General features: G+C 43.6%; 169 protein-coding genes and 2 tRNA genes (2 of these 171 running past the window's edge). 58 read left to right on the top strand and 113 right to left on the bottom strand.

Translation table 11 applies throughout. The annotated features are described in order from the left end of the window. A protein-coding gene (locus ABR189_RS05060) for a histidine kinase (RefSeq protein ID WP_354659362.1) crosses the window boundary here: on the bottom strand, window positions 1-1,631 show its 5' portion. The gene continues 283 nt to the left of window position 1, outside the view; the window shows 1,631 of its 1,914 coding nt (coding positions 1-1,631); it begins with the start codon at window positions 1,629-1,631; its stop codon lies off the left edge, out of view. A gap of 305 nt (window positions 1,632-1,936) precedes the next feature. Here ABR189_RS05060 and ABR189_RS05055 point away from each other — a divergent pair, with 305 nt between their 5' ends. Beyond that, window positions 1,937-2,452: a hypothetical protein gene (locus ABR189_RS05055; RefSeq protein WP_354659361.1), complete on the top strand. Its 516-nt coding sequence runs from the start codon at window positions 1,937-1,939 to the stop codon at window positions 2,450-2,452. Window positions 2,453-2,494: 42 nt separating this feature from the next. Here the strand turns inward: ABR189_RS05055 and ABR189_RS05050 are convergent, their stop codons facing one another. Then, window positions 2,495-3,277 carry a phytanoyl-CoA dioxygenase family protein gene (locus ABR189_RS05050; protein ID WP_354659360.1) on the bottom strand — a complete coding sequence of 261 codons (783 nt, stop codon included), beginning with the start codon at window positions 3,275-3,277 and terminating at the stop codon, window positions 2,495-2,497. Window positions 3,278-3,798: 521 nt separating this feature from the next. Here ABR189_RS05050 and ABR189_RS05045 point away from each other — a divergent pair. The 3 genes from ABR189_RS05045 (at window position 3,799) to ABR189_RS05035 (ending at window position 5,279) form a co-directional block, all read left to right on the top strand. After that, the gene (locus ABR189_RS05045; protein ID WP_354659359.1) at window positions 3,799-4,383 is read left to right on the top strand and encodes an RNA polymerase sigma-70 factor; all 585 of its coding nucleotides are present in this window, start codon (window positions 3,799-3,801) and stop codon (window positions 4,381-4,383) included. 69 nt (window positions 4,384-4,452) lie between these two features. Next, window positions 4,453-4,596, top strand: coding sequence for a hypothetical protein (locus ABR189_RS05040; RefSeq protein WP_354659358.1), 144 nt, complete (start codon window positions 4,453-4,455; stop codon window positions 4,594-4,596). Next, a complete protein-coding gene (locus tag ABR189_RS05035) occupies window positions 4,593-5,279 on the top strand; it encodes a 3-keto-disaccharide hydrolase (protein WP_354659357.1) in 687 nt (228 codons plus the stop codon). The genes ABR189_RS05040 and ABR189_RS05035 overlap by 4 nt, the downstream gene beginning before the upstream one ends. A 208-nt stretch (window positions 5,280-5,487) precedes the next feature. On the opposite strand, the gene ABR189_RS05030 is transcribed toward ABR189_RS05035, so the two are convergent. The 6 genes from ABR189_RS05030 to ABR189_RS05005 all read right to left on the bottom strand — a co-directional run bounded on the left by ABR189_RS05030 (window position 5,488) and on the right by ABR189_RS05005 (window position 16,119). Continuing rightward, the gene (locus ABR189_RS05030; RefSeq protein WP_354659356.1) at window positions 5,488-7,890 is read right to left on the bottom strand and encodes an ABC transporter permease; all 2,403 of its coding nucleotides are present in this window, start codon (window positions 7,888-7,890) and stop codon (window positions 5,488-5,490) included. A 209-nt stretch (window positions 7,891-8,099) separates the two neighbouring features. Further along, window positions 8,100-9,227 (bottom strand): redoxin domain-containing protein, encoded by a 1,128-nt coding sequence (locus tag ABR189_RS05025; RefSeq protein WP_354659355.1) that lies wholly within the window; start codon window positions 9,225-9,227, stop codon window positions 8,100-8,102. Between the two features lie 22 nt (window positions 9,228-9,249). Next, window positions 9,250-10,647 carry a RagB/SusD family nutrient uptake outer membrane protein gene (locus tag ABR189_RS05020; RefSeq protein WP_354659354.1) on the bottom strand — a complete coding sequence of 466 codons (1,398 nt, stop codon included), beginning with the start codon at window positions 10,645-10,647 and terminating at the stop codon, window positions 9,250-9,252. A 17-nt stretch (window positions 10,648-10,664) separates the two neighbouring features. Next, window positions 10,665-14,024, bottom strand: a complete 3,360-nt coding sequence (locus ABR189_RS05015; protein WP_354659353.1) for a SusC/RagA family TonB-linked outer membrane protein — start codon at window positions 14,022-14,024, stop codon at window positions 10,665-10,667. Window positions 14,025-14,259: 235 nt separating this feature from the next. Further along, window positions 14,260-15,441 (bottom strand): FecR family protein, encoded by a 1,182-nt coding sequence (locus tag ABR189_RS05010; protein ID WP_354659352.1) that lies wholly within the window; start codon window positions 15,439-15,441, stop codon window positions 14,260-14,262. A gap of 66 nt (window positions 15,442-15,507) precedes the next feature. Further along, on the bottom strand, window positions 15,508-16,119 hold the full coding sequence (locus tag ABR189_RS05005; protein ID WP_354659351.1) for an RNA polymerase sigma factor: 612 nt from the start codon (window positions 16,117-16,119) through the stop codon (window positions 15,508-15,510). 291 nt (window positions 16,120-16,410) lie between these two features. Between ABR189_RS05005 and ABR189_RS05000 the strand changes: the two genes are divergently transcribed. Together ABR189_RS05000 and ABR189_RS04995 are read left to right on the top strand one after the other, a co-directional pair. Further along, window positions 16,411-17,715, top strand: coding sequence for a flavin monoamine oxidase family protein (locus ABR189_RS05000; protein WP_354659350.1), 1,305 nt, complete (start codon window positions 16,411-16,413; stop codon window positions 17,713-17,715). A gap of 94 nt (window positions 17,716-17,809) precedes the next feature. Then, window positions 17,810-18,205, top strand: a complete 396-nt coding sequence (locus tag ABR189_RS04995; protein WP_354659349.1) for a (R)-mandelonitrile lyase — start codon at window positions 17,810-17,812, stop codon at window positions 18,203-18,205. Between the two features lie 44 nt (window positions 18,206-18,249). Here ABR189_RS04995 and ABR189_RS04990 read toward each other — a convergent pair whose 3' ends face one another. Continuing rightward, entirely contained in the window at window positions 18,250-18,885 is a 636-nt protein-coding gene (locus tag ABR189_RS04990; protein WP_354659348.1) for a class I SAM-dependent methyltransferase, read from the bottom strand. A 123-nt stretch (window positions 18,886-19,008) separates the two neighbouring features. Between ABR189_RS04990 and ABR189_RS04985 the strand changes: the two genes are divergently transcribed. Both ABR189_RS04985 and ABR189_RS04980 read left to right on the top strand, forming a co-directional pair. After that, window positions 19,009-19,434: a VOC family protein gene (locus ABR189_RS04985; protein ID WP_354659347.1), complete on the top strand. Its 426-nt coding sequence runs from the start codon at window positions 19,009-19,011 to the stop codon at window positions 19,432-19,434. A 2-nt stretch (window positions 19,435-19,436) separates the two neighbouring features. Continuing rightward, on the top strand, window positions 19,437-19,823 hold the full coding sequence (locus ABR189_RS04980) for a YdeI/OmpD-associated family protein (protein WP_354659346.1): 387 nt from the start codon (window positions 19,437-19,439) through the stop codon (window positions 19,821-19,823). 78 nt (window positions 19,824-19,901) lie between these two features. Here ABR189_RS04980 and ABR189_RS04975 read toward each other — a convergent pair whose 3' ends face one another. Further along, the gene (locus tag ABR189_RS04975) at window positions 19,902-20,891 is read right to left on the bottom strand and encodes a collagen-like domain-containing protein (RefSeq protein ID WP_354659345.1); all 990 of its coding nucleotides are present in this window, start codon (window positions 20,889-20,891) and stop codon (window positions 19,902-19,904) included. Between the two features lie 591 nt (window positions 20,892-21,482). Between ABR189_RS04975 and ABR189_RS04970 the strand changes: the two genes are divergently transcribed. Next, the gene (locus ABR189_RS04970; protein ID WP_354659344.1) at window positions 21,483-22,418 is read left to right on the top strand and encodes an NAD-dependent epimerase/dehydratase family protein; all 936 of its coding nucleotides are present in this window, start codon (window positions 21,483-21,485) and stop codon (window positions 22,416-22,418) included. Between the two features lie 7 nt (window positions 22,419-22,425). On the opposite strand, the gene ABR189_RS04965 is transcribed toward ABR189_RS04970, so the two are convergent. The 8 genes from ABR189_RS04965 to ABR189_RS04930 all read right to left on the bottom strand — a co-directional run bounded on the left by ABR189_RS04965 (window position 22,426) and on the right by ABR189_RS04930 (window position 36,716). Continuing rightward, window positions 22,426-24,657, bottom strand: a complete 2,232-nt coding sequence (locus ABR189_RS04965) for a discoidin domain-containing protein (RefSeq protein WP_354659343.1) — start codon at window positions 24,655-24,657, stop codon at window positions 22,426-22,428. Window positions 24,658-24,804: 147 nt separating this feature from the next. After that, the gene (locus tag ABR189_RS04960; protein ID WP_354659342.1) at window positions 24,805-27,357 is read right to left on the bottom strand and encodes a glycoside hydrolase family 99-like domain-containing protein; all 2,553 of its coding nucleotides are present in this window, start codon (window positions 27,355-27,357) and stop codon (window positions 24,805-24,807) included. A gap of 14 nt (window positions 27,358-27,371) precedes the next feature. Beyond that, entirely contained in the window at window positions 27,372-29,384 is a 2,013-nt protein-coding gene (locus ABR189_RS04955) for a beta-L-arabinofuranosidase domain-containing protein (RefSeq protein ID WP_354659341.1), read from the bottom strand. Between the two features lie 19 nt (window positions 29,385-29,403). Beyond that, a complete protein-coding gene (locus ABR189_RS04950; protein ID WP_354659340.1) occupies window positions 29,404-30,897 on the bottom strand; it encodes a RagB/SusD family nutrient uptake outer membrane protein in 1,494 nt (497 codons plus the stop codon). A 21-nt stretch (window positions 30,898-30,918) separates the two neighbouring features. After that, complete coding sequence (locus tag ABR189_RS04945) at window positions 30,919-34,110, bottom strand: SusC/RagA family TonB-linked outer membrane protein (protein ID WP_354659339.1); 3,192 nt, start codon at window positions 34,108-34,110, stop codon at window positions 30,919-30,921. A gap of 84 nt (window positions 34,111-34,194) precedes the next feature. After that, the gene (locus ABR189_RS04940) at window positions 34,195-35,214 is read right to left on the bottom strand and encodes a FecR family protein (RefSeq protein WP_354659338.1); all 1,020 of its coding nucleotides are present in this window, start codon (window positions 35,212-35,214) and stop codon (window positions 34,195-34,197) included. An 86-nt stretch (window positions 35,215-35,300) separates the two neighbouring features. Beyond that, window positions 35,301-35,864 carry an RNA polymerase sigma-70 factor gene (locus ABR189_RS04935; RefSeq protein ID WP_354659337.1) on the bottom strand — a complete coding sequence of 188 codons (564 nt, stop codon included), beginning with the start codon at window positions 35,862-35,864 and terminating at the stop codon, window positions 35,301-35,303. Between the two features lie 177 nt (window positions 35,865-36,041). Further along, window positions 36,042-36,716, bottom strand: a complete 675-nt coding sequence (locus ABR189_RS04930) for a TetR/AcrR family transcriptional regulator (RefSeq protein ID WP_354659336.1) — start codon at window positions 36,714-36,716, stop codon at window positions 36,042-36,044. Window positions 36,717-36,847: 131 nt separating this feature from the next. On the opposite strand from ABR189_RS04930, the gene ABR189_RS04925 reads away from it, so the two are divergent. The 4 genes from ABR189_RS04925 to ABR189_RS04910 all read left to right on the top strand — a co-directional run bounded on the left by ABR189_RS04925 (window position 36,848) and on the right by ABR189_RS04910 (window position 40,312). After that, window positions 36,848-37,966 carry a 5-(carboxyamino)imidazole ribonucleotide synthase gene (locus tag ABR189_RS04925; RefSeq protein ID WP_354659335.1) on the top strand — a complete coding sequence of 373 codons (1,119 nt, stop codon included), beginning with the start codon at window positions 36,848-36,850 and terminating at the stop codon, window positions 37,964-37,966. A gap of 5 nt (window positions 37,967-37,971) precedes the next feature. Beyond that, window positions 37,972-38,469: a 5-(carboxyamino)imidazole ribonucleotide mutase gene (gene purE, locus ABR189_RS04920; RefSeq protein WP_354659334.1), complete on the top strand. Its 498-nt coding sequence runs from the start codon at window positions 37,972-37,974 to the stop codon at window positions 38,467-38,469. Window positions 38,470-38,561: 92 nt separating this feature from the next. Continuing rightward, window positions 38,562-39,191, top strand: coding sequence for a carbonic anhydrase family protein (locus tag ABR189_RS04915; RefSeq protein WP_354659333.1), 630 nt, complete (start codon window positions 38,562-38,564; stop codon window positions 39,189-39,191). Window positions 39,192-39,253: 62 nt separating this feature from the next. Then, window positions 39,254-40,312 carry a hypothetical protein gene (locus ABR189_RS04910; RefSeq protein ID WP_354659332.1) on the top strand — a complete coding sequence of 353 codons (1,059 nt, stop codon included), beginning with the start codon at window positions 39,254-39,256 and terminating at the stop codon, window positions 40,310-40,312. Window positions 40,313-40,338: 26 nt separating this feature from the next. Here the strand turns inward: ABR189_RS04910 and ABR189_RS04905 are convergent, their stop codons facing one another. Continuing rightward, window positions 40,339-40,632, bottom strand: a complete 294-nt coding sequence (locus ABR189_RS04905) for a hypothetical protein (protein ID WP_354659331.1) — start codon at window positions 40,630-40,632, stop codon at window positions 40,339-40,341. A 363-nt stretch (window positions 40,633-40,995) separates the two neighbouring features. Here ABR189_RS04905 and ABR189_RS04900 point away from each other — a divergent pair, with 363 nt between their 5' ends. Beyond that, a complete protein-coding gene (locus ABR189_RS04900; protein ID WP_354659330.1) occupies window positions 40,996-44,898 on the top strand; it encodes a hybrid sensor histidine kinase/response regulator in 3,903 nt (1,300 codons plus the stop codon). A gap of 95 nt (window positions 44,899-44,993) precedes the next feature. Here the strand turns inward: ABR189_RS04900 and ABR189_RS04895 are convergent, their stop codons facing one another. The 7 genes from ABR189_RS04895 to ABR189_RS04865 form a co-directional block, all read right to left on the bottom strand. Continuing rightward, window positions 44,994-46,919 carry a glycosyl hydrolase family 28 protein gene (locus ABR189_RS04895; protein ID WP_354659329.1) on the bottom strand — a complete coding sequence of 642 codons (1,926 nt, stop codon included), beginning with the start codon at window positions 46,917-46,919 and terminating at the stop codon, window positions 44,994-44,996. A 214-nt stretch (window positions 46,920-47,133) separates the two neighbouring features. Continuing rightward, a complete protein-coding gene (locus ABR189_RS04890; protein ID WP_354659328.1) occupies window positions 47,134-48,264 on the bottom strand; it encodes a glycoside hydrolase family 5 protein in 1,131 nt (376 codons plus the stop codon). Then, window positions 48,265-48,654 carry a hypothetical protein gene (locus tag ABR189_RS04885; protein ID WP_354659327.1) on the bottom strand — a complete coding sequence of 130 codons (390 nt, stop codon included), beginning with the start codon at window positions 48,652-48,654 and terminating at the stop codon, window positions 48,265-48,267. A 17-nt stretch (window positions 48,655-48,671) separates the two neighbouring features. Then, window positions 48,672-50,294 (bottom strand): SusD/RagB family nutrient-binding outer membrane lipoprotein, encoded by a 1,623-nt coding sequence (locus ABR189_RS04880; RefSeq protein ID WP_354659326.1) that lies wholly within the window; start codon window positions 50,292-50,294, stop codon window positions 48,672-48,674. Window positions 50,295-50,298: 4 nt separating this feature from the next. Then, window positions 50,299-53,505 (bottom strand): SusC/RagA family TonB-linked outer membrane protein, encoded by a 3,207-nt coding sequence (locus ABR189_RS04875; RefSeq protein WP_354659325.1) that lies wholly within the window; start codon window positions 53,503-53,505, stop codon window positions 50,299-50,301. Further along, on the bottom strand, window positions 53,502-55,322 hold the full coding sequence (locus ABR189_RS04870) for a glycoside hydrolase family 2 protein (protein ID WP_354659324.1): 1,821 nt from the start codon (window positions 55,320-55,322) through the stop codon (window positions 53,502-53,504). Before ABR189_RS04870 ends, ABR189_RS04875 begins: the two co-directional genes overlap by 4 nt. A 379-nt stretch (window positions 55,323-55,701) precedes the next feature. Further along, window positions 55,702-55,774 (bottom strand) — tRNA-Lys (locus tag ABR189_RS04865). Between the two features lie 215 nt (window positions 55,775-55,989). On the opposite strand from ABR189_RS04865, the gene ABR189_RS04860 reads away from it, so the two are divergent. From ABR189_RS04860 to ABR189_RS04845, 4 genes are all read left to right on the top strand, one after another. Further along, on the top strand, window positions 55,990-56,799 hold the full coding sequence (locus tag ABR189_RS04860; RefSeq protein ID WP_354659323.1) for an SDR family oxidoreductase: 810 nt from the start codon (window positions 55,990-55,992) through the stop codon (window positions 56,797-56,799). A gap of 297 nt (window positions 56,800-57,096) precedes the next feature. Beyond that, entirely contained in the window at window positions 57,097-57,924 is an 828-nt protein-coding gene (locus tag ABR189_RS04855; protein ID WP_354659322.1) for an SAM hydrolase/SAM-dependent halogenase family protein, read from the top strand. Continuing rightward, window positions 57,921-58,310, top strand: a complete 390-nt coding sequence (locus ABR189_RS04850) for a putative quinol monooxygenase (protein ID WP_354659321.1) — start codon at window positions 57,921-57,923, stop codon at window positions 58,308-58,310. Before ABR189_RS04855 ends, ABR189_RS04850 begins: the two co-directional genes overlap by 4 nt. Before the next feature lie 207 nt (window positions 58,311-58,517). Beyond that, window positions 58,518-61,757: a glycosyltransferase family 117 protein gene (locus tag ABR189_RS04845; protein ID WP_354659320.1), complete on the top strand. Its 3,240-nt coding sequence runs from the start codon at window positions 58,518-58,520 to the stop codon at window positions 61,755-61,757. A gap of 79 nt (window positions 61,758-61,836) precedes the next feature. Here the strand turns inward: ABR189_RS04845 and ABR189_RS04840 are convergent, their stop codons facing one another. Then, window positions 61,837-62,685 carry a sugar phosphate isomerase/epimerase family protein gene (locus ABR189_RS04840; protein WP_354659319.1) on the bottom strand — a complete coding sequence of 283 codons (849 nt, stop codon included), beginning with the start codon at window positions 62,683-62,685 and terminating at the stop codon, window positions 61,837-61,839. Window positions 62,686-62,908: 223 nt separating this feature from the next. Between ABR189_RS04840 and ABR189_RS04835 the strand changes: the two genes are divergently transcribed. From ABR189_RS04835 to ABR189_RS04820, 4 genes are all read left to right on the top strand, one after another. After that, the gene (locus ABR189_RS04835; protein ID WP_354659318.1) at window positions 62,909-64,003 is read left to right on the top strand and encodes a vWA domain-containing protein; all 1,095 of its coding nucleotides are present in this window, start codon (window positions 62,909-62,911) and stop codon (window positions 64,001-64,003) included. Window positions 64,004-64,092: 89 nt separating this feature from the next. Then, window positions 64,093-65,607 (top strand): magnesium chelatase, encoded by a 1,515-nt coding sequence (locus tag ABR189_RS04830; protein ID WP_354659317.1) that lies wholly within the window; start codon window positions 64,093-64,095, stop codon window positions 65,605-65,607. Window positions 65,608-65,855: 248 nt separating this feature from the next. Then, window positions 65,856-67,172: a Gfo/Idh/MocA family protein gene (locus ABR189_RS04825; RefSeq protein WP_354659316.1), complete on the top strand. Its 1,317-nt coding sequence runs from the start codon at window positions 65,856-65,858 to the stop codon at window positions 67,170-67,172. A gap of 21 nt (window positions 67,173-67,193) precedes the next feature. Continuing rightward, entirely contained in the window at window positions 67,194-67,934 is a 741-nt protein-coding gene (locus ABR189_RS04820; RefSeq protein ID WP_354659315.1) for a 3-keto-disaccharide hydrolase, read from the top strand. 108 nt (window positions 67,935-68,042) lie between these two features. On the opposite strand, the gene ABR189_RS04815 is transcribed toward ABR189_RS04820, so the two are convergent. The 4 genes from ABR189_RS04815 to ABR189_RS04800 form a co-directional block, all read right to left on the bottom strand. Then, window positions 68,043-68,702 carry an ATP-binding cassette domain-containing protein gene (locus ABR189_RS04815; RefSeq protein WP_354659314.1) on the bottom strand — a complete coding sequence of 220 codons (660 nt, stop codon included), beginning with the start codon at window positions 68,700-68,702 and terminating at the stop codon, window positions 68,043-68,045. Beyond that, on the bottom strand, window positions 68,702-69,004 hold the full coding sequence (locus tag ABR189_RS04810; RefSeq protein ID WP_354659313.1) for a hypothetical protein: 303 nt from the start codon (window positions 69,002-69,004) through the stop codon (window positions 68,702-68,704). Before ABR189_RS04810 ends, ABR189_RS04815 begins: the two co-directional genes overlap by 1 nt. Before the next feature lie 148 nt (window positions 69,005-69,152). Next, entirely contained in the window at window positions 69,153-69,644 is a 492-nt protein-coding gene (locus tag ABR189_RS04805; RefSeq protein ID WP_354659312.1) for a GNAT family N-acetyltransferase, read from the bottom strand. 65 nt (window positions 69,645-69,709) lie between these two features. Continuing rightward, window positions 69,710-69,780: transfer RNA gene (locus ABR189_RS04800), tRNA-Cys, on the bottom strand. A 196-nt stretch (window positions 69,781-69,976) separates the two neighbouring features. Here ABR189_RS04800 and ABR189_RS04795 point away from each other — a divergent pair. The 4 genes from ABR189_RS04795 (at window position 69,977) to ABR189_RS04780 (ending at window position 73,244) form a co-directional block, all read left to right on the top strand. Then, a complete protein-coding gene (locus ABR189_RS04795) occupies window positions 69,977-70,852 on the top strand; it encodes a nucleoside phosphorylase (RefSeq protein WP_354659311.1) in 876 nt (291 codons plus the stop codon). Window positions 70,853-70,909: 57 nt separating this feature from the next. Continuing rightward, window positions 70,910-71,692, top strand: a complete 783-nt coding sequence (gene dapF / locus ABR189_RS04790; protein ID WP_354659310.1) for a diaminopimelate epimerase — start codon at window positions 70,910-70,912, stop codon at window positions 71,690-71,692. A 48-nt stretch (window positions 71,693-71,740) separates the two neighbouring features. Continuing rightward, window positions 71,741-72,679, top strand: a complete 939-nt coding sequence (locus ABR189_RS04785; RefSeq protein WP_354659309.1) for a magnesium transporter CorA family protein — start codon at window positions 71,741-71,743, stop codon at window positions 72,677-72,679. Between the two features lie 97 nt (window positions 72,680-72,776). Next, window positions 72,777-73,244 carry an NUDIX hydrolase gene (locus tag ABR189_RS04780; protein ID WP_354659308.1) on the top strand — a complete coding sequence of 156 codons (468 nt, stop codon included), beginning with the start codon at window positions 72,777-72,779 and terminating at the stop codon, window positions 73,242-73,244. Between the two features lie 139 nt (window positions 73,245-73,383). Here ABR189_RS04780 and ABR189_RS04775 read toward each other — a convergent pair whose 3' ends face one another. From ABR189_RS04775 to ABR189_RS04765, 3 genes are all read right to left on the bottom strand, one after another. Then, on the bottom strand, window positions 73,384-74,265 hold the full coding sequence (locus tag ABR189_RS04775; protein ID WP_354659307.1) for an alpha-1,2-fucosyltransferase: 882 nt from the start codon (window positions 74,263-74,265) through the stop codon (window positions 73,384-73,386). Between the two features lie 6 nt (window positions 74,266-74,271). After that, window positions 74,272-75,330, bottom strand: coding sequence for an NAD-dependent epimerase/dehydratase family protein (locus ABR189_RS04770; protein ID WP_354659306.1), 1,059 nt, complete (start codon window positions 75,328-75,330; stop codon window positions 74,272-74,274). Between the two features lie 96 nt (window positions 75,331-75,426). Then, entirely contained in the window at window positions 75,427-75,708 is a 282-nt protein-coding gene (locus tag ABR189_RS04765; RefSeq protein WP_354659305.1) for a hypothetical protein, read from the bottom strand. A gap of 116 nt (window positions 75,709-75,824) precedes the next feature. Between ABR189_RS04765 and ABR189_RS04760 the strand changes: the two genes are divergently transcribed. Next, the gene (locus ABR189_RS04760) at window positions 75,825-78,332 is read left to right on the top strand and encodes a YfhO family protein (RefSeq protein ID WP_354659304.1); all 2,508 of its coding nucleotides are present in this window, start codon (window positions 75,825-75,827) and stop codon (window positions 78,330-78,332) included. A gap of 65 nt (window positions 78,333-78,397) precedes the next feature. Here ABR189_RS04760 and ABR189_RS04755 read toward each other — a convergent pair whose 3' ends face one another. The 5 genes from ABR189_RS04755 to ABR189_RS04735 are packed head-to-tail and all read right to left on the bottom strand — an operon-like array spanning window position 78,398 to window position 83,252. Beyond that, entirely contained in the window at window positions 78,398-79,711 is a 1,314-nt protein-coding gene (locus ABR189_RS04755; RefSeq protein ID WP_354659303.1) for a glycosyltransferase, read from the bottom strand. Continuing rightward, the gene (locus ABR189_RS04750; protein ID WP_354659302.1) at window positions 79,701-80,921 is read right to left on the bottom strand and encodes a glycosyltransferase family 4 protein; all 1,221 of its coding nucleotides are present in this window, start codon (window positions 80,919-80,921) and stop codon (window positions 79,701-79,703) included. The genes ABR189_RS04755 and ABR189_RS04750 overlap by 11 nt, the downstream gene beginning before the upstream one ends. Then, window positions 80,896-81,792, bottom strand: a complete 897-nt coding sequence (locus ABR189_RS04745; protein ID WP_354659301.1) for a glycosyltransferase family 2 protein — start codon at window positions 81,790-81,792, stop codon at window positions 80,896-80,898. Before ABR189_RS04745 ends, ABR189_RS04750 begins: the two co-directional genes overlap by 26 nt. Continuing rightward, on the bottom strand, window positions 81,789-82,484 hold the full coding sequence (locus ABR189_RS04740) for a class I SAM-dependent methyltransferase (RefSeq protein WP_354659300.1): 696 nt from the start codon (window positions 82,482-82,484) through the stop codon (window positions 81,789-81,791). Before ABR189_RS04740 ends, ABR189_RS04745 begins: the two co-directional genes overlap by 4 nt. Window positions 82,485-82,499: 15 nt before the next feature. Beyond that, entirely contained in the window at window positions 82,500-83,252 is a 753-nt protein-coding gene (locus ABR189_RS04735; RefSeq protein ID WP_354659299.1) for a DUF268 domain-containing protein, read from the bottom strand. A 106-nt stretch (window positions 83,253-83,358) separates the two neighbouring features. On the opposite strand from ABR189_RS04735, the gene ABR189_RS04730 reads away from it, so the two are divergent. After that, window positions 83,359-84,846 (top strand): oligosaccharide flippase family protein, encoded by a 1,488-nt coding sequence (locus tag ABR189_RS04730; protein ID WP_354659298.1) that lies wholly within the window; start codon window positions 83,359-83,361, stop codon window positions 84,844-84,846. Here ABR189_RS04730 and ABR189_RS04725 read toward each other — a convergent pair. Next, the gene (locus ABR189_RS04725) at window positions 84,833-85,579 is read right to left on the bottom strand and encodes a C40 family peptidase (protein ID WP_354659297.1); all 747 of its coding nucleotides are present in this window, start codon (window positions 85,577-85,579) and stop codon (window positions 84,833-84,835) included. The two genes, ABR189_RS04730 and ABR189_RS04725, sit on opposite strands and share 14 nt — an antisense overlap. Before the next feature lie 256 nt (window positions 85,580-85,835). On the opposite strand from ABR189_RS04725, the gene dnaE reads away from it, so the two are divergent. Together dnaE and trxA are read left to right on the top strand one after the other, a co-directional pair. Next, on the top strand, window positions 85,836-89,477 hold the full coding sequence (dnaE, locus tag ABR189_RS04720; RefSeq protein ID WP_354659296.1) for a DNA polymerase III subunit alpha: 3,642 nt from the start codon (window positions 85,836-85,838) through the stop codon (window positions 89,475-89,477). A 121-nt stretch (window positions 89,478-89,598) separates the two neighbouring features. After that, the gene (trxA, locus tag ABR189_RS04715; RefSeq protein WP_354659295.1) at window positions 89,599-89,916 is read left to right on the top strand and encodes a thioredoxin; all 318 of its coding nucleotides are present in this window, start codon (window positions 89,599-89,601) and stop codon (window positions 89,914-89,916) included. A gap of 398 nt (window positions 89,917-90,314) precedes the next feature. Here trxA and ABR189_RS04710 read toward each other — a convergent pair whose 3' ends face one another. Then, the gene (locus ABR189_RS04710; RefSeq protein ID WP_354659294.1) at window positions 90,315-90,935 is read right to left on the bottom strand and encodes an O-methyltransferase; all 621 of its coding nucleotides are present in this window, start codon (window positions 90,933-90,935) and stop codon (window positions 90,315-90,317) included. A gap of 185 nt (window positions 90,936-91,120) precedes the next feature. On the opposite strand from ABR189_RS04710, the gene ABR189_RS04705 reads away from it, so the two are divergent. Beyond that, window positions 91,121-93,280, top strand: a complete 2,160-nt coding sequence (locus ABR189_RS04705) for a M43 family zinc metalloprotease (protein WP_354659293.1) — start codon at window positions 91,121-91,123, stop codon at window positions 93,278-93,280. Next, window positions 93,277-94,458: an aminofutalosine synthase MqnE gene (gene mqnE / locus ABR189_RS04700; RefSeq protein ID WP_354659292.1), complete on the top strand. Its 1,182-nt coding sequence runs from the start codon at window positions 93,277-93,279 to the stop codon at window positions 94,456-94,458. Before ABR189_RS04705 ends, mqnE begins: the two co-directional genes overlap by 4 nt. A 128-nt stretch (window positions 94,459-94,586) precedes the next feature. On the opposite strand, the gene ABR189_RS04695 is transcribed toward mqnE, so the two are convergent. Further along, a complete protein-coding gene (locus ABR189_RS04695) occupies window positions 94,587-95,876 on the bottom strand; it encodes a Gfo/Idh/MocA family protein (RefSeq protein ID WP_354659291.1) in 1,290 nt (429 codons plus the stop codon). A gap of 49 nt (window positions 95,877-95,925) precedes the next feature. Continuing rightward, window positions 95,926-96,498, bottom strand: a complete 573-nt coding sequence (locus tag ABR189_RS04690; RefSeq protein ID WP_354659290.1) for a hypothetical protein — start codon at window positions 96,496-96,498, stop codon at window positions 95,926-95,928. Between the two features lie 153 nt (window positions 96,499-96,651). Here ABR189_RS04690 and ABR189_RS04685 point away from each other — a divergent pair, with 153 nt between their 5' ends. After that, the gene (locus ABR189_RS04685) at window positions 96,652-97,272 is read left to right on the top strand and encodes a hypothetical protein (protein ID WP_354659289.1); all 621 of its coding nucleotides are present in this window, start codon (window positions 96,652-96,654) and stop codon (window positions 97,270-97,272) included. Then, window positions 97,269-97,751: an LIC11966 family surface protein gene (locus ABR189_RS04680; RefSeq protein ID WP_354659288.1), complete on the top strand. Its 483-nt coding sequence runs from the start codon at window positions 97,269-97,271 to the stop codon at window positions 97,749-97,751. Before ABR189_RS04685 ends, ABR189_RS04680 begins: the two co-directional genes overlap by 4 nt. 69 nt (window positions 97,752-97,820) lie before the next feature. On the opposite strand, the gene ABR189_RS04675 is transcribed toward ABR189_RS04680, so the two are convergent. Beyond that, window positions 97,821-98,204, bottom strand: coding sequence for a GreA/GreB family elongation factor (locus ABR189_RS04675; RefSeq protein ID WP_354659287.1), 384 nt, complete (start codon window positions 98,202-98,204; stop codon window positions 97,821-97,823). A gap of 12 nt (window positions 98,205-98,216) precedes the next feature. Beyond that, on the bottom strand, window positions 98,217-99,770 hold the full coding sequence (locus tag ABR189_RS04670) for an FMN-binding glutamate synthase family protein (protein WP_354659286.1): 1,554 nt from the start codon (window positions 99,768-99,770) through the stop codon (window positions 98,217-98,219). Between the two features lie 486 nt (window positions 99,771-100,256). Between ABR189_RS04670 and ABR189_RS04665 the strand changes: the two genes are divergently transcribed. Next, window positions 100,257-100,607 carry a lipocalin-like domain-containing protein gene (locus tag ABR189_RS04665; RefSeq protein ID WP_354659285.1) on the top strand — a complete coding sequence of 117 codons (351 nt, stop codon included), beginning with the start codon at window positions 100,257-100,259 and terminating at the stop codon, window positions 100,605-100,607. A gap of 376 nt (window positions 100,608-100,983) precedes the next feature. Here the strand turns inward: ABR189_RS04665 and ABR189_RS04660 are convergent, their stop codons facing one another. Further along, window positions 100,984-101,478 carry a hypothetical protein gene (locus ABR189_RS04660; RefSeq protein WP_354659284.1) on the bottom strand — a complete coding sequence of 165 codons (495 nt, stop codon included), beginning with the start codon at window positions 101,476-101,478 and terminating at the stop codon, window positions 100,984-100,986. Between the two features lie 219 nt (window positions 101,479-101,697). Between ABR189_RS04660 and ABR189_RS04655 the strand changes: the two genes are divergently transcribed. The 4 genes from ABR189_RS04655 to ABR189_RS04640 all read left to right on the top strand — a co-directional run bounded on the left by ABR189_RS04655 (window position 101,698) and on the right by ABR189_RS04640 (window position 103,071). Beyond that, window positions 101,698-101,973, top strand: a complete 276-nt coding sequence (locus ABR189_RS04655) for a helix-turn-helix domain-containing protein (protein WP_354659283.1) — start codon at window positions 101,698-101,700, stop codon at window positions 101,971-101,973. A 69-nt stretch (window positions 101,974-102,042) separates the two neighbouring features. Beyond that, window positions 102,043-102,231: a helix-turn-helix domain-containing protein gene (locus tag ABR189_RS04650; RefSeq protein ID WP_494337651.1), complete on the top strand. Its 189-nt coding sequence runs from the start codon at window positions 102,043-102,045 to the stop codon at window positions 102,229-102,231. A 100-nt stretch (window positions 102,232-102,331) separates the two neighbouring features. Continuing rightward, window positions 102,332-102,721: a hypothetical protein gene (locus ABR189_RS04645; protein ID WP_354659281.1), complete on the top strand. Its 390-nt coding sequence runs from the start codon at window positions 102,332-102,334 to the stop codon at window positions 102,719-102,721. A 173-nt stretch (window positions 102,722-102,894) separates the two neighbouring features. Further along, on the top strand, window positions 102,895-103,071 hold the full coding sequence (locus tag ABR189_RS04640) for a DUF1016 N-terminal domain-containing protein (protein WP_354661078.1): 177 nt from the start codon (window positions 102,895-102,897) through the stop codon (window positions 103,069-103,071). Between the two features lie 114 nt (window positions 103,072-103,185). Here ABR189_RS04640 and ABR189_RS04635 read toward each other — a convergent pair whose 3' ends face one another. After that, entirely contained in the window at window positions 103,186-105,480 is a 2,295-nt protein-coding gene (locus tag ABR189_RS04635) for a DUF7133 domain-containing protein (RefSeq protein ID WP_354659280.1), read from the bottom strand. A gap of 160 nt (window positions 105,481-105,640) precedes the next feature. Here ABR189_RS04635 and ABR189_RS04630 point away from each other — a divergent pair, with 160 nt between their 5' ends. Continuing rightward, window positions 105,641-106,909, top strand: a complete 1,269-nt coding sequence (locus ABR189_RS04630; RefSeq protein ID WP_354659279.1) for a NupC/NupG family nucleoside CNT transporter — start codon at window positions 105,641-105,643, stop codon at window positions 106,907-106,909. 71 nt (window positions 106,910-106,980) lie between these two features. Here the strand turns inward: ABR189_RS04630 and ABR189_RS04625 are convergent, their stop codons facing one another. Both ABR189_RS04625 and smc read right to left on the bottom strand, forming a co-directional pair. Beyond that, window positions 106,981-107,379, bottom strand: coding sequence for a DUF4259 domain-containing protein (locus ABR189_RS04625; RefSeq protein ID WP_354659278.1), 399 nt, complete (start codon window positions 107,377-107,379; stop codon window positions 106,981-106,983). Between the two features lie 201 nt (window positions 107,380-107,580). Next, window positions 107,581-111,111 (bottom strand): chromosome segregation protein SMC, encoded by a 3,531-nt coding sequence (gene smc / locus ABR189_RS04620; protein WP_354659277.1) that lies wholly within the window; start codon window positions 111,109-111,111, stop codon window positions 107,581-107,583. Between the two features lie 375 nt (window positions 111,112-111,486). Between smc and ABR189_RS04615 the strand changes: the two genes are divergently transcribed. Continuing rightward, on the top strand, window positions 111,487-113,712 hold the full coding sequence (locus ABR189_RS04615; protein WP_354659276.1) for an FUSC family protein: 2,226 nt from the start codon (window positions 111,487-111,489) through the stop codon (window positions 113,710-113,712). Window positions 113,713-113,738: 26 nt separating this feature from the next. On the opposite strand, the gene ABR189_RS04610 is transcribed toward ABR189_RS04615, so the two are convergent. The 6 genes from ABR189_RS04610 to bshC form a co-directional block, all read right to left on the bottom strand. Further along, window positions 113,739-115,661 carry a glycosyl hydrolase gene (locus ABR189_RS04610; protein ID WP_354659275.1) on the bottom strand — a complete coding sequence of 641 codons (1,923 nt, stop codon included), beginning with the start codon at window positions 115,659-115,661 and terminating at the stop codon, window positions 113,739-113,741. Between the two features lie 94 nt (window positions 115,662-115,755). Beyond that, window positions 115,756-117,396, bottom strand: a complete 1,641-nt coding sequence (locus tag ABR189_RS04605; protein ID WP_354659274.1) for a RagB/SusD family nutrient uptake outer membrane protein — start codon at window positions 117,394-117,396, stop codon at window positions 115,756-115,758. A 9-nt stretch (window positions 117,397-117,405) separates the two neighbouring features. After that, on the bottom strand, window positions 117,406-120,657 hold the full coding sequence (locus ABR189_RS04600) for a SusC/RagA family TonB-linked outer membrane protein (RefSeq protein WP_354659273.1): 3,252 nt from the start codon (window positions 120,655-120,657) through the stop codon (window positions 117,406-117,408). Window positions 120,658-120,914: 257 nt separating this feature from the next. Next, window positions 120,915-122,120 carry a FecR domain-containing protein gene (locus ABR189_RS04595; RefSeq protein WP_354659272.1) on the bottom strand — a complete coding sequence of 402 codons (1,206 nt, stop codon included), beginning with the start codon at window positions 122,118-122,120 and terminating at the stop codon, window positions 120,915-120,917. A 77-nt stretch (window positions 122,121-122,197) separates the two neighbouring features. Continuing rightward, complete coding sequence (locus ABR189_RS04590; protein ID WP_354659271.1) at window positions 122,198-122,800, bottom strand: RNA polymerase sigma factor; 603 nt, start codon at window positions 122,798-122,800, stop codon at window positions 122,198-122,200. A gap of 125 nt (window positions 122,801-122,925) precedes the next feature. Then, a complete protein-coding gene (bshC, locus tag ABR189_RS04585) occupies window positions 122,926-124,521 on the bottom strand; it encodes a bacillithiol biosynthesis cysteine-adding enzyme BshC (RefSeq protein ID WP_354659270.1) in 1,596 nt (531 codons plus the stop codon). A 214-nt stretch (window positions 124,522-124,735) separates the two neighbouring features. Here bshC and ABR189_RS04580 point away from each other — a divergent pair, with 214 nt between their 5' ends. Then, a complete protein-coding gene (locus ABR189_RS04580) occupies window positions 124,736-125,740 on the top strand; it encodes a glycosyltransferase family 4 protein (RefSeq protein ID WP_354659269.1) in 1,005 nt (334 codons plus the stop codon). 17 nt (window positions 125,741-125,757) lie between these two features. Here ABR189_RS04580 and ABR189_RS04575 read toward each other — a convergent pair whose 3' ends face one another. The 4 genes from ABR189_RS04575 to ABR189_RS04560 all read right to left on the bottom strand — a co-directional run bounded on the left by ABR189_RS04575 (window position 125,758) and on the right by ABR189_RS04560 (window position 130,859). Continuing rightward, window positions 125,758-127,227 carry a glycoside hydrolase family 130 protein gene (locus tag ABR189_RS04575; RefSeq protein WP_354659268.1) on the bottom strand — a complete coding sequence of 490 codons (1,470 nt, stop codon included), beginning with the start codon at window positions 127,225-127,227 and terminating at the stop codon, window positions 125,758-125,760. 133 nt (window positions 127,228-127,360) lie between these two features. Then, window positions 127,361-128,635, bottom strand: coding sequence for a glucose-1-phosphate adenylyltransferase (locus ABR189_RS04570; RefSeq protein WP_354659267.1), 1,275 nt, complete (start codon window positions 128,633-128,635; stop codon window positions 127,361-127,363). A 111-nt stretch (window positions 128,636-128,746) separates the two neighbouring features. Then, window positions 128,747-130,165, bottom strand: a complete 1,419-nt coding sequence (locus tag ABR189_RS04565; protein ID WP_354659266.1) for a glycogen synthase — start codon at window positions 130,163-130,165, stop codon at window positions 128,747-128,749. Between the two features lie 76 nt (window positions 130,166-130,241). After that, complete coding sequence (locus tag ABR189_RS04560; RefSeq protein ID WP_354659265.1) at window positions 130,242-130,859, bottom strand: trimeric intracellular cation channel family protein; 618 nt, start codon at window positions 130,857-130,859, stop codon at window positions 130,242-130,244. Window positions 130,860-131,041: 182 nt separating this feature from the next. Here ABR189_RS04560 and ABR189_RS04555 point away from each other — a divergent pair, with 182 nt between their 5' ends. The 10 genes from ABR189_RS04555 (at window position 131,042) to ABR189_RS04510 (ending at window position 147,294) form a co-directional block, all read left to right on the top strand. Beyond that, entirely contained in the window at window positions 131,042-131,947 is a 906-nt protein-coding gene (locus tag ABR189_RS04555) for a DUF72 domain-containing protein (RefSeq protein WP_354659264.1), read from the top strand. Between the two features lie 25 nt (window positions 131,948-131,972). Continuing rightward, the gene (locus tag ABR189_RS04550) at window positions 131,973-132,413 is read left to right on the top strand and encodes an acyl-CoA thioesterase (protein WP_354659263.1); all 441 of its coding nucleotides are present in this window, start codon (window positions 131,973-131,975) and stop codon (window positions 132,411-132,413) included. A gap of 102 nt (window positions 132,414-132,515) precedes the next feature. Then, window positions 132,516-133,082: an RNA polymerase sigma factor gene (locus tag ABR189_RS04545; protein WP_354659262.1), complete on the top strand. Its 567-nt coding sequence runs from the start codon at window positions 132,516-132,518 to the stop codon at window positions 133,080-133,082. Between the two features lie 67 nt (window positions 133,083-133,149). After that, a complete protein-coding gene (locus ABR189_RS04540; protein ID WP_354659261.1) occupies window positions 133,150-134,352 on the top strand; it encodes a FecR family protein in 1,203 nt (400 codons plus the stop codon). A 144-nt stretch (window positions 134,353-134,496) separates the two neighbouring features. After that, the gene (locus tag ABR189_RS04535) at window positions 134,497-138,159 is read left to right on the top strand and encodes a SusC/RagA family TonB-linked outer membrane protein (RefSeq protein ID WP_354659260.1); all 3,663 of its coding nucleotides are present in this window, start codon (window positions 134,497-134,499) and stop codon (window positions 138,157-138,159) included. Between the two features lie 13 nt (window positions 138,160-138,172). Then, window positions 138,173-139,693: a RagB/SusD family nutrient uptake outer membrane protein gene (locus tag ABR189_RS04530; protein WP_354659259.1), complete on the top strand. Its 1,521-nt coding sequence runs from the start codon at window positions 138,173-138,175 to the stop codon at window positions 139,691-139,693. A gap of 4 nt (window positions 139,694-139,697) precedes the next feature. Continuing rightward, entirely contained in the window at window positions 139,698-141,104 is a 1,407-nt protein-coding gene (locus ABR189_RS04525) for a DUF4832 domain-containing protein (RefSeq protein WP_354659258.1), read from the top strand. Between the two features lie 2 nt (window positions 141,105-141,106). Continuing rightward, on the top strand, window positions 141,107-142,885 hold the full coding sequence (locus ABR189_RS04520; RefSeq protein ID WP_354659257.1) for a glycoside hydrolase family 32 protein: 1,779 nt from the start codon (window positions 141,107-141,109) through the stop codon (window positions 142,883-142,885). Window positions 142,886-142,937: 52 nt separating this feature from the next. Continuing rightward, window positions 142,938-144,059, top strand: a complete 1,122-nt coding sequence (locus ABR189_RS04515; RefSeq protein WP_354659256.1) for a PKD domain-containing protein — start codon at window positions 142,938-142,940, stop codon at window positions 144,057-144,059. 298 nt (window positions 144,060-144,357) lie between these two features. Continuing rightward, on the top strand, window positions 144,358-147,294 hold the full coding sequence (locus ABR189_RS04510; RefSeq protein WP_354659255.1) for an FAD-binding and (Fe-S)-binding domain-containing protein: 2,937 nt from the start codon (window positions 144,358-144,360) through the stop codon (window positions 147,292-147,294). A 106-nt stretch (window positions 147,295-147,400) separates the two neighbouring features. Here ABR189_RS04510 and ABR189_RS04505 read toward each other — a convergent pair whose 3' ends face one another. From ABR189_RS04505 to ABR189_RS04485, 5 genes are all read right to left on the bottom strand, one after another. Next, entirely contained in the window at window positions 147,401-148,282 is an 882-nt protein-coding gene (locus ABR189_RS04505; protein WP_354659254.1) for an inositol oxygenase family protein, read from the bottom strand. An 89-nt stretch (window positions 148,283-148,371) separates the two neighbouring features. Further along, complete coding sequence (locus ABR189_RS04500) at window positions 148,372-150,003, bottom strand: sodium/sugar symporter (RefSeq protein ID WP_354659253.1); 1,632 nt, start codon at window positions 150,001-150,003, stop codon at window positions 148,372-148,374. Between the two features lie 212 nt (window positions 150,004-150,215). After that, the gene (locus tag ABR189_RS04495; RefSeq protein ID WP_354659252.1) at window positions 150,216-153,389 is read right to left on the bottom strand and encodes an efflux RND transporter permease subunit; all 3,174 of its coding nucleotides are present in this window, start codon (window positions 153,387-153,389) and stop codon (window positions 150,216-150,218) included. A 61-nt stretch (window positions 153,390-153,450) separates the two neighbouring features. After that, a complete protein-coding gene (locus ABR189_RS04490; protein ID WP_354659251.1) occupies window positions 153,451-154,617 on the bottom strand; it encodes an efflux RND transporter periplasmic adaptor subunit in 1,167 nt (388 codons plus the stop codon). Window positions 154,618-154,693: 76 nt separating this feature from the next. Next, window positions 154,694-156,034, bottom strand: a complete 1,341-nt coding sequence (locus ABR189_RS04485) for a TolC family protein (RefSeq protein WP_354659250.1) — start codon at window positions 156,032-156,034, stop codon at window positions 154,694-154,696. A gap of 171 nt (window positions 156,035-156,205) precedes the next feature. Here ABR189_RS04485 and ABR189_RS04480 point away from each other — a divergent pair, with 171 nt between their 5' ends. Further along, window positions 156,206-157,249 (top strand): hypothetical protein, encoded by a 1,044-nt coding sequence (locus ABR189_RS04480; RefSeq protein WP_354659249.1) that lies wholly within the window; start codon window positions 156,206-156,208, stop codon window positions 157,247-157,249. Window positions 157,250-157,342: 93 nt separating this feature from the next. On the opposite strand, the gene ABR189_RS04475 is transcribed toward ABR189_RS04480, so the two are convergent. Together ABR189_RS04475 and idi are read right to left on the bottom strand one after the other, a co-directional pair. Then, window positions 157,343-158,356, bottom strand: a complete 1,014-nt coding sequence (locus tag ABR189_RS04475; protein ID WP_354659248.1) for a terpene synthase family protein — start codon at window positions 158,354-158,356, stop codon at window positions 157,343-157,345. Window positions 158,357-158,568: 212 nt separating this feature from the next. Next, on the bottom strand, window positions 158,569-159,084 hold the full coding sequence (gene idi / locus ABR189_RS04470) for an isopentenyl-diphosphate Delta-isomerase (protein ID WP_354659247.1): 516 nt from the start codon (window positions 159,082-159,084) through the stop codon (window positions 158,569-158,571). A gap of 436 nt (window positions 159,085-159,520) precedes the next feature. Here idi and ABR189_RS04465 point away from each other — a divergent pair, with 436 nt between their 5' ends. The 3 genes from ABR189_RS04465 to ABR189_RS04455 all read left to right on the top strand — a co-directional run bounded on the left by ABR189_RS04465 (window position 159,521) and on the right by ABR189_RS04455 (window position 161,660). Beyond that, window positions 159,521-159,994: a GAF domain-containing protein gene (locus tag ABR189_RS04465; RefSeq protein WP_354659246.1), complete on the top strand. Its 474-nt coding sequence runs from the start codon at window positions 159,521-159,523 to the stop codon at window positions 159,992-159,994. A gap of 134 nt (window positions 159,995-160,128) precedes the next feature. Next, window positions 160,129-160,881 carry a tyrosine-protein phosphatase gene (locus tag ABR189_RS04460; protein WP_354659245.1) on the top strand — a complete coding sequence of 251 codons (753 nt, stop codon included), beginning with the start codon at window positions 160,129-160,131 and terminating at the stop codon, window positions 160,879-160,881. Window positions 160,882-161,027: 146 nt separating this feature from the next. After that, window positions 161,028-161,660, top strand: coding sequence for a Crp/Fnr family transcriptional regulator (locus ABR189_RS04455; RefSeq protein WP_354659244.1), 633 nt, complete (start codon window positions 161,028-161,030; stop codon window positions 161,658-161,660). Between the two features lie 423 nt (window positions 161,661-162,083). Here the strand turns inward: ABR189_RS04455 and ABR189_RS04450 are convergent, their stop codons facing one another. From ABR189_RS04450 to ABR189_RS04335, 24 genes are all read right to left on the bottom strand, one after another. Further along, window positions 162,084-163,685, bottom strand: coding sequence for a T9SS type B sorting domain-containing protein (locus tag ABR189_RS04450; RefSeq protein WP_354659243.1), 1,602 nt, complete (start codon window positions 163,683-163,685; stop codon window positions 162,084-162,086). A 218-nt stretch (window positions 163,686-163,903) separates the two neighbouring features. Continuing rightward, on the bottom strand, window positions 163,904-165,052 hold the full coding sequence (locus ABR189_RS04445; protein WP_354659242.1) for a glycosyltransferase family 4 protein: 1,149 nt from the start codon (window positions 165,050-165,052) through the stop codon (window positions 163,904-163,906). 64 nt (window positions 165,053-165,116) lie between these two features. Next, a complete protein-coding gene (locus tag ABR189_RS04440; RefSeq protein WP_354659241.1) occupies window positions 165,117-166,088 on the bottom strand; it encodes an MraY family glycosyltransferase in 972 nt (323 codons plus the stop codon). Then, entirely contained in the window at window positions 166,085-167,005 is a 921-nt protein-coding gene (locus tag ABR189_RS04435) for an NAD-dependent epimerase/dehydratase family protein (protein WP_354659240.1), read from the bottom strand. The genes ABR189_RS04440 and ABR189_RS04435 overlap by 4 nt, the downstream gene beginning before the upstream one ends. Next, entirely contained in the window at window positions 166,995-168,224 is a 1,230-nt protein-coding gene (locus tag ABR189_RS04430) for a glycosyltransferase family 4 protein (protein ID WP_354659239.1), read from the bottom strand. Before ABR189_RS04430 ends, ABR189_RS04435 begins: the two co-directional genes overlap by 11 nt. Next, window positions 168,224-169,375 carry a non-hydrolyzing UDP-N-acetylglucosamine 2-epimerase gene (wecB, locus tag ABR189_RS04425; protein WP_354659238.1) on the bottom strand — a complete coding sequence of 384 codons (1,152 nt, stop codon included), beginning with the start codon at window positions 169,373-169,375 and terminating at the stop codon, window positions 168,224-168,226. Before wecB (ABR189_RS04425) ends, ABR189_RS04430 begins: the two co-directional genes overlap by 1 nt. Before the next feature lie 28 nt (window positions 169,376-169,403). Continuing rightward, window positions 169,404-170,522: a polysaccharide biosynthesis C-terminal domain-containing protein gene (locus ABR189_RS04420; protein WP_354659237.1), complete on the bottom strand. Its 1,119-nt coding sequence runs from the start codon at window positions 170,520-170,522 to the stop codon at window positions 169,404-169,406. A gap of 163 nt (window positions 170,523-170,685) precedes the next feature. After that, complete coding sequence (locus ABR189_RS04415; protein ID WP_354659236.1) at window positions 170,686-171,690, bottom strand: polysaccharide biosynthesis protein; 1,005 nt, start codon at window positions 171,688-171,690, stop codon at window positions 170,686-170,688. Between the two features lie 10 nt (window positions 171,691-171,700). Further along, window positions 171,701-172,903, bottom strand: coding sequence for a glycosyltransferase family 4 protein (locus ABR189_RS04410; RefSeq protein ID WP_354659235.1), 1,203 nt, complete (start codon window positions 172,901-172,903; stop codon window positions 171,701-171,703). A 56-nt stretch (window positions 172,904-172,959) separates the two neighbouring features. Beyond that, a complete protein-coding gene (wecB, locus tag ABR189_RS04405; protein ID WP_354659234.1) occupies window positions 172,960-174,054 on the bottom strand; it encodes a non-hydrolyzing UDP-N-acetylglucosamine 2-epimerase in 1,095 nt (364 codons plus the stop codon). 35 nt (window positions 174,055-174,089) lie between these two features. Further along, the gene (locus tag ABR189_RS04400) at window positions 174,090-176,093 is read right to left on the bottom strand and encodes a right-handed parallel beta-helix repeat-containing protein (protein ID WP_354659233.1); all 2,004 of its coding nucleotides are present in this window, start codon (window positions 176,091-176,093) and stop codon (window positions 174,090-174,092) included. A 12-nt stretch (window positions 176,094-176,105) separates the two neighbouring features. Beyond that, the gene (locus tag ABR189_RS04395; RefSeq protein ID WP_354659232.1) at window positions 176,106-177,425 is read right to left on the bottom strand and encodes a hypothetical protein; all 1,320 of its coding nucleotides are present in this window, start codon (window positions 177,423-177,425) and stop codon (window positions 176,106-176,108) included. A gap of 1 nt (window position 177,426) precedes the next feature. Then, window positions 177,427-178,527 carry a glycosyltransferase gene (locus tag ABR189_RS04390; RefSeq protein ID WP_354659231.1) on the bottom strand — a complete coding sequence of 367 codons (1,101 nt, stop codon included), beginning with the start codon at window positions 178,525-178,527 and terminating at the stop codon, window positions 177,427-177,429. After that, window positions 178,520-179,833: an MATE family efflux transporter gene (locus ABR189_RS04385; protein WP_354659230.1), complete on the bottom strand. Its 1,314-nt coding sequence runs from the start codon at window positions 179,831-179,833 to the stop codon at window positions 178,520-178,522. The genes ABR189_RS04390 and ABR189_RS04385 overlap by 8 nt, the downstream gene beginning before the upstream one ends. 31 nt (window positions 179,834-179,864) lie before the next feature. After that, complete coding sequence (locus tag ABR189_RS04380; RefSeq protein WP_354659229.1) at window positions 179,865-180,890, bottom strand: Gfo/Idh/MocA family protein; 1,026 nt, start codon at window positions 180,888-180,890, stop codon at window positions 179,865-179,867. Further along, window positions 180,887-181,459, bottom strand: a complete 573-nt coding sequence (locus tag ABR189_RS04375; protein WP_354659228.1) for an acyltransferase — start codon at window positions 181,457-181,459, stop codon at window positions 180,887-180,889. The genes ABR189_RS04380 and ABR189_RS04375 overlap by 4 nt, the downstream gene beginning before the upstream one ends. 3 nt (window positions 181,460-181,462) lie before the next feature. Further along, a complete protein-coding gene (locus ABR189_RS04370; RefSeq protein ID WP_354659227.1) occupies window positions 181,463-182,596 on the bottom strand; it encodes a DegT/DnrJ/EryC1/StrS family aminotransferase in 1,134 nt (377 codons plus the stop codon). A gap of 9 nt (window positions 182,597-182,605) precedes the next feature. Beyond that, window positions 182,606-183,808 carry an L-2-hydroxyglutarate oxidase gene (gene lhgO / locus ABR189_RS04365; protein WP_354659226.1) on the bottom strand — a complete coding sequence of 401 codons (1,203 nt, stop codon included), beginning with the start codon at window positions 183,806-183,808 and terminating at the stop codon, window positions 182,606-182,608. Window positions 183,809-183,826: 18 nt separating this feature from the next. Continuing rightward, complete coding sequence (locus ABR189_RS04360) at window positions 183,827-185,149, bottom strand: nucleotide sugar dehydrogenase (protein ID WP_354659225.1); 1,323 nt, start codon at window positions 185,147-185,149, stop codon at window positions 183,827-183,829. Window positions 185,150-185,260: 111 nt separating this feature from the next. Further along, window positions 185,261-187,651, bottom strand: a complete 2,391-nt coding sequence (locus ABR189_RS04355) for a GumC family protein (RefSeq protein ID WP_354659224.1) — start codon at window positions 187,649-187,651, stop codon at window positions 185,261-185,263. A gap of 17 nt (window positions 187,652-187,668) precedes the next feature. After that, complete coding sequence (locus tag ABR189_RS04350; protein WP_354659223.1) at window positions 187,669-188,532, bottom strand: polysaccharide biosynthesis/export family protein; 864 nt, start codon at window positions 188,530-188,532, stop codon at window positions 187,669-187,671. A gap of 74 nt (window positions 188,533-188,606) precedes the next feature. Then, a complete protein-coding gene (locus tag ABR189_RS04345) occupies window positions 188,607-190,538 on the bottom strand; it encodes a polysaccharide biosynthesis protein (protein ID WP_354659222.1) in 1,932 nt (643 codons plus the stop codon). A gap of 819 nt (window positions 190,539-191,357) precedes the next feature. Continuing rightward, window positions 191,358-191,564, bottom strand: a complete 207-nt coding sequence (locus tag ABR189_RS04340) for a heavy-metal-associated domain-containing protein (RefSeq protein WP_354659221.1) — start codon at window positions 191,562-191,564, stop codon at window positions 191,358-191,360. A gap of 32 nt (window positions 191,565-191,596) precedes the next feature. Beyond that, window positions 191,597-193,873 carry a heavy metal translocating P-type ATPase gene (locus tag ABR189_RS04335; protein ID WP_354659220.1) on the bottom strand — a complete coding sequence of 759 codons (2,277 nt, stop codon included), beginning with the start codon at window positions 193,871-193,873 and terminating at the stop codon, window positions 191,597-191,599. A gap of 275 nt (window positions 193,874-194,148) precedes the next feature. On the opposite strand from ABR189_RS04335, the gene ABR189_RS04330 reads away from it, so the two are divergent. Next, entirely contained in the window at window positions 194,149-195,165 is a 1,017-nt protein-coding gene (locus ABR189_RS04330; protein WP_354659219.1) for a GntR family transcriptional regulator, read from the top strand. Window positions 195,166-195,193: 28 nt separating this feature from the next. On the opposite strand, the gene ABR189_RS04325 is transcribed toward ABR189_RS04330, so the two are convergent. From ABR189_RS04325 to ABR189_RS04275, 11 genes are all read right to left on the bottom strand, one after another. Further along, the gene (locus ABR189_RS04325) at window positions 195,194-195,781 is read right to left on the bottom strand and encodes a LutC/YkgG family protein (RefSeq protein WP_354659218.1); all 588 of its coding nucleotides are present in this window, start codon (window positions 195,779-195,781) and stop codon (window positions 195,194-195,196) included. After that, window positions 195,778-197,157: a lactate utilization protein B gene (locus tag ABR189_RS04320; protein ID WP_354659217.1), complete on the bottom strand. Its 1,380-nt coding sequence runs from the start codon at window positions 197,155-197,157 to the stop codon at window positions 195,778-195,780. Before ABR189_RS04320 ends, ABR189_RS04325 begins: the two co-directional genes overlap by 4 nt. Window positions 197,158-197,248: 91 nt before the next feature. After that, window positions 197,249-197,986: a (Fe-S)-binding protein gene (locus ABR189_RS04315; protein ID WP_354659216.1), complete on the bottom strand. Its 738-nt coding sequence runs from the start codon at window positions 197,984-197,986 to the stop codon at window positions 197,249-197,251. A 65-nt stretch (window positions 197,987-198,051) separates the two neighbouring features. Beyond that, window positions 198,052-199,446 (bottom strand): FGGY-family carbohydrate kinase, encoded by a 1,395-nt coding sequence (locus ABR189_RS04310; RefSeq protein ID WP_354659215.1) that lies wholly within the window; start codon window positions 199,444-199,446, stop codon window positions 198,052-198,054. A gap of 210 nt (window positions 199,447-199,656) precedes the next feature. Continuing rightward, window positions 199,657-200,931, bottom strand: coding sequence for a sugar isomerase (locus tag ABR189_RS04305; RefSeq protein WP_354659214.1), 1,275 nt, complete (start codon window positions 200,929-200,931; stop codon window positions 199,657-199,659). Window positions 200,932-200,962: 31 nt separating this feature from the next. After that, a complete protein-coding gene (locus ABR189_RS04300; RefSeq protein ID WP_354659213.1) occupies window positions 200,963-203,086 on the bottom strand; it encodes a bifunctional aldolase/short-chain dehydrogenase in 2,124 nt (707 codons plus the stop codon). 151 nt (window positions 203,087-203,237) lie between these two features. Beyond that, complete coding sequence (rhaT, locus tag ABR189_RS04295; protein WP_354659212.1) at window positions 203,238-204,296, bottom strand: L-rhamnose/proton symporter RhaT; 1,059 nt, start codon at window positions 204,294-204,296, stop codon at window positions 203,238-203,240. A 244-nt stretch (window positions 204,297-204,540) separates the two neighbouring features. After that, the gene (locus tag ABR189_RS04290) at window positions 204,541-204,843 is read right to left on the bottom strand and encodes a hypothetical protein (RefSeq protein ID WP_354659211.1); all 303 of its coding nucleotides are present in this window, start codon (window positions 204,841-204,843) and stop codon (window positions 204,541-204,543) included. A gap of 89 nt (window positions 204,844-204,932) precedes the next feature. Further along, window positions 204,933-205,955 carry an LLM class flavin-dependent oxidoreductase gene (locus ABR189_RS04285; protein WP_354659210.1) on the bottom strand — a complete coding sequence of 341 codons (1,023 nt, stop codon included), beginning with the start codon at window positions 205,953-205,955 and terminating at the stop codon, window positions 204,933-204,935. A 5-nt stretch (window positions 205,956-205,960) separates the two neighbouring features. Continuing rightward, on the bottom strand, window positions 205,961-208,165 hold the full coding sequence (locus ABR189_RS04280; RefSeq protein ID WP_354659209.1) for a helix-turn-helix domain-containing protein: 2,205 nt from the start codon (window positions 208,163-208,165) through the stop codon (window positions 205,961-205,963). Between the two features lie 221 nt (window positions 208,166-208,386). Next, the gene (locus ABR189_RS04275; RefSeq protein ID WP_354659208.1) at window positions 208,387-208,578 is read right to left on the bottom strand and encodes a cold-shock protein; all 192 of its coding nucleotides are present in this window, start codon (window positions 208,576-208,578) and stop codon (window positions 208,387-208,389) included. A gap of 243 nt (window positions 208,579-208,821) precedes the next feature. Here ABR189_RS04275 and ABR189_RS04270 point away from each other — a divergent pair, with 243 nt between their 5' ends. Further along, window positions 208,822-210,120, top strand: coding sequence for an MFS transporter (locus tag ABR189_RS04270; RefSeq protein WP_354659207.1), 1,299 nt, complete (start codon window positions 208,822-208,824; stop codon window positions 210,118-210,120). A gap of 374 nt (window positions 210,121-210,494) precedes the next feature. Here ABR189_RS04270 and ABR189_RS04265 read toward each other — a convergent pair whose 3' ends face one another. From ABR189_RS04265 to ABR189_RS04210, 12 genes are all read right to left on the bottom strand, one after another. Then, the gene (locus ABR189_RS04265; RefSeq protein WP_354659206.1) at window positions 210,495-211,589 is read right to left on the bottom strand and encodes a redoxin family protein; all 1,095 of its coding nucleotides are present in this window, start codon (window positions 211,587-211,589) and stop codon (window positions 210,495-210,497) included. A 67-nt stretch (window positions 211,590-211,656) separates the two neighbouring features. Further along, on the bottom strand, window positions 211,657-212,487 hold the full coding sequence (locus ABR189_RS04260) for a DUF4465 domain-containing protein (protein WP_354659205.1): 831 nt from the start codon (window positions 212,485-212,487) through the stop codon (window positions 211,657-211,659). A gap of 25 nt (window positions 212,488-212,512) precedes the next feature. Next, entirely contained in the window at window positions 212,513-213,937 is a 1,425-nt protein-coding gene (locus tag ABR189_RS04255) for a RagB/SusD family nutrient uptake outer membrane protein (RefSeq protein ID WP_354659204.1), read from the bottom strand. Window positions 213,938-213,958: 21 nt separating this feature from the next. Then, window positions 213,959-217,411, bottom strand: a complete 3,453-nt coding sequence (locus tag ABR189_RS04250) for a SusC/RagA family TonB-linked outer membrane protein (protein ID WP_354659203.1) — start codon at window positions 217,409-217,411, stop codon at window positions 213,959-213,961. Window positions 217,412-217,558: 147 nt separating this feature from the next. Continuing rightward, window positions 217,559-218,728: a FecR family protein gene (locus ABR189_RS04245; RefSeq protein WP_354659202.1), complete on the bottom strand. Its 1,170-nt coding sequence runs from the start codon at window positions 218,726-218,728 to the stop codon at window positions 217,559-217,561. A 193-nt stretch (window positions 218,729-218,921) separates the two neighbouring features. Beyond that, the gene (locus tag ABR189_RS04240) at window positions 218,922-219,542 is read right to left on the bottom strand and encodes an RNA polymerase sigma factor (protein WP_354659201.1); all 621 of its coding nucleotides are present in this window, start codon (window positions 219,540-219,542) and stop codon (window positions 218,922-218,924) included. Window positions 219,543-219,687: 145 nt separating this feature from the next. Next, window positions 219,688-220,377 carry a ribose-5-phosphate isomerase RpiA gene (rpiA, locus tag ABR189_RS04235; RefSeq protein WP_354659200.1) on the bottom strand — a complete coding sequence of 230 codons (690 nt, stop codon included), beginning with the start codon at window positions 220,375-220,377 and terminating at the stop codon, window positions 219,688-219,690. Window positions 220,378-220,412: 35 nt separating this feature from the next. After that, entirely contained in the window at window positions 220,413-222,722 is a 2,310-nt protein-coding gene (locus tag ABR189_RS04230; protein WP_354659199.1) for an aminotransferase class III-fold pyridoxal phosphate-dependent enzyme, read from the bottom strand. Window positions 222,723-222,816: 94 nt separating this feature from the next. Further along, window positions 222,817-224,784 carry an MGH1-like glycoside hydrolase domain-containing protein gene (locus tag ABR189_RS04225; protein ID WP_354659198.1) on the bottom strand — a complete coding sequence of 656 codons (1,968 nt, stop codon included), beginning with the start codon at window positions 224,782-224,784 and terminating at the stop codon, window positions 222,817-222,819. Between the two features lie 33 nt (window positions 224,785-224,817). Continuing rightward, window positions 224,818-228,033 (bottom strand): beta-galactosidase, LacZ type, encoded by a 3,216-nt coding sequence (gene lacZ, locus ABR189_RS04220; RefSeq protein ID WP_354659197.1) that lies wholly within the window; start codon window positions 228,031-228,033, stop codon window positions 224,818-224,820. A 23-nt stretch (window positions 228,034-228,056) separates the two neighbouring features. Further along, on the bottom strand, window positions 228,057-229,580 hold the full coding sequence (locus ABR189_RS04215) for a RagB/SusD family nutrient uptake outer membrane protein (RefSeq protein WP_354659196.1): 1,524 nt from the start codon (window positions 229,578-229,580) through the stop codon (window positions 228,057-228,059). A gap of 46 nt (window positions 229,581-229,626) precedes the next feature. Next, window positions 229,627-230,686 carry the end of a SusC/RagA family TonB-linked outer membrane protein gene (locus ABR189_RS04210; RefSeq protein WP_354659195.1) on the bottom strand. The gene runs 2,351 nt beyond the window's last position, so 1,060 of the gene's 3,411 nt are visible here — the last part of the coding sequence; its start codon lies beyond the right edge, outside the window — the gene reads right to left on this strand; the stop codon is at window positions 229,627-229,629.

Here is a 230,686-nt window from a genome sequence, read left to right as displayed (position 1 = left end):
TCTATAGCGTTTTCTACAAAAGGCTGGACTAACATAGGGGGAATCAGGATATCATCTCCGCAGAGGCCATCCGCAACTATTACCTGGTAATCAAAAACTCCTTCAAATCGCATTTGCTGCAGCTGGAGGTAGTTCTTCAAGGAGGTCACTTCTTCTTCCAGACTGATAAAATCCTTCCTGCTTTGCTCCAGCACACTCCGTAATAATCTGGAAAACGTTGACAGATAGCGGACAGATTCTTTCGTATTACCGGAAGCTACAAGGCTCTGCAGATTTGCAATAGAGTTAAATATGAAGTGGGGATTTAGTTGTGCCTGCAATAGTTTTTGCTCAATATTCAAGCGGCTGTTCTCCGATTGCAGCAATTTGTTTTTCTCTTTCAGCCGGTATTGCCGGTGTATAATATAAAAGAATGAAAATATACCAATGAAAATTACGGAGGCCAGCCCCATTGTCCATCTTTGCTGACGTATAACCTTTTCGTTCAACACATTCTGGCTACTCAGTTCTGCTATATTCCGGTCTTTTTTCTCTGTTTCATATTTTGCCTGTATCTCTGCAACTTTAACCGCTTCTATCTCTTTAATATTTCTTATTTCCAGGGCAAAAGCATAATCAGCTGCTTCCATGGCTTCAGCATATGCCCCTTTCTTTTTATAGGCTTCTATAAGTCCGTTGTAATAACCAGGTACTTCTTTACCTTCTGCATTCCTTTTGGCTAAAGCGATAGCTTCCTTATAATAGTGAATAGCGGAATCCAGCTGATTATTACGGACAAAGCTGGTAGCTAAATTATTATATGCATATGCCTTCAGACTATTGGTTTTCTTCAAATACTCAATGAAAATCCTGCTATTTTCAACGGCTTTGTCAAATCGCTGTTGACGCGCATAAACCTGAGCCAGGTTATCATACGATCGGGCAATGGCCATACTATCGCCGATACTTTTGGCCAGATTACGTGCTTCTTCATTATATAATATCATCTTACTATCATCCCCCGCCCTGGAAGCCAGCATAAAAGAAATATCGTAGTACCGTTGTCTTACTACCGGATGAGATTTGTAGGGGTGATTTTTATAATAACGTTCCGCATACTCCAATGATTCTGCTCCATTATCATTCTGATAATATGCTTTGGCCATCAGATCATAAAAGCGATAAGTCAGCTTGCTATGGGCATTCTCGGCTTTTTGCATGGCGGCCAATATAGATTGCATTAATGTTCCTGCTACCAATGTGCCACTGCCGGTGGTATTATCCAGTATGCTGTAGGTCTTCAGCAAGTCTATTTCAATGCTATCTTTTGTTCCGGCCATCTTTTTATACGCTTCCATTGCCATGTCCGGCTGCTTCTCCAAATGGTACCGCCTGGCCCGGAAATAATAATAAAACGGGTTATGATTACTATCAGGGACATACCGGAGCAGGCTGTCTTCTCTGTAAACAACCTTTTTGTATCCCACAGATGATAAAGTATCCAGGGAAATTACCAGAGACAAATAATCTTTCCCGGATATCACCTCAGGGGTATTGCCCTGATCTTTCCGGGGCTTTTCATTATCCTGACAGGAGGTAATAAAAAGCAGTGTCAAAACCGAAAAAACCGCCAATGCGGTTCTTGCATTCATCAATAAAGTAAATTTAGCTAAGCAAAAAAGCATAAATATATAAACAGTTCTCCGTTTATCGCCTGATTTTATAATGATTATCCATTAAATATATAATTAAATTTCTTTTATAACAGCCCGGATATTAATCCGGGCTGTTCCCCCTCCTTCCTTTCAGATAAGGGATAAAACATCGCAGATATGGATTTAGGGGCCACGAATAACAATCTCCCTGTTGTATTTCCGGCATACAGCCTATACTTGTCTGATGGATGATGCGGCATCAACTGTCACCATTCTCCCAAACATAATTTCAAGCACCGGTTATGAAAACTTATCAGTATAGCGAAATCAACCCCGTAAAAGGTATACTCTTTGCCCTCGCATACCTCGCAGTTGCTGCTGTTATCACCTTGTATATTTCCGGCGGTGTGGACCATCTTGCCGATACCGTGAATAATTTTGGAAGTATCAAAGGGCTTGGCTTCCTCGCAGGTATTATCTATATAGTCCCCATTTTCTTTCTGATAAAGTTCATATATCCAAAAGTAACTATATCTACAGATAAAAATCAGCTCACGATCACCCGTAAACGCCAACCTGGAATATCCATCGCCTACAACGACATTACCTCAGCTGTATTAAATGCCGAGAAAATAAATACCCTCACCCTCTACGGAAAGGCAAATGAAATACTGTTTAAAGTCCATCCCTTTAATAATCCCCAAATCCTGAAAGAGATCGTAAGAGATATTATTACCCAGGGTGTATTTAAGCAAACCATGGAACAGAAAAAACTATTTAAGGGAACTTACGAAGTCATATCCTACAAAAGATCTTAGACCCAAATGGGCCTAAGATCATAGTAATTTGGCCTGACATGCTTAATAGTCCAACGCCAACCGGATAGCTTGCTCTACAGGTGTATAATCAACAGCCGCACCTTCAATAGTTAATTCCTTTCGTAATAATAAAGGGGGCTGTGCCATAAATTTAGGCGTATGGCCCCTGTGTGCCTGTGCAGCATGTACCAAAAACGGGTGACACAGGTAAATAGTTCCTGCCTGGCCAACTGCCAGTACTGCATCACGCTTGGGCAGCTCATCCAGCTTGCCTGCAAGCTCCATAAAGGAAAGCCCGCTATCCCCTGACCCATGCAAAAGTCTGGCTACATCTAAATGCGACTTCCTATAGATAATTGTCGGTGCATCAGTCTCCGTTACATCTGAATATAAAACCAACATTAACAAAGCACGCCCTTTAGACTTTATATTAACGCGCCATTCAAAGAAATTAGAAGGGTCCTCTCCGGGAAAGCTTGCATCTACATGTTTACCCGTGTCATTAGGCAGCTCCCTGGAAGGAAACCTTACCGGAAATGTTCCTACACTCCTACATGGAATCCATTTACCTGCACCAACCAATTGATTAAACGCTGCATATAACTCCGGCGTGTTAACCGAATCAATAAAAGGAGGATGCGTGTACATGCCAAGACGGACAACTGGCGCTGTCCAGCTATTAGGGGCTGACCGTTCAAAAGGAATATCTTTCCATAAAATGTCCAATACAGCACCTGCAATAGCTGGAGAAAACACATTGTCAATCCGGACAAACCCGTCTGTAATAAACTGTTCAACCGCTTCTTTATTTAATAATTCCTGCATAAAATCTTTTTTTGGATCAAATCCATAGCACAACAATCCTGTTGCGAAAGGATGCATAAAAAATAAGTGGGAAATTGTAAAATGATATTATTCACACCATTAATAAGATGGTGCATTGCTTAAGTATTAAGCCAGGGTAGGTTTTATAACATTACTGTCATTCTCATGCTTCAAAAGTAATAAAATCCCAACAAGTAATCAAGTCTGATAAGTACCGGTGACCTGTTTTCACTGTCAACAATATAAACAAAAGTGATAATATCTATGGTACATACCTGCGATACACGCAGACAATGTAACACCATCAGGCTTTTTACAGGTTTATACGACCGTAACATAATTTAAAAAATATGATACCTTTACTTTCATCCAAATATTTTATACTTTGCAACGCTTAATTGTAAACTGATCAAAAATCATGTGTAGCGTTTTATACGCTTGAGCCACGTTTTATGATCCCGCAATCGTACTCACGATGAAAGTACTAGTGCTACGTTAATAAGAACCTGGGGAAATGCGCTATGCTATCAACAATAGATCTGGAAAAAGTCAAAGAAGGGGATACTGAATCCTTCCGTGAATTCTACACCTTATTCTATCCTAAACTAAAAGCTTTTGCTTGCCGCTTTGTGGACGAGCCAACTTCTCATGACCTGGTACAAGAGGTCTTTGCTGCTTTTTTTGAAAAGAGGTCCACAATTCAGATCAACCACATACAGTCTTACCTGTACAAATGGACGCAAAACAGATGCTTAAATTATCTCAGGGACCGGATGACAGCGAAAGAGTATGAATCGCGCCTGGTGATAGCTGAGGCCCGCATGGCGTTCCTCGAAAAGAATATGGATACCAATGAGGTGCTAAAACGGGTTTTCAACAATGATCTGAGGGAGGTTATCAACGCTTCTATTGCCAAATTACCCCCTAAATGTGCCCAGGTATTTCGGTACTGCTACTGGGATGAGCTAAAACATAAAGAAATAGCCGAGATCATGGGGATCTCACACCGTACGGTCGAAGCCCATATCCGGCAGGCGATCACCTTCCTGAGAAAAGACCTGAAAGACATCCTGCTCCTTTTCTTAATGTTCATAGATGTAAAATAAAAAAAATTCAATTTTCACTAAGTAGTACTGCTTCCCACCCGTGTCTTCTATATTCAATTGCTTACAAGGATGAATGAACAACTACTGATACGATTCCTGACAGGGCATTGTACATCCGAAGAAATTGAGCTGGTTGCCCAATGGATAGCTACCGATGAGGCAAATGGAGAATGGTTATTCGAAATGGAGCGTACCCTGAACCAGTTGCCATGACGCCAGAGATGACGGAAAAATGGTTACCCCAGCCTCCTGTGGTAACTCCCTACAATGCAGGAGCTACGCTGATAAAAGCGCCTTCAGATGCCATTGTCCTGTTTGATGGCTCTAACCTGTCAAAATGGGAAAACGCAGCAGGAAAATCTGCTGAATGGACCGTACATGATGGTGTATTTACTGTAAAAAAGGGAACCGGTAATATCCGGACCAAACAGCGGTTCAAGGATTTCCAATTACATCTGGAATGGCGCGTTCCAAAGGGAATCGAAGGAAAAAGCCAGCTGAGAGGCAACAGCGGGCTGTTCTTACAGGATATGTATGAAGTTCAGATACTGGACTGTTATCAAAATGAAACGTACGCAAATGGACAAACCGGGAGTATCTACAAACAAACCCCGCCTTTGGTCAATGCAATGAATAAACCGGGTGAATGGAATACTTATGATGTTATCTATACGGCACCGACTTTCAGGAAGGATGGTACCTATCGTACGCCTCCCGGCGTAACTGTTATTCAGAACGGGATACTACTGCAATACAATACGGTTATCCAGGGCAATACACCATATATAGGCTTTCCACAGGTTGTTCCTCATGGAGACGGACCAATAGGATTGCAGGATCATAATGATGATAGCGCACCTATCAGTTTCAGAAATATCTGGATCAGGGAACTGTAATTGATCATAAAAGGATTACCCTATAGATATTTTGCGGTGCTGCTCTCTCAGGCGCCAATACTAAAACATGGTTATTGGCAAGTAAACCATCCGAAAGGTGACATACTGGTAGTGGTATGTCACCTTTTTGCCCTCATGAAGAACTGATCAATATCATTCCACTACATAGGGATAAAGTCATATCAGCTTAACAGGCCTGTAAATGATATCATTCCCGCTTCAAACTTTTCACCGGATTTACGAGTGCTGCTTTTAGTGCCTGATACCCGACAGTAAGCCAGGCTACTATTTCTGAGATAAGAATGGTGGATAAAAATATTCCAACGCCAATATTTATCCTGTAAGCAAAGTTTTGCAGCCAGCGATGCATCAGATAATAAGCTATTGGAGCCGCAATTAAAAATGCAACGCCAATAAGCAGCGTAAATTCTTTAGAGATCAAATAAATGATGTTACCTGCTGATGCACCTAATATCTTCCTGATACCTACTTCTTTAGTACGGTGTACTACCATGAAGGAAACGAAGCCATACAGCCCAAGACAGGAAATAAATATAGCGATGCCTGCAAATATTTTATACAATTGTGAGAGCTGGTTTTCCTGCTGATAAAAGCTGGCAATCTTATCATCCAGAAACTGGTACTCAAAGATAAAATCAGGATGTGCCCTGTTCCAAATCTTCTCTATTGCCTCCAAAGTTTCTTTCATGCGCTGCGGCTGTATTTTTATGTTGATCAACCGGTACACCAATTGGTAGGACCCCAGCACAATAGGAGTCCTCTCCTTTTTCAATGAGTTACCGTTAAAATCTTTCACTACTCCAACAACAGATGCCACCATCCTGCCATCCCAGAAATTTATTTTTTTCCCGATGATATCCTCAGGATTCCTGAAACCTAATTTTTTCACCATCATTTCATTCACCACAAATCCGTTTACAGTATCCGCTTCTCTATATGGCATACCAGCAATAAACTGAATACCATATGTTTTAAAATAATCAGCATCAGCCCATTTAAACTCAGTCCTGAAACCCGATTTCTTTACAGCATTCTCAAATTTAAACTCATCATCCCAACCCGCTTTATCTATCGGACTAAACGCACTAAAACTCACATTTTTTATTCCGGACTGTTGCAGCAACTCCATTTTCAATGCATCCATTTTAGACGCACGGGCCGTGTCATGAGGCATCGGAACCGTAATCACCGCCTCTTTATCAAAACCCATAAATGCATTTTGAAAGAAATCCATCTGACTCACAACAATTAATGTTCCTATAATCAGTAGCTGCGCTGTGGCAAATTGAAACACCACCAATACCTTCCTCACTGAAAGCCCGCTGGCAGTATGGCTGGTAAATTTATTTTTCAGTGCAGTGATAGGATTAAATCCCGACAAAACAATTGCAGGATAGCAGCCCGATAATAAGGTAACAACAATAAGCATAGTGAATAAAAACACCATCAAAGAGAACGTAGGCCTTATTTCCAATGGTGTTTGCAATAGTTGGTTAAGCAGCGGTAATGCCAGGAATGCAAACACTATTGCCATCAATATTGAAAGAAGGGTAATGATAAAAGTTTCACTTAAAAACTGAATAACCAATTGATTTTTACTACTGCCCAACACCTTTCTGATGCCCACTTCTTTTGAACGGCTTACTGATTGCGCTGTGGCAAGGTTTACAAAATTTATGCAGGCAATTATTAAAAGAAACAAACCTATCAGGCTTAATGCGGTAATCAATTCTTTACTGAAAGTGGTTCTCCCGTAAATACCGAACTCACTCTCATAGTGCATGCTACTCAAAGGCTGTAAAACATATCCCTGATTCGCATATTCAACAGGTGTATACTTCTTTACAAAATCTTTAAGATCGTTATCAAATTGCTGTACCGGTATATTTTCGGGAAGTACCAGAAAAGTATTTAAAGACCCGTCCAGGCCTGCCCAATCCGTTAAAACATCTTCCTGCCCACTAACAGATTTAAAAGAAAATACAGCCTGTAAGGGAAAATCCGTATTAGCAGGAATATTTTTCAGGATGCCAGTCACTTTGCACAGCTGCCCATTATCATACTTGATAAATTTACCCATAGCTATCTGCCAATCTCCAAAATACTTATTAGCGGTTTCTTGCGTAAGCACTACCGAATTAGGTGCTGATAAAGCAGTTTTTGAGTTGCCTTCCAGAAAGGGGAAATTGAATATGTCGAAAAATTCAGGTTCAGCAAAAAAAACATTCTCCTTAAATTTTTTTGGTGGTACCTCTGCTTTATCATTCGGTAAGGTTATTTGCTTACCTTCTCGTTCATATATACGGGCTACATGTTTCAGTTGTGGATACTCGCTTCTTAAAGCATCTGCTACAGGAAAGGCACTGGCTTTCGAATAGTTCATGCCTTCCGAAGTTTTCACTGCTGATACCACCCTATAAATGCGCTCCCCGTTTTTATGAAAATTATCAAAGCTGGTTTCGTATTGAATTAATAAAAAAATGAGCAGACAAGCTGCAATCCCCACTGCTAAACCAACAGTATTAATTGCGAAATAGACCTTATTACTGCGTAAATTTTTCCATGCAGTTTTCAGATAGTTGCTTAACATGGTGGACGTAATATTAAAGTTGAGTAAGAATGACAAGTGGGGGCGTCAAGAAAAATGCCATTTACTATTTACTTAAAAATCAAGTATATATGAATTTACATAAAAAACAAATGTACGATTTCGATACAGTAGGTGTCCATATGTAAACAAAAAAGGCTGACTAAAAATTTTACTTTTTAGCCAGCCTGTCTGATCAGGAATAATGAGTGCTAATTTTTAAAAACGGTTTTCAGTTTATCTTCCAACTGACCTGCCCGTAAATTCTTGGCAATGATTATACCATTGGGATCTACCAGGAAATTCTGGGGAACGGCTCTGACATCATATTGTTTGGCCACTTCATTTTTTGGGCCCTGCAGATCACTCACATGCAGCCACTTCAACCCATCGTCTGCAATAGCTTTCAGCCACGGTGATTTCTGAGAATCCAGTGAAATACCGATTATTTCAAAATCCTTTCCCCCATATTGCTGATAAACTTTTACCAGATAAGGGTTTTCTTCTCTACATGGGCCACACCAGCTTGCCCAGAAATCAACCAGAATATACTTTCCTTTGAATGCAGACAAGGTGACTGAAGCCCCGGAGGTATCAGGCAACGTAAAGTCAAGTGCTTTCATACCTACTGCTGTTCTTTTCGCAATATCCAGCCGGGCAGCCATTGACCGGGCAGTAGGTGTTTTTTTCATCCGTGCACTGAGTGCATTAATCAATGGCTCAAATGTTGCCACATCGATCACAAAGCTGTTGTCCCTTACCAGGGAAAGGCTCAGATAGGAATCTGGATGCGCCATTACAAACGCCCTTTTCGCTTCATCGATCTCATCATATACAGGCCTGCTAAGCTTTTTGAACTTTTCGACCCCGGCATCCTCTTTTTTTTCAAAGTAGTACATCATACTATCCATCAATGGCGCTAGTTTTGCCTGATAAGGCTTGAGCTGCTTTTCGAGCGCCAGCAGCTCCAACTGCCCGGCGCCGCCTTTGATAGTAGCCTTTCTAATAGTCCCATCTGATGATTTTATTTTTATCAGCATAGGTTCAAGAAAAATCTGGCTCTCATCTGCCCGTTGTTCCATATCATGCTCAGCGCCACTACTTCCTTTTAGCAGCCTGATATAGCCGGTTACCGGTTCACTGATGGTACTGGTAATACGGAATTTCCCATCCTTTACCAATGCTGAATCCTGATGATATTTATTATCCCTTGAGAAATTAAGGAGCACGATTGCCCCCTCAGCACTTTTACCCATATCTCCTACTATGGTAAACTGCTGTGCCTTTACGCCGCAAATTGTTCCAAGTAAGCATAGGTTTAATATTAATATGCGCTTCATACTATTTGATTTGTTCGTATTACTAATACCCCTTGTTCTGTATCAGCTTTGGATTTTTATTTAATTCGGCCGTAACAAATGGGAGGTAAAGCCGCGTTGCATCCCGTCCTTTGGAACTCAAAAAGCCCAATGCCTTGCCAAAGCGTTTCATATCCTGCCAGCGTAATCCTTCTCCTACAAATTCTTTTCTTCTCTCCATTTCAATCTCATTCAGGAAATCATTGGCACCGGCAAAATCAGCAGCAGCCTTCACTTTTACATTTCTTTTTTTCCTGACTTCATTGTAGCGGGCCACATTAACCACACCTCCGCGGGCATCTGCTTCTGCAGAAATAAGGTAAGCTTCACTTAACCGGATCTGCGGATAGGTCACAAATCCATTCGCTTCCTGTAAAGTATCCAGCGAGAATTTCATTAGGTAAGTCACCTCTTTACCCACGCTATTGGCAAATTGATTTTTGACTAACCCTGTACGTACATCACCGGTTTCATAGGCATCCACCAGATCAGCGTTTAACCAAGTCTGGCCATTACCGGTCACACCTGTTGGCCGCCGATAAGGAAATCCGGGGCTGTATAACGCAAACATACCACTACGGTCATAGGAGCTGGGTACGGGGCCTTCTACCAGACGGAAAAGCAACTCTTTATTGCCCGAATTATTGTAGCGGAAATTACTGGTAAAATCCTGGGTAAGTTCAGTAGCTGGTGAAGTGATCACCATTTCAGCATATTTTTTAGCTTCCACTTTATCTCCCTTATTCAGGTAGATTCTTGCCAGCAACAACTGAACGGCTTCTTTAGACAAAGCATCAGCTGTTGTAAATGATGGCAACAGCTTTTCTGCATCTTTCAGATCGGTGATAACGCGGTTATACACCTCTTCTTCTGTGTTTTGGGCACGTTTATATTCTGACGGGTCTTCATTTGACCCCAATGTAATGATCACCCCCTTATATGCTTCCATCAGGCGGAAATAACAATACCCACGGATTCCCAACGCTTCTCCCAGCTCTTTATTCAGATCAGTAAGCTCACGGGAGCGGATATAGTTAATTACAACATTGGCATGCCCAATGGCAGTATAGGCGCCATTATAATAAAAACCATTACTGAAACCATCACTTGGATTTGGATTACAGGCCTCATATGCCTGTGGGTTAAAGCGGGTCACAGAACCTCCCTGTACAGAGATTATATCATCTGCATATATATCAAACAGCGGATAGGTTTGTGAAGGCCAGCCTCCATGGATCTTTGAATAGGCCCCTTTTACCAGGAGTGCCAGATCCGCAGGTCTGAGCTGTTGTTCACCAATGGAGGTATCCGGAAAAGGATCATCCAGGTTTTTACTGCACGATGAAAAAGTGCAGGCAAGAAATGTAAGTAAATTTATTAAAAGGAAATATCTCCGAAGCATATCAATATTTTTTCTGATTATAAAGTGATATCAATACCAAAGGCAAATGTTCTCGGCATCGGTACAAATGTTGCCTGTATACCTGTTTCTATCCCTACTTCAGGATCAGCCAGTTTCAGGCCCTTACTCTTGATTACAAACAGGTTCTGGAAGGATGTATAAACGCGAAGTGCCGGAATGCCTGCTCTTTTCAATATTTTTTCGTCGAACTGGTATGCAATAGTCACATTCCGCATTCTCAGATAAGAAGCATCGAACAGGTAATGGGTAGACGGCAGGGTATTCCAGTCTTCCATTTGACCGGCACCATGTGGACCTACTACAGCACGTGGATAATAGCTGTTATCACCTGGATGTCTCCATCTGTCAGTAATCCATTCAGGCTTATTCGTCATTACCCCGGTATAATCTATATTAAAAAGACGGCTGTATTGATCGTCAAGATTATAAATCTTACTACCTGTGCTGAAGGTAAGACTGGCGTCAATACTGATACGATTCCAACTGGCGCCCAGGTTAAACCCTCCGGAAAGTTTAGGTTGCGCTACAGGAACATATTCCTGGTCAGCCTGGTTGATGATACCATCTTTATTCTTGTCTTCATATATCATGTCCCCGGTTTGAGGATCAACGCCCAATGATTTGTAGAGCAGCAGGGAACCCACAGATTGTCCCATCTTTACATATGGCCGTGGCCCGCCAGGCATATAATAGCCATAACCCATTACGGAATCTCTTAAATACAGGATCTTGTTCCTGTTAATGTTCAGTGCTACACCGGCATTCCAGGAAAACTTCTGATCGTTCGTCAACCGGCTGCGGTAAGACAGGTCCAGATCAATACCCTTATTGGCTACAGTACCAAGATTTCCTTTTTGAGAGGCATAACCACCTGTGGAATATGGCAGCGGTAAACTGGTAATCAACCCATCCGTTCTTTTCTCGTAGAATTCCAGTACCATTGAAAGCTTGTTTTTCAGGAACCTGGCTTCTATACCAGCATCATATTGACGTGTTCTTTCCCATCTCAGATCCCGGTTTCCACGAACATTACTTAATACCAGTGCAGGTTTTCCGCTATAGGTCCCGGTGTTTATCAGGTCAGCAAAATCAAAATAGCCTAGTGTGCGGATATTACCGGTAAGCCCTACACCTGATTTAATTTTAAGAAAAGAAACCAGGGAGTTTTTACCAAAAAAAGGTTCGTCAGAAATGATCCAGCCTGCAGATAGTGCCGGAAACCAGGAATACTTATTCTTCCCTGTAAGTTTGGAAGTACCATCTCTGCGTATACTTCCACTCAACAGATACCGGTTGTTCCAGCTAAGGTTAGAACGGAAGAAATAGGATTCTCCTGCCTCGGCATAAGTGCGGTTCTTGTAAATATCGCTGTTCGAATAAGTAGAACCGTTGCCCGGATTCCATAAGCCTTCACTCGTTGGGAATCCAAAAATCGAGAAGCCGGCAGTGGTATTTTTATTTTCATAATACTCCTGACCCAGCAACAGGTCACCCCTCAGGTCGCCCACAGCAAGTTGATAGGTAAGGGTATTATTGAAAGTATACTGAATACCGCTGCCTGAATTATTATTGTGCTCCCCATTAACAAAACTTCCGGAATAGGAGAACGGGCTATAAAAATTCAAGTCAGTATTCTGACTACTCACCCCTGCCAGTGTAGATTTGAAAACCAGATTAGGTCTGAATGTAATTTCGCCAAAAACATTGGCCAGGTAATTCCACTCCTTTCTATCACGCTTCACCTGGTAGCTGGTTGCGTAAGGGTGATTTTGTAAACCAAACCAGTAGCCGATACTGCCATCAGGATTAATCAATAACGAATCCGGTGTATCCGGGCGGGCTTCTATTGCTCCGTACAGGGGGGAATTAAGATTACTGCTTTGGGATAACGAAATATTCAGATCTCCCCCAATCCTTAACCATTTATTGATTTTTTGGGTCATTGCCATTTTACCGGAATATCTCCTGTATATACCATCACCAACCGTATTTTCTTCGGAATACTTACCAAAGGATAAATAATAAGTATTGTTTATGCCACCTCCGGATACACTAGCCTGGATATTATGGGTAGATGCATTTTTTGAAGTTATTTTATCCACCCAGTTGTTATCGAAAAGCCCGATAGGTGTTCCCAGTTTAAAAGAGCTGAGCTCATAGTCCAAAATACCTTTTTCATCATTCAGTACCTGCTCTCTTTCAGGTGTTACTCCACCTGCAATAAGTTTGTCGATATCGCCAATCCTGTTCTGACGTGCTTCCCTGAATACCGATTCATATTCAGCGTTGTTCAAAGCCCGAAATCCCAGGGTGGATCTGGTAATTCCATAATAGGAGTTTACACTAACAACAGGGCGGCTGGCAAGCTTTCCTCTTTTGGTAGTGATCATAATCACACCCTGTGCCCCCCTTGCTCCATAAATAGCCGATGAGGACGCATCTTTCAGTACTTCAATAGACGCTATATCCTGAGGGTTGATATTATTGAAATTAAAGTTGGGATTGTTGACAGTACCTAATCCTACGCCTGCATCCACGATCAGGCCATCGATTACCACAAGCGGGTTAATGTTGGCACTATTGAGTGTTTGGGCCCCGCGTATGCTGATAGAAGGCTGAGAGCCCGGGGAACCATCTGAGTTTTTCACCTGCAAGCCGGCTACCCTGCCCTGCATGGCACTAAACAGACTTCCGGTGATATTTTCTTCAGGCTTCAGCTCGGATATTTTGGCAATAGACCCTGTTACATTTCTTTTGCTTTGAGTACCGTAACCTACCACAATAGTCTGGTCCAGATTAGCTATCGCTACTTTAAGATATATAGCATAGTTATTAGCCTGGCCTACTTTTATTTCCTGAGGAACATAACCGATAGAACTGAAAACAAGCGTTTGCCCCGGTTCTGCGGGGATAACGAAATTACCCTTTGCATCAGTGCTGACACCTTGTGTAGTTCCTTTGATTACAATATTCACCCCTTCCATTGGCTTTTTATCTTCGGATAGTACACGTCCGCTGATCAGCACTTTATCATTCATTACTGCCGGTTCCTGATGAGGAGAGCGGGTAACCACAATCACATTATCAATAAATGAATAACGGAGTGGCTGCCCGTTAAAACAGCTATCCAATGCATCTTTTAAGGGAGTGTTTTTAAACGCCACTGTTACTGGTATGGCCTCCTCAATAATGTTTTTGTCCCATACGAATTCAACACCCGTCTGTATCCGGATTTTTTCAAAAACTGTTTTCATCGGGATGTTTTTGCCAGAAAGTGTAACGGCCTGGGCATTGGCACCGATACTTCCATAAGCCTGCATACAAGAGATGATAAGCAGCACACTCAACATTTTCATGACACGAATAATTTTGGTTGATTTTTCCTTCCACGGATGAATCCATGCAAGGTACTTCCCCCCTGCCGCGCTGGGACCAGGAGTGCTCATAAACATAAAATGCATAACTTTAGTTTGCGTTTTGGTTAATAAAAGCTATACGATCCGCCTCAACTCGTACCGTATAGTGACTCTATAAGGATATTAGCCTCGCATAACCGCCCGGCAGCAACCGGAGCGGTTTTTTTATGGCTCATTATTTTGATGCGCTTACAATAAGGGTTTCCCCCACTAAGTCGAATTTTACGCCGCCAACAGCCTGTAATATTTCCAGGACTTTCCGGAGTTCTTTTTCCCGGGTGAAGCCACCTTCCAGTTCCCTATCAGGGATATTACCTTCATATTTCACAGCTATATTGTACCATCTTCCTACTTCATTCATGATCTGCCGGATATTTCCATTAAAAGAAAATCTTTTGTTTTTCCATGCCATTACCTGGTTAATGTCTGCATCATGTATGATCCTGGGAGATGCTCCCGGCACGGTGTATACCCATTGTTCGCCGGGTTTAAGCTGCATAGTCGTGCTATTGGTAGTAGCTTTAATGGAGCCTGTAAGTAAGGTGGCCTGTACCAGGCCGTCCTCTGTATAAGCATTGATATTAAAATCGGTTCCTAAAACCTGTATTACAAAACCGCCGCCCGCTACAATAAATGGCTTGACGGCATCCTTCGCTACTTCAAAGTACACTTCCCCCGTTACTTCCACCTTCCTTTCATTACCGGTAAAGGCTACCGGAAACCGGATAGAGGACGCTGCATTGAGCCACACCTTACTGCCATCCGGCAGGGTCATCTGGAATTGCCGCCCGCGGGGGGTGGACATTTTGTTATAAACCATCGTTTTTTCCGCTTCGCCCGCCGGATGGTATTGCAACGCACCGTCTTCCAGCTTTACATCGCTCCCATTCTGCCGGGCAATAGTACCATTGCCCAGGCTGTCGAGCACGACTTCCTTTCCATCAGACAGCGTTAGAATGGCTCCTTCGCTGCCTGGTGGAATGTCTGTTTTTGCAATGGGGATATGGGTTGTTTGATTTGCATTATTATTCCATAAGCGTGCACCGCCTATCCCTGCCAGTAACAATACTGCTGCGGCTGCGGCCCAGGTCCAGCGCCTGAAGGGAAGCTTGTTGATCCGGGGCTGGCCGGCCTGTTGTTCCTCAATCCGTAACAGCAGCTCATTAACTACTTCATTGATCTCATAATCTCCCTGTTCAATATTCCGGGGGTCTGTGAAAGCTGTTTGCAATAGCTCATCGAATATGGCAGAGTGGGGCGACTGGCCAAAAGCCTGTCGCAACTCCTCCAATTCTGTAGCAGTAGCAGTACCCTTCAGGTACTTTTCCCATAACTCCCTAACCTGGTGATCAGTCATGATATCGCGTTTACGTTTATATATGACGGAAAAAGCGGAGGGGGTAAGACAGTGATCTGAAAAAAATTATTGAAAAAATTTGCTGAGCAGGAAAATGAGCAATACCGGGTTATCACCGGCATGTTCGGAAAGATAACGGCGAATGTCTTTTAGCGCCCTTACTATATAGGTTTTGGAGCTAACTTCAGAGATATTAAGTAAATCTGCTATTTCTTTATGGCTTTTCCCTTCAAAGCGGTGCAATACAAAAACACGCCTTGTCCTTTCGGGTAAAGCCTGCACAGCTGCAGACACTGTTTGTTCCAGCTCTTTCAGTTCCAGGCTGGTTTGCGGGTGGTTAACAGAGTTTTCGGAAAAATAGTCGGCCAGATGCGGCATATTATCCAGATGCAGCACTTTTTTCTGCATAAAATCCATCACAATATGGCGAGCGGCAACATATATATAGGCACCGAGATTATCCACTTCCGGGAGCTTGCTCCGGTTATTCCATAATTTCAGGAACATTTCCTGCGCCAGGTCTTTAGCCTGCTCCGGCGATTTAGTTAAACGAAGGGCAGTACCATATACCTGCGGCCAATGATGCTTTACTAATGTGCCAAAGCTCCTCTCATCCCCTTCCGCAATTTTTAGCAGCAGTTCCTTTTCGTCATATGTCCGGTTTCCGTCAATGCTCAATTACGCTCGATTATGGTAACAATCTACGGCAAAAATGCCATAGATATAGTTGTTAATTCATGGCTTGACTCCCTGATTACAATAAAACCCTGGAATCATGCAAAATTATAGTATTCAATAGTAGGATGCAATGCCCCTCAAAAGAAGGACTCTTGTCTGCTTTAAATCCCATCTTTAAACACCGGATTTTAATACCTCGTATCAAAAAGTTCCCGGAATACTTACATTCGGGGCAGGTTGTTTGCTGTTGTAATTGACAGTATTCCCACCTTCTATAAATCTTTTTAAAATATGAAACAACCAGATGTCATCATCGTTGGAGCAGGTGCTGCAGGTTTAATGGCGGCCTATGTACTGGTAAAAGCTGGTAAAACAGTTACAGTGTTAGAGGCCAGGCACCGCTTGGGCGGACGGATTTATACGGTGAATAGTAAATCGCTGTGCCAGCATATAGAACTCGGCGCGGAATTCATTCATGGCAATTTACCGGTTACACTTACCCTGTTAAAGGAAGCCGACATCAGTTATACTCAGACTTCCTTCGAAATGTTACGGCATTTTGACGGTAAGTTTGAACAAGGTGATGAACCTGTTGAAGGGATGGATGCTCTCTTGAAGAAGATGGATGAATTACATCAGGACCTCCCGCTGTATGACTTTCTGAAACAGCATTTCCCGGGAGAAAAATATGCCCCAATGCGTTCCCAGGTAGAAAAGTATGTAAACGGATATGATGCTGCCAGTATACATGACATCAGCACTTTGGCGATCCGCAATGAATGGGAAAATGAAGATGATGATGCACAGCACCGTATTGTTGGTGGTTATGGGGCCATGATCCAATACCTCGCCGGGGAATGCCTCAAAAGCAGTAGTAAAATTCTGCTGGATAAAGTTGTGAGCAACATAATCTGGGAAAAGGGTGCCGTAAAGGTCAGTACCAGCGACAACACCATTTACAAAGCGGCCAAGGTGATTATTGCACTGCCATTAGGAGTACTGCAGGCTGCCGGCAATACAACGGGGGTTGTAGGGTTCTATCCCTCCTTGCAGGAGCAAACAGCAGCTATACAAAACATTGGATTTGGGGCAATCATAAAAATACTGCTTGAGTTTAAGGAACCCTTCTGGACAGGCCATGATTTTTTCAGACCATCCAACAGCTCCCCCACTACTAAACTACTATTGACAAACGAGGCTATTCCCACATTCTGGACACAGTCTGATCCTAATGTTCCGCTACTTACCGGCTGGCTTGGCGGGCCTCCGGCATTGGAAATGCAGCTGCAACCACCTGCAACTATTATGCAAACCACCCTTGCTTCACTGGGAGATATATTTGGCATCTCCTCCCAGACACTACAGGATAAACTTATTACCTGGCATGTTGCCAACTGGACCTCCGAACCATATACCCGTGGCTCTTATGCTTATGATATGGTAGAAAGTAAACAGGCCCGGAAGATTTTGCGGAAGGCTGTTGATCAGACAATATACTTTGCGGGTGAATACCTGTATGATGGGCCTGCTATGGGTACTGTTGAAGCAGCACTCTCCAGTGGCCGTCATGCTGCCGGAATGGTACTGGCAGAATAAGGTTACACCAAACTTACTATACAGGTTAGAAGTTTTGAATTGCTTAACTTGTACTATAAAAAAATAAGCAGGTACATAATTAAATATTTGAACCATGGAAATTACAAGAATAGGATCAAGGCCATCCGCTAAAGGGCCGGATGACTGGTTTACAGGTACCGTAAGAATTGATCCACTCTTCGAGGCTAATGAAGCTCGTAGGGCTGCGGCAGCCAGCGTAACCTTTGAACCGGGAGCAAGAACAGCCTGGCACACCCATCCGCTTGGGCAAACATTAATTGTAACTGCCGGATGCGGTTGGATACAACAGGAAGGCGGCCCGGTAGAAACTATCCACCCTGGAGATGTGGTCTGGTTTGAACCTGGTGAAAGACACTGGCATGGTGCCACTGCTACTACCGGCATGACACATATTGCTATTCAGGAAAACCTCGATGGAAAAGTTGTGGATTGGTTGGAAAAGGTGACCGACCAGCAGTACCAGGGCTAGTAAGTTAAGGGAGATATTATAGGACAGGATGTTATCTTACTCCATTATTTTTCAGCCCATATATAGGCCCGTCTGGTGGGGTATTCCATATTTTCATTCGGACGCCGCTCTATTGCATCTATCACCTTAAAACCCGTTTCGTAAAGTAATTTTACTATATCATCCGTCTTAAAGAAATATAAATCGATGTCTACTACTTTGTCACGGGCTTTGTCAAAATGAACGATTTCATCTCCCACATGAAAGGAAAATAAAAAATCTCCGCCTATTTTCAATACCCTGTTTATTTCTCCAAAACAGGTGCTGACCTGATCAATAGTAAAATGTACGATCGAATAAAATGCAAGCGCACTTCCCAGATATGCTGATGGATAAGCAATATTCAGCAGGTCTCCGGTTTCAAATTTAATTTGAGGAGAAAGCTTCCTGGCAACATTCACCATTGCTGGTGACAGATCGATACCGATAATATCTTTCAGACCATTGTCATACAGAAATTTAGTGGTTTGACCGGGCCCACAGCCAAAGTCGGCACACAACCCCTTTTCCTTGTTGCTAGCTGCAAATTCCTTCAGTAACAACCGGTCAATATGCTTTTGGGAGAGTTCGTCCCAACGCTCCACCGCATAGTCTTCCGCTACCAGGTTATAGCAATGCAATATTTTCTCTTGTGGGTTCATTTTATGCTTCGCTTTTAGATACCAAAGCTGAACATTTTTTTTGTTTTAATCAACCCTGCTGACATAGGGTTGTCAAAACCGGGTGCTATTTTTGTTAAAACAATAACCTGATAAATTATCCAAATGGCACAATCATCAGTATTACGCGGTATTGCTACACTTACATTTTACGCAGCAGATCATGCAGCAGCAAAGCAATGGTATACCGAATTTTTCGGCGAAGCCCCCTATTTTGACATGCCTGGCTATTTCGAGTTCCGCCTCGGTGATTACCAGCATGAACTGGGGGTGATAGATAGCAAATACGCCCCTCCGGCAAGATCAGCCGGCACTGGCGGCGCCATTACTTATTGGCATGTGGATGATATTAAAGCTACTTTCGACCAACTGATAGCCATGGGCGCTACAGAATTTGAGCCCATTACCGCACGCGGCCAGGAAGGGAGCGGTTTTGCTACAGCAGCACTGACGGATCCCTTTGGTAATATCATCGGCATCATGACCAACCCACATTATCTGCAAATATTACAACAAAAAGCCAGCTTATAATTATGGAAACACTTGATGGAAGACAGGCGGTATACGCTCCCACCAGAACTGAATGGCGGAAATGGCTGGCTAAAAACTGCCAGTCGGAAACAGGTGTATGGCTGATACAATATCATAAGAAAAGTAAAGTTCCCTGCGTTTCCCTTATCGAAGCCACTGAAGAAGCGCTGTGTTTCGGGTGGATAGACAGTAAAGCCAGAAAACGTAATGAGGAAAGTTTTTATCTGACATTTACCCCCCGTAAAGCAAAAAGCAAATGGAGCAAGCCTAATATAGAACGGGCTGAACGGATGATTACAACAGGGCTGATGACGGCGCATGGTCAGGAAAAGATCGATCTGGCAAAACGTACCGGAATGTGGGTAACGGAAGCAACTGCAAAAGTTTGATTCCTTGCTCAGTACGAACATACATTGAAAATGGCTGCCTTTGCAGACAGCCATTTTCAGCATAATAAAAGCTCCTGACTATTCAGGAATATGATAATATCTGCATACAGCAGCATAATCGCTATAATCAGGAGGGGCAGTCTGCCTGCCACCAGCAACACCGCCAGGTATAATCACATAACGATACTGTAATAAAGTGCTCAAATTAACAGAATTACTGTTATCATGTGTAAAACGTGTAATAAGTATTTTACCTAACATGGGAGTAAATGCAATGGTATTGACTTTGCCGCCAGCATTGCTGGTATAAGGCAAAGGAAATGTTCCACCACCATACGTAAAATATATAGCTACCGTTCCGGAATTGAGAATGTTACTGGTAATACCGGGGGCTGCTACATAGCCTGCCTTCAAAGAAGAATTGTCTATCGTTGTATCATTAAAGTTAGTAGCATATTTCCAACTGGAATAGATCACATTAGCAGTACCGACAGGACCTTGCGGACCAGCGGGGCCTTGTGGACCTGCGGGTCCCTGCAATGCTAAAGCAGCTCCCCACGCTCCGGCTGTTTTAGGACCATATAAGTAATAGGTAGATTTATCCAGATAATAATCGCCGTTGCTTCCCACTGCCGGTGCCGGAGCACCGCTACCACTGAGGATCTTACTGCCGGCAGCTCCTGCAGCACCGGTTGCTCCTGCTGCTCCTGTGGCACCAGTGGCTCCTGTAGCACCGGTTGCACCAGTTGCGCCTGTAGCACCTGCAGCACCAGTTGCTCCCGTGGCACCTTTAAGACTAATAGGCGTACCCCAACCATTGGCGGTCTTCGGACCATAAAATTTAGAACTGGAAAGATCCAGATAAAAGTCACCAATAGTGCCAATGTTAGCTGCAGCAGCACCATTCCCACTGTAAATCTTGCTCCCGTCAGGGCCAGGTACGCCTTGCTGTCCCGCTGCCCCTTTTTCTCCTTGTGGACCAGCTGGTCCCTGATCTCCTTTTTTACAACCTGCAGATATCAGGGCCATAACGAAAAAAAACATAGTTACTTGTAATAACTGCTTCATGCTTAGTTTGTTTTATTTTTAATTGAAATGGATTGACATACATCGTTTGGAGTAACAACACCTCCTCATGTAGTAATCAGACACTATGAAGTGGTCTAAATACTATCGCTTGCCAAAGGCAATACCCTATCAACAGTACATATTAATACTACTGCCGGTGCTTCGGAATTGCCGTCTTATAAATTTGCTTTTTCTGAGGCCACTCAAGGTTGTCTGCGGCAACCGGGTCTATGTCTAGGTCTGTTTCTTGTTTTATCTTTATTGAGGAACAAATATTTTGTGACAATACTGATCATAGGAATTGGAGCATGTTGCTTTTTCACTACCTCAGTTTCCATTTTCTGGAAGTTTAAAAATAGTAAAAAACCAATATCTTACTGCATTTCAGACAATTATTCATTTAACTGGCAGTTTTTTACTGATAACTGGCCGGAGTTATTAATCATCCGGCCAACAATTTAATAGCTATTCTTCAGCACTTATATTAGATACCAGAAAACCGGCTTTAATAATATTCATGTACATTTAAGATCAAACTAAATGTTTCTCTATCTGTTCTATAAATAGATAATAGCTAAATAGCAAAACAGTATGCAAACAATACTAGGAGCAAATGGGCAAATTGGCGAAGAATTAGCCAGGACGCTTAAAAGCAGTTTTACTTCAAACATCAGAATTGTAAGCAGGAAAGCAAAAAAAGTAAATGATACAGACAGTATTTTTTCAGCAGATCTGTCTAATAAGGAAAATGCAATAAAAGCAGTTGAGGGCAGTGAAATAGCTTACTTTACACTGGGCCTGCCAATGAATTCAGATTTGTGGGAAAAACAATTTCCGCTGATTACCAGCAATGTAATCGAAGCCTGTAAAGTGAATGGGACAAAATTGGTTTTTTTTGATAATACCTACATGTATCCCCAGGATGACAGAATACTTACAGAACGGACGCCCTTTGCTCCTATTGGAAGAAAAGGAAGGATAAGACAAATAATGGCAAACATGTTACTAAAGGCAATAAATACCGGCAAACTGGAAGCCGTTATTTGCCGGGCTCCGGAATTTTATGGTCCTGGCAAAACACAGAGTATCACAAATTCTTTAATTTTCAATAATATTAAAGCGCGCAAAAAGCTAAAAGTCCCATTACGGGATGATAAATTAAGAAGCCTGATCTGGACACCTGATGCAAGCAGCGCCACCGCTTTGATTGGAAATACACCGGATGCATTTTACCAAACCTGGCATCTGCCGGTTGACAATAATAGATTAACCTATAAACAATTCATTACGCTGGCTTCTACAGTTTATGATACAGCACTGAAATATTCAGTTATTCCAAAGTTTATATTTAAGATGGGTGCCATGTTCAATAACCGGGTAAAAGAATTACAGGAACTGCTTCCCAGATATGAGCATGACAATATATTTGACGATTCAAAATTTAAACATCGATTCCCTGATTTCCAGGTTACTACCTACCTGGAAGGGATGAAGCAAATAGCCAATGAAAAGCAGCACAACACATGACATATCATTATTCCCTTGAAACAATTACTATAGGGACCACTTTTTTAATGCCCCTGGCTGTAAATGCGAGTAAATAGGTACCCGCAGGCAAGGACTTATTAAGACGCAACTGATGAGCGCCAGCTATATTGCCAGCCTTTAGCAATTCTACATGTACAGCAATTCCGTTGATGTTAAACATTTCGACTGTCAGATTTTCTTCCTTTACATTTTTAATACTGAAGTGAATGTTATTGACAGCAGGATTGGGATATACTGTTATCTCCACATCCTCTTTACCATGTCTTACCTTCGGATCGATAACAGTATTGGAAACTTTTGCACTCGCAGGGCCGGCCTCATTGCCAAACACTTCAAATTCCCTGATGGCAGCCCAATTATTACCAACTCCGGTAATAGTTATTTTTATAAACCGGTATACCCCTGTAAGATAATCATCTGCGATCTTTGCTGCTACACCGCTAACCGTATGGTCAGACAAAACCGTCCAGGTAGTGCTATCTGCTGAACCTTCTATCTTATATTTCCATAAATCATCAGCAAAAAAAATAGTTTTCACCTGCGTAATACCATAGGCTGACCCGAGATCAACCTGCAACCATTGCGGTAAGCTGGCACTATTCGCTACCCAATAAGTATACTCGGCACTACCATCTACAGCTGCCGCTCCTTCATACCCACTGGTAGCGAAAGTAGAGGTAATCACTGGTCTGTGGAACGCAAGATTTTTTGCCTGCACCGGTTCCAATTGTGGTATTACTGACGCATCGGGAACAGTATCCGTATGCGGTCCGGCAGCCGAAAAAACAGCTCTTACTGCATCAAGGTATCCATATCCCCGAAAAACCGTTGGCGCAATCATATGCCCTTCAGCATATTCATTCCAGTTATCCAAAAGCACCATCTTCTTTTGAACTGAACCAACAGCCTGCGAATCAGTCCGTGCTTTTGCATGCGAAAGCATGGTTTGATAATCTGAAGGAGATAATTGCCATAAAGAAGCGCCTCCCCACGGAGCAGAATCCCATCCAACAGAAGCTGAAGTGATATAAGGCAACCCGCTGTAATGAGTATAATTACTCCATGCATTTCTTTGCCACCCTGTTACCTGACTTACCGTGGGGTTAGTTACTGTATACAGCTCTGTGAATGTAGGTACGTGGTAAGAGTACAAGTAATCTACCCCTACAGATACTCCGGCATTAGCTGCGGTGGTGGATACTACGGAAGATGTCATAAGAATAACCCCACTGTAACCCGCACTTACACATAACGACCTGAGCTGGCTTATAGCATAAGTAGCATTAACAGCTCCTCCACATTCAGATATAAACTTACCAATATCATAAATAGAAACCACCGGCTTATTATCAATCTTTAGATAGTTGGACTTACTGAAATAATTAGCTATCCAAAATGGAGCTATATTATTAATAAAATCAGGCGCACCTTCACAAACAACGGTACCCGATACATCAGTATCATTTACCCACTGTATGGCCCATTTAATGCTATCCCTGTAAGACGCTGTATTGGCAATAGCATTAATAAACTGATCATATTGTGACATAACAGATTTACCGGCGTTATTATACCCCCTGAACCAACAGGTAAAGAAAAAGCCGATACCATGCTCCCTGGCCATCTTTATCTGCCAGTCGGTCGACACATCATAAGACTCATCATACCATCCCATCAATGGTTTACGTCCATTATAGATATAGGGATTACGTACCGGGTCCCATTGCGCCTTCGCTCCCCAGAGGTTACACATTTGTGCACCTACCAGGTAATTGCCTGTAGTAACAGGATTGATAGCAGGCACGATACCTGTTGGTTGAGACAATGGCGTGCCAATTACCTGCAACTCCCTGCTGGAAGCCCAGTTGCCCGTAGCTGATCCGGTGATAGAAATCCTGACATACCGGTATACCGCACTTACATTTTCGGTTATATCCTTTCCGGCAACACCAGCTCCGGTTCTATCTACGATCAGATTAAAATCAAGATTAGCATTGGTGTTCGACCCCTCAATTTTATACCGCCAGGTGGTATTGTCCACGAACCTGTTTGTGATCTGGGTAATAGTTGAAATTCGTCCAAGATCTACCACTATCCACTGCGGGAAGCCACCTCCCGAAGCTACCCAGGAAGTGGCAGTATCTCCGTCATTGGCCTGACCAGCAAGCGTTCCTAAACTGGCGCTGCTGGATGCATCGATGGACTTATGCAGCGCCATGTTAGTCTGCCCGTAAACAGATGTCGTTGCAAGTAAACCAGCTAAATACAATAGACCTGCGACAAAGCCAGTTTTAGCATACTGTGAAAGGCATGAGCAATAGGTAAATTTTTCATTTTTCATACAGCATGTTTTTAGTTAATAAAATCATTTACTATTCTCATAGGGTCCGAGGCCTATCTGGTCCGGAACAATGTTTTTGGGAAAAGGATACGTTTTAGAAAATACTGCTCTTACCATATCCAGGTAGGCAAAACCATCTTTCTTGGTGGGAAAGATATGATGCCCCTCTGCATATTCATTCCAATTGTCGAGCATTAGCCAATTACTCAGTAAGGATGCTGGCTGGCTATCTATATACTTTTTAGCTTTCTGTAATAACTCTTTATAATATGCTGGAGTCAACCTCCAGTTACCTTTATAAAACATACCTCCCCAGGGTGCTGAGTCCCAACCAACAGACACTGTTGGGATAGCAGGAAGCCCTGTTACCTTCTGCAATTCCGGCCAGCAGTCTGCCTGCATGCGAATAATGCTGGTATCAGCTGGAGCGGTGGCTGGCATTTTTTCCGTAAAGCTGGGCCAGTGATAGGATACTGCCGCATCCAACCCCAGCGCTTTATACATGGGTTGTGCTTTATCTAATGCGTGATGGTATTCGCCCATAATTACCAAGCCGGGAAAACCGGCATCAACACATGCCTGGCGCATTTTATCAATTGCGATCCTTGCTTTTTCTACACCTCCAAGATCCTGGATAAATTTTTCTGGCCGGTAAATGGTAAATACCGGCTTCCCATCTATTTTCAAATAATTGGCCCTCTTAAAGTTATTATTGATCCAATAAGGAACAAGGTTATTCAAAAAGTCATCTTCCGATGCAATGCCATCCATCACACTTCCCTCATCCACATACAGAATACAGTATTTAAACATATCCGCATATCTGCTCTTCAGCAAACTTCTTGTCCAGTGGCCAAACAATTCTTCTACCGGCTTGCCGGCGTTGCCTTTTTTACGGTACCAGCAAACATTAAAAAAAGAAATCCCATGCTCCAGCGCATATTTAATCTCCCAATCAGTTACTTCGGGATTGCCTTCATAATAATGGCCTAATATCGGTTCCCGCTCAGGATATTTTCTAACAGGGTTCCACATATCCGGTTGCATTTCGTCTTTATTCCATAAAGGACACATAAAAGCACCTATCATGTATTTCCCGGTAGAAATTGGCTTAGGTACTGGCACATATGCCTTTTCATATACATACTTTTTGCCGAAACACTTCATCAGCTCTTCTACAAAAATACCATGTCCATATGCGTTAGGATGATTATAAGCATTAATCAGAATGGCAATATAGGGCAGCCCTTCTTTAGAGAAATGCGCCCATCTGGTGGCCGCGTCAGCAATGGCATAGTTGTTCCTGGCTGCAAAGTCTGTTACAAACTTCACATAAGGCCTTTGTTCCGGTTGCTTCATTTCAGCGAGATTTTCATCGTAGCTTTTTATAGCAAAACGGCCGGGAGTAATGATAATTAGCTCAGCACCCAGCTTATCCAACTCAGCCTTTATCATATTATAATGTTCCGGATAGATCTTAGGATCTTCCACTGTATCATTGGTAAATTCCATCACTACCAGGTCAGGTTTTTCTTTGGTCACCAGTTTGAAGGAGCAAACGTCTGATGGCAGTTTTGGCAAGCCAGGATAATCACCGTCGTGCAACCACTGCATCGTTCGGGTCCCTCCTATGCTTCGATTTACATAATTGATCTTTGCAGCCGGATATGCTTTCTTCAAGGTTGCTATAAATAACGCTGGCCAGGCTTCTCCTTTTTGCACATCCGATCCGGCTGTAATAGAATCTCCCCAGGCAACAATAGTTACTGGTTTTCCATTCTTTAACTTCTCTATTGTTTTTGATAAGTGACCATTTGTTGATTGTGTCTTTACATGGCTATCGGACGCTAACAGTGGAAAAAGATGTTCTGCTTTTAGGCTGTCGGCCAGAATGGGTCTATAGATATTACAGAACCTTACTGTACCCGTGGGAAGTGCGGGTATTTCTGGACATACAAGTGAAGGATTGCCTTCTATCAATGAAGCCTCACCTTCTTTATTAAGCACTACACTATCGATGCGTTGCAAATAGTAAGAATAAGAAGCGTATACCGGGGTTGATGGGGTAAGGTTTGTGTTGGTACCCAATCCTACCAATGAGAATGGTGCAGCAACCAGGTAATCATCTCCCTTTTGGAGAAGGCGCCCCTTCTTGCCAGGTGCGTCGTACATAACAATTGAATCTTCTATCAGGGAGCAGTAAACGCCTAACTGATCATAACGGGAAGCTTTCAACGGAGTACCTACCCAATAACCGGAAGGTTTATCTGCCGAAAGAAATAATGTTTCGTCCACCGCCTGGTGAATGGTGGCAGGTTTTATCTTCAATCGTCCGGCTTTCGACACCCTGAACGTATGATGTTCCGATGGATAATTACCCACTGGTATAATTAGCTCATCTCCTTCTATTTTTAACGGCCATTCCCTGCTAAATCCAGCCTTCCCGGGAGCTCCCAAAGCCGACAATACTGGCTGCGTGAGCAGGTATCCTGCTAAAATCCCACTGGTCCTTATAAATTCTTTTCTTGAAAAATGACCCGCTCTGGCGTCCTTGTCTTTATGTGCTTGTTCTAACATAATTATTACGCTGTTTAGTTGGAGGGAGCCTCCGGTCTGATCGTTTTATCCGGGTAAGTGATCTTCCAGGTATCTTTTACAAATGCATTACTCAAAAACAATGGTTGAGGCAACCATACACGGAACAGATTATCTGCGGAGAACCTGTTCCCTGCTGACGCATAATCACAGAGTACAAGTTTTCTTTCAGCATGATTAAAGAAATGGCTGGGACGTATCAAAAAAGAAGCGTTAAAGGCCATCCACACATCATCTGGCTTGTCTGTTACTGGCTCCAGGTCAATGTAAGCCTGCTTGTTTTCGGGCGTTAATCCATGACCGGCAAGCACGTACCCCTTGTAACCTGCAGGTGCTAACGCCGTGTTTTCAAAATTCCACGGTTTGGGCAATAACCATACGGCATCATCTGCGGGAGTTACCATCCTGTTATCAATAGCCAATACTACAGGGCCGCGCATCACAGCAATTTGAGGAGCGCCACTTGGAGCTGGTATCAACCGTCCTCTCAAATCAGGGTAAAAAACCACTTTATCATTAACTTTCCATTTACGGTTGATTTTGCAATAAGTGCCTGGCTTAAAGGTTTGCCATTCTCCATTAACGCTAAGCCTGCCGTTTGTACTCCACGATGGAATACGAAGTGCCAGCGTAAAACTGTCCGTTTTATCCGGCGATACCGTTATCTCTATTTTTTCTGTTACCGGATAATCAGAATTAACGGTAAGCAGCACCCTTGTCCCATTTACCTTTTCACTATATTCCGCGGGTGCATATAGATTGATAAATAATCCACCTGCTGAAGACATTACAGCCCAGGAAGGGGTAAGTAAAAGACCTCTGGGACCATTCGCTACACAACAACTAAGACCTACGTCATTATGCTGCGCCGTACTAGGGACACGCTCTCCGTTTAAGGGTGAAAAATACGACCACCAGCTTCCATCCGGTGTTTGCGCACCTGCTAATGCATTATACAACGATAACTCAAGTTCATCTGCCCACTTACTATCTCCGGTTAAGCGAAGCAACTGGTAACATAACTTCATCCAGGTGATGGTCACACAAGTTTCCATTGGTTGTTGCATGATCTCCGTCTGCTGGCGCACACCATCTGACCACAATTCCTGATTGGACGCAGATCCAACGATCATTCTTTCATTTTTAAGCACACTGTGGGCAAAGCCAAGCACTGCTAATAAATAAGACGTGTCGCCAGTAGCACGATACATTTCACAAAGGCCCTCGTAGCAGGACATCATTTCATATGCTTTAGGTGCGGCAATATCAATAGGAGGTACTTCTTTATTGCCTTTTTCTACCAACTGCAAACCATTTTTGGTGAACTTGCCCGGACGCCCCCATGCTTTTATCATCTCGTTAGCAAAGTCCAGGTACTTTTTATTGCCGGTTCTTTGATACAGCAGTACCATAGGCTCAAGAATTGAATTGGAAGAAAGGCCATCAATGGCGTCCAGGCCATTGTCTGTTATCTTGATCTGCTTATCCTTTAGCTCAGCTATCAGGTTGTCCGCATGTCTCGCAGCCGCCCTCAGTACAAGATTATCCTTTGTCAGGTCATAATAAGAGAGCAGCCCTAATAGTACATACTTTCTCCCCCAAACATCCCACCCCTGCAGCGCTGCGCCCTTGCTATACGTTCCTATATAACCATCAGTTCCCTGCGTCCTTAATAAAGAAGTTACCGAGGCATCCAAAGTATGTTTATATACATCTCCAGGCTGATATAAATAGGCTAGTGCAGCAGACGTAAACCATTTTCCCCAGTATTCGCAACGCCAGTCATTAAAATCCTTTTCAGTCCGTTGAGCAAATGGATGCAATATTTTTTCGCCTTCCTGCACCATCACCCTGTTACTGATACATTTGCTGATCTTATCACCAATGAAGCCCTTAATAACTGCTGTTCCACTATTAGATCTGAGCAAGTCCCGTGGTGGTACTGTTGACCGCTGTGCACACACTTGCGTGACCATAACAACCATGGCCAGGGAAAGAATATATTTCATAAAACACTATTGATAAAGATTAATGGGCATAGCCGTCATTCTGTATAAGCACACCTTTGGTAATATCTATCTCTGCCTGCGGTATAGGATAAAGTCTTATTTTATCACTATAAGTACCCGGCCTTCCCTGGGCCGTCAACACCTCTTTTAATGTATTGGTCCTTATCCAGTCAAACCAGGTCTGTCCTTCACAACTTAATTCCAGTGTGCGCTCATGAAGCACCAGCTTTCTAAATGCGTCTTTGGAAAAAGCTTCAGTGGACGTATAATTGGCAGGAGCCAATCTGATAACGCCTGCTGCATTACGGGCTCTTTTTCTCACAGCATTGATGGCGTCTAAGGCTGTAGCTGTTGGCCCGTTCACTTCATTTTCCGCTTCAGCAAGGAGCAATATCAAATCCGCAAAGCGCAGGTAAGGCCAGTTATTTTCATTATCATTCCAGGTATTACCTGTAGCCTGAAATTTGCGTTGAAGGGTGACTCCACCCAGCGGGTCTCCCGGAGTATTCACCATCGTTACTCCCTGTCTGTAGTCGTTTGATTCAAACTGATTAAACAACCAAAAACTACAAGGTTGATACATCAGGGAAGAAGGAAAGATGGCTGAGTAATATCCTGCAGCTCGTTTATAGTTAATTTCAAAAACGGCTTCCGGACCATTTTCATTGGCAGGCTTGGCAATTGTCGGCAAACCTGTACCTGTTGTACGCAGTTGTGTTACGTGCCAAAAAAGATCCTGGTAGTCAGCCTCCAGATGATAATTAAAGGGGGCCACCGACATGGATGGATTTGCGACATTCACAATTTTCTTAAGCTGTGTAAGTGCCTCATTCCACTTTGCAGCGTCGTTAAGCGGCCAGCCAGCCATAAACACATATACTTTACCTAATAAACCGGTTGCTGCTCCCTTGGTAACCCTTCCCGGACCATATGGATTTGAAACGGGCAATAATGTTTCAGCCTGTTGCAGATCAGATACAATGGCAGCATAAACGTCTTTAATTTCAGATTGCTTCAATGATGCCTCGTTAGGAGAAACAGTAGCATGCAGGTGGAGCGGCACCTTACCAAACATACGTACCAGGTTAAAATAACCTACTGCTCTCAGAAAATAAAGCTCCCCTTTCAGTGCATCTTTACTCTCTTTATCAAAATTTACCCCGTCAATTTTATCAAGGCTTGTATTTACGTTATTGATTAGATTGTAATGTCCTGTCCAGGTAGTTGCAACAAAACCATCATCAGTCAGCCAATTCAACTCACTCCAGGAAGTTCCTGCTGGCTGGGAAAAATCACCGCTCTGATGTTCTATCACATAATGAATATACCACGCATACAGAGAGCCACCTTGTAACACGCCGATAGCTCCCAGGTTGGCCAGCTCAAAATCTGATTTTGACTTGTAGAAATTCTCCGGTGAAATCGTATTGGAAGGAGATTCGAGCAGCGTCTTATTACAGGATGTAATCAAAATCGCAAACAGCGTCGCTATAGCATATATAACCTTTTTCATATTACTCATTATCGCAAAAGATTAAAAATTAACATTTACGCCAAACGTGTACATCTTGGTACGCGGATAGCTACCCAGGTCAATGCCCGGTAACAGGATATTTTGTCCATATGCGCTTACTTCCGGATCATAACCACTATATTTAGTAATAGTAATAAGATTGTTACCTGTTACATACAGTTGCAGTTTGCTTAACCATTTAGGTAATTTCTGGAAGTCGTAACGAAGGGTAATATTTTTGAAGCGCACAAAAGATCCGTCTTCTACCAGCCTATCAGTTGTTTGCGAATTACTGCCATACTGCGAAGGCATAGGATAATAAGCATCTTTGTTTTCCGGCGTCCAGTGATCATTGATATACGCTACACTCGGAACGCCTATCGGTGTTCCATATGTGGAGTAAAGCAGGTTTTGATTTAAAACTTTGTGGCCAAGTGCCGCATACACAAATACATTCAGTGAAATATTTTTGTAGGTAATAGTGTTATTTAAACCCAGATTCCATTTAGGGAATGCGTTTCCCAGGCTTTCCTTGTCTTCATCATTGATAATGCCATTACCGTCTGAATCCTTGTATTTCAGCATCCCTTCCTTATCAGATGACCGGAGAAGAGGATAACCATTTGTCATATCCTCTCCGCTAAGCAGGCCCAGTGTCTTATATCCCCAAAATTCTCCCAAACTTCGTCCTACTACCATTCGATGTGTATAATCGGCCCCACCACTTGTCTGGTTGTAAAAGTTAATGCCTTCGCCAAGATCAAGTATCTTATTCCTGTTGGCACTTGCATTGAAACTCAGGTTCCAGGTAAAATTTTTGATGCTTACAGGAGCCGTACTAAATTCCATTTCTATCCCTTTGTTCTCTATACTTCCAAAATTATCGGCAATAATATTGTATCCGGATTCTCCGGGTATCTTTCTGCTTTGAAGCAGATCGGTGGTTTTTTTACGGTAAACATCAATCGTTAATTTGTACTTATCCTCGGCAAATCCAAGTTCAAGTCCAAGATCGGTCTGCGCCGTTGTTTCCCAGCTCAGGTTCACATTACTTGGGGTACCGGTAATTATGCCGGTAGCCACCCCATTCACAAAACCATAGTTGATTGGATATAACTGTGCGAGGGAACCATAAGCAGGTATAGCCTGGTTGCCGCTGATACCATAACTGGCCCTCAACTTGGCAGTAGAAACCAGTTGCCTGGCAGGTACAAAGAAGGCCTCCTCACTCAGGTTCCAGGCCAATCCCAATGAAGGGAAGAAACCCCATTTCCTGTTTTTCGCAAAATGGCTGGAACCATCACCTCTTGCTACGAGATTAATGGCATACTTACCTAAATAGCTAAAAGAAGCCCTTCCATAGCCGGAAAGTAATACGTCTTTTACCAGATTCGTCTGAGGAGGAGCAATAGTAGTATAAAGTGGCAAAATATGCAGGCCATTATCTACAGGAACGGGCAACCCTTCCGCATCTATTACACTTGTTCTCAATGTAGATTGCTGCCAGGAAAACCCTCCTACTACATTCAAGGCATAGCGATTGGATACTTTCGAATAAGTAAGAAAGTTTTCATTCAGATATGACAAACTCTTCCAGGTTGTCTGAAATGTTTTTTGCCCCCTTAAATAGCCTAACTGGGTTTTGTTATTCCAGAATTGAGCTGTGCTGGCATCAGTTGTATTATAGGCTCCCCGGACGGTAAGCGATAATGAATTAGATAACTTATAAGAAAGGTCTGAATTGAAAAAGTAATAATTTATGCGACGTTGGTTAATGGTGTTACTAAGATCATACAGTGGATTTAGAAAAGTGGCTCCTATAGGTGTAGTAGAAAACCTTGCAGCGAGCTGGCTGGTTTCATTGTCCTGCGTTAAAGTAGGATTGGCAGCAAATGCCTTCAGGATCACGCCGGAGCGCTCAAAACCGCCACTAAGTATTCTTGCATTGGAGTTTTCTGCCCTGTTGTTTAGGTCAGAGGTAGCATTAACATCTATCTTGGCGGTCAGGCGCGAAGTGATCTTGGCATCAATGTTTCCGCGAAATGAGGCTTTCTGATACTGTGAATATTTAATAACGCCCTCATCATTTAAATAATTCCCCGAAAAGAGGTACCTGATAAACTCATTCCCTCCGGCAGCAGACAACTGATAGTTTTGGGTAATCCCGGATCGGGTCAGCTCTTTTTGCCAGTTGGTGCCTTCTCCCAGATCATTTACATTGGGAAAATAAATGCTATCCAGGCCATCCGTAGTTTTAACATACCTTCCTGTATAAAATTCAGTTACGTTATCATTACGATTCATTTCATTGATGAATGCCGCATATTGTTTAGCGTTAGCCAGCTTAATTGGTTTAGGCCGTGCTGAAACCATTGTATAATGGCTGAATTCTATGGATGCCCTGCCAGGTTTTCCTCTCTTGGTAGTGATCAGCACTACTCCGTTAGCGCCTCTGGAGCCATAGATGGCTGTTGATTGCGCATCTTTCAATACTTCTACTGATACTACATCATTGGGATTCATCGAAGCGAGAAAATTACCTGCTACGTTGCCTTCAAATTCCTGGGAAGACCGGCTATTGTCGTTGTACATGGGCACGCCATCAATTACATACAATGGCTGATTAGACCCGGAAATGGAAGTTGTACCCCGCACATTAATGTTGATGCCACCACCTGGTTCCGCTGAGGTATTTGTAACCGTAACACCTGCCATCCTCCCCTGAATAGCATTCTCCAATGTGTTGGCAGGTGTTTCCTTCAGGGTCGATTCACCTATCTTTGATATGGAGCCGGTCACGTCTCTCTTGCGTAAGGTACCGTATCCTACTACCACTACATCCTCAATAGTGATAGCATGAATTTTATCCATTTTTACAGCCAGCGTAAGCGTGGAACCACCTTTCAATGTATAGTCTTTTAACTCTTTTGTTTCAAGCCCTATATAGGTAAAGGTAAAGTTATAGCCAGGGCCTTCGGGCAGTCCGACAAACCTGAAAATGCCGTTGCTGTCCGTTTGTACTCCCGCAGCGTATTTGGTTTTGGTGTTCAACGCTGTGATCGATACATAGGGAAGCAGTTCTCCCGCATCGTTCCTGACCGTACCAGTAACTGAGGCGATCTTCTTTTGCGAAAAAGCTACTAAAGGAATAGTAAAAATAATCGCAAGCAGCAGCGAAGAAAGGCATAGCCTTTTTAGATGGTTGATATTCATTTTATGCAAGCTGTGTTTAGTTTTAGGCAATAGCATTTACTACGGTGTGCATACACCGTCCAGTTAGTAAGCAATTAATTCTTTTTAAAGTGCTTTTTTAATTATCAGATTGTCTTTGTCACGAATAATGGTAAGTTGATTAGGCAAAATTATATCTGTAAGTATTTTTTCAAGCGAATCCGTTTTAAGAAATGTCCCCTCAACATATATATGCTCAATATCGGATGGACGATAGTATATAGCTACGCCATAATAAACACTCAACTGCTCCAGCACCTTTTCCAGTGGCTGATTCTTGAAATTATACCAGTCAGGCTTAGTCAATGGTTTATTGTTTTCAGCACCAGCCTTCACAAACCCCTCATACATCGATGTGCCAAAATTCCGCACATTGGCTACCATGCTTGTCTTATTATATATTAACTCCTTTCCTGGCAAAAGAATGGATGTATGAAAAGTCTGACTTTCAAAAACTGGTGACTTCACCATCACTTTACCACTATTAAGCTGCACACTTATACTGTCTTCAGTTTCATAGGCGCGGACTATAAAGGAAGTGCCCAACGCCGTGGTAACGATTCCACCACTATATACCGTAAATACCTGGTGCTTATTCTTAGCCACATCAAATGATGCTTTTCCTTTCAGGTAAATACTTCTTTCTGCTTCTTTCGTGAATGTTTTACTATATTCAATACTACTCCGGGTAAACAGCTGAATTTTGGATCCATCCGGTAGCTCCAGGTCCATCACCCGGTCTGTCAGGTTCTCCAACCTTTCTATCTTTTCAGGAGCTATAGGAGGTGGTACATTATAAGCAGTAGTCACCATTGTTTTAGGCCGCTGCAAGAAATACCATCCCAGACAGATAACCAGTAATATCCCAGCCGCTGCCATTGCTGGCCTTAACCATCTTAACCGGGGCCTCTCAGCAAATGCCCTATGCCGTATTTGTTGAAGCCACGCAACCGATAATTCCACAGGCAGCTTTCCCTGTTCAGCAGCACATTCCTCTTCCGACAAATACTTATTCAGCTCCTCAGGATGCGACTCCAGGTAACGGCTTACTGTTTCCGCTTCTTGGGGAGTACATTTGTTGCTCAAAAAATCCTCTATAAGTTTCTTGTCAGCCATGCGATAAAGTAGCTAATAATATATAATACGTATGAAAAAGACGATTCCCTAGGATTTTAAAAATAATTTATTGCCAGCATCAGCAATACATATGGAAGATGGTGTCCCAATTCCCGCTTTAACTGCTTTAACGCTTCCAGCAAATGATATTCAACGGTCTTGACCGACAAGGATAATTGCTCGGCAATTTGTTTGTAACTCATTCCCTGCAGCCTGTTCATCTCAAATACTTTTCTGCGGTTTGATGGCATTGCTTCAACAATCTTCATGATCCTGGAGCGCATTTCTTTTTCAGACAATTTCTCGAGCACATCACTATATTCATCAACAGAGAGATGTATTACCTTGCCCGTTTTGGACAGATAGGTGGCCTGTTTACGTAATTCGTCGATTAAAACGGACTGTACAATCCGGAATAGCTGTGAAAATAACGGGTGAGATTCAGATAGATTTTCTCTGGATTGCCAGAGTTTAATAAAGGCCAATTGCGTCACCTCCTCTGCAATATATGGAGAGTCAGTCTTGCGTTTTACGAAAAAAAATATCTTCTCGTGGTATAAAAAATATACTTCACTAAAAACAGAGCGGTCCCCTTTCTTTAATGCAACGATCGTCGTCAATGATAGCATTTTAGTGGAATAGCATTCGGTTGATTTATGCCCTTAAGATAGAATAATTTGGATTTATGATACCAAAAAAGATTCTCAATAGCTACTTCATCTTTTTTTCTTAACATTTGCTGATATGCTTTCAATTTCCTTTAAAAGACAATATAAGCAGCAGCTTATTACTTTTTATCAGTTGTCCAGCGACTTAAATACCAAATGCCGCAAAAATTCGACCAGTGGTCTTACCTCTTTAGAATTACCAAAATCGGTCAGGCTTGGCAAGTGTTCTTTGAAGTATATCTGCCGATGAGCGGTTTCTATTAAAGTGCTTGCCAGCGAATGCGGAAACAATAACCCAGGATTATATTCCAGGAAGATCTCTGCAATACGATGGCAAAGATCTTTATAGGGCTTAAAAAGCATAGACTTATTATCTGCCGTTACATGCTTTGTAAGATATGATTTATCACCTTCGCATATAACTATGCCATGTAAAATGCTCTTGTCAATATGTTCCACCGTAAATTTGTCCTGCACTTCAAAAGTCAGCAGCTTTATAACAACGTCTATTTTCTCTTTTGGGCGCTTGAGGTTATTCGTGTGAAATAACAGCTGGTATTCTAACCATGTCCAGAACCAGGTTGTAATATAGGTGAGTAACCGGTGCTTGTTTTCAAAATACCGGTAAATACTAGCTTCCGTAGTTCCTACCTCCGTAGCGAGCTTTCTAAATGTAAAGTCCTCAAAACCAATATCATGAATCATTTTTATCCCATGCTTAATAATATTTCGGCCCAGCTCCGAACTGTCCGGATCTCTTAGGTAGAGCTTGGGATTCATTTTTATTTGCAATTGCAATTCCATGCCTGAATAGTTAGTGGGCGAAATTATGATTTAAATGGCAGACCAGTTTTATTTTACAATTTTACTACAATTAAGAATAGTATTACTATCATTTAAAATAGTTTTATACTTTTGTGCTCCAATTAAAGACTATGCTGGAAAATTTAAAACTAGGGATTTTGGGAGGCGGACAGTTAGGTGCTATGATTATACGTCATGCTATTGATCTTGGCCTTAATGTTGCTGTGATGGATAAAGACATGCATGCGCCTTGTTCACATTATACTTCTTCTTTTTCTTGTGCAGACCCTATGTCTTATGAAGCTGTTCTGGCGTTTGGTAAAGACCTTGACGCTATTACTATAGAAAAGGAGGCCGTGAATATTGACGCTTTACGCCAACTTGAAAAACAAGGGGTAAAGGTTTTTCCGGCTCCTGATACTATTGAAATAATCCAGGATAAGTTTACCCAAAAACAATTCCTACAGCTGCATAATATACCAGTAGTGCCAGGCGAAGCCATTCAAAGCAAAAATGACCTGTACAAATACGAAAATAAATTGCCCCGCTGCCTCAAAAAACGGCGAAATGGGTATGACGGCTATGGGGTGATGATTTTGAGAACAATGGCTGATATTAAAGCGGCCTTTGATGAACCATGTGTGCTTGAAGAGCTGGTAGATATTAAGCAAGAGCTTTCTGTAATCGTAGCGAGAAACGAGTATGGTGAGGTAAAATGCTATGATCCGGTGGCTATGGTCTTTTCTGAAGAGAAGTTCGTACTTGATTATCAGATAGCACCAGCTCAAACAGAAGAAGAAATACTAAAAAAAGCTACTATCCTCGCTGGAAATATAGCGGATGCACTTAAACTTGTTGGCATTCTTGCTGTAGAAATGTTTGTCACAAAAGATAACAAACTTTTAGTGAACGAACTGGCTCCAAGGCCACATAATAGCGGTCATCACACAATAGAAGCCAGCATTACATCGCAATACGAGCAATTACTCCGCGCTATACTCGGATTACCTTTGGGTGACACTGGTCTTCGTTTCAGGTCTTTAATGATGAATATACTGGAAAGCAATTCATTGAATTCAAATAAACAGGAAAAATTGCAGCACCTGTTAGACATGGAAGGCGTGCATCTTCACTGGTATGGGAAAAAGGGAAAAAGACCAGGCAGGAAGGTAGGGCATATAACCATTACGGACAGCACAATGGAAAATATTGTCTCAAAAGCGGAAACGATACGGAAAATTTTAAATTAAAAAGTATGAAACAGATAGAAGTTGGTATCATTATGGGCAGTAGTTCTGATGCACCTATTATGCGTCAGGCAATAGAGGTTTTAAATAAGTTTGAAGTAGGTTATGAATTTAGCGTTGTATCAGCGCACCGGAGTCCCCAAAAAATGTTTGAGTATGCAACTACTGCTGAAGAGCGTGGTTTGAAGATCATCATCGCAGGCGCCGGCGGTGCAGCACATCTCCCTGGTATGGTTGCTGCTATCACTACTTTACCTGTAATTGGCGTGCCAATTAAGTCTTCAAACTCTCTTGACGGCTGGGATTCTCTTTTATCTATTGTACAAATGCCAGGCGACATACCTGTAGCCACAGTAGGCGTAAATGGTGCCCGTAATGCCGGCTTACTGGCGGTACAGATATTGGCTGCCAACAATAGCACACTCAAGCAAATGCTGACGCAATTAAAAAAGGATAACTATGATAAGGTCAGCAAGCAAAATGAAACTTTAGATTCCTTTGCATAGAAAGGGAGTATTAATAATCAGGTCCGCAGTATTTTTTTAATGGGAAATGCTGTCATCGTAGCATCTTAATAAGCAATTCCAAATCATTACATATGTACAAGCATTCCAAAGAGGCCCAAAGCAATCTTTCTCCCGCAATGGCACTTCAATATCTCAAAGAGGGGAATTTACGGTTTGTGAGTAACCTGAGAGCAAACCGGGATCTGCTGAGCCAGGTAAATGCCACAAGAGACGGGCAGTATCCATTTGCAACCGTGCTTAGCTGTATGGATTCACGTACCTCAGTGGAACTTATCTTTGACCAGGGCTTGGGAGATATATTCAGTATACGTATAGCCGGTAATATCCTTAATCAGGATATTCTTGGCAGCATGGAATTTGGCACACAACTGGCAGGCTCAAAAATAATTGTTGTATTAGGCCATACACAATGTGGAGCAATAAAAGGCGCTTGCGAAGATGTACAACTGGGTAACCTCACCCCGTTGCTGGACAAGATAAAGCCGGCTATCGACAGCGAAACATCTACGCCTGCTGAAAACAGAAACGGAAAAAATGCTGAATTCATAAAGAAGGTTACTGAATATAATGTGCGTCATGTAATAAAACAGATAACAGCAGAAAGCCCCATTATTGCAGCACTGGTAAACAACGGAGCAATAAAAATAGTGGGTGGTGTTTATCACCTGGAGAACGGAGCCGTTACTTTCTTTGAGGAGTAATACCTCAACTGCATCCTACCGCATTTAATACCATTTCACAATCTTTAGGTATAATCAAAAACATGAGCCAATTTCCGTATATAAATCTATCATTAAATAACAAGCTGACATTCACTGCTAACCCGGTCAATGTAGTGCCATTACCTAATGGAAAGGTCCTGATGAACTTTGCGAGCCAGCCGCTGATTACCAAGCTCAATGCCGGTCTGGAAATTGTATGGGAAAAAATTATTCAGGGGAAGAATACGAAATATGTAAGCAGTAAACTGTCTGTATCTTCTGATGGTCGGCTGATTGCCATTGCGGGTATGACCGATATGCGCATCCTCGATGCGGAAGGAACCCAGGTATTACATACTGCGGAACATGCCTCCTGGGGCTGGATCCTGGGGGCTGCCTGCTATTTCTCCAAGGATAATAAAACGATCTGGCATGTATTACCAGGTGATGAAAATGAAGCAGACAAGTTGCAGGTAATAGATGCTGTTACTTTTGATGTAATCACATCTTATCCCCTGCTGGAAAGCCGGCAACATGTCTATACATTCCATGCCACACCGTACAACCATGTTATCTTTTTAGAAGCGGCTGCCGGGCAGGAGAAATCCACCCTGATGCAGTTACAGCTGAACGACGGTGTCATCTCCCTTACACCACTTGCCCAGTGTGACAATATGATCATGGGCAACTTTTCGCCATCCGGAAAAGAGTTTGTTATGGCGTCTCATTACGATGGGCCGCTTGAAATTTACGCCTTCCCTGAAATTGTGAAGGTAGCAGCGCAGGATCAGGAGGCTATTTTCGATGGTAGCAAAGATTATCCTGCCGTTGAACCGGATAATATCAACTATAGTGTATGCTTTATAGATGATAATAATATACTGATAGTATCCCAATTTGGCAGATTATTATTGCTGGATAGAAAAGACTTACGTTGTAAGGCCGAGGTAATACCAGAGGGTACTGAATTCATAGCTTATGATCAGGACGGTAATCCTACTGACAACCCGGACTATATCTATGATTATAGCAGTAATATTGTCAACGTAATGATTGTGCATGAAAAGCTGCTACTGACAACCGCTGATGGTCAGTTGCGCAGTTATCACTTACCTGTATAACAAGGATATCGAGCACCCTGATTATATCATGAAATTTTAGCGAGTACCTGGTCCCGGCGGTTTGATAAGGTACCGCTGACTTCAATTGCAGCTACACCAAAATCCCCCATCCAATCACAGAGCAATTCATTAACCAGGCCTCTGAGTCTGGGCAGATCTGTCTGATGACCGGGTATCAGATCCGGTTCTTCTATAGGCACAAACACAAGAAGACCAATCCCTGCAATTATTGTTTGAGCGGTTTCAAATAGCAACTGAATACCCCGGAAGATGCTCCAGCAGTTCTTCTGCCAATGTCGTTTTACCAACCTTGTGAGCACCGGCTACCGCAATTCTCATATTTCAGTTCTATTTGTGGAATACTACAAAATAAAACAGATTCGCAAATATCTTTTACATTTCTTTTTATTATTATTCGGTTTCCGGAAGATATCAGGAGCAGCCCTTGCGAAGACGTTTTCGACAAATCCCTGTGTGCAACAACATTTGATCAGATTATTAAAATGGAGAAACGCGCATAAATCGGGTAAAAAAGCTAATTTAGCAGGGCTGGTACTATATTTTTCTTTCCATCATTTCATGATTTTAAGAGCCCTTGTTTCCGATGAAACAAGGATGGCTTGCTAATAAATATGTGTAAAAAGCTTTTTTTACTTATTGTTCTCTTTTTTACAAAGGGACTTTTGGTTGCTCAACTACTCAACGATAGGGCTTTTTTAAATTACAACAGCAATAACGGGCTGTCTCAAAATACAGTAAATGCCATTTTGCAGGATGCACAGGGCTTTATGTGGTTTGGTACCAAAGACGGTTTAAACCGTTTTGACGGGCATCAGTTTAAAATTATTAACAAGGCGCAGGGCAGTTTAAATGTAACCGCCCTTCTTGAAATGGAACCAGGTATTTTATGGCTTGGTACAAGCCAGGGCGTATACACCTATAATACCCGCAATGAACAGCTTGAACGACTAAAACTGCAAACCGCGGAAGGGATACCTGCAGATGGAAATATCAGCCAGCTGGTAAAGCTGGACAGTGCTGTATTTGTAGCCTCAGATACCCGGGGACTACTAAAATACACCATAGGTAACAGGCAGCTTGAACAGATAAAAGTACCATGGCCCGGCATTACCAGTATTGTTTTCAGCAGGGGCATCTATTGGATTGCTTTTTATAACGACAACCTGTATTACAGCACAGACGGGTTTAAAACGATTGTCCCCTTTTCGGCAGCAGACGGCCAACAACCTTTTCTGAAACAAACCATTAATAAGTTACTGCCGCTAAAAAACGGTAGTTTACTCGTAGGAGCCTCCTCCGGTGGTCTGAAAGAGCTCCAGCCTTTAACACGGTTGGTAAACCCATTACTGGTAAAAGATAAAGATCGCGCTGATGTATACGTACGGGAATTAACCGCCATAGATGATGAAATTTGGGTAGGCACCGAATCCGGAATTTATATTTACGATATAACCAGATCCACCATCACCAGCCATATTGACCGGGAACAGGGTAACCCATTTTCACTTGCCGACAACGCCATATACTCCATCTACAAAGACAGGGAAGGCAGCATTTGGGTTGGTTCCTATTTTGGAGGAATCAACTATTTGCCCCGGCGGAACCTCCCGTTTGAAAAAATCTTTTCCCAACGCAGCCGTTTTTCAGCGTTTGGTGAACGGGTGCGCGAATTAATACAATCTAATGACAGTATTATCTGGATAGGTACGGAAGATAAAGGGCTGTTTCGTTTTAACCGCTTTTCGAATGAAATAAAGCCAGTACACAACGCATTTACCAGTCATAATGTTCATGGCCTTTGCCTGGACAATGACTATTTATGGGTGGGTACCTTTTCCCAGGGAATCAGCCGGCTGAACCTAAAAACAGGCAACATCCTCAGCTATCTGCCTTTTGATCCTGAACTAAAAGATGTTTTTGCTATCTGCCGTACAAAGACCGGTCAACTCCTGGTGGGTGCTTCCGGGGGACTTTATACATACGACCCGGTGAAGGATCGTTTTTTAAGGGACCACTCTTTCCCACAGGTGTTGATTTTTGATATAAAAGAAGATCATACCGGAGCCCTGTGGGCAGCTACCTATGGAAATGGTGTTTTTTATAAGCCGGTAGGAGACGAAAAGTGGCAGCAGTTCCGGTTTGATGAAACGGAAAAAAACTCTATTCCCGACAATAAAGTTATTTCCATTTACGAGGACAATGCAAAACGACTGTGGTTTACAACAGAAGCCGGCATAGTCCGATACCTGCCACAACAGCACGTTTTTTTGAGGATTGATGCCAGGGAACAAGGCTTTTCAGGCAACGTCATTTATCGGATGATGGAGGATAACAGCGGCACTTTCTGGCTTAGCTCAAACAGGGGACTAATGCAGTGGAACGTGGATAAGAAAACAACACGCATTTTTAATGTCGCTGATGGTCTTTTAAACAACCAGTTTAACTACAAATCCGGATTAAAAACTGCCGATGGAAGGCTGTATTTTGGCTGTATTTCAGGGCTTATTACATTTCATCCGCAGGAAATGAACACCAATCCCGCAACCCCTCCCCTGGCGCTTACTGACTTCCGTGTTTTTAATACCACCGTTGTTCCGGGGATGGCAAACGCCCCTATAAAAGAGAGTATTTTGACTGCCCGGGAAGTGGTGCTAAAACATGACCAGAACTCATTTACCATTAAGGCAGCAGTATTGAGCTTTTTGTCTTCTTCCAACAACAAGCTGATTTACCGGCTGGAAAATTATGATACGCGGTGGTACGAGGCTGCCGGAGATGTTGCTATCAACTACTCCAACCTCCCTTATGGCAGCTACGTACTCACTATTAAAGGAGCCAATTCAAATGGAGTATGGAATAAACAGAACCGGGTATTAAAAATTACCATTTTGCCGCCATTCTACAGGTCTTCCATCGCGTATATGCTGTATGTGTTGCTACTGGCGGCAATTGGCTACTATATTTACCGGCTGATAAAAAGAAATATCTCCAGAAAAAATGCCCTGCGTGTGGAACAACTGATGCATCAGAAGGAAAAGGATCTATATGCGGCCAAGATTGATTTTTTCACCAACGTAGCCCACGAAATACGTACCCCGCTAACGTTGATAAAAGCACCGCTGGACGTCCTTTCTGCAAACCGGAAAATTGAAGATGCTGCCGCAGGTGAACTATCCTTAATTAATGCCAATACTAACCGGCTGCTACACCTCACCAATCAATTGCTGGACTTCCGGAGAATTGATAGCGGAAAATATGAGCTGCAATATACTTTTTCAGATTTGAGAAATATTCTTGAAGATGTCTACAGGCTTTTCGGCCCCCTCGCTACACAAAAAGGGATTGCCTTATCGGCACAATTGCCCGAGACAGCGATAACGGGTTACTGGGATTATGATGCACTTTACAAAATAGTGAGCAACCTGCTGAGTAACGCACTAAAGTTTGCGGCTACCAGCGCCACCCTTACCTGTACATGGGAGCCAAAAGAAAATGGTGTAGCCATCGCGGTGTCTAACGATGGCCCCCAGGTACCAGCAGACAGCCGGCAAACAATTTTTGAACCCTTTGTACAGATTGCCGGAAGCCGGCATCCGGTAGGCAGCGGAATAGGCCTTTCGCTTTCCCGCTCACTGGCCGAACTGCATGGCGGGACTTTAACCATTAAAGAAGACACCAGGCATTGTATTTTTGAACTGAACTTACCGGTACAAACAACGGGCCCTGGTACTACTACCACAAATATTTCCGGGCTGCCGGTCATAGCACCTGTAGTAACGGCGGAAGCCCCCCTGGAACTATCTGTTGTCTTTAAAAGTAGCTATACCATACTTATTGTTGAAGACAACCTGGCGCTGAAACAGTTTATGTACGATCAGCTCAGCAGTTCGTTTATTGTTAAAACGGCGGGCAATGGAAAGGAAGCGCTTTGCCTGCTGGAACAATCAATCATACACCTGGTGATTAGCGATATAATGATGCCGGAGATGGATGGACTGGAGTTGTGCACGTGTATAAAGGACAACATAATAACCAGCCATATTCCGGTGGTATTGTTAACCGCCAAAACTGATCTGGAAACTCATTTAAAAGGGCTGGCACAGGATGCGGATTATTACATAGAAAAACCTTTTTCCATAGCGGTACTGATGGCTACGGTACAAAATATCCTGCGGCGAAAGGAGAAGCTCGCAGCGTTTTACCAGGATACAACAGCGCCACTACTCGCTTCTCCGGAAATTAGTCCCGCAGATGCCTTATTCCTGAATACCCTTACCGAACATATAAACACCCACCTGGATCAGGCAGGTTTTAATGTGGAGCAACTGGCACTTTTAATGAATATGAGTAAATCCAGCCTGTACCGGAAAATTAAAGGAATGATGGAGATTTCACCGAATGACTATATACGGGTAACCAGGTTAAAAAAAGCGGCCCTGCTCTTAAAAACAAAACAATACCAGGTAAATGAGGTTTGCTATATGACAGGCTTTAGCTCACCATCTTATTTTGCAAAATGTTTTTATGAAGAGTTTGGAAAACTGCCAAAGGACTATACCGGCTAAAATAACAACTGACACTAAAAGCTACAAAGCCACTTAATAAGGAAAGCGCCGGTAAAATTCCGGCGCTTCCACATTTTTAATCAGGCATTAACCAGTTATTGATAGGTAATTTCGGGTTCCCAGTTGGTAGTATCCCATCCCGTATTGGCCCGGGCATCCACACGGAATGAAATGATATCTTCAAAGGAAACAGGTATGGTAACGTCGTGAGCAAAGCCAGTGGCATCATTGTAATTAATCGTTTGCCAGCTACCTCCTGAAGGCCAGATCATGACATTATTTTTCCAGATGCTTACGTTTACACCATCACCACCACCGGTACTTCCTTTTTTCACTCTTCCGGAAATTCTGATGGTACCGGACTTCGGCGCCTGCCATTCTAAAAGTGCCTGTACATTATTATCCGGGTGCATAAACAAGGTACCGCCGTCCAGCCATATAGCATCCCAGGAATAATTACCTCTCCAATGGTTGGAACCATCAGGATTCCACGTCATGGAATAGTTGCCTACACCGGCTTTCCATCCCCTGTAGTACCAATACCGCTTACCCTGCACAGTAGAAAAATCTTCCGAGGCTTTATAAGAATCACCTTTTTTAGTGCCACCGGGCTGGATAATTTTAATACCGTTTGCAAAACGGTTGATCGCCAGCCTGCTATCTGAAAATTGCGTCAGGTAACTGCCGTTAATGAGAATATTTTCGAAAGAAACACCTTCAATACGATGACTATCATTCCATCCCTGAAGTTTGATCTGGTTGCTGCCACCGGAACTGGAAGTAATGTTGCGGTATTGTATATTTTGCATGTTGCCGGGGAAGGTAGTCCAGTTTCCGGTAAGTGCCCCAAAATAGAAGGTTTCATCCATATGAAGGTTGATGAGCCTTTTGGCATTTTCTACCCGGATGTTTTCAAAAAAAATATCCTTGAAGAAAGTCCCGTGCAGGGAAAAGATGTTAATGGCAGAACGATCCGGTAATACATCGGGATGATTCTTGTCATCAAAATTGTACAGAATATCAATATTATTGAAGGTAATGTTTTCAAAGCGGGAAGCTCTTGTTTCTGCTCCGATACCGATCGCATTATTGGCATCTGCCCATAACTGTGCATTTTTATAAACAATGTTATAAATGGGCAGAGAGGCTGCAGGCGGCTGGTCCGACATTCCTTTGATAGCGATGGCATCATCTGCTGAATGAATAAACGCGCTGTCGAAAGTAATATCATGGCTGGAGGTAATATTAAATCCATCTGTACTGGCAAAGCGGGGACTTACTGCCTTGTAGTTGATAACATTAAGATTACTGCAACCCCACATAGAAGACGTCCAGCTACCAGTATTCCGGTTAACGATAATGTCCCTGATAGTACTGTTGGAAACCATTTCTGCCGCCAGCGCAATATTATCTGACGCCGCATCATAATCATTTACCAGAATACCCCGGCCCCGCACCGTAACGTTACTGGCATTGCTGATTTTGATACGCCCGCGGATCACGGCCCCACCGGCAATATACAGGGTTTGGGACGATGTTGGTTGAATAGGCGGTTGTGCGCTGAGATCATAGTAACCAGGAGCATAGTAAATTACATTGGGATCTGACGAAGTAGGGATACCTGCTTCCGGGGCCTGTGCAAAAAGGTGCAGCACTCTTCCCTGGTAGTTATTATCCAACACCAGCGAAACATTAGCGGGTGATGACAACGTAAAAGAAATAGTGCTGCCGCTCTTGATACCCGTTATACCCAACGATTGAGGGAGTAGTTTGAAAGAGGTAAATGGAAAAGAAGGCGTAATAGTGACAGTTACCGGACCGGTCATGTCAAAAGAACCATAAGATACCGGTTGCCCCCAACTGTTATTGCCGGCATTATAAATGGGAACGGAACTTGACTCCGCATTGACGGAAAAAAGGGTGGATTTGTAGGTGGCCGGAAGACCGGAAGGGAATGGATAAACCGTGACCATGCCAGACAATAGCTTTGTGTGCAGCTTTTCCTGTTTGGGAACAGCCATCGGGTCCGGCTGTTCTTTTAGATTTTTGGTACAAGAAATAAAACAAATGAACAGAAGAAATGGCAAGTGTTTCATGTTTCTTTTTTTTAGTGAGAAATAAATGATCATAGTAGGTCATGCCGGTAGGCATACCGGCGTTAATTGCAGGGTTTATATAGTAGGCGTTAACGCCATAAGAGCAGGCACTGATGCCTGCTCTTATAGTCTTGCCGTCTTATTTCTGTACCAGGATATTTAATAAGGTACTATCCTTTATGGCGCCGCTCCGGTCACTAAAACCAAATATTTCTTTATACTCCCATGCGGTGTAAGGGATGTTGAATGCGGTAAAAATGGATACCAGGTCCTGGTACCAGCGGTAACGGCTGGCAGCATCCGCAGCCGGCAAACATCCGAACTCGCCGCAATGTAACGACAGCCCCCTTTTCCGTGCCAGGTGAAACGCCGCCTGTATCTGGCTCTTGATAGTTTCCTTACTGTAGATGTGCTGATAGGGCTTCAGCTTCCATTGATCAGTTTCCTCCAGCCTGGCATAATCCGCAGATGTAACCGGTACACCGGGATAAATTACGGGAATATGCAGATGGGCAAATGGCGTCCAGGAGGCACGGTAGTGCGTTAACGGATAAGGTTCATACCAGTGGAAACTCAGCACAATATTTGGATCGCCCGCGGGTATATCCAGCTGCTTTAGGTGATCTATATTGTTATACTGGTTGGCACCAATAAATAGCACCCGTTGGGGCGCGGCTGCCCGGATAATGCGGATCACGCGGTTGGCCAGTTCATTCCATACTTCATTGTCCGGAGCCACAGGTTCGTTCAGCAATTCATAGGCGACCAAGTCATTCGGATATTGCCTTAACTCGCTGTTTAATTGAAGCCATAAATTTTCGAACTGATCACGGGCTTCCTTACTTGTCCAAAGCGGACGGATAGCATTGCCGAAATCATGCGAATGCAATATGTGCAGATCTACTATTACCCGGAGATGGTATTTTTTGCACCAGCCAATAGCGCGGTGCAGTAGTTGTACCGTTTCGGTATCCAACTCCCCTTCTGCTGTAAACAGCTGCGCTTCATCTACGGGGAGCCGGATATGATCGAATCCCAGAGTTGCAAGATTTTTGATTTCGTGCTCCTGTAGGTACTGATCTCTTTCCTGACCTCTTCTGTTACTCTGCGACAACCAGTGCGCAATATTAATCCCCTTGCGGATATCAAAGGGATTGGAAATAACGTGCTCCTGTTTTACGGTAGAAAAATTACCTGCCTCTTGTTTCCCTGAGCAGGAAAGGACAAGAAGCAGGGTGGCCAGCAGTATAAATAAAGTATGTTTTTTCATCTACTCGTAAACGTTAATGACTCCTTCCCTGGTGGTAGTAGCCACCGGAGAAGAGAGCTGAAGAAGAATCGTATGTTTTTTCGCCTCTCCCGCCTGGAAACTGAAAGTACCGCCGGTACCTACTTCTGTACCATCAATGATCCACCGCAAAACGGCTGAAGAAGTGGGTGAATACATGACGGTGAATTGGAGAACTTCGTTTTTCCTGACATTAAACACCGGTAAGTCACCATTTTCATTTTTCAGGGGCCAACCGGGCTTCGTAGCAATAATACGCGGGTAATCATTGGGGCTAACGCTTTCCTCCGTTGTCTTTTTACTACAGGAAAACAGGAATAATATACAACTGCAGTAAAACAGATTAACGGCCATTTTTTTTATATTAGTCATAAAGATTGCTTTTAGTGTTATTGATGATCCCACCAAACGGGAATGTTCCAACTGTCTGTTCCTCCCATCCGGGTTACCGCCTCCTTATAGCCACGGGGGTTATAGGTTTGTTCGAACAACGGATATTTTAAACGCCGGGGAATTGTCCTGGAATCCTTCACCAATGCACCATATTCCGTGGATGGTTTTAGTACCGGGTAGCCCGATCTTCTCCAGTTGGAAAATGCTTCCGGCGGATTAGTAATATGCAGTAGCCATAGTTGTTCATTAATACTTTTCAGCCGGCTTTCCCGGTCGGCAGGAAAAGGGTTCCTGACCAGATAGGCGGTTGTTTCTTCGGGAAGGATTTTTTGATCCAGGTCAAAGACGGTTAATAGTTTTATGGCTGCCTGCACACCCTTTGTATAATGTTCCTCTGCGGACCCCTGTATGGGTAAATCATTCCATCTTAATTTGGCTTCCGACAACAAGAGTGCTGTTTCTGCGTAGCTAAGTGTAATATAGGGTGCACTACCTTTTACAAACCCTTTATTGAGCTGTGGCCGGCACTCTTTACCATAGTAAATACCATCCTGTACAAATCCGGCGGGCCAGTTGTCCCACCAATAAAATCCTGGCTTCACAGCTTCCAGCTGGTTAATACCTAAAGGACCATTTCTAACAATAAAATCAGTAAGATCTGTTCTTAAATCCGGGTCATTGGAATCTTCCGCATAGCAACGTGCCAGTACCAGTAAGCGGGGGTCCTCGGTATTTTTTAACATATTCCACAGGGTGGTGCACAAGTACGGCATGGGATAATTTTCCCTGCTGCGCCATAGCTGGGCCAGTCCATTACGACGAAACTCGTTGGGGTCCCAATCCAGTATATTCGTATACTTCAGTATACCATCATCTCCCTCCTTTATAAAGCCACTTCTATTGGCCACAATAGCGTCGATCCACTGCCGTGCCAACACTGGGTCTTTTTTTGTCAAACGCATGCTAATTCTCAGGTTAAGGGTGTTCGCATATGTTTTCCATTTTTTAATATCTCCATTATACATTACATCACCAGTTACATTATCACCATCGCTGCGCAATTGTTCTTCAGCCTGTAATAGTTGTGCATGCATATCTGCATAAATGGATTCCTGTGTATCAAATTTTGGTGATATATTTTGGTGGATATATCCCATATCTGCCTCACTATAAGGAATATCGCCGTACATATCCGTTAGTATGAGAAAGAAGTAGGCTTTTAATATACGGGCAACAGCATTTACATTGGTCCATTGTTCCTGACCCTCCGTCCGCCACAATATATCTGTCAGGTTTTTCAGGTGTGTGGTATAGATACGGTCCCAGGGCTGCTGGAACTGTGCATCTTCTATCAGGTATTCTCCACCATAGTGGGTGGCAGCCCAATCTCCCTGAAGTTGTTGCACAAACCCTGAATAGTACATGGTAAAGGGCTGCATTAAAAGCCAGTCCCCCCCAATAGACAGCTGGATGTAGGTAAGCTGTGAGTTAGGATTTATGCTGGTGGCTACTTCCGGATTTTTATTTAGCTGCTCATAGTCTTTCTTGCAACTGCCTACACACAGGCATCCGGTAAAAAGTAGCAGGAATACTGCGTTTCTATATAAAAAGAGATTCATGACTTTAAAATTTTGCATTGATGTTTAGCCCAAAACTTCTTCTGGTAGGAATGGAACCATACTCCAATCCTACTGCAGATGTGTTATAGTTGGAGTCGGGATCAATATTGGGTACATTCTTATAAACAATCCAGGGGTTTCTTGCTACAAAAGAAAGCGTGAGGCTTTCTGCAAACCCGCCAATACGTTTTTGGGGAAAGGTATAACCAACGATGATTTCCCGCACTTTTACGTAGCTGTTGTCATAGATATAAGGTACGGCTGTTTTGTCCGAGATATAATCCCAGTAGGTATTCGGATCTATATAGATGTCATTTTCTTTGTAGGACACAGTGCCGTCAGGGCCTTTTTCTGCAATAACACCATCTGCAACAAAACCTCCTGTGGGTTTCCAGTTACCCTTGGCAATACCTGCGCTCAACCGTTGTTCTTCTGACGCCATCCATGCATCCCTACCGGCTACGGTGTTGAGTGTTTTACCTGATTTGGTAAGGGTTCTGGCTGTCATGGTAAAAAGATCGGCGCCAAACTTGGCGTCAAAAACGGCAGATAGGTTAAAGTTTTTGTAACGAAACGCCATGGTACCACCACCCGTCCATTTCCACATAGCCCTGCCCAGCTTCTTCATATCAGCACCTACTTCGGGCAACCCATTATCAGGATTAATGATTCTACGGCCTTCTTCATTTCTTACAAAATCCTGTCCCATGATCACACCATATTCTTCTCCAGGAATGGCTAGTACTTTCACTCCCAGCCAGCGGGCGGCCGCAATTTCCAGGCTTTCGATTCCTTCTGTTAAGGAAAGCACTTTGTTTACATTACGGGCGAAGTTGGGGTTCAGGTCCCAGGAAAAATCTTTCTTATCTATGATACGGGCGCTAAGCGCTATTTCTACACCGGCATTTCTCAGATTACCGGCATTGACGAGCATGGCGGCGTAGCCGGAACTAACGGAAGTAGGTACATACATAATCTGATTATTACTGGTTTGATTATAGTAGGTAACACTCAGGCCAACCCTGTCATGCACCATTTTCAGGTCCAGCCCTGCTTCAATTGAATTGGTTTTAGTTGGTTTTAAATGGCTGTTTGGAATAACAGTTGAGCTGATATAACCTGTAGGATACCGGTCGTACGTTTTGTCCGTCATCCGGTAGTTTAAATCCAGCATATAAGGATCGGTATCACTACCTACCTGTGCCCATGAGGCTCTGATTTTCCCAAAATTCAGCATCGCGTTTTTGGGCAGCAGCTCTGTGAAAATGATGTTACCACCTGCAGAGGGATAATAATAGGTATTGTTATTAAGCGGAAGGGTAGACGACTGATCTCTCCTTAAAGTAAGGTCCAGGTTGGCCCATTGCCTGTAAGAGAGGTTTACCATAGAAAACAGGGAGTTGATTTCCTTTTGATAACGACCTTTCGTAATTTCTTTTTGCAGAAAACTTTGCAGGGAAACGGTTTCCCGGAGGATCATGTTTTTCGCAAGTACAGATTCGGAGCGGTTATTGACATTATAAATATTACCTCCAAGCGTCACACTAAGATCGATATCTTTTATTTTTTTCCGGTAATTACCTATTAATTCAATATTATAGGACCGGTTTTCAAAGGAGGTTTCCTGCATCTTGCCGTCCAGTTCACCGGGCGTGGAATAGGGAACATAGTCCATAAACCGGAAATTTACATTTTCTCCGCCACCGGTGAGTTTGAAGAACAAATCCTTAGAAACATCATATTTTAAGGAGGCTACCCCAAAATACTTGTCTTTATTGGATTTATTTTCCATAGCATATTGAATCCAGTAGGGATTTATATTCCATACATCGCCCCGGTTCCAGTCATAGTAAGTGCCATCTTCATTTTTATAATTGTCCCTGAGCCAGCGCTGATCGATATTTCCGGCCAGGTTCATGAGATTGTTTGCCACATTGGTTCTTGCATCTGACAATGCCGGGCGGTTCAATACGGTTTCGTTCAGATAATTTACTTTAAGGTCCAGTTCCAGCCGGGTACCTATTTTTGCCACATTTCTCAAGTCAACTGTGTTCCGGGCTAAACGGGCATTAGGCATAATATCCCTGTTGGCAAGGTTCGTATAGCTCATCCGGAAGTTATTGTTTTCCTTAACGCTGTTTAAACTGACTGCATTGGTAGCTGTAATGCCGGTGCGGAAAAAGCCATCTATATTATCCCGGATATTTACAAAGGGCCTTGCTACTTTATCGAAGGAAGTAAACATAAGGCCTTTATCATATTTAGGTCCCCAACTGGAAGATGATGATTTAGAATCGGATTCATCCAGCTGCAAAATACCGCCAAATCCCTGCCCATATATTTTTTGCAGATGATCATATTTGGTGGCCTGAAATTCTACCGTGGTATTGGAATTTATCTCGACGCCTAACCGGTTGTTTTTACTGGTCTTTCCTTTTTTTGTGGTAACGAGTACCACACCATGGGCGGCCCTGCTGCCATAGAGCGCAGCTGCTGCGGGTCCTTTTAGCACTGAAATAGTTTCCACATCATCCGGGTTTATGGTAGACATCCCGTCACCCAGATCAAATCCGCCAAAGGCACCAGCTGAGCCAAAATTGGTATTGTCCAGTGGCACGCCATCTACCACAAACAAGGGCTGATTGTTTCCAGTGAGAGAAGTGTTCCCCCTGATTAATATCCGGGTGCTTCCGCCCGGCCCTCCTGCTGTTTGATTTATTATTACACCAGGTTCCCTTCCTGCGAGGGAGTTGACCACATTCATTTCTTTTGCTTTATTAAGCTCTTCGCCTTTCACTTCTCCCACGGCGTAACTGAGTTCTTTTTTACTTCTTTTAATGCCCAGGGCTGTTACGACCACATCTCCCAGGTAAGTGGATTGCAGCGGCAGTTCTATGTTATAGAATTCGGAGGCTGTTACCGCAAATTCCTTCGTTTTATATCCGATATGACGCACATAAATGGTGTCGCCTGCAGCCGCTTTTAATTCAAACAGCCCATGCGGGTCTGTTGTGGTGCCGGTTGTGGTGCCTTTTTGAGCAACCGAAACGCCTGGTATGGGTTTTCCACCCTCATCTGTTATGAGTCCCCGGATTGCTTTGGGTACGGCGGCACCTGTCTGTGGTGCCGATTGGGAATAGACCTTATGAGTGCCTGCGATTAGTGGAAAAAGCGCAAAAAGCCAATACAATAGGTATCGCCTGTTTTTCATTTTGATTGATTTAAAGAATGAACGAGTTGTTGGTTGATTTTATACAAACGTTTTTCATCAAACTTGACTACTTTCCGGTCATATGTCATTAGACCGTTTACCTCAATTTCCACATCCGTGGTTTGGGTATAAACTGCGGCAGAAAAGCCGGTACCGATCAAACCGAGTAGTTGTTGTGCATATTTTTCATACTGGGTGGTTGACTCATCTGAATTTTTAAAATCGATATATCCCCAGTTCTTTTCCGGTTCCCACAGGTGTTTGTCCATTTTTTGGCCTATTCCTCCAAATTCTCCCAATACATTCACCCGCTGGGCGTCAAATAAATACATTTCGGGATGGGGGTAATTATGCAGATCCAGGATATCACCACAGGTATAGAAATTTCCTCCGCTGGCGGGATTAACCGGCCTGGTGGGGTCGTATTGCTTGGTCCAGGACGCAATTTCGCAGGTATTAAACTGTCCCCAGGCCTCATTAAAGGGTACCCAAACCCCGATGCAGGGATATGAATAAAGAAAATCAATGACCTCTTTCCATTCTTTTTTGAAAATAGCAGCAGATTCAGGTGTACGTACAGGGTCAGCACCATTAAAATAATTCCGGTTCTGCCATTCAAAGTTTTTGTCACCGCTGGGCATATCCTGCCATACAATGATCCCCAGCTGATCACAATGTGTATACCAGCGGGCAGGCTCCACCTTAATGTGTTTCCTGATCATATTAAAACCCAGATCCTTTGTTTTTTGAATGTCGTAGCGCAACGCTTCATCCGAAGGGGCGGTATAAAGTCCGTCAGGCCACCAGCCCTGGTCCAGCGGCCCCAGTTGAAACTGGTCTTTGTTGTTTAGCTGAAATCGTAAAATCCCCCTGGCATCCCGTTTATAGGAGTATTTCCGCATGGCTACATAACTGCTGATCTTATCCAGTACCTTATGCTGTTGCGTTAATGTTACCTCCAATTGATAAAGCTGAGGCGTTTCCGGTGACCATAACTTTACATTGGCAGGCATGGGAACAATTATCTGCTGGCCATTCACAGCTGCGGCACGGGCAATGGTTTTGCCGCCCTCCTTTACCTGCACTTCAATCAGCGCGTCTGTTAAACTACCGGGTGTTTCAGTGGTTATAATGACCTGGTTCTTATCAATATCGGGTGTCGTTTTCAGCGCGCAGATATAATTGGCATTTACCGGTTCTACCCACACTGTTTGCCAGATTCCCGAAACCGGCGTATACCAGACGCCTTCCGGATTACTTACCTGTTTACCACGTGGCTGAGGGCCTTTATCTGTCGGATCCCAGACCCGTACTGTAATTTCATTGGGTTCATTTTTCTTCAGCGCGGGGGTAATATCGAAATAAAAGGGGGTATAGGCTCCCTGATGCTCCCCCACCTTGATATTATTTACCCAAACACTTGTTTGCCAGTCCGATCCGCCAAAATGGAGCAGAATATTGGAACCGTTCCAATCCCTCGGTAGATTAAAAGTACGTTGATACCAAAGCGCATCATTTTCAGTAACGCGTAAACCTAAACCAGACAGAGAGGACTCTACTGCGAAGGGGACCAGTATTTTTTTATCGAAAGATGCCGGTTGTGGCTCATTTTTTGGCCGGATGGCAAACTTCCACAATCCATTTAAATTGAGCCATTTTTCCCGCTCCATAATAGGACGCGGGTATTCCGGTAATACGTTTTCAGGATTCAGTTGCTCTCCCCAAATTGTTTTAATTTTGTTGCCAGCTGGTTCCCAGCTTTGTCCAAATACTCCAATCGCCGTCAGTAAAAAAAACACACACAATAGATGCTTCATGTTCAGAATGTACGTTAAGAATCGTTTAATAATTATCACTGTAAATATCTCCTCCGGTTCCTGGAAAGGCTGTAAAAATCGTTTCAAAAAATGAAACAAATCGTTCAAAAGCAAGATAGACGGGCCGTTTATGGAGCTTCTCGAAGGTTTTTACGCACGCTAAATGATTCTTCTGATCGAAAAGAGAATCTTGTAAAACAACGTTGGGATCACACACAGCCGTTCAAAAGATTGCGGCGTTATTGATGAGAAAGTAAGAGGTAGGTTGGGATGAATTTCCGAATGGATATTCTCTGTTTTTTGATCCCATAGCAAAAACAGAAAAGCCGCTTAAATCCTACGATTCAAGCGGCTTTAATTTTCTTTGATAATCTTGTTGTGATCCCGTTGGGACTCGAACCCAAGACCCATACATTAAAAGTGTATTGCTCTACCAACTGAGCTACGGAATCCTTTGCTGTTAAGCGGCTGCAAAAATAGGAATTATTTTATTCCTGCCAACTTTTTTTGAAATTATTTTCCGCTATCCCGCTAAAAGCCCTGACTGGCAAAGCTTGCATGACTTATCCACATATTGCAGAAAGTGCATGTTTTTACTAACATTACAAAAGAAAATCCTGCATACTATGCAGTTCTCTCCTATTTTTGTGCCCACAAACGAACATCCATGCAAACTGGTTTTAAAAACAAAGTAGTGGTGATCACCGGTGGTTCTTCCGGTATTGGTAAAGCGTTGGTAGCAGAGATGCTGCACAATGGTGCCAGTGTGGCCGTGTGTGGTAGGAAAAAAGAAGCATTGGAAGTATTGAAGCAGGAAATGGGCGGTGCCCTCTTTACATATGTAGCAGATGTGAGTGTGGAAAGTGATTGTAAAACGTTCATCGCGGCAACGCTGGAACATTTCGGTAAGATTGACATCCTCATTAATAATGCGGGCATATCCATGCGGGCCTTGTTTAAGGACGCAGAGGTGAGTGTATTAAAAACACTGATGGATATTAACTTCTGGGGCACTGTATATTGCACCAAATTTGCACTTCCTTCCATATTGGCTAATAAGGGCACTATTGTAGGCGTATCTTCTATTGCCGGCTATCGTGGCTTACCTGGCCGTACGGGTTATTCAGCATCCAAGTTCGCGATGCAGGGCTTTCTGGAAGCCTTGCGCACCGAAAACCTGCATACAGGCGTCAACGTAATGTGGGTATGCCCCGGATTCACCGCGTCCAATATACGTAATACAGCACTTAACCCACAAGGACAGGCTCAGGGGGATACACCGCTGGAAGAGAACAAGCTGATGTCGGCAGAGCAGGTGGCTGCGGAAGTAGCCAGGGCCATCGCTAAAAGAAAGCGGACATTGGTGCTGACTTCCCAGGGCAAACTGACCGTATGGCTAAGCCGCCTGTTACCCGGCGTACTGGATGGTTTGGTATTTAACCACTTTAAAAAAGAGCCTGGCTCTCCGTTGCAATAAGCCATAGTAGCGCGGAAACACCGTGCACTGAGCGTGCTGTACAGATAGCATCCTCCTGCCGGCAGGTGCCAATAGCTGTAATCATACGACTGACAAGGTTGCCCGGATAAAAAAATTCCGGTGCTAAATCATTTTCACAATGGGATTTTTAGCTTTCTTTGCAGTAAGTTTAAGCAGGTAGCCCCAATGGCATCCTTTTTGGTAAGAGGTAACCCGGTTTGAAGCACGGTCAAACGGGAATTTAGGATTCCGGCAATACCGGGATAGGATCAGGAAACAGGAACTTGGAATTACAGCATGTCCATTATAACGCTCACATCAGACATTGGTTTACAGGATTACCTGGTAGGTGCCATCAAAGGGCAGCTCTGGCAATACTGTCCGGAATGTACTGTAATGGATATTTCTCATCATATCAGCCCCTTTAATCTCCCGCAGGCTACTTATATCTGCAAGAGTGCCTTTACGTATTATCCGCCGGGTACTTTTCATTGCGTGCTCATCAACCTGTTTGACCGCAAATCAGATTTTGTACTGCTGGCACATCATAACGGACAATACATCGCCTGCGCAGATAACGGCCTACTCACCATGATTGCTGGTGGGATGCCCACCGCAGTGGTAAAACTATACCTCGACAAAGCAGCTCCAAAAAATACTTTTACTATCTTAAAACGCTTTGCCGACGCCGCTAAAGCATTGGCCAGCGGCAAATCCCTTACCGACCTGGGAGCTCTTACGCAGGACTTCCATGTTAAAAACAACCTGCAGCCCCTTACCGGACAGGATTACATCGAAGGCCAGATCATTCATATCGATAGCTTCGAGAATGTGGTAGTCAATATTACCCGCCAGCAATTCGAAGCGCAACGAAAACACAGAAAATTTCGTATCTTTTTCCGGCGGGATGAAGTTATCCACCAGATTAGTGAAACCTATGCCGATGTGGCGGAAGGCCAGAAACTCGCACTTTTTAATGCTGCCGGATACCTGGAAATTGCCATCAACAAAGGAAATGCTGCCGGATTGTTTGGCCTCAGAAGCTTCCACCGTGATCAATTACTCCAACACACCGGCTTCCAGCAACTGTCTTATTATCAAACTGTCCGTATAATCTTTGAATGATGATTAGAATTGTAAAATTGGGCTTCGACCCAGAAAAAGTAGACACCTTCCGGGAACTTTTTGATCAAAAATGGTCCCTGATCCGTCATTTTCCAGGATGCCTGCACCTCGAACTCTGGCAGGAACCCGAAAAAGGGAACGTCTTTTTCACTTACAGCCACTGGGAATCCCCCGAAGCGCTGGAAAATTACCGCTCCTCTACCGTATTCCGTGAAATATGGGCCACTATTAAAGTGATGTTCAACACCAAACCGGAAGCCTGGACGGTTCAAAACCAGGTCCTTCCTGCTCCCGAAACATTGGAAGTACCTGTCAGCAACTCCCGGGATAAAGCGTTCCAACTCCAGGATACTACACCCTCTCCGCTCCTATCAGCTAAAAGCTAAGAGCTAAAAGTTAACAGCGCCCCCACCATACCCCCTGAAAAAACCGTTATATTGGCAAACCACCCTATATTCGCAGCAGTTTGACGCGAAGCAGGTATTCTTTGCTCACAGATAACTAAAAATATATTTACGAAAAGTTAAAACTGTTCAGCAGATTAGCATAATTTGCTACTTTTTCTATTTTTGTCGGACCATAACAACAACCGTATGAATTTTAAGAGGACCAACAACATTGCGGGCTGGATCATTTGTATCATTGCCTGCACTGTTTACATTATGACCATGGAGGCAACCGGCAGCTTGTGGGACTGCGGCGAATTTATTTCCAGTGCATACAAAGTACAGGTGCCCCACCCCCCCGGAGCTCCCCTGTTTGTATTGCTGGGAAGACTATTCACCATGTTCCTGAAGCCTTCTGAGGCTGCGCTTGGCGTAAATCTGATGTCGGCCCTGGCCAGCGGCTTTACTATCCTGTTCCTGTTCTGGACCATCACCCACTTTGCCCGTCGCCTGATGGTGAAAGCCGGTGAAGTGATCTCCCGCGAAAAAATGATCGCGATCATGGGAGCTGGTGCAGTAGGCGCTTTGGCCTATACCTTTTCTGATTCCTTCTGGTTCTCTGCTGTGGAAGGGGAAGTATATGCCATGTCTTCCTTCTTTACCGCCATCGTTTTCTGGGCCATCCTGAAATGGGAACATGATGCAGACCAACCCTATGCAGACCGCTGGATTGTGCTGATAGCCTACCTCCTCGGCCTGTCTATCGGTGTGCACCTGCTGAACCTCCTCACCATCCCTGCTATGGTAATGGTGTACTACTTTAAAAAATACAAACCCACTACCGCCGGCACCGTATGGGCATTTATCATAGGTTGCGGGCTGACCGGCCTGATACAGAAATACCTTATCCAGGATACCGTAAAGGCTTCCGGCTTGATGGACGTGTTCTTTGTGAATACCCTGTCCCTTCCTTTCTTCTCTGGCTTTATCTTCTACTTTGTAGTGATCATTGCCATCCTGCTCTATGGATATAAAAATCCTAAGTTTGGTATCTATGCACCTTTTGTCGTGATTGCTACTATCATCCTGATCCCAGCCTTTAACGACGGCTTCAAATCAGGTAGTGCTTTCCTTAAACTGATCCTGGCTGCCATTTTTGTAGGGGTACCTTACCTCCTGAAAACCTTTGGCGTATCGCTGGCTTCAGAACGTGTAAAGCATATGAGCAAACTCACCATCGCGTTTATCTTATTCATGCTGATGGGCTACTCTACCTACGTTACTACCATGATCCGCTCTACCGCCAACCCGGCTGTAGACATGTACAACGTTGATAATCCCATCTCTCTGGTAGGCTACCTGGGTCGTGAACAATACGGCGATTTCCCGCTGGTATATGGTCAGGTTTTCACTGCCCGCCCAAGGGAATATAAAGAAGGGGCTAACATCTACGCGAGAGGTGCGGATAAATATGTGGTGGCTGGTAAAAAAATGGAACCTGTTTATGCGTCGGAAGATATGATGCTGTTCCCGCGTGTATGGGATTCCAGTAATGATCAGGGCCACGCAGACTACTACCGTGGATTCTTGGGCTTACAACCTGATGAAAGACCCACTTTTGCAGATAATATCAAGTTCTTCTTCGGATACCAGCTCAATTTTATGTACTTCAGGTACTTCATGTGGAACTTTGCCGGAAAACAAAATGATACCCAAGGCTACGGCAACGTGCGCGATGGTAACTGGATCTCCGGTATCCCACTGATCGATAACCTCCTGTACGGCGACCAGGCTGCAATGCCGGATAGCTTAAAAGATAATAAAGCACACAACAGGCTCTTCCTGTTACCGCTGATCCTGGGCATCATCGGTATCCTCTATCATTATAAAAATCATCGCAAAGATAGCCTCATCGTTGGCCTGTTATTCTTCTTTACAGGGCTGGCGATCGTGGTATACCTCAACCAGGCGGGTAACCAGCCTCGTGAGCGTGACTATGCTTATGTAGGGTCTTTCTACGCTTTTGCCATCTGGATTGGACTCGGCGTATTATCCGTTTTCGAGTTCTTTAAAGCAAAAACAAAACTGTCATTGTCGGCTCCGCTGGCTACAGCTGTTTGCCTGCTGGCAGTACCGGTACTGATGGCAGCCCAGGAATGGGACGACCACGACCGCTCTACCAAAACAATTGCCAGGGATGTAGCCAGGGATTACCTGGAGTCCTGCCAACCTAATGCCATCCTCTTTACCGTTGGTGATAACGATACTTATCCATTATGGTATGCACAGGAGGTAGAAGGTATACGCCCGGATATCCGCGTAATCAACCTCAGCCTCCTGGGGGTTGACTGGTATATCGATCAGCAACGCCAGATGGTGAACAAAAGCCCTGGTGTTCCCATGAACTGGACACCTGATAAATACCGTGGTGAAAAGAATAATTACATCCGCTTCTATGATGCTGGTATCTTCCCACAGGATAAGTTCTATAACCTGAAAGAAGTAATGGCGTTCATGGGATCTGATGATCCACGTGCGCAGCTCAGCACTACCGACGGCACACAGGAAAACTACCTGCCTACACAAAAACTGTTTATCCCGGTAAATGTTGCCGAGGCTATCAAAAATGGCGTGGTAGATATTAAAGACAGTGCCAAAATTCTGCCACAACTTCCTTTCCAGATCTCTAAAAAATATCTGTTGAAGAATGACCTGGCAGTATATGATATCATTACTGCGAGCGAATGGAAAAGACCCATCTACTTTACCAGCCCTACAGATCTTGGTCTGAACGATTACCTGCAGGCAGACGGTCTGGCCTACCACCTGGTGCCTATCCGTAAAGCTCCTAATAATGATGCATTGGGTATGGACTATAACGTAAATATCCCGGTAGCATATCATAATATGATGACCAAGTTCACCTTTGGTGGTGCAGAAACACCAGGTACTTACTTTGATGAGCCTAACCGGAAACTGTTATCTTATCTCAGAAATGCCTTTACCAAACTGGGTGCTGCGATGGCGCAGGATAATAATAAGGAAGGTGCATTGAAAGTATTGAACCGTGCAGACTCTATGCTGCTGGAAGGCAACTTCCCCTACGGCATGACTTCTCCTGGTAATATGCACAACTTAAGCTCTCTGCAAACTGCCTATGCTTATTACCTGGCAGGCGATTCCAAAAAAGCAGATGAGATTGCACAAAAGATCATCAAAGACTGTCAGCAACAACTGCAGTACTATCATGGTCTGCCTGCTTCTAAACTGAGCAGCGATCTGCAACGGGATGGCCAGGCTGCTGAACAGTTCATCGCTATCCTGCAACGGATGAAAGCAGACTACGGCGACTCGGCACATATCAACCAGGACGCTCCGGCACATATCAATACGCTGCCGGACTCCCAACAGGCTGCCGAAGCGGCAAAGGATTCAAACAAGAAATAATAAGGGTGCAATAACCCGCATAAAAAAACCTCCTGTTGTACAACAGGAGGTTTTTTATTTTTATTGATATGCTTTTGTATTATAATTTACTTACCTGCTCATACCAGTAAGCGGCACTGGCTTTTACTTCCGGTACGCTGTTTTCCCAGTGGTGCTCATATTCTGTAGAAAACAATCCTTTAAATTTCTGCCTCTTCAACTCTGCCATTACACCAGGAATATTGGATATACCAGTACCCCAGATCACATCATGCGCATCAGGCGATTTTTCGTTCAGGTCTTTGAAATGCAGGCTGAACACATGACCGTTCAATTTTTTCAGGCACTCTACCGGATCCAGACCGGAACGTACCCAATGCCCGATATCTGCACAGGCACCCATGTATTTACTCCTTCCCTTGATAGCGTTTAATACACTGTCGGGATGCCAGTAATGACTAGGTCTTGGATGATCATGGAAGGCTACTTTTATTTTGTATTTGTCGCAAAGAGAGGATACCAGGTCCAGGTCCTGTGTATGTGGCTCTGAAGTAATCACCTTAATATCCATTGCTTTGGCAAACTCAAACACGGCCGTCCACTCTTCGGCAGTATTAGGTACTACTACACCAAAAGCTACCAGCTCTTTATTTTTCTCTTTTAAAAGCGCCTTTACCTGGGCTCTTTTGGCAGCATCCATATTGTAGTCCATTTTCCCTTCAATACCACCACCAATGGTTTGCCCCGGATAGCACTCCACAAAATGAATACCGCAGCTATCCATCTTGTCTAATGCCTGTGCCAGCGTAAATCGGTTAAAGGTATAAGCCTGTGCGCCCAGTTTCCACCCCAGCTTGTTCGGTTTTCCCTGCGCACCGGCAGGCTCCGAAAACAACAATGTTGTTGCTAAACCCGCAGCCAGCAACAATACCTTGCTCATTTTTTTCATATTCATGATACGTTTAGATGATTGACGGTCTGATCAGACCAGTGGGAAAAATAATAGCTTTACCGGACTATTGCAATATTTTTTTGCCAGCGGTATGTCACCTGCCGGCAAGCGGCTGAAAATCACGCTACAGTACCCAAAACAACCACTCCGCTGGTGGAACTATCCCACCTATACAGCAATTCTTCAAAACTATTGCGTAATTTAGGTTAGAGTTTGTGTTATGAGAGGATTTAACTTTTCCAGGTTCCAACCTGATGAAAACAAGCAGCCACCTTTTAAGAAGTTGTTGGACCTTTTTACCCAATTGCTTACCTACACCAGCGGAGATGTGGCGGAAGCCCTGCAATGGCTCACAGAGCTTGACAAAGAATACAGCCTGACAGATAAAGAATATGGTATCGGCAACTTCATACAAGACCTGAAAGACAAAGGGTATATCAAAGAAAATGAAGAAAACGGCCAGATGAATATTACTTCCAAAACGGAACAAACCATCCGGAAAAGTGCATTGGAAGAAATCTTCGGCAAACTGAAAAAATCTGCTGCAGGCAATCATAATATCCGTAAATCCGGCATGGGCGATGAATCAAATGCAGAAACCAGACCCTACGAGTTTGGCGATGGGGTAGATCAGCTCGATATTACCGCTTCCATCCGGAATGCACAGATCAATCACGGCGTAGAAAGCTTTTCTATCCAGCAGGATGATCTCGAAATCAGGGAAACTGATTTTAAAACCCAGACATCCACCGCGCTGATGATAGATATCTCCCACTCCATGATCCTCTATGGGGAAGACCGAATCACTCCTGCCAAAAAAGTGGCTATGGCACTGAGTGAACTGATCATCACCCGCTATCCCAAGGATACACTGGATATTATCGTGTTTGGAAATGATGCCTGGCAGGTGGAGATAAAAGACCTGCCTTACCTCCAGGTAGGCCCCTACCATACCAATACGGTAGCCGGTCTGGAACTGGCCATGGATCTGCTCCGCCGCCGGAGAAATCCCAACAAACAGATCTTCATGATCACCGATGGCAAACCTACCTGCTTGAAAGTAGGTGCACAATACTATAAAAACAGCTTTGGCCTCGACAGGAAAATATTAAACCGGACACTGAACCTGGCGGCACAATGCAAAAAACTTAAAATACCGATTACCACCTTTATGGTGGCTACAGATCCCTGGCTGCAAAAGTTTGTCCAGGAATTCACGGAAACCAATAACGGCAAAGCCTTCTTCTCCGGTACAGATAAACTGGGACAATTCCTGTTCTATGATTTTGAAAACGGGAAAAGAAAACTGTTATAACTGCCAGCGGTCTGTACATAGCAGGGCAACGGCCAGATGGTTCACCTGCAAGGCTTCATTACCATTAATAATTCGTAATTGTTATACGCATGGATACTACTAGCATCAGCACTTTAGGACAACTGAAAAAGAGCGGCTATAAACCAAAAACTGTTAAAGAAGAAATCAGGCAAAACCTGGTCAATAAGCTTAAAAGAAAGGAAACCACTTTCCCCGGCATTATCGGCTATGAGGATACCGTTATCCCCGATACGGAAAGGGCTATACTTTCCCGTCATAATATTCTGTTCTTGGGATTACGCGGACAGGCAAAAACCCGTATGGCACGCCAGATGGTAGACCTCCTGGATGAATACATCCCCGTAGTAGCCGGCTCAGAGGTGAACGATGATCCTTTTAACCCCCTCTCCCGCTATGCCCGGGATCTTATCGCAGAAATGGGCGATAAAACACCCATCACCTGGCTGCACAGAACCGCACGCTACGGTGAAAAACTGGCTACGCCAGATGTGTCTGTGGCCGATCTGGTAGGTGATATCGACCCGATCAAAGCGGCCAACCTGAAACTGAGCTATGCGGACGAAAGGGTGATCCACTTCGGTATTATCCCCCGCTCCAACCGGGGCATCTTTGTGATCAATGAACTGCCTGATCTCCAGGCCCGTATCCAGGTGTCCCTTTTCAACATTTTACAGGAAGGGGATATACAGATCCGTGGCTTTAAAGTGAGAATGCCGCTGGATATCCTGTTTGTTTTTACGGCCAACCCGGAAGACTATACCAACAGAGGGGCTATCGTTACACCACTTAAAGACAGGATCGAAAGCCAGATCATTACCCACTATCCGAAAAATATGGAAAACTCCCTGCTCATCACTGAACAGGAAGCGGATATCCATGAAGACCAGACAGGTAAGATCCATATTGCTGATATGGTAAAACGCCTGATAGAGCAGGTAGCATTTGAGGCCAGAAACAGTGAATATGTAGATAAAAAAAGTGGGGTTTCTGCCCGGCTCACTATTGCAGCATATGAGAATGCTGTCAGTGCAGGCGAACGCAGGGCCATTCTCAATAAAGAAAAAGAAACGTATGTACGTATTGCCGACCTCCAGGGTATTATCCCCGCTATTACCGGCAAAATAGAGCTGGTATATGAAGGGGAACAGGAAGGACCTTTGCAGGTGGCACTAAATCTGTTGGATAAGTCGATGCGCACCCTGTTTGCACAATATTTCCCTAATCCGGATTCCTTTAAAAAACGTAAACAGGCAGCCGCAGCAGGCGAAAACCCTTACCGCGCTGTTATTCAATGGTTTGACAAAGGCAATGCGGTACAGCTGCTCCAGGATGTAAGCGATAAACAGTACGAAAGTGTACTCCAGAAGGTAGATGGCCTGAAAGAATTGATCAAAACCAGGTTCCCACATGCTAATCCCAAGGAAAGCCTGCTGCTGATGGAATTTGTTCTACATGGCCTGGCTGCCTATTCACTGATCAGCAAAAAAGTAATAGAAAATGAAACCCGCTTCAGCGACCTCCTGGGTACCATGATGAACTTTAACATGGGCAATGAAGAGGCGGAGGAAGAAGACGCTTTTTAAAGCTGTTAGCTATTAGCTTTTAGCCATTAGCTTTAATGCCGCGGGTATTACAAAAGTTGCTGCCAGTAAAACACACCCTCTTCGCTGCATTTAGGCTAAAAGCTAACGGCTAAAGGCTAATTGCTAGTCTTCGCTGCATTTGAGCTAACAGCTAACAGCTAAAAGCTAATAGCTAAGAATTATTGCTTTTTTCATTATCTTGTTTCCCTGACATTAATTCCACGATAACCAGCAAACATTCTTTTACCATGAATCACTCCAGAAGAAAATTCCTGGTCACCGCTTCCGCGCTGATGGCAGGTACTGGTCTTGCATCAGTGTTGCCGGCGGGATTGCAGGGCATGCCCTTTAAAAAGGTATCTCCATCCGATAAGCTCAATTTCGGAGCTATTGGTATTAAAGGTATGGGTTGGGCAGATATTTCGGCCATCCTGAAAAACCCGGAAGCCCAATGTGTGGCGCTGTGTGATGTGGATAAAAATGTATTGGACCAGCGGGTGGCAGAACTGGCTCAAAAAGGCATAAAGGTAAAAGCGTATAGTGATTACCGTAAGCTGCTGGAAGATAAGGATATTGATGCGGTAGTGATTGGTACACCCGACCATTGGCATGCGCTGATGATGACGGATGCCTGCGCTGCAGGAAAGGATGTATATGTAGAAAAGCCTATCGGCAATTCTATCATGGAATGCCGCGCCATGGTGGCTGCCCAGCAACGCCACAACCGGGTAGTACAGGTGGGACAATGGCAACGGAGCCAGCAGCATTTTAAAGATGCAATCGACTTTGTACACTCCGGACAACTGGGACAAATACGCCTGGTAAAAGCCTGGGCCTATATGGGATGGATGAAATCCATTCCGGTACATCCTGATTCCGCCCCTCCGCCAGGTGTGGATTATACCAGCTGGCTGGGACCTGCTCAAAAACGCCCCTTCAACGAAAACCGCTTTCACTTCAATTTCCGCTGGTTCTGGGACTATGCGGGCGGCCTGATGACCGACTGGGGCGTGCACCTGCTCGACTATGCACTGCTGGGAATGAAATCCCAATACCCTAAGTCTATTATGGCGGCAGGTGGAAAATTCGCTTATCCGGATGATGCGGCAGAAACACCGGACACCCTCACTACCGTCTTTGAATTTGAAGGCTATAATATTCAATGGGAACATGCCACCGGCATTGATGGTGGCCCCTATGGCAGAGACCACGGTATTGCCTTCATTGGCAACAATGGTACGCTGGTGCTCGACAGAGGCGGATGGGAAGTTATTCCGGAAAAAGGTAAAATGGAAGCTGTGCCCAGAAGAAAAGCAGTCGACAATGGACTCGACCTCCACACCAAAAATTTTATCGAAGTTATTAAATCCCGTAAACTGGACGACCTCCACGCCTCTATCCAGGTGGGAGCACTCGTAGCCACCAACGCCCAGATGGGTAATATTGCCTATAAAACCGGTAAAAAGATCTATTGGGATGCTGCTAAAGGCAGGTTTAAAGACGCAGATGCCAATAAATACCTGGCGGCGGCCTATCACAACGGATATAAAATTCCTGGATTATAATACTTAAACACTTATCATACAATGCGCTTTTTTATTTTATCATCAGCATGCCTGATGCTCTCCTTAAGTGTGCTGGCACAAAACAACCAGCAAATGAAACCGGAAGATACAGAAGTATGGGAACCCGTTCCAAAGGTTATCACTCCTGGCAACGCTACTAACACAGCGCCTTCTGATGCGATCGTTTTATTCAATGGCAAAAACTTTGACAACTGGGCATCTGAAGATGGCAATCCCATCAAATGGATCTTGAAAGATGGCGCTATGACAGTAGTCAAAGGTGGTGGTATGATCAAAACCAAAGAAAAGTTTGAAGATTTTCAACTGCATATCGAATGGGCTACTCCTGCTGTGGTAAAAGGAGAAGGCCAGGGACGTGGTAATAGCGGCATCTTCCTGCAGGAGCGCTATGAACTCCAGGTGCTGGACAACTTCAATAGCCGTACCTATTCCAATGGTCAGGCCGGCAGTTTCTACAAACAAAAAATTCCACTGGTAAATGCCTGCAAAAAACCCGGTGCCTGGCAAACGTATGATGTGATCTGGACTGCTCCCCGCTTTAATGCAGATGGCTCACTGAAATCTCCGGCCCGTGCTACCGTTTTGCAAAACGGCGTATTGGTACAAAACAATGTATCCCTGGATGGCCCTACCTTGTACATCGGCAAACCAGCTTATGAACAACATGGCGCCGGATCCATTATGCTACAGGATCACAACGATCCGGTAAGCTTCCGTAATATCTGGATCCGTCCGCTGTAAACAGCGCCATCCTCATTGAATATTAAAGGCCTGGTTAGTTTGCAATGCAAATAAACCAGGCCTTCTTAATTAGCCATTTCTTTTCAATTGCTCAACAGCCCACTTCATTTATTCCTTCCTGGTAAAATAAGCTTTCTCCTGTAGTTGCTCCCGCGTTAATGCCCGGGTAGTTTGCTGATCCAGGTAATAATAAACATCACACAACTCCAGGATATGGTCATAGAGGTGGTCCGTTATTAAAAAGCCTTTGTGCTTGGCAGCAGTATCCTGTATCAGCGATCGCATCACTTCTATGTGTACCGGCATTAGATGGGTAAAAGGCTCATCCAGCAACGCAAATTTAACCGGTGCGGCAATCAGGGCAAAGGTGGTAATGATCCTGGCCTGGCCACCGGAAAGATTGCCCAAACGTTCCTTTCCCCGGTGTGCAAACTCGGGGAAATAACTGGTCAGCGCTGTATAAGGTACGTCATACATATGAAGGATGGCCTCCAGACGCAGATGACGCGGCACAAAATCAAATTGTGGTAAATACTGCAACAATCCCTTTTTGAGGTAAGGTTTAACAAGATGCTTGCCATTATAACGCACACTTTTAAACGCCGGTTCCAGGGTTCCGTAAATGATTTTCATCAAACAGGACTTCCCATAACCATTACGCCCTATCAGCCCGGTTATTTTGCCTCCCTCCAGTTTTATATAAGCGCCGGACAGGATATTGCGCGATTGAAATGATAGTGCAATGCTATCCGCCTCCAGTATATTCATTACCGTAAGAATATTTGTGTGAAGGATAATGCCAGTGAAAACAGTGCCAGATCTGCAATTACAGAAAAAACGATCAAAATAGTATACGACAGGCGGAGGTTATAGAAAAAATATAACTGCTTACTCCGGTACACTTTTAAAAAATAAAATGCAAGGGCATCAGAGAGCAGTTTCAGCCATATCAATGGGCCTAAGGTGCTGATTCCCCATATCCTTACAATATGACAGCAGCAAAGGGTAATTATAAAAGTGGGCCAGAAGAGGTTGCGGTAAAAAAGTAATAAGCCTCGAATACGTATCATAGCAGATGATTCAGCACGGATAACAAAAGCTGAATACAACAAGATATTCTTATTCAGGAAGCAAAAAAAGAAAAGGGAAGAAAAAATACTCAAAAGATGTCCGGGCCATAAGTTATGGCCTTTATTTTCTGGTAAATAACCTGGTCAGTTATTTCACCTCATTGGCATTATCCAGTGTCAGCGACAGATATACTGCATTGCTGATGGGGTTATCGTAATAAGCTGCAATGGGTTGAAATCCAAGACCGGTATACAGGTCAATTGCGGGGCGCATATGGGCCAATGTATCCAGCAGCATTCTTTTATATCCCAGCTCTGCCGCCGCTGCGATCGCTTCACTGGCCAACGCTTTGCCTACTCCATGTTTTTTATATGCATCACGTACAAACAACCGCTTCATTTCTGCAGTGGTATTGTCAAATGAACGTACTGCTACACATCCCGCAGGCTGACCGTCTACTTTTGCCAGAAACAACACGCCTTCGGGGGCTACGTAAGGAGCTGGCAGGGAGGCCATTTCCTCTTCAAATCCCTGGAAGCTAAGATCTAGATTTAACCAGCTCACGTACTCTCTCAAAAGAGACTTTACTTGCTCCAGGGCTGCTGTTTCGTTGGCTGTCACCTTTATAATTTCCAGCATACACAAATGATTTAGGGTGTATATAACGCAAAAAGCCTCCTGATATTCAGAAGGCTTTTATCCGGAGGTTTCGAGCGGATTCGAACCGCTGTAAAAGGTTTTGCAGACCTCTGCCTAGCCACTCGGCCACGAAACCCTTGCTAATCTTTGATTCGGCCTTCGCTTCCCGCGAAATAAGAACCATTAATTTTGTGGGACTGCAAAAGTAGTAAATTTTCGATATTTGCCAAATCAATTTTTGGATTAATTATCACTTTTTTTGTCATATGGCAAATAAACTTAAGCAGTCAGCCTGGTAACAACTGTAAGATAACAATTAAATCATCACAAATATGAGTACACGTATTGCTGAGTCAGAATTAATTTTAAACAGCCGCGGTGCAGTATACCACCTGGATGTAAGACCAGAAGAACTGGCACCTGTTGTGATTACCGTGGGCGATCCGGACCGTGTGGCCAATGTGAGCAAACACTTTGACAAACTGGAACATACCTTCCAGCACCGCGAATTTGTAACCCATACCGGCTACCTGGGTAAAAAACGCATCTCTGTTGTTTCTACGGGTATTGGTACCGATAATATCGATATCGTACTCAATGAACTGGATGCACTTGTCAATATCGATTTTCACTCCCGTACCATAAAACCTACCCTTACCAGCCTGCAGATTATCCGTCTGGGTACTGCGGGGGCATTGCAGGAACATATTGCGGTAGACAGCTTTGTGGTTTCTTCCCATGGCCTTGGCCTGGATAATCTCCTGCCCTACTATCAGTTTGAAAATACCCCTGCAGAAAAACAATTGTTGCAGGCTATCCGCGAACAGGTAGTGCTGCAACCTGGTAGTGTTCATCCCTACCTCATTGCTGCCGGCGAAATAAAACAACATTTTACCGAAGGATTTCACACAGGCATTACTGTTACCTGCCCGGGATTTTATGGTCCGCAAGGCCGAGTGCTCAGAGGCGCCCTCTCCCATCCGCACCTGATAGAACACCTGACCGCTTTTAAACAAGGTGATCACTACTTTTCCAATTTTGAAATGGAAACTTCCGGTATCTACGGCATGGGGCGCATATTAGGGCATCAATGCCTTTCTATCAGCGCTATTGTGGCCAACCGGGTACGGCAGGAATTCAGCAAGGATGGTGCAGCGGCGGTAGAGCAACTGATCACCAAAGCACTGGGCATCATTGCAGGGATCTGATAGCATCTCCCTGCACAGTGATGGACAATTCAACTATCCATATTACCTTTGTGCATTATGACGAATATCCACTTCTATAAATACCAGGGAACCGGCAATGATTTTGTGATCATGGACAACCGTAATGGCCGGTATAACGAGCTTACCGATGCACAGGTAAAACAGCTGTGCGACCGGCGCTTTGGCATTGGTGCCGATGGCCTGATGCTGCTGAACCAACGGGAAGGTTATGATTTTGAAATGAAATATTATAATGCCGATGGCAGGGAAAGCAGCATGTGCGGCAATGGTGGCCGCTGCCTGGTGGCTTTTGCCCGTAAAATGGGCCTGGAACAGGAGCATTTATCTTTCATTGCCGTAGATGGCCCCCATGAAGCTACCCTGAAGGGTGCCGACTGGGTAAACCTTAAAATGCAGGACGTAAACTGGGTAGAAAATGGCCCCCTGCACTTTTACCTGAATACCGGCTCCCCACATTTTGTTAAATATGTAAACGATGTGCAGGCAATAGACGTATATACTGAAGGAAAAGAAATCCGGTATAACGAAAGGTTTGCTGCAGAAGGTACCAACGTGAACTTTGTACAGGAAATGGATAAAGGCATCTTTGTCCGGACCTATGAGCGTGGCGTGGAAGATGAAACCTACTCCTGCGGTACCGGCGTTACGGCAGCGGCCCTTACTTTTGCAAACGGCGAAAACAAGGAATACGTGATCCCCGTACAAACCCTGGGCGGACAACTGGAAGTACGCTTTACCAAAACCGGTGAACGCTCCTACTCAGATATATGGTTGTGCGGCCCCGCTACACTGGTATTTGAAGGCGATATCAACATTTAATAAAGAATTAATAATTAAAGTACCCTTTCACATTACCTTTGCGGCCTGATGATCCAATACTTTAAAAATATAGACTCCCGTACGGTAGAGATCAAAGAGCCGGAAAACGGTGCCTGGGTAAATATTACCCCGCCACTGAAACAAGCTGAGTTTGAACAGCTGTCTGAAGAACTGGATATTCCGCTCGACTTCCTCACCGACTCCATGGATATTGATGAAAAATCACGCTTTGAGCTGGAAGACAACGTAAAGCTGATTGTTATCAAAACCCCCACGGAAAACAACTCTATCAACGAAAGTGATGCCTACTACATCACCATTCCAATTGTGATCATTCTTACCCACAACCAGATATTAACGGTCAACTCATTTAATAACGCGGCCATAAAAAAATTCCTGAACACCTTCCATAACCGTAGCCCTGAAAAACGGAATATGATGGTGCTCAAGGTGTTTGAAAAAGTGGTAATGAACTTCCTCGATTACCTGAAGGAAATCAACCAGCGCAGGAATGTCCTGGAACAAAAACTATACGATTCCAACCGGAACGAGGAATTACTCTACCTCATGCGTATCCAGAAAAGCCTGGTATATTTCTTAACGGCTCTACGCAGCAATGAACTGCTGTTGATGAAAATAGAACGCACCAACTTCCTGGGCCTCAATGAAGATGAAAAGGAATTTCTCCGGGATCTGATCGTAGATACTTCCCAGGCGCTGGAAATGGCCAACGTATATACCAACATCCTGAGCAGTACCATGGACGCATATGCCAGTATCATCTCCAATAATGTGAACCAGGTGATGAAACGGCTTACCTCTATTACCATTGTACTTACCTTTCCGGTATTGGTGGCCAGTATTTACGGGATGAACGTGGATATTCCTTACCAGCATACCGAACACGCTTTTTATATCCCGTTGATCCTGTCTATCATTATCCCCTTGATCATGAGCTGGTATTTCATGAAAAAGAAATGGTTCTGACCCGTTACTGCTATAAATTACGTGCGTAATTTCCTACATTTATGGCAATACAAGGATAGCGGTATCCTTTCCTGATAATAGCTAAAATCTTAAACCCATGTTTAACGTAAGGGTGTACGGCATCTTATTTAATGCACAAAACCAGGTGCTGGTAAGTGATGAATATATTCGTGGGGGCTACTACACTAAATTCCCCGGCGGCGGCCTCGAGTTTGGAGAAGGCACCCTGGAATGTATCAAGCGGGAATGGGTGGAAGAATTAAACCAGCAGGTAGAAGTAGTAGAGCATATTTACACCACGGATTTCTTCCAGATCTCCGCTTTTGATAATGAATCCCAGATCATCTCTATTTATTACCTGGTAAAAGCGGTAGGTCCCTTTATCGCCCCTGTGCTCAGCAAACCATTCGATTTTGTAGTGCCGGCAGGCGTGGATGAGGTAGAAGCTGCCAGGTGGATAGACTGGGATCTCTTTTCTTCTGAAAGCGTTACCCTCCCCATCGATAAAGTAGTGGCCGATCTCGTAAAACAGAAATATAATCCTGTACTGATCGCCTCTTCCTAAGGGTCAAAAGGTATATAAGGGTCAAAACAAACTATACTGATCACCACGCCGCTTTCATTAATCGCTGCATTTTGCTAAAAGCTAATAGCTCCCTTCAATCGCTGCATTAAGCTAACTGCTAACTGCTAAAGGCTAAAAGCTAGCATTTCACCCAATCTTGCGGTAACAAATCTTTCGTATTCGCATTCCCCTCTCCGAACCATTGTTTAGGTGCTACCACAATCTTACCGTTATGCTGGCTCAACCAGGCAGCCCACCAGCCAAAACTGCTGTTGGGAATGATAAAATGCCGGCAGTTAGTCATCAGCTGCAGGTAATCCCTGAATTTTTCGCCCGCGTAGGCATGTGAAACGTAAGTAGTGGGATGGTCAAAATGCAGGTTTTCTTCACACCATTGCACATCATCCGAAAAGACGTAGAAGTGTGGGGTATGTATGCTGGAAGCGATCAATGCTTCTCCAGCTTTATAATAATCCAGTCCGGTAGTACCATGATAAGCATTGGTAACAAAGTCGCCCCGCCGTACATTTACGCATACAGCCTGTCTGTTATTCATCTCTGCCAGCAAGGTAGCCGCCGCTGCACTTAAAGGCGCCTTAAACGTGAAATCCTGCCGGATCACAGCTTCGTACTCCTTGAAATACTTTTCTGATTGCCAGTAACCTTCCAGGTATACATCTGGTCCTAAAGAAAAAATTTCTGGATAAAATTCAAAATGTGGTTCCTTAAAATAAGTAGGTTGCTTGCCCAGTATTTTCCGGAGCAGCTTATCTGCTTTTTTACTGTCAAACAGTTTTTTATTCAACGCGGCTACTTCTGCCGGCGTAGCAAAGCTTGCTGTTATATTAAATATGCCCAGGTCAAAGTCCCTGAAAACAAAGCCTGCTTCCCGGGGAGTTCTGTCCAGCAAAAAGGTGGTATCCATTTTCAGCGCGGTGCTATGACGCAAACTAAGCGCTCTGCCTATCGCATATTCAAACATCTGGTTGCCCAGCCCTCCCATTAATTTTACGATGATCATAGTAATTTATTTGGCACTGGCGGCAGCAATCATTTCAGTAAGGGTACGGCGCATATTATATTCATACTTCCAGTTCGGATAATGCTGCTGAAACTTACGTACATCACTCACATACCAGATATGATCTCCGCTGCGGGCATCATCCAGCACCGTATACTGCAATTTGTTGCCACTGATTTCTTCAATCAGCTGGATCGCTTCCAGCATAGAAATATTGGCAAAGCGGGAACCGCCCATATTGTATACTTCACCACTGCGGGGAGCCTGGAAATATTCCCAGAAAGCATTGATCAGGTCTTTACTATGGATATTATCACGTACCTGCTTGCCTTTATAGCCGAAGATGCGGTAAGGTTTGTGATGTACCGTACAAAGTACCAGGTAAGCCAGGAAGCCATGCAGCTCGGCGCCTGCATGTGCAGGTCCGGTCAGGCATCCTCCGCGGAAAATACCGGTTTTCATTCCAAAATACCGCCCGTATTCCTGCACCATGATATCCGCTGCTGCCTTGCTAACACCGAAAATACTGTGTTTGGAATGATCGATAGACATGCTTTCATCAATGCCATGCTCCGCAAAGGGATGTTTCGGATCTATTTCCCACCTGTTTTCCAGTTCTATCAATGGCAGCAGGTTAGGTGTATCTCCATATACTTTATTGGTACTGGTAAAGATAAATACAGCATCAGGCGAATACTTACGGGTAGCTTCCAGCATATGCAGCGTACCGGTAGCATTTACCCCAAAATCTGTCAGCGGCTCCTTGGCAGCCCAGTCGTGCGATGGCTGTGCAGCGGTATGGATCACCGCTTTTATATCACTGCTATATTCAGCAAAGATCTTTTCAATGTCTGTATAGTTCCGGATATCCGTTTCATGATGGATATAATGGGGCAAAGCATCCTGCAACTTCACCCGGCTGGGTTTGGTACTGGCTTCTGCTCCAAAGAAATAAGAACGCATGTCATTATCAATACCAATTACCCTGAATCCTTTTGCATGAAAGAATTTAGATGCCTCACTACCTATTAATCCCGAAGAGCCGGTGATGATAACTGTTTGCATAAAGTTGCTTACTATGATGAAAAAAATCCCCGCAAATATATGGATTCCATAATATAACATATCATAAAATCAAGTTAATACGGGATACTCCCTGCCTCAGAAAAGAAACAGGATTTGCGCTACCAGTATGATTACATTGGTCACAAATACAAAGGGAGGCAGCTCTTTCCAGATCGCTTTTCCTCTTACCAGCATCAGGGTAGCAATCAGGCTGACCACTACATTTAATGGAAATGCCAGCAAAAAACCTAATATGAGGATATGTTTCACCAATCCTTCAAAACTATCGGCATAATTAATATAATAGGTAGCTTCCCCTGCCAGGAAGCACAAATTGCAGATAAATGCCAGTTTTAACACGAATCGTAACCTGCTCATATTGAAATTTCGGATAAATTACCGTTATTTTTGTTTCTTTAACAAACTCAACGAAGTTGCTATGGAATTATTTTTCCCGGTCAACTTCCGCAAATTAAAAATCAAACGACGCAACAATGAAATCAAACTGGCTGAAAATCATTTTACCTCATGTTTATGCCATCCTTATATTTCTTGCCCTGGCCTTTCTTTTTTGCAGTCCTGTAATGGAAGGAATGGAATTAAGGCAAACGGATAATATTGCATGGAAAGGCGCACAACAGGAAGCCAGCGAGTATCATCACAAAACGGGTATTGCTCCGTTGTGGACCAACAGCATGTTCAGTGGGATGCCTACCTATCTGATCATGATGCCTATCAAAAACTATGCTTATTACATCCATAATATATTAACGCTGGGCTTACCCAAACCGGTAGACTTTATGTTCCTGGGAATGTTAGGCTTCTATTTCCTGCTGAGTGTAATGGGTTTCCGTACATGGGTCAGCGTGATTGGCGCCATTGGTTTCGCCTTTTCGTCGTTTTACCCTATCAGTATCGCGGCCGGGCATGATACCAAAATCCTCAGCATGGCCTATATGGCGCCGGTAATTGCAGGTATCATCATTACCTACCGGGGAAGACTATTGCTGGGGGGAATTATTACCAGCATCATGCTCTGTATGCTGATTGCCAACAATCACTATCAGATCGTATATTATACCCTGATCATCGCGCTCGCCATGGGTATCGGATACCTGGTACATGCCATCCGTTCCGGCACTTTGCCGCAGTTTATAAAAGCTACCCTGGTATTGATCGCATTTGGCATCTTTTCCCTGCTGCCTTCTACCGTTAGTTTATGGACTACCTACGAATACAGCCAGTACACCATGCGCGGTGGCCACTCTGAACTGGTAGACGAAAATGCAGCGGCGGGCAATAAAACAAAGAACGGACTGGATAAAGACTATGCTTTCCGCTGGAGCATGGGTATCATGGAAACATTTACCACCCTGGTACCCGACCTCTATGGCGGCTCCAATGGGGAAAACATCGGCACTTCTTCCAAAACTTATCAAAACCTGACCGCTATTGGCAACCCGCCTGCACAGGCTGAACAGTTTACCCAGCACTTCCCGCTATACTGGGGACCTCAGCCCTTTACAGAAGGACCGGTATATTTTGGAGCGGCCATGATGTTCCTCTTTGTACTATCGCTCTTTGTGATCAAAAGCTGGCATAAATGGTGGATGCTGGCTGTGGCGGTAATAGGGCTGGTACTGGCGTGGGGTAATCACTTCCCTGCTTTCAATTACTTCCTGTTCGACCATCTGCCCATGTACAACAAGTTCCGGGCGCCTACCATGGCCCTCGTGCTCCCCATGCTGATCGTACCTTTAATGGGATGCTGGGCATTAAACGAGATTGTACAGGAAAAATACAACAAGGCAGAACTGCTGAAAGTATTAAAAAATACCTTTTATATCACCGCGGGTTTATGTGCGCTCTTCATCCTGGCATCATGGGGTGGCTTCTTTGAATTGATGGCGCCTAATGATCAGATGAAAGCACAATATGAACAGATCTTTGCCAAAAACCCGGAAGTGATCAAACAAATGGTGGATGCCATGGTAGCAGACCGTGCAGCCGCGCTCCGGGCAGATGCTTTCCGCTCATTGGTCCTGGTAGCACTGATAGCCGGATTTATCTGGATGCTGGTAAACCAGAAACTGAAACTTCCCCTGTTCCTTTTCCTGACCGCCCTGGTAGTAACGGTAGACCTCTTCCAGGTAGATAAACGCTACCTGAACAAGGATAACTTTTCAACAGTCGCTGATTATTCCAACATATTTGCACCTTCTGCGGTAGATCTGGCCATCAAGCAAGACCCAGATCCTTATTACCGCGTATTTAACGTCATGAGTAAGGACCCGTTCTCTGATGCATTAACTTCTTACCATCATAAATCTATTGGTGGTTATCATGCAGCAAAACTGAACTTGTATCAAGATCTGATTGAACACCAGATCTATAAAAACAATATCCAGGTACTGAACATGCTGAATGCCAAGTACTTTATCATGCCCGACCAGCAAGGCCAGCCTGCCTATCAGCAAAACCCGGGCGCACTGGGCAATGCCTGGTTCGTAAACGGTATCACCTGGGCCGATAATGCCAATGCGGAGATGAGCGCACTGGACCACTTCAACCCTAAGGATACCGTGGTGATTGACAAAAGATTTGAAAATAACCTGAAAGGTTATACGTTTGGTAAAGACAGTACCAGCCACATCAAACTGACGGAATACGGGCTTAATACACTGAAGTATACCAGCTCCAATAAACAGAACGGACTGGCGGTATTCTCTGAGATCTATTATCCTGCTGGCTGGAATGTATATATCGATGGTAAACAGGGCGAAATTATCCGGGTAGACTATGCGCTGCGCGGGGTAAAAATCCCTGCGGGCGACCATAATATTGAAATGCGGTTTGCACCACGCTCCTATTATGTGGGCAGCATGATCACTACTTATTCTTCTATCGTCATGTGGATCCTGCTCATCGCTGCCCTGGCGATAGAAATAAGGAAAAAGCTAAAGGCTGGTCCCGCTAATGACACTGCAAAAAAGGACAACTAAAAATATACGTCATAAAAAAAGTCCTTGCAGCTTGCAAGGACTTTTTTTATACCCGGAAGACAGGATTATGCGGATAAATAATCTGATAAGTGGGTAGCAATAGCCCGCTGACTATAACCGGCAATAGCCGCTTCATTAAAATCCTGTATCACGGCTCCTTTGTCCAGCCATTGCAACAACAGGCTTTCCAGGTAAGCTGTCAACGGGGCCAGCATGCTACGGTCAAAGGTACGCCCGGCATTACATCGCGCAATAATAGCGGCAGTTTCACTTTTCAGGGACGTAATATTGATCACCGGCCGTTTACTGGCCATATACTCATACAACTTCCCGGGTATTACCATTTCTTCATCGGGTGTAACCGGATTTACCAGCAACAGTACGGTGGCCTTTTTCATGTAAGCTACTGCTTCTGCATGTGGTACATACGCCTTATAGTCCCATACAGCGGCAAGCCCATGGGCTTCAATACTGTTGAACATATCCGGCGGCACTACGCCTACAAACAATAATCTGACGGGAGCATGCGGATATTTACTGATCAACTGTTTTACTGCCTGGAAAAACACTTCTGGCTGATAATAAGCGGCGATAGTACCTACATAGGTGATCGTAAAAACAGGCGTTGCGGAGGGTGTATCCTCCCGGAGAAACATGTTTTCGTCATAACCAATAGGCACAATACTGATCTTTTCGGGGGAGAGTTTGTCTGACTTACTCAACAATTTAGCCTTGTACCCTTCTCCTACCGTGAGGATGCCATCACAGTTTTCCAATATCTTTTTTTCCAGTTGTTTTTCCATCCTTTTAGTGATGGGCAGCTTATACAACAGGTTATAAAAGATAATGTCCGTCCACAGATCATGAAAATCGCAGATCCAGCGTATCGGCAGTGTTTTCTTCAGTTGCTGCCCGATAAAATGCGTGGAATGCGGGGGACCTGCCGTTACCACCAGGTGAATATCCTGGGTAGTGATCAGCTCCCTGGCTTTGGATACCGCAAAGTATTTCCAGTACTTGCGGGGATCCGGAACAAAAATATTGCCTCTTACAAAACGGCCTATTTTATTGGCCAGCCCGGGCTTGCGTCCATCCGCAAAAGCCGGTTTGGGCATACTTTTCTTGCCAAAGAGCAGCTTGAAGATGCCAAATGGCTCCAGTGTGCGAGTGGTATATACTTTTATATCAGCACGGATAGCTGCTGTTAAAGAGGTGTCATATACCTGATAGGTAGCATATTGCTCATCCACTGTCAGCACTGATACTTCCCATCCCATCTCTGCAAGCAAATTACAGAGGGCCAGCCACCTTTGCACTGCAGCGCCGCCACTGGGGGGCCAGTAGTAATTGATCACTAATATTTTCCTGTTACCATCCATGTTTATCTGCCCTCACTTGTGTAAAAAGTTGGCGGTAGGCGGCATCAAACTGCGCCAGTCCGAAATGATCCAATGCATACTGCCGGTTCAGCAGCCCCGTGGCCTGTAGCCAGTCCCGCTGTGCCGCCCAAGCTGCCAGATGTGTCACCCCGGCTTTGACAATAGCGGCTTCATCATTTACAGGTTCCAGCAGGAACCCGTTCTCCCCATCTTTTACATGCAGGGGAATATCTCCTACCGGGGTTACCAGCATGGCCAGTCCATGTGCCATTCCTTCCATTACCACCATGGGAAAACCTTCTGTATCTGATACCAGCGCCAGTATAACGGCGCGTTTGTAAATATCACTGATAACGCCTGCTTCACTTTGATTGCCATACAAATGACAGTAAGGCCGCAAATGGGCAGGAATAGCATCGGTTACCTCTCCGAGAAAACCAAAAGTAAAAGGTAATCCCTGCTGCGCAGCTTGTTCTGCCATCTGTGCGATCAGATGTACCCGCTTTTCTGCCGTAGCACGCCCCACATACAGCACTTCCGGCTTTGCGGTGTGGTATTTGGCCGTGTCCGGCGCCTGCGCAGGTAAAGGAATACAATTGGGAATATAATGGATCCTGCCGGCATAATGCCCCGGGATGCCCCATCTTTCGTACTGCAACAAATGATCTTCAATACGCACCTTACTGATCATCACCGTAGCACGGTAAAATGGCAGGAAGGGTACGCGGATAAATGAAAACGAACAATAGGAATGGATCAGCTCTATCTGGGCTACTTCACGCTTTACCCAACGGGAAAGCTTATATGCAAAATTACATTGTCCGTTAAATACCAGGGGGATTTCCTGTTGCCGGTTTATATAACCGCTGATGATCCCCCGGAATATAATATTGACAACATACAGGAACTTATTATCTGTATACCGGGAAATATCCCGGATGGTACACCCTGTTTTTTCAAATGCTTCCCGGAAAAGCGTATTCTGGGATTTCCGGGTAAAGAAGATGATACATTGTTTATTCCCCGTAGCCTGTGCTATCTGGTAATGCACCTTTTCAGCACCGCCAATATGGTAAAAAGGGAAGAAGAAGAAAATATCATACGATTGCGGCAACGGACGCACCCGGGCCAATATACGTCCTATGAGTATAAAAGGCAGCATCAGCAAATCTTCCAGGTATCTTTTAAGAATGCTTAGGCGATAATACATGACGTACACTTTTTTTTATTGCTTTCAACAATGCCTTTACCAGATCTGCGATCATATAAATGGCCACCCGCCATTCCAGCAGTCCCCACCTCCGTTGTTGCAGCTGATTTTTCAGGAAAACATATTTTGTCTCAAATATCTTCATAAATATGTTCACCTGCCGGGCATCTGTTCGGGTTACAGAAGCGGCATGCACCCGGTACAACAGCAGTACTTTACTTATTTTTCCAATTACATATCCTTCGCTCAGCAGGCGCAACCAAAGGTCATGATCTTCCCTTTTAGGCTGGTCTGCATGATAGGGATGTGTTTTAAAAACCTCCGCTTTGCCCATTACAGCAGGATGTGCAATACAATTGTCTTTGACCATCTGCTTCCTGATCTGTGCGGGGGTGTTGGTTTGGCGGTCCAGCTCCCAATGCCCGGATGGCTTGCCGGCTTCATCAATAAATGCTACCCAGCTGGACACCAGGTCTACTTCCGGGTTGGCTTTTAACCAGGCCACCTGTTCTTCCAGGCGGGTAGGCATACAGATATCATCCCCGTCCAAACGGGCAATATATACGCCCTGCGCCAATGCAACTGCTGCATTCAAACAATATACCAATCCCCTGTTCTGTTCCAGGGGTACATACCTGATACGGCTATCCCGGCGGGCATAATCTTCCAGGATGGCGGCGGTATTATCCGCAGAGCCATCATTCAGTATAATTGCCTCAAAGTTTGAAAAGGTTTGTGCCAGCAGGCTGTCCAGTGTTGCCGCGAGATATTGTCCGCCATTATAGACAGACATGACTACAGACACTACCGGCCCCTCCACCGTACTTGCTGTTTGCACCATCGTGCCGGTATGGGGGATTACCGTGGTCATTTTTTTCTTGCAAATACATGAATGCCATAGCTCAGCAATTCTGATGAGCCTTTATCTTTTTTGCTAAGCCGTTGTAATACCCACAGCGTGCTGTGCAGGATCACTTTATCCAGCAGGGATATTTTCGTGTTGGCATATTGTTTACCCACGCTTTTCACCCTTCTTACCTCTTGGGCCACACACTCAAAATAGCTGCCATTGGGTGTCAGCTCCGTGATTTCAAAATCATTGTCCGGAAGATGCTTCTCATAAAAGAAGCGGTTAAACCCGGTAGAAAAATGGTAGGGAGCGAAATGGGTAATGCTGTTGAAAGGAGCTGTGAGCAACAGATATCCTCCGGGACGCAGCAAACGCTTAAATTCCCGGATAGCTCCTACAGGGTCCGGGATATGTTCAAAAACTTCTGTGCACATGATAGCATCCACGCTGTTGTCTGGCAAAGGGATGGCCAGTATATCTGATACGATGTCCAGTTTGGTATTATCCCAGGTACCCATCTGCAGGCCTACATTGCCGGTACCATCATATTGCGCAAAGTCCTGCGAAATATATTCCAGGTGGCTGCAAAATGGTTTATACTGGCACTCTCCTGCCCCTGCATCCAATAATTTACTGCCTGCGGGGATTTTGGCCAGGGTATTTTTAATCCACTCCCTGCGGGCCTCCTCATTTGTTGTACCTACTTGAAACATAGAAAGATGTATAAATTATTGATGTTTTTTAAACCAGTAACAACCGCAGCCATACGACTGACTGTTGGCTTCCTGCTCGGTAGCCACCGCTTTGAAACTGCCATCATCCATGATGAGTGCAAAATTTTCAAGTGACCACCCTTCAAAATAAGACAGGATCTGTGTATAGCTGTAAATCCGGTGCGCATTAAAATGAATGGCCGCTTTGCCGGTAGGTGTTACAAAAAGCAGGCTTCCTCCGGGAGCTACTACCCGCTTTAATTCTTTAATGGCTTTCAGATCGCCCTGCGGGTCCATAGGATCGCCATAACGGCCCAGGCCGATATGCTCTATGGTATGCATACAAGATAAAGAAGGAATGCTGTTGTCTGCAAAATGCAGATTGGTCAGATCCGCCTTCCCGCAATACAGTGCACTTAAGGTCACTGTTGCCGGCCGGTAATCATAAAATTCCATGGGGATAAACGCCGATACCTGGGTACTGAAACTCAGGATGGAAGAAATATCTATATGCTTTTCCGGTCTTGTTTGTGCCAGGATACGCGCAGCCCATGCCGGATGATAAATGTAATGATGATCGAAGGGGGTCACTTTGGTCCTGTCTTCCAGATACGGATGCATATCGCTGGCCCTGATAGGAAAACGTCCGTCTGATCGCTGTTTAAATTGAAAATATTCCTTCAGATAAACAAAGAACGTTCCCAGATTACGCCACCAGCCAAACAGCAGATATTTAACGGTTTTCTTTATGCGATACAGTATGTACATGCGTGTTAAAAGTATTAAAAAAACGTTTAATTAGCGCAAATTTATACCTTTGGGCCTAAACTTAATAGGCTGGCAACATCTATTATTAAAAGTCACGCAGGGATTTATGGGAATTATTAAAAAGCAGGGTGTCTTTTCTCTCTTCTTCACCTACTTTGGTTTTTTGATTGGCGCTGTTAATACATTCTTTTTACTGCCCAATTACCTGGAACCGGAACAAGTAGGTTTAACAAAAGTGTTGCTGGACGTGGGACTTACTATTTCCGGCTTTGCTACCCTGGGATCTTTTTCGGTGTCTTTTAAATTCTTTCCCTTTTACAGGGATAACCTACCCAAAAATAAAAACGACCTCTTTACCCGCATTGCATTAGTAAGTTTACTGGGGTTCACCATCATTGCCGGTCTTACCATCGTATTCAAACAACAGATCATTGCCAAATTCATTACCAAGTCTCCCCTGTTTGTTGATTACTATTACCTGATCTATCCCTTTTCGTTTTTATTGCTCTGCTTCTCCTTTTTTGAAGCCTATTGCTGGAGCGTGCGTAAAACGATCATGTCTACCATCCAGAAAGAGCTGGTACTTCGGGTGGTCACTACTTTGCTTATTTTAGCCTTTATATTACACCTGTTCAACTTTCACCAGTTTATCATTGCCTATTCGCTTTTATATTTTGTTCCGGCTGTATGGCTGGCTCTTTATCTGCACAAACAGGGAGAGCTGTATTTTGCCAGGGAAGTCAGCAATGTAACCCGTAAACTGAAAAAACGGATGATCAATTATGGAGGATTCGTTTTTGCAGGCAGCTCCTTTTTTATCGTTACCCAGGCGCTGGACTCACTTTTCATCTCCGGTATAAAAGGATTGGATAATACCGCGGTATATACCATTGCGGCATATATGGCTACCGTAATACAGGTACCTCAGCGCAGTATTATCAGCATTGCTACACCGATCCTATCCCAATCCTGGAAAGACAAGGATTACGCTAATATCAGGATGATCTATGAAAAGTCGTCCCTCAACATGCTTATTGCCGCCCTCTTTATATTCCTGATCATCTGGATCAACCTCGATACTTTTTTCAGTTTCCTGCCCAAAGAATATGCAGCAGGTAAATGGGTCATCTTTATCCTGGGCATCTCCAAGATCATTGATATGGGCACGGGGCTCAACAATGTGATCATTGGCACCTCCAACTTCTGGAAGTTTGACTTTTATACCTCTGCCATCCTGATATTCCTGATTGTGCCGGGCAATTATTTCCTGATCACCCATTTTGGTATCCTGGGGGCAGCCTTATCCAACCTGATCGCTTTTACGATCTACGATATTATCCGGCTCACTTTTATCTGGAGAAAATTTAACCTGTTCCCTTTCTCCATCAATACCTTAAAAGCGATACTGGCAGGTGCGCTCAGCTACCTGGCGGTATACCTGGTACCCGACATGAGCAACCTGTATGTGCACAGCATGGTGATCAGTATTGTATTTGTGGGTGTTTTCGCGGCATTGATACTGGGAGGCCGTGTTTCTGAAGACATTAACGGTTTCTGGAAAATGGCGCTGAAAAAGATTACTAAGGGGCGATAATAAACTCGCCTACTTCTTCTTTTTTGGAATGATGTTTCATGCTTACATCAGGTACGCCTTCCATGCGGCCTGCTCCGGCATAATAACGTTTCCAGTAAGGTTCGTTCAGATCGCTGATCATCACACCAGAGCTGGTGGAGGCGTGTACAAACTTATCGTTTTCGAGATAGATGCCTACATGTGATATCCGGTGACGGCTGATCTTAAAAAATACCAGATCTCCTTCCCGCAGTTCTTTGCGTGCACTGAGCCTTTTTACCTGCGAGTAAAGTTGTACGGAATTGCCAATGATATTTAGCTGGAACACTGCGTTTAACAGCGTGCTGACAAAATTGGAGCAATCAATCCCATCTTTTGTTTTGCCCCCCAGGCGATATGGCGTGCCCATCCAGTCTTCAATAAAACCAAACAGCTGAAAATTACTGACCTCTTCTACCGGCACGTCCAGTAATTGTGCATATTTAAATTGCCAGCCCTGCGCATTCTCCAGGTTGGCACTACTCATCGTAATATTATTGCTGATCCCTACATTACGCCCATTGTAATGGTGCGCGGAGCTTTTAGTGGCTCCCCGGCGCAAGGTGATATCGTCCAGAAATTCTACTTTCCCGTTGTTAGGGCTGGTAGTTGTATTTTTAGCACTGCCAGCGGGCTTTTTCATGGTAGAACAGGAACTCAGTACCAGTGCACAAATCGATATCTTGAGTACTATATGTCCTTTTCTTGCCATCATTTCTCGCTTAAAATTAGGCGAAGTTACAAAATATAAAGTAACTAATGACCTGATTGATAGGTCATGAGATACTATAATTGTTTATAACGTATAACGTTGTGGATAAATTTCACCCAGTTACAATTTTTTATCTCCGCTAAGAGTCGGATTTTTGCAGACGGACAATTAATAAGCTATTAGCCATTAGCTGTTAGCTGTTAGCGCAGGAAATGTGTAGACAGCTAAAAGCTAAATGCTAACTGCTAAAAGCTAGTATATGATTTTTTCCCACTTACACGTACACACACAATACTCCCTGCTGGATGGTGCGGCTGATATCAAGTCGCTGTATAAGAAAGCGATGGCGAGCAATATGCCTGCACTGGCGATCACAGATCACGGCAATATGTTTGGTGCTTTCCAGTTTGTGGCAGAGGCATATAATAACAAACTCAATCCCGGCGATCCAAAGGATAAAAGGCTGAAGGTGAAGCCCATCATTGGCTGTGAGGTATATATCGTAGAGAACAGGCATAAACGTTCGTTTACGCGGGAGGAAAAAGATATCCGCTATCACCAGGTATTACTGGCCAAGGATGATGAAGGCTACCGTAATCTCATCAAACTGTGTTCCCTGGGATACATGGAAGGGATGTACGGTAAGTATCCGCGTATTGACAAAGAACTGATCCTCCAATATCATAAAGGGCTGATCGCTACCACCTGCTGCCTGGGGGCTTCTGTGCCCAAAGCGATTCTCAAACACGGAGAAGAAGCCGGTGAAAAGGAATTCAAATGGTGGCTGGATATTTTCGGGGATGATTTTTATATAGAGCTGCAACGTCATGGTATTCCGGAACAGGAAAAGGTGAATGAAGTGCTGATACGGTTTGCAGCCAAATACAATGTAAAGATCATTGCCTCCAACGACTCTCACTATGTGGACCAGGCGCATGCCAATGCCCATGATATCCTGCTTTGTATCAACACCGGTGAAAAGCAGAGCACGCCTACCATGAAGGAGTTTGCGGATGATGATGCAGGGATGAAGAACAAACGTTTCGCTTTTTATAACGACCAGTTTTACTTCAAAACCACGGAAGAGATGACCAAACTCTTCCATGACCTGCCGCAGGCTATTGATAATACCAATGAGATCGTAGATAAGGTACAGCTGCTGGACCTTAAACGCGATATCCTGCTGCCCAACTTCCCTATTCCGCGGGAATTTATCACCCAGGACCAATACCTGCGCCACATCACGTATGAAGGAGCACGCACCAGGTACCAGGAAATGACACCGGAAGTAGAGGAACGTATCAACTTTGAGCTCCAGGTAATCGAGAACATGGGGTTTGCAGGGTACTTCCTCATTGTGGCCGACTTTATCAAAGCCGGACGCGATATCGGCGTATTTATCGGTCCCGGCCGTGGTTCTGCTGCCGGATCTGCCGTAGCCTATTGCATAGGTATCACCAATATTGACCCTATTAAATACAACCTGCTGTTTGAGCGTTTCCTGAACCCGGAACGTAAAAGCATGCCGGATATTGATACGGACTTCGATGATGAAGGCCGTCAGAAAGTAATTGACTATGTAGTTGAAAAATATGGCCGTAACCAGGTAGCACAGATCATCACCTATGGTACTATGGCAGCAAAAATGAGTATCAAGGACGTGGCCCGTGTAATGGACCTGCCCCTGATCGAATCCAATGCCCTGGCCAAGCTGGTACCCGACAAACCCGGTATTGAGCTGAACCGTATCATCTTTGCTCCCCTGGAAGGGGATAAAAGCCTGTCCGACAAGGAAGGACTTATGGGAGAAGACCTGGAGAATGTAAAAAAACTCCGCGCCATCCACCAGGGCGACGACCTGCCCGGTGTAGTACTCCGCGAGGCCTGCAACCTGGAAGGGTCTGTACGTAATACCGGTATCCATGCTGCGGGGATCATCATTGCCCCCAAGGACCTGTACGACCTCATCCCGGTATCTACCGCCAAGGACTCCGACCTGCTGGTTACCCAGTTTGAAGGTAGTATTATCGAGTCCGCAGGGGTTATTAAAATGGACTTCCTGGGGCTGAAAACCCTCACCATCATCAAGGGCGCCCTGCAGCTGATCCGACAGAACCACGGCGTAGAAATTGAAATAGACAATATTCCCCTGGATGATGCCAAAACATTTGACCTCTACCAGCGTGGCGAAACCAACGCTACCTTCCAGTTTGAGTCTACCGGGATGCAGAAATACCTGCGGGAACTGAAACCGGATAGATTTGATGACCTGATTGCCATGAACGCCTTGTACCGTCCGGGTCCACTGGAGTACATCCCTTCTTTTATCCGTCGTAAACACGGGCTGGAACCTGTGCAATACGATATCGCGGAAATGGAGGAATACCTCAATGATACCTACGGTATTACCGTATATCAGGAACAGGTGATGCTGCTGAGCCAGAAGCTGGCCAACTTCTCCAAAGGAGATGCCGACGTACTGCGTAAGGCGATGGGTAAAAAGCAGATTGCCGTACTGAATAAGATGAAGGCGCAGTTTATGGAAGGCTGTGCCAAAAATGGCCACGATCCTAAAGTATGCGATAAGGTATGGACGGATTGGGAAGCCTTTGCCTCTTACGCGTTCAATAAATCGCACTCTACCTGCTATGCTTTCGTAGCTTATCAAACGGCCTACCTCAAAGCCCACTACCCTGCCGAATATATGGCTGCCGTACTCAACTGCGCCAGCAATATTGAAAAGATCACCTTCTTCATGGAAGAATCCAAGCGGATGGGCATCGACGTATTGCCGCCGGATGTCAATGAATCTTTTAAAGGGTTTGCGGTAAACAAACAAGGGCAGGTACGTTTTGGCCTGGGTGGATTGAAAGGTGTGGGTGAAGCGGCGATAGAAAACCTGCTGGAAGAAAGGGAAAAAGAAGGCCCCTTCAAAAGTATCTTCGACTTTATCAAACGGGTAAATCAACGGGCAGTTAACAAAAAGTCGCTGGAAGCCCTGGCAATGTCCGGCGCCTTTGACTTGTTCCCGGAACTGCACCGTGCCCAGTATTTTCATAAACCGGATGGCGACACAACTACCGGACTCGACAAAATCGTAAAATTCGGTAACCAGGTATCTGCCGGCTCCTCTTCCATGGGCAGCCTTTTTGGTGCGGAAGAAATGCCGGATATTGAGCCGCCTAAAATAGCTCCCTGTGATGCCTGGCCCCTGATCGTAAAGCTAAACAATGAAAAAGAGGTAACCGGGATCTATATCTCCGGTCATCCGCTGGACGACTACCGGTTCGAGCTGAAACATTACCACATGAATACCGTACAGGAATTGGTGGAATATCAAACAGAGATCTCTACTCCCGGAAGTACCGGCGGGCGTGCCCGGGAAAGGAATTTCCGCCTGGCAGTATACATTACCAGTGCGATGGAAAGGATATCCCGCAACAACCGGCAGTTTGGAGTAATGACTATTGAGGATTACAGCGGCAAATTTGAATTTGCTTTGTGGAGTGAAGATTTCATCCGCTTTGCGGCTTATATGAAACCCGGCCTGTGCCTGTTTATCAATGGAGGATTTAAGTCCAAGCGCTTCAATGATAATGAGTATGAGTTTAAGGTAAGCAGCATGCAGTTATTGCAGGAAGTGAAAAAAACGCATACCAAACAAGTGGTACTGGTTACCATGCCCCGGCATATTACCCGGGAAACTGTAGATTTCCTGAGTGACAATGCCGGCAAGTATCCAGGCGCCAGCGAATTATTTCTGCAACTCATTGACAAAGACAATGATCTCACCGTTAAAATGCGGACCTTTAACAAGCATATTGAAATGAATGACGAGTTGGCGCATTTCTTGACCAAACAACCGGATATTGATGTGTATATAGAAACTATCAATAAGTAGGGTGTCAAAAATGCAGTAATTTTGACTTCGGATTGATTATTGAAGGGTTAGATAGTCTGCAAATGCAGCTTTTAGACAAACAATAACATACAACAAACTTTAAACATAAAATAAAATTAATATGGCTTTAGAATTCACTGATGCGAACTTTCAGACAGAAGTATTAAGCTCCGATAAATTGAGCGTGATTGACTTTTGGGCAGAATGGTGTGGCCCTTGTCGCGCTATTGGACCAGTTATCGAAGAACTGTCTAAAGATTATGCTGGTAAAGTTAACGTCGGTAAAGTTAACGTGGACCAGAATCCGCAGTTATCTATCAACTACGGTATCACCAGCATTCCAGCTATCCTGTTCGTAAAGGGTGGCCAGGTTGTAGATAAACAAGTAGGTGCTGTTCCTAAATCAGTATTGGATAAAAAAATACAGTCACACCTGTAAGACATAGCTTATAAAAGTGAAGAAGCCGTTTCCTCCTCAGGAAACGGCTTTTTTTTGTCCCCGCTATTTGCCCCAAAACCCTCTCCCAGTAGTCAACTTGCAATCAAACCATACCTTAAACCCAGGCTCATAGTACCTTTCCTTATAGATAAAGCCTATATAAAGCCTATATGAAGCCTATATAAAGCCCAGATAAGACCCAGTTAAAAAGATAGGCTTTATCCTGGCTTTATTTAGCCTTTAAGGGTACTTTATAAGGGCTTTATTTTGAGGTATTATCAGTGTTTGCCTGGGCTTTAGGGTAGTTTTGAGATGGTTTTGCCTGCAAAAAGGCAAAAAAAAACCTGGCAGTGGTGACTGCCAGGCTTTTCCGCAATATTCGGCGGAATGAGGGTAGTTTATGGAGTGACGCGGATAACGTCGTCTGCCACCGTCATCGAATACGCCGGATGTTTGCTTTTAATGAGTTGTTCCAGTCCTGCTAAAGTGGGATAGCCTTCTTCCCCGGTAAAGCAGCGGGCATCGTCAATGAGCAGGATATGCCCGATGTTGTATTGGAAAATAGCCTCCAGCTCTTCTACGATAGGAGAATATTTATCGCCCAGGGCAGTAATCCCTGCCGAATAGTGCCCGTCCAGCCAAAAGAGGGCTTTTTCCTGAATGGTAGGCAGTATCCGGGGCAATACTTTGCCGCTGTCTCCCTGGTACAGTTCCACTTTGGCGTCGTTTTTAAAGCGCTTGCGGGCATCCCGGTACAGCCGTTCACTTAGCTCTATGGAAATCAGCCTCGTAAAATTGGGTAGTTGGGCGGCAATCATATCTCCCAGGAAAGTACCGGTTTCTACCAGCGTGTGCAGCTGGTATTGGGCCTGGTATTCCCGGACGATCTGTTGTTTCCGGACTCCGGGAGAGGGTGCCGGCTTGCCGCTTTGTTCCCATGCGGCAATAATAGCAGCCGCATTGCGCTGTTCCTGCCGGAAAGTATATCGTTGTCTGATGCGGTTTATCGCTTTGATCATAAATGATGTCGGGGGTGTTTAGGTTTTTCTTAATCCTGATAAAAGTAAAAAAATTCTATTGCTGCGAAAATAATTTTAAGTAGTCGGTCCGGATAGTCTTCACCTTCCTGTCGTATGAAAAATCATCAAACTAAGATTGTATCTTTCCATCAGAAACTGATCTTTATAAAGCAAACCATCATCCTTTGCGCAATATCTTTACGATCTTCCTTTGCCTGATATCCCTGCTGCCGGCAAAAGCACAGCGTACCTGTGCTACGGCGGATGTTATACAGCAAAAAATAAAAGACAATCCCAGGCTCTTACAACAGCTCCAGGCTACGGAAAACAGGATGGTCCAGGGCCAGACACAACGCCGGTTCAATTCCATGCTGCGCAGCACGGCTGCTAATCAAACCGTTACCATCCCGGTAGTGGTACATATTGTTTTAGAAAACCCTGACCTGGTAACTGATGAACAGGTGATGTCGCAGATAGCGGTATTGAACCAGGACTTTTCTGCCACGAATGCAAACATTCACCAGGTACCTGCCGTATGGCAGCCGTTGATAGGCGATGCGCAGATCCAGTTTTGCCTGGCGCAGCGTACCCCCGAAGATGATCCTACCTCAGGTATCGTACGGGTTAAGACCAGCCGTACCCAGTTTTCCATTACAAACAGCGCGCCAGACGTAAAACATAAAAACACTGGCGGCGCCGATGCCTGGAATACGGACCAATACCTGAACATCTGGGTATGTAAACTGGATGCCAACAACCTGGGGGTAGCCACCGCTCCCAACAGCGGATTTCCTGCCGATGAAGATGGTGTGGTGATCCTGTACACTGCTTTTGGCACCACAGGCACCGCACAACCGGTGTTTAACCTGGGGAGGACTACCACCCATGAAATTGGGCATTATTTCGGATTACGGCATATCTGGGGAGATGATGACGCTGGTGGTACCCGGGAAAGCTGCGACGTAGATGATGGCATTGCGGATACCCCCAAACAGGGGAAACGCTCGTTCGGTTGCCTCCCATTCCCTACTACAGATGCCTGTAGCCCCACCGCTCCCGGTATCATGTTCATGAACTTCATGGATTATTCTGACGATGCCTGTATGCAGCTGTTTACTGCCGGGCAGGTAGACCGGATGCGTTTTGTGCTGGAAAATATGCGGGCCTCCCTGCTTACTTCCCAAGGCTGCTCTCCCGTAGCCTTGAATAACCAGGATGCAGCGATTACACAAATCAATGCCCCGGTAGGCAAACAATGTGATAATGGTATCGCTCCTGTGGTGGTGCTGAAAAATAAAGGCGCCCTCCCACTCAAGCAGGTAACGATCGCCTACACCGTGAACAACGGAACACCTGTCACCTATCAGTGGACTGGTACACTTACCAGCCTGCAGCAAACCACCGTACAATTGCCCCCGGCTACTGTGGCTATCGGTACGCATACCCTCCGGGCATATACCATGCTACCCAACGGGGTACCCGACCAGGTACCTGAAAATGATACTACCGTAGGCTCCTTCCATTATGATGCCGACGCTACCCTGCCCTTCCTGGAAGGTTTTGAAAGCAATACCTACCCTCCGGCAGGCTGGGAAATCTTTAATCCCGACAAGAGCTTCACCTGGGAACTGACCCGGGATGCAGCCCAATCCGGCAGCGCTTCCGTAGTAATGCGCAACCTGGGCTATGCAGTAAATGGGCAGATAGATGACCTGATCAGCCCGGTATTTGACAGCAAACAGGAGGATTCCGTATTCCTCTTCTTTGATCTTGCCGCTGCCGTATATTCAGATCCCAAAACACTCAATAATGTATGGGATACCCTGGAAATATTTATCAGTACCGACTGCACCAAATCGCTCACCAGCGTATATAAGAAATGGGGCCCCAACCTGATTACGCGGCCTACTGCCATACAAACAGAATTTATACCTACCGCCAGTGAATGGCGCAGGGATTCTATAGACCTCACCACCTTTGCCCGGCTGGGGAAATTCCAGGTGATATTCCGCAATACTTCCAATGCAGAAAACAATATTTACCTGGATAATATCCGGATGATAGACAGGGAAGTAAATCCGCATCTGAAGGAACAAGGCGTACTGGTAACTCCCAATCCCACCGATGGGCTGGTATACGTTACCTTCCTCACTGTCCCGGAAGACCTGGAGGCAATTGCGTTATATAACACCGCCGGGCAACTGGTAGCACGGCAACCGGCCACGGCGATCAACCGCAGCAACCGGTTCACCTTTAATTTGGTAAATGAGCCAAATGGTGTTTATTTTGTAAAATTAATTTATAGGAACAGGGCCAAGACTATTAAAATATTGAAAGTAAGATGACGAAGCGACAAGATTTTCCGGCTGTTCAAACACTCCTCCAACAAGCTAATTTAGATACTGCACTGAAAAGCATTGCTGAAAAAGTGTTAAACCAGCAAAGACTTACACCCGAAGAAGGGGTATTATTATTTGAGAAAGGCGAACTGGGATTTTTAGGCACCTTAGCCAATCATGTACGGGAGCGATTGCATGGAGACAAAACTTACTTCAACCGCAATTTTCATATAGAACCTACCAATGTTTGCATCTTCACCTGCAACTTCTGCTCTTATTCCCGCTTGTATAAAAACAAGGAAGACGGTTGGGAATTAAGCATCGATGAAATGCTGGACATTGTTAAAAAATACGATGGACAACCCGTTACAGAAGTACATATTGTAGGCGGCGTGCATCCAAAAATGAACCTTGCTTATTTTATTGAACTGATTCAGAAAATATCCGCTCACCGTCCGGACCTGCATATTAAAGGTTTTACGGCGGTAGAGCTGGACTATATGTTCCGCAAGGCTAAAGTGAGCATAGAAGAAGGGATGCGTATCCTGCATGATGCCGGCCTGCAATCCCTGCCAGGTGGTGGTGCGGAGATCTTCCATCCGGAGGTACGTGCCAAAATATGCCATGATAAGGTAGATGGAGACGGCTGGTTAAGCATTCATAAAGCAGCGCACCAGCTGGGCATGCATACTAATGCCACCATGCTGTATGGCCATGTGGAAGAGTTCTGGCACCGGGTAGACCATATGGAGCGCCTGCGCTCCCTGCAGGATGAAACACATGGTTTCAACACCTTTATCCCACTGAAGTTCCGGAATAAAGACAATGACCTGTCGCATATACCGGAAACCTCTATCATAGAAGACCTTCGGCTGTATGCCATTGCCCGCCTGTATATGGATAACTTCCCCCACCTGAAAGCCTACTGGCCTATGCTGGGCAGAAGTACCGCACAACTCACGCTCTCTTATGGGGTTAATGACCTGGATGGTACCATTGACGATACCACCAAGATCTACTCCATGGCAGGTGCGGAAGAGCAGCGCCCGGCGATGAATACCGCACAGCTGGCTATGCTGATCAAACAAGCCGGCAGAAGACCGGTAGAAAGAGATACCGTATACAATGAAATCATGGATTACACCGATGTGGTATTTTCTGATGAAGAGTTGCTCGCAAAATAATTAAGATCAGCCTGCCTGATCGTTCAACGGCTCAAATGCGTCACGCTATCGTGCACATTTGAGCCGTTTTGATTTATTGACCTGTTGACCAGGAGCTATCATGTTTACACCAGATTGCAGGATGCATTTTATACCGGGTACTCCCACTTGCCTCTGTATTTCCGCTGCAGCAGCTTATTGGCTTCCACATCGTTCAGGATCAGTTCTTTCTCACCATCCCATTCAATACTGCGTCCCAGCTTATGCGACAGCATACCCAGCAGGCTCATATTGGTAGACCGGTGTCCGATGGCAATATCACATACAGACGTACGTTTTTGTTCAATAGCGCTCATAAAATCGGCCCATAGTTCGGGGATGTTCTGGCCATCAGGATAATGCAGCTTAGGGCCTTCATGAAGTACCTGTTTGTTTTTGTCAGAAGGATAAAAGGTCCATCCATCTTCCCATCCCATATGAAAGGTACCTTCCGTACCATAAAAATAGCAGCCTACATTCGCTTTCTCCGCCTCATTGCCACCGTACTGCCGGTGTTCCCAGACAGCAGTAAAGGATTCAAATTCAAAGATGACGTTCTGCGTGTCGGGCGCATCGGTATTATCTTTTTTGATGAAGCGGTCGGCTGTGGAAAAGATCTTGCGGGGATATTTTTCTTCTGTCCACCAGAGGATCTGGTCCATCCAGTGGATGCCCCAGTCGCCCAGCTGCCCGTTGGCATAGTCCTGGTAAGACCGGAAGCCTTTTGGGTGCATGGTGGGGTTATAAGGCCGTAAGGGCGCCGGACCGCACCACATCTCCCAATCCAGTCCTTCCGGAGGTGCGGTATCAGGAACCATTTGGCCAGGGCCGCCGGGGTAGTGTACAAAAGCGCGTACCATCCCTATTTTACCCAGCTTACCGGATTTCAGAAAATTCATCCCGGAAATATTATGTGGCGACACTCTCCGGTGCGTACCTACCTGTACTACCCGGTTGTATTTCCGGGCAGCTTTTACCATGGCTTTCCCTTCATTGATGGTGTGTCCGATAGGTTTTTCTACATACACGTGTGCCCCCTGTTCTGCCGCCGCAATCATGATAAGCGGATGCCAATGGTCTGGTGTGGCCACAATGACGATTTCCGGTTTTTCCTTATGCAGGAGTTCACGGTAATCGTTATACGTTTTAGGCTTGTCGGCAGTTAGGGTACCAATTTTTGTAAGGGCGGCGATCATCTGGCGCTTATCTACATCACATATCGCTACCAGTTTGCAATTACCATGCTGAAGGGCGCTTTGTAAGATGTTCATGCCCCACCAGCCGGTACCTATCAATGCCAGCCGGTAACTGGCGGTACGTTGCAAAGCGGGCAACAAGGGTAAAGCGGAGTAGGCAACTCCCGCCTTGGCAGTAGTTTTCAGGAAATCTCTGCGAAGCATAACGTGGACATTTAATTTTCAAGAGCTAATAATCTGTTTTTCAGTGATATTACCGCACGGCACCTGCCACCTGTTTAAGAGTAACGAGGTCATACACCAGTGTATCTTTCGTATCCTTACGATCCAGCTTTTCATTGGCATTGTTATCGAAAAAGCCGTGACAGACAATAGTGGCCTTATTGCTATCAACAACATAAGTGTTCACAAAAAATACGTTGGGTGTCAGCTGCTGGTTTGTGCTTCCATCTGAAGAAAGTACGTACAATTTCAACGGGGGCTCCCAGATATTAATATGCTTATGGATACGCTGGTTATTCTTTCGATTAACCAGTGCCACCACCTTGTTGAGGTGAAATTGATCTATTTTCACCTGGTGGATATCCCAAAGCATTGAACCATCAGGATATTCCACCCTGGTAGTATCCTGTTTGTTGAGAAAAAGCATGTGCCGCGTACCGATACCCTTTTTTGTTGTATCCACCTTATAGGCTACCGTATAGGGAGTTCCCTGCAAGGGTACAAACCTGTTATAGGGAATCCTTAAAGGTTCATTATCCGGTTGCTGCTGCGCATTGGCAACTATTCCGGTGCCAAGAGACAGTAACAGAAAAAATATTTTCATTTTCCTAAAAAAATTAAACACTAAAATATAGGTGTTGTCTGAGTAAACCTGAAGAAAAATAAAAAAATTTCCGGATAGCCAATAAAGGGGCATCACCTTTGATAAATCTGTACCTTTAAATGCGTCATTAACAATTTCATACATTACAAAGCCATGTTACCAGCCCAGGAAAACTTTGAAAAGATGCATTCCAAACCCAACATGGGATGGACTCTTACGCTAAAAACGGTGCTGTTGAGTTTTTTTGTTTTGATGTTAATAGCGCTTTTAGTGGCAACCGTTATGTCTTTCGACATAAGAGCTACCGGCAAACGCCTGTTGGTATTAGGTTTTTCTATTGGTGCTTTTTGTTTATTGCTGACGATACTCCTGGTAACGCTCCGTTCGAAAGCACCGAAATATACTGATATATTGGTAGATGATAATGGATTGCATGAATATGGCAAAGATGCGCCGGCTTTGTCGCTGCTTTACAAATCGTTGGACGTCAATAATGAAGGTGGTGCGTATGATGTCCTTTTCACCGATCAGGGTTACACCGAAACTAATAGTGAACTCTGCGTTTTTATAAAAGACGAATCAGGAAATACAAGCATACAGGCAGTGGCATTTCGGGTTTTCTTCACACCGGATGGCAATGCCCTTAAGCGACATTTTATAAAAGGCATTATGCGTTTTCGTCCGGATTTGAGAATAGACCCTGAGGCGCTTAAATGGTATCGTATAGCAACACAGGATTATTTACACATTAACCATAAATGTAGTCAAGTATGAAAAACTTATTCATTGCGCTGTTTGCCAACCTGTTTTTGTTTACCGCTTGTAATAATGCCACTGCCCCATATGATTTCAACGAAAAGATTGTGCAGGCGCAAACCGTAATTGTAAGAGCTTTCCAGGATTTTAGTATGAAAGTGGATGCCACCGACAAAAGCCAGTTAAACTCACTGGAACCCGAGCGGCAGAAACTGGAAGATACTGTAAAAGCGGAGCTGGCCAAACTCAATAAGCTGGCCCCTGCCGGTACCAGCGGGGAAAGTTTCAAGACCAATGCACTCGCTTACTTCCAGGGTATTGCGGGGCTTATTTCCAACGAATACAAAGCCCTGCTGCGTGCAGATGCCACAGAAGCCCAGCGGGATGCCACTAATAAAATCATCATCGAAAAGAACAATGCGCTCGTAGACGCGCAGTCCAGGCTGATTACAGAGCAGGAAGAATATAGTAAACAGAATAATTTTGAAGTGAAATAAACGTGGAAATAGCGGATATTGCTCCCAAATAAAAATCCCGGTTACGCAGCAGAGCGACCGGGATTTTTATTATGAAGGAGCTTTTTCAGTTTCCTGTTCCTGTTTGACACTAATAATATGCAGTTTGGTTTTACCAGCAGGTACTTCCCAATCCACAACATCATTAATGCTGTATCCTAATAAAGCAGTACCTATCGGAGATAAGATGGAAATCCTGCTTTTCTGGATGTCTGCCAGTGCGGGCAGCACCAATTGTACTTCCCGCACTTTTCCTGTACGTTCGTCCTTAAATTCCAGGGTGGAATTAAGTCTTACCACGTCGTCGGATATACTTTTTTTGATCGTAGCCCTTTCCAGCTCTTCCAGCAGCTTGCTGCTGCCACCGGTTTGCTGACACAAGGTTTTTAATATCTCGTAATCATGGGCTGTAACATTGATCTTTTTTAGTTTCATGTTAACCAGTTTTTAATTGTTTATTGAATTATCCTGGTATAGTTGCAAGCCTTTACCAGGCGTATAAATGTCTTTATAGGACAGTACCAGGGTACGGTTGATCCTGCGGTATACAGCAGCCGGATCTACTTTTTCTGCGGTAGCAAACCCACAGGCCCCCATTAGTTCTGCCAGTGCATAAATGGTATTGCGGTGGAAATTAGCTACCCGCACTTTTTTATCCGTTACTTCCACCCCCTGATATAAAGAAGGGTCCTGCGTAGCAATACCTACCGGGCAGCTGCCACTATCACATTGCAATGCCTGAATGCATCCCAGTGCCAGCATCATTCCCCTGGCACTATAACAGGCATCCCCTCCCAGTGCCAATACTTTCATAATGTCAAAGCCGGTAATGATCTTACCACTAGCCAGTACACGCACCTGCTTTTTGAGATCGTACTTTTTAAGCAGGTTGACCACAATAGCCAGTGCATCATACAGTGGCATCCCAATAGAATCGGTAAATTCCAGTGGTGCCGCACCGGTGCCCCCTTCTGCCCCATCTACGGTGATAAAGTCAGGATAGATGCCTGTATTTACCATAGCGGTACAAATAGCTTCAAACTCACTTTCACGTCCTACACACAGCTTAAAGCCTACGGGCTTGCCGCCGCTCAGTTTGCGCAGGGATTGAATAAACGCCATCATCTCGTAAGCATTGCTGAATGCATTGTGCCCGGCAGGAGACAACACACTTACGTGTGGCTTTACCTTACGGATAGCCGCAATTTCAGGCGTATTTTTAGCAGCAGGCAATACCCCGCCTTTCCCCGGCTTGGCGCCCTGACTTAATTTCAGTTCTATCATCTTCACTTCCGGGTGTGCCGCTGTAGCTGCAAATACTTCCGGAGAAAAATTACCTTCATCATCCCGGCAGCCGAAGTAGCCCGTACCTATCTGCCAGATCAGATCGCCACCATGCTGCAGGTGATAAGGGCTTACGCCACCTTCTCCTGTATTATGGGCAAATCCGCCCAGTTTAGCCCCGCCATTTAATGCCTGGATAGCTGTTTTGCTCAATGCACCATAACTCATGGCACTGATATTCAGCAAGCTGGCATCATAAGGCTGTGCACATTGTTCATTTCCAATGGTAACACGCATAGATTCCGGCGTTACTTTTACCGGGAAAGACGTATGTGCCGCCCACTCATATCCGGGATCATACATATTGTCCAGCGCACCAAAAGCCACGGTTTGTTTCACGTCTTTGGCCCGCTGGTATACTACCGCACGCTGGCGCCTGTTAAAAGGGCGTCCGTCGGTATCTGATTCAAAAAAATACTGCCTCATTTCAGGCCGTATCTGCTCCAGTAAATATCGCAGCCCTCCCAATACGGGGTAGTTGCGTAATAAAGTATGTTTGTTCTGTAGCCGGTGATAAATAGTGGTTATTGTTAACGCCAGCGCCACAGGTAATAAAATCCAACCGCTGGTGTTACCGTTCCAGAGCCATACGGCTACCGTAACATCCAGCAAAAAACATAAAAGATAAACCGCCCACCGTGCAATCCGATGATTCATAAAATTGATTTTAGTAAAACTGTTTTGGAAAAGATTGTTTTGGAAAAAAAAGAGACAATTAATAAATGATCAAATACTGCGCTGAATGAAGTATGTCATGTCCGGGAATGCTAACAGGCATCCTCCGCACACTGTTTCATTCATACCTATTTCCTGTAATTGATAATTGATAAAATTATCCCCCGGAACAACTGTGAAAAGATAAACGTTGCCGGGGCTTACTTGTTGAAGTCTTTGGGACAAGATAAAAAAGGCAGCAAGAAGCCGGACGGAGCTTTTACAGCCCGTTGCTTTTTGCGAAAGAAAGGTGATATGTTTACTGCCTTGTTCAAGAAATATGCATTATGCTGTCGCAAAGGTACGGCTTTTATTTAATATCAATCAGTTATTCGTTAATAAACAGAATGTTAAAAAATAGGCCCTTTATTGTCTGTCCTTGCTGAAATTTCTTATTTTATTAACTTACAAGCATATAAACTTGAAAATATGAAAATCTTACTTACACTTCTTTCCTTTTGTATGATTAGTTTGGTGAGCAATGCGCAAACCTCAAAAGAGCTAATAGGGAAATGGAAACTCGTCAAAGAAACCAAAGGCGGGGTTGTAAAGACACCCGAAGATACTTATCAAATTTTTATGGAAGATGGTGTATTTAAAGGCGTTAATGGTGATAATTCGCGGAAAGGTAAATGGAAGCTCTCTGACGATAACAAGGAGCTTACCATCAAGATCAGTATCATCTCGCTGACTTTTGATGTAGAATACTTTGACGCGAAAAAAAGGATCATCTCCAACGACAAAACAGGTACCCTGGAATATGAGAAAGTGGAAGACTAAACTCCTATTGCCGGATATTTGACTAAGCGTTTCAGTAACATGTTGATTATCATACGATAATGACACCAGGAAACCCAGCGCCATTATCGTATGAATGTTGTACCCAATACCATTTAATTATCGGAACTACTTAAAATCGTTGCAAGTAGCTCCCTCGTAATTCGTTCAGCGATTTCATGGATCTTCCGCTTTTCCATTTTACTAAATGCTGGTACTAACTTACCACTTACATGCGTATCAACACATCGCATCTTCCTGTAGAAATGAGGAAGCGTGTACTTACATTCCTCGCAAACCTGTTCCCGGAGTAATATAGGTAGTTGAGAAAATGCGGTATGCAATGCAAATAATCTATTGGGGGCTTGTTTATTGGTGTTCATAATGCCATCTTTAAAGGGGTAACAGACCTTTGAGCTATTTTAATCCGTTTTTCAATATCTAAAGCGTGTAGTGTTAGAAAAAATGTTTTAAAGTAATGCCCCACAATTGTGGTTACCGTGCCTTCCATCCCGTTATCTTCATCCACCAGTATATTTATATACAGATCAAGTGCTGCTTCCAATTCGTCCAGCTCTAATCCGGCACTCAAACTTGATAATTCATACAGATCGCTTTCCAGCTCTATTGCCAGCTCCTTGGTTAAATTCTCAGTATGCGCTTGTCTTAATGCATCCCGAACGTTAAATGCAGCAACAGCATTTGTGCTAAATAAGGTATAAAACATCATAAAATCCGCCCGCTGATCTGCCGACCAGCCATTAGCAGCTGTACTACCAATTACATTGCATAGCTCATACTCAAAAAGCTCAACAATGCCCGATGAGGTGCCATATGCTGTAATCCGGTTTAAGATGGTTAATAGATTTTCCATAAGAGCATATTTAAAGTGAATAAATACTAATTACCTATGCAATACAACTCCCCTATCAGCACGCGAGTGCCAAAAAATCAACCATTACTAATATGAGTTTATTTAAAATGGGGTGTGTAGACCATCTTTACTTAGTCATAAAGAGTCATATCAAATTACGTATACTGGTATCCAATTGACAATACGAATATAGTGAAATAATGACAAATAAGTCATTATTTGAAAAATTATTTCTTCCCATCTTGTATAATAATGGCGAAGCAAATAAAAAACGATACGCTTTTAAGAGGAATAGCTACGGTTCTTAAAGAATTAAGAGACGCTAAAGACGTTAGTCAGGAAGAAGTGTACAATGATACCAATATTCATGTTGGCCGAATAGAAACAGCTAATGCTAATCCTACTGTCAGCACAATAGCTGCACTTTGCAAATATTTCAACATTACACTTTCTGACTTTTACAAAAAGATAGAAGAGCTTAAAGCTCTTGATTAACTGGTTTAGTAGGATTTTGAGCCTGTGAAAACTAAAAATCAAGCTTATATAACGGCTTTCGGTCAAAACTTGAAGAAACTATTAGATGCTAAAGGAAAGACCCCGGAAGAGGTTGCAGCCCATAGTAATATTGAGACCAAGCAGGTGTATCGTGTAATTAATGGCGAACATGCAGCAACTTTATCTGTGGTATATGCGCTGGCGAAAGGGTTGGATATACAGCCTAAAGAGTTGTTTGATTTTGTGTTTGCTGGGTAGCTAGTTTTAGGACATCCAGTTAGGAAAATATTTGTGTCTGATAATGATGAACACTTTCTGCTAACCGAGATGCTACCCTATCCCAAATCAATATAATATTATGGAAATAACAATAGCTATAGCAAGTTTAATTATTGCATGGTTAACATTTACCAAAACATTCTATGCTGAACCAACAGAAGAGAAGAAAAATTTCTTAGCTCTATTTCTGGCCACACAAAAACTGTCAAAAGAAGTAAGTTGTATAATGACTGAGTATGCCATTAAAAGAAATGCCTTAGATATTGAACTGTACCAGGGCATTACTTATAGAAGCTATATTGAGGGTTTAAAAGAATCCCAAGATACAAACCTATCCGATAATCTATATCAAAAAGTAAAAAACTCAAAATATACTAAAAGTAATATAGCCACAATGCAAAAAAGTTTAGAGGCGCAATTCGAAGACCTTCAAAAAATGAAAAATACATTTACATTGGCCAATAGATAAAAGAGTTTCGATTTTTTAATTTTAATACCCCATAATCTGAATAGCTTACTTTTTCTTCATATTTAGAGCTGCCGGGTTTCTCTCCACTGCACCTCCAGGGTATTTTAATGTTAGCTCCCTGATTTGATAACTGAAATTCGCAAAAGCCTCTTACATAAGATAGCTTAAAGTATATTCGCATTGCTGAATATGGCAGTCAGTTATTTGACAAGCTGTCGAAAGACCTTACTAAGTCCTACGGCAAAAGATTCAGTAGATCCAATCTATTATATATGAGAAAATTATATAACAGTTCCCCAAAACGTGAGACACTGTCTCACAAATTGACATGGAGCCATTATTCTTGTTGAATATGCAACAAGTAGTAGAACCAACAAAGTGTTACTAGCTAAACATCAGCTCTACCTACCCGATAAAAAACTGTTAGAAAATGCACTGAGCAGATTGCTCGATCATCAGTAAAGTTACTTCAACTCTTCTGCAGTAAATGATTTTTGCCGGCCTTTGTATTGCTGACGCACCTTGACAATATCTGCCTCGGTTACTTTGCTGGCCTTATTGCTCCAGGCATTGCGGATAAAGCTGATCACCTGGGCGATATCTGCATCAGAAAACTCATCATTATTGCCAATACCGGGCATATCGCCGTTAATTTCAGGGGATTTGTACACTTTACCATTTACCATTACCGGACCGGTTAATCCGTACAACACGATGGCTGCCAGCTTATTTTTATCACCATTTACCCAATTACTTTGGTTAAGTGGTGGGGCAAGCGATTGTATCCCATCTCCATCTGCTCCGTGGCAGGTTTGGCATACTGTTTTAAAGATCAGGTTACCTCTGGGAAATTCTTTGGTTAGGGCATCGTCCATCCGGGCTTTTTTCCGGTTGGCGATATCTTTGATCACCCGTTCCAGCCGCTGGCGGATAACCAGTGTAGTATCCGGGTTCCAGTCGGTGATCTGTTTCAGCAGCGCTGTTTCCTGATCAGCCGCATTGTTGATCACCCCATCGGCTACATATTTATCGTTGGCGTAGGTTTTTATCAACTGCTCCTCCAGCTTTCCGGCCGCCACTTTATCCAGCTTTTTTACTGCCGGTAGCATATACGCAATATAAGGCGCCAGGAATACATTGGGCACTGCTGCATTCAGATCAGCAATAGCCGCGGCAATATTACCCCGGTGTAAGATTCCCGGCAAAACGGTCAATACCTGTGCTTTGATATAGGGATTACCCTGCCGGAGCAAGGGCGCTACTTCCTTATATTGCAGGCACTGCAATCCTTCCAGAGTCCAAAGTGCATGGATCAATCCCAGCGGTTTGTCTGTTTGCAGCAGGCGTTGATGCAATGCCGGTTCCAGTTGTACCAGGTGACGGTCAATGATCAGTTGCTGTGCTTTATCACGTATCCAGCCATTAGGGTGGTCCAGCAATGCAAAAAGGCTATCCGGCTGGGTATTGATGTGTACCGGTGTAACAGTTTTGCCCTGTGGTACTACGCGGTAGATACGTCCGCAATTCAGGGGATCTGACAGGTCCCTGGCTTTTATTTCTGCTTTCAGGTAAGGCGTGAGATAAGTTTTATGCTGAATGATGCCCCGGTACATATCGAGGATATATAATGCTCCATCCGGACCATCATAAAGGCTTACCGGGCGGAAACGTTCGTCCTTGCTGGCCAGGAATTCGTGACCTTTGTAAGCCTGATGGCCGGTAACGATATAACCACTATCTGTGAGTATATTACGTTTGATCAGGTTGGCAGAAGGTTCTGCCACAAAAGCATTGCCTTCATATCCTTCGCCCAGCAGATGGCCCCGGTATACCAGCGGACCACAGGCTGCTGTAAAGTTGGCCAGGCGGAGGCTATCGTCCAGGATGCCTTTCATATAACCCCGGTTTACCCCGGTGTTGGTCCTGATGGGGTACACCTTATTGTCAGGTACGATATTTTCGTCGTAACCAGCCACATTGCGTTGTTGCGGGTGCTCACTGCCCAGGCCAGGGCTAAAGAAATCGCCCAGGAGGTTTTCAGAATTATTATTGTAAAACAAGCGGCCATAATTATCCTGGGTAATGCCCCACTGGCCCCGGAAATGGGTTTGTTCCTTCAACCATTTAGTACCTTGCTTACGATAACGTTTATCTGATTTGGCGTTGTAGATCCAGTTATCCAATCCGCGGAGCAACCCATTAGGCTGATGCTCCACGTTTCCTCCTTCGGTATATTTATCATCTACAAGCGTTCTTTTGCCGGGGGTATCCTGGTTATTTTCTACAAACCATAATTTAGGTGGTTCTGCCACAAGCAGCCCGTTTTCTATCAGGCAGATAGCACGGGGCAATACCAGGGAGTCGAGGAATACCTTACGGTTGTCCGGGATACCATCCCCATTGGTATCTTCGAGGATCACTATTTTACCACTGGGAATATCTTCCCCCGTACCTACGGTATCCGGCATATAGCCATGCATTTCCACCACCCACATACGGCCTTTTTCGTCAAATGTCATGGCTACCGGCGTCATCACCTGCGGCTCCGCAGCCACCAGTTGTACCTCCATACCTTTTTCCACCTGCATTTGCTGCAGCGCGGTTTTAGCATCCAGTACAGGCGACGGTCCTATTTGCTGACGCATCAACAAAGAATCGGTTACCTTTTTATCTTCCTGCTGTCCTTTTTGCTGACATGACATCATTCCCAGGCTCAACACAATCCCCCATCCACAATGCATTAAGTTTATATTCCTCATTACTAAAAATCGATTGCAAAAACCCAAAATACACTTTGACGGGAGATTTTCAAAGGGAGCGGGTATTTTTTTGATGACCGGCAGGTGGCATTTATGGGCTGTAGCCCATGCTGAATACATAAAATACATATCTTCGTCACCACTTAGTTATTTAATCTATATGATGGGACGCTTTCAAGGCATTATCGGAATTGCCCTCATCCTGGGTTTGGCATTTTTGTTCTCCAATAACAGGAAAAAAATTAATTACAGGCTGGTCGTCAGTGGAATCGGGTTGCAGATAGCGATTGCCTTGTTGGTTTTTAAAGTGGCCCCGGTGAACTGGTTTTTCCAGCAGCTGGGGAAAGGGATGGTAAAGATTGAAGGGTTTGCCCGTCAGGGAGCCGCTTTTGTATATGGCGGCATTGGTGTAGTGCAACCACCTACCGGCACAATAGGCAACTATGCGGTAAATGGGTTTGTATTTGCCTTTAATGTAACCGCTACTATTATCCTCGTATGTGCATTGGTAGCCGTTTTATATCATATTGGCCTTATGCAGCGGGTAGTAGCTTTGATAGCCAGGGCCATGAACTATGTGATGCGGGTGAGTGGCGCAGAAGCCCTGAGTAATGTGGCCAGTGCTTTTGTAGGGCAGGTAGAAGCGCAGGTGATGATCCGTCCCTACCTGAAGGGCATGACCAAAAGTGAGTTACTGGCCTCTATGAGCGGCAGCCTGGCCTGTATAGCGGGCGGTATATTAGTGGTATATGCCAATATGGGTGCCGAAGCCGGATTAGACCTGGCTCCCAAGCTGATCACTGCCAGCCTGATGGCAGCGCCGGGCGCCCTGGTGATATCCAAAATCCTCTATCCCGAAACGGAAGAAAGCCAGACAATGGGCCGGGTAAAGCTGGAAGTAAAGAGTAATTATACCAATGTAATAGATGCCATTTCTCATGGCGCCGGTGATGGATTTAAAATTGCAATGAATGTGATTGCCATGCTGATAGGTTTTATTGCCATCATTGCCTTCCTGGACTGGGGCCTTATCAAGATAGGGCATATCTTCAATCCTCAGTTTGACCTCAGCCTTAACTGGATCTTCGGCAAGCTGTTTTATCCAATGGCCTGGGCCATGGGCGTACCGGATGCCGATGTCAATAATGTAGCTACCTTATTGGGGCAAAAACTCAGCATCAATGAATTTGTTGCCTTTAAGAACCTGACTGATAAAGCCGTACCTATCATTTCTGAAAAAGGACTGCTGATCGTAAGTATCGCCATCTGTGGTTTTGCCAATTTCAGCAGTGTGGGTATGCAGATAGGTGGTATCGGAGAGATTGCGCCGGAAAGACGGGCAGATCTGGCGCGGTTAGGATTAAAAGCGCTGTTTTGTGGTACGCTGGCCTCCTACTTATCAGCTACCATTGCAGGCATACTGATATAAACAGCAATTGGGTCTAAACAAACAAGCCGGTTGTGGGTCCACAACCGGCAGTATCATACTGAGAAAGTTAATTATATTTTCAGGCGCTGAACCAGGTTATTCAGCACGCCGTTCCAGGCTTCCGCCTGTCCCTGGTCTTCCCATTGCGCTTTCATTTCAGAAGCGGTCTGGATCTTTTGTACTGTAGCTATTGCCTGCTGACGTAATGAAGAAGTCACAATAATATTCAGTACATCCAGCGTGTCCAACGGATCTTCGGGAATGTCTTCACTCGGCTTACCTGCGAGTGCAGCTACCACTTCTGCTGCTGCCAATGCTTCTTCACAATCCGATATCTCCAGGTTTTCATTATTATTCAGCACACGTGCCAAAGTATCCGATACCATTCCGGCATCTTTATTATCCATCAGATCAAATATCCAGTCCTGTGATCCGTCGTTTTCAAAATTCCTGGTGCCCCATGCTCCCATAGTAATGCAGCTTGTAATTAAAAGTTATAAAATATAATGATGCTCAATACCAGATTTATTACGCGAATTAAAAGCAATTCGATGAAAAAGTGAAAAAAAAGAGCTGTTAGCTTTTAGCAATTAGCCATAGCCTACGGTTTTTTTTGTCTTTACTCAATCTTGCAGGAAAGCTAATAGCTAAAAGCCAACAGCTAACGGCTCTTAATTGAGGCTCCTGAAGTCAACCGGTACCAGTTTACTCACGCCGGCTTCCTGCATGGTAACTCCATAGATCACATCTACAGAGGCCATGGTTTGTTTATTGTGTGTTACAATAATAAACTGGGAGTTATCGGAAAACTTGCGGATCATGTTGGTAAATTTACCAACGTTGGCATCATCCAGGGGCGCATCTACCTCATCCAGGATACAGAATGGGGCTGGTTTAATCAGGTAGATGGCAAACAATAAAGCGGTAGCTGTCAATGTCTTTTCACCACCCGACAGCTGGGTAATAGCAGCGGGGCGTTTACCTTTGGGCTTAGCAATAATTTCAATACCGGTATCTGCCAGGTTTTCCGGGTCGCTCAGGATCATATCACACTGATCTTCTTCGGTAAACAGGGCTTTAAACACCCGTATAAAGTTTTCTTTTACGGCAGTAAAAGTATCCAGGAACTTTTGATTGGCCGTAGATTCCACTTCCTGGATAGTAGCCATCAGCGATTCTTTGGCCGTTACCAGGTCGTTCTTTTGTTCGAGAATAAACTCATACCGCTTTTTCATTTCCGTGTAGGCTTCAATAGCGGTAGGATTGATCTCGCCCATATTTTCAAGCCGTTTTTTCAGTCGTTCTGCACTTCCCTGCAATTCATCTACCGAGATCGTAGAAGTACGCTGCTCATCCAGTATTTCGTCCAGGTTTACCTTAAATTCCACGCTCAGCCTTTCCTTCATGGAAGCCAGCTGGAGTTTCAGTTCATTTACCTTGTCTTTAATAACATTCAGTTGTGCTTCCAGCTGTTCTTTGGCACGTTGCTTGGCACGCAGTGTTGCTTCCAGCTCCTGCAGATGGTTGCGGAAGTTATAATATTCCTGGTCTTTTTCGTTCAGGGCTTTTTCTTCTTCTTCCCTTCTGCGGAACAGGTCTATTAATCCATCCTCAGCCTGGCTGAGTTTTTCAGTAGCAGCTGTAATATTGGCCACCGCATCTTCCAGCTGGGTCTTATTGCTGGTGATCTGCACGTGCAGGTCGGCCAGTTGTTTGCGTTTAAATTCCAGTTCCTGTTTTAATGCCTGCACTTTGCTATGCTGGCGGGTATGTTGCAGGTTCTGATTATTGAACTGCACGTTGGACTGGTTAAACTGCTGTTCTGCTTCCTGTGCAGCCCTGTCGGCTTCCACAATGTTTTCCTGCAGCTCCTGTACTTTATCGTTCAGGTCTTCCAGTTCATCCCGTACACCTGAAATGCTTTCCTGGTTTTGCTCCAGGGACTGCTGCATTTCCGCGATCCGTTTATCCCCTGATTCTATCAGGTGATGAAAGTTTTCGATCCGGTTCTGCAAACCAAACAGCTGGTTGCTGAGCTGGTTGATCTTTTCGCGTGCTGCGTTAATATTATTTTCGTTCAGCTGACTGTTGTAGCCGAGTACTTCATTATGTTTTTCCTGTAATTGCTGACGCAGGGTGCTGACTACCACTTCCAGGTCTTTGATCTCTGCTTCCAGCTTCTCCAGGTTTTTGGCACGACCCAGTTTCTTCCCTTCAAACAATCCTACAGAACCACCGCTGAGGTTATATTTCCCCCGGTGCATACGGCCGCTCTTTTCTACCAGCAGCAGGTCCTGATCAGGCAACTGGCTAAAATCCATAGCTGCCACATCTTCTGTAATAAATACTTTGCCCAGCAGATAATGTCCAAGGCCTTTGTACTTATCATCAATTTCCACCACTTCCAGCGCAGGTACAGTACCCGGAGGCGTAAACAATCCGCCGCTCTGATGATGAAACTGGTCCAGGATAAAGAAGTTGGCCTTACCTTTTTTGTGCAGGTCCAGTAGCTGGATAGCCTGGATCGCTTCTGCGGCATTATTTACCACGTAGTAGCTGAGGTACGGTTCCAGCAGGTTTTCTACACAGGTGCGGTATTCTTCCTTACAGAAAAAGATATCGCTCAGAATAGGCGCTTTGTTATTCCATTCCTCATTCTTTTTGAGGAATTTGATACTTTCAGCATACCCTTCCAGGCTGTCTACCAGTGATTTTAAGAGTTCAAATTCGTTCTTTTTGGCATCCAGCTTACGGTTTTCATCTACCAGATTATCCCGTAGTCCTTCTATATCCGCCTGGGTAGCCAGTATTTTTCCTTTGGTTTCTTCCTGGAAGCGCACCATCCCATCGAGGTCGGTTTTGCTGTTTTCCAGAATACCCTGCAATCCTTCCTTTTCGTCTTCCAGTTGCTGGATCTGCGTCTGGCGGTTGGCCTTTTCTTCCTGCAGCTGCTGGATACTTCTTTGCAGGTTTTGCACGGAGGTATCTGCTACCGCTACTTTCTTTTCGGCCTCAAACTGCTGGCGCTGCCATCTTTGCTGGTCATTACGCTGATTTTCCAGCGCTTGTTTTTTCACATGGAAACGTTCCTTTTTCTCCTCTACCATTTCGCGGAGGGTTTCCAGTTCATCTTCCATGGTATCAAACAGTTCCTGTTCTTCTACCGATTGTTTTTCGGAGAAGGCAATAGAATCGGTAAAGCCCTGTACCTGGCTTTCCGCATTATTCAGGAAATCGCTGATATTCTTTTCTCTTTCGTGCAGGTAGGTCAGTTGCTGGCTGGCGAGGTTCTTATCATTTTCTTTTGTACGGATGGTAGCTACCAGTTCGTTAAAAGACTTTTGCATGCCATGCAGTTCGCGTTCTTTAGCCACGAAGTGCAGTTTATCTTCCTCTACTGCCGCCTCCGCAATCGTAATTTCTGTTTCCAGCTGCAGTTTTCTGTCGGACTCAGTTTGTTGCTGATCATTCAGCTCCTTATAGGTAATATTGAATCCTTCCAGTGCCGCTTTGGCCAGCTCAATGCTGATCTCGCGGTATTCCTTTTTCACCTCATAAAAGCGTTCTGCCTTGCGGGCCTGGCTTTCGAGTGTTTTCAGGTTATTATTGATTTCGAAGAGCAGGTCTTCTATCCTGTTCAGGTCACCTTCTGTAGCGTCCAGTTTGGACTTAGCTTCTTTTTTACGGGTTTTATAGATAGAGATTCCAGCAGCCTGTTCCAGCATACGGCGGCGGCTGTTTTCTTTATCCTTGATGATATCATCCACCATCCCCAGCTCAATAATAGCATAGGAATCGGTGCTGATACCGGTGTCCATGAACAGGTTATGGATATCTTTCAAACGGCAGGCCACATCATTGAGGCGGTATTCACTGTCGCCGTTCTTATAGAACTTACGGGTAATGGTAACAGTAGTAAACTCGGTAGGGAGAATGTTTTTGGTGTTTTCAAACGTCAGGCTTACTTCAGCCATCCCACTGGCAGATCTGGACTTGGAGCCATTGAATACCAGTCCGGCCTGGTTTTCAGACCGCAGGTTACTGATTTTGTGCTCTCCTATTACCCAGCGTATGGAGTCAATGATATTACTCTTACCACAGCCATTTGGCCCAATCACTCCGGTAATACCCTCGTCAAACTGCAGAACGGTTTTGTCAGCAAAGCTTTTGAAGCCTTTAATTTCTAGTGTTTTTAAACGCACAAATTCTCCAGGTTTTGTTAAGCCGTCAAAGATATAATTTTACCCAATCAAAGAGTAAATTAAGTGAGAACACATAATGTTAAGTAATTATTTATGCACAAATGTGAATAAAATGTTCTTCAGAGGTTGGTAAGAGGTTCGTTACTAAGCGGTTAGATCAGGGGTGTTAAATAAGAGCTACGAGCTACCAGCTATGAGCTGCGAGCTATTGGTGTCATGTTGGATTGACTAGCTGTGAGTTTTATACGGTGGGGAAGCACTACAAAAGCTAGCAGCTAGTAGCTCATGGCTCATAGCTCTTTTCCGCATAGCTCACAGCTGGTTAATTTATTATCTTTGCCCTCAATTGTTTAAACCGCAAACAGACAAATCATTTTGCAGACAGCACACTGGCTTAAAGACATTAAGAGTTTTCTATATAGTTATCATTTTAGTAATGGATTACGTACTACCATCAGTGTGGTAGTCCCTTCCATTGTCTTTGCCTTTATGGGGAAGCTGGACATCGGGATCGGCATTTCCATGGGTGCCTTATGTACTGCACTGGCAGATGTACCTGGTACGATCATACACAAGCGGAACGGCCTGATAATCAGCTCCATCCTGATATGTCTTACGGCACTGGGTACCGGATTACTGGCCCCTTACCCCTATCTGATGGCTCCCTGGATCATGGGATGCTGTTTTGTATTTGCGATGCTGCTGGTGTATGGTAACCGGGGTGGTAATATCGGTACCGCCTGTTTGCTGGTGATGGTATCTGTGCTGGGTGAACCACAGCATTCTGTACAGCTGTCTTTTGTTTTTGCAGGACTGGTGCTGGCCGGCAGTGCCTGGTATGCAGCACTGGCCCTCCTCCTATGGCAGATAAGGCCTTATCTGAACGTGCAGCAAACGCTGGGAGATTGTATTATGCAAACCGCCCGTTACCTGGAGCTGCGTTCCAACTTTTACACCCCTGGTGTAAATGTAGCAGATAACTACAAGGCCGTGCTGGAACAGCAGGTGCTGGTGAACGAAAAACAGGAAGGTGTACGGGAGTTACTACTGAAAAGAAGGTCGGCCCAGCAAGGTACTACCAGCATCAACAAAAGCATGGTGCTGATCTTCCTGGATATGGTAGACCTGCAGGAGCAGATCATGGCTTCCCAAACAGATTACAAGGCATTGCAGGCTACTTTTAAGGGAGAGGATATCCTCTCTAAATTTCATGTGCTGATAGACAGCTTTGCCACAGAGCTGAAAAATATCGGGCTGGCCGTAGCGTCCGGGCAACGTTCTTTGCCCAAAGAGAACCTGCGTCATGAAATAGAAAAGGTGAAGAAGGCGATTGCCGAAATGCATCATTCCCTGCCTACGCTAAAAGAAAGGACCAAGCTGATACCGCTCAATAATATCGTGCACAACCTGCAGGATATGGCACAGCGTATTTATAACCTGCACCGGCTTACCCGCCTGGAAAAGCTGAAAGATGAAACCATAGATCCCAAACTGGAGCTATCTAAGTTCACCACCCGCCAGCGGTACGACCTGGCTACTTTCCGGGATAACCTTTCTTTCAAATCATATATTTTCCGGCATGGCATCCGGGTAAGCCTGGCCACCGTTACCGGCTATCTGCTGGGGCTGGCCTTGCATATAGACCGGATATACTGGATCCTGCTCACAGTGGTAGTGATCCTCAAACCAGGATTTGGCCTTACCAGGTCGCGCAGTGTCCAACGTTTAATAGGTACCGTTATAGGCGCCTTGTTTGCCGCAGGGGTATTGTTCTTGACACAGGATGACACGGCCATATTTATTGTCATGCTGGTATGTATACTGGGGGCTTACAGCTTTATGACCTTCCACTATACGGTAAGTGTGTTTTTCGTAACTCCTTTTATCATCTTCCTGCTACATTTTTTACATCCGGCCGACCTCTACAATGCCACCCAGCGCGTAATAGATACCTTTATTGGCGGCGCCCTGGCCTTTGTGGCCAACCAGGTGCTGTGGCCGGTATGGGAGCATAATTCATTGCCTAATTATATGCATAAAATGACGCTTTCCAACAAAGCGTATTTTGAGCAGGTGATGCGGTTGTATACCAATCAGCCCCTGACCATCACAGATTATAAGCTGGCGCGCAAAGAAACTTATGTAGACACGGCGAATATGATGTCGGCCTTTCAGCGTATGCTGTCGGAACCCAAAAGCAAGCAGAAAAATGCCTCCAAAGTATATCACTTTGTGGTATTGAATCATACGCTCACCTCTCATATAGCCGCACTGGCCGCTTACGGGATGCATCATGGCGTGCATTTTCCACGGCCGGAATACGGACAGCTGAGTGAACACCTGATACAATACCTGAACGAAATAGCTGCACTCAGCAATCCCGCACAACAAGGTGAAAAGCCTCCTTGTCCTGCTCCCACCAATGCAATGGAAGTGCTGGATGCCCACCTCGAAAACCTCATTCACCTCAGACAACTGGAAATAAATGATGGAAAGGGACTGACACCCTTGCGGGATGAAATGCTGGAAACCAAACAGGTGCGCGACCAACTGCAGGCGATCCTCTCGCTTGTAAAGGATATGAAAAAAGCGTTGAGCTGAGGCAATAATCTGTTGTAGCTTTAAAACTATTGAATCGTATAGTCTTTGATGCGATATTCCAGTGGAATAAAATGTACCTGCGTGCCTGTACCCGTCATCACTGGTTTGTCTTTCTTTTTATGATTTAACCGGAAATTGGTTTGTTCGTCGACAGACCAAATGGCCAGGACATGTTTACCATCTTCTTTCCTTTTAAACACCAGCGCCCATACCTGGTTATCCTTACCGGAGATCCGTTTAACAAAAGCAGGATGATCGCCTAGTGCCGCAGTCATTGCTTTGTAGGCATACCAGGCAGGCTTGGGCGTCCAGTCGTAATGCATCAATCCGAAGTTGTGTTCCCGCTCTCCTTTCATCGTACCATCGTTGTGCAGGTCGTACCAAAAAATTTTCTGTATTCCGGCAGCAAGATAGGTCAGGTATACCCGTTGGAGTAAGTTGGCCTGTACTGTTTCTGTTACGCCGCTTTCCACGGAGGCCGTACTTGCCAGAATCCCCCCTTTCCAGTCCTTGCTGGTATACAATGCCATGGCTTCTCCCGCCAACCTGCCATCCTTGTCAAATGCCTGTATAATAGGATAGTAGTGATCTCCCGGCGCCATGTTTTTAGCACTCAGGAAGCGGTCCATATAAATATCCTTTACCGGAGGCAGGCCCGCCGCTAAAGCCGCCGGCGCCAATTGTACGTGGTGGGTACTGACAGGAATACCTGGTTTGGTCCAGAATGCTTCAAACCCCATGTGGAAGAACGGATATGTTTTTTCCGGCTGATCCGCTGCACGCCAGATCCCATCCGCGCCTTGTGTATGCACGGTAAAAAAAGGCAGTTTATTCACTGCCAGTAATAAGCCGCCGCGCTTTACATAATCTTTTAAAGGCTCCAGCATAGGCGCATCAATATTTAACCCTTCTGTTCCAATCAGTACAGGGCATTGTTGCGGATCAAGGGTAGCCAGATTGTCAAAGGCTATACTTTTTAGTTTTATTCCCGGCAGCCAGGGGCGGCTCCCCGCTTCTTCTTCCAGGTTCTTTACCCTGGGAGACATCGCCACACCTATGGTTAAGGCGGCAGCTGGTGTCTTTGCTATTTTCGTGAGGGCGTAACGTATGGCCTGTATCATAAAATCAGGCTGTTGCAAAGTAAGTGCCCCGGTAAAGGTAGACGAGCCTCCCTCTGTAATCCAGACAGGCAGATGGCCTTGCTGATGCGCCTGCATTACACTTTGGAAGGCTTCCATTTCGCGCAGTGTTTTAGCACTCGCATCAGGTCCCCACTGATAAGGATGTACGGCCAGGATATCAAAATAACCTTTAGCGCCTGCTTTGTACATGTCCTGTAAATAGGGTGCGTTCCAGCTTACCAGCCCACCGATCACTACCTGACAGGTAGGGTCAATAGCCTTGATCTCTTCATAAGCGATTTTTAGCAGGGTAACATATTGCGCCGCATCCGGCTTGGGCTTCCAGAACCCGCCATCCTGCTCATTCCAGATCTCCCAGTATTTTAACCGGTGATGATAACGCTGGACGGTAGCCCTCACATATCTGCGCCATTCTTCCGGGTGCTGGTATAGTGGCCAGGCTTGCGGGCGTTTGTTTTTTATCTCCCAGTCGTATCCCTGCAAAATGGGTAACACCTGCATCCCGCCTTGCTGCAATTGCTCTAACAATTGATCATACTTGTCAAAGTACAAGGTATCCGGCGACTGACAGATATACGAAAAGGAAAAGTCTGTCCGCATCCAGCGGATGCCTGCTTCCTGGCAAAGTGCCTTCACTTTACCTATACTTTCCCATTCTACCGGCCGTAGTGGATGTGCAGCCACTCCCCATGGACTTTCAGTGATAGCATTTGCCTGATGGTGATATTTATGTTGGGCTGTTGCCCCCAAACTTCCCCCGGCCAAACTGAAAGCCAGCAGGGCAACACGTATCAATTTACTGTTCATTGCTATTGTCTTCTGTAAGCAGATAATATTGAATCAGGGCTGACTAAAAAGTAGTGTATACTTGTTTAGTCAGCCCCGCCATTAGCTTATATGGTTAGTATTCCGGATTTTGCGGAAAAGCATTATTCCCCCCGGCTGTTTTGTCTATCTGATCCTGCGGAATAGGTCTTACCAGGTGAAAAGGTTTGATATTGACCGCCCCGTTAGGGTTATGCAGTTTTACCCTTTCTATCAGTTTTCCGGTACGTACCAGGTCAAACCAGCGCACATATTCTCCCAGCAATTCACGTCCTCTTTCATCCAGGATAAAATCAATGTCCAGGTCGGCAGCTTTGATTTCCATAGCTTGTTTATTAGCTGCTGTTTCCTGTGGTGTAGCTCCGGTTCTGGCCGCACGGCGGCGCACTTCGTTCATGTAAGGCACTGCCTCCGGAGTGTTGCCACTCATCATCAATGCCTCTGCCGCTATCAGGTAGGTTTCTGCCAGCCGGAAAACGATAAAATCTCGGGAACCGGCCACGTTATTAATATCAGGTCTTTGCGGATCTATAAATTTGCTGAGAGTGGGATAATTGGTTTGGTTATACTGGCTGGGCGTAATAATACTATAGTTGGCCCGGTCGCGCGCTTCCTTTGTCACTTCATAGCCGGGCAGATAAATAGCCGTATCGCCCAATTGCATGGTTACCTGTCTGCCATTGATATTAAAGGTACCAGGGTTATTGCAATAGTACGTGGTAATAAAACTTTTTTCATAGCGGCTGTCGTGTACTTTATCAAACAGGGTATCCGTTGTAAAGCGGGTAGGCCGGAAAAACTGGTAGGTTCTGCCGTTGGCCAGATCCCTTAATACACCTGGAAAAGCGGTATATCCCATGATATAATACAGGTGGCTTTGGTTGCCCTGTCCATTTGTCAATACATCTTTACTGTATTGCACCGCAAAGATCACTTCAGGATTTTTCTCGCCACTCCCCTGCACAAACACATCGGAGTAATTATTCAGTAACTGGTAATTATATTTAGTGATCACGTTCTTTGCCAGTTCTGCCGCCCGTTTATAATCATCCGGCTGGCGCGCGCTGATGCCTGCACGGGTAAGATATACTTTAGCCAGAAAATGTTCTGCAGCAGGTTTGGTGGCGCGGCCATAATTAGCAGCCGTAGCAGGCAAATGTGCCACTGCAAAATCCAGGTCTGCGATGATGGCTTTGTAGATACTGTCTACCGGTGTACGATGTGCGGTGGTGGTAATGCTGGTGGTTTCTTCCAGGGATAACTGAACCGGTCCCCAGGTTTGTACCAACAGAAAATAATACATGGCCCGCAGAAAGCGCGCTTCTCCTAAGCGAACATTTTTGAGATCCTCGGCCATAGGCACTTTAGGCGCTCTGGAAATCACCGCATTACAGGCATTCAATGCCAGGTACAAATCATTCCACGGACCGGTAATAAATCCCCTGGTAGCATTCAGGTTAAAATTGTAGGCATCCAATGCCAGTTCCCCCAATGCGCACATATAGGTATCCGTACCATACACGGTGAGCTGGGCGCCATTTTGCTGTCCGTACCAGGTACGCAGGTAACTATACGCCGCATTTACGCCGGCATTAAAACCATCAGGTGTATTGAGATAGGTATCCGGTATGCCTGCACGCATTTCTTCGTTCAGCTGTTTGGTACAGGAAGTAGTCAGGCAAGCGTATAATATGATAAAAAGAAAAATCGGCTTCATAAACTTGGTTTAAAAGGTAACGTTGATCCCAAATACATAATTCACGTAAAAGGGTTGATTAGGTACTTCCGGATCAATCCCCTGGTGTTGATGCACAAAAGAAGAAAATACATAAGGATTTTGTACGTTGGCATAAATGCGGAAGGATTGAATGCCGGTGTTTCTTAACATATCGGGCGATAAACGATACCCCAGGTTGATATTTTTTATCCGCACAAAAGAGCCATCAAAGATCGACAGGGTACTGCCAAAAAGTGGTCCACCTCCTTGTCCTCCACGGGGTTGCGGATAAGTATTTACGGGATTGTCCGGTGTCCAGTAATCTACATTTACCGTGTTATATCTTCCTTCCAGTGCAAAAGTATTACCGGTACGCAAGGGGTCTTTCATCAGGTTGCCGAAGCGGCCATTCAGAAAAACAGAGAGATCAAATCCCTTGTAAGAAAAACGGTTAGTGATCCCGCCGGTCCATTTAGGTCTGATCTGTCCTAACACCATCCGGTCGCCTGCATCAATTTTTCCATTCCCGTTTACATCCCTCACCTGTATTTGTCCTACCGCAGAGCCGTACTGTGCTGCTTTAGTATCCTCCTTCAATTGCCAGATACCGGTTTTTTCATAATCATAAATCACATCCAGGGATTGACCAATGAAGCGGGCGTTGCCCACATCATCCTGTTTGCCCAGGGAAAGCGACAGGATCTTTTCTTTGTTGGTAGCCATATTGAAATCTGTACTCCATTCGAACCCATCTTTAGAAGTAGCAGCTATATTAACTGTAGACACCGACAGTTCCAATCCGGTATTACTGGTAGATCCTATGTTAGAAACAATACTGGGAAAACCGGAAGTAATAGGCAGCTGCCGGGATAATAAGAGATCGGTGGTTTTAGCCTGGTATACTTCCAGGCTACCAGTGATCCGGTTATTCAAAAAGCCGAAGTCAATACCCGCATTGGCGGAAGTGGTGGTTTCCCAGGTGAGATCGGGATTATTCAAACTACCTGGCCGGTAACCATAGGCAGCGGTACCGTCCCAATCGTATGAGGTGCGCGAAAGCAGTGCCCTGGTTTGGTAAGGATTAATACCAGTATTCCCGTTTTTTCCGTAGCTCAGTCTTAGTTTCAGGTTATTGATCGTTTTGTTATGCTTTAAAAACGATTCGTTCATGATGTTCCAGCCTAAAGCCACCGCAGGAAAGAATCCCCACTTATGACCACCTGCAAATTTGGAGGAGCCATCCGCACGACCGGTTAATGTGAGCAGAAAGCGGTCGTCAAAGGCATAATTGACACGCCCCATCCAGGAAAGGATGCTCCAGCGGCTGAGTCCGCTGCCAATACCGGTAATGGTGGCACCAGCCCCCAGGTTATTGTATTCAATAGAATCAAGCCCAACAGGTAAATCTTTTACTGATCCGCTCGTACTCTCATTAGCGTAGTTTTGCAAGCTATATAACCCGGTTACGTTCAGCCGGTGTTTTTCCGCCAGGGTTTTCTCATAGGTGAGCATATTTTCCCAGGTATAGGCCAGTGTAAAATTCTCACCGTTGTTGGCCGCCGGAGCTGCTCCATTCTGGTTGGTCGTGCGGGAACCTCTGTAATTCCCGGTTCTGCTTTCTGTAAGATCGGGGGCAAAGTTCATCCGGAACTTCAATCCTTCTGCCACAGTCGCCTCTCCATACATGCTGCTGAGCAGGCGGAATCTTTTGTTCCTGTTTACGACCGCACCAGGCACGAGATCGATCAGGGGATTTACCTGCAACATGTCTTCAGAAGGATACATGCTTATATTACCGTTGGCATCATATGGTTGGCTCAGCGGTGTAGTTACCAATGCTGCCGCAAAAGGATTTACATCACTCCCATTGGATTCGCTGAAGGCTGCCAGCGTAGACATGCCCACTTTTACCCGGTTGTTGATTTTCTGGTCAATATTAATGCGGGTAGTATAGCGGGTAAAGTCCTGTATACGGATATATCCCTGGTCTTTGAAATAGCCCAGGGAAATATTAAACAGGGTATTTTCGTTTCCGCCAGACACGCTTAATTCATGGTTCTGTGCAATCCCGGTACGAACGGTGAGTGCCTGATAGTCCGTAGATGTACCGCTGGCAATAGCTGCCAGTTGTGCTTTATCAAAGATTTTAGCATCCGCATTCGGATCATTATCATCATATCTTTTGATGGCCCGGTTGGCCTCACGGCGGTATTCTGCATATTGCGGACCATCCATCATATTTGCCAGCCTGGTTACATCCGCTACATTGAGGTAGGCATTATAGCTCACGACAGTACGACCCGCTTTCCCTCTCCTGGTGGTGATAATCAGTACTCCATTCGCTCCCCTCGAACCATAGATAGCCGTAGCAGACGCATCTTTTAACACTTCTATCGACTGGATATCATCCGGGTTAATATCATTTAATCCACCAATGAGCGGGATGCCATCCACTACATACAAGGGGTCGTTCCCCGCACTGAAAGAGCGTGTACCGCGGATCAATACGGAAGGCTGTGCCCCCGGCCGGTTGCCCGTATTATTCACATACACCCCTGCCACTCTTCCCTGTAGCATTTGCTGTACGTTGGTAACAGGTACTTCGCGCAATGTTTTAGGCCCCACGGAAGCGATCGCACCCGTTACATCACCTCTTTTTTGGGTACCATATCCTACCACCACTACCGCATCCAGTCCGGAAGCAGCCGGCGTAAGCGTTACAGACAGGAAAGCATCATTGTTCAATTGTATTTCGCGGGTATCATATCCCAGGTAGCTAAATACCAGGATAGCACCCGGCTCTACGCCCGGCAGTTCAAACTCACCCTGCTCGTTGGAAACGGTTCCTTTGCCGGTGCCTTTCTCTTTCACGGTAACCCCCACCAGCGGCACACCTGTCGCAGCAACCACCTTTCCCTTAATGGTCGCCACCGTTTCTTCCGGAGGAGCAGTTGTTTCCAACGGCAGTTGTTTACGTTTAATCACAATTGTTTTTCCGGAAACGGTATACCACAGGGGCATATCTTTCAGGCATATTTCCATGAGCTGTGGAATAGAAACACGTTTGACGTCTATATCCATCTTCCGGGTTTGTTGCAGTAAGGCCGCATTGTACCAGAAGAGGTAGCCCGTTTGTGATTGCACGGCATCAAATACCTCTTCCAGTGAGATATTCTTTTTTGAGATGGTCACAGATTGAGCAGTCACATTTGCGCTTACCTGTAAGCAGATCCCCAGCAGCAGGATGATAACCATTTTCATAACAAGGAACATTTTAGGAGACAGTAAGCCAGGCATAGGTCTCCCTTTACACTTCGTGTAGAATTTCATACTTTTGTTCAGTTTGGGTTTAATTGTTAAGCAATCATTTACGAATGGTGCCAGGGTTGCCCAAATACTTGCCAGGGGCGTCGCGAGCGCTCCTGGTGCTTTTTAGCAACCCCTGTGATGATGGTTACTTTACTTTTTCATACGTGGTCATTATTTTACGTGGACTAATTCATATAAGGTATAGTGTATTACCGGGCGTATACGATCACTTTTTTCCCTTCTACTTTAAACGTGATATCATCTGTTGCTTCCAGCATTTTTAATACTCCTGAAATATTTTCGTTACGGGAAATAGTACCTGAAAAGTTTTTCAGTTCCATATTACCTTCATATACCGGAGTGATATCATACCAGCGTGCCAGTTGCTGCATAATGGTCCTAATATTATCTCCTTTGAACCGGAAATAGCCATTTTTCCAGGCCATTACCTGCATGAGGTTGGGGCGGGAAACGACAAAGGCACTATTACCGTTGACCGGCAAAGATGCCTGTTCTCCGGGTTGCATAGCCACCTTTGTATTTCCGGTGATCGCCTTCACAGACCCTTCCAGCAACGTGGTATGTATTGTTTTTTCTTCAGGGTAAGCATTAATATTAAAATGGGTACCCAGTACTTCCACCATCATCCCTTGCCGGTCTGGCGCAGGCAGCGCCACCGTTACCCGGAAAGGCTGGTCCGCCTTGGGCGCCACTTCAAAGTAGGCTTCCCCGGTGAGGGCCACCTTCCGTTCTTCGCCCGTGAAAGCGGTGGGAAAATACAGTGAGCTTTCGGCATTCAGCCATACGTGGGTACCATCCGGTAGCGTAACCTGGTATTGTCCTCCTCTGGGGGTGGCCAGTGTGTTATATGTTACGGCTGCCGTTTGCCCCTGCACGTTATAGGCCAGCTGTCCGCTATCGAGTTTGATGATCCTGGTATTGCCCTGCTGTGCCAGTGCTCCGTTGTCTGCACTGTCCAGGGTAATCTTTGTCCCATTTGCCAGGGTAAGCACCGCCTTATTGCCTCCGGGAGGCAGATCGTGCTGTAATTGTGAGATAGGTGCAACAGCTGCGGGCTGCCGGGAAAGCAGGAAATAAATACCTGTTGCCATTACGACACCTAAAATAGCTGCTGCTACCTTCCATGCTGTGGTAAACCTCCGTGGTTGCAACACGGGGGCTTTACGTTCTTCCCGGATATGCGCTTCCAGTCCAGCCTGAATACGGGCATAAACAGCGGGCAGTTCATCCGCTGTATCATAGGTATGCTGTACCAGCTGGGCTTGCAGCATCGTGGCAAACAACGATCTTGCCTCCGGTGTTTCCAGCAATGTTGCCAGTTCTTCCCGGCCTTCGCCAGTAATAGTATCAAATATATATGCTTCCAGCAATTGCTGTAATCGTTCTTGTTTCATGATGGCAGTGATAGGATTTGCCCTTACTTATTAAAGACGCAATAAAAAAAGCTGACTGAGTAGGGAAGGATAAAAATTTAAAAAAAATTTTCTGGTGCTCCTCCGGCAAGCAATACAATAATCAATATAGGATTATTGATATGCGACCGCAGGTAGGTTCGCAGAAAGTTGACCGCCTTTACGATGTATTGTGCTACGGTATCTTTATGAATATTTAATTCGCGGGCAATCTCTTCATGCGTAAGGCCATCCAGGCGGCTCATCTTAAAAACCTGTTTTCTTTTATCCGGCAAGAGTTCTATGCCATTGAGCAATAGTTGATAATGCTCCTTGTATTCCAGCTGCTGATCAGGTAACAGGAGCTTTTCTTCCGTATCTGTTTCCAGCTGGGCAGCCGGTGTTTTCAACTTTTTACGTACACCGGAGATGATACAGTTACGGGCAATAATGAACAGGTAATCGTCAAACTTTCTTACTTCAGGTAAAGCAGAACGGGCATTCCATAACCGGATAAATACATCCTGTGTGATTTCTTCTGCCATCAGGGCAGACTTCAGGTAAGTAAGCGCGTGGGAATAAATATTGCGCCAGTATTTTTGCACAATTTTAGCGAAAGCCAGCTCGTCACCGTGGGCTATCAGCAGCAGCAGGTCTTTTTCCTCCGGTAAAGTTTCGTCCATTCAGCAGATCTTTCCCTTTAATTGGTTTGGTTGATTGTTTCCTGGCTAAAATACAAAAAACTACCAAACGGCAGGGGCAAATTCCCGGGCCGGCATATTGCTGTACCACGTCATCGCTTCGGGAGTTATTCTTCCACTACGATACAAAACTGATCTGTTACCGGTATGGTCGCTGCCAGGATCCTGTCGAAAAAGGCAGGGCCTTCCTTCACATACCAGGGCATAAAGTTTTCTTTTCTTTCCTGCAGGGAATCAGCGGGAAACAACCGTTGCTTCAATTGCCAGATCTGTTCCGTTTGCCAGGCAAACTTTTTCTTTTCTGCTTTGAGGAATTTATGTTCCAGCTTACCGATAGATTTGACGGCTTTCTTGCGTTCAGAAGCATTGGACGCCACTAAAGTGATATCGATGCTTTTAGCTTTCGCTTCCAGCTCGTCAAAGAGTTTTTCTATTGCAGCATATTCTTCTTTCAGGCAAAGTGCTGCATTGGTATGCTCCTGTACAAAGTTGTTGACCAGTGTTTCCGTATCTTCAAACAGGGAGGTTGCCGTTAGTCCCAGTTTTTGCAAACGTTCGCTGGAGGCACTGTCTACGAACAGGAAAGAATTACGCAGCAGCAGAATAGGAAAAGGTACCTGGTGATGAGCAAACAGCTGTTTTAATTCCAGCCAATAGGCAATTTCCCCGCCCCCTCCGATAAAGGCCAGGTTGGGCAAAATTGTTTCCTGCAATATCCCTCTGAGGATTACATTGGGGCTGAACCTTTCCGGATGTTCATGCAGCTCCTTTTTAAGTTCTGCGGCGGTAAACGACAGGTTGGTATTTAATACTTCCCATTTGTCGCCGGTTTTCACGATCCTTTCCCGGATACCTGCTGCCAGGTAAAAGAGGTTGATCTCTCTTGGGTTGGCCTGTACTTTATAATGCTGCGATATTTGTGCGATGGTTTTAGCCACAATACCCTGTGAAGTATGGTGCCACAGCTCCTCCTCCATGATGGGGATGAGTTGTTTTTTAAATGCAGGATTATCAGGTACCAGTACGATCAGTCCATATTTTCCGAAGAGCTGGTTAACCAGGAACAGGGTAGCATCCTGGATGTTTTCCTGTTCGAGATAAGCTTGTTTTAACAGCGCGATCAGTTCTTCCGCATATTCGCCATATCCGATACCATACTGTACCTGTTCGATCAGCGCCTCCAGCCCTTCCGGACGCATACGTCCTACGGCTCCCTTTTGTCCGGTTTGCCAGGTGATGGTCTTACCATCAAGATAAATACTACCCAGTTCGTCCAGGTCATTATCCTCACTGCCCATGTAGTATACCGGTACAAAATTGTATTGCGGGTATTGTTGTTTGAGTTCACCTGCCAGCTTTACGGTTTGTAGAATTTTGTACACAAAATACAGGTACCCGGTAAAGATATTAGGTTGATGAGCGGTACAAACGGTAAAAGTGCCCGGTTGTAATAAGCTGCTGATATTGTTTTGAACAGCAGTATCCTGTTCTAAACCAGCATATTGTTGTTGCAGCGCACTCACCAGCAATTCCCTGTTCATAGGTTGTTGCTGTTTGGCCCTGATGGCCGCTTCGAAGTCAGGTTTAAGAGGTGAATAGCTATAAAATGGCCGTATATTCGGATGCTCTCCTAAAAAATCTATCACCAGTTGATTAAAATAGCCTGTTTTGCCGTAAGGAATATAATGAACGTTGCTACTCATACCTTTCATCAAGAATTACAAATTTCCAATTACGGGCACCTACCTGCCCGATAATTTTTTGAATGCACGAAGTTAGCAAATTGGATGATTGCCCGGATGGATTATTGGTTGATCGGTTACGGTTCCTTTTGGTGCAATTGTTGTCACCATTCCCCTGCATTGGTGGGCATACAGTATCTTAATCACCATCCAATACATTCATTATTAAAGAATTATGAGAATAGCAATATTATCACCCATAGCCTGGCGCACTCCGCCACGGCATTATGGCCCCTGGGAGCAGATGGCCTTTAACCTGGCAGAAGGGCTGGTAGCCCAGGGGCTCTCTGTAACCCTCTTTGCCACTGCCGACTCCCAAACCAGCGGGACATTGGAAGCAATATCGCCAAAAGGATATGCCGAGGATGACACCCTTGATGCCAAAGTACAGGAGTGCCTGCATATTAGCCATCTGATGGAGCAGGCCGGGCAGTTTGATATTATCCATAATCATTTTGATTTTTTACCACTTACATATTCTCGGCTGATAAAAACACCTATGGTCACCACTATACATGGGTTTTCCTCACCGAAGATCATCCCGGTATATGTTCGTTATAATGATAACAGCTATTATGTGTCTATCAGTAACGCCGACCGCAGTCCGGAGCTGCGCTATACCGCCACGGTATACAACGGCATCAATACCGGCAACTTTTCGCCGGAGATGCAGCCGGAAGATTACCTGCTCTATTTTGGGCGTATCCATCCCCATAAAGGCACCTACGATGCCATACAGATCGCTAAAAGCACAGGGCATCGCCTGGTAATTGCAGGTATTGTACAGGATGAACACTATTTCCGGGAAAAAGTAGCTCCCTATCTGGATGAGCAGATCACCTATATAGGCCCTGTAGGTGGAACAGCGCGTAATACCTTATTGGGCCGTGCCAAAGCCCTGTTGCATCCTATTTACTTTAATGAGCCCTTTGGCCTCAGTGTAGCAGAAGCCATGTATTGTGGCACGCCTGTACTGGCCTATAACCGGGGCGCCATGCCGGAGCTGATCCACCATCAGCAAACCGGACTACTCGTTAATAACCTGCAGGAAGCCATTGCCAGTGTACCTGATCTGCAGCGCATTGACCGGCATACCTGTCATGCTCATGCATTGGCACATTTCAGCCAGGAGAAAATGGTGCGTGATTATCTGAAAGTATATGAAGTGGTGTTAGGATGATGGCTGCATACTATAGTCTACACGCCATCACTCTTAATGCGGTCCAATAATTTTCCCAGGTCTACCGTAGCAAAGCAGGAAGCAGAATCGGAGATGCCGTATGGAATAATGAGTTCATTATTATGTACCATGGAGCCGCAGGAATAGAGTACGTTAGGCACATATCCTTCCCGTTCATCCTTGTTGGGAATGAGTAGCGGTTCTTTGAGGCGGCCTATTTCCACCATGGGATTATCCAGCTCAAATAAGCTGGCCCCGAGGCAATAGGTACGCATGGGCCCTACCCCGTGGGTAATCAGCAGCCAGCCCTCGCTGGTTTCAATGGGTGATCCGCAGTTGCCTATCTGTACAAACTCCCAGGGATATTTGGGGGTTTGGAGGATTTGCGGGTTTTCCCAGATATTGATCTTATCAGAGTACATGATATAATTATTGATCCCGTCAATCCTGGAGATCATCACATATTTACCATTGATCTTACGGGGAAACAGGGCCAGGTTTTTATTCTGTGCCCCTTCGCCGTATAGCGGCCTGATACTGAAATTGTAAAAGTCCTTTGTTTGCAGCAGCTTAGGCTGGATGGTGATCCCATCATATGCTGTATAGGTAGCATAGTAGGTGACACTACCGTTTTCGCTGGTATATTTTACAAAGCGGGCATCTTCAATACCGCGGCTTTCCGCTTCAGAATAGGGAAATATGACCCGGTCGGAGATATCTGTATCCAGGGAAAAGTTCAGCTCATAGTAGGAGTCTGCCAGCCAGAGGAGGCGTTCCAGTGCTTTTTTCAGCAGATGGTCTACCTGGTAGCGTTGCTGCATTTCGCGGATCACTTTTTTAAGTGCCAGGTATTCGAAGTCGTCCGGCAGGCTGTTTTGTACTTCATTCATCACAGAATCCGGCAGCTTGATAGATACGGCATTCTGGAAGAACAGGTCCTTTTTGTAGCGGGAGTTGCGGATCACTTCCGCCTCATCTACATAGTTGCCAGCCGGCACTACCATGATCTCACTGTTTTTATTAATCAGGCCCTGCCGGAAAGCGATGGAAGAAATATGTCCTTCTCCTACCGCCCTGAAGCTCAGGATCACCCTTTTTTCACCTTCTTCCAGCCCGCTCTGGTCTACATCTTCAATAATAGACGGGTTAAAAAACGCTGCAGATTCTATGGAGTATTCATTCGTGCAATAAGATCCGATGAGCAGCTTCTTCTTATAGGCAATTTCGTCATAGTTGAGCTGCAGGGAATTAAACAGGTGTTTTAACTTATCGCAATGCCGTTCAAAGATGCGGGTAATATTACGGTGCCGCTTGGAGAACTCCCGCAGTATAGGCGTGATTGTTATTTCCACTTCCGCATCTGTCATATCCGTTACCCGCTGTATGATCGCTTTGGCACGTGCTTCGCCGTTAAAAAAAAACCTGGCTACCACCCGTTTCAGGTCCGGGTAAATCTTTGTTGTTTGTCGCTGTATGGACAGTCGCATAATTTCCTGTTTAAAGCTATTAGCTGTTAGCTTTTAGCCTTTAGCTAATTATTGTTAGCTTACGTATATCGTTTACAAAATAATTTCAGCATTCGCTTACATCAGCTAAAAGCTAAAAGTTAACAGCCAAAAGCTAAACCAATTCAAATCCATCCTCCAATACTACTCCTTTTTTAACTACTACAATGCCTTCTTTGATGGTGTATTTTTCAAAGTCGCCATCTTCCAGATGTTTTCCACCATTAATAATTACGCCATTACCGATGCTGCAGTTTTTATCAATGATGGCATTATTGATCACACAGTCATCACCGATGCCCATGGGAGGGCGGCCTTTATCTTTGGCCCTTTGAATATCATCCAGGGTTTGATAGTAGTCGCTTCCCATGATATAGCTATTGGTAATTACAGAACGATTGCCGATGCGGGTACGGATACCCACGACACAACGCTCCAATTTGCTTGCCAGAATGATACAACCATCTGCAATAACGGTATGGGCCATGTTGCCTGATATTTTTGCAGGAGGCAGCATACGGGCGCGGGAGTAGATGGTTTTGGATTCATCAAAGAGGTTAAATTCCGGTATTTCATCTGTGAGGCCCAGGTTGGCTTCAAAGAAAGAAGGGATGCTTCCGATATCTGTCCAATAGCCTTCATACTGGTAGCTGAACACTTTGGTAGCCGCTTCAATAGCATCCGGGATCAGTTGTTTGCCGAAATCGGTCGCATCCGGTTCTCCGTTGAGGAGGTCATTCAGCACCTGCCGGCTAAAAATGTAAATCCCCATACTGGCCAGGTATATCCGTCCAGCGGTTTTCATGTCGTCACTTACTTCAGAAGACCATGGCGCCAGTACGTCCTGGGAAGGTTTTTCTGTAAAAGAGGTAATGGCCCCGTTGTCATCTGTTTTCAGGATACCGAAATCAGAAGCATCTTTTGCTGTTACGGGGATGGTGGCAATTGTGATATCAGCACCTTTATCCACATGGTACTGGAGCATATCACGGAAATCCATCTGGTAGAGCTGGTCGCCGGAAAGGATCAGTACATAATCAAATTCAAAGTTATCGATATGATGCAGGCATTGCCGTACCGCATCGGCCGTACCCTGGTACCAGGTAGGATTGTCGGGGGTTTGCTCAGCAGCCAGGATATCTACAAAAGCCTTACTGAAATGGCTAAAGTGATAAGTATTCTTAATATGCTTGTTTAACGACGCAGAGTTAAACTGGGTCAATACAAAAATGCGGTACATTTCCGCATTCAGGCAATTGGAAATAGGGATATCCACCAGGCGGTATTTACCAGCCAGGGGTACAGCAGGTTTGGAACGTTTGCGGGTTAAAGGCCATAGGCGGGTACCTGCTCCTCCGCCGAGTATGAGTGAAATAACAGTGTTGGACATATGCGTAGAATTTTTAGTGGTTAGCTGTTTGCAATAATGGTAAATGGTTGTATTTGTGTGCGTACTAGGTATTTATCTGACATATAACATCGGGCAAGAAAACCTGCGCGGCTAACTGCTGATAGCCTTATATACCTCCAGGTATTGCTGTGCAGAAGTATCCCAGGAGTGATCCAGGCTCATCCCCTGCTGTATTACCTGTCGTAACATTGCTTCATTATGGTATAATTCCAATGCCCTGCCAGCAGCATGACAGGCATCCCATACGGAGGCATGGAAGAAACGGATCCCCGCTCCTCCTTTATCTCCAAAATCTATTACGGTGTCTTTCAGGCCGCCTATACTTCTTACTATCGGTACGGTACCATATCTTAAAGCATACATCTGGTTCAGCCCGCAAGGTTCTACCCGGGAAGGCATCAGTAAGAAGTCGCTGCCAGCATAGATCTGATGAGACAAGGTTTCATTATAACCAATATATACATTGAAGTTGCGGCCGGCATACTGGCGGGTTTGCTGCAGGGACCATTCCACATGCGGCTCTCCGCTACCTAATACCACGAAATTCATTTGCCCCGGCCAGTCGTGCAGGGAACGGCCGATAATTTCGGGCAACAGGTCAGCCCCTTTTTCACCTACTAATCTCCCGATAAAGGAGCAAAGCGGCAGGGAGGGATCGAAATCAAACTTTTCACACAGGAATTTCTTATTGGCAGCTTTACCTTCTTCGTAAGATGTAATGTCGTAATTGGCCGTGAGCATTTTATCTGTAGCGGGGTCCCATACCCTGGTATCGATCCCGTTGAGGATGCCTACTGCTTTCCCCCTTTCGCTGCTGATCAGCCCTTCCAGCCCATTGGCCGCCTCATACAACTCCTCCATATAGCTGGGAGAAACCGTTGTAATCCGCCAGGCGCATTTGATAGCGGCCGCTAATGGGTTAATGGCCCCACCCCATTCGAGCAAACCGGATTTCCATAAGTCGAACGAAGGAATAAGATATAATTTATCCCATCCAAACTGTCCCTGGTATTGTGCATTATGGATGGTGATGACGGTACCCACGGCTTTTAATCGGGCATATTTATAGGCATAGCTTAACAGGAAAGGTAAGAGCCCGGTATGATGGTCATGACAATGGATCACGTCCGGCAGGTCCTGCCACTCATTTACCCAGTCGAGCACTGCGATCTGAAAAGCTAAAAAGCGTTCCGTATCATTGCCATAGCCATACACGCCTTCCGTATCCAGGAGCCCGGGTATATCTACCAGGTACAGGTCAAATCCCAGCACATTGGTGCGTTCCTTAAATACATTAAAGTGATACCATTGATGTCCCAGCCACATGCCGGCCTGGTGCACCACATCAAATTCATGTTTATTAAAAAACGGGGTCCTGTATGCGGGCATCACCACTTTGGCGATACTTCCCAACTGGCATTGGTATTTAGGCAAAGCCCCTACTACATCTCCCAGTCCTCCCACCTTTGCTACCGGATAACATTCTGCGCTGACGTGTAAAATTTCCATGCTTGATAGATAATTGACAATACTATCCTTAAGTTACCGTGGAAAAATCACAAAACAAAGGGGAAGGAAAAAAAAGCTATTTCTCCCAATCATCCTGGTAAACAAATTTGGGCATTTGCCATTCATATTTAATAGCCAGGATGCGGAGCGCGAGGCCAATGGCGATAGCCGTAAAAGTGGCCCATTGGTCGCCATATCCCAGGTATATGATTCCTACATATACACCGCCTGTAACAATAGAAACACTACCATATACCTCTTTACGGAATAATAATGGAATATCATTACACAGTACATCCCTTAATACCCCACCCGCACAGCCTGTAATCATACCACTCAGCAGCACGATCAATACCGGTAATTGCAGCTGTTCTGCCAGCTGGCAGCCAATGATCGTAAATACCACCAGGCCCAGCGCATCCAGATATAAGAAGAGGATCTTTAAGCGTTTCATGACAGAGGCCAGTACTGCCGCAAACAATGCCCCGCCGGCCGTTACCAGCAAATATTCCGGGTGTTCTACCCAGGTCATGGGGTAGTGATTCAGTAAAATATTACGGATGGTCCCTCCTCCTAATGCAGTAACCCAGGCAATAATACAAACACCTACCCAGTCCATATTTCGCCGCCCTGCCGATAAGGCAGCGGTCATCGCTTCTGCTGTAATAGCAATAATGTAGAGAATGTGTAACATGTGTTCCTTTTAAGAATACCCGGCAATATTAGTTATTTCGGCTTAAGGATGCTGAAAGATCAACACAATGGTCCTGTTAAATTAATAAAACAAGCCTGATCTGATGCCGGTACGTTTTGTTAGATTTGCAAAGTGCCCCTGGCAAAATAAGCGCATCTACTTTTCACCTTTTAATTATACATATGGATTTTGGACGTGTAGAACCGGCCCTGCTTGATGACATTGATTTTAAATTACCGGCAGAACCTGTTTACAATAAGAAAGTACTGAAAGGAATCCCGGCCAGAAAGCCACTTGTTTACATAGGCTGTGCCAAATGGGGACGCAAGGAATGGGTAGGCAAGATCTATCCCAGGGGCACCAAAGAGGCTAACTTCCTGGATGAATACGTACATCACTATAACAGTATAGAATTAAATGCTACACATTACCAGATCTATGGTACTGAAACCATTCAGAAATGGGATCGTAAAGCCAGGGGAAAGGATTTTAAGTTTTGCCCCAAAGTACCGCAAGCCATCAGTCATTACAGCTCGCTGGTCAATGCCGATCATCAAACCACGGCCTTTCTGGAAGGGGTATTAGCATTTGGCAAGCACCTGGGACCTATTTTTCTACAGCTGAGTGATAAGTTTTCACCCAATAAAAAGGAGCACCTCTACCATTACCTGGGTACACTGCCCAAAGACCTGCAGTTTTTTGTAGAGTTACGGCATTCTATGTGGTTCAGTGATGAAGCCGTGCGCATGGAGCTGTTTGACAAGCTCCGTAAGCTGAACATCGGGATCATTATAACTGATACAGCTGGCAGAAGAGATTGTGCCCATATGCACCTGACTGTACCCCGTATATTTATACGTTTTGTAGGCAACAGCCTCCACCCCACCGATTATACCCGTATAGACGATTGGGTAAACCGTATCAAATACTGGTTGGACAATGGCTTGCGGGAGATTTACTTTTTCATGCATATGCATGATGAAGCCTACTCGCCGGAACTATCAGTATATCTGGTAGACAAGCTGAATGCCGTATGCGGCTTTGAGCTGAAGAAACCCGTATTTGTACAAAACAACACCTTGTTTTAAACCATTCACCAATAGCTACTGACCGATGAATCAATTTGATAAGCAACTTGCACTCCGCTGGGCAGATATTGATGCCAATCATCATGTAAGACACAGTGCGTATTATGATTTTGGGGCACAGCACAGAATTGATATCCTTACGCAACTGGGGCTCAGCCTGGAAATCATGAAAGACGCCGGCATTGGCCCGGTGTTGTTCCGGGAGGAATGTGTATTCAAGCGGGAGATCATGCTCACAGATATTATCACGATCAGCACCACGCTCCTTAAACTAAAAAAAGATGGCTCCAGGTTTTCCATACGGCATGAGTTGATAAGAGCAGACCAGACCCTATGCGCCATTATTACCGTGGATGGTGCGTGGATCGATATTGCCAGGCGAAAGCTGGTATCCCCGATACCGACAGTGGTGACCAATGTATTTTCTTCCTTCCCCAAAGCGGAAGATTTTGAAATGTATGGATAATCATGGCAGGTACCCGCCAGCGTAGCATAATATTGTACCAGCATTACCAATTAAATAAACAGATCCCTATATTAGCGGATGCTTGGGCCGGAAAAAATGATCATGACAGCTGAAAGGGCACTGCTTCAGGAAGTAGCTGCGGGTAACGAAGCCGCATTTGCTACGCTGGTAAAACAATATGCCAGCCTCCTGTATACCTATATACTGAAACTTACCAGGGACGAAGCCGCAGCAGAAGATGTTGTACAGGAGATATTCACACAGCTCTGGCTCACCAGGGAAACGCTGCTGGAAGTACGCCATTTCCGTGCATTTTTGTTTGTCATTTCCCGCAATCACGCACTTAAGGCTCTCAAAAGAATAGACCAGGAATACACCCACCGGGAGGAATGGGGACGGCTGAATACGATCACGGAAGAGCAGCCTGACGGGATAGAATTTTATCTGGGATTGGTAGAACAGGCCATTATGCAGTTATCGCCCCAGCAGAAAAAAGTATGGATATTGAGCAGAAGACAGGGGCTAAAGTATAACGAGATAGCCCAGGAAATGAATATTTCAAGAGAAACTGTAAAGAAATACCTCCAACACGCCACTGCATCTATTGTAAGCTACCTCAAATCACATGGCGGCGCCTGGATAATCGCCTATCTTTTTTCCAGGTTATAAATTTTTTAAAACACCACTAGCCCCTTTTTGAAACATTTATGCTCTTAGTAGCGGAGGGAGGATTTTTATGCATCAGACCAACAAGAGAATAGCGGAACTTTTTGACCGCTGGTATAATAACAAAAGTACAGCAGCAGAAAAAGCGGAGTTGATCCGTCTTTTGAAAACCGCCTCGGCAGAAAAGGACCTGTATCCTTTATTAGAGGAGGCCTGGAATAAGGAAACAACCACAACAGCCTATGGCACTGGGCGGGAAGATGCACTTATCCAACAAATACTGACCCGTTATCCGGCTGTCCGTGAGCCTGCACCGGTAAGTCGTATGCGGTACTTACGCCGCTGGTGGGCAGCAGCAGCTGTACTGGTATTACTAGGCACAGGGCTTTACTTCTGGCAACAGCAAGGCACCCATCCTGCCCCTGTATCCTCTTCCCCTCCATTATCCCATGATATCTTACCAGGCACAACGGGCGCCATTCTTACATTGGCCAATGGAGAACAGGTAGTACTGGATAGTTTGCAAGACGGTGTGGTGGCAGCACAGCATGGCACGCAGACCATCCTTGCCAATGGGCAATTGTCCTATAATCAGCTATCCCCCACTGCTGATACAGTAAGCTATAATACCCTCAGTACCCCCAAAGGCAGGCAGTTCAGGGTCATGCTGCCAGACAGCACTATTGTATGGTTAAACGCCTCCAGCTCCCTGACGTATCCTACGGTTTTTACCGGACAGGAACGCAAGGTGAGCGTTTCCGGGGAAGCCTACTTTGAAGTAGCTAAAAACAGGAAAATGCCTTTCCGGGTACACCTGCCTGCATCTGTAAAAATAGAAGTACTGGGCACACATTTTAACGTAAACGCCTATGCTGATGAAGCAAGTGTAAAAACCACCTTATTGGAAGGCAGGGTGCGGGTAATAACCGATAACGCACAAGCAGTGATGCTCCCGGGGCAGCAAGCACAGGTAAGCCGGACATCCCCTGCACATAGCCCGGCTCAGATCAATATTATCGCTGCAGATACCGAGCAAATAATGGCCTGGAAAAATGGCCTGTTCAATTTTGAGAATGCCGGTCTGGAGGAAGTAATGCGGCAGCTTGCCCGCTGGTATGATATAGAGGTAGTATATGAAAACGGCATTCCGGATATTCACTTTGCAGGGGAGATGAACCGGAATATCAGTCTTACGGGATTATTAAAAATACTGGAAAAAACCGGTGTCCATTTTCGTATTGAAAACGGCAGGCGGCTGGTAGTATTACATTAAGCGATCAACAACCATTACATATTACCGGACCACCTTTTAAAACAAAACCGGAAGTGCTGGAAACACTCCCGGTAAATAGTACAGGTTGGTCCAAAAATGCTTTAGTCAGCGCAATTTCTTAACAACCAAAACCAAGTGCAATTTATGCAAAAAAAGACTTTTTGCTGCCGGGTACCTATGGGCTATTCATTCGCGGCCAAATTTCCTGATCAACCGCCTGCTGCCACTCCCATTATGTACCGGCGTATCACCAAAATCCTGCCGGGTCTGGGATCTGCCCTATGGCGATCCAGTAATACCGGCAACCAATTAATTGTGAATGCCATGAGACTAACCTTCTTCCTGTTGACAGCAGCTTTCTTAAATGTTTATGCTTCCGGGAGCTCGCAATCTATTACACTTTCGGGGGAAAACATTCCACTGAAAACTGTTTTTGCCGCCATAAAAAAGCAAACAACCTATGTTGTTTTTTCCAATCGTGGCGATCTTGAAGATACCAGGCCGGTTACACTTTCTGTCAGCAATATGCCGCTGCAGGCATTCCTGGAGCTGGCACTGCAACACCAGCCACTGGATTTTATGATCGAGCACAAAACGATTGTGCTGACACGCAAACCAATGCCATCACAAGTAACCGCTTCTGCCAGCCAGCCCATCAATGGCATAGTAGTATCGGGTGTCATCCGCAGTGTTTCCGGCACACCACTTCCAGGTGTTTCTGTTCGCATTAAAGGCACCGCTACCGGCACTGTTACAGATGCCCAAGGTGCCTTTTCACTAAAAGATGTATTGGAAAATGCCGTGCTCCAGATTTCTTCCATTGGATTTGAATCAGTGGAAGCTGGCATCCGCACCACCACCAATCCCGCTACGGCCTTTACTATTGATAAAAAACAATCCTCCTTACTCGAAATACTCCCCGGAGAAACACTGTTCCTGAAGATTACCCTCCGGGAACTTGATAAGGAACTAGACGCAGTAGTAGTGGTAGGATATGGCACGGTTAAAAAAAGAGATCTTACCGGTGCGGTATCCTCTGTGAAAGCGGACGATGTTATTAAAACTTCTGCCATCGGTATTGATCATGCCCTGCAAGGCAAGATTGCAGGTGTTTCAATTATCAGGAACAGCGCACAGCCAGGCGGTGGTATTGACGTACTGGTACGTGGTGCAACTTCCGTAAATGCCAGCAATATGCCGTTATATATTGTAGATGGTATTCCTATCGGGCAGGTTACCCAACCCGATAACAATGATGGCAGAACCAGTGATGGCACACAAAGCCCGCTGAATTTTTTAAACCCGAATGACATTGAATCCATAGAAGTATTAAAAGATGCTTCCGCAACAGCTATTTATGGTTCCAGAGCAGCGAATGGCGTGATCCTGATTACCACCAAACGGGGTGTAGCCGGGAAGCCGGTAGTTTCCTATTCGTTTTCCTATGGGATACAGAAGAAAACAGATACTTATAAAGTGCTGGACCTGAAAACCTGGATGCAATCTAAAAATGAAATATACCTGCGTGACTGGAGTATTAAAAACGGGGTGGCCCCTTATGGCACCCGCACCTTTTCAGAAGCGCAGTTGTCGCCGGTAAATGGTATCCGGTTTCAGCAATTCTATACTGAGCAACAGATTGAAGAAGCCGGCCCCGGCACTGATTGGGTAGGTCTTATCACCAGAGATGGTGCTATAAAGGAGCATAACGTAAGTGTACAGGGAGGAACGGACAAAACGAAATACCTCGTATCCGCCAACTATTTTAACCAGCAAGGTATCCTGAAGAATAACGGGATCAAGCGCTACTCCGGGAAAGTGAGCCTGGAGCAGGAGCTCAGCAAGTATTTCAGGATCAACAGTAATTTAATCTTCTCCCGCCTGGATAATGATAACGTCATGTTTGGAGACGGCGCCTGGGGAGATCATGGCGCGCTGGTAAATGCAGCCATTATGGATCCTTCCATACCTGTATTTGATAAAGCAGGGAATTATGCCATCAACCCGCTGCTCCCTAATGTGCCTAATCCTGTTTCCATGCTTACAATAACGGATAAGGGTGTAAGTGATCGTTTTGTGGGTAGTGCAGATATTATTTCAACACCCCTGCCCGGACTATCCCTCCGGCTTAGTGTTTCCATGGATAAATCAAACAGGACCCGCAGTACCTACCATCCAAGGACCTATCTGTTTGGCGCGCGAAGTGAAGGCATGGGCTCTATCAACAGTGTCAGTGATGAGTTTAAGCGGGCAGAGTTTGTAGCGCACTATACAAAAGACTTACCACATCAACAGCACGTGGACTTGCTCTATGGATCATCTTATGAGCTGTTCCAGGGCAACAATCACTTTCTAAAAAACACCAACTTCCTGACGGATGCTTTCTTATGGTACCGCCTGGATGCCGGCGGCGGTTCAAAAGTAGTAGGCTCCGGCGGATATAAGAATAACAGGTTATCCCATTTTGGACGTGTCAATTACAATCTGGCAGGTGGCAGGTACCTGTTCACTGCTACCTTCCGGGCAGATGCTGCCAGCCAGTTTGCCAGAAATCATAAATGGGGACTCTTCCCTTCCCTGGCCGCAGGATGGAATGCACTGGATGAAAGTTTTATGCAATTTGCCAGACCGTTATTTTCTCAACTCAAACTACGGGTAAGTGCAGGACAAACCGGTAATGCTTCTATTGGAGACAACGCCTTTGCAGCCTATGCGCCGGAGCTGGCCTGGAATGATGAAAAAGGCAGGGACCTTTACGGCGTGCGGCAAATCCGCCTGGAAAATCCCGACCTGAAATGGGAAACAACCACTGAATATAATGTTGGGCTGGATATTGGTTTGTTTAACGGCAAGATCAATGCTACACTGGAACTTTATCAGAAAACAGTAGCTGATCTCCTGAACACCAAACAGCTTAACAGTTATCTGGATATTAATACGGTGACTGCCAACCTTGGCAAAACACAGAGCAAGGGTATTGAACTTACCCTGAACACTAAAAATATCACCAAAAAAGATTTTCAATGGACCACTGATTATACATTTTCCATGTATCGTGACAGGTGGATGGAACGTGTAGAAGGATGGAAGCCCGATATTTTTGAATCACCCCGCGATCCGATCCGTCCTATCTATTCCAAGATCTATGCAGGCATCCTGCCGATGGGATCAACCGCACCAGGTACACAACCGGATATATATCCCGGTACTGCACTTATTGCGGACATTGATGGATACAAGCTGGATGAACAGGGCAATAAAATAGTGGAAAACGGCAGATTCGTATACCTGGGAAAGCCGGATGGTAAAATAGACAATGCAGATATCAAGTTGATTGGCACCCGTGATCCGGGTTATATCATGGGTTTATCCAATAGTATCAGGTACAAACAGTTTGACTTCCGCTTTAACTTTCACGCCCTGTTTGACCGCATCATGAGAGATCCCAACTTCTTTATAGGTGATGGCGCCTATCCCTTTGGGTATAATATGCTGAGATACCGGTATGAAAATACCTGGACCGTAAGCGATCCCGGCAGAACTATTCCCAACGGATCCAAAGACGGGTATGGAGATTATGAATACCAGCAGGCATGGTTTATCCGTATGCAAAACATCGCACTTGGCTATACGTTGCCCCAGGTACAGCCTGTCAAGCGTATATTTTCCAGCTGCCGGGTTTATTTCAATATCAACAATGTATTTGTACTCACCCCTTATAAAGGATTGGATCCTGAAACAGATGCACATTGGGGGCCATACCCTAATGCCCGTACCTATACCCTGGGATTTGATGTAAAGTTCTAATAAATGAAATGTTATGAAAAGGATATTCAATAAATATATACCTGCAATCTTTGCTGTACTGCTGTTTTCCTGTGTAAAGCTGGATCCTGTAAGTTACAGTGAATACAGCCCTGCTAATTTTCCGAAAACGGAAGATGATCTGAAAGCGATGGTGCTATCCTGTTATCAGCCACTATCCAGTTATGGCATACTGGACGTACAGTTCTGGAATGAATGTATGACCAACACCGTGGTAGGCGCTTATGGCACGCAACAGGCCTGTCATACACTCGCTTTTGATGAAACTACGGGCGACCTGACCAACTACTATAAATTTGCCAGCCAGATCAGCAGGGCTACCCTGGTTATTGATGCCATTGAAAACAGTGTTTTATCAGATGCCCTGAAAAAAAGATACATTGCTGAAGTACGTTGCAGCCGTGCTTACCTGATGTATACGTTGTTTGATCTCTTTGGCGGGCTGATCATAGCGCCCATCGAAATACTTAAAAATCCATTACAGGATCAGCCACTCCCCCGCTCTTCCATTGAGGAAACCGCCGCCTTTATTGAAGCCGACTTAATAGCCGCAGCGGAAGGGTTGCCCTATCCTAAAAATGCGGAATACGGAAAGTTCAGTAAAGGTTTTGCCAATATGCTGCTCATCCGGCTATACCTGCATGAAACGATTCATTTCACCGCTGATGGGAAAGTAACCCGGAACCCGGAAAACTATCATAAAGTAGAAACAGTTGCCCGGGAGCTGATGAAACCGGAATATGGTTATGCACTTGCTCCCAGCTATACGGATATGTTTACCGTAGGCAAACAGGCCGCCTGCAGAAATGAGTTTATACTGGCCTTCCCTTCTTCCATCACCGGTCCTAATGTGCATTACTGGCAATTGAAAGTAATGCCAACCAATGTAGGTACCTCCGCAGGTGGAGATCTGGCCGGGTGGCAAACCCTGGCGGGTGACTGGAAATTCTTTGACACGTTTGAGCCTGCAGATAGCCGGAAGAAATATATGATCGATGAATACATTAACCTCGAAGGCAGTAAACAGGATCGAAGTAATCCTGGTGATGGTTTAAAATTCGGGCCGGTTCCCCTGAAATATTATGTGGACGACAACATCATCAAACAGAGCTCCATGAGTCTTGCCGACCGGGTTATTTACCGCTATGCAGATGTATTGTTGTCATTGGCAGAAGCATTGGTATTCAAACCGGGAGGCACTGTCAACCAGGAGGCGCTGGATCTGATCAACGAAGTAAGGCGGAGAGCCAATCTCCCTGATAAACAACTTGCAGATGTGCCTTCCAAAAAAGCATTTGAAGATCTCCTGCTGCTGGAGCGGGCACATGAATTTTGGTGCGAGAACGGGCAGTACCGGGCTGATCTTATCCGGTTCGACAAATTGCTGGAAGTTATCCTGGAAGCTAACAACGGGATAGCACCAAGAGCCAGCAAATATAAATACCTGTATCCGCTTCCCAATTATGCGATTGTAGACGGGAAAGGAAAAGTACATCAAAATCCAGGTTACAGATAAGCGCATGAAACAGCTACTTTTTATACTGCTGGCCATTGCGGCAATTTCCTTCCGTGCAGGGACAAACAAACACGTGCTGAAAGTAAAATATACGGCTTCAGAAGCCGTATTTGCGAATCCGGAAAGGGGCTTTTACAGGCAGTTTTCCATCAACCCTGCCCAGGAGGAATTACTGGACACGGCGGCATTGAAATCTGTAAAACGTAATGGTAATTCCCTGATCCTTTTCTATTGTTACCTTAAAGCCTACCGGAACGAAGCACTGCCGGAAAAAATGCTGCTCAATTTTGAAAAGAATATGCAATTGATTCAGCAGGCAGGGCTAAAGTGCATCCTGCGGTTTTCTTATACCTCCAGTATGGACGCCCCAGATGCACCATTAAAAATAGTGTTGCAGCACCTGGATCAGCTTCAGCCCATGCTGACAAAACATGCTGGTGTAATTGCACTTATGCAGGCAGGCTTTATCGGAGCATGGGGCGAATTTCATACTTCTGCACATGAGCTGAATACACCGGACAGGATGACGCAGATAATAGACAAGATACTGGAAGTATTGCCGGCAAACAGGATGGTACAGGTAAGAACGCCGTTTTACAAAACGCAATATCTGCAATCCATGCAACCCTTATCAAAAGCAGCTGCCTTTAGTGATTCAAAAGCAGCAAGGATAGGACATCATAATGACTGTTTTCTGGCAAGTACCGATGACTATGGTACTTACCACCAGGTAACCGCAGAAAAGCAATACCTCCATGCAGAAGGCATTTTTGTACCCGTGGGAGGAGAAACCTGTCCGCCGGAAGGTATTGCGCCAGCAGATTGTATGAAGGCACAGCAGGAAATGCGGTATCTCCGGTGGAGCTTTCTGAATGAAGGGTATTATAATGCAGTGCTCCACAACTGGCAGCAACAAGGCTGTATGGACAGCATTAAACGGCAGCTGGGCTACCGGTTTGAGCTATTATCCGGCGAGTTTACAGCCGCCACCTGTCCTGGCGGGACCTTACAGGTAGCCGTCCGATTGGTCAATCGGGGATATGCCTCACTTTATAATCCAAGACCTGTGGAGCTGATTTTACAGCACACTTCAACAGGTGAGCGTTACCATGTGCAGCTACCCGATGATCCCAGGTATTGGTCGCCTCAGCAGGTCATAACCCTGACAGCAATAGCAGGCATTCCTGGTGATACACCGGCAGGCGTGTACAAGTTACTGTTATCTCTTCCGGCACCTGAAAAACAGCTATATGGCCATCCTGACTATGCTATCCGGTTTGCCAATCAAGATGTATGGCAGGAAAAAAGCGGATTTAATGATCTGCATGCCACCATCCGGATCAATTCTACGGTGATGCCCCCAAAACATACGGGTTCACTTTATTTTATCAACATGCAAAACCAGCATTAAACATGCGAATGTTTCCTATATTTTTACTTTTTGTGTCGGGGCTTGTCTGTTGCCAGACAGTCTTTGGCAACTATCATGATACGGTTGCCCAACGGTATGAGCTTCCCGTCATTAATAAAAAATATGTGCACCTTCCTGTAAAGGCAGGTGCACACAAAACCTGGGTAACGGTACAGGCAGACGGTGTCACCGTTCAGGAAATTGAAATAGAACTGGCCGCAGCCGAACCTGATTACTATACCACCCTGGATGTAACAAAATGGAAGGGCCAAAAACTCATCTTAACAGCAGAAAAGGTATTAACCAGTTCCCGTTGGAAAACGCTGGTAAAAACCGCCAATGTAATGGCAGATGAGGATAAGGTATACAAAGAAAAATACCGGCCACAGTTTCATTTCTCTCCCCGCCGCGGGTGGGCCAACGATCCTAACGGGCTGGTATATTACAAGGGCACCTATCACCTGTTTTTCCAGCACGTACCCTGGGGCACCTATTTCAGCAATACCACGATGTCATGGGGGCATGCGGTAAGTAAGGATCTTATTCACTGGGAAGAATTGCCTACCGCTATTTCGCCCGACAAGCACGGCGTAGCCTTTTCCGGATCGGCAGTAGTAGATTGGAAGAACACTTCCGGTTTGCAACCACATCCCGTAACAGACAAGCAGGGCCGGTTAAAGAATCCGCCACTTGTAGCCTTGTATACTTCCGTTGCGGGGCGAAGGTGGGCTAATTATGCCCAAAGTATTTATTATTCTGCGGATGGTGGAACAAACTGGCAGGCTTACAAAAACAATCCGGTAATGCCTTATCAGGCCACCGGCGGCGGTGACAGAGATCCGAAAGTGTTCTGGTACGATAACAAAGATGGTACCGGCCAGTGGATCATGCCTTTGTACATTAAAGACGAGTCCTTTTCTTTATTCACATCACCTAATCTTCTTGACTGGAAAAAGCTTTGTGACATAGATCATGCAGGGTGCACAGAATGCCCCAATATGTTTGAGTTGCCCGTAGATGGCAACAAAGCCAATACCCGCTGGGTATTCTGGGGAGGTTCCGGATGTTATCTGATAGGTACGTTTGATGGTAAATCCTTTACGAAAGAAGGAGGCCCCTATACCGCCACCTATGAAGGTGCGGATTACGCCGCCCAGGTATTCAGCGATATTCCTGAAGAAGATGGCAGATGTATACAAATGGCATGGTTAAGAGGAGGATATCCGGGGATGCCCTTTACACAGGCTATCACTTTGCCGAGGGTACTCACCTTAAACAACACACCGGAAGGTATTCGTTTGTTTATAACCCCCGCGGAGGAAGTGAAACAATTGCGCCAATCCTCCCCTGCACGTATCAAAGGCAGCCTCACCGGCGCATCCATTATCATACAGCAAGTAAAGGACGAATTACTGGATCTGGAAATAACACTGCAAATCAGGCAGGATCAGGTAAGCACCGACAGTACGAATAGCATACACCTTACTGTAGGCAGGCAGCAGATCAACTATGACCCGGTGAAACAACAACTTGCAGTAGCCCATCTTACCGCACCACTTGCACCGGTAAATGGAAAGATACAGTTAAGGATATTGCTGGACAGAACCTCTCTGGAAGTATTTGCCAATAACGGCATTGCTGCCCTTACCCACAGCTTTGTACCAGCTGACCATCCACCTGCGGCAATGACCATTACGGGCAAAAAGGAGCTGGCAGATTTTGACATTACCGCATATCGTTTAAAATCTATCTGGAGAAAATATATCAACAACCGGGAATAGCTCAACTGCGCTTCCCATCAATCATTATTACTCAATTCAACATTTAATTACCATGAACAACATACAAAATAAAAATGCTATAAAAGCAGGATACTTACTGCTGCTGTACGTTTTGCTGTTTATCTGTTCCTGCCGTAAGGATGATTACAACCATAATTTTACCAAAGCCGATTTTACCACTTCCATACAAGGGCTAGCTGTTACCTTTCATAATCAGACATTGCGGGCAGACTCCTGTCAGTGGGATTTTGGTGATGGCCAGCAATCCATTGAGTTTAGTCCGGTACATACCTATGCCAAATCAGACTACTACTCCATTACCATGCGGGCTTATCGTGATGGGAAGGTAGCCGCCATGAAAAGTGTGATGCTGACCGCAGGCACGATATCAGGGTTCAGGTATGAAATAGCAACAGACGGGCTTACGGTAAAGTTTACCAACCAATCTGAAAACGGTGTAAGCTACGAATGGGATTTCAATGACGGCGCTACTGCCGAAGAAGCCTCTCCCACACATACTTACCTTACCTACGGCAGAAAAAATGTGCTATTGAAAGTGATAGGCGCAACAGGAGATACCGCTAAGGCGCTTGTACCCGTATTACTATCCCCGGAAATCACTTCTCCCATTAGCGCCTGGGAAAAAGTTAGCGCCGCCATTACCAGAGATGCAGCCAATACTGCTTCCAAAATGTTGCAATTAAAAATGGCTTACAACAACAAATCTCTTTTTCTGTATTGTGAATTTGATAAGCTTACCGCAGAAGAGTTAAAAAATACACCTGTAGGCTTCTTTATAGATGCAGATGGTAATACGGTAACCGGCAATCAGGGAGTTTATGGCGCTGGTTGTGACACTTTTATAGATGGTCCGTTATTTTCTACCGGTGGCAGTATGTTTGATTCCGCTTTGGATGGTGGCGGATGGGATTGGAAAAATTACCGGCCTACGCTGGAAAGGATCAAGGTATCGGAGATTGCCACCCTCCCCAACAAACACGCCGCCATAGTGATAGCCATAGACAGGAACGAAATGCTTTCCTTTGGCAGCCGGGTAGGTGCAGGTTTATCCTTTTCCGGTTCTTCCTGGGGCTTTACCCCGCCATGGACCAATCAGAAAGCCTACCTGGATCTAGTGGCCGGCCGGATCACCTTTGAAAAATTTCCGCAGTGATTTTAAGATAACCGATTACTGACCGGAGAACAACTGAACGTAACCGGGGCTGACCACAGCATTTTGGTCAGCCTCTTTTTAATAGCCGTCGTTTCACCTGTATCTCACCCTTATATACCAGGATTAAACCCTGACGCAGCTATCCTTCTGAGGGGCTATTTATAGCCTCCGGAGCTTACCAGTGGCTGGTATTACCCCCAACCTCGTTCCTGGCAGAAGTCCGCCACTATGGCTGATTATAGTATTAAATAAGAAATTAATTATTAATTTCGCCCTTTCAAAATGCAGGTTTGATACTATGATGCGCGACAAGCTCCAGCAACTGGCCCGGGAATTAGAAGGCATACTCTACACAGACGATACGATGCGAACCCTGTATGCCACAGATGCATCGGCTTACCGGGAAATGCCCCTGGCGGTAGCTATACCCGAAAATATCTCCGACCTTAAAAAGCTGATTGCTTTTGCCAGCGCCCATAAAACATCTCTGATACCACGTACTGCCGGGACTTCCCTGGCCGGACAAGTGGTGGGAAATGGCATTGTGGTAGATGTATCCCGCAAGTTTACCAGCATCCTGGAAATCAATACCGCAGAAAAGTGGGTACGGGTACAGCCCGGCGTGATCCGTGACGAGCTGAATATGTTTCTCAAACCGTACGGCTTTTATTTTGGCCCGGAAACCTCTACGGCCAACAGGGCCATGATAGGTGGCATGGTAGGTAATAACTCCTGTGGTTCCAACTCTGTAGTATATGGCAGTACCCGGGAACATCTGCTGGAAGTAAAGGCCTTATTAAGCGATGGTACGGAAACCGAATTCCACTCCCTCAGCCCGGACGCTTTTCATGCCAAATGCGAAGGCCCGGCAAATAGCCTGGAAACACAAATTTACCGGCAGCTGAGAACAGCGCTGAGCAATCATACCAATCAGGAAGAAATAAGACGGGAATTTCCCAAGAAGAGTATCATGCGCCGGAATACAGGGTATGCCGTAGATATGCTGCTCGAAACAGCACCTTTTACTGCCGGCACAGAAGATTTTAACTTCTGTAAACTGATAGCAGGCTCTGAAGGTACCCTGGCCCTGCTTACCGAAATAAAACTACATATTGACCCATTGCCACCCAAAGAAACCGGGTTGTTATGTGTGCATTTTAATACTATTGATGAGTCGCTGCGGGCTAACATCATTGCGATGCAGCTAAAGCCAAGTGCCAGCGAGCTGATTGATCATTTTATCCTGGAATGTACCAAGGATAACATTGAACAACGTAAAAACCGCTTTTTTGTACAGGGCGATCCCGGTGCCATACTGGTCATTGAATTTTGCCGGGATACCCGGGAGGAAATTACCGCAATGGCCAATTTGCTGGAGCAGCAGCTCCGGGCAGCCGGACTGGGTTATCACTTCCCGTTACTTTTTGGGGAAGACACCAAAAAGATATGGACACTGCGTAAAGCTGGGCTGGGCCTGCTCAGTAATCTGCCCGGCGATGAAAAAGCAGTACCTGTAATTGAAGACACCGCAGTTGCAGTGGAAGACTTGCCCGCTTTCATTCGTGACTTTAATGAAATTCTGAAAAAATACAATCTGCATGCGGTGCATTATGCGCATGCCGGCAGTGGTGAAATTCATTTACGGCCTATCATTAACCTGAAAACCCAGGAAGGCAATGCGCTATTCCGCACTATAGCAGAAGAAATTGCTACCCTGGTGAAACAGTATCATGGTTCCCTCAGTGGTGAGCATGGTGATGGCCGGTTACGTGGTGAATTTATCCGCCAGATGATCGGAGCAAAGAATTACGAACTGCTGCGCCAGGTGAAATACACCTGGGATCCGGAGAATATTTTCAATCCTAACAAGATTGTAGATACCCCCTCTATGAACAGCATGTTGCGCTATGAACCAGGGGTACCTGCACCGGAAATAAAAACCATTTTCCACTTCCCGCAGCAAACGATGTTACAGCATGCGGAGCAATGTAATGGTTCCGGCGATTGCCGTAAAACGGAGCTGAGCGGAGGTACAATGTGCCCCAGTTACATGGCTACCCGTAATGAAAAAGACACTACCCGTGCCAGGGCCAATATATTGCGTGAGTTCCTGACCAAATCCAATAAACAAAACAAGTTTGACCATAAAGAAATTTATGAAGTACTGGACTTATGTCTGGCTTGTAAAGGATGTAAATCTGAATGTCCTTCCAATGTGGATATGGCCAAGCTGAAGATGGAATTCCTGCAGCATTATCACGATGCCAATGGCTTACCTTTCCGCTCCTGGATGATCGGGAACTATTCCAAGTTAAACAACCTGGCAGTCATTGCACCTGGTATTTACAACTGGCTGATCAATACCCGTGCAACCGGCAATCTGATCAAGAAGATATCCGGTTTTGCTACCAAACGGTCCCTGCCTGGCCTGCACCAGACTACGCTAAAAAGCTGGTTTAAAAAGAAGTGGCCTGCTGAAAAACAGCCCCATCCTGCAGGAACCAGAAAAGTATACCTCTTCTGCGACGAGTTCACCAACTTCAATGATACTACTATCGGGATCAAAGCCGTACAGCTATTGGAGCGCCTGGGATATGAAGTGCTGATGATCAATCATCCGGAAAGTGCACGCGCTTATTTATCCAAAGGGATGCTCAGGAAGGCACGTGGTATTGCAGAAAAGAATGTACGTATATTCAGTGACGTCATCAATGAAAACGCCCCATTACTGGGAGTAGAGCCATCTGCTATTTTAAGTTTCCGCGATGAATATCCCGACCTGGTACAGGAGCCGCTCAGAGCAGCTGCCCAAAAGCTGGCAAAACATGTATACCTCATAGATGAGTTTCTGGCACTGGAAGCAGATAAAGGGCATATTGCACCGGAGCAGTTTTCCAGTGAAAAGAAACATATCAAACTGCATGGGCACTGCCAGCAAAAAGCATTATCAGGAACACAACACAGTAAGAAAATACTATCGCTGCCGGCAAATTATACCGTAGAAGTTATTCCTTCCGGTTGTTGTGGTATGGCAGGTTCTTTTGGATATGAAAAGGAGCACTACGATTTGTCTATGCAGATTGGAGAACTGGTATTATTTCCTGCCGTGCGTAATGCTGCTGACGACACTATTATTGCAGCACCGGGCACCAGTTGCCGCCACCAGGTAAAAGATGGTACCGGAAAAAAAGCGCTGCATCCCGTGGAAGTATTACATGCTGCATTAGTACATTAAGCTGTATGAAAGCGGCTTGTCAATAACAATATCAGCGGCTGCATTAAAAATTAACTCCCCAGAGGGGTATCCCCTCCGGAGAGTTATGGGTGAGGCTGGGGATAGCTTACAACCGGACGGTTGCAGGCAAATATTTTGCAATCAGATCTTCGTAATAAGGTTTCAGCTCTTGTACCACCGGAGGATGCGGACTTTTAGAGTAGAGATCATAAGGATTAAACTTTTTCACCCATTCAAACATGGCATGATCATGTGCATTCATCAGGTGAGCGTAAGCATGCTCACGATGCTGGGCGTAAAAAGAATGGTACCGGATCATATACAGCGCCGGTTCCGGTAAATGGTCTTTGGTTATCTGATACAGGTATTCATCATGGCCCCAGGACATATTCACATTATCCAGGCCACAATGTGGTTCATAGATGCCGTATTGTGTATTATAACGTTCATCACGAACATCGGGGTTATCCGCAAAAAATTCAGGATACACTATTTTGTCAGCATGCTTACATCCCACCGGGAAAGTATCTCCTACCACTGCCCACTGTGGTTCACCAAACAGGCATAACACCTTACCCATATCATGAATAAAGCCGGTAAGAATAAACCAGTCCGGATGGCCATCTGCACGTATGGCCTCTGCCGTTTGCAGCAGGTGTTGCAGTTGGTCCAGTTCAATATCCGGATCAGAATCATCTACAAGGGTATTTAAAAACTCCATGGCGCCCCATACCGGCATTTCCTTGCGGTTAAACCGCAGAAAATCCTTTTTCTTTTCCATCACAAAGTCGTAAGTCTGGTATTTATGGTTGAGGCGGTAAAACTCGCGTACCGTATCTCTTTCGGGGTTATCGTAGTTCCGGAATGCGTCTTTGGCTTTAGCAGGCTGGTCCTGTTCGGGATACCTTTGTAACACATCATCTTCCCATTGTTCTATGCTTTGCAGTGGGTTGCGCTCCTGGTTTGAAAAATTGTTCTCATTTTTCATTAGATGGCATTTTGCGGTTATCTTAAATTAATGAATTTTCCTGAAGCTGACTAATTTTAGCGGCTGGAATTAGCGCCACTCATCAAATTCTACCAAAAAACCGTGTAAAGTGCGGTCAAAATCCCGACAATGATCACTGATCCAGCCAGGAAAGCAGGCGAACAGCGAAACATGCCGGCATCTACCTGAATAATCCGGGGGGCAGCTTTGCTTTTATGGTCCAGCAGGGTAATTACCACCATCAGCCCCAACAGGAATACAAAAACGATAGACATCCTGTCGAGGAAGGGATAATCGGGGAATGCCCCTCCTGTCCACACCGGCAGGAACTTAAGCAAGGTGGAAAGCGGAATAGTAAGCAGGGCAGCACTCAGTGCAGCCGTAGCAGTAGCCCGCCTCCAGAAGAAGCCCATTAAAAAAATGGCCAGTACACCCGGAGATATAAAGCCCACATATTCCTGGATAAACTGGTAAGCCTGATCCAGTGTGCTCAGCGCCGGAGCCACCAGACATGCAATGATCATGGCAATGATCACCGTCCACCGGCCTGCCCTGACCAGTTGTTGTTCTGTAGCAGTTTTATGAAAAAACTTGTGATAGATATCCAGCGAAAAAATAGTAGAGATGCTGTTTGCCTTCCCTGCCAGCGAAGCCACTATAGCAGCCGTCAGCGCAGCAAATGCAAGCCCTTTCAGGCCCGGAGGCAGCAGGTTTAATAAAGTAGGATATGCCTGATCGGGCTTTACCTCGCCCGCAGCATTGACCATTTCCTGACTGAAAAGCCCGTTGTTATACAATACATAAGCCGTAATACCAGGTAATACTGCAATTACGGGAATAAGCAATTTCAGAAAGGCAGCAAACAGGATACCATTACGGGCAGTTTTCAGATCGGCCCCCAATGCCCGTTGTGTGATATACTGGTTACATCCCCAGTAGTTTAAATTATTGATCCACATTCCTCCTATCAATACAGATAATCCCGGCAGATCCTTGTAATAGGGATGTGAAGCATCAAAAATCATATGGAAATGTGTATCTGCCTTTTCCCGGATCAGGGATAGTCCTTTCCAGGCATCCCGTCCAAAACCAAAATGTTCGGATACCATATTCAATGCCAGCCAGGTGGTCACCAACCCTCCCAGAATCAATACAAATACCTGCACTACGTCCGTATATCCGATCACCTTCATACCTCCCAAAGTAACAATAACAGCAAACACCGCCAGCCCTATCACGCACCAGGTAAAGCTGATCCCGGAGATGGCAGCAATTGCTAAAGCCCCGAGGTAAATAATAGAAGTAAGGTTCACAAATACGTACACCAACAGCCAGAAGATAGCCATAATCGTACTTACGGTGCTGTTGTACCTCACTGCAAGGAACTGTGGCATGGTATAGATCTTGTTTTTCAGGTACACGGGTATAAAAAACACCGCTACGATGATCAATGTTGCCGCAGCCATCCATTCATAGGTGGAAATGGCCAGTCCCAATGCAAAACCGGATCCGGACATCCCAATAAAATGTTCGGCAGAGATATTGCTGGCAATCAGGGAGGCACCAATTGCCCACCAGGTGAGGGAGCCTTCTGCCAGGAAAAAGTCCTTAGTGCTGGTAGTAGCTGCTTTCTTTCGTTGATAGATGTAATAACCATATCCTGCTACCATTATAAAATAAACCAGGAATACCAGGTAGTCGGCAGTTTTTAAATGATGCATGTAAAGGAGTATAACGTGGAATAAAATAGAATAGAATAGAATAGAATGGAATTTAATAAATAGCATTGAATTCTAATAGCAGTATTCTCCTTCTATGTTCCCGTATTCAAGCTACCAGATAAGCCCATTGCCAGCTCCTTATTCCGGAATACCCATTGTTGTCCCAACAGGTCGGGGCCCTAATAGATTGGGGATCATAGCATAGCGCATCACTACTCTGACAAATGACTGGGCCGCTGACTTTCTTCACCATGTTCTGCCAGTTCCGCCAGTTTCTTTTTACCATAGGACAATTTGGTGATCAGTACATATAATACAGGCACCGTAAAAATGGCCAGCAAGGTAGCAGCCAGCATTCCCCCCATAACGGTATAGCCGATATTTATGCGGGAAGCAGCCCCTGCCCCGGTAGCCAGGGTTAAAGGCAATACGCCCAATATAAATGCAAATGAGGTCATTAAGATAGGCCGGAAGCGCAGCTTAACCGCTTCCAGCGTAGCTTCCAGTAGTGGCATCCCGCGGTCTACCCTTTCCTTACAGAACTCTACGATCAGGATCGCATTTTTAGCCGCCAGCCCGATGAGAGTGATCAGACCGATTTGTGAATACACACTATTGGATTGTTTCGTCAGCCAAAGGGCTACGATAGATCCGAACAGGGCGATGGGCACTGCCAGTAGTACAGAAAATGGCACTGACCAGCTTTCATATAATGCGGTGAGTAGCAGGAAAACGAAAAGGATGGACAACATAAATATCATCATACTTTTATTCCCAGCCTCTATTTCCTGTTTGGACACATTGGCCCACTCATAGCCAAAATTGGCGGGAAGCGTTTGTTGGGCGACTTCTTCCAGTGCTTTGATAGCATCACCACTACTATATCCATAGTTATTTTGTCCGTCAATACCTACAGACCGGTACAGATTAAAGTGATTGATTACCGGAGCTCCGCCGCCCTTTACTGAAGTGATCAAAGCACTCAGCGGTACCATCTGTCCCTGGTTATTACGAACATAATAGGTATTCAGGTTAGTGATACTGCCACGGAAGAGAGAATCGGCCTGCAATACTACCCGGAAGCTGCGGCTGAAGCGGGTAAAATCATTTACATACAACCCACCCAAAAAGGTTTGCAAGGCATTGAACACATCACTCACTGCCACGCCTAGCTGTTTACATTTATCTCTGTCTACATCCACATTAAACTGGGGGGTGCTGGAACTAAAAAAAGCATATGCCCGCATAATCTCCGGCCGTTTATTAGCTGCCATCAGGAACTGTCCCAAAACCTGGTTAAACTGCTGAAGGTCGTTATTACTTTTTTGTTCCAGGATAAAAGAAAAACCACCGGAGGTTCCCAATCCACGTAAGGTAGGAGATGGAATAACCAGGATCTGTGCCCCGATAATATGGCTGGTACGAGCAGTTAACCGACCCAGTACTTTATTCATGTCATCTCCGTTCTTATAACGTTCGTCCCAGCTTTTAAGGTTTACAAAGTAAGTAGCTGAGTTGGGTTTAATCGCATTCGCAATGAAATTCATCCCTGTAACACCAAAAAAGTGATTTACTGCACTGTCGCCCAATAAGATACCATTTACTTCTCTCACCACTGCCTGTGTTCTTTCTGTAGAAGACGCATCCGGTAATTCGATGGAAATGAACAACGCCCCCATATCTTCCTGAGGCACAAAAGTAGTAGGTACTTTTTTAAACAGGTATCCGGCAGCTACAAACATGATCAGCAAGAGTATTATAATTACCGGCGTTTTCCGTATCGCCAGTGCTACTCCCCTGCCATAGCGGGCCGTTACCCTTTCAAACCAGTTATTAAACCGGAAAAAGATCTTGTTAATACCGGTAGATTTTTTGTCGAGGTGTGCCGGGCGCAACAGTATCGCGGTAAGTGCAGGCGTAAACGTCAATGCCAGAAAAGCAGAGAGCAGTACAGAAAACGCAATGGTTAAGGCAAACTGCTGATACAGCCGTCCACTCACCCCCGGAATAAAAGCCACGGGCACAAATACCGCTGCCAGAATGAGGGCAATAGCAATCACCGGTGCCTGTACCTCAGACATTGCCTTATAAGTAGCCTCCCTTGGCCCCATCCCATCTGCATCGATATGGTGCTGCACCGCCTCCACCACCACAATCGCATCATCCACCACAATACCAATAGCCAGTACAAATCCAAACAGGGTAAGCGTGTTAATAGAAAAGCCCAGTAGCTGGAAAAAGATAAATGTGCCAATAATTGAGATAGGGATTACCAGGATAGGAATCAGGGTGGCCCGCCAATTTTGCAGAAAAACGTAAACAACTATTACCACCAGCAGCAGCGCCTCTATGAACGTTTGCACTACTTCTTTAATAGATATTTTTACGAAGGAAGTGGTTTCAAAAGGCACCAGCCATTGCACGTCTGGTGGGAATGATTTGGACAGTTCTTCCATTTTGGCCAGTACCCTGTCATTAACATCCAATGCATTAGCCCCCGGAGCCAGGTAAATAGCCATCCCGGTTCCGGGTTTACCATCCGCTTTGGCATCAATAGCGTAAGTAAAAGAGCCTAAGTTAATACGGGATATATCCTTTAAGCGTACCAATGATCCACCTTTACCGGTAGCAATGACTACATTCCCAAATTCTTCCGCACTGACCAGTCGTCCCCTTACACTTACATTATATTCAAAAGCCTGGCTGGAACGCGCCGGAGGCGCACCAACAATACCCGCAGGCACCTGTTGATTCTGTTCCCGTATGGCATTTGCCACATCAGCAGCAGTAAGTCCGAGGGCCGCCATCTTATCCGGGTTGAGCCAGATACGCATGCTGTAATCCTGCGAAAAAGCATTCACGTCACCCACGCCTTCCAAACGGGCCAGTTCCGGTTTCAGGTAAATGTTCAGGTAGTTATCCAGGAATTCCCTTTCATGGGAGCTATTGGGAGAGTTTAACGCCAGCACCATCAACATATCATTGGAGCGTTTTTTAACGGTCACCCCTACCCTTCTTACTTCATCCGGCGTACCAGGTAAAGCCAGGCTGACCCTGTTTTGTACATCCAGCGCCGCAATATCCGCATTGGTACCAAGATTAAAGGTAACTGTAATGCTCATGGACCCATCGTTGGCGCTTACTGATTGGATATACATGGCGCCCGGTGTTCCATTTACCTGGTTTTCTATTGGTGTGGTCACTGTTTCTTCTACCGTTTGGGAATTGGCCCCCACGTAACTGGCCCTGATATCCACTACTGGCGGCGCTATATCAGGCAGCTGGGCAATAGGCAGATTTAGCATGCAGATCACCCCTACGATCACGATCAGGATGGCAATTACAATAGTTGTATTTTTCCGCTCAATAAATGTTTTAGAAATCATGCTGGCCAATTTTTTAATAACGAACGCGTGGTTCGCCACTGCTTAACTATTCACCATTTATTTATTTCATCTGCACATTTACGGTATCCCCTGGTCTGACCTTTTGTAATCCTTCTACTATCACCTTATCACCTGCCGATAATCCTTTCCTGATAATCAGCATACTATCTGTAATTGGTCCTGGCTCTATGGGCCTGGGCTGCACAACATCGCCAGGCCCCAGGACATAGACATTTGTTTCTGCCAGCGTTTGTATGATCGCTTTTGCCGGAATAGCAAGCTGATTAGCACCAGTATTATATTCCATCACTACCACGCAGCTCATACCTGATTTAAGCCAGCCGTTCTTATTGGGAAATTCCAGCCTTACCCGAATAGTACCTGTTTGGGGGTCTACAATATTATTAATAGCGAGTATTTTGCCTGTTTGATCGTACCGGGAGCTATCTGCAAACTGCAGATAGAATTTGCGGGCTGGCTCACCAGCCATCTGTTTACTACCACCCGTAAACTCTCCTATGCGTGCCTGGGGAACATCAAAATCTGCAAACATGGGATTTTCATTTACAATGGTATTGACCAGTGTTTGCCCTGCATTAATAATGTCGCCTACTTTGACCTGGGCAATACCTATTTTTCCGCTTAAAGGCGCCCTTAGTACGGCATGATTCACATCTGTACCTGCTTTCTGCACGGCAGCTTTAGCAGCAGCCACATTGGCTTCCGCAGTTTTCACTGCTGTAGCCGCCTGATCCACTGTTTGTTTTGAAATTGCATCATGGCTAAGCAGGTTCTGGTAGCGTTCGAGGTCACGCTGCTTTTGCGCCAGATCCGCCTGTGCTTGCTGCAGGGAAGCCCCCACCTGACCATAAGCTGCAGCATAACGGCTTTTGTCTACTTCATACAACACTTGTCCTTTACTGACATTACTCCCATCTTTTACCCTGATAGCCTCCAGGTAACCTGTTACATCGGGGCGGAGCTCCACAATATTATTAGCTATCAGCGTAGCGGGAAACTTTTCATCAATGGTATACGAAGTGGGATTAACTGTGGTAGCCGATACGGTAGCCTTCATATGTGGCCCTCCCATTCCTGCACTAGGAGCTTTACCATTACCACAGGCGCCACCTATGATACTTCCTGTCAGGCATATTCCTATCCACAAATACACACGCCCCTGCCGGTGCTTTTGAAAAAACGGACGCTGGAAATTAAACTGAAGCATATATATGAATTGATTAGTCCATAGTAAATAACAGCTCGTCATTGTGGGCTGCCTTAGTGATAGTGCCAGTCTTAAACTATTCCTTTATTTTGCCCATTGCCCTGTCCAGTTCTATCTTACTTACCAGCGCATTAAGCAACGCATTTATATAGTCGCTCTGTGCCTGCTTTAATTCACTTTCTGCTGAAATCACGTCCAGGCTGGTAGATACTCCCTGTTCAAATTTTAATACAATACGATCATAGATTCCTTGCGTAAGCGTTATATTGTTTTTTTGGGTATTCAGTAATGCCATATTATTCTGATACTGGGTAAACGCGTTTTTAACCTCCAGTTTAATCTGTTGCCCCAGGTAATCGAGGTCGTTCAGTGATTTCTGCAGGGTGATCTTTTCTTCCTTTACCTGGTGAATCCTTTCGGTACCGGAAAATAGTGGGAAGGCCAGGGTAAGCCCCAGGGCAGAGCTACCATATCCTTTTTTATAGAGGTCACTGAACTGCGTAGAGAAATAATTAAATCCGTAGTTGACAAATGCCGACAGGGAAGGTAAAAAAGAGAGTTGTTTGCTTTTCAGGCTCAGGCGGTTCAGGTCTATTTGCGTCAGTTGCTGGCTATATTCGATCCTGTCGTGCACGAGGTAGTCAGTAGTATCTTTCAGGCCTTGTTCCGGAGGAAAGTCTTTCACGGTTTCTTTCAGCTGCAGAGTAGCTTCCGCAGGCAGGCCTACCTGGAATTTTAACAATTCGAGGCTATACGCCAGCAGGCGCTGTTGATTATCCATCTGAGTTACCACATTATTATAAGACACCATGATACGGTCTACATCGATTCTTTCGGCTACCCCTACCTCATATCTGGCTTTGGTATCCTCCATTGTTTTTTTGAGCTGCAGCTGGTTGGCCGTGATTAAACGGATATTTTCCTCATTGACCAGTACCGCGTAATATGCCTTTGTAACCGCTACACGGGTTTCAATAGCGGTACGTGTGTAGCTCTTCTCCCCCAGGCTGCCATATACTTTTGAGGCTTTGAGCCCCAGGAAATAGTCACTGTTAAAGATAGTCTGGTTAACCTGCCCTGATATAGAGGAGCTGTATTTGGTACCAAACTGGACCGGAATTTTCACATCATAGCGTCCGTTAGCGATATCAGGTATCAAAGAAGTGGCAAGTTTGAGATTGTCCTGGAAATTTCCGTTAATATCTGCATGAGGAAAGAGCTTTCCTCTGCTTTCCTTGATTTTTTCATAATAATATGCTTTATCCAGACCAGCATTTACCATGTCATGCTGGTGCGTCAGTGCATACTGGATACAGTCGTTCAGGTTAAAAGTATATGACATCGTATCGACCTGGGCCTGTACAACAAATGACCTCCACAAAAGGATAACAGTAAACAAACTTGTGATACGGTACATGCTAATTGCTTTGACAAGGTGTGATGATATGATACTTAACAACTATACTTATAAAAAGGTTGAGTTATAGTGGAAAGCATCACATATAATAATTTTGCACCATAACTATTAGAATGCCGGGGCAGCTATTCACTTAAAGTTCTATTTTGTGTGTTGTAAATACCACAGATTATGCTGGAAGTAGATAAAAAGGAGGCTGATATATTGCAAAAAGCGATTGCGCAGTGGCAAGCCAGTCAGCTGATCAATGAGCAGCAGGCAGGGGAATTGCGGCAATCTTATCGCATCCGTGAAACGGATTGGCAGCTGATCACACTTTACATTTTCATAGCAGCTATATCCTGCGGGCTGATGGCCTTTGGCGCGCTGGTGCTGGATGAAAAATGGATCGAGATCATCCGGAAAAAGCTATCCCTGACAGATGGTATAATAGCAGTTGTATTTACTGCCCTTAGTGCTTTCCTATGCTACAGGGGTTATCTGAGAAATCAGCGGCAGTTGTCATTTTCACTAAACCGGGAGTTATTCTGGTTGTTGCCCGCCCTTTCCATAGGCGTCAGCGTAGTATATCTGGGAAAAAGCCTGCAGTATCTGGGCGGAAACTATGGCCTGTTTTGGCTACTGGCCACCATTATATATGGCATAACGGGGTTGGCCCTATACTCCCGCCTGCTATGGGTAACTACCCTACTGTGTCTGATACCAGCCTATGTAAAGACTACTTACTATTTTACCAATGATGCTCCCTATTTTATGGGGATGAATCTCCCCTGCCGGATGATATTACTGGGAGTTGTTATGTTGCTGACCGGCTGGCTGGCCAGGCGTACCACAATCTACAAACCAGTGAAAGAGATTACCTGGACAGGTGGCTGGTTGTTGCTATTGCTATCGGGATGGCTTATTTCAATTTTTGGTAATACCGGTTCCTGGCAGGAATGGCAGGAAATACGTCAGTTTCATTTACTCTGGTGGGTCATTTTCTTTACCCTTCTGTGCATTGCCACCTTGTTGTTTGGCATTAAAACCAAAGACAATATGGTACGGGATATGGGGGTTATTTTTTTATTACTGGATCTGTACACCAGGTATTTTGAATATCTGTGGGATCATACCAATAAAGGACTTTTCTTCGGTCTCCTTGCATTATCTTTCTGGTGGCTGGGTAAATGGCTGGAAAAGATTAAAGGCAGCAACAGGAAAACAAAAGCCTAATCCTGGCGTATTTATAGCTAAGTTGCGCTGTACTTCTTACAGCATAAGCAGGCGTATTATTTCCTGCCTATGCTATAATTTTTCGTCTGATTTTTAGACTGACCGTTTTAATGCCTTTTCCTTTCTATCTGGTGCATTTGTTTCCACTTCTGCCATCAACCGGCTATATCGCCCCGTATCTTTCATGCTCCAATCATAATTTCCAGTGATCCAGGATCGCAATACAGCAATATACCTTTCTACCTCCTTCTCCAATGAGACATGGAATACAGGCAGTTGTTTTTCAAGTGATACAAACAATGCCACCTCTTCATCATGCATCCGGATTGTTTCCTCTATTGCTTCCTGCAGGTCAAGATTATGCTCATGGGCGAGTACCAATACCAGATTATGTACATCCCCCTGCTGAGATTCTTTATAACAGGAAAACAGATCATTTGACCAGCACACAATATTATTACAGGCCAGTACCATACGTTTTATGATGGCATGTTGTAAAATATGGTCCGGTAAATACACCTTTTCGATAATTTCAATCGCTTCTACGTCTGCAAAAAGCGCTCCAGTATAAGGCCTCATTACAACATAGTCTGCCACAGACGGCACTTGTCCTGCTGCGCGATTATCCGCTTCCCATACACAGGAAGAAAAGTATTCTTCCATGCTACGGATAAACCTGATACGCCAGGCCGGACGGCTAATAGCACGCATCCGCTCCCAGATATCGCTCAAAGCAGCAGCCAAAGCACCTCCATTGGCTAAAGTAACAGACTGATTGTATCGCAGTATATCCATTAATCCGGAAACGATACTTTTTAAATAAATGGATTTTTTGCCTGTCTGGGCTTCATCACACTGATCATCCAACATAAAAAGCCAGGTATTAAAATCGGCAATGATGCACAATTCAGGAAGATTTGCATCAGGAAAAGCCCTTGCAGCTAACCAGGCAAACTTTGCTTTAGCAAACCGCGCCTTTGCTTCATTTGTTTGCAATAATTCGTAAGTATAGACCCAATTAACCGTATGTTCATGCGCTGCGGTTACCAGCGGATTGATACGTGAAGGAAATGGGTATTGAATAAGCGGAAATGTGATTGCTTGCATGAGTGAGGATTTAATGGTTAACGAGTAAAGTTGTGTCAGGATAAACATAAAGCTGGCTGCTACCGGCACCGGAGCCGGATGTAAACAGGGATATACATATTCAGGTTATAACAACTGATCCGCATACATCGTGTTTAATATGCGGAATGGTTATTTCAGGTATTGAGGGTCACCGGATTAATACAAGTATTTTAGTTGTTGTCCATTACTTTTTATTCCAGATAGGGCAGCATCAGGGGAAATGCCTGATGAAACCAACTGGTAAATTGTAATGGTGTTTCTTTCATTAATTGCCGGATAGTATCAACAGGGAAAAAACGAAAGTCATTTACTTCTGTACTATCTGGAGTTATATTACCATTATAAGTACCCAATAATACATGATCATATTCATGCTCTATTAAACCATTATCAAATTCAGTACGATAGGTGAACGAAAAAACCTCCTGTAATGGGCAAGCCGCTCCCAGTTCTTCCATTAATCTCCGGCTGGCAGCAGCAATCGTAGATTCGCCGGGGTAAGGATGACTGCAGCAGGCATTTGTCCATAATCCGGCAGAATGATACTTTGTGAATGCGCGTTGTTGCAGTAACATTTCACCTGCATCATTGATAATAAATACGGAAAATGCACGGTGCAATAACCCTTTAAGATGCGCCTCCATTTTTTCCATCGTTCCCGTTACTTCGTCCTTTTCATTCACCAATATTACCTCTGGCTGATTCATTTGAATTTATTTTGCATTAATGAGCGTTCTGATGCTACCCTTCCTATCATTACCTCTATACATTGTAACCAACAATATTAATAAATATGCAGAGAATTTTCTGCCTGTAGCAGGGAGGAGAATTAATTACATTCATAAAAATGGTATTTAAATAATAAAAACAATCATATTTACAATTGATACAATTAGCCGTGCCAGCATCTCCTTGTTTCTGCAATTGAGAAGGTGTAAGGGCGGTAGTAGTAACTTAGCTGTCCTTTGTAAACTCCCTGGTATTAATTTTTACCCGGCATAGGTTGCATTTTTTCAAATAGGTATTAGAGGGCTTTCATTATTACAGCCGTATTATATTGTTATAAATATACGAAGAAATAGCGATTGCTACTTATAAGGCGATCTCCTTTTCCCGCCTGTTGTAAAAGCCTATCTTTGTAAAATGGCAGAAGATTTAAACATTATCCAGGGAAGCAAAGAGGTACAATACCGCTCAATTATACCACAACTTAGTGCTTTATTGGAAGGGGAGCCTGATCTGGTAGCCAATATGGCTAATATGGCTGCTGCATTAAAGCAACAGTTTGGCTGGTTTTGGGTAGGATTTTACCTGGTTAAGGCAGAGGAGCTGGTTTTAGGGCCCTTTCAGGGACCGGTAGCCTGTACCCGTATCAGGAAAGGAAAAGGTGTTTGTGGCAGCTGCTGGGAACAGGCACGTACGTTAATTGTTCCGGATGTTGCACTTTTCCCGGGCCATATTGCCTGCAGCAGTTTATCAAAGTCTGAAATTGTAATCCCATTGATGAAAGATGGCATCGTGGCAGGTGTACTTGATATTGACAGTGAATTCCCTGCCCAATTTGATGAAACAGATCAGCAATACCTGGAAGAAATTGTAAAATTAATTGTGATATAACTCCTGGAGAGAAATATTCAAATACTGGCAAAGATTTTGTTGAATGAGGCTTTGAAAAACCAGTTGTTGATTTTAATGTCTGATAGGTAGCTATGCTCATGACCTATTGGCTTTTTTAAACGGATATTTACCATATGTTCTTTTTTCGCAGAAAAAATACTGATAGCCAATTTTTAGCCAACTTTTTATCCAATATAGAAACGGATATACATTCTCATCTTATTCCCGGAATTGACGATGGTGTTCAGGAAGTAGACACGAGTGTTGCATTTATCGGGCAATTGCATGAATTGGGTATAAAAAAAATCATTACCACACCCCATATCATGATGGATAGATATCCCAATTCTGCGGATACAATAGCTCTTCCATTCCAAAAGCTGCAAGCTGCCTTAACAGAAGCACGTTTGGACATTCCATTTAAGCATGCGGCAGAGTACTATATGGATGAATACTTTGAAGAGCTTATGAAAGCGCCTTTATTAACACTTAATGGTGAACTTGTTCTGGTAGAAATTTCTTTCATGTCGGCCCCTCCCCAGCTACACAATTGGATTTTTACCTTGGAAGCACAAGGGTATCGTCCTATTATGGCACATCCGGAAAGATATGCGTATGGACATGCCAACTTTGACCTTTACCATCAATTCAAAAAGATGGGCTGCCTGTTGCAGGTTAATCTATTATCTCTGACTGGATATTATGGCAAACATATACAGCAAGCTGCAGAAAAGTTGGTTGCAGACAAAATGATAGATTATATTGGTACAGACCTCCATCATGAAAAGCATCTGCAGGCAATTACAGCCATCGGAAAAAACAAGAAAGTGCTTAAAGTATTAGACCAATATCCATTCAAAAACAGGGAGCTTACTTCACAAGCATAGTAGTTAACCGGCCTTAATAAAAAGATAATCAGGTATAGGAATAATCATTTGCTATCTTTACGCGATTATTTCATTAAGCCATACCTATGCCACCGCTGTAAATGTAACGATATACATTCAGCTGTGCAGTTTATCTATTCGAGACCATGCCAGATACGATCATTGCCAGACAACCCTCCACAGCCTCTATCAATAAAGTGCTTGATCGCTTTAAACAGTTATACCCAGTTAGCGAGGCATTTAAAAAGGATTTTTCCGAGCATGCATTTGAGATCGAGGTAGCCAAAAATGTAATGCTATTAAAAGAAGGGGATTATTGTCATCATGTATTCTTTATTCAGCAAGGTGTATTACGTGCCTTTTCTCAAAGGGGGAAAAAGGAAATCATCACCTGGATAATACTGGAAAACAGTTTTGCTACTTCTATATCAGGGCTCTATGGAATCAAGCCTGCCAGAGAAAACATTCAGGCTATAGAACCCGCAATACTCACCGGTATATCATTTGAAACCCTGCAAAGATGGTATGTTGATTATCCGGAAATCAATATAGTAATGCGAAAAATATTTGAGATCTACTACCAGGGGGCTGAAGAAAGAGCCTTTATCAGCAGGATGGGAAATGCTATGGAAAAGTATAAGTACTTTAATGATCAATGGCCTGGCCTTATGAATCGGGTGCCCCTTGCATATATTGCCTCTTTCCTCGGCATCAGATTGGAAACTTTAAGCCGTGTCAGGAAAAAACAACTGACACTTCACAAGGAATCTGCTTCTTAACAAATTATCTGACAATTCCCCTACGTTTAATCATTCAGTATAGTTTTTGACAAAAATCAAAAAAAGGCGGGAATAGAGCAATCAGTCCAACAGCAAAGGATTTTACAACTATCTTTAGGGAGATTTTAAAACCATATTGCTATGGAGCAAGTAATATTCCTATACCTCCCATGGATACTTCATGGAAGCATTATTTTATTGACTTTATTCAAGACAGGATTGTTTATTAGGCATAAATCGCCCTATTGGAGATTTTCTGATTTTCTGCATTTCAGCCGATACAACATTTACAATTCCAGTAGTCAGGAAAGAGCTGTCCATAAAGAACATCAAAATAAGCTATCAATGGTTTTATTGTTTTTAGCTATAATGGATGTGCTTTTATCTTTTGTTGCAATTATCCTGCATTGAGGATTCAAACCATTATTTTATTAAAACCAGATTACCTTGTTGTTTACGGGCCTGATGCTTACTATCTGTATATATTAGTACCCAAAAATAGTTTCCCGTTGTTTGTTGTCCGCCATCCCATCCCTGAGCCGGATCATTGCTTTGAAAAATCTGTTGGCCCCACCTATTGTAAACAGTCAACCGGTAATTATATACATCATCATGTACCTTTGCTCTGAATATATCATTAATTCCGTCGCCATTAGGACTAAACGCAGTTGGTACAAACACGGCGCAATCACGCCAGTTTTTTACAACCTCCGTCTCTCCCGTCAGCTTACATCCATTTTTATCCTTTACCTGAAAATAATATCTACCCGCATCTAACTGATTCCAGGTACTATCAGGCTGCCAGGAATGCGCGCCCAGGCTATAGGAATATGGAGCTGTGCCTCCCTTTACATCCAATGCTATTTTCCCATCTCTTGTTTCTGTACAACTGACTGGTTTAGTATTAACAGTTTGAATCTGAAATTGTGGAGGTTGATTAATGTGTAAATTATTTAAAGTAATGCTACATCCCCTGCTATCCATTACTTCAACTTTGTAATTGCCTGCTTTCAAATGCTTAAAACCTGGTTCATTCTGAATAACACTTCCATTATTCAAGCTGAAACTATATGGTGCATTACCTCCGCTGACAAGGATACCAATTGCAGCATCATTTAGATTATAACAAGTGGCGGGGGTTAATACTGCTTCTGCCAGCACTTCAGTTTCCTCAATATGTACCTGCTCTTTAATTATCACACCATTGGCCCCTGTAACTGTTACTTCATAAATACCAATGCCTAAATTAGCGATTTCTTCAGTTGTATTTCCTCCCGGGCTCCAAGTATATTGATAAGGCGCCTGGCCTCCTTTTACTCTTACCAAAGCACTTCCTGTATTAGTCCCTTTACAGGTGTTTCTCGTAAACAACTCGATTTTAGGTACTTCCCGGATAATGGGTGAAAAATTATCAACAAGAACACCTGTAAAAGCATCACTTTTACAGGTAACAATATTATAAGGACCAAAAATGAGTTGATGATATGTTTTCAGCGGTGCAATAACAGCGGAGTAACGTTTCCATTCCTCATGATAAAATGCTCCAGATTCCCATAAAAGCTCTGGCTCTTCATTTGGATTACTTCCATATATAGCAAAGGATCCAGTACAAATATCTTCAATATAATGAGCCGGATAAGCCAAATCGAAGGATAAGGTGTAAACTTTACCAGCCTTTAATCCATTTTCAATATTTTGCGCAAATCTCTCTGGCCATGCTTTACCCCATATCATCCCTATAAATGTATTACCATCAGAAGGCGCCAATGTTATATCTAAAGAGCCCGGCTGTGTATCGGGAGATTTACTATAACTATACCAGGGTGGCGGCACCCGCTGTGTTTGAGCTTTTCCTTCCAAAGATGGGTTTTGCAATGCGATATCTTGTCCAGTCAATATAAAAGGATGGCTTATTAATATAAATACACAGCATAAACGTTGAATATTATTGCCTAATAAACATTTAAAATAATAGACAAGCCATGCCCTTACCTCAATAAGGCAATTCATAAAGGATAGTTTCATAGGATAATCAATACAAATATATTAATTATATATATAAATATATGTAATTAATATTTAATTTAAAATCACATAACAATGTGATATAACTCAATTTTGATCGAAAAGCAGCCAGATAAGGTATTGGGGCTATTTATAAGTAACACGGTGTGTTGTTAAAACAAAAGGATCGCAGCTATATAGTCTGCGATCCTTTTGTTTTAAAATATATTCTTCCAGACTTAGTGGTCTTTGGTTTTTATAGAAGCATTAAACGACGCCCAAAAGTTGTGACGCCTTTTTTCCAAAACTGAAGGTAAATAATCAGCTGCCCTACAAAGGTTAATACGACTCATTTCAATAAACAAGTCTTCATTTAATAACAAATTCTTTATATCATTTGCCAATTTTTTATAGTCTCCAGGCTTATGCAAATATGCTACATCAAGTAATTCTGGTATACCACCTGCAGTTGAGGCCAAAGCAGGACACCCCCTACTCATTGCTTCAATTAAAGCCCGTGGCAATCCTTCAGTTCTGGACGGCTGAATATAAAGGTCTGTATTGTCGAGTAATGTATACAGTTTTTTCTTTGTAAGTATTCCTAAAATATTTATGCTGTCTGTTAAATCATACTGCTTTGCTAATTCTCGGATAGCTTCTCCGGTCCCATCCCCTGCACAATTAAGCATAAAATCGCTAATCCCCTGCTTCTTAAGGAGTGAAAGTGCCTTTAATACAACATCATAACCTTTATAATAAAAATCAAGTGATCCCACAGTTGTAATCTGAAATACACCACTTTTACTTATTAATTTATCTTTAAGAACTTGGATATCTACATTTGAGGCAAAACTCCTCTCCCCTTTACATGGATAAATTCTTTGCAGATATTCTTCGGTTACATAAATAACATGCGAGGCCTTTTTTACTGCTTCACGCATTTGCCAGAAGCGATAAGGTGCCAGCAATCTAGTTCTTAATAACTTTCGGTACCATAGCTCATTCCAAATATCACCTACTACCTCTACAGCAACAGGTAAATTCAATTGCACAGCTGCTTTCAAAAAATAGATGCCTACCTGACTAGGTAGACGTACAATGACAGCACTTACTTGGGATTCACTTATGTATTTTTTAGCCAGGTTTACAAAATAGTATTGTTTGAACACGCCTTCCCAAAGAGTGACATCCGGGAATTTAATGAAATCAACATTATCTGCGGTACTTATCTCTATAGTATCATCAGCCACCTCGATAGCTCTTCCCACCACAACAAGTTTATCAAAATGCACTAAATACCGATGCCATACCTGTTGTGGTATATTGCTTGAATATACAAGCCCATTGGCAAATTGGAATATACTATTATGAGCAAAAAGTACTTTCATAATTGACCGGGCAATTACAAGGGACATGTCTTCATGACTAAAACTAAGCAAGATTCAATAATCATTATCCCTTCTTGCTAACTAGGATGATATTTGATAGTTTGTTCTTTATACTAATATAAATAATAATAAGTGGCAGAAGCATCACTACAAAATGAAAAAACAGGCTCCTATTGCTATTAAACTGGGTAATTACATAAACTATTACAGTTGCCTGGATTACACAATAAATAACTGTAACTACTAAATGTGGGAGTTTTCTTTCATTTGCAAGTAACTGATAGAAATGCATTCTATGTGCCTTAAATATATTCTGCCTTAAAAACAGTCTGTGTATAATTGTTAATACTGTATCTACTCCATAAACAGAGAGAAAAAGTAGGTATATCCAATTATCCGTTAAAAAAATCAGTTTCAACAATAGGATAATAATCCAAAATGCTATGGAGACGCTACCTACATCTCCAGCAAAACACAAAGCTTTTTTACGAAAATTGAAGAACAAAAAAACGGCGCAAGCAATCATTGGGATCCAGACCAAATATGGACTTATAAAAAGCACCTGTTTCATATTCACAAACTGCAGCCCAGCTAATATGACTAAACTATATAAGCCAGTTATCCCATTAATGCCATCCATGAAATTATAGGCATTTATAATTCCTATTACTAATACATAGAGGGCTATTATCCCATATATGGGTAGAACATTAAATATTTGAAGGTATACAAACATTAAAGTTACCGCCGCTATATGAAATACTATTCTTATCTTATTAGGTAGCGTAAAAATATCATCCAGGAAGCTAATCGTTCCAATTATAATAATGCCAATAGCAGGCAACAAAAATGTATCAGTCCCCCAAAAAAAAGTTACTATAGCCGCTAGAATAAATAAGATTCCGCCACCTCGGATTGTTAAACTGGTGTGAGAACTCCTTTCATTAGGCTTATCAATGATATTAAAATGCGCAGCTACTTTAAAATAAATCAGACTAGAAACAAAAAAAAACGCAGTTAATATTAAATAACTCATACTATTAAATGTATTTTATCTATTACCCCACAAGGGTTCCAATTCAGCATAGCTCGCGCTTTTGCGTCATTAAAAGTTAAGGTGGATATTATTTTCTTAAGCTTATCACTATTAACAGGAAATTTACTTCCTATCAAATCACCTGCATATCCAAGCACTTTTGCAATAGGTAGTGGCACACTTAATGGATCATTCTTTCCAAGTATTGTAGCAATGGCATGTTCTAATTCTTTAAAAGAAGGATGTTCACCGTCCGTCAAATTATAAATTCCACCGATTTTAGCTACATTAGGAATAATTTCGGCAACATCAGATGCCCAGACTATACTTTTCCGAGCGTCTGCCTTACCAATGCTCAAATACCTGCCACTTCGAATCCCCCTTATCATTGCCCCCAGGTTTCCCGGAGGATTAGGGCCAGCTATTAATGGTAAACGGAGTATTCCAAGTCTTACACCATTTTCATTCGCCCAATTCTGTAAATAAGTCTCAGCCATAGCTTTACTCTTAGCATAAGGAGAGATAGCATCAAGGGCATCATCTTCTGTAATCATTACTCCAGCATCTTTACCATAAACAGCTACAGTACTGATAAAGATTAACGCATCAGGAGTAGTATTTGATTCTATTAATGATTGACAAAAATTAATTGTCCCTTGCAAATTAACTTCAAAAAAAACTTTACTTTCTTTCACTGATCGTGGAACGCTATGGGCTTTCCCGGCACAATGAATCACATATCTTACTTTAGGCAATTTATTTGTAACTCCTTCTGAAATATTAAATCTAAGATGTCGACCTACAAGTTCTTCAGTTTGCCGTCCAATAGTAAAAAAATTATACTTATTACTGAGTGTCTTAATAATCTGATTCCCAAGAAATCCAGATGCACCCGTTAACAAAACATCATCCTTCACTTGATACAATTTTACCATATTTATCCAATATGTTTTGTTGTGAATATCTTGTTTCAGCTAATGCTCTTGCCATTTCTCCTTTAGCTTTCATTTTTCTTATATCTTCAGAGGTAAGCCTATTAAAGAAATTAAGTAATTCTTTTGGTCTGTCATTTTCAAAACACCAACCTATATTATTCTCACTTACCATGCGTGCTATTTCACTTTGCTTATCTCCAATAAATAAAATCGGTTTCCCTGCTGCCATGATGTTGTATGATTTAGAGGGTACTCCCAACCCCTTCATCCCCTCTTGCAGCGAAACGATACCAACGTCTGTAGCATTCAAAAAATTTTGCTGTTGAGTTCTTGAAAAAGAATCCAGCAAAGTCAAGTTCTTTAAATCATGCGTCTTTATGAATTGTTCAATGTCCTTTTTCAGGGCCCCATTACCCACCATCATAAAATGGATTTCAGGATTCTCTATATCCTTAATAATTGTACACAATTCCATAAGACCTTGTACACGTCCTAAATTTCCGGCAAATTGGAATATTACTTTTTCTATTATTCCTAACTCCTTTAAAATGCTGTTTTCTATTTTTTCGGCAGGCTTGATGTCATCAATATCCGCCCAACTTTCAACCACATGAATAGCAGGCTTAACTTTATACTTAGAAAGCTTTTCTTCAAAAATTGCTTTCATATCTCTACCCAGTACAAAAAGGACTGACATCCTTCTATATGCATTATTAAAAATATACTTGAGCAATTTATAAACACTGCTATCTGGTTTAATAAGCTTCGCAACTACTAAATTCTCAGGAAAAACATCATGCACTATTGTGAAGCATTTTAATCCCTTTATCTTACACACAAGCACAACAAGTACGACCAATGGTGCAGGATTTGTTACAATCATCACATCATCTCCTTTACGAGCTTTAACAAGTAATTTAAAAGACAGTTGGATACTCAGCAATATCAACCGGAGTATTCTTTGCAGTAACTTATCTTTATCGAGTCCGATTGTCTTAACACGTGTAACCTTTATCTTTTGTGTTTCTAAAGAACCTGTAGAAGAAAGCACCTCTTTTTTGTATGAAATAGGCCCACATATAACATGAACAGGTTTACTTTCAGCAATATACCTGCTAACCTTAGTCATAATGTATGCAGTAGAAGTCTCCTCCGGAAAGAAGAGTTCTGTTACTACCCAGAACTTTTTTTGTTTATTCATTACCATTCATAGTTTTTCCATACAGTCCGCTTCACATAATCCGTATATGAAATAATAATTCTAACTACCTTATCTGAAACATTAGGCATGCTGTAATCATATACTTGACGAAAGTTTCTATGCGTGGCATTCTGATATTCAAGCTGTTTAAGGCCCTGCAAGATCCTTTCAGGAAAAAGCCCGACCATCATCACAGAAGCTTCTTCCATTGCTTCTGGTCTCTCATGAGCTTCTCTTATATTAAGTGCTGGAAAATTCAGTATAGAAGATTCTTCAGATATAGTACCACTATCTGACAATACAGCTTTAGCTTTCATTTGTAATGATATAAAATCACTTAGCCCAAAGGGCTTCATTAACCTGACTAGCGAATTAAACTGAACTTCTTTAGCCTCTATCATTTTTCGTGTGCGGGGATGAGCAGTTACAATCACAGGTAGTTTAAAAACATCCGCAATCTGATTTAGTGATGTCACGAGATTTTCAAAATTCCTGTCGGAGTTAATATTTTCTTCTCTATGCGCTGAAACAACAAAATATTGACCTGATACGAGTTGCAACTCTCTTAGAATATCTGACTTCTCAACCTTAGGCATATAATAATTCAGCACTTCAAACATGGGGCTACCAGTTTTGATTACTCTATCTGGAGGCAAACCTTCTCTCAAAAGATACTCTCTCGCAATATCTGAATAGGTAAGATTAATGTCACTTGTATGATCTACAATTTTCCTATTTGTCTCCTCCGGAACTCGCTGATCGAAACACCTATTGCCAGCCTCCATATGAAATATGGGAATCCGTCTCTTCTTAGCAGGTATAGCGCACAAACAGCTATTGGTATCTCCAAGAACCAAAAATGCATCAGGTTTTTCTGTCTCCAGAATTGGGTCAATTTTAATTAGAATTTGTCCAATAGTTTCTGTTGCCGTTTTACCCGCAGCATCTAGAAATATATCCGGTTTACGAAGACCCAAGTCTTCAAAGAAAATTTGATTAAGTTCATAATCATAATTTTGGCCTGTATGTACCAAGATGTGCTCAATGGCTTCTGATTCATCCAACTTAGCTAATACTCTTGACAAACGAATGATCTCCGGTCTTGTTCCTACAACCGTTAATACTTTCAGCTTTTTAACTATAACACTCATAAAAGATATCTTATTAAGCTTTATTACATTATACAATTTCAAAATATGTATCTGGGTCCTTTGTATCAAAAAACTCATTGATCCAAAAAACTGTATACAACTCCTCCACTCCAATATTCTTAATATTATGTGTATACCAGACCGGCATATCAACATAAGATGGCTTATCTCCGCTTAATTCAAAATTTAAAACTTCCTCTGTATTATACCTTCTTAGCTGAATAAGCGCCTTACCTTTTATTACTAAAAAGCGTTCAATTTTACGGGTATGAAAATGATTCCCTCGCGTAACCTCAGGATAAGTAGTAGAAAAGGACACTTGTCCACCTTGTTCTAATTTCACCATCTCAACAAATACTCCTCTATTGTCGGCATGCTGTTTTAGCATATATGGAAAATAGGAGCTATGGTCAATATAGCTGCGAAATGTGTTAAACAAATTTATACTGAACCTATCTTCCAATTGGGGAAAAATCCCTTGTTCAAAATACCGTTCCTTATAACTAATCAGTTTCTCCAAAATACTAGATACATAGATTTCTTGTGTAGGCGGAATTGCCAAACTTGGATTATCTGTATTATTTCGTATAATGGAAATAATTATTTCAGCCAACTCATCTACGTAAATCAATTTAAGAAACCCATCCTGTTCAATTTTAGGCGCTTGGTTATTACATAACTGGTGGCAAAAAGTGGCTACCACAGAGTTATAAAATGGTTTGCCAAAAGGTCCAAAAACATTAGGTATTAGTAATCCAGTGAAAGTAGATTTTTGATTCTTCGCCCAATTTGCAAATAACTCCCTACCTTCTCTTTTAGATTTACCATATAAATTGTCGCGCTCTTCTTGAGTGGAGGAGGAAAAGATAATGTGCGGCCGCTTATCCGTATCATTTAATGCCTTTAACAACAACTCAACGAGTTTGACGTTTGTATCATGAATAATATTGGGATCAGGGTGACGGTTCATCGCAGCAAGATGAACAATAACATCGCATTGTATTGCCCATGTGCGTAATAATTCTTCCGATTCGAAAAAAGACTTATCGAAGGGAACAAGAACAAATTCTTCTTTTAACAAACTTAATTTGTTAAATAAGCAGTTCCCTACAAAACCATTTTGGCCAGTAATTCCAATTTTTCTCATGCTATATATTATGCCAGGCAAGCTAAGAAATCGATCAAAAGACCATCTGTCTATAGCTGGATCCTGAAGGTTTGAATTTGAATATTAGATAACTGATTTAGTAATATCACATACCAGAGAAAACATTTGTATCTACCTACTTAATCTGTCGCATCAATCGTTATTAATCTTTCAGTTGTTCCTGCACATATTCCAGTTTAAGTAATAATGTCTTTAGTTCTTCATTACTTAATCTATATGTATTATGCGAGTGATAATCCTGTGCTTCTGCGATTTTACTATCCCCTTCAGAAAAATACTTTGCATAATTTAAATCACGATCATCAGCAGCTATACGATAATAATCTCCTAAATCTTCAGCCTTTCCAAATTCCTCCCTGGTGAGTAGTGTCTCATACAGTTTTTCACCATGCCGTGTTCCAATTATGTTTATGTTATTCTTTGCATTAAAGATATCCAATAATACCTCTGCCACTTGCCTAATTGTAGCCGCTGGGGATTTTTGAACAAAAATGTCCCCAGGATTTGCATTTTCATAAGCAAACAGAACAAGCTCTACAGCATTATCCAAGGACATCATAAAACGAGTCATTTCCGGATCTGTGATTGTAAGGGGTTTACCTGTCTTTATTTGAGAAATAAATAGTGGAATAACAGACCCCCGGCTAGCCATTACATTACCATACCGAGTGCATGTAATAAGCGGAGCAGATCTTAAGCGAGCTTTTGAAATAGCCACCTTCTCCATCATCGCCTTAGATATTCCCATTGCATTTATCGGGTAAACAGCCTTATCTGTGCCTAAACAAATAATTTTACTTACGTTATTCTTAATTGCAGCATCCAACACATTTTCAGTACCATGGACATTAGTTCTTACTGCTTCCATGGGGTAAAACTCACAAGAAGGTACTTGTTTAAGAGCCGCAGCATGGAAAACATAATCAACCCCTTCCATTGCACTATCAATGCTTCTAAAGTCCCTAACATCTCCCATATAGAATTTTACTTTGTCGTTACGCAGTAAATTTCTCATATCATCCTGCTTTTTCTCGTCACGACTAAAGATTCGTATGGCTTTTATGTCAGTATTAAGAAAACGTTTCAAAACAGCATTACCGAAAGAACCCGTGCCCCCTGTAATAAGTAAAGTTTTATCCTTGAACATAATCGTTGATTTAATTTTTGATTAGAGATTTATATATATCCAATACTTCCAGTGCATTTTTGTTTGAATCAAAATTATTTACTGCTAACAAATAAGCTTGTTCTCCCATTTTTTTTACCTGCTCTGGGTTATTATAGAAAAAAGCTATAGCGTTGGCTAAAGCCATGCTATCCTTAGGTTTAATACACAGTCCTGTTATTCCATCCATTATTGTATCGTTATCTGGATTATCTATTGCAACAATACTAGGTACTCTTGAATAAGCTGCCTCAAAAACAGGTCGCCCCGCGGCGTTTAAATGGGAAGGGAAACAGAGTACATCTATTGCATCATAAATTTCTTTAACATTAGTAGTAAATGGTACAAAGCGAACATAATCCTTTAATCCCTTTTCTTCGATCATATTCACCAATTCTTCTCGTATATTATGCTCAAGTCCTAACCATCTTTTCACCTTTTGGGAAAGCCCCTTTTTACTTTTAGGCGCATCCCCTATTAAAAGAAAATCAATGCTTAATTGCTTTTCCTTACAAATCGCAGCTGATTCAATAAATTCATGAACACCTTTATAACGGATTAAGCTTCCAACCATTGCTACAGAAAATCGTCCGGACCTCATTTGAGGTGTTTTTTCCTTTTCTTCAATGACCAATTTGCGTGGATCGAATCCATTATGCACAACAATTGGTGACAACTCTTTTGGCAGAGTCTTTTTTACTGTTTCATCAATTGCAATAACCAGTGCCACATTTTTCTTTACAATATCGGTAAATATCTTTCGTCTAAACCCTGAAACATTATGAAACAAAGTCCTGCAATGCAATACAATTGGCTGTTTGAAGAGCATTCTGCAAATAAGCAATCCAGGCAACATTGTAATTTCATTGATATGGATAATATCAATATTCTTCCATGATCGTCTTGCTTTCAACAGAATCAAAAATGTAAATGGCAAATAGAATATTTCTCTCAATAGAATTAACCACCTAAAGTTTCGATAATGTCCATGCCTAGAATTATCAAATTGGGAAATTCCTACAGTTGCTAAGTTCTCTATTCTTAATTCAGATGCATACTTATTAACCGAGCCAACAGGAGAGATCAAATAAGGGTGAACCGTTTTTTCCGGAAAAGCCTTTATCATTTCAAACATACTTTTTGACGAACCGCCAAACGCTCCAACATGCTGAAGATATAACACATTTAATGGCATAGTATTTTATTACTTTTCTAGCTACCTAAGCTTTTATAATGAACGTCAAAAAAAAATTATACCTTATAAAGTGTACAAATCTCCTTAATAATCCTTTCTGCAGCCCTACCATCCCATAAGGGGGGGATTCCACTTTTCTTCCATTGTCCATTGAAAAGCCTTTGCATAGCAGGGGCTAACGCCTTGGGGTTAGTACCCAATAGTTCATTGGAGCCTATTGTGCATGTCTCAGGCCTTTCCGTTGAATCTCTAAGTGTCATACATGGAATTCCTAAAACAGTGGTTTCTTCAGTAATACCACCAGAATCGGTGATCACTGCCAGACAGTGTTTAACCAGATAATTAAACTCCAGATACCCCAACGGATCGACGTAATGCACATTTTCAAACTTAAGACCTAATGAGCTCAATTTTTTAGCTGTACGTGGGTGAACTGGAAAAATAAGTGGATAGCCATGCGAGTTCTCAACAATTTCTTCTAGTAAACTCCTTAGGTTTTCTTCACTATCTACATTAGCTGGCCGATGCAAAGTCATCATAAGATATTTCCCTTTTTGCAAAGCGAGTAAATCCCAAATAGCAGGTTGTTTAAAACTACCCTGACATTTTAATAAGGTATCAATCATTGTATTACCAACAAAAAATATTCTTTCCTCCTCAACCCCATTTTTTATAAGATTATTACCTGCAACATCCGATGTTGTAAAAAAATAATCGGTGATTGAGTCTGTTACAATTCTATTAATTTCTTCAGGCATTGTCATGTCTCCGGATCTTATTCCCGCTTCTACATGTGCCACTTTCGTATTTAACTTCTTTGCAACAATAGTACATGCCATAGTTGATGTAACATCTCCTACTACCAGTACAAGATCTGCTGGATGTTCTATTAAGTCTTTTTCAAAACGGACCATGATATTGGCAGTTTGTTCTGCTTGTGACCCTCCTCCGGATTCTAAATTAATATGCGGCTCAGGAATACCAAGCTGATCGAAAAAATCCCCACTCATATTTTTATCAAAATGCTGTCCCGTATGAATTAATCGAAAATTGATATTTGTCTCCTTTTTATTTTCTTCTTCTATTGCTCTAATAATAGGAGCAATTTTCATAAAATTGGGTCTTGCTCCAGCTATAATATCTATTAACATGAAATGAATTTTTCTTTGTTATAATTAAATTTTAGTTATCTTATGTCTTCCTTACATTTAGCCACCTGCAATTCAGGTGACTTTAAGTCTAGCTTATCTCCTGTTTTCACTTGGTAAATAATGGATTTATCAACAGCTTTTACAACTCCAACATTATTAGCTACCGAAAATATTAGATTTCTCAATTTATTATTAGTGAAACAAATGTTACTCTCAATCTTTGGGTTCTCTGAATTATTTAACCATATTGACTTTTTCGAACAATTAATAAATTCATTGCGTGAAATATTTATATCCGATGAAAGAACATTATTCTGCGTCTTAGACGAGAATAATGATATTCCTATAGAAGCATTTCCGATGTAATTATTATCAACTGTTAATCGTTTAATGAACTTTTCTGTCTTTTTATCAAGGTTTGTTGTTCCTCCAGAAAAGTAAATTCCAAAAGCATTTTGGTTATCATTTGGGGCAACATCAAACAGAATATAATTGTTATTAATAGTTGTTGGCCCTATTGTTGCACTCTCATCCAAGCGTATCCCAAAATTGTTAACATTATATTGATTAAATATGCTGTTCCCTACTGCCACTGTTTTAATAGTCCGAATAAAAATTGAGCTATTTACCAACAAATTATCCTTGATTAGAACATTATATCCAGAATGTGGAGAGATTCCTGAGTTGTCAATTATATTGTTTTCAATACGCAGGTTTATGGCTAAATTCCCGTCAATACCTGCCCATGATTTAGTGCTAACGTAGCAGTTCTTAATTATACAATCTTTACTTTCCGAAAAGTAACATCCGTAGTTTCCTATTTCTGAAAATGCATTCGCTGAGAAGTTGACATTTTGAACATTAACATTTACACATTTATCTATCATCAGAAACTTATCGGAGAAGTTCATCAATTTAATCCCTTCAATACTTATATTTCGACCATACTGTACAACTATTCCAGATATTGCCGATTGGTAAAATTTAATATTTCCTTTCTTAATTTGGAAATTGTTATTCTTAACTATAATATCTCTTCCTTCATTTAAAACAGTATCAACTATTCCGCGCTCTTTTGGTGCGGCATCAGCCATCGTCCTGTTCCCAATATAAAGTGTTGACTTAGACTTTACCTGTTTATTGATAGGTTGGGCAAACTTTAGCCTATACGTATTGTTTCCTAATGGTGTAATTGATTTTACTTTTTCGCTTATGTTTCCTGAGATCAATTCCCCATCCAAAATACCATTTCCAGATATTGATACATTTTCAACAAATGCTAACTTATTAATATATATTTTACTTACCTGTTTTATGGTACCACTGCCACATGAATTAGGATCACTATCAGCAGTTGCTTTAAATATCAGGTTCTCAGTATTCCCTGCAGCTCCAAATTTTGTAAAATCGGTACTTCCAGTATTCTTTATCTTATACACTTTTCCTTTAAATATTCTTGAGGCACTCTGCTCGGCAGTTTCAAGATTAAACTCAATGCTCGTAGGGCTTATATAAAGTTTATTATCTAAGACAGAGTCTATACGCACAATATCAACCTTGTTATAATAAGCTCTGGCATAACTTAATAATTCATCTGACTTAATTTGAATATAGTCTCCTTTTTTAAAAAGCTTCGCATTAGTTACGCTTAACTGTTTATCGCCAATACTTACTCTATTTGTTACTTCAGCAATCTCTGGTGTTATTTCACCAATAAATACAAATAAGCTACGGACATTATTACTTTTTGCTTTTTCGCTTAATCTAAAAGTGCAGTTATTTCCAAGTATTAATTTTAAATTGCTCTGTCTTATAATTATTGGATCATCCAATTGGTATTTTCCTTCTACAATTTCAAGCACGCCAAATTTGCCAGAAGCTTTCAAATCAGCTAGAGCTTTTTCAATTTCGGGGATTGAGGCATCCTTAAGAACTATTCTTATAGAATCATTACGTTTATCGCTTGGCAGAGTATAACTTGTTGCCAATGTAGAAGACACGTTAAAAAAAATAAAAAGAATTGCAGCTAGGTTTCTCATGGTTAAAATATTTTAAGGGCTTTTCGCTAATCTAACTTGTCGCACCTTGAAATACAAGAATATATAAAATAACAAGTTATTATTAATAACAACAGGAAACGCAGACTGTGTACCGGCCCTTGTTAAATTATAACCACATGTTATCAGTAAATATATAAATACAGGTAACAACAACTTAGAACTGCCAAAGTATCTACTTAAGTAACTCAATAATAGCCCAATGATAATAGGTTGCACCCAAAATAAGTATTTGGTATATATATATATACTTTCCGTCACATTACCATACAGAATTACAAAGTATCCTGTATCGGTTCTCTTTACTCCTAGCAAATGTTCAGATATTTCATAACCCACCAGTCCTCCTTGACTCCTTTCTAGCATGAATTTAGGAAATGGCAGTGTAATTAACCATTTAGAGTAGGCACCTAAGTCAGTAGATAAACCCTTATCTATAATTTCTGCAGATCTTGTAGGGAAACCTGTTTCAATCCCCAAAACGCCGTCCAATGCATCATTTAAAGTAATATTCTTAAAATTCTGAGAACCTCCAATCCTTAAACTCTGATAGTAATAACTAAATATTATAAATGAAGGAATTAAGATGGCCAGAGCAATCACCAGTTTAGTTCTGATTTTAGGCCTATTTTGCCATAGAATCAGAAAGAAAATCACACCTTGGATTAACATTGCACTTCTGCCTATGTATGCTTGAACACAAAACTCAAAGTACAATGGTAGAAATAAGACTAAAGCCATCATCCAAATTCTATTCCGGAAATAGTTAAGGGCCAAAAGAAAAAAAGGTGTTAACAATAATTTAAAATATCGAACAAGTACCAATATTAAATCGTTGTGTTCGTTTGTGAACCGTTCGAAAACAATCGAGGTTGAGTCTGGTTTAGGAGGAGAAACAAGCTTGTATAACTGAAAATTGGGATATATTAATGAAAACCCCGAGCAAAAAAGATAAACGATTATTATAGTTACACAAAAATTCTTGTTAGCAACCAGGGTATTTAATTTATAGTCGGCAACCGCACCAAATTTCTTTTCAACACCTGAAAAAGATTTGTAGCCTCGTATAAAAAAAAGGACAAATACTATTAAATAAATTAAATAATACATAAAATAGTCAACAGCCACACCTTCCTTATAGGCCGCACCTACCCCAGCATAAAAGAAGAAACCTCCAATATAAAATGTATAGAAGAGTTTGCTTTGTACATTTCCCTTTTTAATCCTACTGTATCCTGATAAAAAAATTATCAGAGTACTTATAAAATATTGAAGAAAAACATAAAAGCTAAAATGTTCTGTATTATAAAACATGCTATTTGTTTACGTTCTCAGTAAAAATCTTGCTGTAGATTTTTTTCTCACTATCCCAATTATTCAACTCACAGAATTTCCTAAAACTTTCATTTTCAGGAACATAATTCGCAATAAAATTTCTTATTTTGCTAGCCGTTACCTCCACACTATCATCCAGGTCAATATTGGTATAAAAATCATATCCTCTTACCTCGCTCAATATTGTCTCCTGGCTTGTTGTTATAAATGGCAATCCCAAGTGAATATATTCATACAGTTTATTTGGTGCGCAGAATTGATTGTTGAGATTTTCATTAGAGTATGTTATTATACCAAAGTCGCATTCTTCGACTAACAATCTGTATAATTCATTAGCACTAACTTTACCAAGGAACTTTATTTTCTTGTTGAGTTCAAGCTCTTCTGCCATTTTCTTCAATTCCGGCAATAATGGGCCATCTCCAACAATCATAAGTAAAGTATTGTCATCAAAATACTGCATCGCTTTAATGAAAACATCTATTCCCCGTCCAGGATAAATTGCGCCTTGATAAACCAGTATCTTTTTTGAGGACACAGCTTTTGTTTTATAGTTCGTGTCATGTAGTTCTGGAATATTTCTAACGGCATAGATATTCTTATTCAGCTGATACTTTTCTTCCATCACTTTTGCCCGTTCCTTATTGGCGGAGATAACGATGTTTGCGGATTTAATATTTCTCCTTTCTGCTTTATAAAAAAAATTATTACGTCGGTCACCATTTATTTCATCTAATGGTACTAACAGCTCGTGAGAATCATAAACAATAACTCTGTTCGGAAAGAGTGCTTTTACCAGATTAAGTGCTGGGGCATAATAGTAATCATGGAAATAAACAAATTTTGTCTTATATCGGCTTACGTACTTAATCACATGTGCCATTCCTTGGATTAGCCCTAAATGTCTTTTCCCTTTTTTTATGTTCACATGTAAATATTTCCCATCTAATGGCAATTTATTCTCTTTAGAATAAGAGATAATTATCGGGTCTAGGCCTAATTCTATGATTGCATTTATTGATCGTAAAATTCTTCCGTCCTGCGCAATATCACCGTAGCAAAAAAAAAGTATCTTATCCATGTTTGATATGGTTTTTCAGTGTATTAATCGTTATTTGGCCCAAAATGATGTAAAATACAATCATAGCCAATATATATATTTTGAATATAAGCAAGTTATCCATGCCTATTAGATGCGCAATAAAAAATAAAGCAAGTATAAATACAGTCCGTATAATATTCCACGTTAACTGTTTCTCATGCCTATTAATAACGTTTAAGGTTTGCGAGATAGTTGAATAAATTAATTGAAAATATGCCAATGCACATAAATACTGCATCATCTCTGCTGCCAACAGCCACTTCGCGCCAAGTGCGAATAAAGCGAGTGGTTTAATAACAAAACAAAGAAGAATACAGGGTAACAAAGTCCACTTTAGTAATTTCAAATGAAATGCATTATAAAAACTCAATGCTTTTTCACCTGAAGTACTATATTTAACTGAAAATTCATTCAAATACGACTTGGATAATGACTGAATAATTATAGAAATGGGTGTTAAAGTAACTAAATTAGCCATAGCATAATTCCCAGTAAAACTAGCCCCAAAATAAAGCGTAAAAAAAAACACAGGCAATTCTATTCCCAACTTATTCAGAAACCCCGATGGAATAAGAAACAACGGATATTTCTTATACAATTGAGCATACTTAAAGATTTCCGCTTTTTGAAATCTAAAACTATCTCGCTCAAAAAAGGGCCTTATTTTACGTCCTTTAAAATATTTTTTCACAAAGGAGTAAAGGCCCGTAGATTGACTCATTATAAGGCCTAATACCAAAAACATACCTTTATTAAGAAAAAGTACTCCCCCCCCTACCTGTATTATATTTTTAGATGCAGCTTGATAAAGTTTTGTTCTTAAAATTATTTTCAAGTTACCATATCTAATATAATAGTATGTGAAGATCTCATATCCATTAATCAATATTATAGAAATGGGGACCAACCACACTAAATTATTCTGAAATAGTTCTCTTTGGAAATTTGGAAAAAAACTCCATATCAGAAACAATATTAAAGCAACCAGTATTGCGAAAGATACTGAAAAGAACATGGCCACTTTAACGATCTTCCTTGCTTCTGCCTCCTCCTTCACTGTAGGAATAGCTAACTCATACTTTCCTGATGTAAAAGAAGAACAGATGCCTATTATTGATGTGAATAATGCCAATACACCAAAATCCTTAGAATCATATATTCTTGACAATAACGGGTAAAAGCCAAAATTTATAATTTGTGCAGCAGCCGAACCACTAATAAGTATTAGAAAAGATTTGACAAAGTTATTCTTTAGGATTATATTCCAATATTTTTCCAAATACATCTATTCCAAATAAACATTAAGGAGTATACGCTTATCTTTGCTTATAAATCCGCTCTATTATTTCTACAACCTTTAATCCTTCCAAAGCATTTGTAGTAATTGAAGATCTTCCTTTGAGCACATTTACAACATTCTCAATCACAAAGTGATGGTTTGCTGCAGATCCTTTGTATGCACCATAATCATTACCAGGGTTAGTTGGCGCAAGTTCAGGTAAAGTATAATCCTTAACATTACAAATCTCTACTTTATCCATATACTGTCCACCAATTTTCACTGAACCGTTTTCTGCAATAATGGTCATCGAGCTTTCAAGGTTTTGATTCCAGATAGAAGTTGAATAATTAAGACAGCCCATACCTCCATTCACAAAATCAAAATTCAAAAAACCACTATCCTCAAAATCCGTTAATTGATTATGATTAAAATCATTAAATCGCCCATTAATGTTATCAATATCTCCAAAAAGCCAGTACATTATATCTATGAAATGAGAAAACTGTGTATATAGTGTTCCTCCATCTAGCTCCTTTTTACCATGCCAGCTTTCTGGCTTATAATATCTTTCATCCCTGTTCCAATAACAATTAAGCTGAACCATATAGATTTTTCCAAGACGTCCTGAATCAATTAATTCTTTGACCCAAACACTAGGTGGAGAATAACGATTTTGCATCACAGCAAATACATGCTTATGGACATGCAAAGCCTTAAATATCACACGCTCCGCATCTTGCTTAGATAATGTCATAGGCTTTTCAACAACAATATGTTTTTTAGCATCGAGGCATTTCATTGCCTGCTCAGCATGATAACCATTAGGAGAGGCAATATTAATAACATCTATTTCTTCGATAATATCAGAAGAAATTAATGCTTCTAATGAGGGAAAAAAGGGTACATTAAACTTCTCAATATCTAGTTGACTTGCCGGCTTAGTGTCGACAAGTGCAAGTAATTCAGACTCCTCGTTATTTTGCACCATTTGTGCATGCCGTTTCCCGATATGACCACATCCTATTACAGCAAATTTTATCTTTTCTTTATTAATTATCATTTTACCCTTTTTACAGTATTATTCTCTAATATATACTCCTGCTTGCTTTCAATACATATTGCCCTATTTTCTGCATCAAAATCAAGCCGATGCCCATATTCACCAACCCAACCAATCTGTTTTGCCGGATTACCCACAAATAAGGCATATGCGGGAACTGTTTTTGTAACCACAGCTCCTGCGCCGATAAACGCATATGCACCAATATCGTGACCACAAACAATTGTAGCATTGGCTCCAATTGAAGCACCCTTTCCTACATACGTTCTAGAATATTGCCCTCTCCTATTCACAGCACTCCTAGGATTAATTACATTTGTAAAAACCATAGAAGGCCCAAGAAAAACATCATCATCACAAGTTACCCCTTCATAAACAGATACGTTATTCTGAATTTTTACATTACTACCTAAAACAACTCCAGGTGAAATAACTACATTCTGACCTATATTACAGTTTTTTCCAATTACACATTTAGGCATTATATGGCTAAAGTGCCAAATTTTTGTTCCGTCTCCAATCTCACATTCATCATCAATAATAGCTGTATGGTGCGAAAAATAGCTCATTGATTATTTTTTAAAGAAATCCTTTATTTTATTCGTAATAAATACTTGCTCCTCTATTGTTAATTCAGTATGCATGGGTAATGAAATCACTTCTTTACACAACCGATAAGTCACAGGTAATTCACCTACCGACCTTCCCAGTCCTTTATATGCTTCCTGCTCACCTAGTGGTAATGGATAATATATCATTGAAGGAATACCTGCTTCTTTTAAATAAGTTTGCAGTGCATCACGTTTTCCATTTAATATCCTTAATGTATACTGATGAAAAACATGGGTAGAAGCAGGAGCTCTAAATGGTATAACAACTTCAGCTGTATCCCTTAACATATCATCATAATGATTTGCAGCATTATTACGCGCTTCGGAATACTTATCAAGATAGTTAAGTTTTACATCCAGAATTGCAGCCTGAATGGAATCAAGGCGGGAATTACATCCAATAAACTTGTGATGATATTTTTTACTCTGACCATGGTTGGCAATCATTCTGATTTTATCTCCCAAAGCCATATCATTTGTATATATAGCTCCACCATCACCATAGCAACCGAGATTTTTGGAAGGGAAAAATGAAGTACATCCTATTGTTCCTATTGTACCAGCCTTTCTATTATTACCATTGGCAAAAGTATAATCGGCTCCAATAGCCTGAGCAGTATCTTCGATTACATGTATATTATGCTTCTCCGCAAGCGCCATCAGATTTTCCATATCAGCACATTGTCCATACAAATGAACAGGAACAATCACCTTAGTCTTTGGAGAGATCGCCTTTTCAACTTCAGCAATACTTATGTTAAAAGTATCTGGCTCCACATCCACCATAACAGGAGTTAGCCCTAGTAATCCAATTACTTCAGCTGTAGCTACATAAGTAAAACCTGGAACTATCACTTCATCACCAGCTTTTAGATCCAGGGCCATTAAGGCGATTTGTAAAGCATCTGTCCCATTAGCGCAAGGAATCACTTTTTTTGCGTCTAAATATCGTTCTAAGCTCTCAGCAAACTTCAGAACCTCTGGCCCATTTATAAATGAGGTTGCATTAATACATCCCTGAATTGCACCATCTATCTCTTCCTTAATCTTAACATATTGCCCTTTAAGGTCCACCATTTGTATGGCATTATTCATATATCTGACTTAGTTTAATATTTTATCACAAATAAATTTACCTATTGAAAGAGAAGATGTTGCAGCTGGAGATGGAGCATTACGCACGTGAATAATATTCCTTCGCTGCAAAATATCAAAGTCATCAATAAGGTTTCCCTTTCTATCACATGCTTGGGCTCTTACTCCTGCCCCGCCTGCGACCAGATCAGCTTCTTTAATTTCCGGAATCAACCTTTGTAATGCTCTGGTAAATGCTGATTTGGATAGTGATCTGTATATTTCGCCCATACCTGTTTTACCATATTTGCCCACTATCTTCCAGAACCCCGGCCAACTCAAAATCTCACCCAGGTCTTTAACATTGTAATCTGTAAACTTGTAACCTTCCCTCTTAAAAGCTAACACAGCATTAGGACCAGCCTCAATACCACCACTGATCATACGGGTAAAATGCACCCCAAGAAAAGGAAAATTTGGATCAGGTACTGGATACACAAGATGTTTTACTAAATGAGCTTTTTCTTTCCTTAATTTGTAATATTCGCCTCTGAAAGGGATAATACTCAAACTATTATTATTGCCTTCTGTAAGCTTAGATACACGATCAGAAAAGAGTCCAGCACAACTTATGATGCTCGTAGTAATGTACTGCCCCTTCGTAGTTTCTACTGCCACTTCCGCATTACAATCTCGAATCTTGACAACCTCATCGCCAAAACTTATACAGCCCCCTAATGTTTTAAATTTATCTAGTAACACTCTGGCTACTTTTGGATAATCAATTATTCCTGTTTGAGGAACTGCAATAGCTGCGATTCCGTTACAATGTGGTTCAATTTCTTTGATCTCATCTTTCGAAAGCTTCTTTAATCCAGTCAAACCATTCTTTAATCCTCTTTCATAAATATTATTTAATCCAACAATTTCATTTTGGGAAACAGCTACAATTATCTTCCCACATACATCATGCGGAATATCATTTTCTCTAGCAAATTTCAATAGCGCATGATACCCCGCAATACAATTACTGGCTTTCAGACTTCCAGGTTTATAATAAATGCCACTATGCATTACGCCACTATTATGCCCAGACTGATGTAACGCTATGTCGATCTCCTTTTCAATAACTAATACCTTTCTTTTAGGCTCTTTTATTTTAAGATGGTAAGCCACAGAAAGCCCTACAAGCCCAGCTCCAATTATAACAGTGTCAAATTTCTGCGTGTTCATTCTTTTTAGTAAAATAATTTATAGCCGACCATCTACTATTCGACGGTCTAAACATCCTTTTGTATCAAAAAGCACCCCATTATTACGTTTCATTTTCTGATAGTCGAAAGTTAAAAACTCATTATGCGCAACTGCAACAACAATTGCATCATACACTACATTCTCCTCAAGTTTACCAACTACTTTCAAGCCATATTCATGTGCCACTTCATTTGCGTCTGCCCATGGGTCATAAATATCCACATTCAAGCCAAACTGAACTAATTCATGATAAATATCTACTACTCTTGTGTTACGTACATCAGGACAATTCTCCTTAAATGTTACACCCATTATCAGCGCCTTGGATCCTTTTATTTTATGATCTTTCTCAATCATTAACTTTACCACTTTATTGGCCACAAAATGTCCAACATGATCATTTACCCGCCTGCCTGATAAAATTACCTGTGGGTGGTAACCTAAGGATTCAGCTTTATGAGCCAAATAATAAGGATCAACCCCAATACAATGGCCTCCCACTAAACCAGGTCTATATTTGAGAAAATTCCATTTGGTACCGGCAGCCTCAATAACATCATTAGTATCAATCCCCATTCGATCGAAAATAAGTGCCAATTCATTAACAAATGAAATATTCACATCCCGTTGTGCATTTTCAATTGCTTTAGAAGCTTCAGCAACCTTAATGCAGGAAGCCTTGTGTGTTCCTGCATCAATAATAGAACGATAGAGATCATCTACTCGGCTGGCAATTTCAGGAGTTGAGCCACTGGTAACTTTTTTAATTTTAGTGAGCGTATTTATTTTGTCTCCCGGATTGATTCTTTCAGGTGAGTAACCAGCAAAGAAATCTTTATTGAATTTCAAACCAGATACCCTCTCAAGTACTGGTACACAATCTTCTTCTGTGCAACCCGGATAAACTGTAGATTCATAGATTACAAGATCTCCCTGCTTCAAAATTCGCCCAAGCATTTCGGAAGCTTTTAAGAGTGGCTTGAGGTCCGGTGCTTTAAATTGATCAATGGGCGTTGGGACAGTTACAATAAAAGTATTATAACTTCTAAGGTCTTCCACATTAGAAGAAAAATGTAGCCCTATATGCCCCTTTTTGTCCTCTTTTTTTAAAGCAATAACTCTTTTCAGTTCTTCTATATTTGCTTCTTTCGTTCTATCCTCCCCACTTCCTAGTTCCTTCACTCTTTTCTCATCTATATCAAAGCCAAGAACATCATACTTTTTACCAAATTCAAGAGCCAGGGGTAAACCAACATAGCCCAGGCCTATAATGGCAATACTGGCGTTTTCAATTCTGTTTAACTTTCCGTTGTTGCTCATATAATTGATTTTTCAATCTTTGCCATTTTATCTGGCGCTAATCATTCTTTTTTCGTTTAAGTTGTGGTTGCTTTATCTAATCACATTAATAGGCATCAAGCCATTGCGTAATTATTTATTGATCAGTGTCCTTTTAATCTTCGATAAGACCCCCTTAGGTTCCTCAGTTATTCCATATCCATAACCATATCCATAACCATATCCATAACCATAGCTCCCCCCTGCCTGGACATCATTTACAACAATATTTAATTTAGGCAATTTTTTTTGTATATATAAATCCTTTGTTAATTGTAATTGTTGTTTCAATGTGAAATTCTGGCGAACTATATAAAGTGTCGCATCAGCGACTCTGCCTAAGAGCTGAGCATCAGTCACTAAGCCTATTGGTGCAGAATCAATAATAATATAATCAAAATGCTTGCGCAACTCAATAAACAGCTTTTCTGTCTGCTCCATCAACAATAATTCTGCAGGATTAGGCGGAATAGGACCTGAAGTGATAATCCAAAAATTTTCATGAATACCAGAAGGTTTAATCAGGTTTTCGTACGAAACCTTACCAATAGCATAAGTGCTAAAACCAGTCGCGTTTGTAATTCCTAAATTCTCAGATATTTTAGGCTTCCTTAAGTCCATTTCCATTAGCACTACTTTTTTACCCGAAACAGCTAAAACAGAAGCTAAATTCGTTGAAACAAAAGACTTTCCTTCTCCACTCATACTAGAAGTAAGCAGTATTACTTTTTGGTCAACACCTGAAAGCACAAACTGCATGTTTGTACGTAAAGCGCGGAATTGTTCTGATATTGGACTCCGCGCATCTTTCCCTGTTACGATTAAGGCCTTCTCATCGCTATGTCCAATTTCAGCTAAAATGGCTACAGGAGTACCGGTTGTGATATCTTGCTTATTTTGGATCCGAATATTTAATAGATCCCTTAAATAGAGCCAAAGCGCTGGTATTGCAAGGCCTACTATAAGTCCTAATATGTATATCATCGAACGCTTAGGCTTAAAAGGTAATGCCTCACTTTTTGCTCCATCTATTATACTTGCAATTGCAATATTTGAAGATTTTGAGATTGCAGACTCTTCTCTTTTCTTAAGGAGAAACAGATATAGCTCCTGCTTTACTGTTTGTTGACGAGAATAATCCAAAAAAATTCTTTCTTTACCAGGAACCTGCCGTATTTTCTGAGTCAGTACATTAGAATTTCGTTGTAATTCATCTATACTTACTTTTATTCCCTGTTTCAATGAACTCAAATTATTCTGTAAATCTTTTCGTAAGCCAGCCAATTGTTCATCAATTACTTTAATAAAAGGGTTTGATTCAGTACTGGATATCAGCTGACGTTCACGTTCCAGTTGTAATGTATTATATTTACCTACCAGTGCAACAAAGGTTGGGTCCTGAACAATAAGAGAAGAGGGCACTATACGTTTATTATTCTTCTCATCTTTCATATACTGTTCTAAAGATTCAACCACGCTGTAACGAACTTGTTGGTCTGTTAGCTGTTTAATAAAATCAGAGGTACTTGAAACTAATAATTTGGCCTGTTCTCCGAGATCAGCTACTTCATTCACCTCTTTAAACTGTTGTATATTTTTTTCCACCCCCGTCAATTCTTCACTGACAAGCCCTAATCTGCTATCAATAAATGCTATTGTACTATCAACAATGCGATTTTTATCGTCCACACTGGCATGGAGATAACTATCAATTAATTTATTAAGTACTTTCTCTCCTTTCTCAGGGATTGTTGTTACGAAATCAAGGTCAATAGTGCTTACCTGCTTATTGGGGATATTAACATTAAGGAGTTTTTGATAATTCGCTACTGCGTTATCAACTGACAACACTTGAATGAGGTATTCTTTCTGTCCCAATGGAAACAACCTATTACGATCTATTCTAACAATTCCTTCAGGTAGATGCAAAGTATCATTCCACCGTGCTTCTTTTGAAAGATTTTCCCTTGTTAGTATAAATTTTTCTTCATTAAGTGGTTTTAATACATAATTAGCTTCATTAAGTGTATCTTTTAAAAATTGCCAATGAAATACAAATGGGAGTTTTTCAAACTGTTCTGATTTTTTCACATGTCCTCCAATGAAATAACTTACATGCAACTGCATATCCTTTACCACTTTCTCCATTAAAGACCGAGATTTAAGTATTTCTACTTCATTATCAACATTACTTTTACTGGAAAACATTTCAAGTTGCTGCAGAATCTCTTGTCCCGGTACATTCCCCCCCTTTTTATCATCCTGTACTAATATCTTAGCTGTTACTTTAAATGATGCAGTTGAATAACGCAAGTATAGCCAAGCAACCAAAACACCAGCAATCATACAAACTAAAAACCAATACCAATTTCTCATTAGTTTATCAAACAACTTCCTTGGATCGATTCCACCCGACTGTTCTTCAATAGAAGTTCCCGTATTGTTTAAATGAAGCATACCATTTGTATGTGTATTATCATGCATATTACGACATTGAAATATTAGAAGTTAACCCTTGAAGCCACAACAATAAGAAGTGATAAAACAGAAGCCATTATAGATATCCTTTTTACCTGAGCCATATCAGTTGATGCCACTTTGGATTTATTGGGCTCAACATACACTACATCCCCCTGTTGGAGATAAAAATAAGGAGAAGCAAAAAGTTTACTATCATTAAGGTTAAACCGTGCAAACTCCTTTTTTCCATCCTTTTCGCGAATCAGTAAGACATTTTCTCTTTTACCAAAAATAGTCAGGTCTCCGGCTATACCTAATGCATCTAATAGGGTTACCTTTTCATTTGGCATCATATACGTAGAGGGTTTAGCCACTTCTCCTAATATGGTGATTTTAAAATTTGCATACCTTACATTTACTACCGGATCTTTGTAAAACTCTGCCGCCTTAGTACGTAAACTCTCCCTCACTTCCATGGTAGTTAACCCCTTTACCATCACCTTACCAACTAGTGGCAAAACTATATATCCATCTTTATCTACCAGATATCCCGAAATATTGGTGTTAGGAGCAACGGCGGATGTACTTGAATTTCCAATAATAGGCCAGCTGGCGGTATTCTGTTGGTTTAGCAACGTTGTAGCTGCAGGATCCAATGTCTGGATACTAACTTGTAAAATGTCATCTACTTGGATGGTTGGAGTTTTGTAGACAGCTTGAGTAACTTCTTTACTATCAAGTGTATCAGCAATATCTTTGAAATAAGTAATATTTCTTGGTGTACTACATGCAAACATAAACATACAAACACCTGCTACAATCCCGACTCTAAACAAGGATTGGCCTTTTAAACAATTAAATAACCAGGAGTATTTTTCCTCAGAAGTATCCCTCATTTTTAACATGGTATATTTTTGCAAATGAAAACCCGACGCCAAGCAAATTTTATGCCGCGACTTAAAGGTTCCATAAATATTAGTTACATTTTTATTCTATCCTTATCCAGTTCTTCGTAAGTAGAATTTTTGCTAATAAACTCTGGGACTAACTTTTTCATCAATGCAACAGTTGGTGTTAGATAGTGCTTTTGAGCTGATTCTATTAGCTGGCTAACCTTTTCATCAACCTCAGAAAAGCTATAGCCACGCACTTTCGCTATTAAAATCTTTTCATGATACGTGGGGAGCGTATTTTCAGCATTATTCAATAACTCTTCATAAAGTTTTTCTCCGGGGCGAAGCCCTGAATACACAATCTGAATATCACGCCCTGGTTCCTTACCAGCCATTTTTATCATTTTCCGGGCCAAATCTACTACTTTCATTGGTTTTCCCATATCAAACACAAAAATTTCCCCCCCTTGTCCCATAGCACCGGCTTCCAATACCAATTGGCAAGCTTCTGGAATTGTCATGAAATATCTCGTAATATCAGGATGTGTAACAGTCAGAGGGCCACCACTTTCTAGCTGTTTTTTAAACCTTGGAATAACAGATCCATTAGAACCCAGTACATTACCAAACCGGGTAGTAATAAATCTAGTAGGAGGTAATCCATAAACGGGCCCTGTTTTCTTATATTGCTCATTAATCTGGTTATTGAAAGATTGTGTAAAGATCTCAGCAATCCTTTTAGAAGCTCCCATTACATTGGTCGGATTCACCGCTTTATCGGTAGAAACCATTACAAATTTCTCTACTCCAAATTCTACGGATAACTCAGCCAGGATTTTAGTTCCCAATACATTGTTCATCACTGCAATAGATGGATTACGCTCCATCATTGGAACATGCTTATAGGCTGCAGCATGATAAACAATTGCTGGAGCATACACCTCAAACAATTGCTGCATACGCACCCTGTCACATACATTACCTATATAACTGATAATAGGAATATTGGTAAGTTTTTCAGCTATTTCCAGCTCCAACTCATGCAATGGTGACTCAGCCTTATCACATAATACAATTACAGAAGGCTCATAACGGATGAGCTGACGCACGATTTCACTCCCTATCGATCCAGCTGCACCGGTCACCAATACGCTTTTCCCTTTCAATTCCTGGCTTAATTGCTCATTCTTAATATTTATAACAGAGCGTTCCAACAAATCCTCAATATTGATGTCTTTCAATTGAATGCTTTTAGTTCCCTCATTGATCCAATTGGCAACTGAACTTACTTTTTTCACCTTTATATCTAATGATAAACAATCTTCTACTAACTCATTCAAACGTGTGGCCTCCAATTGCTCATCTGCAATAATCAGGACGCTTACTTTCTCCTGCCTTACCAACTTTACTAATTGTTCCTTTTGTGCTGCGTAAATAGGTAATCCTTCCAAAGATTTTCCAGCATGAGCATTTTTATCTTCCAGAAATGCAACAACTCGAAATTCAGAAGTAGGATCATCACTTATAGCTTTTCTAACCATCAAACCCGTATGTCCGGTATTATAAATTGCCGCCCTTTCCCTGTTCAGGTTTTTAAAACTCCCGTAATATTTAAAGATCCATTTAACAAGTAGTCTATAAGACAAGAGGAAGAAAGTAGAAATGAAAAAGTTGATGAGGATAACAGATAAAGGAAAAATGTGTTTTGCTTCACTTAAAAGATTAGAAGCATCCACATTAAAATAAACAATTCCGCTAATAATATTCAAACAGGAAATCCGGCCAATATCTGCTAAACTGGTAAACCTTACTATGCCTCTGTAGGTACGTAAAAAAAGTGATAGTAAAAGATTAACACTAAATACCACCAACATGATGTTAGTGAGGGGATACTTAGCATAAGCATCCAGATCAAAATTCAATCTTAACAACAATGCCAGATTGATGGCAATTAAGGAACAACCTAAGTCTAATAGCAGTATTAGCCACGACGGGGTTATCCAGGTTCTCTGCGTCATAGGTTAAATTAATAAGATACGTTAAATTTTAATTTGAACATCCGATTACTGAGGTTAACACACTATTGTCACTGTTAAATTCAATAATCGGATAGATTATGTTCTTTAACCGTTGGCACTCAATTCACGTTGGCATTCAAATCTGGCGCAAAGTAAATACATAATGCTGTATGTTTCATTAAGAAATGATTAAGAACATAAAATCTTTTTATAACTTATATTTTTTAACTATAATATAGTAAAAAACAAGATTCGATTGTATTTTTAAAATGCTTGACCAGCAAGTGATCCGGGAAAGTATATTCATTCATCGTTATATATTCAAGTGTTGTTTTTATTAATTCGTTTTTTTTCCACATATATAACAACTGGATATCATATACTATTAAAAGATCCCTTATCTATTTGAACGGGCACTTAAGTATACTGGTTGTAAACTGCTTGTATTCGCATATAATAAGTACCTAAACCTGGTAAACATGGCAGGCACTACCCCAATAAATTGCTTTAAAAGTGGGAATGATTGTCTGGTGAGAATTGACATAAAAGATCGATAAAACGTTCGCATAAGTCTTGTTTTAAAATCAGGTTACTAACAATAAAAAACGATATGGTCTTCTCTTATCTTGATGCTCTAGTTAATCAAACACTATACCAAAAGATTTTGTTTAACTGGTTTCCCCTTATGGGGAATTTTAATCTCACTGGTGTAACCAGTTGTTTATTAGCCTTATGTATTATCCCAAACTAAAATGAGTTGTACACGTAATAATGCACAACTCATTTTAGTTTTAAATCCTTTACCCATTACCGGTACTTCTATTCCTTCTCCGCCTTAAACCCAGCGCCTTGCACTGCTGCCACTATTTTATCGGCTGTTGCATTACCTTTTACGGTTAAGGTTTTGGTGGCTGACTGTAAATCCACGCTCCAGTTCTCTGCTCCTACTGCTTCATCTAAAAGAGGGGTTACTTTTGCTAAACAACCTTCACATTTGATATTACTCTTAAATTTTAATGTTTCCATGTTCTACTTAGTTATTGAATTTTAAACAGAAATTATAATTTAACCATATTTAATCTCAGGCTATTACTTACTACTGACACTGAACTCAGGGCCATCGCTGCTGCTGCAATCATAGGATTTAATAAAAATCCATTGATAGGAAATAGGATGCCCGCTGCCAATGGTATACCAATGATGTTATAAATAAATGCCCAGAACAGATTCTGCCGTATACCCATTACTGTTTTCTTTGATAACTGTAATGCTTTAGGCACTGCTTGCAAATCAGAGGTAATGAGGGTCATTTTCGCTACATCCATAGCAATGTCTGAGCCTTTTCCCATGGCAATGCTTACATCTGCCTGTGCTAACGCATGACTGTCGTTAATACCATCTCCTACCATCGCTACTACCTTACCTGCATGCTGTAACTCCTCTACAAAGGCGGCTTTATCTCCAGGTAATACCTCTGCTTTATAACTGGTTAACCCTACTTGTTTGGCTACCGCTGCTGCTGTATGTGCATTATCACCTGTAAGCATATACACTTCAATTCCCCGGCTTTTTAGCGTAGCTATTGCTGCCTTTGAAGTAGCTTTTACTTTATCGGCTATAGCAACAATCGCGAGTACTTCACGTTTGCTGGCAAAATACACCACCGTTTTGGCCCCTTCCTGCCACTGTTTTACCAAACTGCTCACGGCTGTGGGGAGGGTAATTCCCTGCTCCTGCATTAATAAAGTGTTACCTATATAATACTGCTCATTTTCCAATACTCCCATCACTCCCTGGCCGGTAATACTCTGGAATCCCTGTAAGTTCACAGCCCGTGCTCCGGCTTCCTTTAAGTTTGTTACTACCGCTTCTGCCAATGGATGTTCAGATTGTAATTCCATTGTATACAGGATATCCCTGAGGCGTTCCTGATTACCTGATAACCATTTAATATCTGTTACTTCCGGACGCCCTTCTGTAATGGTACCGGTTTTGTCCAATATGACTGCATTTACTTTATAGGCCATTTCCAGACTTTCCGCATCCTTGATCAAAATATTGTTGGCAGCTCCCTTACCTACTCCTACCATAATTGCGGTAGGTGTGGCCAGCCCGAGGGCACAGGGACAAGCAATGACTAACACGGTTACTGCCGTCAGTAAGGCATGCGTAAAGGCATCATCTCCTCCTGCTACCATCCAGGTAATAAAGGTTAGTATGGCAATCCCTATCACGATGGGTACAAAAATCCCTGCTATTTTATCCACCAGCCGCTGTACAGGGGCTTTACTTCCCTGTGCCTCCTGCACCATTTTTATAATTTGCGCCAGCACCGTATCTGCCCCTACTTTTTCCGCCCTGAACCTGAAGCTGCCTTTCTGATTTACAGTGCCTGCAAATACCTGGTCTTTTTCTTTCTTTTCTGCTGGTAATGGCTCCCCTGTAATCGTGCTTTCGTCTACATAGGAAGTACCGCCGGTTACTACCCCGTCTACCGGTACCCGCTCGCCGGGGCGCACAATAATCGTGTCTCCCTGTTGTACTGCAGCAACCGGAATCTCCTGCTCCTCACCATTCATGATCACTCTTACCATTTTGGGTTGCAGTCCCATTAACTTCTTAATGGCTGAAGAGGTATTGGATTTAGCTTTTTCCTCCAACAATTTCCCCAGGGAGATAAAGGCGATGACTACTGCTGCTGCTTCATAATACACATGGGCATGCATACCACGCTGATGCCAGAACTCAGGATAGATCGTGTTAAATGCACTGAAAATGAATGCAATCCCTGTACTCATCGCTACCAGGGTATCCATATTGGCTTTCCCGTGCCTGGCCTGCTTCCATGCGTTAATAAAGAAACTACGTCCGAGGTAAAATACTACCGGTATGGTCAGCACCATTGAAATCCAGTTACCATATGGCATATCCATAAAGAACATCCCGATGATCATTACCGGAAATGCCAGTACAGAAGCCCATATCGTTCTCATTTTCAGCTGCCGGTAATGTTGCTGCTGTGCAGCTTCCTGTACTGCAGATGGATCTTCAGCGTCAATTACCAGATCATATCCGATTGACCTTATGGCAGTTTGTAACCCTGCCGGATCAATTGCCGACTCGTCATATGTTACCCAGGCTTGCTGATTGGCAAAATTGACCCCGGCTTCTTTCACACCTGGCGTTGCCTTCAGGGTAGATTCCACACTTACCGCACAGGCAGCACAAGTCATTTCCAACACAGGAAAAGTATGTTTAACCAATTTGCTGGCTGCGGCTTCCTGTTCTTTTCTGCCCTGCCTTGCTTTAGGTGCTATCAATGTATCTTGTGTCATTTGTATCCTTTTTTTAACAATACAAAATTAACACCTCCCCCTCCTCTGAGCTTTATACAATTAAGGATAAAGTTTATATCTTTTACTTGTAGAATAAAATCCACATCATGAACTGGCTAAAGCATGCGCAAATCAACAATTTGGGCATATTGATGACAGACCAACCTGAAAGACATTACCAATTTGCAGCATTTTCACGTATATTACCGTCGCAAAAATCCAGACTCATGTGCAAACAGTTCCAGACTGTTTAGTTCAGCAACACACCACCATTTATGAAATTATTGGATATTGACAATAACAGTAAGATGCCGGTATACCTGCAAATTGCAGCCTCTATTATGGCAGCAGTACGGGACGGCCATCTGGTGCGGGACCAGCAAATTCCTTCTATTAATGAAATGAGTGAAGAATACCTCCTTTCCAGAGGTACGGTAGAAAAAGCCTACAAAGAGCTCAGAGACAAAAAAGTAATTATTTCTGTTAAGGGTAAAGGGTATTTTATTAATCGTACAGATATTAATATCCCCCTAAGAGTATTGCTGCTTTTCAATAAGATCAGTAATTATAAAAAACAAGTATACAATGCGTTCGTAAAAACATTAGGGGACAATGTTTTTATTGATCTTCATATCCACCATTGCAACGTACAGCTGTTTGAAAGCCTCATCAATAATCATCTGGGGGATTATGATTATTATGTAATTATGCCCCATTTTTATGACCAGAAAGAAAAGGCGGTAGAAATTATCAAACAGATCCCTCCTGCACAATTAATCTTGCTGGATAAAGACATTCCTGAAATCAACAGGCCCCATGCTGCTATTTATCAAAACTTTGAGAAAGATATTTATGAGGCGTTATATGAAGCATTACCTTCCTTAAAAAAATATACCAGCCTGGTATATGTGAACCCAGGCATTGTTCCTTATCCACCGGAAATAATGAAAGGCTTCCGGTATTTCTGCCGCACCCAGGACTTTGATTTTTCCATTATAGAAGGTATTGAATCCAACACACCTGTTAAAGCAGGTGAAGCTTATATCGTTATTGAAGAAACAGATCTGGTTAACCTGGTAAAAAACTGCCGCAATAAAGGCCTGGTCATTGGTAAAGATGTGGGGATCGTTTCTTACAATGAAACGCTGTTAAAAGAGATTTTGCTGGATGGTATCACGGTTATTTCTACCGATCATGAGCAAATGGGGATTACTGCGGCCAGGATGATACAGGAAAAACGCAGAGAACTCGTCAAGAATCCTTTTAAACTGATACTGCGCAATTCCCTGTAACGCACTGCTATGCCAGTCCTGAAAAAGACTATCCTACCACAAATATAGCAAGGCTCTTGGCGCCATGTGCGCCCAGTACCAGTGATTGCTCTATATCCGCTGTTTTGGAAGGGCCGGCTATAAACACACCAAAACCGGTATTGGGGCCACCTATTTTTTCATATACCTGGTGCATGGTGGCCACCAGATTATGTTTGGATAATACAATGGCCAGGTGCTGACAGATAAAAGGGAGTACTCTCACTTTCATGTCCTGTTCTTCCATCCATATTGCTCCATTTTCAGCCACTCCCCATTGCCCGGGAATAATGGCCATATCTACATTTTCCAGCGCATGTGCATCCGTAGTTTGCCACTCCTCCTGATCATTCACCGGATAATAAGCAGGGTCTACTGCTATCACCCGCTCAATATGTGGGTAATGCTCCCTGAGCAAAGGCGCTATAGCAGTATAGTCAGGTATTTCAAACAAGATAGCTCCCAAGCCTTCCACCACTTTCCGGAAAGCGGACAGCTCACCTGGTGTAGTCATGTCAAAACCTGCCAGTGATGGTAATGCTGTTGCTGCTGGTTGATTTGCTTTTACTGCGGCCAGTATTTGTTCCCTGCTGCTCATTTGGATCCTTTATTTTTTTTATACCAATCTGCAAAAGATGTTTTAGGGGCTTCCGGCATCTCCCGTTGTTTATACCAGGGGTTTAGTTTATTATTTACCATTCCCGGAAATGCCCGCAATACCCATCGTCCCATTTTCCCTGCTGTTTTATAGGTTCCGGGACTTGATAATACGGTATTCATCATTTTCATACCCACTTTTTTGGAGGTGGCAGTATAGCCTTCCTTCACCAATACCTGCCGCCACTTGTAAAGCTGCTGGTGAATATCAATTTTCACCGGGCATACATTGGAACAGGAGCCGCATAAAGTAGAAGCAAAGGGTAAGTCGGCATACTCTCTCATATCCAGATTGGGTGCCAGGATAGATCCTATCGGACCTGCAATGGCATTATGATAACTATGCCCGCCACTGCGCCGGTATACCGGGCAGGTATTCATACAGGCAGCACACCGTATACATTTAAGGGAATTACGAAAATCTTCCCGGCCCAGTTGTTTGGTCCGGCCGTTATCTACCAATACGATGTGCAACTGCTGCCCTTTTCGGGGCTGACGGAAATGACTGGAATAGGTAGTGATGGGCTGTCCGGTAGCACTGCGCGCCAGCAAACGTAAAAATACGCCCAGATGATGCCGCTGCGGAACAATCTTTTCAATCCCCATACAGGCAATATGTATGTCTGCCAGGTGCGCCCCCATATCGGCATTCCCTTCATTGGTACATATAACCATTTCACCGGTGGAAGCTACTGCAAAATTAACCCCTGTTATAGCTGCATTTGATTGCAAAAATTCTTTGCGGAGATGCTGCCTGGCGGCGGCAGTCAGGAATTGAGGATCTGCATTGCCAGCAGGTGTTCCCAAATGTTCATGAAACAACTCTCCTATCTCTTCCTTCTTTTTATGAATACAGGGGAGCACAATATGACTGGGCGGCTCTTTAGCCAGCTGCACAATACGCTCTCCCAGATCAGTATCAATTACTTCAATTCCGTTTTCTGCGAGGTAAGGATTCAGGTGGCACTCTTCTGTGAGCATGGATTTACTTTTTACCATGCGTTTCACACCATGTTGTTTTAATAATTCCAGCACGATCCGGTTATGCTCTGCTGCATCTGCTGCCCAATGCACCACTGCACCATTCTGTTGTGCATTCCGTTCAAACTCCTCCAGATATCCATGCAGGTTGCCCAGCACATTATTCTTGATTTGTGAGGCGGCCTCCCGTAATGCTTCCCACTCCGGAATACTCCAGGCCATACGGTCACGTTTCTGACGCACCCACCATAACGTTTCATCGTGCCAGTTAACACGAGGCTCGTTCTCATTAAAATGATCTGCTAACGAAGAATGGTCTTGTATTGTATGGTTCATCTTAATTTTTTAGCAGTTAGCTGTTGGCAGTTAGCCTTTCGCTGAATGTGTTTTACTGAAGATGGTCACATCCACTGTACTTTCGTTCTCCTCAGATGCTTTGATTCAGTATTTCTGCGATATGCATCACCTTTATCGGACTTTTTTGCCGGCGCAGGATACCTTCCAGGTGCATCAGGCAACTCACATCATTACCGGTAATTACTTCTGCCCCATGCTTCACATGATCAGAGATGCGGTCTTTTCCCATCTTAACAGATACCACTTCCTCGAATACACAAAAAGTACCCCCGAAGCCGCAACATTCGTCTGTTCTGTCCAGTGGAATCACTTCCAGGCCTTCTACAAGATTCAATAATTGCATGGGCTTGGAAAAAGGTGCTGCCACCAACTCGCTCATCTGAGAAAGTCCTAACCCACGCTGACCATGACAGCTCTGGTGCACTCCCACTTTATAAGGAAATTTCGCAGGCAGTGTTTTTACCTGCAATACATCTGTGAGGAATTCTACCAGTTCATATATATTATTACGGATAGATTGTGCTGCCGGTTCCTGATGAGGATCATGCAAGTGATCCTTAATATGGAGTACACAACTACCGGAAGGGCCTACAATATAATCGTAGGCAGCAAAATTTTTAATAAACAGCTCATTACAGCCGTGCGTAAGATGTTCAAAGCCCGAATTAGCCATAGGTTGCCCGCAGCATGTTTGTCCTTGCGGATATTCCACCTCGCAACCTAATTTCTGCAGCAATTCCAATGTGGCGATACCTACCTGCGGATAAAACTGATCAATGTAACATGGAATAAACAATCCAACTTTCATGAACCTAAAATTTAGCATGATACCTGGTACCGCTTCGTACCCGGTATCCCTGTTTGTTCCTTCATCTAATATTCCTCTTCTGTAACCGCTGCAGATACATAGTATTTTAACGCAACCAGATCACCAGGTAAAGGCAAATGATTCCAATGCTTATGTATAGCCAGTGCAGCACCAATAGCGGTAGCCTGCGCCACTGAAGCGGCATACACTTCCATTCCCGGAAAAGCTGCAGCCAGCAGGTGCATGAATACCGGGTTTTTACTAAAACCTCCGTCTACAAAAATACGCTTCACATTGGTATTGTCAAGAACCAATCCCGTGGAGTATTTTTGCGCTACAATGATATTCAGGAGCAATTGGTGGTATGCATCTTCATATGAGGCAAATTGACTGGGATCCAAGCTTTTAAAAAAAAGCAAATTAGTATCAGTATTAGCAATCGAAGTATTATTAATAAGCTGGGCTTTCTGCAACCGGCTTACAATAGCAGGGTCAAATTCAACCGTTTTATAAAAGTCAAGCGGTACATTAAAATATTCCGCCAGTTTTTTGGTTTGCTGTTCATGTTCATTCCCGGCAAACAAACGGGAGGCTTTAACCGGCTTACCATGATATTCCAGATAACACAAACAGTCCTGTTGCAGCTCTGCTGATGTAAGTGGTGTTTGATTAAATGGATTCAGCGTGATACACCAGGTACCAGTGGAAATAAGCACAAAAGGCTCAGAAAAATTAGCCAGGTACGGAATCAATGCAGCAGAACTATCGTGCAGGCCTATACCTGTAGGATAAGTACGCCCGTTGAGCGACACCTGAACAACTTCATTTGACGGAAAGATGGGCGCCAGTTTCTCTGATATCCCCTCCTGCTGCACCCACGTATGATATTGCTGACGGGAAAAATCCCATAGCTGGGTATGACAACCGATACTTGTAATGTCACTATATACCTGACCTGTGATCAGATAACTAATATATTGCGGTAAATGAAGCGAGTAATGAATGGCTTCATATAACCGGGGATGTTCATATTTAAGCCGGTATAAGAGCATACCTGAATTAAGATGCCCCAATACCGGGGAAGCTGTAGCCGCAGATACCGCTACCTCTCCACCATAAGTATTATAGAATGTTTGTTGCAGTGCCTTAGGGTAAGGCTTCAGGTAATTGTACAAGGGAGCAATTACTTCCCCTGCTCCATTGATGTGCACAAAGCTGGCACCATAGGTCGAAAAATTCATGGCTTTCACCTCAAACCCTGGCAACTGCAGTATTTCATGCAGGCTTTGCCGCATCCATGTAGTTAACAATGCGATGTCTTCACAGGCATCTCCATCTTCATCCGTCGTTTCTGCAAACTGTGCGGATTTCTCATACACTATTTTGTAATGCTCATCAATCAGAAATACTTTCTTGTTTGTTTTTCCAATATCAAAGACGGCTATTACGGAGGAGGACATATTCTTGAGCTTTTAGCTTTTGGCTGTTAGCTGTTAGCTACGGTATTGCATGATCAGCGGCTAAAGGATAGTATTCTTGTTTTTTGCTTTAGCCATGTATACATAATCACAGCTTATTGAAAACAACCATTATTATTAAACTTTTAACTGTTGACCGTTAACGATCGCTATTTATTACGTGGCTAACAGCCAACAGCTAAAAGCTATTTTTTACAGTCCCGTTGCTACGGTTTTACTGCCTCTTTCTTTAATTAGATTTTCTCTTACTTTCTGTTGGCGGTACATGCCTAACGGATCTAAAGCACCACCTGCCAGCATACGTGCCTGTGCTACCAGCGGGCGTACGTCTGTACGGTATGCCTGCTGCAATATTTCCTGTGCAGCCACAACATCGTTGGATTGTTGCGCAGCACTCAGTGCTTTGGTATCTACCAGCAATGCCTGTGCATACGCTATCATGATAGCTTCTACAGACTGCAGGAGATCTTCCAGCGGATCTTTTACATTATGGGAGGCATCAATCATCCAGCCCAGATCGGTGGCGTGATTCATCCCGCGTGCATTCATCCCATCTACCAGCTCATTGAAAATAAGGAATAACTGGTAAGGGTTGATGCTACCTACTGTCAGGTCATCATCTCCATATTTGGAGTCATTAAAATGGAAACCTGCCAGTTTACCTTCCATGAGTAAAAGCGACACAATCTGCTCAATATTGGCATTAGGCAGATGATGGCCCAGGTCTACCAATGTATAAGCCTTAGGCCCCAGTTTACTGGTAAATAACAGCGACTGGCCCCAGTCCCCTACTGTAGTGGAATAGAAATTAGGTTCAAAAGCTTTGTACTCTACCCAAACTTTCCAATGATCCGGTAATGCGCTATAGATTTCCTGCAGGCTTTCCAGCGTACGTTGAAAAGCGCCTCTGAAATTCAGCTGGCCAGGAAAGCAGGAACCATCCGCCAGCCAAACGCTGAGTGCATCAGATCCTAATGCTTCTCCATATTTTATTACTTCGATATTATGTTCAATCGCCTGCTTCCGTACTGCTTTATCTGTATGTTGCAGAGAACCATATTTATAACTCACTGCCTGCCCCGGCTGATCCTGGAAGGTATTTGAGTTCATGGCGTCAAAGCGCAGGTTGTGCTGCGCTGCCAATGCTTTCATAGCAGCGGCATTATCAGGAATATCCCAGGGAATATGCAGCGAAATAGCGCCACTGGATTGATTCAGCGCATGCAGCATGCCCACATCTTCTATTTTTTCTTCCAGGCTTCTGGGCTCACCTGCACCGGAAAACCTGCCAAAGCGTGTGCCACCGGTACCCAGTGCCCAACTTGGAATAGCTACCTGGAACTCCTGCAACAGCTTTAATACTGCCGACACGTTGTTCACCTTTTCCGCAACAAACGAGTAGTTACGTTCCTGCGCTTTTAGCAGGCTGTTATTATATTCCGCTATCTGATACTGTTCTATTTTCATAACATGGTTCTTGAGAAAAGTAAAGTACAAATTATCTTACAAATGCAGTGGCGACCCCTCCATCTACATTCATTACATTACCGGTAGACTTATTCAGCAACCCGCCTACAAAAACGAAACAGGCGTTTGCAATATCTTCCGGTAAAATGATCTGGTTCAAGAGGGTGCGTTTTGCATAGTATGCAGGCAATTCTTCCACTTTGATGCCGTATGCCTTGGCACGTCCTTCTGCCCAGGCACCTGCCCAGATTTTACTATCTGCAATCACCGCATCAGGGTTCACTACGTTTACCCGTATATGGTCTGCTCCCAGTTCTGCAGCATTCAAACGGCTCAGGTGCATCTGAGCTGCCTTGGCGGAACCATATCCGGCATTGTTTGGACCTGATACCAGTGCGTTCTTGCTCACAATATTGATCACATCCCCACCGGTACCCTGTTTACGCATTACTTTAACCCCTTGCTGTGTTACCATAAACTGCCCTTTTACCAGTACATTGTACAGCAGGTCCCAGTCATTTTCTGTATGATCTTCCAATGGTTTTGAAATGGAAAGTCCGGCGCAATTCACTACAATATCCACTCCTCCAAAAGCCAAGCTGGTAACATTATAAGCGTTGGTGATCGCTTCCATGCTGGTAACATCCAACAGGGCGGTAGCAAACACATCTTTGCTATAATACTGATCCAGGTCCGCCTTTGCAGCCGCCAGGCGATCAGCATCATTATCATTGATAATTACGCAAGCACCTTCATCTGCAAATTTGCGGGCAATAGCTTTACCGATACCACCTGCGCTGCCGGTAACCAATGCCACGCGGCCGGATAATGCTTTAGGCTTAGGCATACGTTGCAGTTTAGCTTCTTCCAGCAACCAGTATTCTATATTAAATGCTTCTTGTCTGGGCAGAGAGGTATACTCAGATATCGCTTCTGCACCTTTCATTACATTAATCGCATTGATATAAAACTCTGCCGCTACTCTGGCTGTTTGTTTGTCTTTGGCAAACGTAAACATACCAATACCGCGGTACAGTATTACTACCGGGTTAGCATCGCGCATGGCAGGGCTGTTCGGGTGTTTGCAGGCATTGTAATAGTCTGCATACATCTTGCGGTAAGCCTCAAATTCAGGTACCAGTTTGGCCCTTACTGCCTTTGCATCTTCCAGGTCTTCATCAGGCTGCAGGCTGATAACCAGCGGACTGATTTTAGTACGCAGGAAGTGGTCAGGACAACTTGTTCCCAATGGTGCCAGCCTGTCCAGATCATTTGAATTGATGAATTCCAATACGCGGTCATCGTCTGTAAAATGTCCCACCATGTGGGTAGTACCGGAACAAAGACCACGCAATACCGGAGCAAGTGCAGCGGCCTGTTTTAAACGTACCTCCTTGGGAGATGCAATCATTTGTGCACCACCAAAAACAGGACGTTTCTTTCCGTAGTTCTTCTCCAGGTATTCCGCACAGGCTTCAATTACTTCCAGTGTGTTGATATAGCTTTCGTAAGCCGTATCCCCCCAGGTAAACAAACCATGTGATCCGAGCATAATACCGCGGATACCAGGATTTTCATCCAGGCATTGTTTTAGTTTCAGTCCCAGATCAAAACCGGGGCGTTGCCATTCTACCCAACCTATTTTTCCTTTGAACAGTTCCTGTGTAATCTGCTTGCCGTCTTTAGCAGCGGCAATAGCAATAGCTGCATCCGGATGTAAATGATCAATATGTTTAAATGGAAGGAAACCATGTAAAGGCGTGTCAATAGACGGTGCACGGGATGCCAGGTCAAAAATGCAATGGTTGAATAATTCCACCATTTCATCTTCATACGCTACCCCACGGTATACGTTGGTAAGGCTACGCAACCGGTCTACATACAAAGCAGCCAGGCCGTTCCTTTTCAGGGTACCCAGGTCACCACCGGAACCTTTTACCCACATTACTTCTGTACTTTCTCCTGTGAGGGGATCTTTGGCCATTGCCTTACATGAAGTATTACCGCCACCATAGTTGGTGAGCCGCAAATCTGCTCCCAGTAAATTAGACCTGTAAATCAACAAGGCTACCTCATCACCGGCCAGTGCAGCCGCTTTAGCCTCATCCCATAAATAGCTTACGTGCTTGAAATTTGTAGATGCTGAAACAGACATATGATTGTGTTATATTTTTTAATAATAGTCGGCACTTAAGCCAATTGTATCTGATAAGCCGAAAACTTTCTAATAAAGCTTTAAGCCTGTTGTTACATGATGTATATACTACTTCTATCTGATGCTGCAGCTTTACACTGCATATCACCCATTAATCATTCAGCGAGTTGCCATAGCCCACCAGCATTACAGACAGCATAATGACAAGCACACCGGCCAGAATGGTTTTAAATGTAGCCTTGCTTACTCCTTTCCACTCCCGCAAGGTAAAGCCCCACAGACTGGAGATGAGAATGATAAATGCCATATGCAGGATCCAGGAGCTGGCGCCATTGCCCAGCTTACTTTCTCCCATACCATAAAAGAAAAACTGAAAAAACCAGGTAGTACCTGCCAGCGCGGCAAAGAAATAGTTTCCTACCAGTGGGGTTTTCTTATTGGTGTAATCTCCAAAGCTCTTATTGCGGATATTCAGCAGTACACACCACAGCAGGTTGGTGGTAAGTCCTCCCCATAACAACACCACAAAGATCACATTGTTCTGGAATAAAGGGTTTCCTCCCATTTCTACAGCCACTGCTGCCATTGGTTTTCCGGCTTCGATACCAAAATTGAAACAGGCACTCAGGATACCGGAAATAGTAGCTACGATCAGCCCTTTTGATAAATTAAATTCCTGTATTCCTTCCTTCTTTTGTTCATCAGACAGTTCTCTTTCTTTCATCACACCTGCTTTTCCGCAGATCGCAATACCCAATAAACATACTGCCACGCCGGCCAGTACCATCAGGCCACTGTTGCTATGCAGCATTGCGGTAAATGTATGTTCCGTATTACTGGTAAACAGGTCACGGTAAATAGGTGGAATCAATGCCCCAAAAGCAGACGTGTAACCCAGGGCTACAGACATCCCCAGTGACATACCCAGGTATCTCATCGCCAGGCCGAAGGTAAGTCCTCCGATACCCCATAATACCCCCATGAAATAAGTCCAGAAAAGGGTTTCACTTTCTGTTTGACCAATAATCTTTAAAAAATCGGGAACCGTAATCCATGCTGCCAGAAAAGGAACAATCAGCCAGGAAAAGAATCCGCCTACTATCCAATAACTTTCCCAGGCCCAGTTTTTAACTTTCTTAAAAGGGATGTAAAAACTGCCGGAAGCAAAGCCACCGATAAAATGAAAAATGACGCCTAAAATTGCTTGCATACTTGTGTGGAATTAAATGGTATCAGTTCATAACCGGTAAGTACATTTTAACGGCCGGGCAAGTCACTTAAAAGTTTCAGGCCATGTGCAGCTAACAGATTCATTACCTGCTCAAATGTAGTTAATGGGTAACAGGCAACTATCCTATGCCTACCTATTGGATGGAGATATTTTTCCGGGGTAATAATAACGGGGAACAGGCGTATTAAATACGGTTGTTAAGCGGATGATTTGAATGCAGGGGTTATAAACGGATACGCTTCCCGTATTCTTCGCGGTTGCCATCTTTCCAGTGATTTTCAAATATGCTGTCCATGATCCGGTCTATTTCCGGTTCATCCGCTTTCGTAGCAGCATACCATTTAGCGGTAAATATAGCATATTCATCTGCGCCGCTATCGGCGTTCCAGCGCATACGCCGTAGTAAGGTACCCGCCCAATGGCTCACCTTTTCCTCAAAGGAAAACTTTGGATATGCTTCTTTCCAGAACTTCAATCGTGCTTTGTCAATTTCCCTGACTTTTCCGGTGGGTTTTCCAGCAGGCATAGCATTGTAATTAGTATTTACCTATCGGCATTGTTCCTACGCTAACAAATATATAATAATTTCAATATTAAAAGGAATAAATACGTAACTTATGCTTTTCTTTCCAGGTCAAATGCAGTGGCCAGCAGTTCATAGGAATGTAATCTGTCTGCCAGTTGGTCGGTAATCGTAGCTATTACGATTTCATCTACCTGATAAGCTGCCGCCAGGTGTTCCAGCCGGTCTTTCACATGCTCCGGTGTACCGGCTACCATACGGCCCCGGTTAGCTGCTACCCTTTCCAGTTCAGCAGGCGTATAGGCATATCCTTTAATATCTTCATAAGAGAACTGCCTGTCCGCCAGGCCTTTTTCCAGGCTCAGCAGGCGGAAATCCATGACTGCCTGCAGTTCTTCCGCCTTTTCCTGGGTATCTGCACAAAAAACGAAGATCCCCACACTGGCCTGGGGATGTGCCAGTCTTTCAGAAGGCCTGAATTGTTGCCGGTAAGCCTGTACCGCTTTGGGCCCACCCACCGGATAGATAAAATGCGCAAATGACAAGGCCATTCCAAAATGTGCCGCCAACAATCCACTTTCTCCGCTGGAGGTCAGCATCCACAAATCAGGCACTGTATCAATATGAGGAATTGCCTTTACTTTTTCATGTACCGAACCAGGTGTAACCGTATCCGTTAGGTATGCTTCCAGATCTTTTACCTGTTGTACAAAGTCGCTGGGATTAAAGGTATTGGAAGGGTTCAGCACATGCGATGTGAGCCGGTCTCCGCCGGGTGCGCGACCAATCCCCAGGTCTATTCGTCCCGGAAATAATGCTTCCAGCAAGCGGAAGTTTTCTGCTACTTTCAGGGTACTGTGATTAGGCAGCATAACCCCACCGGAACCAACACGGAGGTGCTTTGTTTCTCCCGCCAGACGGGCTATCAGTATTTCAGGTGAAGCACCTGCCAGACTTCGGGTATTATGATGTTCGGATAACCAGTAACGGGTATATCCCAGTGTATCTGTCAACTTTGCCAGTTGCACACTTTCTTTCAAGGCTTCTACTGCATTACTTCCTTTTCTGATGGGTGACTGATCCAGTACACTCAGCTTTAATTTACCACTAGCCATATGATTTATTTTACCTCGCTGGTCCTCATATAATGTTGTTGTACAGCTCTGATCTCTGCATAACTGGCGACTGCTCCCAGCCGTTCTTTTACCGGCCCGGCAGCTGTAGCGCCCAGCTCTTTTATATGAGGCAGGATGATGTTTATTTTTTCTTTAGAAACAAAACGTTCCAATTCCAGTTCACCTGCATTTACGCACTGCATCAGGTGGCTCTCAATGGTACTTTCTGCCAGTTGGCGTAAAGCCGCTATTTCCTTCAGGCTCTTACCGCCCAAAAACAGTTCCAGTGTTCCTTTCCGGCTGCTGCCCACTTCCGCCTTTTTCTTTTTAGCCGGCGGAGGCAATACTTTTGCAACTTCTTCGCGCAATAAGCTATAATCTTTCAGCCCTTTATTAAAAGTCATATCACCATAGGAAGCCTCCCAGATCGACTGCAGCTTAGCCCAAAAATCGCCTTCTAATCCACTCAGCTGCGCCAGGTATTTTTTCCATTTTGCGTCTGGCTTGATACCAGCAGCATGTTGTCTTAAAGGCCGGATCAGTCCTTCGTAAATAGCTTCTGTAAAATAAGCGATGGCTTTGCTTACCCGATGCTCCATCAGGCCGGGTTCGCCGGTTTGCACCGCATTATCAAGCAATGTTTGTAACTGCTGGCAAAAACGGGTACTTACTTCCTGCATTTCTTCCGCTTTACCAATCAGCTGGCGGCTCAATTGCAGCGGCCCATCCAGGTCCGGCAGCTTTCTATCCTGCAACCAGGCCATATGACTACGTAACGTAGTTTGCAGCCGGTACCAGTCAAATACGCGCAACATGCTCCCAGCCCAGAAAACTTTCCGCTCTATTTCCAGCAATACGACCAACTCATTTGCAGCTGTTTCTTTTTGTGCAAAATCCATTACCTGCAAATCGGTTTTTATGCTGCTGAAGTTGATCCTGGAATGCAATACCAGTCCTTCCAGTGAGGTACACCGGCTCAATGCCACATATACCTGTCCCGGTGCAAAAGCATACCCTGCATCAATAATGGCTTTTTCAAAAGTGAGCCCCTGGCTTTTATGGATGGTAATCGCCCAGGCCAGGCGTATCGGGAACTGGGTAAAGCTGCCCAGCTCTTCTTCTTCTATGCTATCATTTTCTTTATTAAAAGTATAACGGATATTCCGCCAGGTTTCTTTTTCCAGAAAAAGCTCTTCGTTGGAGTCGGCCAGTATTACAGATATCTGGCTGTCATTGATACTTTTTACCGTTGTAATTTTACCGTTATAATAACGGCGTGGTTCTGCAATATCATTTTTCAGGAACATCACCTGCGCACCTGGTTTTAATTGCAGCACCATTTCCGTAGGCAACGCTTTATCACTGAATTCTCCGTCTATCTTTCCTTCAAATTTATAGACAGGCCCCGGCATCGCCGCCAGTCTGCCGGCGTTGATTTCATCTGCTTTCCGGTTATGAGTGGTAAGTACAATGAACTGCCCGCCTTCTCCTGTAAACTGCGGATGATAACGGCGGTTCAAAACCTGTAGGTCTTCTGCAGTTATTTCACTATTCCTGACCCGGTTCAATACCTCAATAAATTCAGCTTCATTTTGCCGGTAGATCTTCTTCAGTTCAATATACAGTGGTGGTACCTGTTCTACCACCTTTGCATCAAAAAAGAATCCGCTGTTATAATATTCACGTAAGATCTGCCATTCTGCTTCAGGCACTACAGGAGGCAACTGGAAAAGATCTCCGATGTACAATACCTGTACCCCGCCAAAAGGCAATAATGGTTTATTGCGGAAGTAACGGAGGATCTGGTCCATGGCATCCAGCATATCACAGCGTACCATACTCACTTCATCAATGATGAGCAGTTCCATTTCCTGCAAAAGGGCTTTCTTGTCACTGGTGAAACGGATATTCCGGAATAAGGTATGTTTATCGGTGGTATTATCTCCTGAAAAGCCCCGTTTGGTACCAGGAATAAAAGGCCCAAAAGGCAGCTGGAAAAACGAGTGCATCGTTACGCCGCCAGCGTTAATTGCAGCTACACCGGTAGGTGCGATTACCACTGTATTTTTGCGGGTATGCTCTTTAATGTATTTGAGGAAAGTAGTTTTCCCTGTGCCCGCTTTACCGGTCAGGAAGATATGGCGGTTAGTATGGTTTATAAAATCTGCCGCCAGGTGAAAGATGGTATTTGTATTATCCGGTTGGGGCATACTGCGAAAAAATTAAAAGAGCGAAGATACAAAAAGATCAGGGAGCAGCCAAAGGGAACACGCTGCCGGCCCCGTCATCCTACGTATTAAAAAAGAAAAGCTGTACCAGTGATGGTACAGCTTTTGAAATCCTTTCGGACTTGTTCGTAACTATTTTATCAGCCTTACTGAATGTATTCTTTGTTAATAAAGTAACGAGCGTAATGGCATTATAATAATAGTTATGCCAGTCTAACGTTTACCGCGTTTAAACCTTTTTTACCTCTTTCAACGTCGAAAACAACTTTGTCATTTTCACCGATGTTTTCTTTAACGCCGGAAATATGAACAAAAATTTCCTGACCGGTTTCATCTATTTTAATGAATCCAAATCCTTTTGCTTCATTAAAAAATTTCACTACTCCTGTTTGCATTATATTAATTATTAATTGTGAACATTTTAAACAAACTGCTATCCTTGTTAAATAGTTATTTCAGTCTGACTTTCAAGAAAAATGTAAAAACAGTGAGGATGTAAAAGAGGAAAATTACATACAGATTGAGATACAATCCTTCTTAAGAAGTAATTAAAGGTAATACTAAATTTGGAAAAACCTAATAAAAGTTAAAAAAACGGAATACATGGCTATTTTGCAGCCTCTTTTATCAGCCAGCATATGACAAACAGCACTGTACACAGTAATAAATGGCGGATCAAGGCCATTTTCATGGGATCTATCGGTAACCTGGTGGAATGGTACGACTGGTATGCCTATACCGCCTTTGCACTTTACTTTGCGCCTGTATTTTTCCCGGAGGGGAATAGTACCGCACAACTCATGAATACGGCTGCCATATTTGCTGCGGGCTTCCTCATGCGGCCTATAGGCGGCTGGCTGTTTGGCCGCATTGCCGACCGTACCGGCCGCAAAGCAGCCATGACCTTATCGGTATTACTGATGTCATTAGGCTCCCTGCTGATTGCACTTACCCCTGCTTACCATACCATCGGCATCGCTGCGCCCGTACTGTTACTGCTGGCACGGTTACTACAAGGTTTAAGTGTGGGAGGAGAATACGGCACCTCCGCTACCTACCTGAGTGAAGTAGCAACAGCCAACCGGCGGGGCTTTTACTCCAGCTTCCAATACGTAACCCTGATAGGCGGACAACTGGTAGCCCTGGGTATACAATTGTTGTTGCAGAAAGTGTTTCTGACACCTGAACAATTACAGGATTGGGGATGGCGTATCCCTTTTGTGATAGGTGCTGTGCTGGCCTTATTTGCCCTTTATATGCGGCGCCACATGGAAGAATCTGCCCCTCAGGCACCTTCCCAGTCTAAAGAAAAACGTGGTTCTGTAATGGTATTGATAAAAAAGCATCCGCGGGCAGTTATTACCGTAGTAGGGCTTACCCTGGGGGGTACCCTCGCCTTCTATACCTATACCACCTATATGCAGAAATTCCTGGTTAATACCGTACATATGACCAAGGATACTGCTACACAGGTTGTTTTTTGCCTGATGCTGATCTATGCTTTCCTGCAGCCGCTATTTGGCTGGTTATCAGATAAATACGGACGTAAACCCTTACTTATCGGCTTTGGAGTATTGGGCACCTTACTGACAGTTCCCATTCTAACCGCTATCAGTCAAACTAATTCCGCCTGGAGTGCTTTCTGGCTGATCCTGAGCGCTCTCATTATCGTAAGCGGGTATACCTCCATCTGCGCGGTGGTGAAAGCGGAAATGTTTCCGGCAGAAGTACGGGCATTAGGGGTAGGCCTCCCCTATGCGCTCACCGTTGCCGTATTTGGCGGTTCGGCAGAGTATATCGCCCTTTACTTCAAAAACATCGGGCACGAATCCCTGTTTTACTGGTATGTGACCGGCTGTATCTTCATTTCCCTGATCGTATACATCGTAACTAAAGACACCAAACACACTTCTTTTCTGGATAAGGAGAAACTTTAGTTTTTAGCTTTTAGCTTTTAGCCTTTAGCTGTTAGCTTAATGCAGCGAATGATTTAATATTGATTAATTTTTGGCAGATTGTTTATTTATGGGGAAATATTGCATCATAGTGCATTTTTTGCCGTATCCTGTTTCATAGCCTTTCATGCACTCTTCATACTCTATCTATGCTTTAACTATGCTTTAACTATGCTCCAACTATGCTTCAACCATAGGTCAAGGTAGGCGTAAGGGGCATTTCGGTACCTTGTCCGGATTTTTCAGCAAAACGGGATCATCCGCTGCATTAAGCTAACAGCTAAAGGCTAAAAGCTAAAAAAAACGGCCCACCATTACAGCAGGCCATTCAGCAAACACGGTATATGTTTACCGGTTTATTTTAACAGCTCTTTCAGCTTGGCATCCAGACCGTTGCCATGTAAGTTTTTGGCAACAATAGTACCCTGCTGGTCAATCAGCACATTATAGGGAACACCGGTTACACCATACAGTTTACCGGCTTCACAATTCCAGCCTTTCAGATCAGATACAGAAGGCCATTGCATATTGAATTCCTGCATCGCTTTTTTCCAGGGCGCTGCACTTGCATCCAGTGAAACGGCAAAAATTTCGAAGCCCTGACTTTTATACTTAGCGTAAATTTCTTTTACCTGTGGCATTTCTGCACGGCAAGGACCACACCAGGACGCCCAAAAATCCAGTAATACATACTTATGCTGCTTTACTACGGAAGATAAAGCGATCACTTTACCTGTAGAATCCGGGAAAGCAAAATCCGTCAGCGGCTGTCCTACATCTGTTTTCTTTTTTACGCTGATATAATTCGTGATATACTTTGCACCATTGGTAGTCATCACGGACTTATCCAGGTTATTGACCACAGAATCCAGTTCTGTAAAACGATACAGGCTGTACTTACTTTGCAGCAGAAAAGGCGTAAGTACCGATTTGGGATTAGCGGCTATATAGTTTTTGATATAATCCATATCGGCTTTGTTAACCGTACGGTATTCCTCCATCAACTTACTTCTCTCGGCCTCACTGGCTTCTTTATTTTTGTTTAATGCTCTTAAGGCTTTGGAAATCTCATCCAGCTTGGCCGTAAACTGACCTTCTTCCTGGTTATACTTTACATACTGGTCATGTACGCCAGATCCTTTCACCTGTCCCTTCCAAACACTATCTGCAGGCAGGGTAACATTCAGTTTGGAATTTTCCAGGAAGAACAGCATTTGCCCTTTCTTATCTTCCAATGAAATGAAATACAGGTCAGGTATTTTTACGCCTCCTTTAAAAGTAAATTTGCCATTTTTCGCGATGGCAGAATCTATTTTTACCGGTGTAAAACCTTCGGCAGCCGACAGGTAAACCTTTCCGTTGAAGTCGCCCTCTATCTTTCCGTTAATAGTGTACTTACCGCCACCGTATAATAATACGCCAGCCAGTAAAACTGATTTTAAATGCAGCATGTTTAGACTTTTTTAATGTGTTGGTTTATGAAAGTGCCGGGAAACAGGGCTTCCCGGCAGTAAGCTATTATTGGTTCTTCACCCGTAATCCGTCTACACACAAATAGGCAGGTGTTTTCATCACGCCATTATCATCCGTATCAGAAGAAGACAGATAAAACCTGATTTTACTTACAGTACCCAGTTTGTCCAGCTTTACATTCAGCCAATCGTCCAGAATGAATTTGTTGGGTATAATATCGCTCCGGAAATCAGCCAGGTATACTTCCACCATCCCCTGCTCGATATTCTTATCATTCAGCCCTTTGATGGTGAGCTTAAACCAGTCGGGCCGCTTGCCATCTTTACCGCCAAATTTTCCGGCACCATTAGCATAAGCATAGATCCAGGTAGTATCCTGCAATCCGGTTACCGGATTAGCTTTCACGGTAAAAGAAGTGTCCCCCTTTAACATCGCATTCCATGCATAGGTAGAATTGGCTACTAAAATATGTTCCAGCTGTACCGGTTTTTCAAAACTGATCTCAGCATCATCGCCCGCTACATGTGCCAGTGCAAAAGTACCTGAGTAGTTGGGCCGGATCGTGTACACACTATAGAGGATAGAATCCAGGTCTGCTTTTTCCTGTACATAGGTGCGGTAGTTCTGGTTGGAATAGGTGAACCCTGACCACTTTTTTGTTCCCGCATCATACTTATGTTTAAAATGAGCTATGCCGGAAGTAAACCCGTCCTTTCCTTCACTGTTCCAATGTGTAAACCTGTCGAGGGTAAGTTCATTCAGGGTAATATCTGTACCCGTTACAGGGCTATTATCGGTAATTTTATCCTTATTGCAGGCGATAGCACTACCCAATACCACTGCGCTCAATGCTAATCGTATTATTGATCTTTTCATCATGTGTCAATTAAAAATGAGACTATTAATAACCGGGGTTTTGTTTAATGAGATCATTAAATGAAATTTCCGAGAATGGGATCGGGAAGATAAATCTGTCTTCCACGATATCTGTACCGGAAGTTTTCTGCCCGTAGATCCGTTGGCGACCATCCGGTGTTGTAAACCGCAGGGAAGCAAACCATTCACTTCCGTTTTCCAGCCCTATTTCTTTTACCAGTTCTTCATAAATAGCGTCCATTAATGCCTGTTGATTAGCAGGCTGCAATGCCGGTAGCCCTACACGTGCCCTGACAATATTTACAGGTGCAATCGCAGTTGTAATGTTAGCACCTGTACGCGCCAGGCATTCCGCCTTCATGAAATACACTTCCGGCAAACGGCTGAAATAAGTAGGAACGGGTTCTTCTTTTTCCTTGTTGCTACCGGTTACTTTTATCAACGCGGGATATTTGGTGGTATTCCAGTCGTCCATCGTCAACACAGTATCAATTGTTGCTTTAAAACGGGGATCTCCCTGCAAGAGGTCATAAAATATATCAGCAGGTTTGCTTTGCGCCCGGAACCAGCTTTTGTAACCATCTGTAGCGCGATATTTCGGTTCTACAAATCTGGAGAAAATGAGTTCGCTGGATGACCAGGCTTTTTTGAATACATCTGCAAAATCGCCCTCTAGTTTACGCTTACCGCTGTTCAGGATTTCATCACATAATGTCAACACTGTTTTATAATCATCACCTGTTCCCCTGTTCAGTAACACCTGTGCTTTCACCACCTTTGCAGACAACCTGGAAGCTCTGACACCGCTGATAAAATCCGGCGCTTCCTTAATGGCTGCATCCAGGTCGTCCAGGATAAACTGATAGGTGTCCGCCACAGAACTCCGCCGTTGCTTTACATTAGACAAGTCGGACGATTGCTTGCGCAAAATAATCCCCCACTCACTGTTAGGGTCACGCTGGGCATCGAACCAACGGCCATAAAACCGGAAGATATTGAAATGTGCAAATGCCCGCAGGAATTTCGCTTCTGCAATAATAGTTGCTTTCTTATCTCCCTGGAAAAGCTCACCGGGCAATTTATTGACCCCTTCTATCACTACATTGGCTGCATTCACTACTTTATAGGAAGCTTTCCAGGTATTTTCTACAATGGCATCCTCATATTTGGTAGAAAAAGAATATACACTGGTAAGTCCGTTAGCATTATTCTGATATCCTGACATAAAGCCAAAAGCACCAGAGTAATAAGCACCGAAATCATTTCCTGCCAATAAAGAATATACTCCATTCAGGGCAATAATGGAAGAGGCTTCATCCCGGATTGCATTTTCCGGCACCAGCGCGTGTGCAGGAGGTAAATCCAGGTACTTATCTGTACTACAGGAAGGCAACACCAAAAACGAAAGCAGGGCCCCCAACACCGGTCTGTAAATATTTTTCATGTTCATATTTGCTGATTAATCGGGTTATTAGTTAAAGATGAATCTTGCAGAGAAATTGTACGATTTAGCTGATGGATAGTAGCTGTAATCATAGCCCGTTCCCATCATCGTACCACTTGCGCTTGTGTTAAAATTCCCCTGCGGGTCCATGCCTGGATAATTGGTAATCGTAAACAGGTTGGTAGCATAAGCAGACAAGTCAATTCCCTTCAGGAAATATCCGCGCAGGAATTTTGGTGGTACCCGATAACTGATGTTCAGGTTATTCAATCTTAAATAAGAGGCATCATGCAGATAGAAATTGCTAAAGCGGTTGTTCTCGCTTCTATCGTAGAAAATTACACGTGGATATTTAGCATCAGGGTTCTCCGGTGTCCAGCGATCCATGACATTGGTTACTTTATTGAAATAGCCATTGAAGCTCATCATATCAGACTCTCCTACCCAATACCTTTTAGCACCATAGCTGTAATCAAAACGGGCAGACAGGGTAAATCCCTTATACCTTACAGTGGAGTTAATACCACCATAAAATAGCGGATTACTATTACCCAATACTTCACGGTCATCGTTATTTACAATACCGTCGCCATTCAGGTCGGCGAACTTGAGATCACCCGGACGGGTATACTGATTCTGGTAATATACCTTTTTACCTGTTTTGGGATCGATACTGCTTAACGCATCGATTTCCTCCATGGTTTTATAAATGCCTAGTGCACGGTGGCCATAAAAAGTACCCAGTGCCATACCTGCTTCCAGTACTGACTTCGAGAGGTAGGTTCTTTCACCATTTACGGAAGTAACTGTCCCCCAGTTTTTGCTCACATTAAAGCCCAGGTCCCATAACCAATCGCGTGTTTTTACCAGATCTACCAGCACATCAAATTCTATCCCCTTGTTTTCAATGGAAGCGAGGTTCTGTGTAACATTTGTAAATCCGGAACTGGAGGGTACCTGTGTACTATACAGCAGGTTATTGGTATTCTTCTTATATACTCCCAAAGCACCACTGATACGGTTATTCCAGAATGCATAGTCAATACCTGCATCCATCTGCGTGGTAGTTTCCCATTTGAGCTGCGTATTACCCAACTGTGAAGGGTATACGCCAGGTAATCCCTCATATACAGACCCGGACATCAACGTTCTCCACTGATCATTGCCAATGTCCTGTGTACCGGTTTTGCCCACACTACCTCTTATTTTCAGGTAGTTGACCATTTTAGAGTTTTGCAAAAATGCTTCCTCTGAAATGATCCAGGCCAATGCACCGGATGGGAAATAACCGAACCGGTTACCGGAACCGAATTTGGAAGACCCATCTGCACGCCCTGTTAAGGTAGCCAGGAATCTTCCGTCATATTTATAGTTCAGGCGTACAAAACCAGAAGTCAGGCCAGTACCGTATTCATTACTGTTTGGTTTTCCATATGTGGTGGCACTACCCAGGTTATTCAGGATGATATCATCCGGAAAATCCATACCGGAAGCAGACAACATTTTGGTATTGGCCTTTTCTACGGAAGTACCTACCATCGCTATCAGGTCGTGTTTATCAACTGCTTTGGCGTAAGTGAGGGTATTATCAAACAGGGTAACAGTAGACTCGTTGTATACAATCGTACCCTGACCGTTGTAACTGCTGTAAGATTTGCCACGGTTAATATACTTATCGTTATTAAACAGGTTATATCTTACAGAGTAGTTGCTTTTAAACCGTAATCCCGGAATGATTTCATATTCGGCATATCCTGATCCGGTAAAATTCTTGGCACTGTTCTCCTGTCTGTTTGATCCGATGGACATTGGATTATCCGTATACTGATCAAACAAATAGAAAGAACCATCAGCATTATACACCGGCAAATCAGGACGGTATTCTATGATAGCCTTGGTCAGTTCTGTTTTCTGATTGTTTACAGAAGTAGCCCCATCCATATTGATACCTATCTTCAGGTTCTTACCTACCCTTGTTTCTGTGTTAAACCTTCCGGAAATTCTTTTCAGGTTGGAGTTAACAATAATCCCCTGCTGATCCATATAGCTGATGGATGCATAGTAGTTATTATTGGCACTGCCACCCCTCATGGAGATATCGTATTGCGACTGACGGGCATCCTGTGTCATCATATTCCACCAGGGAATATCCTGGTCCTGGAAAAACCTTTGCTGGGTATATTTTCCTGTTACCGGATCAATAATATCTCTCATCACATTACCTGTGAGGAAGTCAATATGCCCGGTCGTTTGTACAGAGTTTGGATCTATCAGTTTTTTCGTAAAATAATCTGTGGCCCCTGTGGTCATGATACCATTTCTGGCAGCCTCTTCCACAATTGCCTTCCAGTTGGCCGCATTTAATACGCCCCATCCACCAGCTCTGGCCTGTACACCGGTACTATATCTCAGTTCTACTTCCGGTTTTACGCCGGCACGTCCTCTTTTGGTAGTGATGATCACCACGCCGTTCGCACCACGGGAACCATAGATGGCAGTAGCAGACGCATCTTTCAATACATCTATTGTTTCCACATCACTCAGGTTCAGGTTAAACAATGCCTTGGTAACATCTGCACCCACTCCTTGTGTGCTCGCCACATAGTTAGGCACCCCATCCACTACATATAAAGGTTCATTGGTACCGGAAAGAGAAGTACCACCGCGGATTACCACCTGCGTGGGCGCACCGGGAGCACCTGACTGTACCATTACATTTACACCGGCAGCCTTACCTTGCAGGAAAGAAGCTACTGTACCGCCAGTAGGTGCAAGCTCCAGTTCCTTGGCATTAATCCTGGCCACGGAACCTGTCATGTCCTTTATTTTGGTAGTACCGTATCCTACCACTACTGTCTCGTTCAGCTTACTGGAACTTTGTTCCAGCACAACAGTCATCATGGCCTTAGCACTTACTTTCACCGTTTTATTTTCATAGCCGATAAAACTGAATGACAGTTCATCTCCTTCTGATACCTGTAAAAAGAAATTACCTTGCTGGTCGGTTACCGTACCTTGTTTGGTATTGTTATTCCGTACAGTTACCCCCAGCAGCGGATTGCCATCCCTATCAGTTACTTTCCCTTTCAGCACCTCGTAGATCGCCGGATATGTTTTCAGGGAAATTACTACCAGGTTACTTTCCAGAGAGGAATAAGTGAGCGGGGTATTCACCAGCGCCATTTCCAACACCTTAGACAAAGGCATATTTTCCGCATGAATACTCACCTTTTTATCAGCCGGCAGAATATTGTTGCTGTAAACAAATCGATAATCTGTTTGCTTTTCAATGACTTTAAACAGCCGGTACAGCTGTGCATCATCTACACGCAGCGTAATCCGTGTATTTTGTGAATACACCTTTGCAGATACCTGCAAACATGTCATTAAAACCAGTAGGAAAATAAATTTCATCATCAATAATGCTTTAATAAAGCCAGCTGGCAAGGGGATTGCCAACGGGAGTCCCGTTTTTTTCATACTTTTAGTTGGTTTAAGTTCTGTAAATGGAACAGGGGACATGCAAATACATCCTGTTCCTGATTTTAAACTACAGGGGAGTGTTGGAAGCACTTCCCTGCTTTTTTTACGATTTCGGTTGGTAATCTCAGGTCATTTATTGTTACTTTATTTTGTTATAAAAAGCGTTTTATCTTCCAGTTTATAATGAAAAGGCAGGGATAACTGCAATGCTTTCAGCATTTGTTGAATGGATTCATTCTCAAAGATTCCGGTAAAGGTATAAGTGTCTGCTATGGCCGGATCTATCTGTACTTTTACCCCGTACCATCTTTCAATTTTGGTGGCTACCACTGCTAATGTTTCATTGTCAAATACCAGTCTGTTCAATGTCCAGGAAGTTTCCATCACGGTGCTGTCATCCGCCAGCAACTGCACATTTTTAACGGCTATTTTCCCGATTGCCTCCCGTTGATGGTGAGTATGAGAAACACTATCCTGTATTCCGGCTGCTTGCTTTGCAGGCTTTTCGATAATTATTTTCTGTTGTGGCTTGAGGATCACCTGTTGTCTGGGCATATCTTTTACGGTTACTTCCACTGCTCCCCGGATCAATACCGTTTCCAGTGTTTTATCCTGTGGATACGCTTTTACGTTAAAAGTGGTTCCCAGTACTTTAACACACATATCGCCAGCCTGGATAACAAATGGCTTTCCTGCATCCTGTGCTACATCAAAATAGGCCTCTCCTTCCAGATGTACCTGCCGGTTTTCCTCGTTAAATGCCGGCGTTATCCTGAGCACGCTTCCACCATTCAGTAATACAGTAGAGCCGTCGGGTAACTGGAATGATTTCCTTTCACCAGGCATACTTACATAGGTATATTTGTCCTGTTCCAGGGCTGCTTTATCCGCAGCATATCTATGTACTACCAATTGTCTGATCGCCACCAACAGCAAGAGGGAAGCCGCAATACCCACCACATACCGGCCAATTTTCCTGCTCCGGCTCCTATACTTACCTTGTTCCGTATTGGTATGTTCACCTTCTTGCTCCCTGGTATAAAACAAGTGCCCCGCTCCTGCCGGTCCTTCTTCAAGATGCTGGCTGAATGTCTCCCGGAACCTACTTTGATGCTCCCGGAATTGTGCAGCCGTATGATTTCCATTCAATAGCAGGAATAACTCTTGTGCCTGTTTTACCACATTCGCTTTGTCCGGATTTTCCAACAACCAGTTTTCCCAGAAAAGCACATCGGTGTCTTTACTGCCCAGGCAATAATTTAAAAAGGATGTTTCCAGCAATAAATCTTCGGCATCATATTCCCGGTAATTCATGACAATCGCTTTGATCTATAGAGCAAAAGCCTACTTGCTTTTACTACAGATATTTTTTTAAATAGAAATAATTAAACAAACGGCCAGTATTTTGAAATTCATCAAAATAATCAGCCCAAATAAGTCAACAATTAAATAAATACAAATATGGATCGCAGGATGGCAACAGCAACGAGGGGACAAAAACTCCTTATTATGCCAGTAAGCTGATGAGCAGGGTTAACAAAATAGCATCTGTGAGGAAGGTCCCATTTTCATTGGAAGCATAGAATTCCGTCTTTAACATTTTCAGGGCATCATAAATGATATTATAAGCCGTACGCTTACTGATACCAGACAAGGCTGCTATTTCATCATAATCCAGCTTATCAAAAAATCTGAGTTTAAGCAGTTCCTTTTGCCGGGCAGTGAGCTTATCCAGTGCACGGGACAATTTTTCTCTGATGGCTTTATCAGATTGCAGGCGGATCAGGTAGGCTTCATATGGCAACTCTGTATTGTCCTGTATATTATGCAGGGAGTGATGGCTGTCATTTCTGGTTTGGCAGGCTTTTATCTCTGCAATGATCTTATGCTTTAAACAGGTAAGCAGGTAGGCTCTTACATTTTCTACATGAGGCAGCTGCTTCCTTTTATCCCAGAGCTCTATCAGCAACTGGATAATACAATCATTGGTAAACTCACGGTCCCCGGTTAGTTTTATTCCAAAATTGATCATACCCAGGTAATGCCCGTTATACAGCTCTTCCAATGCACTTGCATGGCTGTTCCTCAATAACAACCAGGCATCCTTTATGTTATCATCATGCCCCATTTTCTCCAGGTTGGTTTTTATCTACATAAATAAAGCAGCCTGGCAAAGATAATTGCAATTTGTTTAATACCACATTAATGGGAATACCACGGAGCCAACGGCCGCCGTTGCTATTACATGAGGTGCAAAAGGCAGGGGAATATGGTTATCTGGCAGGGTACAGGGTATTGACCGTCCCATTTTCATATCCTACAATAACCGTATGGGCATAATTTACAAACAATCCGTTCTCAGCCACCCCCGGTATAGCATTCAGCCTGGTATGCAAAGTGGCAGGATCTGTGATGGCATTGAAAGCACAATCAATAATATAGTTACCATTATCCGTAATAAAGGGCTGGCCGTTTTTCTCCCGCAACACTGTCTGCGTTCCCAGTGCCGCCAGTTTTCTGGCGGTCATCTCCCATCCAAATACTACTACTTCTACAGGCAGGGGGAATTTCCCAAGGGTATCTACCAGTTTATGTTCATCCACCGCAACAATCATTTGCTGGCTGGCAGCAGCAATAATTTTTTCGCGGAGGAGGGCACCACCGCCACCTTTTATCAGCTGCAGCTGCCGATCTACTTCATCTGCCCCATCGATATCCACATCAATCTGTGTTATTTCCTCAAAGGTGATCAGTGGGATCTGCAACGCTACCGCCAGCTCATACGATTGGTCCGAAGTAGCAATAGCGTTGATATCAAGCCCTGCTTTTACCCTGGCGCCTATTTCCTGGATAGCCCACCAGGCAGTACTTCCGGTACCGAGTCCCACGGTCATACCTGCCTTAATATATTCAACGGCTTTTTGTCCTGCCACCTTTTTGGCCAACGCAATTCCTGTTTCCATGGCTGTATTTTATATACCACCTAAAGATCGCATATTTATTTCAGCTCCAGCAATATCTCATGCAGGTGAGCAATCAAGGTATCCGTATTGGCTTTGGTAAATACCATCGGCGGTTTTATCTTCAACACGTTGTGCAGTGGCCCATCTGTACTGAGCAGAAAACCACGATCGCGCATACGTTCTACCACCACATCTATTTCCGGCACAGCAGGTTCCAGAGTTTCCCTGTTGCGTACCAGCTCTGCCCCGATAAACAGTCCATGTCCCCTTACATCCCCGATAATCGGGTGTATCGCCTTCAACTTTTCCAGCGCTGCCAGGAAATAATCGCCTACCTCCAGTGCATGCGCCTGCATTTCTTCTTCCTGTATCACTTTGAGTACTGCGATACCCGTAGCCATGGATACCGGATTACCCCCAAAAGTGTTGAAGTACTCCATACCATTATTAAACGCATCAGCGATGGCAGATGTGGTAACTACTGCCGCCAACGGATGCCCATTGCCCACAGGTTTTCCCAGCACCACAATATCAGGCGTTACCTCTTGTAGCTCAAAGCCCCAGAATTTATTGCCCACCCGGCCAAAACCCACCTGCACTTCATCTGCAATACATACACCCCCTGCCGCTCTTACATATTGATATACTTCCTTTAAATATCCCGGCGGCAATGGAATTTGCCCACCTACCCCTAACAAGGTTTCGCAGATAAAAGCCGCCACACCCTTTCCCGATCCTGCCAAACGGCTGATGATCTCCTGCACATCTGCCGCATACTTTTTTCCTGCTTCCGGGTCGCTATAACGGAATGCCCCCCGGTACAAATCAGGATTTATTGCTTTATGTGTATGTTCCGGTTTACCAAACCCACCTTTACCATCAAACTTATAGGGGCTTAATCCTATGGCCACAGTCGAAGTACCATGATAGGCATGATCCAATACAATTACATCTTTTTGTTTGGTATAATGCCGGCTCATCCGGATAGCCAGATCATTGGCTTCACTACCTGAGTTCGTAAAATAACATACACTCAGTTCCTTTGGCAGTGTAGCGGTAAGCTCCCTCGCAAAGTTTACCAGGTTATCATGCAGGTACCTTGTGTTGGTATTCAGTGTAGCGATTTGTTGCTGCATCGCTTTTACCACCACCGGATGGCAATGCCCTACATGACTTACATTATTCACACAATCTATATAAGTATCCCCTTTATCATCATACAGGTATTGCAGTGCGCCTTTAATAATCTTCAGCGGACGTTTATAGCTGATACTCAGATTACGCCCAATAAATTGTTTACGTTCCTGCAGTAAAGGAGTATAAGTGTCTGCCGGATTTAAGCGCGAAGTAAAACCACATGCCTTCCGGAAAGCATCCTCTGCTGCCAGCGGATTGATGGCGATCAGACGCTCCAGTAATACCCATGCCCCATTTTCCGTGATAAAATGGTAACTATTGTCGCTTGCAGCAGCCGCCTGTTTGGCCGACTGTGTAACGCTGATACATAAACGTCCGGCTATCAGGTAATACAATAAAGCCACTTCCTTTTCTGTTAACGGGAAAGCAGTATGATATCCTTTTACCACCGCCGCTGCGGTAGCTACCGGATCTGCGGTATGCAACATAGCATAGGTACAGGCAATTGCCAGGTTATTGATAAGCGCCGTGTGCACCATGTCCCCGAAATCAATTAATCCCGTCACCTCCTCTCCTGTTACCAGTACATTATAATCATTGGCATCATTATGAATAGCTGCTGTACGCAAGGACTGCAGGTGTGGGATTACTTCCGTTTCGAACTGCAACAGAAAATAACCTGCTATACGGCGTTGTTCATGTGAACGGATATGAGGTAAATGCTTACGTGCATCCAATGCATGACTGATATCCCAATAATAATGACGGTGCATAGCAGGATGATCAAATCCTGCCAATGCCTGATCCATACGCCCTAAAAAGTGGCCCAGGTTATATTGTTGCACAGCACTGTGTTCCTGCTCCGCTCCCCAGAAAGTACCGGGCAGATAAGTAAGGATACGCATGTAAAAAAGTCCTTCCGCCATGACCAGGCTGGTCAATGGTGTACCTTCCCCATTACGTAATACCTGTTGAAATCCTTTTGCCACCGCACTCTTAGACAAATAATCCATGATCTTTACCTGGGCATCCAGGAAATGTAATCCATGTGCGGCTTCAGCTATTTTACAGATATACTTCCGGCCTGCCGCATCTTCCAGCAAAAAATTGGATTCATCATAACCATTCAAAGCGGTTACACTTATCTGCAGCCCATAATGCCGCTGCGCCAATTCTTTTATTTCGGAAATCGTAAAGTAGTGAGACATATGTTGTTTTTTAGCTGTTAGCTGTTGGCTATTAGCTTTTAGGAATTATGTTTTGTTGTTTCGGGTATTAATACTTTTTTTTGTTTTGATCGCTTCAATAGCTAAAGGCTAACAGCTTTAATATATGTGCTGCCGACCAACTGAACCCTACTGCATTCAAGCCTTTGCCGGTAAGCGGATGATAGTTTTCGTACAGGGGTTGGTTATCATTCATACCGGCTGCATGCTGCCATAGTTTGTTGACAAACCCCTGCGCCATTTCCTGCATACCATATTGTTCCAGTCCTTTTACTGCAAAGTAAAACTGATCCAGCCATACCGGCCCACGCCAGTATCCGTTGGCAGGATCAAACTGCTTATTACCGGCAGACAATACCGGGAATGGTACCCAGGTATTAAAGCGGCTGGTATCAAGTAGTACCTTTGCCACTGCAGTGGCTTGTTCGGGCGTAGCAATACCTGCCCATAAAGGCAGCCATCCTTCTGCACCTTGCGCCTCACGGATCAGATCCCCCGACAAACGCCGGTCGTAATAAAAACCGGATACCGGATCATAAAAGTGCTTATTGATCAGCCCGCATAGCTGATCAGCAGTGCGCTTCCAGTGAGCTGCTTCCCGCTGATCTCCCAGCATAGCAGCCAGACGGGCAAGATATAATTTTTCCGCATACAAGTACGCATTGAGATCTACCGATTCCTGATCCAGCGACCAGGCCCTATTATTATTTCGCAGCATTTTTGCCTGATCAAAGCGCACCGCATTGTCCATCCCACTTTCCCAGGCAGCCGCAATACGGGTACCATCTGTAGCCCCATATTCACATAAACCATTGCCATCATGATCCCGGTTGGCATACCACCACTGATGGTACCTGCGCAAAGCAGGATACAAGTGCCGTACCCATGCCGTATCCTTTGTAGCCCTGAACACTTCCCACACCGCCCATGCTGCCAGGGGAGGTTTGGTATCACGTAGATTGTTCTCCTGCTTATCTGTGTAAATGCAATCCGGCACCATCCCCGCAGGATCCTGGTAATCAAACAATGCCTGTATATTGTCTTTGGCCAGTGATGGGTGAAAATCAGCTAAAGCCACCGCCTGTTTCCAGCTATCCCAGGCCCAGAAACCATAAAAACCCTGATAGGCAGCGGAAGGAAAAACACCTGCATGCAACAGATCCTTTGCAGGGCTACGCCAGTTAGTGATCAATGTAACGATACACTTCACCGCCAGCCGTGCTGCTGTAGTATCCTTTACCGTTATTGCAGTACCTGCAAAATAGTCCGACAAGTATTTATTCCATCTACTTGTATTTTGTGCATATGCCTGGCTAAAGTCTTTTTTCTTTGCTGCCGTGATTGCTTTTGTTTCCAGAAAATAACGCTGTAACTGTAGATCTTCATATATCCCTTTTGCAGGGATGGTAATCGTTTTTCGTGCCTGATAACCGTTGTCTTTTATTGCAAGCTGATAAGGCTGCCGGGATAGATAGTCTATAAAGAAATGATGTGCTGAGTTGCTGAAGACAACAGCTATGCCATTGGGTACAGCCTTCAATTGTGCCTGTGGTAATATTGTATGGCCGCCCCACTGCAATACCAGTTGCCGTTTTGCACGCCCTTCATTCTTTAACCTTACCTGGATCATCGCCTCCCGGCTATCTGTAAAAATGAGCTGCATACGCACCTGCAGGCCTTCTGCCATATAGGTTTGCTGCAGCATACCCGGCACATAATAGGTAGCCGTGTCTATGCGTGACAAAGGCAGCTCCCGGTTGTTTTCATAAATACGCAGCCGCGTAAAATCATTTCCCAGCCACTCTCCTTTCAGGTCCATTAAAAGCGGTCCTATAAAAGCGCCCGCATCCTCATTACGCTGTGGCAAGGCATAAGCGTGCCAGGCGCCCTGATCAGCAAAAAAAGAAGTAGCAACCCTATGCGGAGCCTTTACCTCATACCTTACATCCAATACGTCTTTAAATAAATCCCTGCTGACCTGTGCTTTTGTGCCCATCGCAGCCACTGTCAGCATCAGCAGGAATATGGTTTTCCATTTTATCATATCCTTCAACATAATTTCCCATTACACAACCATTTACATAGCTGCCCGTTCAAATCTTTCTTTAGCTTTTTCCGTCATCATACTGCCTGCCGGTAATGGCCGCAGTGTAAACGAATAACTGTAATCTTTATATACCAGCATATATTCCGAATGTGGCTTAGCTCCCCAACTGTTATCTCCTCCCAGCCCGGTTTGCTGATAATCTATATTCCACCAGATAAAAGAATCATTGGTAATGGAGCCACCGTGATTATTTTCCTTCCGGTTAAAGTTGAGCTTGTTCATATTGAAGTGAAGCACACCGGCATTAAACAGGGAATCTGTGTATACCATCCATCCTGCGTTGCCCTTATTATGAAGTGCCATCCAATGTATATCTGAGCGATAACCACTTTCCTGTGCACGGGGATAGGGATAAAACAGGGAGTCTGCCGGCATGCTATATACATCTATGTCTGCCGCATACTTCCGGTCCTGGTAATTATCGAATGGTCCTCTGCCCAGCCAGCTGGCCTGATTAAAATCCTTGTTCACCAGCATCCGCATTCCCATGCGGGGCATTTCAGGCAGTGTAGTATCCCCTGCTTCAAAATGCACTTTCACGTGGATATCCCCGTTCGCAGCTATCAGATAGGTCGTATTAAAATAAGCTTTTACCAGGGGGAGGAAATGCCGGGTTAACACCTGTACCTGCCGGGCATCCACGGAGGTTACTGTACAGGATAATAACCGGGTACTATCCCCTGCATACTGCCACATGGCACAACGCAATTGCATACTGTTACCAATATCATTATCCGTAGGGGCACGCCAGAAGTAGGGCTGTAAAGGAGATTGCAGGAATGCCGTTTGTGCATAACGGTAATGTTGCAACCAGCCAGACTGACTATTAAAATCTGCTGAAAACAATTTGTTCCGGATAATCCAGGAAGTAGCTGTCTTTACTACCTGCAGGGTATCATCCTCATATTGTTTTTTCACTACCGGCATGGATACCGGCCATTGATACTGTTCGGTGGCTACTGTCCACCCCTGGGGCAACAGTCCGGTTGCCTGATTGGTGGCTGCTTCCAGGTGCAGGAAATATAAGGTACCAGGTGTAGGGGTAATGGCTGGCACAGGAATTTGTACGATAGCAGATTGCTGTGCATCCATCCTCACCTCCGGTAAGGTACCTGATGCCAGCACCTGGCCATCAGCTTTTATCTGCCAGCGGAAAGTAAGTGTTTCCAGGTTAGTGAAATCATACCGGTTTGTGATCCGGATGGTCTGTGCAGAAAAATCTACCGGTTCAAAATGTACCGGTTGATATACTTTCTTTACCTCAAAAGCCTGCGGGTGTGGAGAACGATCTGCCGACAACATCCCATCGGCACAAAAGCTGGTATCACTGGTAGCACCTACTGTACCCATATCTCCTCCATAAGCCCATATATTACGTCCCAGGGAATCCTGCTTACGGAAGGTCTGATCAGAGAAATCCCAGATAAACCCACCCTGCAATTGCGGGTATTTATAAATCAGGTCCCAGTCGTCTTTAAAATTGCCGCCGCTGTTGCCCATCATATGGGCATATTCGCAAAGGATAAAAGGTTTAGTCCGGTGGTCCCGTACATATTCCAGCATTACCGGAAGGGGTTTGTACATTGGGCAATAAATATCTGAATAAGGCGTATTGCTGGCTTCTTCATATTGCACCGGCCGGGAATTATCCCTTGCCTTGATATATTGGTAGGTGGCTTTAAAATTGTCTCCGAAACGGCTTTCATTTCCCAGCGACCAGGTGATAATACTGCAATAATTCTTGTCCCGCTCTACCATACGCCGGGTACGGTCCAGGTAAGCATTTTTCCATTCCGGCTTATCAGACAATGTTTTTAAGGGGTGCATATCCATTCCATCGCACTCAATATTGGCTTCATCTACTACGTAAATGCCGTATTGATCACATAACGCATACCATTCTTCCCGGTTAGGATAATGACTTGTCCGTACTGCATTGATATTAAACTGCTTCATCACCCGGATATCGTTCAGCATACCTTCCCGGTTCACCACTTTAGCGGTATTCATATCATGCTCATGGCGATTTACACCTTTTAGCTTTATAGCTTTTCCATTTACCTGGAACAACCCATGTTTGATCTCTACTGTACGGAATCCTATTTTATGTACGATGCTTTCTATTGTATTTCCTTTGTTGTCTTTATAGGTGATCAGCAGTGTATAAAGGTGGGGATGTTCTGCATTCCATGCCTTTACCTGAGGAATATTTGCATGGAACCGGTAAATACTGTCGTTTGTCAGGGCTGCTTCCCGTTCCAATATGGGCTTTGTTCCCCCTTCACTATCCAGCAATTGCACCCGGATCTTTTTTCCTTTTTCTGCCGCAGCAGGTCTTTTATTTAATGCAAGTTCCAGATCTAGTACCCCATCCTGGTAATGATTGGCAAGTCCTGCCTTCACAAAAAAATCATAGATACAGAGTTTTGGGCGGGCCAGCAGGTATACGCTGCGTTCTATACCGCTCAACTTCCACATATCCTGCCCTTCCAGATAAGAACCATCACTAAACCGGAACACCTGTACAGACACATTATTTACGCCTTTCCGGAGAAAAGGACTGATATCAAATTCTGCCGGGGTTTTACTGTCTTTGCTAAATCCTACATAGTGGTCATTGATCCATAAGTAAAAGAAAGAGTTGACCGCCCCCAGGTGGATCAGCACCTGTTTTCCCTGCCAGTCCGCAGGCATCTGGAAGCTGCGGCGATAAGACCCTACCGGGTTATCAGCTTTGGGAACATAAGGCGGATCAGGTGGGAAAGGATATTCTACATCTGTGAAAATATAGCTTGCATATCCCTGCGTCTGCCAGTTGGCAGGAACAGGAATTGTTTTCCATTTGCTGACATCAAAAGTGGCTTTAAAAAAGTCCTTGGGCCTTTCGTCCAGATTCTTAGCCAGGTGGAATTGCCAGATACCATCTAAAGACAGTGTGAATGGAGACGCTTGCTCCTTTACAGCAGCAGCCGGAGAAGGATAAGGAATAAAATGGGCATGAGGGGGTAAAGTACCTTCAGATACGCGCTGTGGAGATTCCCAATCATTGGATTGTGCACCTGCCAAAGATGACAACAAACATAAACAACCCACTATCATTATTCTGATCATTGCAGCAAAACGGTTAACTGACAGGTAAAACAAGGCACGGGCAAAAGCCCGCGCCGGTGTGCTGTACCATGTCATGGTGTATAAAAAATCAATGGAGATTACTGTGTTAACGGATTATTAATTGTTTCTTTAAGCGGCAAAGGATAAAAGGCCTTATCAGCAGAAAACTTCCTGCCTGCGGCGGTCATACTGGCTTCCAGCATGCCCCATCTGCGCAGGTCATAAAAGCGGCTGCCTTCAATGGTCAATTCCATTACCCTTTCGTGTACCAGTTGTTTAAAGATGGCTTGTTTATCTGTCAACGTCAATGCCGGCATACCTGCACGGTCTCTTACCGCATTGATCTGTTCCATTGCAACAGGTCCATGGCCTAATTCATTCTCTGCTTCTGCATACAACAGCAATACGTCTGCATAACGCATCAGGGGCACATTAACCGGATTGGAGCGGGTAATCCTGTTTTTGGCAAGTGGTAACCATTTCCGGAAGGCTACCTGGTTGTTGCCAAAGTAGGCGTCATATGTTTTATCATATACCCTTGGATTAGCAGCATCATTGAAATAAGGATCTTTAAAGAAGATAGTACCATATATCCGGTGATCATACAAACCATCTTTTGCAATACGTCCTTCTTTCGTCATTTCAGTTACCAACTGCGGGGTACCATACAATTCGCCATATCCGCCCAATTCCTCAGCAGCGAGCCAGGTATTCATCTGTGACCTGTAGTAAGCGCCATTTTCGGAATCTGCATTCTGTTGTAATTCAAATACGGATTCGGGAGTATTTCTAAGCGTACCATTGAACATGCTGAGGAAATCAGCCTGCAGTTTATATTCCTTGGATTTGATCACTTCCAGCAACCACCTGGAAGCTTCCGTATAATAAGGTACACTGCCTGCTTTATCTTCTCCGGCACGATACAGGAATACCTTACCCAGGTAAGCCTGTGCCGCTCCTTTGGTCGTTCTGCCCATCTCTTCAGATGGCTGTTTGGAGCGTAAGGCCAGGTCTTTTTCAGCTGCCAGGAGATCTGCTATAATAAACTCCCAGGCATCCTTACGTTCTGCAGTACTTTTATTCAGATCTGACGGGCTTACCGGCACTTTATCACGGAGAATAATTTTATTAAAATTGGTCAGGAGTTTAAAGTGATAATAAGCACGCAGAAAACGTGCTTCTGCCAGAATCTGTTTCTTACTGGCATCATCAATCATCTCTACTGTCATTGCACTTACATTTTCCAATACCTGGTTGCTGAAGTTAATGCCCCTGTAATTTTCTCTCCACAAAAGGTCTATCGCGTAGTTACCGGAAGTAAAGGAGAAATTAAAATGCTCCATCCACCAGGCATAGTTATAGGCATCACGGCCTGGCACTACCATATCTTCCCTGTAAAACTCTCTTACCGAGCGGGCTTCGATATAGTTGTCCCAACCCACAAAACCTTCGAGTTGGGAGTAAGCAGCCGCCAGACCACCCACTGCTTTATCCTTGCTTTTCCAGAAATTATCAGTCGTAAGCTGATCGGGCGAAGTTTGTTCCAGCAAATCCTTGCTGCAGGAACTGATACCCAGCAAGGCTGCAAAAAGAACCGGTATATAAAAGTGTACTTTTTTCATTTGATCATGTTTTTATCCCGTGGTAGAAATTGTGTTAATAATGGGGTCAGAATGTTAACTGCACCCCTACCATTACTTTCTTGTTTTGTGGATATATCATACGATCCACGCCTGTATTCAGCACATCTACGACCCCTATTTCCGGATCAATGCCGGTGTATTTGGTAAAGGTGAGCAGGTTCTGACCGCTGACATACAGTCTTACCCGGTCTACTTTTATACTATTCAGCAAATGCTTAGGAAAAGTATATCCCAATTGTACTGTTTTCAGACGCAGGTAATTTCCGTTTTCCAGAAAACGGGTAGATTCACGGGCATTGATATTAGGGTCGCCCAATACGGCACGGGGTACATCTGTATTTTTGTTCTGCGGTGTCCAGGCATTTAAGGTATTGGTCGTAAAATTTCTGCCGGCATCCATTCCTTCAAACTCAAAGCGGTTACCATTATATATTTTGTTGCCTGCTACCCCCTGTACAAAGAGTGCCAGATCAAATCCTTTATACTGTACACCAATGTTAAAGCCATACTCCAATTTTGGGAAACCTGATCCCTGATAGGTTTTATCATTATCATCAATCACGCCGTCGCCATTGGTATCCTTGAAACGGATATCTCCGGCGCTGGCATCCGGCTGTAATAAATCGCCTTCCTTATTCTTATAGCTTTGTACTTCAGCATCCGACTGGAAGATGCCATCTGTTTCATACAGATAAAAAGCACCTACTTCCTTCCCTACTCTTGTCTGGTTGGCAATATGAGAGGACCCATATTTTAATCCCACACCAGATAAAGATTGTCCTTCATTAGCCAGTGACAGTACTTTGTTTCTCGTAGAGCTTAACACACCTGTAACATTATAGCCCAGGTCATTGGTTTTGTTGCTATAGGTCACTTCCAATTCCCAACCCCGGTTCTGTATCTTGCCCACGTTCAGAATAGGATCATTCACCCCGGCAGAAGGCGGTACTTCTTTAGTAATCAGCAGCCCTTCCGTTTTATTGTTGAAGAAGTTAAATGCACCGCTTAGCTTATTACGGAGAATAGCAAAGTCAACACCTATATTAGTAGATTTACTGGTTTCCCATTGCAGGTCACGGTTTTCG

The organism is Chitinophaga sp. H8, from assembly GCF_040567655.1.
GTDB lineage: Bacteria > Bacteroidota > Bacteroidia > Chitinophagales > Chitinophagaceae > Chitinophaga > Chitinophaga defluvii.
The sequence above is the reverse complement of the archived record's forward strand: the minus strand, read 5'-3'. Positions and strand labels throughout refer to the sequence as shown.

Coding starts and splice junctions, on each gene's coding strand:
- ABR189_RS05055 (WP_354659361.1), top strand. CDS start 1,937: ATGAAAACTTATCAGTATAGCGAAATCAACCCCGTAAAAGGTATACTC.
- ABR189_RS05050 (WP_354659360.1), bottom strand. CDS start 3,277: ATGCAGGAATTATTAAATAAAGAAGCGGTTGAACAGTTTATTACAGAC.
- ABR189_RS05045 (WP_354659359.1), top strand. CDS start 3,799: ATGCTATCAACAATAGATCTGGAAAAAGTCAAAGAAGGGGATACTGAA.
- ABR189_RS05040 (WP_354659358.1), top strand. CDS start 4,453: ATGAATGAACAACTACTGATACGATTCCTGACAGGGCATTGTACATCC.
- ABR189_RS05035 (WP_354659357.1), top strand. CDS start 4,593: ATGACGCCAGAGATGACGGAAAAATGGTTACCCCAGCCTCCTGTGGTA.
- ABR189_RS05030 (WP_354659356.1), bottom strand. CDS start 7,890: ATGTTAAGCAACTATCTGAAAACTGCATGGAAAAATTTACGCAGTAAT.
- ABR189_RS05025 (WP_354659355.1), bottom strand. CDS start 9,227: ATGAAGCGCATATTAATATTAAACCTATGCTTACTTGGAACAATTTGC.
- ABR189_RS05020 (WP_354659354.1), bottom strand. CDS start 10,647: ATGCTTCGGAGATATTTCCTTTTAATAAATTTACTTACATTTCTTGCC.
- ABR189_RS05015 (WP_354659353.1), bottom strand. CDS start 14,024: ATGAAAATGTTGAGTGTGCTGCTTATCATCTCTTGTATGCAGGCTTAT.
- ABR189_RS05010 (WP_354659352.1), bottom strand. CDS start 15,441: ATGACTGATCACCAGGTTAGGGAGTTATGGGAAAAGTACCTGAAGGGT.
- ABR189_RS05000 (WP_354659350.1), top strand. CDS start 16,411: ATGAAACAACCAGATGTCATCATCGTTGGAGCAGGTGCTGCAGGTTTA.
- ABR189_RS04995 (WP_354659349.1), top strand. CDS start 17,810: ATGGAAATTACAAGAATAGGATCAAGGCCATCCGCTAAAGGGCCGGAT.
- ABR189_RS04990 (WP_354659348.1), bottom strand. CDS start 18,885: ATGAACCCACAAGAGAAAATATTGCATTGCTATAACCTGGTAGCGGAA.
- ABR189_RS04985 (WP_354659347.1), top strand. CDS start 19,009: ATGGCACAATCATCAGTATTACGCGGTATTGCTACACTTACATTTTAC.
- ABR189_RS04980 (WP_354659346.1), top strand. CDS start 19,437: ATGGAAACACTTGATGGAAGACAGGCGGTATACGCTCCCACCAGAACT.
- ABR189_RS04975 (WP_354659345.1), bottom strand. CDS start 20,891: ATGAAGCAGTTATTACAAGTAACTATGTTTTTTTTCGTTATGGCCCTG.
- ABR189_RS04970 (WP_354659344.1), top strand. CDS start 21,483: ATGCAAACAATACTAGGAGCAAATGGGCAAATTGGCGAAGAATTAGCC.
- ABR189_RS04965 (WP_354659343.1), bottom strand. CDS start 24,657: ATGGCGCTGCATAAGTCCATCGATGCATCCAGCAGCGCCAGTTTAGGA.
- ABR189_RS04960 (WP_354659342.1), bottom strand. CDS start 27,357: ATGTTAGAACAAGCACATAAAGACAAGGACGCCAGAGCGGGTCATTTT.
- ABR189_RS04955 (WP_354659341.1), bottom strand. CDS start 29,384: ATGAAATATATTCTTTCCCTGGCCATGGTTGTTATGGTCACGCAAGTG.
- ABR189_RS04950 (WP_354659340.1), bottom strand. CDS start 30,897: ATGAAAAAGGTTATATATGCTATAGCGACGCTGTTTGCGATTTTGATT.
- ABR189_RS04945 (WP_354659339.1), bottom strand. CDS start 34,110: ATGAATATCAACCATCTAAAAAGGCTATGCCTTTCTTCGCTGCTGCTT.
- ABR189_RS04930 (WP_354659336.1), bottom strand. CDS start 36,716: ATGGAATTGCAATTGCAAATAAAAATGAATCCCAAGCTCTACCTAAGA.
- ABR189_RS04925 (WP_354659335.1), top strand. CDS start 36,848: ATGCTGGAAAATTTAAAACTAGGGATTTTGGGAGGCGGACAGTTAGGT.
- purE (WP_354659334.1), top strand. CDS start 37,972: ATGAAACAGATAGAAGTTGGTATCATTATGGGCAGTAGTTCTGATGCA.
- ABR189_RS04915 (WP_354659333.1), top strand. CDS start 38,562: ATGTACAAGCATTCCAAAGAGGCCCAAAGCAATCTTTCTCCCGCAATG.
- ABR189_RS04910 (WP_354659332.1), top strand. CDS start 39,254: ATGAGCCAATTTCCGTATATAAATCTATCATTAAATAACAAGCTGACA.
- ABR189_RS04895 (WP_354659329.1), bottom strand. CDS start 46,919: ATGGCTGTTCCCAAACAGGAAAAGCTGCACACAAAGCTATTGTCTGGC.
- ABR189_RS04890 (WP_354659328.1), bottom strand. CDS start 48,264: ATGAAAAAACATACTTTATTTATACTGCTGGCCACCCTGCTTCTTGTC.
- ABR189_RS04885 (WP_354659327.1), bottom strand. CDS start 48,654: ATGACTAATATAAAAAAAATGGCCGTTAATCTGTTTTACTGCAGTTGT.
- ABR189_RS04880 (WP_354659326.1), bottom strand. CDS start 50,294: ATGAATCTCTTTTTATATAGAAACGCAGTATTCCTGCTACTTTTTACC.
- ABR189_RS04875 (WP_354659325.1), bottom strand. CDS start 53,505: ATGAAAAACAGGCGATACCTATTGTATTGGCTTTTTGCGCTTTTTCCA.
- ABR189_RS04870 (WP_354659324.1), bottom strand. CDS start 55,322: ATGAAGCATCTATTGTGTGTGTTTTTTTTACTGACGGCGATTGGAGTA.
- ABR189_RS04860 (WP_354659323.1), top strand. CDS start 55,990: ATGCAAACTGGTTTTAAAAACAAAGTAGTGGTGATCACCGGTGGTTCT.
- ABR189_RS04855 (WP_354659322.1), top strand. CDS start 57,097: ATGTCCATTATAACGCTCACATCAGACATTGGTTTACAGGATTACCTG.
- ABR189_RS04850 (WP_354659321.1), top strand. CDS start 57,921: ATGATGATTAGAATTGTAAAATTGGGCTTCGACCCAGAAAAAGTAGAC.
- ABR189_RS04845 (WP_354659320.1), top strand. CDS start 58,518: ATGAATTTTAAGAGGACCAACAACATTGCGGGCTGGATCATTTGTATC.
- ABR189_RS04840 (WP_354659319.1), bottom strand. CDS start 62,685: ATGAAAAAAATGAGCAAGGTATTGTTGCTGGCTGCGGGTTTAGCAACA.
- ABR189_RS04835 (WP_354659318.1), top strand. CDS start 62,909: ATGAGAGGATTTAACTTTTCCAGGTTCCAACCTGATGAAAACAAGCAG.
- ABR189_RS04830 (WP_354659317.1), top strand. CDS start 64,093: ATGGATACTACTAGCATCAGCACTTTAGGACAACTGAAAAAGAGCGGC.
- ABR189_RS04825 (WP_354659316.1), top strand. CDS start 65,856: ATGAATCACTCCAGAAGAAAATTCCTGGTCACCGCTTCCGCGCTGATG.
- ABR189_RS04820 (WP_354659315.1), top strand. CDS start 67,194: ATGCGCTTTTTTATTTTATCATCAGCATGCCTGATGCTCTCCTTAAGT.
- ABR189_RS04815 (WP_354659314.1), bottom strand. CDS start 68,702: ATGAATATACTGGAGGCGGATAGCATTGCACTATCATTTCAATCGCGC.
- ABR189_RS04810 (WP_354659313.1), bottom strand. CDS start 69,004: ATGATACGTATTCGAGGCTTATTACTTTTTTACCGCAACCTCTTCTGG.
- ABR189_RS04805 (WP_354659312.1), bottom strand. CDS start 69,644: ATGCTGGAAATTATAAAGGTGACAGCCAACGAAACAGCAGCCCTGGAG.
- ABR189_RS04795 (WP_354659311.1), top strand. CDS start 69,977: ATGAGTACACGTATTGCTGAGTCAGAATTAATTTTAAACAGCCGCGGT.
- dapF (WP_354659310.1), top strand. CDS start 70,910: ATGACGAATATCCACTTCTATAAATACCAGGGAACCGGCAATGATTTT.
- ABR189_RS04785 (WP_354659309.1), top strand. CDS start 71,741: ATGATCCAATACTTTAAAAATATAGACTCCCGTACGGTAGAGATCAAA.
- ABR189_RS04780 (WP_354659308.1), top strand. CDS start 72,777: ATGTTTAACGTAAGGGTGTACGGCATCTTATTTAATGCACAAAACCAG.
- ABR189_RS04775 (WP_354659307.1), bottom strand. CDS start 74,265: ATGATCATCGTAAAATTAATGGGAGGGCTGGGCAACCAGATGTTTGAA.
- ABR189_RS04770 (WP_354659306.1), bottom strand. CDS start 75,330: ATGCAAACAGTTATCATCACCGGCTCTTCGGGATTAATAGGTAGTGAG.
- ABR189_RS04765 (WP_354659305.1), bottom strand. CDS start 75,708: ATGAGCAGGTTACGATTCGTGTTAAAACTGGCATTTATCTGCAATTTG.
- ABR189_RS04760 (WP_354659304.1), top strand. CDS start 75,825: ATGAAATCAAACTGGCTGAAAATCATTTTACCTCATGTTTATGCCATC.
- ABR189_RS04755 (WP_354659303.1), bottom strand. CDS start 79,711: ATGGATGGTAACAGGAAAATATTAGTGATCAATTACTACTGGCCCCCC.
- ABR189_RS04750 (WP_354659302.1), bottom strand. CDS start 80,921: ATGTATTATCGCCTAAGCATTCTTAAAAGATACCTGGAAGATTTGCTG.
- ABR189_RS04745 (WP_354659301.1), bottom strand. CDS start 81,792: ATGACCACGGTAATCCCCCATACCGGCACGATGGTGCAAACAGCAAGT.
- ABR189_RS04740 (WP_354659300.1), bottom strand. CDS start 82,484: ATGTTTCAAGTAGGTACAACAAATGAGGAGGCCCGCAGGGAGTGGATT.
- ABR189_RS04735 (WP_354659299.1), bottom strand. CDS start 83,252: ATGTACATACTGTATCGCATAAAGAAAACCGTTAAATATCTGCTGTTT.
- ABR189_RS04730 (WP_354659298.1), top strand. CDS start 83,359: ATGGGAATTATTAAAAAGCAGGGTGTCTTTTCTCTCTTCTTCACCTAC.
- ABR189_RS04725 (WP_354659297.1), bottom strand. CDS start 85,579: ATGATGGCAAGAAAAGGACATATAGTACTCAAGATATCGATTTGTGCA.
- dnaE (WP_354659296.1), top strand. CDS start 85,836: ATGATTTTTTCCCACTTACACGTACACACACAATACTCCCTGCTGGAT.
- trxA (WP_354659295.1), top strand. CDS start 89,599: ATGGCTTTAGAATTCACTGATGCGAACTTTCAGACAGAAGTATTAAGC.
- ABR189_RS04710 (WP_354659294.1), bottom strand. CDS start 90,935: ATGATCAAAGCGATAAACCGCATCAGACAACGATATACTTTCCGGCAG.
- mqnE (WP_354659292.1), top strand. CDS start 93,277: ATGACGAAGCGACAAGATTTTCCGGCTGTTCAAACACTCCTCCAACAA.
- ABR189_RS04695 (WP_354659291.1), bottom strand. CDS start 95,876: ATGCTTCGCAGAGATTTCCTGAAAACTACTGCCAAGGCGGGAGTTGCC.
- ABR189_RS04690 (WP_354659290.1), bottom strand. CDS start 96,498: ATGAAAATATTTTTTCTGTTACTGTCTCTTGGCACCGGAATAGTTGCC.
- ABR189_RS04685 (WP_354659289.1), top strand. CDS start 96,652: ATGTTACCAGCCCAGGAAAACTTTGAAAAGATGCATTCCAAACCCAAC.
- ABR189_RS04680 (WP_354659288.1), top strand. CDS start 97,269: ATGAAAAACTTATTCATTGCGCTGTTTGCCAACCTGTTTTTGTTTACC.
- ABR189_RS04675 (WP_354659287.1), bottom strand. CDS start 98,204: ATGAAACTAAAAAAGATCAATGTTACAGCCCATGATTACGAGATATTA.
- ABR189_RS04670 (WP_354659286.1), bottom strand. CDS start 99,770: ATGAATCATCGGATTGCACGGTGGGCGGTTTATCTTTTATGTTTTTTG.
- ABR189_RS04665 (WP_354659285.1), top strand. CDS start 100,257: ATGAAAATCTTACTTACACTTCTTTCCTTTTGTATGATTAGTTTGGTG.
- ABR189_RS04660 (WP_354659284.1), bottom strand. CDS start 101,478: ATGGAAAATCTATTAACCATCTTAAACCGGATTACAGCATATGGCACC.
- ABR189_RS04645 (WP_354659281.1), top strand. CDS start 102,332: ATGGAAATAACAATAGCTATAGCAAGTTTAATTATTGCATGGTTAACA.
- ABR189_RS04635 (WP_354659280.1), bottom strand. CDS start 105,480: ATGAGGAATATAAACTTAATGCATTGTGGATGGGGGATTGTGTTGAGC.
- ABR189_RS04630 (WP_354659279.1), top strand. CDS start 105,641: ATGATGGGACGCTTTCAAGGCATTATCGGAATTGCCCTCATCCTGGGT.
- ABR189_RS04625 (WP_354659278.1), bottom strand. CDS start 107,379: ATGGGAGCATGGGGCACCAGGAATTTTGAAAACGACGGATCACAGGAC.
- ABR189_RS04610 (WP_354659275.1), bottom strand. CDS start 115,661: ATGAACAGTAAATTGATACGTGTTGCCCTGCTGGCTTTCAGTTTGGCC.
- ABR189_RS04605 (WP_354659274.1), bottom strand. CDS start 117,396: ATGAAGCCGATTTTTCTTTTTATCATATTATACGCTTGCCTGACTACT.
- ABR189_RS04600 (WP_354659273.1), bottom strand. CDS start 120,657: ATGAAAATGGTTATCATCCTGCTGCTGGGGATCTGCTTACAGGTAAGC.
- ABR189_RS04595 (WP_354659272.1), bottom strand. CDS start 122,120: ATGAAACAAGAACGATTACAGCAATTGCTGGAAGCATATATATTTGAT.
- ABR189_RS04590 (WP_354659271.1), bottom strand. CDS start 122,800: ATGGACGAAACTTTACCGGAGGAAAAAGACCTGCTGCTGCTGATAGCC.
- bshC (WP_354659270.1), bottom strand. CDS start 124,521: ATGAGTAGCAACGTTCATTATATTCCTTACGGCAAAACAGGCTATTTT.
- ABR189_RS04580 (WP_354659269.1), top strand. CDS start 124,736: ATGAGAATAGCAATATTATCACCCATAGCCTGGCGCACTCCGCCACGG.
- ABR189_RS04575 (WP_354659268.1), bottom strand. CDS start 127,227: ATGCGACTGTCCATACAGCGACAAACAACAAAGATTTACCCGGACCTG.
- ABR189_RS04570 (WP_354659267.1), bottom strand. CDS start 128,635: ATGTCCAACACTGTTATTTCACTCATACTCGGCGGAGGAGCAGGTACC.
- ABR189_RS04565 (WP_354659266.1), bottom strand. CDS start 130,165: ATGGAAATTTTACACGTCAGCGCAGAATGTTATCCGGTAGCAAAGGTG.
- ABR189_RS04560 (WP_354659265.1), bottom strand. CDS start 130,859: ATGTTACACATTCTCTACATTATTGCTATTACAGCAGAAGCGATGACC.
- ABR189_RS04555 (WP_354659264.1), top strand. CDS start 131,042: ATGGATTTTGGACGTGTAGAACCGGCCCTGCTTGATGACATTGATTTT.
- ABR189_RS04550 (WP_354659263.1), top strand. CDS start 131,973: ATGAATCAATTTGATAAGCAACTTGCACTCCGCTGGGCAGATATTGAT.
- ABR189_RS04545 (WP_354659262.1), top strand. CDS start 132,516: ATGACAGCTGAAAGGGCACTGCTTCAGGAAGTAGCTGCGGGTAACGAA.
- ABR189_RS04540 (WP_354659261.1), top strand. CDS start 133,150: ATGCATCAGACCAACAAGAGAATAGCGGAACTTTTTGACCGCTGGTAT.
- ABR189_RS04535 (WP_354659260.1), top strand. CDS start 134,497: ATGCAAAAAAAGACTTTTTGCTGCCGGGTACCTATGGGCTATTCATTC.
- ABR189_RS04530 (WP_354659259.1), top strand. CDS start 138,173: ATGAAAAGGATATTCAATAAATATATACCTGCAATCTTTGCTGTACTG.
- ABR189_RS04525 (WP_354659258.1), top strand. CDS start 139,698: ATGAAACAGCTACTTTTTATACTGCTGGCCATTGCGGCAATTTCCTTC.
- ABR189_RS04520 (WP_354659257.1), top strand. CDS start 141,107: ATGCGAATGTTTCCTATATTTTTACTTTTTGTGTCGGGGCTTGTCTGT.
- ABR189_RS04515 (WP_354659256.1), top strand. CDS start 142,938: ATGAACAACATACAAAATAAAAATGCTATAAAAGCAGGATACTTACTG.
- ABR189_RS04510 (WP_354659255.1), top strand. CDS start 144,358: ATGATGCGCGACAAGCTCCAGCAACTGGCCCGGGAATTAGAAGGCATA.
- ABR189_RS04505 (WP_354659254.1), bottom strand. CDS start 148,282: ATGAAAAATGAGAACAATTTTTCAAACCAGGAGCGCAACCCACTGCAA.
- ABR189_RS04500 (WP_354659253.1), bottom strand. CDS start 150,003: ATGCATCATTTAAAAACTGCCGACTACCTGGTATTCCTGGTTTATTTT.
- ABR189_RS04495 (WP_354659252.1), bottom strand. CDS start 153,389: ATGATTTCTAAAACATTTATTGAGCGGAAAAATACAACTATTGTAATT.
- ABR189_RS04490 (WP_354659251.1), bottom strand. CDS start 154,617: ATGCTTCAGTTTAATTTCCAGCGTCCGTTTTTTCAAAAGCACCGGCAG.
- ABR189_RS04485 (WP_354659250.1), bottom strand. CDS start 156,034: ATGTACCGTATCACAAGTTTGTTTACTGTTATCCTTTTGTGGAGGTCA.
- ABR189_RS04480 (WP_354659249.1), top strand. CDS start 156,206: ATGCTGGAAGTAGATAAAAAGGAGGCTGATATATTGCAAAAAGCGATT.
- ABR189_RS04475 (WP_354659248.1), bottom strand. CDS start 158,356: ATGCAAGCAATCACATTTCCGCTTATTCAATACCCATTTCCTTCACGT.
- idi (WP_354659247.1), bottom strand. CDS start 159,084: ATGAATCAGCCAGAGGTAATATTGGTGAATGAAAAGGACGAAGTAACG.
- ABR189_RS04465 (WP_354659246.1), top strand. CDS start 159,521: ATGGCAGAAGATTTAAACATTATCCAGGGAAGCAAAGAGGTACAATAC.
- ABR189_RS04460 (WP_354659245.1), top strand. CDS start 160,129: ATGTTCTTTTTTCGCAGAAAAAATACTGATAGCCAATTTTTAGCCAAC.
- ABR189_RS04455 (WP_354659244.1), top strand. CDS start 161,028: ATGCCAGATACGATCATTGCCAGACAACCCTCCACAGCCTCTATCAAT.
- ABR189_RS04450 (WP_354659243.1), bottom strand. CDS start 163,685: ATGAAACTATCCTTTATGAATTGCCTTATTGAGGTAAGGGCATGGCTT.
- ABR189_RS04445 (WP_354659242.1), bottom strand. CDS start 165,052: ATGAAAGTACTTTTTGCTCATAATAGTATATTCCAATTTGCCAATGGG.
- ABR189_RS04440 (WP_354659241.1), bottom strand. CDS start 166,088: ATGAGTTATTTAATATTAACTGCGTTTTTTTTTGTTTCTAGTCTGATT.
- ABR189_RS04430 (WP_354659239.1), bottom strand. CDS start 168,224: ATGAATAAACAAAAAAAGTTCTGGGTAGTAACAGAACTCTTCTTTCCG.
- wecB (WP_354659238.1), bottom strand. CDS start 169,375: ATGAGTGTTATAGTTAAAAAGCTGAAAGTATTAACGGTTGTAGGAACA.
- ABR189_RS04420 (WP_354659237.1), bottom strand. CDS start 170,522: ATGAGAAAAATTGGAATTACTGGCCAAAATGGTTTTGTAGGGAACTGC.
- ABR189_RS04415 (WP_354659236.1), bottom strand. CDS start 171,690: ATGTTCAAGGATAAAACTTTACTTATTACAGGGGGCACGGGTTCTTTC.
- ABR189_RS04410 (WP_354659235.1), bottom strand. CDS start 172,903: ATGCCATTAAATGTGTTATATCTTCAGCATGTTGGAGCGTTTGGCGGT.
- wecB (WP_354659234.1), bottom strand. CDS start 174,054: ATGTTAATAGATATTATAGCTGGAGCAAGACCCAATTTTATGAAAATT.
- ABR189_RS04400 (WP_354659233.1), bottom strand. CDS start 176,093: ATGAGAAACCTAGCTGCAATTCTTTTTATTTTTTTTAACGTGTCTTCT.
- ABR189_RS04395 (WP_354659232.1), bottom strand. CDS start 177,425: ATGTTTTATAATACAGAACATTTTAGCTTTTATGTTTTTCTTCAATAT.
- ABR189_RS04390 (WP_354659231.1), bottom strand. CDS start 178,527: ATGGATAAGATACTTTTTTTTTGCTACGGTGATATTGCGCAGGACGGA.
- ABR189_RS04385 (WP_354659230.1), bottom strand. CDS start 179,833: ATGTATTTGGAAAAATATTGGAATATAATCCTAAAGAATAACTTTGTC.
- ABR189_RS04380 (WP_354659229.1), bottom strand. CDS start 180,890: ATGATAATTAATAAAGAAAAGATAAAATTTGCTGTAATAGGATGTGGT.
- ABR189_RS04375 (WP_354659228.1), bottom strand. CDS start 181,459: ATGAGCTATTTTTCGCACCATACAGCTATTATTGATGATGAATGTGAG.
- ABR189_RS04370 (WP_354659227.1), bottom strand. CDS start 182,596: ATGAATAATGCCATACAAATGGTGGACCTTAAAGGGCAATATGTTAAG.
- lhgO (WP_354659226.1), bottom strand. CDS start 183,808: ATGAACACGCAGAAATTTGACACTGTTATAATTGGAGCTGGGCTTGTA.
- ABR189_RS04360 (WP_354659225.1), bottom strand. CDS start 185,149: ATGAGCAACAACGGAAAGTTAAACAGAATTGAAAACGCCAGTATTGCC.
- ABR189_RS04355 (WP_354659224.1), bottom strand. CDS start 187,651: ATGCATGATAATACACATACAAATGGTATGCTTCATTTAAACAATACG.
- ABR189_RS04350 (WP_354659223.1), bottom strand. CDS start 188,532: ATGTTAAAAATGAGGGATACTTCTGAGGAAAAATACTCCTGGTTATTT.
- ABR189_RS04345 (WP_354659222.1), bottom strand. CDS start 190,538: ATGACGCAGAGAACCTGGATAACCCCGTCGTGGCTAATACTGCTATTA.
- ABR189_RS04340 (WP_354659221.1), bottom strand. CDS start 191,564: ATGGAAACATTAAAATTTAAGAGTAATATCAAATGTGAAGGTTGTTTA.
- ABR189_RS04335 (WP_354659220.1), bottom strand. CDS start 193,873: ATGACACAAGATACATTGATAGCACCTAAAGCAAGGCAGGGCAGAAAA.
- ABR189_RS04330 (WP_354659219.1), top strand. CDS start 194,149: ATGAAATTATTGGATATTGACAATAACAGTAAGATGCCGGTATACCTG.
- ABR189_RS04325 (WP_354659218.1), bottom strand. CDS start 195,781: ATGAGCAGCAGGGAACAAATACTGGCCGCAGTAAAAGCAAATCAACCA.
- ABR189_RS04320 (WP_354659217.1), bottom strand. CDS start 197,157: ATGAACCATACAATACAAGACCATTCTTCGTTAGCAGATCATTTTAAT.
- ABR189_RS04315 (WP_354659216.1), bottom strand. CDS start 197,986: ATGAAAGTTGGATTGTTTATTCCATGTTACATTGATCAGTTTTATCCG.
- ABR189_RS04310 (WP_354659215.1), bottom strand. CDS start 199,446: ATGTCCTCCTCCGTAATAGCCGTCTTTGATATTGGAAAAACAAACAAG.
- ABR189_RS04305 (WP_354659214.1), bottom strand. CDS start 200,931: ATGAAAATAGAACAGTATCAGATAGCGGAATATAATAACAGCCTGCTA.
- ABR189_RS04300 (WP_354659213.1), bottom strand. CDS start 203,086: ATGTCTGTTTCAGCATCTACAAATTTCAAGCACGTAAGCTATTTATGG.
- rhaT (WP_354659212.1), bottom strand. CDS start 204,296: ATGCAAGCAATTTTAGGCGTCATTTTTCATTTTATCGGTGGCTTTGCT.
- ABR189_RS04290 (WP_354659211.1), bottom strand. CDS start 204,843: ATGCCTGCTGGAAAACCCACCGGAAAAGTCAGGGAAATTGACAAAGCA.
- ABR189_RS04285 (WP_354659210.1), bottom strand. CDS start 205,955: ATGGCTAGTGGTAAATTAAAGCTGAGTGTACTGGATCAGTCACCCATC.
- ABR189_RS04280 (WP_354659209.1), bottom strand. CDS start 208,165: ATGCCCCAACCGGATAATACAAATACCATCTTTCACCTGGCGGCAGAT.
- ABR189_RS04275 (WP_354659208.1), bottom strand. CDS start 208,578: ATGCAAACAGGAGTAGTGAAATTTTTTAATGAAGCAAAAGGATTTGGA.
- ABR189_RS04270 (WP_354659207.1), top strand. CDS start 208,822: ATGACAAACAGCACTGTACACAGTAATAAATGGCGGATCAAGGCCATT.
- ABR189_RS04265 (WP_354659206.1), bottom strand. CDS start 211,589: ATGCTGCATTTAAAATCAGTTTTACTGGCTGGCGTATTATTATACGGT.
- ABR189_RS04260 (WP_354659205.1), bottom strand. CDS start 212,487: ATGAAAAGATCAATAATACGATTAGCATTGAGCGCAGTGGTATTGGGT.
- ABR189_RS04255 (WP_354659204.1), bottom strand. CDS start 213,937: ATGAACATGAAAAATATTTACAGACCGGTGTTGGGGGCCCTGCTTTCG.
- ABR189_RS04250 (WP_354659203.1), bottom strand. CDS start 217,411: ATGAAAAAAACGGGACTCCCGTTGGCAATCCCCTTGCCAGCTGGCTTT.
- ABR189_RS04245 (WP_354659202.1), bottom strand. CDS start 218,728: ATGAATTACCGGGAATATGATGCCGAAGATTTATTGCTGGAAACATCC.
- ABR189_RS04240 (WP_354659201.1), bottom strand. CDS start 219,542: ATGGGGCATGATGATAACATAAAGGATGCCTGGTTGTTATTGAGGAAC.
- rpiA (WP_354659200.1), bottom strand. CDS start 220,377: ATGGAAACAGGAATTGCGTTGGCCAAAAAGGTGGCAGGACAAAAAGCC.
- ABR189_RS04230 (WP_354659199.1), bottom strand. CDS start 222,722: ATGTCTCACTACTTTACGATTTCCGAAATAAAAGAATTGGCGCAGCGG.
- ABR189_RS04225 (WP_354659198.1), bottom strand. CDS start 224,784: ATGATAAAATGGAAAACCATATTCCTGCTGATGCTGACAGTGGCTGCG.
- lacZ (WP_354659197.1), bottom strand. CDS start 228,033: ATGACATGGTACAGCACACCGGCGCGGGCTTTTGCCCGTGCCTTGTTT.
- ABR189_RS04215 (WP_354659196.1), bottom strand. CDS start 229,580: ATGAAAAAAGTACACTTTTATATACCGGTTCTTTTTGCAGCCTTGCTG.